The sequence below is a fragment of the Psychrobacter sp. H29 genome (assembly GCF_059073055.1).
Genome location: NZ_JCACRY010000001.1, coordinates 115,343 through 346,028 on the forward strand (window position 1 = coordinate 115,343; position 230,686 = coordinate 346,028).

Annotated in this window: 173 protein-coding genes, 3 tRNA genes, 1 other RNA gene and 3 pseudogenes (2 of these 180 cut by a window edge); 92 read left to right on the top strand and 88 right to left on the bottom strand. The window is 43.8% G+C overall.

Translation table 11 applies throughout. From position 1 onward, the window contains the following. On the bottom strand, positions 1-332 hold the start of the coding sequence (pyrC, locus tag AC5JP1_RS00500) for a dihydroorotase (RefSeq protein WP_493842715.1). 739 nt of this gene lie to the left of the window's left edge; only the first 332 of its 1,071 coding nucleotides appear in the window; its start codon is at positions 330-332; its stop codon lies beyond the left edge, outside the window. 338 nt (positions 333-670) lie between these two features. On the opposite strand from pyrC, the gene AC5JP1_RS00505 reads away from it, so the two are divergent. Next, on the top strand, positions 671-1,909 hold the full coding sequence (locus AC5JP1_RS00505) for an argininosuccinate synthase (RefSeq protein WP_493842716.1): 1,239 nt from the start codon (positions 671-673) through the stop codon (positions 1,907-1,909). Positions 1,910-2,064: 155 nt separating this feature from the next. Here AC5JP1_RS00505 and AC5JP1_RS00510 read toward each other — a convergent pair whose 3' ends face one another. Further along, positions 2,065-3,318, bottom strand: a complete 1,254-nt coding sequence (locus AC5JP1_RS00510) for a hypothetical protein (RefSeq protein WP_493842717.1) — start codon at positions 3,316-3,318, stop codon at positions 2,065-2,067. A gap of 140 nt (positions 3,319-3,458) precedes the next feature. Here AC5JP1_RS00510 and AC5JP1_RS00515 point away from each other — a divergent pair, with 140 nt between their 5' ends. Further along, entirely contained in the window at positions 3,459-3,974 is a 516-nt protein-coding gene (locus tag AC5JP1_RS00515; RefSeq protein ID WP_493842718.1) for a L,D-transpeptidase family protein, read from the top strand. Between the two features lie 201 nt (positions 3,975-4,175). Here the strand turns inward: AC5JP1_RS00515 and AC5JP1_RS00520 are convergent, their stop codons facing one another. Continuing rightward, complete coding sequence (locus AC5JP1_RS00520; RefSeq protein ID WP_493842719.1) at positions 4,176-5,753, bottom strand: CYTH and CHAD domain-containing protein; 1,578 nt, start codon at positions 5,751-5,753, stop codon at positions 4,176-4,178. 148 nt (positions 5,754-5,901) lie between these two features. Then, entirely contained in the window at positions 5,902-7,488 is a 1,587-nt protein-coding gene (locus AC5JP1_RS00525; protein ID WP_319051255.1) for an isocitrate lyase, read from the bottom strand. Positions 7,489-8,196: 708 nt separating this feature from the next. Between AC5JP1_RS00525 and AC5JP1_RS00530 the strand changes: the two genes are divergently transcribed. Next, positions 8,197-9,186: a LysR family transcriptional regulator gene (locus tag AC5JP1_RS00530; protein ID WP_102078583.1), complete on the top strand. Its 990-nt coding sequence runs from the start codon at positions 8,197-8,199 to the stop codon at positions 9,184-9,186. A gap of 322 nt (positions 9,187-9,508) precedes the next feature. Beyond that, positions 9,509-10,882 (top strand): NAD-dependent succinate-semialdehyde dehydrogenase, encoded by a 1,374-nt coding sequence (locus tag AC5JP1_RS00535; RefSeq protein WP_493842720.1) that lies wholly within the window; start codon positions 9,509-9,511, stop codon positions 10,880-10,882. Positions 10,883-11,044: 162 nt separating this feature from the next. Here the strand turns inward: AC5JP1_RS00535 and purN are convergent, their stop codons facing one another. Together purN and purM are read right to left on the bottom strand one after the other, a co-directional pair. After that, entirely contained in the window at positions 11,045-11,737 is a 693-nt protein-coding gene (gene purN, locus AC5JP1_RS00540) for a phosphoribosylglycinamide formyltransferase (RefSeq protein ID WP_319051253.1), read from the bottom strand. Next, positions 11,737-12,798 (bottom strand): phosphoribosylformylglycinamidine cyclo-ligase, encoded by a 1,062-nt coding sequence (gene purM / locus AC5JP1_RS00545; protein WP_493842721.1) that lies wholly within the window; start codon positions 12,796-12,798, stop codon positions 11,737-11,739. Before purM ends, purN begins: the two co-directional genes overlap by 1 nt. 467 nt (positions 12,799-13,265) lie before the next feature. On the opposite strand from purM, the gene AC5JP1_RS00550 reads away from it, so the two are divergent. The 3 genes from AC5JP1_RS00550 to AC5JP1_RS00560 all read left to right on the top strand — a co-directional run bounded on the left by AC5JP1_RS00550 (position 13,266) and on the right by AC5JP1_RS00560 (position 16,346). Further along, entirely contained in the window at positions 13,266-14,372 is a 1,107-nt protein-coding gene (locus tag AC5JP1_RS00550; protein WP_319051251.1) for an AI-2E family transporter, read from the top strand. A 359-nt stretch (positions 14,373-14,731) separates the two neighbouring features. After that, the gene (gene hda / locus AC5JP1_RS00555) at positions 14,732-15,535 is read left to right on the top strand and encodes a DnaA regulatory inactivator Hda (protein ID WP_319051250.1); all 804 of its coding nucleotides are present in this window, start codon (positions 14,732-14,734) and stop codon (positions 15,533-15,535) included. 103 nt (positions 15,536-15,638) lie between these two features. Beyond that, entirely contained in the window at positions 15,639-16,346 is a 708-nt protein-coding gene (locus tag AC5JP1_RS00560) for a DUF2057 family protein (protein ID WP_493842722.1), read from the top strand. Positions 16,347-16,454: 108 nt separating this feature from the next. On the opposite strand, the gene AC5JP1_RS00565 is transcribed toward AC5JP1_RS00560, so the two are convergent. Together AC5JP1_RS00565 and AC5JP1_RS00570 are read right to left on the bottom strand one after the other, a co-directional pair. Then, entirely contained in the window at positions 16,455-16,940 is a 486-nt protein-coding gene (locus AC5JP1_RS00565; RefSeq protein ID WP_493842723.1) for a Dps family protein, read from the bottom strand. 279 nt (positions 16,941-17,219) lie between these two features. Further along, positions 17,220-17,879, bottom strand: coding sequence for a YcxB family protein (locus AC5JP1_RS00570; protein ID WP_493842724.1), 660 nt, complete (start codon positions 17,877-17,879; stop codon positions 17,220-17,222). 467 nt (positions 17,880-18,346) lie between these two features. Between AC5JP1_RS00570 and serS the strand changes: the two genes are divergently transcribed. The 4 genes from serS to AC5JP1_RS00590 all read left to right on the top strand — a co-directional run bounded on the left by serS (position 18,347) and on the right by AC5JP1_RS00590 (position 23,912). After that, entirely contained in the window at positions 18,347-19,633 is a 1,287-nt protein-coding gene (gene serS, locus AC5JP1_RS00575) for a serine--tRNA ligase (protein WP_493842725.1), read from the top strand. A 295-nt stretch (positions 19,634-19,928) separates the two neighbouring features. Then, entirely contained in the window at positions 19,929-21,926 is a 1,998-nt protein-coding gene (tkt, locus tag AC5JP1_RS00580; RefSeq protein WP_493842726.1) for a transketolase, read from the top strand. A gap of 252 nt (positions 21,927-22,178) precedes the next feature. Further along, positions 22,179-22,646, top strand: coding sequence for a hypothetical protein (locus tag AC5JP1_RS00585; RefSeq protein WP_493842727.1), 468 nt, complete (start codon positions 22,179-22,181; stop codon positions 22,644-22,646). Between the two features lie 213 nt (positions 22,647-22,859). Beyond that, entirely contained in the window at positions 22,860-23,912 is a 1,053-nt protein-coding gene (locus AC5JP1_RS00590) for an NERD domain-containing protein (RefSeq protein ID WP_493842728.1), read from the top strand. 12 nt (positions 23,913-23,924) lie between these two features. Here the strand turns inward: AC5JP1_RS00590 and AC5JP1_RS00595 are convergent, their stop codons facing one another. The 8 genes from AC5JP1_RS00595 to exaC form a co-directional block, all read right to left on the bottom strand. After that, entirely contained in the window at positions 23,925-24,896 is a 972-nt protein-coding gene (locus AC5JP1_RS00595) for a peptide ABC transporter ATP-binding protein (protein ID WP_443526012.1), read from the bottom strand. Next, positions 24,893-25,966 (bottom strand): ABC transporter ATP-binding protein, encoded by a 1,074-nt coding sequence (locus AC5JP1_RS00600; protein ID WP_493842729.1) that lies wholly within the window; start codon positions 25,964-25,966, stop codon positions 24,893-24,895. Before AC5JP1_RS00600 ends, AC5JP1_RS00595 begins: the two co-directional genes overlap by 4 nt. A 1-nt stretch (position 25,967) precedes the next feature. Continuing rightward, positions 25,968-26,882 carry an ABC transporter permease gene (locus tag AC5JP1_RS00605; protein WP_319052179.1) on the bottom strand — a complete coding sequence of 305 codons (915 nt, stop codon included), beginning with the start codon at positions 26,880-26,882 and terminating at the stop codon, positions 25,968-25,970. A 139-nt stretch (positions 26,883-27,021) separates the two neighbouring features. Then, a complete protein-coding gene (locus AC5JP1_RS00610) occupies positions 27,022-28,038 on the bottom strand; it encodes an ABC transporter permease (RefSeq protein ID WP_319052180.1) in 1,017 nt (338 codons plus the stop codon). A gap of 199 nt (positions 28,039-28,237) precedes the next feature. Further along, positions 28,238-29,878, bottom strand: coding sequence for an ABC transporter substrate-binding protein (locus AC5JP1_RS00615; RefSeq protein ID WP_493842730.1), 1,641 nt, complete (start codon positions 29,876-29,878; stop codon positions 28,238-28,240). Between the two features lie 485 nt (positions 29,879-30,363). Further along, a complete protein-coding gene (locus AC5JP1_RS00620; RefSeq protein WP_493842731.1) occupies positions 30,364-32,007 on the bottom strand; it encodes a GMC family oxidoreductase in 1,644 nt (547 codons plus the stop codon). Positions 32,008-32,218: 211 nt separating this feature from the next. Next, positions 32,219-32,545 carry a DUF779 domain-containing protein gene (locus AC5JP1_RS00625; RefSeq protein WP_493842732.1) on the bottom strand — a complete coding sequence of 109 codons (327 nt, stop codon included), beginning with the start codon at positions 32,543-32,545 and terminating at the stop codon, positions 32,219-32,221. 165 nt (positions 32,546-32,710) lie between these two features. Continuing rightward, positions 32,711-34,237 (bottom strand): acetaldehyde dehydrogenase ExaC, encoded by a 1,527-nt coding sequence (exaC, locus tag AC5JP1_RS00630; protein ID WP_493842733.1) that lies wholly within the window; start codon positions 34,235-34,237, stop codon positions 32,711-32,713. A 336-nt stretch (positions 34,238-34,573) separates the two neighbouring features. Between exaC and AC5JP1_RS00635 the strand changes: the two genes are divergently transcribed. The 3 genes from AC5JP1_RS00635 to AC5JP1_RS00645 all read left to right on the top strand — a co-directional run bounded on the left by AC5JP1_RS00635 (position 34,574) and on the right by AC5JP1_RS00645 (position 37,995). Next, complete coding sequence (locus AC5JP1_RS00635; RefSeq protein ID WP_493842734.1) at positions 34,574-36,514, top strand: AAA family ATPase; 1,941 nt, start codon at positions 34,574-34,576, stop codon at positions 36,512-36,514. 149 nt (positions 36,515-36,663) lie between these two features. Continuing rightward, a complete protein-coding gene (locus AC5JP1_RS00640) occupies positions 36,664-37,812 on the top strand; it encodes a type I glyceraldehyde-3-phosphate dehydrogenase (RefSeq protein WP_493842735.1) in 1,149 nt (382 codons plus the stop codon). A 92-nt stretch (positions 37,813-37,904) separates the two neighbouring features. Then, positions 37,905-37,995: transfer RNA gene (locus tag AC5JP1_RS00645), tRNA-Ser, on the top strand. 107 nt (positions 37,996-38,102) lie between these two features. Here AC5JP1_RS00645 and AC5JP1_RS00650 read toward each other — a convergent pair. The 3 genes from AC5JP1_RS00650 to AC5JP1_RS00660 form a co-directional block, all read right to left on the bottom strand. Next, positions 38,103-38,834, bottom strand: coding sequence for a hypothetical protein (locus tag AC5JP1_RS00650; RefSeq protein WP_493842736.1), 732 nt, complete (start codon positions 38,832-38,834; stop codon positions 38,103-38,105). 363 nt (positions 38,835-39,197) lie between these two features. Continuing rightward, entirely contained in the window at positions 39,198-39,530 is a 333-nt protein-coding gene (locus tag AC5JP1_RS00655; protein WP_443526028.1) for a CopG family transcriptional regulator, read from the bottom strand. A 217-nt stretch (positions 39,531-39,747) separates the two neighbouring features. Then, positions 39,748-39,823 (bottom strand) — tRNA-Asn (locus tag AC5JP1_RS00660). A gap of 474 nt (positions 39,824-40,297) precedes the next feature. Between AC5JP1_RS00660 and AC5JP1_RS00665 the strand changes: the two genes are divergently transcribed. The 15 genes from AC5JP1_RS00665 to AC5JP1_RS00735 all read left to right on the top strand — a co-directional run bounded on the left by AC5JP1_RS00665 (position 40,298) and on the right by AC5JP1_RS00735 (position 77,914). Further along, entirely contained in the window at positions 40,298-40,651 is a 354-nt protein-coding gene (locus AC5JP1_RS00665) for a DMT family transporter (RefSeq protein ID WP_493842737.1), read from the top strand. A 1-nt stretch (position 40,652) separates the two neighbouring features. Next, positions 40,653-41,243, top strand: coding sequence for a TetR/AcrR family transcriptional regulator (locus AC5JP1_RS00670; RefSeq protein ID WP_443526031.1), 591 nt, complete (start codon positions 40,653-40,655; stop codon positions 41,241-41,243). 265 nt (positions 41,244-41,508) lie between these two features. Continuing rightward, a complete protein-coding gene (gene betB / locus AC5JP1_RS00675) occupies positions 41,509-43,011 on the top strand; it encodes a betaine-aldehyde dehydrogenase (RefSeq protein ID WP_493842738.1) in 1,503 nt (500 codons plus the stop codon). A 119-nt stretch (positions 43,012-43,130) separates the two neighbouring features. Next, positions 43,131-44,831, top strand: a complete 1,701-nt coding sequence (gene betA, locus AC5JP1_RS00680; protein ID WP_493842739.1) for a choline dehydrogenase — start codon at positions 43,131-43,133, stop codon at positions 44,829-44,831. Positions 44,832-45,110: 279 nt separating this feature from the next. After that, complete coding sequence (betT, locus tag AC5JP1_RS00685; protein WP_493842740.1) at positions 45,111-47,156, top strand: choline BCCT transporter BetT; 2,046 nt, start codon at positions 45,111-45,113, stop codon at positions 47,154-47,156. Positions 47,157-47,410: 254 nt separating this feature from the next. Beyond that, the gene (locus tag AC5JP1_RS00690; RefSeq protein WP_319052195.1) at positions 47,411-47,899 is read left to right on the top strand and encodes a M48 family metallopeptidase; all 489 of its coding nucleotides are present in this window, start codon (positions 47,411-47,413) and stop codon (positions 47,897-47,899) included. 176 nt (positions 47,900-48,075) lie between these two features. Next, on the top strand, positions 48,076-48,498 hold the full coding sequence (locus AC5JP1_RS00695) for a tetratricopeptide repeat protein (RefSeq protein ID WP_493842741.1): 423 nt from the start codon (positions 48,076-48,078) through the stop codon (positions 48,496-48,498). Positions 48,499-48,539: 41 nt separating this feature from the next. Then, entirely contained in the window at positions 48,540-49,742 is a 1,203-nt protein-coding gene (locus AC5JP1_RS00700) for a flavin monoamine oxidase family protein (RefSeq protein WP_493842742.1), read from the top strand. A 56-nt stretch (positions 49,743-49,798) separates the two neighbouring features. Continuing rightward, on the top strand, positions 49,799-50,740 hold the full coding sequence (locus tag AC5JP1_RS00705; protein WP_493842743.1) for a DMT family transporter: 942 nt from the start codon (positions 49,799-49,801) through the stop codon (positions 50,738-50,740). Between the two features lie 201 nt (positions 50,741-50,941). Beyond that, positions 50,942-52,702: a TrkH family potassium uptake protein gene (locus AC5JP1_RS00710; RefSeq protein ID WP_493842744.1), complete on the top strand. Its 1,761-nt coding sequence runs from the start codon at positions 50,942-50,944 to the stop codon at positions 52,700-52,702. A gap of 67 nt (positions 52,703-52,769) precedes the next feature. Next, the gene (locus tag AC5JP1_RS00715) at positions 52,770-53,471 is read left to right on the top strand and encodes a potassium channel family protein (RefSeq protein ID WP_290175978.1); all 702 of its coding nucleotides are present in this window, start codon (positions 52,770-52,772) and stop codon (positions 53,469-53,471) included. A 43-nt stretch (positions 53,472-53,514) separates the two neighbouring features. Next, complete coding sequence (locus tag AC5JP1_RS00720; protein WP_493842745.1) at positions 53,515-54,057, top strand: DUF3124 domain-containing protein; 543 nt, start codon at positions 53,515-53,517, stop codon at positions 54,055-54,057. A 122-nt stretch (positions 54,058-54,179) separates the two neighbouring features. Further along, on the top strand, positions 54,180-54,593 hold the full coding sequence (locus AC5JP1_RS00725) for a PaaI family thioesterase (protein ID WP_493842746.1): 414 nt from the start codon (positions 54,180-54,182) through the stop codon (positions 54,591-54,593). Positions 54,594-55,205: 612 nt separating this feature from the next. Continuing rightward, entirely contained in the window at positions 55,206-56,186 is a 981-nt protein-coding gene (locus AC5JP1_RS00730; RefSeq protein ID WP_493842747.1) for an OmpA family protein, read from the top strand. Positions 56,187-56,326: 140 nt separating this feature from the next. Then, positions 56,327-77,914 (top strand): Calx-beta domain-containing protein, encoded by a 21,588-nt coding sequence (locus tag AC5JP1_RS00735; protein WP_493842748.1) that lies wholly within the window; start codon positions 56,327-56,329, stop codon positions 77,912-77,914. A 135-nt stretch (positions 77,915-78,049) separates the two neighbouring features. On the opposite strand, the gene AC5JP1_RS00740 is transcribed toward AC5JP1_RS00735, so the two are convergent. The 10 genes from AC5JP1_RS00740 to AC5JP1_RS00785 form a co-directional block, all read right to left on the bottom strand. Further along, entirely contained in the window at positions 78,050-78,691 is a 642-nt protein-coding gene (locus AC5JP1_RS00740) for a c-type cytochrome (RefSeq protein ID WP_493844407.1), read from the bottom strand. A gap of 111 nt (positions 78,692-78,802) precedes the next feature. After that, positions 78,803-80,404: a flavin monoamine oxidase family protein gene (locus AC5JP1_RS00745; protein ID WP_493842749.1), complete on the bottom strand. Its 1,602-nt coding sequence runs from the start codon at positions 80,402-80,404 to the stop codon at positions 78,803-78,805. Between the two features lie 94 nt (positions 80,405-80,498). Next, complete coding sequence (locus AC5JP1_RS00750) at positions 80,499-81,818, bottom strand: c-type cytochrome (RefSeq protein WP_493844408.1); 1,320 nt, start codon at positions 81,816-81,818, stop codon at positions 80,499-80,501. Positions 81,819-82,037: 219 nt separating this feature from the next. Then, entirely contained in the window at positions 82,038-82,649 is a 612-nt protein-coding gene (locus AC5JP1_RS00755) for a YceI family protein (protein ID WP_493842750.1), read from the bottom strand. Positions 82,650-82,839: 190 nt separating this feature from the next. Next, entirely contained in the window at positions 82,840-83,637 is a 798-nt protein-coding gene (locus tag AC5JP1_RS00760; protein ID WP_493842751.1) for a PAP2 family lipid A phosphatase, read from the bottom strand. Between the two features lie 139 nt (positions 83,638-83,776). After that, positions 83,777-84,238 carry a diacylglycerol kinase gene (locus AC5JP1_RS00765; protein ID WP_443527141.1) on the bottom strand — a complete coding sequence of 154 codons (462 nt, stop codon included), beginning with the start codon at positions 84,236-84,238 and terminating at the stop codon, positions 83,777-83,779. A 223-nt stretch (positions 84,239-84,461) separates the two neighbouring features. After that, a complete protein-coding gene (locus AC5JP1_RS00770; protein ID WP_493842752.1) occupies positions 84,462-85,823 on the bottom strand; it encodes a sensor histidine kinase in 1,362 nt (453 codons plus the stop codon). A 94-nt stretch (positions 85,824-85,917) separates the two neighbouring features. Further along, positions 85,918-86,598, bottom strand: coding sequence for a response regulator transcription factor (locus AC5JP1_RS00775; RefSeq protein ID WP_443527100.1), 681 nt, complete (start codon positions 86,596-86,598; stop codon positions 85,918-85,920). Positions 86,599-86,653: 55 nt separating this feature from the next. Beyond that, entirely contained in the window at positions 86,654-88,342 is a 1,689-nt protein-coding gene (locus tag AC5JP1_RS00780) for a phosphoethanolamine transferase (protein WP_493842753.1), read from the bottom strand. 173 nt (positions 88,343-88,515) lie between these two features. Next, positions 88,516-89,205: a Crp/Fnr family transcriptional regulator gene (locus tag AC5JP1_RS00785; protein ID WP_493842754.1), complete on the bottom strand. Its 690-nt coding sequence runs from the start codon at positions 89,203-89,205 to the stop codon at positions 88,516-88,518. An 85-nt stretch (positions 89,206-89,290) separates the two neighbouring features. On the opposite strand from AC5JP1_RS00785, the gene AC5JP1_RS00790 reads away from it, so the two are divergent. Then, positions 89,291-90,082 carry a class II aldolase/adducin family protein gene (locus AC5JP1_RS00790; RefSeq protein ID WP_443527103.1) on the top strand — a complete coding sequence of 264 codons (792 nt, stop codon included), beginning with the start codon at positions 89,291-89,293 and terminating at the stop codon, positions 90,080-90,082. A gap of 7 nt (positions 90,083-90,089) precedes the next feature. Beyond that, on the top strand, positions 90,090-90,959 hold the full coding sequence (locus tag AC5JP1_RS00795; protein WP_493842755.1) for an alpha/beta fold hydrolase: 870 nt from the start codon (positions 90,090-90,092) through the stop codon (positions 90,957-90,959). Between the two features lie 172 nt (positions 90,960-91,131). Here AC5JP1_RS00795 and AC5JP1_RS00800 read toward each other — a convergent pair whose 3' ends face one another. Next, a complete protein-coding gene (locus tag AC5JP1_RS00800) occupies positions 91,132-91,767 on the bottom strand; it encodes a TetR family transcriptional regulator C-terminal domain-containing protein (RefSeq protein ID WP_493842756.1) in 636 nt (211 codons plus the stop codon). A gap of 474 nt (positions 91,768-92,241) precedes the next feature. Here AC5JP1_RS00800 and rutA point away from each other — a divergent pair, with 474 nt between their 5' ends. From rutA to AC5JP1_RS00845, 9 genes and pseudogenes are all read left to right on the top strand, one after another. Then, positions 92,242-93,345, top strand: a complete 1,104-nt coding sequence (gene rutA / locus AC5JP1_RS00805) for a pyrimidine utilization protein A (protein WP_493842757.1) — start codon at positions 92,242-92,244, stop codon at positions 93,343-93,345. Positions 93,346-93,359: 14 nt separating this feature from the next. Next, the gene (rutB, locus tag AC5JP1_RS00810) at positions 93,360-94,079 is read left to right on the top strand and encodes a pyrimidine utilization protein B (RefSeq protein ID WP_493842758.1); all 720 of its coding nucleotides are present in this window, start codon (positions 93,360-93,362) and stop codon (positions 94,077-94,079) included. Positions 94,080-94,153: 74 nt separating this feature from the next. Then, positions 94,154-94,537, top strand: coding sequence for a pyrimidine utilization protein C (gene rutC / locus AC5JP1_RS00815; RefSeq protein WP_493842759.1), 384 nt, complete (start codon positions 94,154-94,156; stop codon positions 94,535-94,537). A 130-nt stretch (positions 94,538-94,667) separates the two neighbouring features. Continuing rightward, complete coding sequence (gene rutF, locus AC5JP1_RS00820) at positions 94,668-95,249, top strand: NADH-dependent FMN reductase RutF (protein ID WP_443527109.1); 582 nt, start codon at positions 94,668-94,670, stop codon at positions 95,247-95,249. A gap of 33 nt (positions 95,250-95,282) precedes the next feature. Next, positions 95,283-96,641, top strand: coding sequence for a solute carrier family 23 protein (locus AC5JP1_RS00825; protein WP_493842760.1), 1,359 nt, complete (start codon positions 95,283-95,285; stop codon positions 96,639-96,641). A 40-nt stretch (positions 96,642-96,681) separates the two neighbouring features. Beyond that, entirely contained in the window at positions 96,682-98,181 is a 1,500-nt protein-coding gene (locus AC5JP1_RS00830; protein ID WP_493842761.1) for a CoA-acylating methylmalonate-semialdehyde dehydrogenase, read from the top strand. Between the two features lie 125 nt (positions 98,182-98,306). Continuing rightward, positions 98,307-98,936, top strand: a pseudogene (gene ribB / locus AC5JP1_RS00835) (3,4-dihydroxy-2-butanone-4-phosphate synthase); the annotation flags it as partial. A gap of 155 nt (positions 98,937-99,091) precedes the next feature. Then, a complete protein-coding gene (gene rutD, locus AC5JP1_RS00840; RefSeq protein WP_493842762.1) occupies positions 99,092-99,868 on the top strand; it encodes a pyrimidine utilization protein D in 777 nt (258 codons plus the stop codon). 18 nt (positions 99,869-99,886) lie between these two features. Continuing rightward, entirely contained in the window at positions 99,887-100,483 is a 597-nt protein-coding gene (locus AC5JP1_RS00845; RefSeq protein WP_443527113.1) for a malonic semialdehyde reductase, read from the top strand. A 227-nt stretch (positions 100,484-100,710) separates the two neighbouring features. Here AC5JP1_RS00845 and AC5JP1_RS00850 read toward each other — a convergent pair whose 3' ends face one another. The 6 genes from AC5JP1_RS00850 to AC5JP1_RS00875 all read right to left on the bottom strand — a co-directional run bounded on the left by AC5JP1_RS00850 (position 100,711) and on the right by AC5JP1_RS00875 (position 107,015). Continuing rightward, a complete protein-coding gene (locus AC5JP1_RS00850; protein ID WP_443527114.1) occupies positions 100,711-100,989 on the bottom strand; it encodes a peptidylprolyl isomerase in 279 nt (92 codons plus the stop codon). 115 nt (positions 100,990-101,104) lie between these two features. Next, on the bottom strand, positions 101,105-101,878 hold the full coding sequence (locus tag AC5JP1_RS00855) for a sulfite exporter TauE/SafE family protein (RefSeq protein WP_493842763.1): 774 nt from the start codon (positions 101,876-101,878) through the stop codon (positions 101,105-101,107). A 185-nt stretch (positions 101,879-102,063) separates the two neighbouring features. Continuing rightward, positions 102,064-103,569 (bottom strand): tripartite tricarboxylate transporter permease, encoded by a 1,506-nt coding sequence (locus AC5JP1_RS00860; RefSeq protein WP_443527116.1) that lies wholly within the window; start codon positions 103,567-103,569, stop codon positions 102,064-102,066. A gap of 5 nt (positions 103,570-103,574) precedes the next feature. Beyond that, complete coding sequence (locus AC5JP1_RS00865; protein WP_443527117.1) at positions 103,575-104,030, bottom strand: tripartite tricarboxylate transporter TctB family protein; 456 nt, start codon at positions 104,028-104,030, stop codon at positions 103,575-103,577. Positions 104,031-104,146: 116 nt separating this feature from the next. Further along, positions 104,147-105,160: a Bug family tripartite tricarboxylate transporter substrate binding protein gene (locus AC5JP1_RS00870; RefSeq protein WP_443527118.1), complete on the bottom strand. Its 1,014-nt coding sequence runs from the start codon at positions 105,158-105,160 to the stop codon at positions 104,147-104,149. A gap of 565 nt (positions 105,161-105,725) precedes the next feature. Continuing rightward, entirely contained in the window at positions 105,726-107,015 is a 1,290-nt protein-coding gene (locus AC5JP1_RS00875; RefSeq protein ID WP_493842764.1) for an SLC13 family permease, read from the bottom strand. Between the two features lie 333 nt (positions 107,016-107,348). Between AC5JP1_RS00875 and AC5JP1_RS00880 the strand changes: the two genes are divergently transcribed. Continuing rightward, positions 107,349-108,074 (top strand): GntR family transcriptional regulator, encoded by a 726-nt coding sequence (locus AC5JP1_RS00880; protein WP_493842765.1) that lies wholly within the window; start codon positions 107,349-107,351, stop codon positions 108,072-108,074. A gap of 231 nt (positions 108,075-108,305) precedes the next feature. On the opposite strand, the gene AC5JP1_RS00885 is transcribed toward AC5JP1_RS00880, so the two are convergent. The 6 genes and pseudogenes from AC5JP1_RS00885 to AC5JP1_RS00910 form a co-directional block, all read right to left on the bottom strand. Then, a complete protein-coding gene (locus tag AC5JP1_RS00885; RefSeq protein ID WP_493842766.1) occupies positions 108,306-108,941 on the bottom strand; it encodes a BLUF domain-containing protein in 636 nt (211 codons plus the stop codon). A gap of 234 nt (positions 108,942-109,175) precedes the next feature. Then, on the bottom strand, positions 109,176-110,081 hold the full coding sequence (locus tag AC5JP1_RS00890) for an alpha/beta hydrolase (RefSeq protein ID WP_493842767.1): 906 nt from the start codon (positions 110,079-110,081) through the stop codon (positions 109,176-109,178). A 489-nt stretch (positions 110,082-110,570) separates the two neighbouring features. Further along, on the bottom strand, positions 110,571-111,629 hold the full coding sequence (locus tag AC5JP1_RS00895) for an alcohol dehydrogenase family protein (RefSeq protein WP_493842768.1): 1,059 nt from the start codon (positions 111,627-111,629) through the stop codon (positions 110,571-110,573). Then, positions 111,626-111,853 (bottom strand): hypothetical protein, encoded by a 228-nt coding sequence (locus AC5JP1_RS00900; protein WP_493842769.1) that lies wholly within the window; start codon positions 111,851-111,853, stop codon positions 111,626-111,628. Before AC5JP1_RS00900 ends, AC5JP1_RS00895 begins: the two co-directional genes overlap by 4 nt. A 153-nt stretch (positions 111,854-112,006) precedes the next feature. Next, positions 112,007-112,141 (bottom strand): annotated as a pseudogene (locus tag AC5JP1_RS00905) (TetR/AcrR family transcriptional regulator); the annotation flags it as partial. A gap of 160 nt (positions 112,142-112,301) precedes the next feature. Next, the gene (locus AC5JP1_RS00910; protein WP_443527125.1) at positions 112,302-112,733 is read right to left on the bottom strand and encodes an Lrp/AsnC family transcriptional regulator; all 432 of its coding nucleotides are present in this window, start codon (positions 112,731-112,733) and stop codon (positions 112,302-112,304) included. Between the two features lie 169 nt (positions 112,734-112,902). Between AC5JP1_RS00910 and ocd the strand changes: the two genes are divergently transcribed. From ocd to AC5JP1_RS00925, 3 genes are all read left to right on the top strand, one after another. Next, on the top strand, positions 112,903-113,997 hold the full coding sequence (gene ocd, locus AC5JP1_RS00915) for an ornithine cyclodeaminase (RefSeq protein WP_493842770.1): 1,095 nt from the start codon (positions 112,903-112,905) through the stop codon (positions 113,995-113,997). A 314-nt stretch (positions 113,998-114,311) separates the two neighbouring features. Further along, positions 114,312-115,271 carry an arginase gene (locus tag AC5JP1_RS00920; RefSeq protein WP_493842771.1) on the top strand — a complete coding sequence of 320 codons (960 nt, stop codon included), beginning with the start codon at positions 114,312-114,314 and terminating at the stop codon, positions 115,269-115,271. A gap of 86 nt (positions 115,272-115,357) precedes the next feature. Further along, positions 115,358-116,761: a YjiH family protein gene (locus AC5JP1_RS00925; RefSeq protein WP_493842772.1), complete on the top strand. Its 1,404-nt coding sequence runs from the start codon at positions 115,358-115,360 to the stop codon at positions 116,759-116,761. A gap of 187 nt (positions 116,762-116,948) precedes the next feature. Here AC5JP1_RS00925 and AC5JP1_RS00930 read toward each other — a convergent pair whose 3' ends face one another. Continuing rightward, entirely contained in the window at positions 116,949-117,287 is a 339-nt protein-coding gene (locus AC5JP1_RS00930; protein WP_493842773.1) for a hypothetical protein, read from the bottom strand. 434 nt (positions 117,288-117,721) lie between these two features. On the opposite strand from AC5JP1_RS00930, the gene AC5JP1_RS00935 reads away from it, so the two are divergent. Together AC5JP1_RS00935 and AC5JP1_RS00940 are read left to right on the top strand one after the other, a co-directional pair. Beyond that, on the top strand, positions 117,722-118,822 hold the full coding sequence (locus AC5JP1_RS00935) for an L-dopachrome tautomerase-related protein (protein ID WP_493842774.1): 1,101 nt from the start codon (positions 117,722-117,724) through the stop codon (positions 118,820-118,822). Between the two features lie 491 nt (positions 118,823-119,313). Further along, positions 119,314-120,438: a Fic family protein gene (locus AC5JP1_RS00940; RefSeq protein WP_493842775.1), complete on the top strand. Its 1,125-nt coding sequence runs from the start codon at positions 119,314-119,316 to the stop codon at positions 120,436-120,438. A 506-nt stretch (positions 120,439-120,944) separates the two neighbouring features. Here the strand turns inward: AC5JP1_RS00940 and nirD are convergent. Continuing rightward, positions 120,945-121,295 (bottom strand): nitrite reductase small subunit NirD, encoded by a 351-nt coding sequence (gene nirD, locus AC5JP1_RS00945; RefSeq protein ID WP_238036651.1) that lies wholly within the window; start codon positions 121,293-121,295, stop codon positions 120,945-120,947. 90 nt (positions 121,296-121,385) lie between these two features. Next, positions 121,386-123,971, bottom strand: coding sequence for a nitrite reductase large subunit NirB (gene nirB, locus AC5JP1_RS00950; protein ID WP_493842776.1), 2,586 nt, complete (start codon positions 123,969-123,971; stop codon positions 121,386-121,388). Positions 123,972-124,581: 610 nt separating this feature from the next. Between nirB and AC5JP1_RS00955 the strand changes: the two genes are divergently transcribed. The 5 genes from AC5JP1_RS00955 (at position 124,582) to cobA (ending at position 133,970) form a co-directional block, all read left to right on the top strand. Further along, positions 124,582-126,084 (top strand): NarK family nitrate/nitrite MFS transporter, encoded by a 1,503-nt coding sequence (locus AC5JP1_RS00955; protein WP_371532040.1) that lies wholly within the window; start codon positions 124,582-124,584, stop codon positions 126,082-126,084. Positions 126,085-126,087: 3 nt separating this feature from the next. Continuing rightward, entirely contained in the window at positions 126,088-128,202 is a 2,115-nt protein-coding gene (locus AC5JP1_RS00960; protein WP_493842777.1) for a bifunctional protein-serine/threonine kinase/phosphatase, read from the top strand. A gap of 76 nt (positions 128,203-128,278) precedes the next feature. After that, positions 128,279-129,724: an NAD(P)/FAD-dependent oxidoreductase gene (locus AC5JP1_RS00965; protein WP_371532042.1), complete on the top strand. Its 1,446-nt coding sequence runs from the start codon at positions 128,279-128,281 to the stop codon at positions 129,722-129,724. Further along, positions 129,721-132,900 carry a molybdopterin-dependent oxidoreductase gene (locus AC5JP1_RS00970; RefSeq protein ID WP_493842778.1) on the top strand — a complete coding sequence of 1,060 codons (3,180 nt, stop codon included), beginning with the start codon at positions 129,721-129,723 and terminating at the stop codon, positions 132,898-132,900. Before AC5JP1_RS00965 ends, AC5JP1_RS00970 begins: the two co-directional genes overlap by 4 nt. Positions 132,901-133,037: 137 nt before the next feature. Next, on the top strand, positions 133,038-133,970 hold the full coding sequence (gene cobA / locus AC5JP1_RS00975) for a uroporphyrinogen-III C-methyltransferase (RefSeq protein ID WP_261869597.1): 933 nt from the start codon (positions 133,038-133,040) through the stop codon (positions 133,968-133,970). Positions 133,971-134,469: 499 nt separating this feature from the next. On the opposite strand, the gene AC5JP1_RS00980 is transcribed toward cobA, so the two are convergent. Both AC5JP1_RS00980 and AC5JP1_RS00985 read right to left on the bottom strand, forming a co-directional pair. Next, complete coding sequence (locus AC5JP1_RS00980; RefSeq protein WP_493842779.1) at positions 134,470-134,817, bottom strand: hypothetical protein; 348 nt, start codon at positions 134,815-134,817, stop codon at positions 134,470-134,472. A gap of 500 nt (positions 134,818-135,317) precedes the next feature. Beyond that, positions 135,318-136,483 (bottom strand): IS3 family transposase gene (locus AC5JP1_RS00985; RefSeq protein WP_493842780.1). Its coding sequence is split into 2 segments (ribosomal slippage): positions 135,318-136,225 and positions 136,225-136,483, totalling 1,167 coding nucleotides; the frame shifts between segments, so codons are not numbered across the junction. A 400-nt stretch (positions 136,484-136,883) separates the two neighbouring features. Between AC5JP1_RS00985 and AC5JP1_RS00990 the strand changes: the two genes are divergently transcribed. Next, a protein-coding gene (locus tag AC5JP1_RS00990; protein ID WP_493842780.1) for an IS3 family transposase occupies positions 136,884-138,049 on the top strand; the annotation gives its coding sequence in 2 pieces (ribosomal slippage) (positions 136,884-137,142 and positions 137,142-138,049; 1,167 coding nt in all). Positions 138,050-138,165: 116 nt separating this feature from the next. On the opposite strand, the gene AC5JP1_RS00995 is transcribed toward AC5JP1_RS00990, so the two are convergent. Next, on the bottom strand, positions 138,166-139,641 hold the full coding sequence (locus AC5JP1_RS00995; protein ID WP_261869602.1) for an ATP-binding protein: 1,476 nt from the start codon (positions 139,639-139,641) through the stop codon (positions 138,166-138,168). 1 nt (position 139,642) lies between these two features. Next, complete coding sequence (locus AC5JP1_RS01000) at positions 139,643-140,365, bottom strand: heavy metal response regulator transcription factor (RefSeq protein WP_238036680.1); 723 nt, start codon at positions 140,363-140,365, stop codon at positions 139,643-139,645. A gap of 194 nt (positions 140,366-140,559) precedes the next feature. Between AC5JP1_RS01000 and AC5JP1_RS01005 the strand changes: the two genes are divergently transcribed. The 8 genes from AC5JP1_RS01005 to AC5JP1_RS01040 all read left to right on the top strand — a co-directional run bounded on the left by AC5JP1_RS01005 (position 140,560) and on the right by AC5JP1_RS01040 (position 146,999). Further along, positions 140,560-140,820 (top strand): hypothetical protein, encoded by a 261-nt coding sequence (locus tag AC5JP1_RS01005; protein WP_238036683.1) that lies wholly within the window; start codon positions 140,560-140,562, stop codon positions 140,818-140,820. Between the two features lie 91 nt (positions 140,821-140,911). Continuing rightward, entirely contained in the window at positions 140,912-141,505 is a 594-nt protein-coding gene (locus AC5JP1_RS01010) for a c-type cytochrome (protein WP_493842781.1), read from the top strand. A 135-nt stretch (positions 141,506-141,640) separates the two neighbouring features. Continuing rightward, entirely contained in the window at positions 141,641-142,282 is a 642-nt protein-coding gene (locus AC5JP1_RS01015; protein WP_238036689.1) for a DUF411 domain-containing protein, read from the top strand. A 79-nt stretch (positions 142,283-142,361) separates the two neighbouring features. Then, positions 142,362-144,068 carry a copper resistance system multicopper oxidase gene (locus AC5JP1_RS01020; protein ID WP_493842782.1) on the top strand — a complete coding sequence of 569 codons (1,707 nt, stop codon included), beginning with the start codon at positions 142,362-142,364 and terminating at the stop codon, positions 144,066-144,068. 199 nt (positions 144,069-144,267) lie between these two features. After that, positions 144,268-145,326: a copper resistance protein B gene (locus AC5JP1_RS01025; protein WP_493844409.1), complete on the top strand. Its 1,059-nt coding sequence runs from the start codon at positions 144,268-144,270 to the stop codon at positions 145,324-145,326. A 27-nt stretch (positions 145,327-145,353) separates the two neighbouring features. Next, positions 145,354-145,839 (top strand): DUF305 domain-containing protein, encoded by a 486-nt coding sequence (locus tag AC5JP1_RS01030; RefSeq protein WP_493842783.1) that lies wholly within the window; start codon positions 145,354-145,356, stop codon positions 145,837-145,839. 59 nt (positions 145,840-145,898) lie between these two features. Beyond that, positions 145,899-146,648: a MauE/DoxX family redox-associated membrane protein gene (locus AC5JP1_RS01035; RefSeq protein ID WP_493842784.1), complete on the top strand. Its 750-nt coding sequence runs from the start codon at positions 145,899-145,901 to the stop codon at positions 146,646-146,648. Between the two features lie 90 nt (positions 146,649-146,738). Beyond that, positions 146,739-146,999, top strand: coding sequence for a Sec-independent protein translocase subunit TatA (locus AC5JP1_RS01040; protein WP_493842785.1), 261 nt, complete (start codon positions 146,739-146,741; stop codon positions 146,997-146,999). 131 nt (positions 147,000-147,130) lie between these two features. Here the strand turns inward: AC5JP1_RS01040 and AC5JP1_RS01045 are convergent, their stop codons facing one another. From AC5JP1_RS01045 to AC5JP1_RS01060, 4 genes are all read right to left on the bottom strand, one after another. Beyond that, complete coding sequence (locus tag AC5JP1_RS01045; RefSeq protein ID WP_493842786.1) at positions 147,131-150,388, bottom strand: tyrosine-type recombinase/integrase; 3,258 nt, start codon at positions 150,386-150,388, stop codon at positions 147,131-147,133. Next, entirely contained in the window at positions 150,375-152,861 is a 2,487-nt protein-coding gene (locus tag AC5JP1_RS01050) for a site-specific integrase (protein WP_493842787.1), read from the bottom strand. Before AC5JP1_RS01050 ends, AC5JP1_RS01045 begins: the two co-directional genes overlap by 14 nt. Beyond that, positions 152,858-153,364 (bottom strand): hypothetical protein, encoded by a 507-nt coding sequence (locus tag AC5JP1_RS01055; protein ID WP_493842788.1) that lies wholly within the window; start codon positions 153,362-153,364, stop codon positions 152,858-152,860. The genes AC5JP1_RS01050 and AC5JP1_RS01055 overlap by 4 nt, the downstream gene beginning before the upstream one ends. A 557-nt stretch (positions 153,365-153,921) precedes the next feature. After that, on the bottom strand, positions 153,922-154,854 hold the full coding sequence (locus tag AC5JP1_RS01060) for a hypothetical protein (RefSeq protein ID WP_493842789.1): 933 nt from the start codon (positions 154,852-154,854) through the stop codon (positions 153,922-153,924). A gap of 282 nt (positions 154,855-155,136) precedes the next feature. Between AC5JP1_RS01060 and AC5JP1_RS01065 the strand changes: the two genes are divergently transcribed. Further along, the gene (locus AC5JP1_RS01065) at positions 155,137-156,672 is read left to right on the top strand and encodes a type I restriction-modification system subunit M (protein WP_493842790.1); all 1,536 of its coding nucleotides are present in this window, start codon (positions 155,137-155,139) and stop codon (positions 156,670-156,672) included. After that, a complete protein-coding gene (locus AC5JP1_RS01070) occupies positions 156,662-157,894 on the top strand; it encodes a restriction endonuclease subunit S (RefSeq protein ID WP_493842791.1) in 1,233 nt (410 codons plus the stop codon). Before AC5JP1_RS01065 ends, AC5JP1_RS01070 begins: the two co-directional genes overlap by 11 nt. Before the next feature lie 104 nt (positions 157,895-157,998). Here the strand turns inward: AC5JP1_RS01070 and AC5JP1_RS01075 are convergent, their stop codons facing one another. Both AC5JP1_RS01075 and AC5JP1_RS01080 read right to left on the bottom strand, forming a co-directional pair. Beyond that, a complete protein-coding gene (locus tag AC5JP1_RS01075; protein ID WP_201549480.1) occupies positions 157,999-158,418 on the bottom strand; it encodes a type II toxin-antitoxin system HicB family antitoxin in 420 nt (139 codons plus the stop codon). A gap of 122 nt (positions 158,419-158,540) precedes the next feature. Continuing rightward, positions 158,541-158,729 (bottom strand): type II toxin-antitoxin system HicA family toxin, encoded by a 189-nt coding sequence (locus AC5JP1_RS01080; RefSeq protein WP_201549479.1) that lies wholly within the window; start codon positions 158,727-158,729, stop codon positions 158,541-158,543. Positions 158,730-159,063: 334 nt separating this feature from the next. Here AC5JP1_RS01080 and AC5JP1_RS01085 point away from each other — a divergent pair, with 334 nt between their 5' ends. Together AC5JP1_RS01085 and AC5JP1_RS01090 are read left to right on the top strand one after the other, a co-directional pair. After that, positions 159,064-162,387: a type I restriction endonuclease subunit R gene (locus AC5JP1_RS01085; protein ID WP_493842792.1), complete on the top strand. Its 3,324-nt coding sequence runs from the start codon at positions 159,064-159,066 to the stop codon at positions 162,385-162,387. Between the two features lie 28 nt (positions 162,388-162,415). Further along, entirely contained in the window at positions 162,416-163,240 is an 825-nt protein-coding gene (locus AC5JP1_RS01090) for a M48 family metallopeptidase (protein WP_493842793.1), read from the top strand. 119 nt (positions 163,241-163,359) lie between these two features. Here the strand turns inward: AC5JP1_RS01090 and AC5JP1_RS01095 are convergent, their stop codons facing one another. Then, positions 163,360-164,259 carry an SMP-30/gluconolactonase/LRE family protein gene (locus tag AC5JP1_RS01095; RefSeq protein WP_493842794.1) on the bottom strand — a complete coding sequence of 300 codons (900 nt, stop codon included), beginning with the start codon at positions 164,257-164,259 and terminating at the stop codon, positions 163,360-163,362. Between the two features lie 49 nt (positions 164,260-164,308). Then, entirely contained in the window at positions 164,309-165,472 is a 1,164-nt protein-coding gene (locus tag AC5JP1_RS01100) for an iron-containing alcohol dehydrogenase (RefSeq protein WP_493842795.1), read from the bottom strand. Positions 165,473-165,963: 491 nt separating this feature from the next. Here AC5JP1_RS01100 and AC5JP1_RS01105 point away from each other — a divergent pair. Continuing rightward, positions 165,964-167,010 (top strand): annotated as a pseudogene (locus tag AC5JP1_RS01105) (TRAP transporter substrate-binding protein). A 105-nt stretch (positions 167,011-167,115) separates the two neighbouring features. Here the strand turns inward: AC5JP1_RS01105 and AC5JP1_RS01110 are convergent. The 4 genes from AC5JP1_RS01110 to AC5JP1_RS01125 are packed head-to-tail and all read right to left on the bottom strand — an operon-like array spanning position 167,116 to position 169,162. Further along, positions 167,116-167,436 (bottom strand): hypothetical protein, encoded by a 321-nt coding sequence (locus tag AC5JP1_RS01110; protein WP_493842796.1) that lies wholly within the window; start codon positions 167,434-167,436, stop codon positions 167,116-167,118. Between the two features lie 10 nt (positions 167,437-167,446). Further along, positions 167,447-167,737 carry a hypothetical protein gene (locus AC5JP1_RS01115; protein ID WP_493842797.1) on the bottom strand — a complete coding sequence of 97 codons (291 nt, stop codon included), beginning with the start codon at positions 167,735-167,737 and terminating at the stop codon, positions 167,447-167,449. Further along, the gene (locus AC5JP1_RS01120) at positions 167,724-168,935 is read right to left on the bottom strand and encodes an Arm DNA-binding domain-containing protein (protein ID WP_493842798.1); all 1,212 of its coding nucleotides are present in this window, start codon (positions 168,933-168,935) and stop codon (positions 167,724-167,726) included. Before AC5JP1_RS01120 ends, AC5JP1_RS01115 begins: the two co-directional genes overlap by 14 nt. 11 nt (positions 168,936-168,946) lie before the next feature. Continuing rightward, positions 168,947-169,162: a hypothetical protein gene (locus tag AC5JP1_RS01125; protein WP_493842799.1), complete on the bottom strand. Its 216-nt coding sequence runs from the start codon at positions 169,160-169,162 to the stop codon at positions 168,947-168,949. Positions 169,163-169,312: 150 nt separating this feature from the next. Here AC5JP1_RS01125 and AC5JP1_RS01130 point away from each other — a divergent pair, with 150 nt between their 5' ends. Then, complete coding sequence (locus AC5JP1_RS01130) at positions 169,313-169,537, top strand: helix-turn-helix domain-containing protein (RefSeq protein WP_062845094.1); 225 nt, start codon at positions 169,313-169,315, stop codon at positions 169,535-169,537. A gap of 241 nt (positions 169,538-169,778) precedes the next feature. Here the strand turns inward: AC5JP1_RS01130 and AC5JP1_RS01135 are convergent. Beyond that, a tRNA-Val gene (locus AC5JP1_RS01135) sits at positions 169,779-169,855 on the bottom strand. Between the two features lie 284 nt (positions 169,856-170,139). Between AC5JP1_RS01135 and AC5JP1_RS01140 the strand changes: the two genes are divergently transcribed. Continuing rightward, complete coding sequence (locus AC5JP1_RS01140; protein ID WP_493842800.1) at positions 170,140-171,117, top strand: glutathione S-transferase family protein; 978 nt, start codon at positions 170,140-170,142, stop codon at positions 171,115-171,117. 152 nt (positions 171,118-171,269) lie between these two features. Here AC5JP1_RS01140 and hemB read toward each other — a convergent pair whose 3' ends face one another. The 5 genes from hemB to AC5JP1_RS01165 form a co-directional block, all read right to left on the bottom strand. Then, a complete protein-coding gene (hemB, locus tag AC5JP1_RS01145; protein ID WP_493842801.1) occupies positions 171,270-172,277 on the bottom strand; it encodes a porphobilinogen synthase in 1,008 nt (335 codons plus the stop codon). 268 nt (positions 172,278-172,545) lie between these two features. Beyond that, positions 172,546-174,360: an efflux transporter outer membrane subunit gene (locus AC5JP1_RS01150; protein WP_493842802.1), complete on the bottom strand. Its 1,815-nt coding sequence runs from the start codon at positions 174,358-174,360 to the stop codon at positions 172,546-172,548. After that, a complete protein-coding gene (locus tag AC5JP1_RS01155) occupies positions 174,360-177,599 on the bottom strand; it encodes an efflux RND transporter permease subunit (RefSeq protein ID WP_493842803.1) in 3,240 nt (1,079 codons plus the stop codon). The genes AC5JP1_RS01150 and AC5JP1_RS01155 overlap by 1 nt, the downstream gene beginning before the upstream one ends. Positions 177,600-177,634: 35 nt before the next feature. Next, positions 177,635-179,038: an efflux RND transporter periplasmic adaptor subunit gene (locus AC5JP1_RS01160; protein ID WP_493842804.1), complete on the bottom strand. Its 1,404-nt coding sequence runs from the start codon at positions 179,036-179,038 to the stop codon at positions 177,635-177,637. An 836-nt stretch (positions 179,039-179,874) separates the two neighbouring features. Further along, positions 179,875-180,900 (bottom strand): polyprenyl synthetase family protein, encoded by a 1,026-nt coding sequence (locus AC5JP1_RS01165; protein ID WP_319050654.1) that lies wholly within the window; start codon positions 180,898-180,900, stop codon positions 179,875-179,877. A gap of 569 nt (positions 180,901-181,469) precedes the next feature. Here AC5JP1_RS01165 and rplU point away from each other — a divergent pair. From rplU to lolA, 3 genes are all read left to right on the top strand, one after another. Next, positions 181,470-181,781, top strand: coding sequence for a 50S ribosomal protein L21 (gene rplU / locus AC5JP1_RS01170; protein ID WP_057761012.1), 312 nt, complete (start codon positions 181,470-181,472; stop codon positions 181,779-181,781). Positions 181,782-181,872: 91 nt separating this feature from the next. Further along, positions 181,873-182,130 carry a 50S ribosomal protein L27 gene (gene rpmA, locus AC5JP1_RS01175; protein WP_319050653.1) on the top strand — a complete coding sequence of 86 codons (258 nt, stop codon included), beginning with the start codon at positions 181,873-181,875 and terminating at the stop codon, positions 182,128-182,130. Between the two features lie 539 nt (positions 182,131-182,669). Continuing rightward, positions 182,670-183,314: an outer membrane lipoprotein periplasmic chaperone LolA gene (lolA, locus tag AC5JP1_RS01180; RefSeq protein WP_493844410.1), complete on the top strand. Its 645-nt coding sequence runs from the start codon at positions 182,670-182,672 to the stop codon at positions 183,312-183,314. Positions 183,315-183,453: 139 nt separating this feature from the next. Here the strand turns inward: lolA and scpB are convergent, their stop codons facing one another. The 8 genes from scpB to mrdA form a co-directional block, all read right to left on the bottom strand. Then, entirely contained in the window at positions 183,454-184,065 is a 612-nt protein-coding gene (gene scpB / locus AC5JP1_RS01185; RefSeq protein ID WP_493842805.1) for an SMC-Scp complex subunit ScpB, read from the bottom strand. 62 nt (positions 184,066-184,127) lie between these two features. Continuing rightward, positions 184,128-185,000, bottom strand: coding sequence for a segregation and condensation protein A (locus AC5JP1_RS01190; RefSeq protein WP_493844411.1), 873 nt, complete (start codon positions 184,998-185,000; stop codon positions 184,128-184,130). A gap of 129 nt (positions 185,001-185,129) precedes the next feature. Continuing rightward, positions 185,130-186,215 carry a tryptophan--tRNA ligase gene (locus AC5JP1_RS01195; RefSeq protein ID WP_493842806.1) on the bottom strand — a complete coding sequence of 362 codons (1,086 nt, stop codon included), beginning with the start codon at positions 186,213-186,215 and terminating at the stop codon, positions 185,130-185,132. A gap of 132 nt (positions 186,216-186,347) precedes the next feature. Continuing rightward, positions 186,348-187,439: an LpxL/LpxP family acyltransferase gene (locus AC5JP1_RS01200; protein WP_493842807.1), complete on the bottom strand. Its 1,092-nt coding sequence runs from the start codon at positions 187,437-187,439 to the stop codon at positions 186,348-186,350. Positions 187,440-187,814: 375 nt separating this feature from the next. Further along, positions 187,815-188,201 carry a 30S ribosomal protein S9 gene (gene rpsI / locus AC5JP1_RS01205; protein ID WP_021813618.1) on the bottom strand — a complete coding sequence of 129 codons (387 nt, stop codon included), beginning with the start codon at positions 188,199-188,201 and terminating at the stop codon, positions 187,815-187,817. Between the two features lie 10 nt (positions 188,202-188,211). Further along, the gene (rplM, locus tag AC5JP1_RS01210; RefSeq protein ID WP_057761004.1) at positions 188,212-188,640 is read right to left on the bottom strand and encodes a 50S ribosomal protein L13; all 429 of its coding nucleotides are present in this window, start codon (positions 188,638-188,640) and stop codon (positions 188,212-188,214) included. Positions 188,641-188,893: 253 nt separating this feature from the next. After that, positions 188,894-189,595, bottom strand: coding sequence for a 16S rRNA (guanine(966)-N(2))-methyltransferase RsmD (gene rsmD / locus AC5JP1_RS01215; protein WP_493842808.1), 702 nt, complete (start codon positions 189,593-189,595; stop codon positions 188,894-188,896). Between the two features lie 105 nt (positions 189,596-189,700). Beyond that, the gene (gene mrdA, locus AC5JP1_RS01220) at positions 189,701-191,689 is read right to left on the bottom strand and encodes a penicillin-binding protein 2 (protein WP_493842809.1); all 1,989 of its coding nucleotides are present in this window, start codon (positions 191,687-191,689) and stop codon (positions 189,701-189,703) included. A 505-nt stretch (positions 191,690-192,194) separates the two neighbouring features. On the opposite strand from mrdA, the gene AC5JP1_RS01225 reads away from it, so the two are divergent. From AC5JP1_RS01225 to adk, 6 genes are all read left to right on the top strand, one after another. Further along, positions 192,195-193,529 carry a DUF445 domain-containing protein gene (locus AC5JP1_RS01225; protein ID WP_319050646.1) on the top strand — a complete coding sequence of 445 codons (1,335 nt, stop codon included), beginning with the start codon at positions 192,195-192,197 and terminating at the stop codon, positions 193,527-193,529. Positions 193,530-193,896: 367 nt separating this feature from the next. Then, a complete protein-coding gene (locus AC5JP1_RS01230; protein WP_493842810.1) occupies positions 193,897-195,927 on the top strand; it encodes a heme lyase CcmF/NrfE family subunit in 2,031 nt (676 codons plus the stop codon). Position 195,928: 1 nt separating this feature from the next. Next, a complete protein-coding gene (locus AC5JP1_RS01235; RefSeq protein WP_493842811.1) occupies positions 195,929-196,594 on the top strand; it encodes a DsbE family thiol:disulfide interchange protein in 666 nt (221 codons plus the stop codon). Continuing rightward, positions 196,594-197,148: a cytochrome c-type biogenesis protein gene (locus AC5JP1_RS01240; protein WP_493844412.1), complete on the top strand. Its 555-nt coding sequence runs from the start codon at positions 196,594-196,596 to the stop codon at positions 197,146-197,148. Before AC5JP1_RS01235 ends, AC5JP1_RS01240 begins: the two co-directional genes overlap by 1 nt. Then, the gene (ccmI, locus tag AC5JP1_RS01245) at positions 197,145-198,425 is read left to right on the top strand and encodes a c-type cytochrome biogenesis protein CcmI (protein ID WP_493842812.1); all 1,281 of its coding nucleotides are present in this window, start codon (positions 197,145-197,147) and stop codon (positions 198,423-198,425) included. The genes AC5JP1_RS01240 and ccmI overlap by 4 nt, the downstream gene beginning before the upstream one ends. A gap of 338 nt (positions 198,426-198,763) precedes the next feature. After that, the gene (adk, locus tag AC5JP1_RS01250; RefSeq protein WP_319050671.1) at positions 198,764-199,417 is read left to right on the top strand and encodes an adenylate kinase; all 654 of its coding nucleotides are present in this window, start codon (positions 198,764-198,766) and stop codon (positions 199,415-199,417) included. A 192-nt stretch (positions 199,418-199,609) separates the two neighbouring features. Here the strand turns inward: adk and secB are convergent, their stop codons facing one another. The 4 genes from secB to rsgA all read right to left on the bottom strand — a co-directional run bounded on the left by secB (position 199,610) and on the right by rsgA (position 202,650). Next, a complete protein-coding gene (secB, locus tag AC5JP1_RS01255) occupies positions 199,610-200,062 on the bottom strand; it encodes a protein-export chaperone SecB (protein ID WP_057760989.1) in 453 nt (150 codons plus the stop codon). Positions 200,063-200,278: 216 nt separating this feature from the next. Next, the gene (grxC, locus tag AC5JP1_RS01260; protein WP_319050641.1) at positions 200,279-200,542 is read right to left on the bottom strand and encodes a glutaredoxin 3; all 264 of its coding nucleotides are present in this window, start codon (positions 200,540-200,542) and stop codon (positions 200,279-200,281) included. Between the two features lie 330 nt (positions 200,543-200,872). Beyond that, the gene (locus AC5JP1_RS01265; protein WP_319050640.1) at positions 200,873-201,325 is read right to left on the bottom strand and encodes a rhodanese-like domain-containing protein; all 453 of its coding nucleotides are present in this window, start codon (positions 201,323-201,325) and stop codon (positions 200,873-200,875) included. 221 nt (positions 201,326-201,546) lie between these two features. Further along, complete coding sequence (rsgA, locus tag AC5JP1_RS01270; RefSeq protein ID WP_493842813.1) at positions 201,547-202,650, bottom strand: ribosome small subunit-dependent GTPase A; 1,104 nt, start codon at positions 202,648-202,650, stop codon at positions 201,547-201,549. 233 nt (positions 202,651-202,883) lie between these two features. On the opposite strand from rsgA, the gene orn reads away from it, so the two are divergent. Next, the gene (gene orn, locus AC5JP1_RS01275) at positions 202,884-203,471 is read left to right on the top strand and encodes an oligoribonuclease (protein ID WP_201598474.1); all 588 of its coding nucleotides are present in this window, start codon (positions 202,884-202,886) and stop codon (positions 203,469-203,471) included. 163 nt (positions 203,472-203,634) lie between these two features. Here the strand turns inward: orn and AC5JP1_RS01280 are convergent, their stop codons facing one another. Further along, complete coding sequence (locus tag AC5JP1_RS01280) at positions 203,635-204,507, bottom strand: UDP-2,3-diacylglucosamine diphosphatase (RefSeq protein WP_493842814.1); 873 nt, start codon at positions 204,505-204,507, stop codon at positions 203,635-203,637. A 123-nt stretch (positions 204,508-204,630) separates the two neighbouring features. Further along, a complete protein-coding gene (locus AC5JP1_RS01285; protein WP_179798385.1) occupies positions 204,631-205,146 on the bottom strand; it encodes a peptidylprolyl isomerase in 516 nt (171 codons plus the stop codon). Between the two features lie 315 nt (positions 205,147-205,461). Here AC5JP1_RS01285 and AC5JP1_RS01290 point away from each other — a divergent pair, with 315 nt between their 5' ends. The 5 genes from AC5JP1_RS01290 to AC5JP1_RS01310 all read left to right on the top strand — a co-directional run bounded on the left by AC5JP1_RS01290 (position 205,462) and on the right by AC5JP1_RS01310 (position 211,115). Then, entirely contained in the window at positions 205,462-207,201 is a 1,740-nt protein-coding gene (locus tag AC5JP1_RS01290) for a glutamine--tRNA ligase/YqeY domain fusion protein (protein ID WP_493842815.1), read from the top strand. Between the two features lie 164 nt (positions 207,202-207,365). After that, the gene (locus tag AC5JP1_RS01295; RefSeq protein ID WP_493842816.1) at positions 207,366-208,118 is read left to right on the top strand and encodes a phospholipase D family protein; all 753 of its coding nucleotides are present in this window, start codon (positions 207,366-207,368) and stop codon (positions 208,116-208,118) included. A 211-nt stretch (positions 208,119-208,329) separates the two neighbouring features. Then, entirely contained in the window at positions 208,330-208,968 is a 639-nt protein-coding gene (locus AC5JP1_RS01300) for a peroxiredoxin (protein ID WP_443526107.1), read from the top strand. A gap of 221 nt (positions 208,969-209,189) precedes the next feature. Further along, positions 209,190-209,840, top strand: a complete 651-nt coding sequence (locus tag AC5JP1_RS01305) for a glutathione S-transferase family protein (protein WP_493842817.1) — start codon at positions 209,190-209,192, stop codon at positions 209,838-209,840. Between the two features lie 438 nt (positions 209,841-210,278). Next, on the top strand, positions 210,279-211,115 hold the full coding sequence (locus AC5JP1_RS01310; protein WP_493842818.1) for an META domain-containing protein: 837 nt from the start codon (positions 210,279-210,281) through the stop codon (positions 211,113-211,115). A 227-nt stretch (positions 211,116-211,342) separates the two neighbouring features. On the opposite strand, the gene ruvC is transcribed toward AC5JP1_RS01310, so the two are convergent. Beyond that, complete coding sequence (gene ruvC, locus AC5JP1_RS01315; RefSeq protein WP_493842819.1) at positions 211,343-211,927, bottom strand: crossover junction endodeoxyribonuclease RuvC; 585 nt, start codon at positions 211,925-211,927, stop codon at positions 211,343-211,345. A gap of 153 nt (positions 211,928-212,080) precedes the next feature. Between ruvC and AC5JP1_RS01320 the strand changes: the two genes are divergently transcribed. Further along, positions 212,081-212,704: an FxsA family protein gene (locus tag AC5JP1_RS01320; RefSeq protein WP_493842820.1), complete on the top strand. Its 624-nt coding sequence runs from the start codon at positions 212,081-212,083 to the stop codon at positions 212,702-212,704. 118 nt (positions 212,705-212,822) lie between these two features. Here AC5JP1_RS01320 and ssrS read toward each other — a convergent pair. Then, positions 212,823-213,018, bottom strand: a non-coding RNA gene (ssrS, locus tag AC5JP1_RS01325) — 6S RNA. A 246-nt stretch (positions 213,019-213,264) separates the two neighbouring features. Between ssrS and gpmI the strand changes: the two genes are divergently transcribed. Together gpmI and AC5JP1_RS01335 are read left to right on the top strand one after the other, a co-directional pair. Further along, on the top strand, positions 213,265-214,923 hold the full coding sequence (gene gpmI, locus AC5JP1_RS01330) for a 2,3-bisphosphoglycerate-independent phosphoglycerate mutase (protein ID WP_493842821.1): 1,659 nt from the start codon (positions 213,265-213,267) through the stop codon (positions 214,921-214,923). Positions 214,924-215,154: 231 nt separating this feature from the next. Beyond that, positions 215,155-216,648 (top strand): S41 family peptidase, encoded by a 1,494-nt coding sequence (locus AC5JP1_RS01335; RefSeq protein WP_493842822.1) that lies wholly within the window; start codon positions 215,155-215,157, stop codon positions 216,646-216,648. A 99-nt stretch (positions 216,649-216,747) separates the two neighbouring features. Here the strand turns inward: AC5JP1_RS01335 and AC5JP1_RS01340 are convergent, their stop codons facing one another. The 3 genes from AC5JP1_RS01340 to AC5JP1_RS01350 form a co-directional block, all read right to left on the bottom strand. Next, the gene (locus AC5JP1_RS01340) at positions 216,748-218,487 is read right to left on the bottom strand and encodes a sigma 54-interacting transcriptional regulator (RefSeq protein WP_493842823.1); all 1,740 of its coding nucleotides are present in this window, start codon (positions 218,485-218,487) and stop codon (positions 216,748-216,750) included. A gap of 162 nt (positions 218,488-218,649) precedes the next feature. Beyond that, positions 218,650-220,407, bottom strand: coding sequence for a sensor histidine kinase (locus tag AC5JP1_RS01345; RefSeq protein WP_493842824.1), 1,758 nt, complete (start codon positions 220,405-220,407; stop codon positions 218,650-218,652). Positions 220,408-220,442: 35 nt separating this feature from the next. After that, complete coding sequence (locus AC5JP1_RS01350) at positions 220,443-221,078, bottom strand: response regulator (protein ID WP_319050626.1); 636 nt, start codon at positions 221,076-221,078, stop codon at positions 220,443-220,445. A 437-nt stretch (positions 221,079-221,515) separates the two neighbouring features. Between AC5JP1_RS01350 and AC5JP1_RS01355 the strand changes: the two genes are divergently transcribed. Further along, positions 221,516-222,598: a serine hydrolase gene (locus AC5JP1_RS01355; RefSeq protein ID WP_493842825.1), complete on the top strand. Its 1,083-nt coding sequence runs from the start codon at positions 221,516-221,518 to the stop codon at positions 222,596-222,598. A gap of 93 nt (positions 222,599-222,691) precedes the next feature. Continuing rightward, positions 222,692-223,366, top strand: coding sequence for a thiamine phosphate synthase (locus tag AC5JP1_RS01360; protein WP_493842826.1), 675 nt, complete (start codon positions 222,692-222,694; stop codon positions 223,364-223,366). A 57-nt stretch (positions 223,367-223,423) separates the two neighbouring features. Here AC5JP1_RS01360 and AC5JP1_RS01365 read toward each other — a convergent pair whose 3' ends face one another. Continuing rightward, complete coding sequence (locus AC5JP1_RS01365; RefSeq protein WP_493842827.1) at positions 223,424-223,753, bottom strand: TraR/DksA family transcriptional regulator; 330 nt, start codon at positions 223,751-223,753, stop codon at positions 223,424-223,426. Positions 223,754-224,191: 438 nt separating this feature from the next. Between AC5JP1_RS01365 and AC5JP1_RS01370 the strand changes: the two genes are divergently transcribed. From AC5JP1_RS01370 to ruvB, 5 genes are all read left to right on the top strand, one after another. Then, positions 224,192-225,406 (top strand): phosphoglycerate kinase, encoded by a 1,215-nt coding sequence (locus AC5JP1_RS01370; protein ID WP_493842828.1) that lies wholly within the window; start codon positions 224,192-224,194, stop codon positions 225,404-225,406. Between the two features lie 254 nt (positions 225,407-225,660). Beyond that, entirely contained in the window at positions 225,661-226,047 is a 387-nt protein-coding gene (locus AC5JP1_RS01375) for a hypothetical protein (protein ID WP_493842829.1), read from the top strand. A gap of 438 nt (positions 226,048-226,485) precedes the next feature. Next, complete coding sequence (gene fba, locus AC5JP1_RS01380) at positions 226,486-227,523, top strand: class II fructose-bisphosphate aldolase (RefSeq protein ID WP_443526129.1); 1,038 nt, start codon at positions 226,486-226,488, stop codon at positions 227,521-227,523. Between the two features lie 81 nt (positions 227,524-227,604). Beyond that, the gene (gene ruvA, locus AC5JP1_RS01385; RefSeq protein WP_319050617.1) at positions 227,605-228,225 is read left to right on the top strand and encodes a Holliday junction branch migration protein RuvA; all 621 of its coding nucleotides are present in this window, start codon (positions 227,605-227,607) and stop codon (positions 228,223-228,225) included. Positions 228,226-228,396: 171 nt separating this feature from the next. Continuing rightward, complete coding sequence (gene ruvB / locus AC5JP1_RS01390; RefSeq protein ID WP_319050670.1) at positions 228,397-229,377, top strand: Holliday junction branch migration DNA helicase RuvB; 981 nt, start codon at positions 228,397-228,399, stop codon at positions 229,375-229,377. A 98-nt stretch (positions 229,378-229,475) separates the two neighbouring features. Here the strand turns inward: ruvB and AC5JP1_RS01395 are convergent, their stop codons facing one another. Next, positions 229,476-230,686: the 3' portion of an FAD-binding oxidoreductase gene (locus tag AC5JP1_RS01395; protein WP_493842830.1), read on the bottom strand. Its footprint extends 217 nt past the window's final position; 1,211 of the gene's 1,428 nt are visible here — the last part of the coding sequence; its start codon lies beyond the right edge, outside the window — the gene reads right to left on this strand; it ends in the stop codon at positions 229,476-229,478.

A 230,686-nucleotide genomic window follows, 5' to 3' on the forward strand; every position in this document is an offset into this window, starting at 1 on the left:
AGTTTGACAGCTTGTACGATGCCTGACTGTGCTGCCAACTCAATATCTTGAGCAGTGGTATTATCAGTCAAATATAAAGTCATACGTGGATCAAAAGCCGATTTTCGCTCCAGACTCAAGTCACTGGCGGCTAACTGATCCATAATACGCGTACGGTAGGCCTGCGCATCATGAGCATTTTTGACAGGTGGTACCAGATTTGGCATACAGATCACGCGGTTGAAACTACTTGCTGCATGAGGTACGGTCGTGCTCAATGCTAGATCGTCACGCAAGTGAATATGCCAGTCATCTGGTTGAAGGATGGTCAATTCTCTAATCGAATCAGTCATAGTGTCAAAGCGCTCTATATCGTCAAATAAAGGAAACAAAAGGGAGTGATGCTGTGTGCCTATCATAACAGATTTGCTCACTTGACTAAATATAAGGCTAAATATCTGTACATAATTTAGGGAACGTTATTTGGTTTTTTTCATCACATAAAATATAAGTGCTGGGATTAGGAAATGGTATGGTTTGAAAATTGAGCTAAAACCGTACGCTGTGTGGCAGTTAGACTTTTGCCTATAGTAAATATGATGTACACTGAGCGGGTAATTGTATTTCAATTTGCTTTCGATTTGATCTTAGCGCGTTTCCCAAAACTACATTCTCATAACAGGAGTTTTTCATGGCTCAACTTGATCCAAAAAATATTAATAAAATCGTATTGGCATATTCAGGTGGTCTTGATACCTCAATCATCGCTAAATGGCTGCAAGAAACCTATGATGCGGAAGTGATCACTTTTACCGCTGATATCGGACAAGGCGAAGAAGTTGAGCCAGCACGAGCCAAAGCTCAAGCGATGGGTATCAAGCATATTCATATTGAAGACTTGCGCGAAGAGTTCGCTCGTGACTATGTATTCCCTATGTTCCGTGCCAATGCCATCTATGAAGGTGAATACTTACTCGGTACGTCTATCGCCCGTCCATTGATTGCTAAGCGTTTGGTTGAGATTGCCAAAGAACACAACGCCGACGCTATCAGCCATGGTGCAACTGGTAAAGGTAATGACCAGGTTCGTTTTGAGCTGGGTGCAGTTGCTCTGTCTCCAGACGTGGTCACCATTGCCCCTTGGCGTGAGTGGGACTTGTCAAGCCGTGAAAGCTTAATGAGATATGCTGAAGAGCATAATATTGCTATTGATTACGCTGGCAACAAGAAAAAATCGCCTTATTCAATGGATGCTAACCTACTTCACATCTCTTTTGAAGGTGGTATTTTAGAAGAGCCATATACCGAAGCAGAAGAAGACATGTGGCGCTGGTCTGTTAGCCCAGAAGCAGCACCTGATGAAGCACAATATTTAGAAATAGAATACGAAAAAGGTGATATCGTTGCTATCGATGGTGAGACGCTCAAGCCGTATGAAGTAATGATCAAGCTGAATGAACTGGGCGGAAAACATGGTATCGGTCGTTTAGATATCGTTGAAAACCGTTATGTCGGTATGAAATCACGTGGCTGTTATGAGACGCCAGCAGGTACGATTATGCTAAAAGCGCATCGCGGCATTGAGTCGTTAACGCTTGACCGTGAGGCAGCACATCTAAAAGATGAGCTCATGCCACGCTATGCAAAAATTATCTATAATGGCTACTGGTTTAGCCCTGAGCGTATGATGCTTCAGGCATTGATTGACAAATCACAAGAATACGTCAACGGTACTGTACGTGTAAAACTATATAAAGGGAGCGTGAGTGTCGTTGGCCGTAAGTCAAACGACTCATTATTTGACGAAAAAATCGCCACTTTCGAAGATGATGCGGGCGCTTATGATCAAAAAGATGCAGAAGGCTTTATTCGTCTAAATGGTCTACGCTTAGCTATCGAAGCTAGCCGTGGTCGCGATTTATCAAAATAGATTTGCCTGTCCTATCTATTGGCTAATTTGAATGACACACAAAAAAGAGGCTCTATTAATATAGAGCCTCTTTTTTTATTGCTAGTCACTTTTTATTGTATTACTCATGATTCTGCCTTGAGTTTTTCGAACACAAATTTGTCGAGAGTAAATACCTACTCAGCCGCTTCTGTAGTGTCAGAATCTTCATCATCTACCATGACAATAGCAACATCCTGCTGCTGACGCTCTTCAATAGCATCTTGTTCTAATACTTCTTCGGTGGCCAGTATGAGTCCATCAGACTTTTGCGATTGATATTTGAGAGCAGCGAGCGCACCAAGCACACCGATGACCAGTATGATGATGAGAATGACAGGGTTTTTCCAAAGCGGTGTAGATTTCTCATACTCTATGGGCTTCTCACTTGTCGTCGTCGGGGTATTATCGTGATTACCACCGATCAAACCTAAACTTACCAAAGGCGGCTTGGGCGGGTTGGCAGGTTCAGAGTTAACACGCAGTCGATTCCGACTAAGATAGATATCAGAGATCTTCGCCAATTGTAATAGCCAGCGTTGATGCGGTAATACAACTGCATGCATCTCTGTAAAGACCAGCATGTCGTTATGGCGACCTTGCTGTAAATTATCAGGTGAGCGGCCAATGGCTTTTAAGTAATTGCCAGTTGCTAACTGCATGTCCTGTACAGGCTCATAGTTTTCAGGCTTAAATCCAGTCAACTCGTACCAGTAAGTATCAAATGGCGGCGGCGTACCTGATAGTTGCTCAGTGTTTAATAGTGTGAGCTCTGCGGCGCTATCTACACTATTATCTGAGCGCTCTGTCAGCGTATCAGGCTCATTATCGATATTTTCTGTCTCAGCGGGTATTGCTTGCACCTCATCTGTACTAAATCTTGCTGCTGACAAAAACTGTGGCTGCATAGCAAACCATTTATTTCGCTCGTCATTATCAAGTTGGCTATATTCTGCCAGAATAGCCAATTCGCGCAGCACAATCACGCACAAAGAGGTAAGTAAAATCTGAACTTGTTGCGTCGTGGCACCAATTTTTTCAGCAATATGATCGCTCGCTTTTATGACACGTGCATTGTCACTAAATACAGCATCTGCAGCATCGTGACGGTGATATAGTGTTGCCTTCATGGTTGCAAAATTCATAGAGTTATACTGTCGCAATTCTTTGACAGCAGCACGTCCGAAGAGTCTTTTGCTAAGTACCTGTCCTTGATGCTGCTGCTGATAGGCAAGTAGCGCACTTAGAATTGCTTGTAGGCTGGCATCCATTGCCAAGCGCGCTTGTGGCAACGAGAGCTGTGAGGCATCAGCCAATAGCGACAGCATTGGCTTGGTATCATGATATAAAAAATCATACATCGACACACGTGTCGGTGAAATAGTCGTCATAATCTGCTAGCATCAAAAAGTGTGCCCCTATCTTACGGTGCCCAATGCCTTGATACAATCCCTTAATAATAGAAATTTTTAATCATCTTACGGATTATGCTAATGGTAATCTTATTAATGACTGATCGTTGGATACATTTATGACTCATAACAAAACACCTGATCAGCAGTTGGTGATCAATATTGCTGAGCAAACGTTAACGGTTTATCAGCAGCACGCTGAGACTGCACGATACACGATATCGACTGCAAAAAACGGTATCGGAAGTCAGCAGGATAGTGGATGTACGCCACTGGGTAAGCATATTATCGAGATGAAAATAGGGGGTAGTGAGCCCATGAGTGCCGTGTTTGTAGGACGTGTACCAACTGGTGAAATATATGATGATGAGCTGGGTACGCGTCACCCCAACCGCGATTGGATACTGAGCCGTATCCTATGGCTAAGCGGATTGGAAGAAGGATCAAACAAAGGCAGCAACAGCCAAGGCGGCTGTGATACTTATGATCGGTACATCTATATTCATGGTACACCTGATACCGAGCCGATGGGCATACCGTTGTCACATGGTTGTGTGCGTATGCGCAATAAAGATATTGTTGAATTGTTTGAACAAGTCGAAGAGGGTACGCCGGTAACCATCGTGCCCAATTGACTGTCAGTGGATAACTTATCTTTAGATAAGAAAGTCTTATAGTCATATGATTCTAGTCATAACCACTAATACTGAGCATTCGACGATGAGAGAGGCTACTAAACAGGAAAAATGGACGATAAAAAAGACAGCTCGTATTAAGTAAGCTGTCTTTTCTATCGTTGTTAGTATCGTCATTAGCATCAGTGCTAGATGACAACTTTACCAAAACGTAGCGCTATCTTTGAATTTAGCCAAACGTGCTTCAATATAACTGGGGTCATCAGTAAGCATGGCGGCAAACCAACCTGCTCCATATAATGCGTTCGTATCTGTGGCTGATTTTAGAGCATAAAACGCATGATATTTGCTATCATCATTGCGCTGTGCTAATGCTGCTTGCGCTTTAGCCAGCCGCTTTAGCCAACGTTTGGTTTTTTTCTTAGATTTTTTCTTACTTAGCAAGGGAATAGAAAATTCACTAACGTAGCGCAGCTCTTTTAGATGATTGCACAACTTGTCTTCTGATTGACTGTCATTAACCACGTCTTCATCTATATCGTCATTGTCATCAAGCCTGCTGAATGCCTCAATTTTTTTACTGGTTTTAATGCACTTTTTATACTGTTTAGTTAGAATCTTTGCCAACTTATCGCAGGCAAGCTGATCAGTGTGAGGCTCAATGCTTGGATCACTCATAGTAAAAGCAATCAACTCTAACAAAGTGATCTGAAAATCATTGGCTTGCAGCGTATTGATAGGTGTGATTTTTATATCTTCGATATCTGTCGTCCAGTCAACAGCAGGCGCGCCGAGTGCCTGTAGCGCAGGCTCGATATGTGAACCAATATAAGCAAGTTGATAATAAGTGCCAAGCAAATTTGCCGTTTGTCTCAGTATCGAAAGCCATTCAGGGTTGACCTCATCAGAGAAATCAGCAAATGCGTCTAGGGCAGCATGCAGGCGATCTACCCCAACTCTTAGCTGTAAAATATGCTCGTGATCAGTGCTTCCAGCGATGATAGCACTGCTATTGGGCAATATCTGTAATAGACAGTTATGTACTACTGATCTTATGAAGGCGGGCGCGCTACTGTCTTTATCTACTTGGAGCTGGTTAAGATCGGCATCAACGGCTGGACTATGGTCTTGTTCATTGATCAATAAGCCACCATTCTCAGCTTTGGTTACGGTAGATAGACACAGCTTGTAGCGTTTACACCATGTTTTTGCTGTCATAAACAAAAAGTCTATATCTCCTGACACCAGTTCGAACTCTATTTCTTGAATGGTTTTTCGCTGATTCTTATCAGTGCCATGAATAATCTCCCCCTGATCATAGGCCACTTCGATACAGCTGTTTATATCGTCATCACTAGTTTCTGTTAGCAACCGCGTAGTGCGCTGTACATCAGTAACATACAACCGAGTCAATAATTTTTGTAGTTTTTTGAGCTTAAAGTCCGCCAGTGCAGGGGCGACCGAGGTGTCTTCATATATCGTTAAATCAGGCATCAATTCATTATCGTCGAGCATCGCTTGTACTTGCTCATTATCGAGTACAGCATTGTGCTCTAAGCGAGCAGCAATACCGTCACCAGCGGCTTTGATGGTTTGGACCCAAGTATCGTTTTCTTTTCGAATGCGCAAACCAATGCCTGCCTGTGCAAGCTGCTGGTCAGGCGTATCATAGTAATGTGCAGCCAGTTGCGTCACTTGGGAAGATTTAACTTTTGCTTGACGCATTAAACCTTTTAGGCGTGACTCTGGTACCAAAAACTTCAGCTCTATCTCTTGCATATTGGCTCCTAATAATTCTGACTGACGGCTCTGATTGATAGCTTTATTACTATTAGTCTACCATTCTCTGATTATTTAAACCGCAATAAAAAACCGCCCTACATGACGTAGGGCGGTTTTTTGATAAATACTGCTAATCTGTCAGTTATTAGAACTGGTTCATCGTGTTTTTGCCACCACCAGCTTTTAGTGCGTTATCACCAGAGAAGATTTCTTTGTGATCATCGCCAAGGTCAGAACCGGCCATTGCTTGGTGCTTAACACAAGAGATGCCTTCGCGGATTTCTTTACGCTGTACGCCAGCTGCATAAGCAAGCATACCTTCTTCACCGAAGTAACCTTTAGCAAGTTCATGAACGCTAAGAGCAGTTGTGTGGTAAGTCGGTAGCGTGATTAAGTGATGGAATACACCAGCTTCACGTGATGCATCACGTTGGAAGTTCTTAGCGGCAACATCAGCTGCTGCATCAAGCTCTGTACCATCATAATCAGCACTCATCAAGTCATCTTTATTGTAGCTAGAGATGTCTTTACCTTCTTCTTCCCACTGTGCGATAACTTGCTTACGGAAGTTAAGCGTCCAGTTGAATGATGGGCTGTTGTTGTATACAAGCTTCGCTTTAGGCTGTTGCTCTTTAATACGGTCAACCATTGATTTGATGTGTGCAACGTCTGGCGTAGGTGTTTCGATCCATAGTAGATCAGCACCGTTTTCTAGAGCAGTTACACAGTCAAGTACAACGCGGTCGATGTTAGTTTCTTCACGGAATTGATATAGACCGTTAGGCAAACGAACTGGACGTACTAGTTTACCGTTGTGCTTAAGCAAGCTGTCGTTTTCTTTTGCATCTTCAAGAGATACTTCTTCCATTTCGATGAAGTCGATGTACTTAGAAGCAAGATCACCTGGTTCATTTGATACTGGGATTTTTTGCGTTAGTGATGCGCCTTCACTATCAGTACGAGCAACGATAACACCATCTTCAACACCAAGCTCTAGGAATGCATAACGAATAGCGTTTAGCTTAGAGATGAAGTCTTCATGTGGAACCGTTACTTTACCAGCCTGGTGACCACATTGTTTAGCATCAGATACTTGGTTTTCAACCTGAATGGCACAAGCACCAGCTTCGATCATTTGCTTAGTCAATAGGTAAGTGGCTTCTTCGTTACCGAAACCTGCATCGATATCAGCAATGATTGGCACCACATGTGAATCAAAGTTTTCGATTTTTTCTAGGATAGCTGAAGTATCTTGACCCGCTTCTTCAGCAGCGTTTAACTCACGGAAGTAGTCGTTCAATACTTTAGCATCAGCTTGACGTAAGAACGTGTAGATCTCTTCGATTAGCTTAGGTACTGATGTTTTTTCATGCATAGATTGGTCAGGTAGAGGACCAAACTCAGAACGTAGGGCAGCTACCATCCAACCTGAAAGGTAGATGTAAGTTTTAGAGGTTGTACCGAAATATTTTTTCTTAGCATACATAGTTTGCTGTGCTACAAAACCATGCCATGCACCTAAAGACTGCGTGTACTGAGACGTATCATTGTCATAATCTTCCATGTCTTGACGCATGATTTTTGCAGTATATTTTGCGATATCCAAGCCCGTCTTAAAACGGTTTTGTGACATCATACGTGCAGCATCAACTTCGCTAATGTTTTGCCAGTTGCCGTGCTTTTGCTTCAATTCACGTACTAAGTCGATCGCTGATTTATATGCAGTTGACATCTATAGTCTCCTTGGTGGGGTGTAAAAAATAAGTTAATTATTAAAGTAATAAAAACGTTTATTACTAAGATTCTTATTAAACTAACAAAGCTATATGTAGAATTTGGGTCATTACTAATCTGTCTAAGTTCTATTTACCCTAAACAAACCGATGCACTAATACAAGGGAATTGCTAAACTCAGCAGTTGAAAATAATGACTATCTTATAGATGATAATTCGTTTATCGCTAAGGCAGATCAGTATTTAATGGGCAGCGATGTCATAATGGGTAACAAGAGATGTTACAATAATACAGTCGCTTGGTAATGTTTCACTGCTAATAAAAACTATTAATATGCTACTTAGTTATTGAGTTGCTATTGAGTTTTTTTGGCCTGCACTCAGCTCATAAAACTCAACTTGATTATTTTTTTTCGCAAATCCTTTATGGAACTTACTATAACTGTCTTACCAAGATTTATCTAATTTATGATAGTTATCTTTAGTATTTTTATAGGTTATAATGCATGTATAACAGTATGTTGCGATAGGTGAATTGGGTTATACCTAGCGATTGGTATAGCAAGATCAATAAAAAATTGTAAGACTAGTGCTGTTATAAACCGCAATCTGTCATCACAGCATTAACTATTACAGTACTAGCCATTACAGCATTGAGAATACCAAACTTGCAGTAGTACTTATTCAAAAGCCAAGAGAAATAGATATGAATTTGCAGCGGGTTGATTTAAATTTATTAGTCCATTTAGATGTGTTGCTACGAGAAAAAAACGTCACTCGCGCAGCAGAGCAGCTTGGTATTACCCAGCCTGCCATGAGTAATATTTTGCGGCGTTTACGCAAGTTATTTAATGATCCGCTACTGGTGCGCTCATCTGAAGGTATGACACCGACTGAGCGCGCCCTTGAGCTACAGCCGCGTATTCGGGAGATACTCGCTGACCTGACTCAAGTCCTAGAGCCGCGTACTGAGTTCCGTCCTTATAGTACGTCACGTGTGTTTCGTATCATGACCTCAGACTATGCCGAAGCGACCTTGGTACCCAAGCTCGTAAAAGCGCTACGCTCTGAGGCGCCCAATGTTATTTTGGACTTTTTGACCCCATCAGATGTCTCTTATCGTGATATGGAGCAAGGGCGTGTTGATTTGGCAATCAACCGTTTTAATGAGATACCGCAAAGCTTCCATCAGGTGCTGGTATGGCGTGATACGTTTAGTTGTCTATTATCTTCTGAGAGTCCTTATGCCAACCGTTTTAATCTAAAAAATTATCTAAAAGCGCAGCATGTCTGGGTATCTAAGACAGGTATGGGAGTGGGCTTCGGTGTTAATCCAGAAAAATCAGGTGGACTTGGATCAATCGATCAGGCCTTGCAGCGCCTTGGGCAAAAACGCCAAATTAGTGTGTTTACTCGTCATTATCAGATGCCAGCCATGCTTGCAGCAAATAAAGATTTGATAGCAACATTGCCCACCCGTGTGGCGAGAATGCAAGCCAACAACGACAGCATTATGATGGAAGATCCGCCGTTTTTTATTCCTGAATTTGAGCTGACGATGGCTTGGTCACCACTGCTGCAGCATCATCCGGCGCATCGATGGTTACGTCAGCTCATCATGCATGTAGCACGCCAAGTAGTAGCTGAAGAAGAAAACCCACCACAGGAAATACCGGTTATCAACCATCTGTTTTAAAAACTCGATTGTTCTATATAGACCAGCCACTAGGCTGGTCTTTTTGTTTAGATCTGCTATAAAGTCTTTTCTAATATTTAGCCGTTCTTAATAAGACGGTCACACTCTTAACATCTTCAACACACTTTACAATATATTGTAAAACTCTTCGCCGTCCACACTTGGTAATATATCTGCAGATAGAGAACGAGTGATTAACGAACGCCGCTATCGATGTAACAATAAATAATTAAAAATCAAAAGTAGCACTGCTACTAAATACAGAATAACCAAGCACATAAAACTATACAAACACATAAAATCAAATAACAAGGACAATAATATGTCAGATATTACTACTGTAAACCCCGCTACTGGTGAAGACATTAAAAACTACGACTACATGAGTAATGAAGAAGTCAACAAAATTGTTGAGGCTTCTCATAATGCGTTTTTAGAGTGGCGTAATGTGAGCCACGAAGAGCGTGGACGTATTATCAAAACTATCGGTGACAAACTGATGGAGTATAAAGAAGAGTTGTCTAAGCTCATGACTGAAGAGCGCGGTAAGCTATATAGCCAAAGCGTACAAGAGTTAGGTCTGTGCAAAGCGATTTGCGACTACACAGCTGAAAATGGTGTTGCTTCTTTAGCTGATGATGTACGTGATATCGAAGGCATGAAAAAAGGTCTTGTGACATATCAACCGATTGGTATCATCTATGGTATGCAGCCTTGGAATTTTCCAGCGTATCAGGTGTTCCGTTATACGATTGCTAACCTGATGGCTGGCAACAGTGTATTGCTAAAACATGCTTCTAACGTCACTGGCTCAGGTTTATTGATTGAAAAGATTCTTCATGAATCAGAATTACCAAATGATTTATTCCGCACCATCTTGATTGATCATGATCAATCAGAAGAGCTAATCGGAAACGATAAAGTACGCGGTGTGACGCTGACTGGTAGTGATGATGCCGGCCGTATCGTTGGACAACAAGCAGCCAAAGCAATCAAAAAAGCTGTATTAGAGCTTGGTTCTAACGATGCTTTCATCGTTTTAGAAGATGCAGACATAGATACCGCTGTGGAAACTTGTACTCAAGCTCGCTTGATCAACAATGGTGAAACTTGCGTAGCAGCGAAGCGTTTCATTGTAGTTGACAGCGTATATGATGAATTTCGCAAGCGTATCGTAGAGAAGTTTGAAGGTACCAAATCTGGTGACCCAATGGATGACAGTTCAGACATCGGTCCATTAGCACGTGCAGACTTGCGAGATCAGCTGCATGAGCAAGTAGAACAAAGTGTAGCGAAAGGTGCAACGATTGCCGTTGGTGGTAAAGTACCAGAAGGTAAAGGTAGCTTCTATCCAGCAACTATCTTAGAAAATGTCGAGAAAGGTCAGCCTGCCTATGACGACGAATTATTTGGCCCTGTAGCATCACTAATTCGTGCCAAAGATGAAGACGACGCAATGCGTATTGCTAACGACAGTCGTTACGGCCTAGGCGGCGCAATATTCTCAAAAGACGAAGAAAAAGCAGTGCGCTTGGCTCGTGAGCAGTTCGATACAGGTATGGTCTATGTCAATGGCTATGGCTTAGCAAATCCTGCACTACCATTTGGTGGCGTAAAAGATTCAGGCTACGGTCGTGAGCATGGTGGATTTGGTATCAAAGAGTTTGTTAACATTAAAGCAGTTCATGTATTTTAAAATGCCGTGTAAGCGTGATAAGCGATCATTTATGATTTAGTTTGTAAATGGTCATCAAAAAAAGCCCAGTGACTCATAATGAGTGACTGGGCTTTTCTTTATGTAATTCAAAAGTAATAGCTCAAGTAATTGATATTATTATATATCAATGCACCAACATTCTTATTCGTCAATGAGTAATTGCAATGGTAGGGTTGGTAAATATTGCTTAGCTTGTGATGAAGTATTATTTACTTCAAGGGATAATACATTCTTTGCCAGTAGTAATATCGTCCACGGTAGTAGCTGATGCTCAAGCTTCTGTACCCGTGACTGTAAACACTCCGCTGTATCACTGTTACCGACACTTAGTACTGCTTGCGTCAGCACTTGACCTGCATCCAGCTCGGCTGTCACTTTGTGAATACTACAGCCATGATAACGATCACCCGCTTGTATGACTCGTCTATGAGTCTCTAAACCTTTATAAACGGGAAGTAGAGATGGATGTAAATTAATCATGGGTGCTGGTACATTATCGATAAATGAACCGCTCAATACCCGCATAAATCCAGCCAAAACAATCAGATCTGGTTGCCATGCGACAAGCTGCTCATTGGCATGGGCTTCAAAGGTCTTGATGCCCATGCGTTTGCCACTCGCAACGTGCGACAAAACAGCAACTGGAATATTGGCATCTTTAGCACGTGTCAATGCATAAGCATCTTCGCGATTACTAATGACGCCGACAATTTCTATCGGTAGCGCACCTGCTTGCATAGCATCTATCAGCACTTGTAGGTTACTACCACTCCCTGATACCAAAACAGCAATACGTAATGGCTTGATAGGCTGGCTTGTCTGATCAATAGACATTAACGGTATACCACCGCATCCGCTTGGTCATCAGTGCTACGTTTGATCATTTCACCCAATTGCCAAGCGTTTTCGCCAGCGTCAGTCAATGTCTTGATAGCTGCTTCTGCTTTGTTTTTAGGAACGACAATGACAAAACCAACGCCGCAGTTGAATGTGCGGTACATTTCACTTTGCGCGATATTACCTTGGGTCTGTAGCCAAGTGAACAGTTCTGAGAACTGCCAGCTGTTTGTATTAATGCTGGCCGCTAGGTCATCAGGCAATACGCGTGGTAAGTTATCTGTTAAGCCGCCACCTGTGATATGTGACATCGCATGAAGCGCTGAGCTACCAAGAGTATCTTGTAGCGCCTTGATGGCTTTTACATAGATACGAGTAGGCGCCATGAGAGCGTCTTGAATAGGCTGACCATCTAATTGCTCATCGCTATTGGTCACGTCAACACCGCTGACTTCGATAACTTTTCGTACCAGTGAATAGCCGTTTGAGTGTGCGCCACTCGAGGCAAGTGCAATCAGTACATCACCTTCTACGACATTTTCACCAGTGACGACTTCTGCTTCTTCAACCACGCCCACACAAAATCCAGCGAGATCATAGTCGTCGTCTTGGTACATGCCTGGCATTTCAGCAGTTTCACCACCGATGAGCGCACAGTTAGCTAGTTTGCAACCATCACCAATACCAGTCACAACCGTCGCCGCAACATCGACATCCAGCTTGCCAGTTGCATAATAATCTAAAAAGAATAATGGCTCTGCACCGCAAACCAATAGATCATTGACGCACATCGCGACCAAATCAATACCAATAGTGTCATGACGGTTGAGTTGTAATGCTAGTTTTAGTTTGGTGCCCACGCCATCAGTACCAGAAACTAATAGTGGCGAGGTATAACCTGTTGGGATACGGCACAACGCACCAAAACCGCCAAGTCCACCCACGACTTCAGGACGAGTAGTGGCTTTTGCAACGGACTTGATACGCTGAACCAAAGCATCACCTGCATCGATATCAACGCCGGCGTCTTTGTAGCTTAAAGAAGGCTTGTCACTCATAGTCATCTCACAGTTGGGGGTAGATAATTGGGATTAAAAAGTAAGGGAGTCAATCACGCTACAATCAGCGCTATAAAGTTTAAAGGCAAAGTTTACAAACAGTGGGCGCATTATACCCAAAAATAGACCGTACTCGCAAAGCAACTTACCGATATTTGGCTAAGTTTTGCATTAAGTGGCAAATAAGTTGCTAAGAAACAAAAAATGACTGATTCTTCGTTGGATTCTGCGATAATAGAACGCTAAATTTATTGCTAATGATTGTCTAAATGATGATTTAAGTATCATTAGTATGTCAGTCGATGAGCACCAAAGAATACACAGCCATATCAAAAAAATCTTGTTAAAGATGCTCGTCGATTACATACCGAGTTCTTTGACCAAAAAGTACACAATCATTTAATAAATCGCTGTTGTCTCAAGCTTTGTCACTATCTCAAACCCGCTTAATAATAGGAGCATCCAGCATGATGAATCAGTCAATAGATCCTTTTTTTCGACGTTTATTCATTGTCGTGGTTCTGGTGGTGGCTGTATTCCTCTTATATCTAATGCTGCCTGTGATTGTGCCATTCATCTTTGCCTTTATGCTCGCTTACTTATTTAATCCTTTAGTAAAGCGGCTATCGAGATATCTTAAGCGGTGGGTTGCGATTATTATTGTCTACTCGACGATCACATTGGGCATGGCGCTATTATTATGGTGGTTGATACCGACATTATGGAGTCAGCTGCAAGCGGCCTGGGATTATCTGCCTAAGATATTTAATTGGTACAACCAAGTTGTGCGAGAGTGGTTTAATAGCAATACTCGTGTCCAATTGCCTCAATTACAGTCTAAAGAGTTCTCTGATACATTGGTTGACTATATGCAAACGAATTATAAGTTCGCTGATGCCAGTACCATGATGAGCCAAATTTTAACGTCAAGTATGAATTTCATTAACAATGCAGGCCTTATTGTATTGGTGCCGATTTTGACCTTTTACTTCCTGTTTAATTGGGATCAGCGTTTGCATACATGGAAGATGGCCATACCAGGACCTTATTGCAAGCAAGTTATTGGTATCGCAAAAGAATGCGATCAAGCATTAATGGCTTTTATCAAAGGTCAGTTGTTGGTGATGGTACTACTGGGTGCTATTTATGCGATACAGTTACAGCTCATTGGGTTGGAGCTTGGTCTTATTATCGGTATGGTAGCCGGTATCGCTAGTTTTGTGCCTTACTTAGGTTTTGGTATCGGGTTTATCGCCGCTATCATTGCCTGCTTATTTCAGTTTGGGCTCAACTGGACATATTTGTCATTGGTTGTTGGGGCGTTTTTGGTTGGACAAGCCGCAGAAGGCTATATTCTGCAACCATTGCTATTAGGTGATAAGATTGGACTATCACCACTATGGGTCATATTTGCGGTATTAGCAGGGGCAAGTTTATTGGGTTTTGTTGGTATGTTAATTGCGCTACCTGTATCTGCTGTCTTGAATGTATTGTTCCGCCATTTGTATGCCCATTATCGTACGACTGACTTTTATAGAGGTCGCAAGCAGCTGGCGTTGTTTGAAAAGAAGTAAATACTATAGCGTTGGATGTTCCGGATAAATAGGGTGTAAATGATCATAGCGTTATGATATAGCCATAATCGACAAGGCTGAGTAGGTAAAAGACTTGTCAGTCATTTTGCAAATATGTTATATATAGGCGCAGTGTTGATAGTATCAGTCGCTACGATAATCGTTTCATAAAGATTGAATTTCATTAGTGGCTTTTTCATCATCATGTTTTTAGTCATTGAATTGACCTATCAAAAAACTATATTTATCACATACATTTATACCGGATGGCGCCAATAGCACTTAATGTAGTGTTAAAGCAGTTTATCCTTTTTCTATTGTACTTTTATATTGCGCTACGCAACACGAGTTGATGATTCATGGCAGAAGCACAGCTAAGTCTCAATCTGGACATTAAGCATGATGCAAGTCTCAGCGACTTTGCCGGTCCTGGTTGGATGTCTATTATTGATGCAGTACGGCAGTTACATGTCGGCCTGATTGGTCAGCTATATCTGTTTGGTAGCCCTGCCACAGGTAAGTCTCATCTGCTTTCTGCTATTTGCGAATCGTTTATTGAGATGGACAAGTCAGCAATCTGCTTGTCGCTTAATGAGTTGATCCATACCGATGTCCATGTACTATCTTCTTTAGAAAACTTTGATCTTATTGCTATCGATGATTTAGAAGTGCTTGAGCAAAGCAGTCAATGGCAAGAAGCCTTATTCCATCTGATCAATCGTAGCCGCGAGGGGCAGCGTCAGCTGTTGTTTGCTGCCAATAAACCTGCTGATGATTTACCCTTTCAATTGAGGGATTTGTTGACGCGTCTGGCACAAGCGCCTACCTTTAAAGTGCCTACTGGGCATGATTTGGCAGACAGGCAAGCGTTGCTACAGTCTATCTTGCGTCGACGCGGTTGGCAGTTTGATGATCGAATCATTGATTATTTATTGACAGAAGGTCCACACCGGATTGGTGCGATGATGGACGTGCTCAACTACATTCAGCCAATGTTCTCTAATCTTGGGCGTAGCAATATATCAAAAGCAGTGATAAGTGATGCGCTCAAAACGATCGATGAGCAGACGCTTGCAGCAGAGCTTGCTGATATCGCTCAAGAGACACAAGTAGATAACGAGACAACGGATCAAGATCAACATACAATGCCGCTTGATTTTTAGTATTTATAATTTTGGTAGTCAGAATTTTAGCAGTCAGAACACGAATAACCGTAAGAATACGAATTGTTTATCCAACATGCTTTTACTATTAATGGAACGCCTTATGAAATCGAATATTTCTTTGCTAAAAAAATTAACTATTGGGTCGTTATTGGTAGGTGCCACTTCGGTCTCTATGACGTCACAGGCAGCAGTGACAGTATTGGTTGATGACAATATCAAAGTCACTGCCATTAATGGACAGGAAATCAAACAGAGTGCGTTTCAGCCACTAACGAAGACATTTACACTCCAGCCAGGTCAGCATGCAATCACGGCTAAATATGACCGTTTGTATAACTTACCTCGTGACGAGCATGACTACCTACGTTCGGGCAATGTCAGCGTGACTGCACAACTGGCTGATAACCAGACGTATCGTTTGACCATGCCTAATCAGCCAGAGGACTATGAGGCAGCCAAAGATTATGCCAATCAGCCAACGCTTGCTATACAACAAAATAATACGGTTATCGCCAGTCAACAAGGCATGGTTGGTAACAAAGGCGGCTTATTTTCAGGTCTGGGTAAGGCAATAGGTGGAGTGTTCGGCGGTGCAGGCGATGCTGAGTTACAGAACCAGCGCGCGATTGCATCATTGGATCAGCCAGTTGTAAGAACCAACAATACTGCTAATACAAGCACGACGCCTGCTGTCCAGCAAAGTGCAAATGTAAGTACGTCTACTAATACATTGGATGCATTTATGCAAGTATGGCTACAAGCAACGCCTGCAGAGCGTGAAAAAATGCGTCAATGGATGCAAAAATAAACTTCTTCTTTCATAATTTAGACAATAAAAAAGCACCTAATAAGGTGCTTTTTTATTGTCTAAATTATGATAGTTATTTAGTTCAATAAAAATTAATCGTTATTAACATTAACCCAAAAATGCATTGTACATCCATACCAACTTTTCTTGTTCTTGTACGTAGGCATCTACAAGGTCAGCCGTACCCTGGTCATCACTTTCTGCTGCTAATGAAGATACTTGGCGCTGTTCAGTGATTAGGGCTTGCAAACCGTTTACTACGCCTTTTACACAAGTTGTGCCATCTTTGACGTTTTTGTCTTCACTGATGCTAGTATATTGAGAAAAATCACTATAAGCATGTAGCGGTGTGCCGCCTAGGGTCAAAATACGCTCGGCAATTTCATCAATCTGTAGTTGTAAAGCAGTATATAGCTCTTCAAATTGAGGATGCAGCGTAAAAAAGTGCTCACCTTTCACATTCCAGTGGTAACCACGTACATTCAAATAAAATACATGGTATGTCGATAGTAAGTTATTTAGTTGTACAATAACTTCGCTCATGTCTGATTTTTCTAAGCCGATCTGGTTAGTAGCATTGTTAGAATTACTCATAGTATTATCCTTATAATGTGAGTGTTGTGATACGTAATAAAGAAGAGTTTTGGTAGCTTAAATCAATAGAGATCAGGTTGGTAGAAAAAGTGGTTCAATTCTACTGATCACTGTTCATACCAGCTATTTCTCTATGTCTGTCTTCTTTTGATGCTTATAATAGTAGCAAACTATAATTAATAAGTTAAATTTAATAAATGCAATTTTACGATTGGTTTTATAAAAGTAAAATCAAATTTCTCTATCGTTGTCCTAAACGATAGAGAGCCCTAATTACAGCTATGCTGGTGGCTGCAAGTTTTCAGGGTTCAATCCTTTCACAGGAACCACTTCTTGTAGATGTTGACGAACAGTGTCGATTGGAAATTTCTGCGCTTGCAAGCGTTTCGGTACGATTTGGCTGCCTTGTTGACCTTTCAACTCAAACATCATAAAGATATAGTCGTCAGTCTCATCCCAGCTTTTGATAGCAGTCCAAGGAATAACGGCTTGTTGAGTTGCGCCTGCACGCATCTGCATACCGCGCATTTGTGAGTTTTTCATCATATCAGGTTGGTTGCTTGGCATTGCCATAACTAAACCATGCTTTTGTACACCCAGCTTCATCTGACTCATCTCATCTGGCATTTCCTGATCGGCGACTTGTTTTTCAAACTCTCTTTTTACATACCATTTGAAACCCAACGTACGAGCCAATAGATAAATCACTACACCAACGAGCATTAACCAAAATATAATGGTTGAGTAGCCGGTCACAAAGATGAGTCCTGCAATGGCAAGTATCACAACCACTGCCATAATGATCCATTCTTTGGTCTTAAAGCTTGATAAACCAAAAGAAGGGCTGGCACTGGCAAACAGTTCATACTGTGCTTGGTGAAATTCCGCCTCAGTCAGATTTAAGGCGACAGGTTGGAGCGTGTAAGGGTACAGGGCCATAAAGGTTTCTCAAATACTTGTGTTAAAAGTGTTGGGTTTGTATCGCCAAAGCCGAGCTATGATGCGCCACTTGGCTGGAGGCGAATAAAGGTATGCGCTTATCTTACCGAAAAGTACTCTTAAATGAAACATATAAGCAAGGCTGTTCGCTGATAGGGGTGATATTAATGATTTTATAAGGGTAAGCGAGGGGCGTTTAGGTCGGTCAAACCTTTGAATATGATCCTGAGATAAATGCAACCTGCTAACCATAACGGAAATGGTCGCTCAAAAATAAACCTACAGCCGCCAAAAATGACCAAAACATGGTCAAATCTGCTGGGTCTTGGTATTATAGCGGCTACAAGATATGTTGGTACAAGACATAACGCCATAGCCCGTTGTCACAAAGACAGTGATAGCGAGACGTTGGGCAACTATTATATTAATAAACCTTTTATTCACCTTTAGTGTTACAGGCAACTACTATGATTGATCCGAAACTCTTACGCGGCGATTTGAGCGACCTACAGCAGCAGCTAGCCACCCGTGGTTATGAGCTTGATATGGCGTTCTGGCAGACGATTGAAAACGAGCGTAAGTCGCTACAAGTTAAAACTGAAGAGTTGCAATCGCGCCGTAACGCGGGTGCTAAGCAAGTAGGTGCTCTAAAAAAATCAGGCGAAGATGCCAGTGAGCTATTGGCTGAGATGCAAAGCGTTAGCGGTGAGATCAAAGCTGCGGAAGACGAGCTACGTACGCTACAAGAGCGCATCACTCAAGCAGCGCTACAGATTCCAAATATTCCGGCGGCGGATGTACCAGTCGGTACGTCAGAAGATGATAACGTAGAAGTGCGCAAATGGGGCACGCCGCGTACGTTTGATTTTGAAATTCAAGATCATACTCATATCGGTGAGACGCTTGGTATGCTGGACTTTGAGGCAGCGACCAAGTTGACTGGCAGCCGTTTTAACGTGCTAAAAGGTCAATTGGCGCAGCTGCATCGTGCACTGATTCAATTTATGCTCAACACCCATACCATGAAGTACGGCTATCTTGAGACCTATGTGCCTTATATCGTTAATAGCGATAGCTTAAAAGGTACGGGTCAGTTGCCTAAGTTTGAAGATGATTTGTTTAAGCTAAGCAATCATACGAATAATGATGAGATGGATTTTTATTTGATCCCAACCGCTGAAGTACCAATGACCAACTTGGTACGCGGCGAGCGTTTGGATATCAAAGAGCTGCCGCTAAAACTCACCGCACATACGCCATGTTTCCGTAGTGAAGCGGGCTCGCACGGGCGTGATACGCGCGGTCTGATTCGTCAGCATCAGTTTGAAAAAGTAGAAATGGTCAATGTTGGCACCGCAGAGCAATCTGATGACCTGTTAGAGGCAATGACAGGACAGGCCGAATATATCTTGCAGCAGCTTGAGTTGCCATACCGTACTGTACAACTCTGTACCGGCGATATGGGTTTTGCCGCACAAAAGACCTATGACATCGAAGTATGGCTACCAAGCCAAGATACCTATCGTGAAATCTCTAGCTGCTCTAACTGTGGTGATTTCCAAGCGCGCCGTATGGGTACGCGTGTCAAAGATGGCAAGCAAACCAGCCTTGCGCACACCCTAAACGGTTCAGGTTTAGCGGTTGGCCGTACGCTACTAGCAGTGATGGAAAATCATCAAAACGCTGATGGCAGCATTACGATTCCAGAAGTATTGCGTCCGTTTATGGGCGGTGCTGAGACTATTTCAGTTTAATAAATTGACTATAAGTAATGAGCTGCTTGTCACTTAGGTCACTCGCAGCTTGTTGCTGATAACTTAAATTAAGACCTATAACTGTCTATCGGTTAACAAAACTGATGTGAGTCATTGCTAAATAGAAACGGTATTGTCACCGCATTTTTGGCTAGGCTCATAGCAAATATGTTAATATTGCATTTTTATTTTATAGCCTATCCATTGAGGACGCCTGTCGCGTTTTTGATGGATTATCCTCTGAGTAAACTCTCCTCTTATCTTTATACTACTCATTCGAATATTAGGACACTCTATGCCAGCTCCAATTAGCGAACGTAAACTAGCCAATGCCATCCGTGTACTGTCGTTTGACGCGGTTCAAAAAGCCAACTCTGGACATCCGGGTGCGCCAATGGGTATGGCTGATATTGCCGAAGTTTTATGGCGCAAATTTTTGAAGCACAATCCAGCAGATCCTAATTGGCACAATCGTGATCGCTTTGTACTGTCAAACGGTCATGGCTCGATGCTCATTTATTCATTGCTACATTTATCGGGCTATGATGTCAGCGTTGATGACCTAAAAGGCTTCCGTCAGCTGCATTCAAAAACTCCAGGCCATCCTGAACTTGGTTACACGCCTGGTGTCGAGACGACCACTGGTCCACTAGGACAAGGTATTGCTAATGCCGTTGGTTTTGCAATCGCAGAAAAAACCCTAGCCGCACAGTTCAACCGTGACGGTCATAACATCGTCGATCATCATACCTATGCGTTCTTGGGCGATGGCTGCTTGATGGAAGGTATCAGTCATGAAGTTTGCTCACTGGCTGGCACGTTGGCGCTTGGCAAGCTGGTATTCTTCTATGATGACAATGGAATCTCTATCGATGGTAACGTCGAAGGCTGGTTCACAGATGATACTGAAGCGCGCTTTGAGTCATACGGCTGGCAAGTGATCAAAGTTGACGGTCATGATACTGATGCAATCACGCAAGCGACTGAGCAAGCGATTGCAGAGACTACCAAGCCAAGTCTAATTATTTGTAAAACCACGATCGGTGCTGGTAGCCCTAACAAACAAGGTCTAGCCGCCAGTCATGGTGCACCACTTGGTGATGACGAAATTGCCTTGACTCGTGATGCGCTGTCTTGGAAGCATGCCCCATTTGAATTAGATGACGAAATCTATGAAGCGTGGGATGCTAAAGCCAAAGGCGATGTACAGCAAAAGAATTGGGACGCGGACTTTGAAGCATATAAAAAAGCCTATCCAGAGCTTGCAGCAGAACTATCACGTCGTCTAAATGGTGAATTGCCTGCTGACTTTGACAGCCAAGCACAGGCCTATATTCAGCAAACTCAAGAAGCGGGCGGCGATGTCGCTAGTCGTAAAGCCAGTCAAAATGCAATCAATAGCTTGCAGCCATTATTGCCAGAACTATTGGGCGGTTCAGCCGACCTAGCTGGCTCAAACCTCACGCTATTCAAAGGCGCTAAAGGCATCGAAAAAGACGCTGATGGTAACTATATCTATTACGGTGTACGCGAGTTCGGTATGACTGCGATTGCCAATGGTATTGCATTGCATGGCGGCTTTATCCCTTACGTAGCGACGTTCCTGATGTTTATGGAATACGCACGTAACGCGGTACGCATGGGCGCACTCATGAAGCAGCGTGTCATCCATGTCTATACGCATGACTCTATCGGTCTGGGTGAAGACGGCCCAACGCATCAGCCAGTTGAGCAATTGACTAGCCTACGTACCACGCCGAACCTACGTACATGGCGTCCGTGTGATGCAACTGAATCTGCTAGTGCTTGGGTAGAAGCAATCAAATCAGAAAACAACCCATCAGCGTTGATCTTTAGCCGTCAGAGTCTGCCACACCAAGCACGTGATAGCGAGCAAGTAGCGAACATTACCAAAGGCGGTTATGTACTGGCAGAAGAGCAAGGCGAGCTACAAGCCATCATCATCGCTACTGGTTCAGAAGTTGGCCTAGCGATGGAAGCGTATGAGGCGTTGAGCGCAAACGGTGTTGGTGTCCGTGTAGTGTCTATGCCATGTGCAGAGATTTTCGTTGAGCAAGATGCTAGCTATCGTGAAGCGGTATTGCCTACCAATATCCGTGCTCGCGTCGCAGTCGAAGCGGCACATGTAGATTATTGGTATAAGTTCGTTGGTTTAGATGGCAAAGTCATCGGTATGACGACTTATGGTGAATCTGCTCCAGCTAGCGATCTATATAAAGAGTTTGGTATCACGACTGATGCTGTGATCGAAGCGGTAAATAGTTTGGTGTAATAGACCTAACTGAGTTAGTATCGAAGGAAAAGCCATCAGAGAAATCTGGTGGCTTTTTTTATGGCTTAATCTTTGGCTTTTCTTTTGGTCTGCTTCCGTCAATATGGTTATCTGTAAAATAACAGCTGCAATTAAAGCCAAAAAGCGTTTTAGGGCGACTATTTTGTGATAAATTAGTCTAAAATCAGGTTTTAATTGAACTTTGTATACTAATTAGCACATCATTACTTTAAATAAGCTTTAGGATGATTTATGAAAAATATTGCGATATTGACTTTAATCTCTCTTATATTAGCCCCTTTCAGTGCTATTGCTGGTACAGGTGAAGCCAAAGGAAAGTCCATCTGTACTAAAGTCTACTCGCTAGATAAAAAGCAGTTTAAAAGTATGCCTTGTACTTATACTGGAAGAGTAGGTGCAAGCCAAAGTTATGGAATTATGGAGTTGAGGTTTAAATTATCTAATGGTGATATATATTCTACAGTAGACAATCTTTGGTTTGAACAAAGTGATGAAGGTGAGCGGCTATGGCAAGAATCTGATATTTCCGTAAATCGCAGTCCAGCAGAAATTTTATACCTGCAACCAATAACCCTAAAAAAAATATCTGAATCAAAAATAAATGATCTTGAAAGCTCTAAGTTATTGCAATGCTTCAAGCCAATTGATAGTTCCACAGCTTTTTGTATACCGTATGAATTGGTATCAAGTATTGGCTAGTCATTGGATTGCAGTGTATAAAATTACTGAGTTAAGACTAAAATACATTGAACAATTTAAGCTGTAGTTGACAGTCAAATGGCGCAATAGTGAGAGTAGGCTGGGTGAAGTCTACGATATTTATCAGTATTGAAAAGTAAAAATTCAATTCAGTGGTTATTACAAACTTCATTTAATCCACACATTATTACCACTATTACTAGATAAAAAACAATGTCCCTAAAATCCACCTTTAAAGGCTTCTTAGGCGAGACCGTCATCAACGTCGCCATGTGGCTAAAGCTTGAAAAAGATGTTTATCACCGTTTAAACGGTATTACCTTGCCGAGAGACAAAGATGGCAGTACCCAAATCGACCATATTATCGTTTCTGTATACGGCATCTTTGTGATTGAGACCAAGAACTATAAAGGCTGGATATATGGTAGCGAGAAGCAAAAACAGTGGACACAAGTATTCCCAAATGGCAGCAAATTCAAATTCCAAAATCCATTGCGCCAAAACTACTTGCACATTAAGACACTGGCTGATTTGTTGGGATTGGATCTGAGTTACTTTCACTCGATGATTGCTTTCATTGGTGAATGTGAGCTGAAAACCCGCGATGAGTTGCCCGAGCACGTATTGACAGGTGGTATGGTCTCTTATGTAAAGAAGAAACAAGATAAGCTACTGACTGAAGACGAGGTTACATCCATTGTTGAGCAGATTAATAGCAATAGATTTAGTAAGTCTTGGCGCACCAATCGAGAGCATAAAGCCTATCTAAAAGACAAGCATAGCAATCCAAGCCAGAATACGAATAAGCAGCCTAGCGGTAACGCTAATGATAAACCAGTTGCTGTTGCTAAAGTGGCTAATAAGCCTACACCAGAGCCGATAGTAAAAGAGACCGCTAAACGAGCTATTCTAAAAAGCAGAGAAGTGCAGCGATGGTCGGGTCAAACTGAGATCGAATCTAAAGATTTATCAATTGATAGTATGGATACTCAGCAAGCAGACACTCAGCAGACAATTACACCACATGATATGGCTAATAAGGTTTTCCTTACGCCATTTGAAAGTATAGAGTCTGAATCACAAATGGATGAGCCTGAGTTACTTAAGGCGGCAGACAACGCCGCTGATATCGACCAAGCACCAACCTGCCCAAGATGTAATGGTGAGATGGTTGAACGCACTGCGAAAAAAGGCGCACGCCAAGGACAGTCCTTTTATGGGTGCGCGCAGTTTCCTAAGTGCCGAGGCGTGGTGAATGTAGCTTAACTGTTAGTCATCTCAACCATATATCTCTTCCAAACGTAAACAAGCGACCAATCGACCATCCCATTCGCGCAGTTGTGGCTCTACTTCGCTACATTGCTGCTTGGCATAGGGGCAGCGTTTATGTAGTGCGCAGCCGCTTGGTGGGTTAAGCGGACTTGGTAGCTCACCTTGCAGGGTTAGATCATTTTTATGACCATTTACCGTGGGTGCAGCAGCCAATAACGCGATGGTATACGGATGTTTTGGCGCATTATAAATTGCTTCTTTGGGGCCATGCTCGACGGCCTGACCTAAGTACATCACCATGACATCATCAGCGACATGGCGTACTACCGATAAGTTGTGCGAGATAAAGACGTAGGCAGTACGATACTCATCCTGCAAATCCATAAATAGATTCAAGACTTGCGCTTGAATCGACACATCGAGCGCGGAAGTTGGCTCATCAGCGACGACAATTTTTGGATTGAGCATCATGGCGCGGGCGAGGGCAATTCGCTGCCGTTGACCACCCGAAAACATATGCGGAAAACGACCAGCATGTTCAGGACGTAGACCTACGTTTCTCATCATCTCGTTTATCTTGTCGCGCTTCTCTTCTTTGGACAGTTTGGTATGAATATCCAATGGTTCAGTCAATTGATAGCCAATGGTATGGCGTGGGTTCAAGCTCCCATACGGGTTTTGGAAGACCATTTGTATTTCAGTACGCAACTCTTTTAGCGCCTTTCTACTATAGCCCGTAGTGCCTTCATCATTGATAAATAGCTCGCCCTGCGTAGGCGCTTCGATCAATGTTAGCTGGCGGGCAAGGGTTGATTTGCCGCAGCCTGACTCACCAACAACTGCCAGTGTCTTACCAGCTTCAAGTTCAAATGAGACACCATTGAGCGCTTTCACGTATGCTTTTGCTTTGCCCAGACCTTGTGATACTGGGTAATGCTTGTGTAAATTGTCTGCTTTTAAAACCACTTTATTACTCATACTTGTGACTCCAAAGTAGCAGTGTGAGAGGTAGACGTGCGAGAAGAAGGATCAGCATGAATACAGCGTACTTTGCCATTCGGTGTATCCAAAATAGGCGGTGGCACATCACACGCGGATTCTTTATACGGGCAGCGTGGAGACAATAGGCAACCCGTTGGGCGATCGTATTGACTGGGCACAACCCCTGGTAAGCTATTCAGACGGTCTTGACCGATAGCCAGCTCAGGGATGGCTTGTAATAGAGCCTCTGTATAAGGGTGTGCAGGATGTTGGAAAATCTCTGGCACGGTACTGGTTTCAACCACTTGTCCCGCATACATGACCGCTACATCACGCGAGTTTTGAGCGACCAGACCCAAATCATGAGTGATTAGTACCATTGCCATTTGTTTTTCACGTTGCAAACGGCTCAGTAAGTCCATGATCTGCGCTTGTACGGTGACATCAAGCGCAGTGGTCGGCTCATCGGCGATCAGTAGTTTTGGCTCACAAGCAAGCGCCATTGCAATCATAACCCGCTGACTCATGCCCCCTGATAGCTGATGCGGATAGACCTTGAGACGGTTTTTGGCGTCAGGCATCTCGACCAGTTCTAACAGCTCTAATATACGTGTTTGTACGGCCGAGCCGCGCAAACCAAGATGCTTGCGCAGAACTTCACCCAATTGCATTTCAACAGTAAAGCTTGGATTAAGACAAGACATGGCGTTTTGAAAGATCATAGAGATGTCTTTACCAATGATGCCGCGTCTCTGTTTCGGCGGCATACCGAGCATGTCTTTACCATCAAACATCACCCGCTTGGCACGCACGCTGGCAGACGGTGGCAGTAGTCCCATCAGCGCCATCATCGTGACCGACTTACCTGAGCCTGACTCTCCTACGACAGCGATGACCTCACCTTGAGTAATTTTTAACGACACATCATCCACTGCGCGAAAGGCACGCACACCTTGTCCAAAAGTGACAGACAGATTTTCGATATCTAACAGCAATGGTGAGTCTTTTGTTGATGCGCCATTCATAGACGTGTGGTTGGTAGGTATTTTAATTAATGATTCAGTCATGTTAGGTCACCTGTTTGAGTTTAGGGTCTAGCGCGTCACGCAAGCCATCCCCCGTCAAGTTGATCGACAATGCTGCTAAGAAAATAGCGACACCTGGCCAAATAGCGAGCCAAACATTACTTTGAATATACTGACGAGCCGTACCGAGCATCGCGCCCCATTCAGCATCTGGTGGCTGTACGCCAAAGCCTAAGAAACCAATCGCACCTGCTTCTAAGATAGCAGAGGAGAAGATCATCGTTGCCTGCACGATAAGCGGTGCCATACAGTTGGGCAGAATGGTCACGAACAGTAGACGCAGTACGCCAGCACCCATGACTTGTGAGGCAATAAAGTACTCGCGCTGAAGCTCTACCATCGCGGTGGCGCGAGTCAGACGAATAAAGGGCGGTGTACAGACCAGTGCAATCGTGATAATTGTATTGGTCATAGAAGGGCCTAAGATAGCGGCAATAATGATGGCCAAAAGCAAGCTGGGATAGGACATCAAAATATCATTAACCAGCATGACCGCCTTGCCCCAAACCTTTGGCCAAAATGCGGCACTAAGTCCTAAAGAAATACCGACCAGCATAGCAAGGGTGGTCGCGCTCAAACCGATAAACAGTGAATAACGCGCGCCATACATCACTCGCGACAAGGTATCTCGGCCAGCATCATCAGTACCTAGCCAAAACATCGTATTGCCACCATCCAAAAAAGCAGGGGGCAATTGCTCTTGACCGGTAAATAGCTCATAAGGGTCATGGGGTGCAATGGCGGGCGCGAGTATGGCAACAAGCACCATTAGTGCCAGTACGATAAAACCAAGCACCGCGCCTTTGTTTCGGCAAAACGTCGACAAAAATAGCTGCCAAGAAGATGGCGGTGTGGCGGCCATAAGCTTGACATCGGAGGGGAGAACAGAAGGCTTCATGAGCAGTTCCTATAGTGGCTAGTGCATTAGATTTTTAGGCTTCTTTTTCTAACAATCATTAGAAATTTACTACAAACCTTTAAAACCAAATAAGCGCTAATCCTCACTATTTATAATATGTGTATTTATCACTGTTGATTTAAGACGTATGTCGAATGCGTGGGTTGATCAGACCATACAAAATATCAATAAATAAACTGACCAAAATCAGGGCGGTGGCGACCAGTAGAATACCGTTTTGTACAATTGGATAGTCACGTGTGAAGAACCCATCGAGTAACCAGTTGCCAACACCTGGCCAACTAAAGATTGTCTCGGTAATGATCGCACCTGCGAGCAATGTTGCCATCTGTAAGCCAACAACTGTAACGACAGTGATTAACGCATTACGCATGACGTGTACCAGTATCACGCGGCGCGGTGACAAGCCTTTGGCACGCGCGGTACGTACATAGTCTTCATCTAACACCTCTAGCATCGCAGAGCGCGTCATCCGCGCTATCATCGCTAACGGAATGGTCGATAGCGCAATAGAAGGCAGGATGAAGTGTTTGACCACATTCCAGAACGCACCAGGCTCGCCAGATGTCAGGGAACCGAGTAGCCATGAGCCATATAGCGGCTGCACATCCAAAAACTGTGCGACAGAGATCACCCCAGCGACAGGTAAAAGTCCTAGGTAGTGGGCAAATATGCCAGTCAAAATAGGCCCCAGCAAATAAATGGGCATAGAATAGCCTGCCAGTGCCCCTGACATGAGTGTGTAGTCAATCCATGTGCCACGGCGTAGCGCTGCAAAAATACCCAAACTTATCCCAACGACGCTAGCAATGACAATAGCGCATAGCGCCAGCTCTAACGTGGGCACAAAGTGTGCAAAGAAGTCTTGCAGTACAGGGGTACGGGTACGGAAGGACTGACCGAAATCACCTGTCAAAATACCCGTTAGGTAGTCCCAATACTGGGCGATGAGGGGTTTATCTAGTCCCAGTCTCTCTAGCGCGCGAGCGTGTAGCTCAGGGTCGACCATACGCTCACCCATCATAATCTCGACTGCATCTCCAGGGACGAGGCGAATTAGAGTAAAGGTGGATAGGGTGAGACCAAGATAGACAGGTATTAGGATGGCGATGCGACGTAGAATATAAAGTAGCATGGGCTGCTCAATAGTTGTGGTTCGATGATTAGAAAATTAGCAGTGATGAGCGTATTCGTGACCAAGTATTTAACCCATATTATTGATATCATTCATATAAGTGCGGCTGGGGCAGAGTATCTGACCCAGCCGAATATCAATAAATAAAAATATTAATGAATTAAAAGTGCTTGTCATACAAGGACGTAATCAGCCAAGGTTATTCAACTTTTACGCCATCGAAGCGTATTGAGCCAAGTGGGCTAATCTTATAGTCGACAACGTTTGGTGCAGTGAATACGGTTACGACCGAGTGTGCCATTGTCGTCCAAGGAAGTTGTTCTTTGAAGATTTGCTGTGCTTGCTCATATTCAGCGACACGCTCGTCTTGATTATTGATCTGACGGGCATTGGTCACTAAGCTATCAAAGTCTTTATTACACCAGCGTGAGTAGTTATTGCCACCCACAGCATCACAAGACAGTAATGAGCCTAGCCAGTTGTCTGGGTCACCATTATCACCGGTCCAGCCAGCTAGAATGACATCAGGCTCGCCTTTAGCAGCGCGCTTGAGGTATTCGCCCCACTCATAAGTGACCAGCTTGGTATCGACACCGATCTTAGCCCAATCTGCTTGTAGCATCTCAGCCATCAGCTTGGCATTTGGGTTATATGGTCGTTGGACTGGCATATACCATAGGTCGATAGAAAGATTGTCTGCACCAGCTTCTTTAATCAGGGCCTTTGCTTTTTCGACGTCATAAGGCGCATCTTTTAGAGACTCGTCATAGCCCCACTGTGTTGGTGGCATTGGATTGGTCGCTTTGAGACCTTCACTTTGATAAACCGCGTTGATAATCGCGTCTTTATTCACAGCCATATCTAATGCCTGACGGACTCTTAGATCACTAAGCTGAGGTTTTTCAACGTTGTAACCAACATAGCCCACGTTGAAACCAGGTTGGTCGAGAACCGTGGCCTTGCCAGACTGTTTGACAGATTCAATCTCGGCAGGTTTTGGATAGGCCGATACATGACACTCACCAGCTTGTACTTTTTGAGCACGGACTGCTGAGTCTTTAGTGATGACAAACACAAGATTATCGATATGAATATCGTCTTTATTCCAGTAGTCTGGGTTTTTGGTATAACGAATTTGTGCGTCTTTTTGATAAGAGGTAAAGACAAATGGTCCTGTACCAACTGGTTTGGTATTGATATCAGCGGCATTACCAGCTTCCATCAGTGTGTTTGCATATTCAGCAGAGTTGATGTAAGCGAATGGCATCGCTAGGTTCTGTAAAAATGGGGCGTTGGTTTCGCTCAGGGTAATTTTTACCGTGTAGTCATCGACCTTTTCGATATCAGAGATAATATCAGGTAGCCCCATGCCAACAGAATAAGGGAATTCAGCAGGATAAGATTTATTAAATTCAAAGTCTGGGTCGGTGATACGCTCTAGCGTAAAGACAATGTCGTCGGCATTGAAATCGCGAGTCGGGGTAAAGTAATCAGTTTTACCGAATTTAACGCCTTTACGTAGGTTGAACGTATAGGTTTTGCCATCTTCGCTAATCTCCCAGCTCTCAGCTAACCCTGGCTGAATCTCAGTTTCCGCTCTTTTAAACTCTACCAAACCGTTATAAATAGGGAATGCACTCGCATCAAAATCTGTACCCGAAGTATACTGCGCCGGATCAAAACCAGCAGGGCTACCTTCTGAACAATAAAGCAAAGTCTTGGCAGCTTTTGCATCAGAGCTGGCAGCAGAGTCATCAGTGGTTTTATTGTCTCCACTACAGGCACTAACGCCTAAGATGAGTGTCGTCAACAGGGTAAGTTTAAAGAGAGATTTTTGCATTATTACATCCTATGTAGTGATAGGTAGTCACTTATGATATCCAGATAGTGGTGTTCAACTACGGATACCATGAGCAAGCGTTTGATGACCTTGGAATGTTTATTTATATATTTTCGTATATACAAAAAGAAACATATTATGGGTTGTTATAACTTTAATTTATATCGATAGAAACTAAAAATATAAACAAGTTGTTCGAATATACTCTCTTAATCTGCAGTAGTGCAAGCTATAAATGAACTAATTTTGATAATAATTGCATCATTATGCTGTCAATAGCACTAATTTAGTAGAATATGCTAAATTTTATTGATTTTTGTCTATACATTTAATTTGTGCCAAAAAGTGATTAAGATCCAGTGTTATATGATTTTTTACTAAATACAGACGACGAGAAATAAACTGGTTACGTACATCTGACGTAACCAGTTATGACATGTTTTTAAGGTAATTATCTATGTGACGACATTATCTTTAGCTATATTTTATGCAGAGATATTTTTGGCATGATCATGAGTTGCCTTGATAAGGTCTGCTATTTTTTCGGCAATCATAATCGTCGGTGCGTTGGTGTTGGCACTGATAAGCGTTGGCATCACTGAGGCATCAATAACCCGTAGTCCTTTTACACCGCGCACTTTTAGCGCCAAGTCAACCACCGAGCTATCATCTGAGCCCATCCGGCAGGTGCCTACTGGATGGTAGATGGTGTCAGATTTATTGCGGATATAGCCGAGCATGCCATCTTTTTCGAGATAGGGGGCAGGGTAGTCTTCTGTAATATACTTGGCGAGTGCTGACTCTTGCATGATGGCTCGAGTACGCTCGGCGCCTGCCACCATCTGCTCAACGTCTTTTGGATGTGAGAGGTAGTTTGGATCGATCAAGACGGCAGCAGAGGGATCCGCTGAGTCCAGTCTTACCGTACCGCGACTCTCAGGTCGTAAGTAGCAGCTATGGCAAGAGACCGCATAGCCACGCCTGAGGTCTCGACCATGCTCAATCACACGTGAGATGACAAAATGCAGCTGAGTGTTTGGCCACTCTTTTGGCGCATCACCCACACTAAAGAACGCACCTGCTTCTGCATAGTTAGTAGAGAGTATGCCTGTACCGTCCTTTCTCCATTGGCGAATGCTTTTGGTCAGTGTCGAGAGTGCTGCTATACCGATACCGATGACATCCGTAGTATTGACCTCGTAATCAAAGACCACATCTAAATGGTCTTGTAAATTACCGCCAACTTCAGGGGCATCTACTATGACCTCAATACCATGAGACTGTAAATGCTCGGCGGGACCAATACCTGAGAGCATAAGGACCTTAGGTGAACCGAATGCACCACCTGACAAGAGAACTTCGTGACGTGCCAGAACCGTGTGCTCCACACCGTCTTTTTCGTAGACAACACCAGTCGCTTGATCGTCTTCAATAATGACACGATTGGCTTGGGCATGTGTGATGACAGTTAGGTTTGAGCGGTTTTGTACGGGATGTAGATAGGCGGCAGCCGCGGAGCAGCGTTGGCCTTGTTTTTCACCATGGAAGTGAGTGACCTGATATAACCCTGCACCGTCTTGTTTTTCGCTATTGAAGTCTTTGTTATGGTCCAAACCGTTCGCTATAGCCGCCTCTACAAAAGCCTTTGAGATGTCTCGCGGGCTGAGCAGATCGCTGACATGCAGTGGTCCACCATCGCCATGTAAGTCATCGCTACCATGGACGTTGTTTTCAGCTTTTATAAAGTAAGGAAGCACATCATCAAACCCCCAGCCAGTACAGCCTTCTTCTACCCAGCGCTCGTAATCTAGTTTGCTGCCGCGTGTGTAGATCATGGCATTGATTGCTGATGAACCGCCTAGGCATTGCCCACGTGGTTGAAAACCTTTACGGTTATTAAGATGCTTTTGGGGCGTGGTATGAAAGCACCAGTTGTTCAGTTTGAGCGGCTTGCCCGGCACCATCAGAATCAGTCCGGCAGGTACGCGTACAGCCAGATCTTTCCCATCACCGCCGTACTCCAATAAGCAGACACTGATATCTGGGTTTTCGGTCAGACGGCTTGCAAGTACACAACCTGCCGAGCCACCGCCCACAATGACGTAATCAAATGTTTTGTCAAATTCCATTTTATATTCCTTATAGCATCCATGCTAATTAAAATAGGCTATGCTTTACAGTATCTATTATTTTGCTGAAATAATAAAATAAAAATGACTCGGCGGTGTCTGTGTATATAGATAGGGTATAACAGTTCATACGGCAGCGTTGGGTGCATGGCGTAGTGTTGATGTCATATCATCTTGTTTCAAATAATCTTTCATCTTGTCCCCAATAGTCTCATACCGCACAGACCTCTGAGCGTACGATGAAGCGCTTGCCTTCAGGTATCTCTAGCGAAAAACTCGCGCCGCGCCCATTGACGACATCAATAGTGAGGTCGGTATGTTGCCATAAGTTGTACTGCGCGCGCCCCATGTAAAATGGACAGCCAGCAAGCTTGCCAACCAGCACATCTTGACCGCCTACCTTGAACTCTCCTAGTGGATAACACATCGGCGAGCTACCATCACAGCAGCCACCTGATTGGTGAAACATCAGCTCACCGTGCTTGGACTTCAATAGCGCAATCAACGCCTCACACGCTTCTGTTGCCATAATTTTCATCATTAACTCCTCATATTTCCTCTATCTATAAGTCACCAGTCTATAAATCACCAAAAACAGCACTCTAATGGTTTATTAAAGCAAAAATGCAACCTACCTTGCGACAGATTGCATTTTTTATGCTTGTTTCAGCATGGTCACAAATTAAGAGTTGTCAAAATCTGCTTAGAAAAAACCCATCGCTTTAGGGCTGTACGACACCAGCATGTTTTTGGTCTGCTGGTAATGATCGAGCATCATCAGATGGTTTTCGCGGCCAATACCAGATTGCTTGTAACCGCCAAATGCTGAATGCGCAGGATAGAGGTGATAGCAATTGGTCCATACGCGGCCCGCTTGGATACCACGGCCAAAACGATAAGCGCGAGTGCCATTACGTGTCCAGATACCAGCGCCCAGACCGTACAATGTGTCATTGGCCAGCGTCATCGCTTCTTCATCGTCTTTGAAAGTAGTGACAGCAAGCACAGGACCAAAGATTTCTTCTTGGAACACACGCATATCATTGGTGCCCTCAAAAATAGTGGGCTGTACGTAATAACCGTTTGCCATATCGCCATCATGTTTGGCAAGTTCACCACCTACCAAGACTTTTGCACCTTCTTTTTTGCCGATATCCAGATAAGATAGGATTTTTTCTAATTGATCTGAGCTGGCTTGCGCGCCAATCATGGTATCGGTATCGAGCGGATTGCCCATTTTGATGGCTTTGACGCGAGCGATACAGCGTTTCATAAATTCATCGTAGATGCTTTCGTGAACGAGCGCGCGTGAGGGACAGGTACAGACTTCGCCTTGGTTTAGGGCAAACATCACCAGACCTTCGACCGCTTTGTCCAAGAAGTCATCATCTTCATCCATAATATCAGCAAAGAAGATATTCGGACTTTTACCGCCCAGCTCTAGGGTGACTGGAATGATATTTTCGCTGGCATACTGCATGATTAAGCGACCAGTCGTGGTCTCACCAGTAAAGGAGACTTTATCGATACGTGGGTTGGAGGCGATAGGCTTGCCTGCTTCAACACCGAAGCCGTTGACGACGTTTAGTACGCCTTTAGGCAGAATATCAGCTACCCCTATCAATTCAAGCATATATAGGACAGAAGCAGGGGTTTGCTCAGCAGGCTTGAGGACGATACAGTTACCCGCCGCCAGTGCTGGGGCGATTTTCCAGATCGCCATGAGGATAGGGAAGTTCCAAGGAATGATTTGACCGACGACACCTAGTGGCTCATGGAAGTGATAAGCGACGGTATCTTCATCAATCTGACTGATGCCGCCTTCTTGTGCGCGGATAACGCCAGCAAAATAACGCAAATGATCGATAGCGATTGGAATATCAGCGGCGAGGGTCTCACGTACAGGTTTACCGTTTTCGTAGCTTTCGGCGATCGCGATGGCTTCTAGGTTGGCTTCGATACCGTCAGCAAGTTTGAGTAACATATTGGAGCGTTCAGTGACACTTGTTTTGCCCCAGGCGTCTTTTGCTGCGTGTGCTGCATCTAGTGCCGCTTCTACATCGGCTTCTTTTGAACGGGCGATCTGACAGAAGTTTTTTCCATCGATTGGGCTGGAGTTATCAAAGTACTCACCATCGATAGGAGGCGTCCACTCACCGTTAATAAAGTTGTCGTATTTTTCGCGGAATTGAACGGGGCTGTCTTCAGTATTGGGATAAGCGTATAACATTAACCACTCCTTGTTGTGTATTATGGTTATCTAAAATATGGTCACTGGTGTGTGGCCATTTAAAAATAATCCTTGGTCTTCCTGACCAAGTTACCATCCTATCGTACTGAGCTTTTTTGCAGAACGATAATGACTTTTTATAATGATATATTTTGTATCATATAACTTTAAGTTATGTGATATGAGCGGGTGAAAGTGGTCCGCAAAGTGGTTGCAGCTGCTATAATTGTGAGCATCGATTTTGGCTGGCTATGGTTATCGAATTAACCGTGGCAGCTTTCTTCTTTTACTGTTTCTTATACTATTCTTTTTCATAATATTGGTTGGTTTGGGTCTATGCGTCAATCTTCTGCTCTTGATATCCTAAAAACAGGTCAAAACGTCTTTTTGACTGGCTCAGCAGGCTCAGGCAAGACTTATACGCTCAACCAGTATATCGACTATCTGCGCGCACGCCGTGTGCCCGTCGCGGTGACGGCCAGTACGGGTATTGCAGCCACGCATATGAATGGCACAACGATTCATAGTTGGTCAGGGATCGGCATCAAAGATGAGCTGACGGATCGGGATTTAACCACCTTATCACGCAAGCAGTTCTTGGCAGACAGACTAAAAGATACGGCAGTATTGGTCATCGATGAGATATCGATGCTACATGCCAAGCAGCTCAATCTAGTCAGCCAAGTACTCAAGCACATTCGCAAAAGTGACAAAGCCTTTGGTGGTATTCAGGTGGTGGTCGCAGGTGACTTCTTTCAGTTGCCGCCCATCGGTAGCAAGGGCGAGAGCAATCGTGAAAAGTTCGCGTTTATGTCTGAGGCATGGCTCGATGCCAAATTTCATATTTGCTACCTATCAGAGCAGCACAGACAGGTTAGCGAAGCGGCCAATGGCGGACTAGATTTGGACGATATCCTTAACCAAATCCGTCGACAAGAAGTGACCTTTGAGGCGATTGCGGCGTTGGAGGCGACTTATGATCAAAGCGTCGATATCAAGCGCACACGTCTGTACACGCACAATCTCAATGTCAACAAAATTAATGACAAAGAGCTTGCTTCTCTAGAGGGAGAGACGATGCGCTTTGAGGCGACTGCCACAGGCGACAGTAAGTTGGTTGAAACCCTAAAAAAGACTGTACGGACTCAAGATGAGCTGATCCTCAAAGTTGGTGCAAAGGTCATGTTTATCAAAAACAATGCCGAGCTTGGTGTCTCTAACGGTACGATGGGTGAGCTGATTGGTTTTGCGGCAGTCAAAATAGATGATAGCAAGGACAATAGTGATGCGCTAATCAAAGACGATAGCAGCGATGACATTGATGAAGATGCTGCTGGCGAAAAAACGACGAAAGGTAAGAAGTCCACTGCTAAGAAAGATAAAGAAAAACCAAAAACAAAGAAAACAACCACGCAAAAAATGCCTGTGGTGCGGCTCAACTCAGGACGTGAAGTCATCGCTGAACCTGAAGAATGGATCATCGAAGATGAAACGGGCGATGTGCTGGCAAGCTACTTGCAAGTTCCGCTCTGTCTGGCTTGGGCGATTACGATTCACAAATCACAGGGCATGACCCTTGATGCGGCTGAAATTGATCTGTCACGCACCTTTGAGTTGGGTCAAGGCTACGTAGCATTGTCACGACTCAAGTCACTGGCAGGGTTACAGCTGCTCGGTATGAATGACATGAGTCTGCAACTTGATCCGCTAGCACGCGGGGCGGACAAGCGATTCTTAGTGCTGTCTGCAGAGGCAGATGCCAACTACGCCATGCTAGATGAAGAGAGTATGCAGCAGGCACACGAGAAGTTTGTTTTGAAATCAGGTGGAACGCTGAGTAAATCTGTCATTGATGCCTATGCTGCGCTGCAAAAAAAGCGCCGAGAGCAGCAGCAAGCGCAAATAGACAAAAAACAAAAATTAGGCAATCAAGTCTCTGATAAATCAGAGAGTACTTTGCTTGCGACTAGAGTGCTGTTAGAGGAGAGTCTGACCATAGCAGAGATCTCACAAGCGCGTCAGCTGTCACAATCAACCATCATGCGTCATATCGGTGAGCTAAAATCACAAGACCCCAGCCTTGCCTGTGATCATCTGCGCCCAGACGATGAGGTGATGACAGCTGTAGGCAATGCATATGTCGCCATCAAGGTCGCTAACAACCCAAATGACTTCAATGATGATGGTAGTATCAAGCTGCGCCCCATATTTGATCATCTTAAGCAGAGCATCGACTACAATACCATTCGCTTGGCTCTGATTTTTATCACGCCATAGGTGTTTGTTGCTGCATAGGTAGCTATCTATTGCCGCACAGAATGTCATTGCAGATCTTATGGTACGACAGTACCAAACCCACTATTAGAGCGTGCCAAGAGTGACCGCGCTCACTCTTTATCTTTCTTATTTGATAGCGATACCTTGTTATGCCTGATTTTTCTAATGCTACTTACCAGTTGACCTCCGATCCCATCGCGACGACGTTTCGTACGACTGGTCAGCACTCACAGCCACTAAGAGTCGCCATCAATGGTTTTGGACGTATAGGACGCAATGTACTGCGCGCCTTGCTAGAGCGCTTTGAGGTATTGGGACGTGCTATCCATGTCGTCGCCATTAATGATTTGGCACCGGCAGATATTTTGCTGCATCTCCTAAAATTCGACAGTACACACGGTCGCCTTAGTCGATTGGGCGTCGATGCTGAGATCATAGAAAGTAACGCGGATAATGGAGGCAAAACCCAGCTTTGTCTAACCAAAAACAATCTAACATATTGTATCAATATGCTATCAGAGCCTGATCCACAAAACCTATCTTGGCAGTCGCTGGGCGTCGATGTGGTACTAGAGTGTACCGGTCATTTTCGCTCTTACGAGCAGGCGATGTTACATATCGATGCAGGCGCGCAGCAGGTCATTATTGGTGCCGCGCCATTTGATGATGTGGACGCTTGTATCGTTATGGGGGTCAACACAGACGCGCTGACACTTGAGCTACCGATTATCTCTAGCGTGTCTTGCACCACGCAGGCATTGGTGCCGCTGATTGACACACTGGACAAGGCATTTGGTGTGAGGTCTGCCATGATGACAGAGATTCATGCGGTCACTGCCGATCAGACTGTACTCGATCAGGCGCATCGAGACCCAAGACGCGCGCGTGCTTCTGGCTATAATATTATCCCAACGACATCCAGTAGTATCGCTGCAACAGAGCGTGTCTTGCCAGCCATGGTCGGCAAGATAAATGGGCACTCGATACGTGTACCTACTATCGATGTGGCAGCCATTGATGTGACTTTTGTATTTGATACGCCAGATGTCAGTATTGAGGATATCCGTGAGACACTTAAATCGGCCAGTCAGGCACATCTGCATGACATCATGGCGTATACCGATGAGCCGTTGGTCTCTAGTGATTTTATTCATCAGACCGAGTCGCTGATCATCGATGGTCAGCAGCTCATGCAAGTAGGCAACCAATACAAGGTTTTTGCGTGGTACGATAACGAGTGGGGCTATGCCAATAGGCTGCTAGATATGTGCCTACATCTGGCTTATAGCAAGCGATAATCATCTGATTAGAACGTATTTGAAAATTAATTGAATTTTTTTAGATTAGGGGCTTGCATTATAAAATGATATCTATATAATGATGCACCAATGGAGACGTGGCAGAGCGGTTGAATGCACCGGTCTTGAAAACCGACAAGGGTTAATAGCCCTTCGAGAGTTCGAATCTCTCCGTCTCCGCCAAATTCAAAAAATCCCCAATCATTACTGATTGGGGATTTTTTTATGGGCATTTATAAAGGTTTAAGTCATACATCTCATAGATGTCTTTATTAGTCTACTTTGGATGGCTATTTTGCCAATGAGTTGCCAAACTCGATGGTCTGGTCATCCACTAATACTAGGGTACCTTCTTTTATCTCAATGGTCATGCCTGTGGTGTTTTTGATCGCACGCATGACATTGATGTCCTCGATACTGCTATCGATGACTATCTTTCCGGATTGCTCAGGCTCAATAGCAGGATCAAATGTGATCAAAGGGACATTGAAGTTCTTGCCTTGCTCAAGGTTATCGTCTTGCATCGTCAGCGTACCTTTGAAGCTCTCAATAGGTACTGTCCCATGATTTGATAGCATAAACTGCATTTTGACTTGGTTTAAACTGTCACTATCACTGGTTTTGATGGGCAGCAGGGCGACAGGATATTTCTGAGCTGTCGCATTTGCTGTCTCACCAGTGACAATAGGGCTTTTCTTACCTGTTGGATTATCAGGATGCAGGCGCTCGTATTCACGCTGTTGTATCAAGGCTTGCTTGATCGTGGTACGCGGCATGGCACCTGACTCATACGCATCGCTGAGTTTCATACGCAGCATATAGCGACTGAGGACTTGCTGATCGGCTGCAGGTAGTTGTTCAAAGGTTTGTCCTAATTCGTCTTGCCACTGGTCAGAATCAGTAGGTATGGTTTTTTGGCTTGGATCTGTTTGCGGCGACGAGCAGCCAGAGGCAAGCGCGAGCACCGTAACCGTCATGGTCAAATACAAAGCCTTGTTAAAACGCCGCTGTAAACCTTTCATCGTATACCCCCTTATGCATTTTTATTATGATAAAGCCTGTCTAATAGTGATGGCTATTTTCTTAATATACCTCGTTTAAGGGGAGATTGTGTTTAATTATGGCTAACTGTAGTAGTAAAATGTCCAAAGTACTAAAAAGTGAATACCTTTAAATAGGACAGATAACAGCATAAATAAAAGAGAGTGCAAGAATAAAAAAGGTGCATTGTTCATTAACAGTAATAAAGCAATCGACAAAAAAAGACCACATTCGCATCAGCAAACGTGGTCTTTTTTTTGACACTCGTTATTAGGCTTTATGTGCCAAGTGATGATGTCTATGCTGTCGTTTCAATATTGACTTTCATTTCGATATCGACAGCATTATTGATCGTTGTCTTGAAGTTCAGACAAAGAGTGCGTGATATGATTGTTGTGAGTAACCACAATAGCTTCATCAATGATACGTTGGCTCACGCCGCGCTTGCGTAGTGTCTCGATAAAAACTTCATCATGAGCCAGTGTATAGTCTTGATGGTCACGATCGAGACCTTGGCGAATATATAAGCGAATAAGCCCTTGAATGCGTTTGAAACCTAAGTCTGATGACGTTGTTTCTAATAGCTCAATCATTTCTTCAGACAAACGAATACTGATCGGGCGCATAATTTTTTGCGGATGATCAGAAAACTTATTTTTTATACGTACAGGTATCATAATAAACCATTACTTTTAGTGAGTAGGAGCAAAGCACTCAAACAAAAACGAACCCAATCCAAATTAATCTTACCATACAACAAAAACGCCTAAAATAACACTATAGCCATGCAATACGCTTAAACTTATAAGTACATATTAATATTATTATAAGTGCCTATAAAAGAGGCAACAATAAAAAAACCTTCATCAAATAGTGATGAAGGTTTTTAGTATATGGCTCTCCAACCTGGGCTCGAACCAGGGACACACGGATTAACAGTCCGTTGCTCTACCAACTGAGCTATTGGAGAATAAGCTGTCATAACACTAAGCATTTTAGCTTTATTACCAATCAATTTCTTGGCTTGTTTGCGTTATGTGGGGCACATTTTAGCCAAGTCATTAAGGGCTGTCAACCTTATTATGCCATTAATCAGAAATATTATTACAATTATCAAAAATAGGCGTTTGTGCCTTACCAAATGAGCTATTTCGATACTGATATTTACCGAAAGGTAGCAATTGGCTGTAGCAATGACGGACATCTATAAAAATCTCGTCCAGCATACAGAAAAGTTCAGATGGATATCAAAACGGCATGCTAATTGACTGCAAAAATATACGGTTTTTCAAATATCAAAGCAGTCACTACACTATTTGACACAATAAAGACGCAAGACAGCCCTTCACATTGCTAGAGTATTGCTATAAAATACCTACCATACGGTATCTTTGATATGTATTTAACGAGTATATTGTTAGTAAATGCTTGAACAAAGGCGGGTGTGCTAAAGATGAGTCCTACAACAATTGCCTACGGTTACCTGACCATTGCCATTATATGTGAAGTGATTGGCACGACTTTTTTGATGAAATCAGAGCAGTTCACCCGTCTGGTGCCGACCATTATGATGGGCGCGCTCTATACGGTCTCATTTTATTTATTGGCACAGACGCTCAAGACCATACCGCTGGGCATTGCCTACGCATTGTGGGGCGGGTTGGGTATTGTGCTAACTTCGCTTGTGGGTGTGGTGCTATTCAAGCAAACCCTTGATACGGCAGCAGTAGTCGGCATTGCTATGATTGTTGGCGGTGTTGTTGTCATGAACTTATTGTCTAATTCTGTGGTGCATTAGTATGAATATAGAAGTGGAAAATGCTCATAAGCGTAAAAAACAGCCAGAAGTGGTTCGTCGGGCGCTGCTGGATCAAGCGGCACGGATAACACTAGAGCAAGGGCTGACTAAGGTGACGTTTCAGGCGGTCGCTGATGCAGTAGGGGTAACCAAAGGCGGCGTTATGCATCATTTCGCTACCAAAAACGCTCTTGTCATCGAAGTGTTCAATGATGCGATGGCCAAATTTGAGGCAGAAGTAGATGCTGCTATGGCAAAGGATCCTGTGAGTTATGGTGCTTTCACCCGTGCTTATATCGATGCCACTATCAGTTTGGGCGAAAAAGCGCAGGCAGAATATGACAATCAAGCAACCTTATATGTGTTGATGCTAGGGGATAGCGAATTACGTGAAATGTGGGCTCAGTGGGCCAATGCCCAATTAAAGAAACATGCCGCAACTGACGATACCGAAACCCTATGCATGGTTCGTCTGACTGCTGATGGTATTTGGCTCTCGGACTTTTCAGGTGTCGATATAGCAGACAAAAAGAGGCTGCGTGATCGACTGATAAAAATGACGCAGCGTGATTTTGATAACAGCACTGATTAGATAACAATGCTGACTAAATGACAATGCTGACTAAATGACAGCGCACAGGTCAGATAGAAGTAACAACCAAATAAAAGCTTAAATCAGAAAATATTTAGACTGATAAGGGTTCAGCTGTTAGGCAGCGAAGCTCTGATAGGCATAGATAAACCACTTAATAAACATCTAACGACGAAAGACTATATTCACAAATTTAACTCATAACGACATCACATGGTCAGCGCTTTTACAACGCTGCTGCTACCCATTGTCCTAAGGAATATTCATGACAGATATCAATAATTTGACAGATACTATCGATCTAGAACAAGTACAAACTGCTTATGTTAATGGTCGTTACTTGGCGGTAGATGACACGCTAACCACTTTTGAAGATATCAACCCAGCGACTGGTGAGGTATTGGCTACCATCCAACAAACAAGCAATGAGCAGATTGATGAGGCGGTAAAAGCTGCACATAAAGGTCAAAAAATTTGGGCTGCGATGACGACTGTGGAACGTGGTCGAATCCTCTCAAAGGCTGTTGAGATATTACGTGCACGTAATGATGTACTGGCATTGCTGGAAACAAAAGATACGGGCAAAGCATACTCCGAGACAAAATATGTCGATATCGTCACTGGTGCTGATGTCGTTGAGTACTATGCAGGGCTGGCACCAATGATCGAGGGTCGCCAGATTCCATTGCGTGACAGCAGCTTTGTTTATACTCGTCGTGAGCCGCTGGGCGTGGTTGCTGGTATCGGTGCGTGGAACTATCCTATTCAGATCGCCATGTGGAAAGCAGCACCTGCACTGGCTGCTGGCAATGCAATGATCTTTAAACCATCAGAAGTTACTCCTTTAACCGCCTTAAAGCTGGCTGAGATTTTTACAGAAGCAGGACTGCCAGACGGTGTGTTCAATGTTGTACAAGGTAACTACGAAGTGGGTCAAGCGCTGACTGAGCATCCAGATATCGCCAAGGTATCGTTCACAGGCGGCGTACCGACTGGCAAAAAAGTCATGTCAAGCGCAGCAAGCTCGTCTTTAAAAGACGTGACTTTAGAGCTTGGTGGTAAGTCACCGCTAATTATATTTGAAGATGCCGATATTGATACCGCCGCTGACATCGCGATGATGGCCAACTTCTATAGTACCGGTCAAGTATGTACTAACGGTACGCGTGTCTTTATCCCTAAAGCGTTGCAAGAAAAATTTGAGCAAGCCATCTTAACGCGCGTCAATCGTATCAAGCTAGGCGATCCGGTGGATGAGAACATCAATATGGGTCCACTGGTTAGCTTCCCGCATATGGAGCGCGTGCTTGGCTATATCGAGCAAGGTAAGCAAAGTGGTGCTCGTCTGCTAGCGGGCGGCGCACGTGTGACGACAGCCGAGCTTGCAAACGGTGCTTTTGTTGAACCGACCGTATTTACGGATTGCAGCGACGATATGACTATTGTCCGTGAAGAAATCTTTGGTCCAGTGATGTCTATCTTGACCTATGAGACTGAAGAGGAAGTGATTCGCCGTGCTAACGATACCGATTATGGCTTAGCAGCTGGTGTGGTGACGGCTGATCTGAAGCGCGCGCATCGCGTCATCGCTCAGATCGAAGCAGGTATCTGCTGGTTAAATACGTGGGGTGAGTCAGCAGCACAGATGCCAGTCGGTGGTTACAAGCACTCCGGTATTGGCCGCGAAAACGGCGTTGAGGCGCTTGAGCATTATACTCAAACCAAATCTATCCAAGTAGAGTTGGGCGCGTTTGAATCAGTCTTTTAATCGTTCATAGTTTAGCAATTTGTATTGAAAGAAACTAAGACAGCAAGGTCATCCTCCAGCTTTATTTGACCTTTCTGATACGAAACGATTTATGTTTTTTCCATATTATGGAGCATGTTATGACATCAACCACACCTGAGTACGACTACATTATAGTCGGTGCAGGATCAGCAGGAAATGTGCTGGCCACGCGTTTGACCCAAGATGCCAGTATCAAAGTATTGCTATTAGAAGCAGGTCGCCCAGACTATCGATTGGACTTTCGCACCCAAATGCCAGCCGCGCTTGCCATGCCATTGCAAGGCACGACTTATAACTGGGGTTACAAGACAGATCCTGAGCCCTATATGAACAATCGTGTCATGGACTGCGGTCGCGGTAAAGGGCTTGGCGGATCATCGCTTATCAATGGTATGTGCTACATCCGTGGCAATGCGCTGGATTATGATGATTGGTCTAAGATAAAAGGGCTATCAGACTGGACGTATTTGGATTGCCTACCGTATTTCAAAAAGTCAGAAAACCGCGACGTTGGCGAAAATGACTATCACGGTGCTGGCGGTCCTGTCGAGATGACTACCTCAAAGCCAGGGGTCAATCCGTTGTTCCAAGCCATGATCGAAGCGGGCGTACAAGCGGGCTATCCGCGTACCGAAGATTTGAACGGCTATCAGCAAGAAGGCTTTGGCCCGATGGATCGATTCGTGACCCCTAATGGTCGCCGCGCGTCAACCTCTCGCGGTTATCTGGACCGTGCCAAGCCACGTAGCAATATTACGATTTTGACAGGGGCGTTGACTGACGTAATCTTGTTTGATGGTAAGCGTGCCGTCGGTGTCAAGGTAGAGCACGATGGTCAGACCAAAAAGTTTTATGCTTCTCGTGAAGTGGTGGTTTCGTCTGGTGCGATTGCCTCACCTCAGCTATTGCAGCGTTCAGGTATCGGCCCTGGTCAATGGTTAAAAGACGCTGGCGTAACTGAAATACTAGATTTACCAGGTGTGGGTAACAACCTACAAGATCACCTAGAGCTGTATATGCAGTATGAGTGTAAACTGCCTGTCTCGATTGCCCCTGCCAATAAGTGGTGGAATAAGCCTGCTATTGGTGCTGAGTGGTTGTTTAATGGCACTGGTCTTGGTGCCTCTAACCAGTTCGAAGGCGGCGGTTTTATCCGTACCGATGAGAAATTCACTCACCCAAATATTCAGTATCATTTCTTACCACTGGCGGTACGTTACGACGGACGCAGTGCGGTCAAATCGCATAGCTTTCAGGCACACGTAGGGTCGTTACGCTCACCAAGTCGTGGTCGCGTCAAGCTCACATCACGTGATCCAAAAGCGCATCCAAGCATCCTGTTCAATTACATGTCTCATGATCAAGATTGGCAAGAGTTCCGCGCAGCGATGCGTATCACGCGTGAGATCATGCATCAGCCAGCGCTCGATCCTTATCGTGGACGTGCTATTGCACCGACTGACGATCTGGTGACGGATGCTCAGTTGGATGAGTACGTACGTAACCATAGCGAGACCGCGTATCACCCATCTTGTACTTGTGCGATGGGTGAAGACAATGACTCCGTCGTCAATGGTGAAGGTCTGGTACACGGTATCGATGGCCTACGCGTCGTCGATGCGTCCATCATGCCCAACATCATCAGTGGCAATCTCAATGCCACCACGATCATGTTGGCAGAAAAAATCGTTGATAAAATGAGAGGTGTACAGTTGCCACGATCAACGGCAGATTACTATGTCGCCAATGGTGCACCGCTGCGCGCTGAGCCTATGCGTGATTATCTCTCGACTGTGTAGGTCAGATATAAGCCTACATTTCAGTAACTGAATAAATAACAATACGAGAAATTTTAACAATAAGGCCTTTCTAAGTAGAGGTCTTTTTTATCAGCGCTAACGTATTGGTACGATAAATATCGTTATGGTTGAAGCTGTTTATAATTCTATTTGCTTTTTATTTATTGGTACTGCTTTGTCCGTCATGCGGTGATTTATATATTGTGTGACAATTATCCATAATACTATGCCGGACAAAGCAATATCGGACCCTGTTTAATTTACCTATTGAGGTCTTTTATGTACAGTTCGCCATCACAAGATGTGACGAAACCTTTGAGCCTAAACAAAACGGTGTTTTTGGGCTCTGCTATTATTTCTATTTTATTGATAATCTGGACCATTGCTTTTCCAGATTATAGTGAGACCTTGCTGAGCGCTAGCATGACTTGGGTATCAGACAAGTTTGGCTGGTATTACATGTTGGTGGTTGCCGCTTATAGTATCTTTGCATTGTTCGTTGGTTTTTCTAAGTACGGCGATATAAAGCTTGGTCAAGACCACGAAAAAGCACAATTTCCGTTTTTGGCGTGGGCGGCCATGTTGTTCTCAGCGGGTATCGGTATTGACCTATTGTTCTTTGGTGCATCAGAGCCATTGATGCATTATTTGACACCGCATACAGGTCTAGAACCTGCTAGTACTGAGGCCATGCGCGAAGCACTGGCGCAAACCTTTTTGCATTGGGGTCTGCATGGCTGGGGTATTTATGCCTTGATTGGTATGGCGTTGGCTTACTTTGCCTATCGCAAAAACATGCCGCTGGCACTACGCTCGCCGCTGACACCAGTATTTGGTGAACGCTTAATCAAAGGCTGGCTAGGCGATGGTATTGATACCTTTGGTGTCGTCTGTACGTTGATGGGTATTGCGACCAGTCTAGGTATTGGTGTGCTACAAGCCAATGCAGGCTTGACCCATGTATTTGGTATCGAATCTAGCAAGATGGTTCAGGCACTGATCATTGTGGGCGTTGTCGCGGCGGCGGCTATCTCTGCGATGACAGGTGTCGAAAAAGGCGTACGTCGTCTGTCTGAATTCAACATGTTGTCATCAATTTTACTATTGCTTGCCATACTCGTGATGGGCAATACCGTATACCTATTGAACACCTTTACCCAGAATATCGGTCAATATTTCCAGACCATTATTTATAAGACCTTTGATGTTTATGCTTATGATGGCGCTTCTGGTGCCGAGTGGAAATCTTGGTGGACGATATTTTTCTGGGCATGGTGGGTTGCTTGGGCACCATTTGTCGGTCTATTTATTGCGCGTATTAGCCGTGGCCGCACGCTACGAGAGTTCGTGTTCGGCGTGATGTTTATTCCATTGGGTTTCATTTTTGCATGGTTCTCTATCTTTGGTAACACGGCGATAGATTTGGTTGCCAATGGCGCCACTGAGCTTGGCGAAATCGCTGTTAATGACGCTGCGATGGGTATGTTTGCGTTATTTGAGTACTTCCCTTATAGCGAGGTGCTGTCATTTGCTGGTGTGGTGATTGGTCTGATATTCTTTGTGACCTCAGCGGATTCAGGGGCGTTGGTACTTGCAAACCTGAGCTCACGAGGCATGACTAATGATACTGATGCACCGGTATGGCTGCGTTTATTCTGGGCGGCAGCAACGGGTCTTATTACGCTAGGACTGTTATTTGCCGGTGGTTTTGGCTCATTGCAGTCGGTTTCTGTGATCGCAGGCTTGCCGTTCTCTATCATTCTTGTGCTCTACATGATAGCGATGTGGAAGTCACTAAAAGAAGAAGGCAACAAACGCAAAGCAAGCACTATTGGTACTGCCAATGTCCTTGATAACGGTAAAGGCTGGAAAGCCCGCTTGCAACGTATTGTGAGCTTCCCAGGACATGCGCAGGTCGAAAAATTCTTGCACACTGTGGTGATGCCTGCCATGAGTGATGTCGAAAAAGAGTTCGAAGCGGGTGGTCTCAAAACCTCACTAGACATTCATAATCTTGCGAGCATTGGTGAAGGTATCGATGCTGGTATGGATCAAGACAGCGGTCAAGTTGACGGTCTAAAACTGCGTGTCGGTCATGGTGATGAAGATGACTTTATTTATGAAGTACATTTGATCAAAGCTGAGCGCCCTAACTTTACGCTGAATACGTCAAGCAAGCATGCAGAGTACTATTATCGTGCTGAGGTATTCTTAAGAGAAGGGTCGCAAGAGTATGACTTGGTTGGTTATACCAAAGAGCAGGTACTGGTCGATATTCTCAATCAGTACGAGCGTCACTTGCAGTATCTACATCTAGAGCGTTAATTGATTATAAATAGCTATCCATTTATATAGGTACGATAGCTCATCATTGAACGCTTATATAAGAAAACACCCCATAAGTTGACGACAGCTTATGGGGTTTCTTTATGACAAAAATTCAGTCAGAAAGCAGGTGATGACCAGTCAAAGTAATTAATAAAGCAAGAGGGCAGTACAAGCAGCATGTATAAGGTAAAATTAACTAAGACTGTGCTGATCAGCCAATAAATTCGAGCATTTAAGCAAAGGATATCGTTGTGACTACATTAAAATACATTGCTCATTATCCAGAGCACATCCAAACTCAAGTTGCAGAGATGATGAGTGATGGCAGGTTAGGGGTATATCTCAAAAATAAATACCCCACCCAGCATGAGATCCAAAGTGATAAGGCGCTCTATCACTATATCAATGAGATAAAAAACCAATACATGCGTAAGATTGGCCCGCTATCAAATGTCAGCTATAGCAGTAAATTAAAAGTTCTAAAACATGCGCTAGGGATGCATACCACACAGTCTCGAGTACAAGGAAGTAAGCTCAAGTCGCACAATAGCATCACGGTGGCCAGTTTGTTCAAAGACGCGCCGCCAGATTTTTTGCGCATGATAGTGGTGCATGAGCTTGCGCATTTCAAAGAGCATGATCACAACAAGGCGTTTTATCAGCTGTGCTGTCATATGGAGCCTGAATATCATCAACTAGAGCTGGATATGCGTTTATGGTTACATTGGCAAGAGCGCTGATTGCGTGGACGTTATATAGCCATACCATGTGTTTGCTGATAACTGAAAACACTCATCATTAGCAGTAACCGTGCTAAGCTTGCCTGTATTAAATTTTTCGCCATCAAACTATTCGCCATTAAACCATAAATACACATACATACTCTTTTATCACTTCACTAAAAATAGAGAAAAAAATGATCAATACCAAAATATATAAAGCCATCTATACGTTAGCCGAAGAGCTATTAGAAGCCGATCGTAGAGGCAATCAAGCGAAATTTGACGAGCTTTATGCTGAGCTAAAAGCTATTTGTACCGACAACGAAAATACTGATAAAGACCATCCAGAGCAATGGGAAACCTTGGCTGATTTTACAGAGGATTTAGATGAGGCATTGGTTATCTATGACAAAGCACTAACCAAAGCCACTGCTATCAACTCAAAAGATCATATGTCCTCAATCGCTTTTTCTATGGCGGTACTACAGCTTGAGATGGGTGAGAAAGAAACGGCCATCCAAAGTTTGCAGAATGCTAAAGTCACGGCAAACAAAATTGAAGACAAAGAATTTAAGGTTGAGATCGATGAGATGCTTACCAAACTATTGGCAGAGTAGTCTCAACTATAATCAATCCTCTATGAATTGAGTAATCTGATATGCAAGATGTACCTGTGGTAATTGTTGGCGGCGGGCTAAGTGGACTATACGCTGCCTTTTTGTTGGAGCAAAAAGGTATCGCCTATAGACTGTTAGAAGCACGTGATAGATTAGGCGGTCGTATTGCAGTCGCTAATTTCTCAAGTGCGGTCCATAATGGACAGACTTCCCCTGACACAGGTATGGTTAATAAGGACAGTGCTAATCAAGATAATGCTAATCAAGATAGTGCTAACGCATTAATCACAGATGATGCATTTGATTTGGGTCCCTCTTGGTTTTGGCCTGACTATCAGACGCAGTTAAGTACGCTCATTGAATCGCTGAACTTATCGCGTTTTGCGCAGTTTGAAGCTGGCGATATGATGGTGGAGCGCGCTACTGATCAGCCGCCCGTACGAATGCAAGGTTACAAAAGCGCGCCGTCTTCTATGCGCCTAGTCGGTGGAATGGCGACTTTGATTGAGGCGCTATATGCCCGCTTGGACGCTAAAAGCATCATCACCAATCAAACTGTGCAGCAGTTAAGTAGAGTAGGTGAGTATATCAACGTACAGAGCGTAGATGCCTCTGGACAAGTGACCATATCTCGAGCGCGGCATGTCCTGCTTGCGCTACCGCCTAGACTAGTAGCGGGTCGGATAGCATTTGAGCCACCACTACTACAGGAGCTAATGACACAGTGGCAACAGACAGCAACGTGGATGGCGCCCCATGCCAAATATGTGGCAGTCTATGAAACGCCATTTTGGCGAGATAATGGTCTCTCAGGGGCAGCGCGTAGTGCGATAGGACCACTCACTGAAATACATGATGCTTCTACTGTAGACAGTCATGGTGCCCTATTTGGCTTCTTTGGTGTACCGGCGCAGGCACGGCAAAGTGTCTCTGATATCGTGCTAAAACAACACTGCCGCGCGCAATTGGTACGTCTGTTTGGTACGCAGGCGAGTAGTCCGGTAGCTGAGTATCTCAAGGACTGGGCGCAAGACCCACTAACAGCGATGCCTGCTGATATTAATGGCAACGGGCAACATGCCGTAGCACCACCAGCCAAACCAAAAACAGGCGCATGGCAAGACCAACTAACAGGCTGCGGTAGTGAGTGGTCAGTACAGTTTCCTGGTTATATTGCTGGCGCTATTGATGCGGCAGCCATAGCAGTACAAAGCTTGCCTGCGACAGTATTGTCCAAAGAGTGAATATCGCCAGAAGCCCTATAGTTATACAAAAACATCGTCATCTAATAGGATAGTTGATGAATGACTCCCTCAAGCAAAAACCTGACCATAATGCGACTTGGCTAGTACCTGTTGCTTGCCTGCTGGTCGGTGGCGCGCTCACAGGTATCTCAACCAATCTCGCCAAATATGCTGTCGATATCGGTCTTACGCCATTAGCGTTTTTGTTTTGGTCGATCACTGGTGCAGCTATTATTCTAATGATAGTTGCCTTCATTAGACAAGAAACACTTCCTTTTAGTGCCAGAAGCTTCGAGTATTATTTCGTTGCTGCCTTTGTCAGTGTGGCGGCTGCCAACTTACTGTTGTTTTCAGCGATTCCTCATGTTGGCGCAGGATTTGTCGCTCTTATTATATCCTTACCTCCATTGCTAACGTATCTTGGCGCACTGCTGCTGCGCATAGAGCGCTTCTATCTCGCCCGTGCGCTTGGTGTCGCTGCGGCACTTTTAGGAGCAGGAGTGTTGGCTATCCATAAGCTCTCCGCCCCAGATACCAGCGTGTTTTGGATTTTGGTCGCGCTGTGTGGACCAGTACTACTCGCCATTGGCAACATATACCGGACACTACGCTGGCCTGATAATGCTGCATTTAGTGCACTCGCTCCGGGGATGCTAGTCGCCGCCTCTCTACTGCTGGCTCTATTTAGTGCGGTATTTAACTTTTCTGTCACGATACCCTTAGAGAGTGGGCTGCCATTAGGATTAATAACCGTACAGGCAGGTGTATTTTCTGGACAATTCTTATTACTGTTTCTCTTACAAAAAACAGGCGGTCCTGTTTTGCTCAGTCTGTTGGGGGCAGTCGGGGCCATCTTTGGTGTCCCTATTGCAATATTTTTGCAGGGAGAGCATCCGCCTGAAGGTTTGCTGTTAGGAGGTTGTCTGATTGCTATTGGCGTCGCACTGGTGACATGGGGCGGTGTAAAAATGTCGACGGTTATAACAAAAAAAGAATGAAGGACGCTCAATAAACGCGCCAATAGGTAAGCATATTTGATCAATACTCTATAATCGTGCAAGTATTTGATATCTCGTCTTAATTACTCATACAGTCTATATAGATCCAATAATTGGTTACGATTATCTCAAATCAATTTTTGTGAATATGGCAAAAAAGGAGTATAAGTATCGGGGTTATTGTTGTCTTGGATTCAGGCTATGAATGCAGCCACGCGTTATCGGTTATTAAATAATGTCACGATTCTTATTAGCATCATCGGAGTCGTTGTTGCTTTATTGGATAGTGGTTTTACACTGCCGATGTGGCTACAACAAGGTTTCCATATTTTTTATCTAATCATTATTTTTTTGAGCTTTGTAGTGACGGTTGGCCGTTATATCTACACAAATAAGCCGTTCACGCTCAATAAAGTGGCGGTATTCGATGCCTTTACCAGTATCGCTATTATTATTTTACTTGCGGCACACTTTACTGACCTGATGCGTTTTGGGTTGTCTGCCGCTGTTGATGGCTTCGTCGCGATAAAAATAGCGGTGTTTGTCACCTTTATCCGTGAACTGTCTGATCACGAGTTTAATCTTAATCGTACCTTTCTACATCCTGCGCAGTTTTTTATTCTAAGCTTTTTGGCGGTGGTGCTGGCAGGTGCCCTGCTGCTAATGATGCCCAATGCCACAACGCAGCCGTTATCCTTTATTGATGCGCTCTTTACCGCGACCAGTGCGGTTTGCGTAACAGGACTTATTGTCGTGGATACAGCGACCCATTTTACGACGTTTGGACAGGCCATTATTATGGGCTTAATACAAGTCGGTGGCTTAGGTATTTTGACATTTGTGACTTATTTTAGTTACTTTTTCAAGGGCGGCGTCAGTTATGAGACGCAAGCGAGTATCAGCGAGATGTCGTATATGCGCGGTATGGGGGATGTGGTCTCGACCTTGAAGTCAATCTTATACGTGACTTTCGGTGTTGAAGCAGTAGCAGCGGCACTGATTTATATCAGTATCTATGATATACCCGATATGAATTGGTCTGAGCAGTTGTTCTTTTCGATTTTCCATGCAATTTCAGCTTTTTGTAATGCGGGGTTTTCGACCTTTAGTGCGGGCATGTATGACGATTCGCTACGCTTTAATTACCCGCTACAGCTGATCGTGGCGATGACCTTTATCTTTGGTGGTATGGGTTTTACCATCGTGGTCAATGTACTGCGCTATCTACGGCATCGCATTGAGCGACTACTGTATCGTCATGATCAACGCTATTTTTATCAGCCTTGGTTGCTCAACATCAATAGCCGCATTACCTTGATTACGACTGGTGCGCTATTGCTGGTCGGTCTGGTTGGGGTAATGATATTTGAATACGATAATGTGCTCGCTGACCATACCAGTATTTTTGGTAAGCTGGTCACAGGATTCTTTACCGCTGCCACGCCGAGAACCGCGGGATTCAATGTGATTGATATGGGTGAGCTGGCATTCCCAACAATCATGCTGACGATATTTTTGATGTGGATTGGGGCATCGCCAAACTCGACAGGAGGCGGTATTAAAACCAGTACCTTTGCGATTGCACTATTGAATACACTGAGTCTAGCCCGTGGGCAAACAAAGATAGAAGTGTTCAAGCGCCAAATTGCTGAGATCTCTGTGCGCCGCGCATTTTCTATTATGTGGTTGTCACTGCTGGTCATCGGTACGGGTGTGACGCTCATTAGCTATGATCAGCCAGAGCTTGATTTGATCAAAGTAGTGTTTGAGTGTTTTTCAGCATACAGTACAGTAGGGCTGAGTTTGAATCTAACAGCAGATTTGTCAGATTTTAGCAAAGTGGTGATATCGGTCATTATGTTTGTTGGTCGGGTCAGTATGCTAACGATATTTATTGCGCTACTCAAAAACATGCGCCAACGCAATTATCGCTATCCAACTGAGGAAATTACGATTAACTAAATTTTTATACATAAATAATTTTACGTTCAGAAGCGAAAAATATAGTTTAAAAAAGGTCATCAAGGTTATGAAGTATATTATCGTAGGATTGGGGAATTTTGGCGCGTCACTAGGCTCTGCATTGACTAGCCAAGGGCATGAAGTGATTGGCATTGATAGCAATATGCAAAGGGTCGAAGCGTATAAGGAAGTTATCTCTCATACGCTTTGTATGGATGCCACAGATGAGTATACCGTAAGCGGCTTACCCATCATTGATACTGACATCGTCATCGTGGCAGTTGGCGAAGATCAAGGCGCAAACGTGATGGCAACAGCGTTATTTAAGACCCTAAAAGCAAAGCGGTTGATCAGCCGCAGTATCAACCCACTGCACGAAAAAGTCCTACAGGCTATTGGGGTGGACGATTTGATTCATCCTGAAAAAGAAGCGGCCAATCGCTGGGCCAAACGACTGTCGCTACGTTATTTTGTCGATTCGTTTGAGTTAAGCGATAACTTCAGTATGGTAGAGATTAATATTCCAAGTGTATTGATCGGTAAGACCATCGATGAATTGCAATTGGAGCAAAAGTTCAATATACGATTGCTTAGTACCTTGCGCTATGAGTATTATGAAGACAGCTTTGGTCGTACTCAGAGCAAACCGAGCATTCAGGGATTGGCAACGCCAGAGCAAGTATTAAAAGACCACGATGTTTTGGTTATTTATGGCGCGAACAAACACATCAATCAGTTCTTACGTAGCGTGGGTGTGAAAATCAAATAACGGCTTACCATCGTAGTGACATGAGAAGATACAGGGGAAATCTATGAATAAGCGCAGCGCAGTCGTTCTATTGGTTGCCGCTATGGCACTACTGTCTGGCTGTGATCCGTCCGCGCAAGATCCGAACGTCACCCTATCCGAGAATCAACAGGACCCGATTGAGGCGTTAGAGATGACATCCAATGTGGATCGTAGCGAGTTCAGCTATAAAGAAACCTTTTATGTGCCCATTTATTCTGATATCTATACTGATAAAGACAATCGCAAAGTGTTATTGGCAGCGACGTTGAGCGTACGTAATACCACGTTGGAAAAATCACTATATATCAATAAAATTGATTATTACGATACCGATGGCGCTCTTGTCAAATCCTATATAGACAAGCCAATCGAGCTACCTGCGATGGCCACGCTCAACTATATCGTTGAAAAAGAAGAGAACAAGGGCGGCGCCGGTGCTAACTTTATTATCGAAGTTGAAGGCGCGGATGAGACGGTCAAACCTGTCATTGAAGCGGTCATGATTGGCAATTTTAGCAACAAAGGATTTGCGTTTAGTACCGAAGGCACGCCTGTGATACATTAATCGGATGTGTTAAAGAAAATAGCAATGTCGGCAGTGTTAACAACGGCAATAGCGGTAGTTCCATCTAGGATAGCGACATTTAAGGTAGTGATATTCGAGACAGTGACATTCAAGGAAGAATTATGTCTGCAACCAAAAAAGAAATTAACGCCTTTATGGCAATGGAGTTCCCACAAACAAAATGCGTTGTTGAAGCAGTCAGTGAAGACGGCGCGACCTTATCACACGAGATTGGTATCAATGAGCTACGTCCCGGTGGCACCGTGTCGGGACCTGTCATGATGGCCGTCGCTGATGTCGCCATCTATGTGGCGATACTGGGAAAAATCGGCATCGTGCCATTGACGGTGACAACGAGCTTGACTATCAACTTTTTGCGTAAACCATCAGCAGATGCTCGTATTATCGCTGAATGTACCTTACTTAAAGTAGGGCGAGCGCTGGTAGTAGGTGAGGTGTCTCTGTATTCAGAAGGCTCGGATGACATTGTCGCACACGTAGTCGGTACTTACTCCATACCGCCTCAGCGTATATAAAATTCTACTTCATAGTATATATTGCTTGAGTAATAAGTCTTTTATCGTTAGATTAGTACGCATTGAGTATTATAGACTCAGAGATCAAGACCATAATATTGCAATATTAGATCTCATCGAGATGATTTATCGTCATGATTTAATCATTACCTTTGAATTATTGGATGACAGTCATTAGTGTAGTCACTACTACAGAATACTCTGCATAAAACAAACCTCGCCAAGCATAACAGCTTGCGAGGTTTATTTTATGGTAGTACGGATTTCTAAAAGTTAGTATGAGTTGGCATTTATTTTGCAATATTAAGGAACCAACAACTATTATTTTTATAAATATTTAAATAAACAATAGTTTATTTAATGATGGGATGAATTTTCATGTAAGATAGCACCTGCTCAGAAGAATGAGAGGTTTTTGTACGATAAAGCGATCTGGATAATTGATTTATATTAATAAAATTAATGACTTAAGATAAAATTTTCAGGTAAAAAGCGATGTACGGTCGGTTGGATGGTTTGACCGTACTGGTATGCAACTATAGTAACAGGTAGCATAAAAGTATACATAAGTGTTCAAAGGTGATTCGGAATACAGTAAGTAAGGGAGTAGTCATGGAAAATATACTCAGAAAGTCTATCAATATCATTGCTTTACCAGTAATGCTATTAGGAATGACAGCGTGCTCTGTGACTGGTAACAACAGTATCGATAACGATGGAGATAGTCGCCATGTGAGTAAGGTTGCATGGAACAACCAAACTGATGCTGATATCAACTATATATTAGACCAAAATGTATCTTCTGATAAAACCCGTTTGGTATTTATTAGATCCAATGACCGTTACTCTGAACAAACGAGTGCCAACATCGCAGTAAACAATCGATTTCAAGTGAGTCTCCATGCAGGCAACTATACGGTTGTTGAATCATGTGTTGGTATAAACCAATTAAGCGCTCATGCCACGGGGTTTAAGGACAATAACTTGCTGGCAAATAAAAAAGAGTATGAGTTAGTAGGCGGTCAAACTTACTTTTTTTATGTGAATATGGCTCAAAAGGGTCAAAGCACCTTAGAGCAGATCACTACCGCTAGCGCATTGCAACTACTAAAGAAAAAGCGTTATCAGTCTCATCAAATCAGTCGCGTTGTTCCTAACTGCCCATTACCTATCATAGCCGCACCACCAATTAATCCACCTGCTGTTATCAAAACACCGACACCAGCATTGTCCGAAAGAATATCTATTGATCTTGAAATATTGTTTGAGACAGACAAGTCGATGGTACGTCCAGCCTATTATGCAAAAACGACCGAACTGGTCACGTTTATGAAGCAGTACCCGAATACTGTGGTAACTATCGAGGGACATACAGATAGCCGTGGTCAAAATGACTACAATCAAGCATTATCACAGCGCCGAGTCAACGCAGTAAAAGAGATACTAGTTAACGAGTTCGGTGTTGCACCCAAGCGTATAAGTGCTATCGGCTATGGCGAGTCGCAGCCAAGAGCAAGTAATGATACTGCAGCAGGAAGACAGCTTAATCGCCGCGTCATCGCTGTAGTAGAAGAGCAGCCGCAAAATGAATAATAAAAGGCATCCAAGTGGATTTTATTCATTTAAAACGGCTTTGACCGATTATTCTTTGGCAATGAGTGCCGCGTGATATCTCTCTCAAGTTATATTATCCCAATTGAAAAACAGATAACAATAAATAGAAGGTGAAAAATATGAACACGATTATAGTAAAAACCAATAGTGCAACTCAGACTGTCGCGCAAGTACAAGTAGTCACCGAAGATGGAAAGCCTACTATTATTAAAGCTGTGGACAAGGTTAATTACGAGTTTCATGATACGGCAATCGGTCGTGCGCCCAATCATATTATTACCAAGCGTCTAAAAAATGATTTGCATGTCTCGTTCGAAAAAGATGGCGAAAACAGTGATCTTATAATAGAAGGGTTCTACGACGAGGCAGACAGTGCACTGCTCGGAATCGCCGAAGATGGTGAGTACTATTACTATATTCCGGATACTGGTGAGACTTACGACTATGTCACGCAGCTAGAGACAGGGGATGTGGAAGGTCAGGCATTGGGTGGCACTGAATATATAGCGGCTGCTGCGATACCTTGGTGGATACCTGCAGCAGCAGGAGTTGGCTTAGCTGGTCTAGTAGCAGCCCTTAGTAGTGGCAGTGATGATGACAATGAGCCAGCTGAACCTGCTTCTATAGTGAGCCTTAGTGGGGTGATGAACCTAAGCGAAGCAGATGCTGCCGATAATGCGAATACAGCGTTGTACACAGTCAGTCTGGATAAAGTGAGTGAGACAGATACTACAGTTACGATAACGATCACACCTGGATCTGCTGATGGTGATGACTATAGTGCGCCAGCCACGCAAACAGTCACGATTCCGGCTGGACAGACCTCTGTTGATTTTAGTGTGCCGATTGTCAATGATGATGTCTATGAAGGAGCAGAAGGCTTTCAAGTAGCGATCACAAGTGTCAGCACGGGCAGAGCTACTATTGATACTGCCAATAGCACTGTAGAAACGACTGTATATGATGATGGTACGACTGATGGTAGTACACCAGTCGATCCTAACAATCCGATGACAGGAAGTGATGTACCCGTGGTCAGCATTGTGGCAACTGATGGTCAAGCGATTGAAGGGGTGGACAATACCCTCATCTTTAGCGTGACTCAGAGCAACTTAAGCAACCTTGACACCACCGTTACCGTGAGCTTGGGTGATACCAACACCGTTGAAGCGGCGGATATTGCTTCGATCAGCTACACCAATGCTGATGGGGTGGTGGTCAGCTTAACCACCAGCGCTCAGGTTCAAGACTTCTTAACCAACGGCGCAAACGTCACCATCCCAGCTGGACAAACGACAGCGCCAGTGATTACTGTGACCATTGCCGACGATGTGGTGTATGAGCAATCAGAAGATCTTGTGCTTGAGATCAGCACTCCTGTTAATGCCACCATTGGTACAGACAGCGCGACTGGTGTGATTCTAGATGAGTCTAATGATCCTGCTAACCCTGGCAGCAATACAGAAGGCGACAAGCCTGTTGTGAGCGTCTCTGCTGCTAGTGCTGATGAGGGCAGCAATCTCGTTCACACCGTGACCTTATCAAACCCAACTGAGGTAGCGGTCAGCTATCCGTTTGCCATCACCGATGGTAGTGCAACTGCAGGGACTGATTATGACAGCGCGACACCGCCTGTCTTTAGTGTCCCCGGCATTGTTTATGATGCCGCTACCGGCACCATCACCGTTCCAGCAGGAGTGACAAGCTTTACCGTCAGCTATCCTACCGCAGATGACGCGACTGACGAGCTAAACGAGACCACCACCTTGACCATCGGCACCGGTAGCGGCACCGGCACCATCATCGACAATGATGCGGCGCCTGTGATTAGCATTACGGCCAGCGGTGATGCCACCGAAGGCGCAGGTGATGCCATCGTCTTTAGCATTAACCAGACCGGTCTGAGTGACCGTGCGACCAGCGTGATTGTCACTCTTGATTTAACCGAAGCAGAAGCGGCGGACATTGATAGCATCGTACTCACCAATGCTGATGGCAGTATACAAACGATCAGTGTGGCTGACGCCTTAGCTGGCGTTGCTGTTTCCATTCCAGCAGGATCAACCACCAACCCAACCTTTAGCATCACCCCAGCACAAGACGCGATCTACGAGATATCAGAAACCATTGGCATGAGCCTATCTGGCCCAGTCAATGCCACTCTTGGTACCGCAACCGCGACCGCTGAGATCTTAGATGAAGACAATGGTGCTATTGACGCCCCTGTGGTCAGCATTGCTGCAACCGACGCACAAGCGATTGAAGGGGTGGACAATACCCTCATCTTTAGCGTGACTCAGAGCAACTTAAGCAACCTTGACACCACCGTTAACGTAAGCTTGGGTGATACCAACACCGTTGAAGCGGCGGATATTGCTTCGATCAGCTACACCAATGCTGATGGGGTGGTGGTCAGCTTAACCACCAGCGCTCAGGTTCAAGACTTCTTAACCAACGGCGCAAACGTCACCATCCCAGCTGGACAAACGACAGCGCCAGTGATTACTGTGACCATTGCCGACGATGTGGTGTATGAGCAATCAGAAGATCTTGTGCTTGAGATCAGCACTCCTGTTAATGCCACCATTGGTACAGACAGCGCGACTGGTGTGATTCTAGATGAGTCTAATGATCCTGCTAACCCTGGCAGCAATACAGAAGGCGACAAGCCTGTTGTGAGCGTCTCTGCTGCTAGTGCTGATGAGGGCAGCAATCTCGTTCACACCGTGACCTTATCAAACCCAACTGAGGTAGCGGTCAGCTATCCGTTTGCCATCACCGATGGTAGTGCAACTGCAGGGACTGATTATGACAGCGCGACACCGCCTGTCTTTAGTGTCCCCGGCATTGTTTATGATGCCGCTACCGGCACCATCACCGTTCCAGCAGGAGTGACAAGCTTTACCGTCAGCTATCCTACCGCAGATGACGCGACTGACGAGCTAAACGAGACCACCACCTTGACCATCGGCACCGGTAGCGGCACCGGCACCATCATCGACAATGATGCGGCGCCTGTGATTAGCATTACGGCCAGCGGTGATGCCACCGAAGGCGCAGGTGATGCCATCGTCTTTAGCATTAACCAGACCGGTCTGAGTGACCGTGCGACCAGCGTGATTGTCACTCTTGATTTAACCGAAGCAGAAGCGGCGGACATTGATAGCATCGTACTCACCAATGCTGATGGCAGTATACAAACGATCAGTGTGGCTGACGCCTTAGCTGGCGTTGCTGTTTCCATTCCAGCAGGATCAACCACCAACCCAACCTTTAGCATCACCCCAGCACAAGACGCGATCTACGAGATATCAGAAACCATTGGCATGAGCCTATCTGGCCCAGTCAATGCCACTCTTGGTACCGCAACCGCGACCGCTGAGATCTTAGATGAAGACAATGGTGCTATTGACGCCCCTGTGGTCAGCATTGCTGCAACCGACGCACAAGCGATTGAAGGGGTGGACAATACCCTCATCTTTAGCGTGACTCAGAGCAACTTAAGCAACCTTGACACCACCGTTAACGTAAGCTTGGGTGATACCAACACCGTTGAAGCGGCGGATATTGCTTCGATCAGCTACACCAATGCTGATGGGGTGGTGGTGACATTAAATAACCTCACTGACATCCAAGCCTTCCTTGACAATGGTGACAGCATTACCATACCGGCAGGTAGCACGAGTGCGCCTGCTATTACGGTCACTGTGATTGATGACAGCGTCTATGAGCAATCAGAGAGCCTCGTGCTTAATGTTGCCGTTGATGCAAGCAGTCCAACAGCAGCCACTGTAGGTACAGGCACTGCGACTGGTGTAATTTTAGATGAAGACCAGCGTGTCAACACCAACAACCCGAACAACCCAGATAACGTTACTGATGAGGTTGATGGCGACAAGCCTGTTGTGAGCGTCTCTGCTGCTAGTGCTGATGAGGGCAGCAATCTCGTTCACACCGTGACCTTATCAAACCCAACTGAGGTAGCGGTCAGCTATCCGTTTGCCATCACCGATGGTAGTGCAACTGCAGGGACTGATTATGACAGCGCGACACCGCCTGTCTTTAGTGTCCCCGGCATTGTTTATGATGCCGCTACCGGCACCATCACCGTTCCAGCAGGAGTGACAAGCTTTACCGTCAGCTATCCTACCGCAGATGACGCGACTGACGAGCTAAACGAGACCACCACCTTGACCATCGGCATCGGTAGCGGCACCGGCACCATCATCGACAATGATGCGGCGCCTGTGATTAGCATTACGGCCAGCGGTGATGCCACCGAAGGCGCAGGTGATGCCATCGTCTTTAGCATTAACCAGACCGGTCTGAGTGACCGTGCGACCAGCGTGATTGTCACTCTTGATTTAACCGAAGCAGAAGCGGCGGACATTGATAGCATCGTACTCACCAATGCTGATGGCAGTATACAAACGATCAGTGTGGCTGACGCCTTAGCTGGCGTTGCTGTTTCCATTCCAGCAGGATCAACCACCAACCCAACCTTTAGCATCACCCCAGCACAAGACGCGATCTACGAGATATCAGAAACCATTGGCATGAGCCTATCTGGCCCAGTCAATGCCACTCTTGGTACCGCAACCGCGACCGCTGAGATCTTAGATGAAGACAATGGTGCTATTGACGCCCCTGTGGTCAGCATTGCTGCAACCGACGCACAAGCGATTGAAGGGGTGGACAATACCCTCATCTTTAGCGTGACTCAGAGCAACTTAAGCAACCTTGACACCACCGTTAACGTAAGCTTGGGTGATACCAACACCGTTGAAGCGGCGGATATTGCTTCGATCAGCTACACCAATGCTGATGGGGTGGTGGTCAGCTTAACCACCAGCGCTCAGGTTCAAGACTTCTTAACCAACGGCGCAAACGTCACCATCCCAGCTGGACAAACGACAGCGCCAGTGATTACTGTGACCATTGCCGACGATGTGGTGTATGAGCAATCAGAAGATCTTGTGCTTGAGATCAGCACTCCTGTTAATGCCACCATTGGTACAGACAGCGCGACTGGTGTGATTCTAGATGAGTCTAATGATCCTGCTAACCCTGGCAGCAATACAGAAGGCGACAAGCCTGTTGTGAGCGTCTCTGCTGCTAGTGCTGATGAGGGCAGCAATCTCGTTCACACCGTGACCTTATCAAACCCAACTGAGGTAGCGGTCAGCTATCCGTTTGCCATCACCGATGGTAGTGCAACTGCAGGGACTGATTATGACAGCGCGACACCGCCTGTCTTTAGTGTCCCCGGCATTGTTTATGATGCCGCTACCGGCACCATCACCGTTCCAGCAGGAGTGACAAGCTTTACCGTCAGCTATCCTACCGCAGATGACGCGACTGACGAGCTAAACGAGACCACCACCTTGACCATCGGCACCGGTAGCGGCACCGGCACCATCATCGACAATGATGCGGCGCCTGTGATTAGCATTACGGCCAGCGGTGATGCCACCGAAGGCGCAGGTGATGCCATCGTCTTTAGCATTAACCAGACCGGTCTGAGTGACCGTGCGACCAGCGTGATTGTCACTCTTGATTTAACCGAAGCAGAAGCGGCGGACATTGATAGCATCGTACTCACCAATGCTGATGGCAGTATACAAACGATCAGTGTGGCTGACGCCTTAGCTGGCGTTGCTGTTTCCATTCCAGCAGGATCAACCACCAACCCAACCTTTAGCATCACCCCAGCACAAGACGCGATCTACGAGATATCAGAAACCATTGGCATGAGCCTATCTGGCCCAGTCAATGCCACTCTTGGTACCGCAACCGCGACCGCTGAGATCTTAGATGAAGACAATGGTGCTATTGACGCCCCTGTGGTCAGCATTGCTGCAACCGACGCACAAGCGATTGAAGGGGTGGACAATACCCTCATCTTTAGCGTGACTCAGAGCAACTTAAGCAACCTTGACACCACCGTTAACGTAAGCTTGGGTGATACCAACACCGTTGAAGCGGCGGATATTGCTTCGATCAGCTACACCAATGCTGATGGGGTGGTGGTCAGCTTAACCACCAGCGCTCAGGTTCAAGACTTCTTAACCAACGGCGCAAACGTCACCATCCCAGCTGGACAAACGACAGCGCCAGTGATTACTGTGACCATTGCCGACGATGTGGTGTATGAGCAATCAGAAGATCTTGTGCTTGAGATCAGCACTCCTGTTAATGCCACCATTGGTACAGACAGCGCGACTGGTGTGATTCTAGATGAGTCTAATGATCCTGCTAACCCTGGCAGCAATACAGAAGGCGACAAGCCTGTTGTGAGCGTCTCTGCTGCTAGTGCTGATGAGGGCAGCAATCTCGTTCACACCGTGACCTTATCAAACCCAACTGAGGTAGCGGTCAGCTATCCGTTTGCCATCACCGATGGTAGTGCAACTGCAGGGACTGATTATGACAGCGCGACACCGCCTGTCTTTAGTGTCCCCGGCATTGTTTATGATGCCGCTACCGGCACCATCACCGTTCCAGCAGGAGTGACAAGCTTTACCGTCAGCTATCCTACCGCAGATGACGCGACTGACGAGCTAAACGAGACCACCACCTTGACCATCGGCACCGGTAGCGGCACCGGCACCATCATCGACAATGATGCGGCGCCTGTGATTAGCATTACGGCCAGCGGTGATGCCACCGAAGGCGCAGGTGATGCCATCGTCTTTAGCATTAACCAGACCGGTCTGAGTGACCGTGCGACCAGCGTGATTGTCACTCTTGATTTAACCGAAGCAGAAGCGGCGGACATTGATAGCATCGTACTCACCAATGCTGATGGCAGTATACAAACGATCAGTGTGGCTGACGCCTTAGCTGGCGTTGCTGTTTCCATTCCAGCAGGATCAACCACCAACCCAACCTTTAGCATCACCCCAGCACAAGACGCGATCTACGAGATATCAGAAACCATTGGCATGAGCCTATCTGGCCCAGTCAATGCCACTCTTGGTACCGCAACCGCGACCGCTGAGATCTTAGATGAAGACAATGGTGCTATTGACGCCCCTGTGGTCAGCATTGCTGCAACCGACGCACAAGCGATTGAAGGGGTGGACAATACCCTCATCTTTAGCGTGACTCAGAGCAACTTAAGCAACCTTGACACCACCGTTAACGTAAGCTTGGGTGATACCAACACCGTTGAAGCGGCGGATATTGCTTCGATCAGCTACACCAATGCTGATGGGGTGGTGGTGACATTAAATAACCTCACTGACATCCAAGCCTTCCTTGACAATGGTGACAGCATTACCATACCGGCAGGTAGCACGAGTGCGCCTGCTATTACGGTCACTGTGATTGATGACAGCGTCTATGAGCAATCAGAGAGCCTCGTGCTTAATGTTGCCGTTGATGCAAGCAGTCCAACAGCAGCCACTGTAGGTACAGGCACTGCGACTGGTGTAATTTTAGATGAAGACCAGCGTGTCAACACCAACAACCCGAACAACCCAGATAACGTTACTGATGAGGTTGATGGCGACAAGCCTGTTGTGAGCGTCTCTGCTGCTAGTGCTGATGAGGGCAGCAATCTCGTTCACACCGTGACCTTATCAAACCCAACTGAGGTAGCGGTCAGCTATCCGTTTGCCATCACCGATGGTAGTGCAACTGCAGGGACTGATTATGACAGCGCGACACCGCCTGTCTTTAGTGTCCCCGGCATTGTTTATGATGCCGCTACCGGCACCATCACCGTTCCAGCAGGAGTGACAAGCTTTACCGTCAGCTATCCTACCGCAGATGACGCGACTGACGAGCTAAACGAGACCACCACCTTGACCATCGGCACCGGTAGCGGCACCGGCACCATCATCGACAATGATGCGGCGCCTGTGATTAGCATTACGGCCAGCGGTGATGCCACCGAAGGCGCAGGTGATGCCATCGTCTTTAGCATTAACCAGACCGGTCTGAGTGACCGTGCGACCAGCGTGATTGTCACTCTTGATTTAACCGAAGCAGAAGCGGCGGACATTGATAGCATCGTACTCACCAATGCTGATGGCAGTATACAAACGATCAGTGTGGCTGACGCCTTAGCTGGCGTTGCTGTTTCCATTCCAGCAGGATCAACCACCAACCCAACCTTTAGCATCACCCCAGCACAAGACGCGATCTACGAGATATCAGAAACCATTGGCATGAGCCTATCTGGCCCAGTCAATGCCACTCTTGGTACCGCAACCGCGACCGCTGAGATCTTAGATGAAGACAATGGTGCTATTGACGCCCCTGTGGTCAGCATTGCTGCAACCGACGCACAAGCGATTGAAGGGGTGGACAATACCCTCATCTTTAGCGTGACTCAGAGCAACTTAAGCAACCTTGACACCACCGTTAACGTAAGCTTGGGTGATACCAACACCGTTGAAGCGGCGGATATTGCTTCGATCAGCTACACCAATGCTGATGGGGTGGTGGTCAGCTTAACCACCAGCGCTCAGGTTCAAGACTTCTTAACCAACGGCGCAAACGTCACCATCCCAGCTGGACAAACGACAGCGCCAGTGATTACTGTGACCATTGCCGACGATGTGGTGTATGAGCAATCAGAAGATCTTGTGCTTGAGATCAGCACTCCTGTTAATGCCACCATTGGTACAGACAGCGCGACTGGTGTGATTCTAGATGAGTCTAATGATCCTGCTAACCCTGGCAGCAATACAGAAGGCGACAAGCCTGTTGTGAGCGTCTCTGCTGCTAGTGCTGATGAGGGCAGCAATCTCGTTCACACCGTGACCTTATCAAACCCAACTGAGGTAGCGGTCAGCTATCCGTTTGCCATCACCGATGGTAGTGCAACTGCAGGGACTGATTATGACAGCGCGACACCGCCTGTCTTTAGTGTCCCCGGCATTGTTTATGATGCCGCTACCGGCACCATCACCGTTCCAGCAGGAGTGACAAGCTTTACCGTCAGCTATCCTACCGCAGATGACGCGACTGACGAGCTAAACGAGACCACCACCTTGACCATCGGCACCGGTAGCGGCACCGGCACCATCATCGACAATGATGCGGCGCCTGTGATTAGCATTACGGCCAGCGGTGATGCCACCGAAGGCGCAGGTGATGCCATCGTCTTTAGCATTAACCAGACCGGTCTGAGTGACCGTGCGACCAGCGTGATTGTCACTCTTGATTTAACCGAAGCAGAAGCGGCGGACATTGATAGCATCGTACTCACCAATGCTGATGGCAGTATACAAACGATCAGTGTGGCTGACGCCTTAGCTGGCGTTGCTGTTTCCATTCCAGCAGGATCAACCACCAACCCAACCTTTAGCATCACCCCAGCACAAGACGCGATCTACGAGATATCAGAAACCATTGGCATGAGCCTATCTGGCCCAGTCAATGCCACTCTTGGTACCGCAACCGCGACCGCTGAGATCTTAGATGAAGACAATGGTGCTATTGACGCCCCTGTGGTCAGCATTGCTGCAACCGACGCACAAGCGATTGAAGGGGTGGACAATACCCTCATCTTTAGCGTGACTCAGAGCAACTTAAGCAACCTTGACACCACCGTTAACGTAAGCTTGGGTGATACCAACACCGTTGAAGCGGCGGATATTGCTTCGATCAGCTACACCAATGCTGATGGGGTGGTGGTGACATTAAATAACCTCACTGACATCCAAGCCTTCCTTGACAATGGTGACAGCATTACCATACCGGCAGGTAGCACGAGTGCGCCTGCTATTACGGTCACTGTGATTGATGACAGCGTCTATGAGCAATCAGAGAGCCTCGTGCTTAATGTTGCCGTTGATGCAAGCAGTCCAACAGCAGCCACTGTAGGTACAGGCACTGCGACTGGTGTAATTTTAGATGAAGACCAGCGTGTCAACACCAACAACCCGAACAACCCAGATAACGTTACTGATGAGGTTGATGGCGACAAGCCTGTTGTGAGCGTCTCTGCTGCTAGTGCTGATGAGGGCAGCAATCTCGTTCACACCGTGACCTTATCAAACCCAACTGAGGTAGCGGTCAGCTATCCGTTTGCCATCACCGATGGTAGTGCAACTGCAGGGACTGATTATGACAGCGCGACACCGCCTGTCTTTAGTGTCCCCGGCATTGTTTATGATGCCGCTACCGGCACCATCACCGTTCCAGCAGGAGTGACAAGCTTTACCGTCAGCTATCCTACCGCAGATGACGCGACTGACGAGCTAAACGAGACCACCACCTTGACCATCGGCACCGGTAGCGGCACCGGCACCATCATCGACAATGATGCGGCGCCTGTGATTAGCATTACGGCCAGCGGTGATGCCACCGAAGGCGCAGGTGATGCCATCGTCTTTAGCATTAACCAGACCGGTCTGAGTGACCGTGCGACCAGCGTGATTGTCACTCTTGATTTAACCGAAGCAGAAGCGGCGGACATTGATAGCATCGTACTCACCAATGCTGATGGCAGTATACAAACGATCAGTGTGGCTGACGCCTTAGCTGGCGTTGCTGTTTCCATTCCAGCAGGATCAACCACCAACCCAACCTTTAGCATCACCCCAGCACAAGACGCGATCTACGAGATATCAGAAACCATTGGCATGAGCCTATCTGGCCCAGTCAATGCCACTCTTGGTACCGCAACCGCGACCGCTGAGATCTTAGATGAAGACAATGGTGCTATTGACGCCCCTGTGGTCAGCATTGCTGCAACCGACGCACAAGCGATTGAAGGGGTGGACAATACCCTCATCTTTAGCGTGACTCAGAGCAACTTAAGCAACCTTGACACCACCGTTAACGTAAGCTTGGGTGATACCAACACCGTTGAAGCGGCGGATATTGCTTCGATCAGCTACACCAATGCTGATGGGGTGGTGGTGACATTAAATAACCTCACTGACATCCAAGCCTTCCTTGACAATGGTGACAGCATTACCATACCGGCAGGTAGCACGAGTGCGCCTGCTATTACGGTCACTGTGATTGATGACAGCGTCTATGAGCAATCAGAGAGCCTCGTGCTTAATGTTGCCGTTGATGCAAGCAGTCCAACAGCAGCCACTGTAGGTACAGGCACTGCGACTGGTGTAATTTTAGATGAAGACCAGCGTGTCAACACCAACAACCCGAACAACCCAGATAACGTTACTGATGAGGTTGATGGCGACAAGCCTGTTGTGAGCGTCTCTGCTGCTAGTGCTGATGAGGGCAGCAATCTCGTTCACACCGTGACCTTATCAAACCCAACTGAGGTAGCGGTCAGCTATCCGTTTGCCATCACCGATGGTAGTGCAACTGCAGGGACTGATTATGACAGCGCGACACCGCCTGTCTTTAGTGTCCCCGGCATTGTTTATGATGCCGCTACCGGCACCATCACCGTTCCAGCAGGAGTGACAAGCTTTACCGTCAGCTATCCTACCGCAGATGACGCGACTGACGAGCTAAACGAGACCACCACCTTGACCATCGGCACCGGTAGCGGCACCGGCACCATCATCGACAATGATGCGGCGCCTGTGATTAGCATTACGGCCAGCGGTGATGCCACCGAAGGCGCAGGTGATGCCATCGTCTTTAGCATTAACCAGACCGGTCTGAGTGACCGTGCGACCAGCGTGATTGTCACTCTTGATTTAACCGAAGCAGAAGCGGCGGACATTGATAGCATCGTACTCACCAATGCTGATGGCAGTATACAAACGATCAGTGTGGCTGACGCCTTAGCTGGCGTTGCTGTTTCCATTCCAGCAGGATCAACCACCAACCCAACCTTTAGCATCACCCCAGCACAAGACGCGATCTACGAGATATCAGAAACCATTGGCATGAGCCTATCTGGCCCAGTCAATGCCACTCTTGGTACCGCAACCGCGACCGCTGAGATCTTAGATGAAGACAATGGTGCTATTGACGCCCCTGTGGTCAGCATTGCTGCAACCGACGCACAAGCGATTGAAGGGGTGGACAATACCCTCATCTTTAGCGTGACTCAGAGCAACTTAAGCAACCTTGACACCACCGTTAACGTAAGCTTGGGTGATACCAACACCGTTGAAGCGGCGGATATTGCTTCGATCAGCTACACCAATGCTGATGGGGTGGTGGTCAGCTTAACCACCAGCGCTCAGGTTCAAGACTTCTTAACCAACGGCGCAAACGTCACCATCCCAGCTGGACAAACGACAGCGCCAGTGATTACTGTGACCATTGCCGACGATGTGGTGTATGAGCAATCAGAAGATCTTGTGCTTGAGATCAGCACTCCTGTTAATGCCACCATTGGTACAGACAGCGCGACTGGTGTGATTCTAGATGAGTCTAATGATCCTGCTAACCCTGGCAGCAATACAGAAGGCGACAAGCCTGTTGTGAGCGTCTCTGCTGCTAGTGCTGATGAGGGCAGCAATCTCGTTCACACCGTGACCTTATCAAACCCAACTGAGGTAGCGGTCAGCTATCCGTTTGCCATCACCGATGGTAGTGCAACTGCAGGGACTGATTATGACAGCGCGACACCGCCTGTCTTTAGTGTCCCCGGCATTGTTTATGATGCCGCTACCGGCACCATCACCGTTCCAGCAGGAGTGACAAGCTTTACCGTCAGCTATCCTACCGCAGATGACGCGACTGACGAGCTAAACGAGACCACCACCTTGACCATCGGCACCGGTAGCGGCACCGGCACCATCATCGACAATGATGCGGCGCCTGTGATTAGCATTACGGCCAGCGGTGATGCCACCGAAGGCGCAGGTGATGCCATCGTCTTTAGCATTAACCAGACCGGTCTGAGTGACCGTGTGACCAGCGTGATTGTCACTCTTGATTTAACCGAAGCAGAAGCGGCGGACATTGATAGCATCGTACTCACCAATGCTGATGGCAGTATACAAACGATCAGTGTGGCTGACGCCTTAGCTGGCGTTGCTGTTTCCATTCCAGCAGGATCAACCACCAACCCAACCTTTAGCATCACCCCAGCACAAGACGCGATCTACGAGATATCAGAAACCATTGGCATGAGCCTATCTGGCCCAGTCAATGCCACTCTTGGTACCGCAACCGCGACCGCTGAGATCTTAGATGAAGACAATGGTGCTATTGACGCCCCTGTGGTCAGCATTGCTGCAACCGACGCACAAGCGATTGAAGGGGTGGACAATACCCTCATCTTTAGCGTGACTCAGAGCAACTTAAGCAACCTTGACACCACCGTTAACGTAAGCTTGGGTGATACCAACACCGTTGAAGCGGCGGATATTGCTTCGATCAGCTACACCAATGCTGATGGGGTGGTGGTGACATTAAATAACCTCACTGACATCCAAGCCTTCCTTGACAATGGTGACAGCATTACCATACCGGCAGGTAGCACGAGTGCGCCTGCTATTACGGTCACTGTGATTGATGACAGCGTCTATGAGCAATCAGAGAGCCTCGTGCTTAATGTTGCCGTTGATGCAAGCAGTCCAACAGCAGCCACTGTAGGTACAGGCACTGCGACTGGTGTAATTTTAGATGAAGACCAGCGTGTCAACACCAACAACCCGAACAACCCAGATAACGTTACTGATGAGGTCGATGGCGACAAGCCGGTGGTTGGTATTACTGCCACTGATGCTCAAGCTGTTGAAGGGGTAGACAATACCTTAGTCTTTACTGTGGCTCAGAATAACCTCAGTAACTTTGATACCACTGTTAAGGTCAGTTTGGGCAGTAGTAGCCTAATCGCTACTGATATTGATAGCATCAGCTACACCGATGCCACTGGTGCAGTCATCACTCTGAATAATACTATCGATATTCAAAACTTTCTCACGAATGGCGACAGTGTCAAGATACCAGCAGGTAGCACGAGCGCCCCTGCTATTACAGTCACTGTGATTGATGACAATATTTATGAGCAATCAGAAAATATCGTACTTACGATCAGCAATGCGTCTAATGCCACTGTTGGCAGTAATGCTAGTGCCACAGGTACTATACTTGATGAAGACAACGGGAACCCTAATGACGGTAGCACCACTGACGGTGACAAACCAGTGGTCAGTATCACAGGTACAGCAAACCTAAGTGAAACCGCAGCCAATGGGTCGGCAAATACGGCTACTTATACGGTTAGCTTAAGTAATCCAAGCGCCCTGGATACCAGTGTGGTTGTCAGTATCGCTGCAGGCTCTGCAACCGGTAATGGTACAGATTATATTGCTCCTGTTACCCAAATAGTCACTATTCCAGCCGGTCAAACGTCAGTCAATATTACTGTACCATTAGTTGATGATACAAATTTTGAAGGTCCTGAGAACTTTACTGTCAGTATTTCAAGTATTGCACCAGTATCGACAGGCAACGTAACTATTGATCCTGTAAACAATACTGTAAACACTACGATCTATGATGATGGTACGACTGATGGCACGACTCCAGGCGGGGTGAACGACAACATCGTGCCAGTAGCAGTAGCAGACACATTAAGCTTAATCGAAAATGTGAGCGTTGGTTCAAATTCTGGTAACGTGTTAACCAACGATAACTTGGGCAACACACCGACTCAAAGCTTTACTTGGGGTACAGAGTTTGCAAGTTACGGTAGTATCACTAAAAACCCGGACGGCACTTACAACTACGCGCTCAGCAACGGCAATTCTGAAGTACAAGCACTGGCAATAGGTGAGACGTTGACCGAGACGTTTACCTATAGCTTTAGAGACCAAGATGGTGAGTTGGCAAACTCAACGCTGACCATCACTATTACCGGTACCAATGACCAACCAAAAATCACCAATGGTGCTAGTCTAAATGGCGTCATAGACAGCAGACAAATCACAGAGCAAATAGATGCCTCTGTTATTACGCAAACAGGTACCATCAACTTTACTGACGTTGATACGAGCAATGAGTTAACACTCATTTATCTAACAAATCAAAACATCTTTACCTTTGGTTCTAATACCGCATTGACGTCATTAACGGCTGATCAACAAGCGGCACTAGAAAATATATTTAGCGTGAATCAACTGTCAACGTCTAACAATGAGGCGAGTTGGAATATCAACGCTTCCTCTACTGCACTTGATTTTATTCCGCCTGGTGAGACGGTAACGATTCGTTATGCCGTACAAGTTGATGATAACGAAGACGTAATTACGGCTGCTGATGGTAACGAGCTTAGTACTAGTGAAATCCGCTATGTTGAAGTAACCATCACAGGTACAAATGATGGCATTGCTCTAGTTAATGATAGTGAGACAATGCTCGAAGACGGCACACTCACTGGCAATATCTTTACTAATGATAATGATGATCCTGATATTGGAGAGATGCTGACGATAGAGAGCTATGATGTTCTAGGCCAAACAGGTATAGCACCTGGCACAACGACCACGATAAATCCAGATGGTATTGGTCCTATTGGCACTATCACTATGAATAGTGACGGCAGCTATGTCTTTACCCCAACTGCCAATTATAGTGGCACAGTTCCCACCATTACGGCTAATGTGTCAAACGGCTTACCAGTTGGTAATGCTAACCGATCATCAGGTTCTGAGACGCTTAGTATTACTGTGACGCCAGTCTCAGATGCGCCTACTTTATCAGCCGTATCAGTGACAACAAACGAAGATACTGCTGTGTTACTAGGGCTAAAAGCACCTATCATTACAGATGCTACTGATCTCACAACAAACACTGATGATAGTCCTGAACGTATTGGCTTGATTACCTTAGCGGATATACCAGATGGTGCAACCCTAAACTATGGGGGTAATACTTATGCGTCAACTGGTGCTGACATCACCATATTATTAAGTGATTATTTGACTAATGACCAAATAATCAATAATGCAGGCACATCAACCATCACCATGACCAGTGCTGAATTTGAAGCGATGACACTAACGCCACCTGCTGATGATGCTACTAACATCTCTTTTGAGATGTCAGTGACCGAATATGAAGTGGATGACAATGGCGATATTGCACAAGTAAATGGCTCTGATGTTGATGGTGCAGAAAGTACCGTCACTATTGATATTGATGTTCAAGCTGTGACAGACAGCAGCAATAATAATCAAGTTGGTGATAATTTTAGTACCTTTGGCTACGATGATACGGTAGCAGGGGTTGTAGGTGATATCTATACGGTCAGCGCTGAAGAAGGCGAGTCTGTTGATTTACCAATAACAACTATATTTGGTGATTTAGAAGGCAATAATAGAAATCGGGAGACTTACGGTTTTGTTATTACTGGATTACAGCCAGATGCTGTGGTTGAACTGGTTGATGCTAATGGTAATGTCATCGCATCAAATGCGGCTATAGATGACAATGGTTCAACTACAATAGGAGCTACCGCTAATAGAGATGGTAGTGGCAATATTATTCTAGTTAATGACCTTGCTACTGTCACTAGTACAGAGGAGCTTGTGTTCGATACTAGTACTGGTCAACCTACTATACGTATCACATCAGCTGATTATAATTCCCTCGATATGGATAACATCACTGTATCGCTATATACCCAAGACCACGATACTGACTCATCTCCAAGAAATAAAACGGTTGAGCTAATCGATACTGTTAACGTTAATCTGATCGTAACACCTGTTGCTGGTCAAGTAGTAGCGAATGATGTTAGTACAACTGAAGACACAGCCTTCACACTTGATGAGTTTAATTTTGCAGTACTTGATGACCAAGACGGCAGCTCAGCTGTTGCCGAAATCATCACTGCAATTCGGTTTATTTTGCCTGAAGGTTGGACATATAACGATGGTACCACCGATACAGTAGGCGCGAGTGGCGGTACGGTGATTGTTATTACCGACACCTCTGACTTGGGTAGCTTGTCGCTTACGCCACCTGCGCAGTCTTCAACAGATACTGATATCAACTTTGAAGTAACCAGTGCAGATTTGGATGATGATGGAGATGTAGCCGTTGCTATCAGTGAAACAACCACATTAACCCAAACGATTAACATCACGCCTGTAGCCGAAGTTGTGGGTAGTGATATTGATGGTGATGGTACGCCTGACCTAACCATTAATCCAGACTACACTTACACTGCTGTAGCGCAAGAGGACGCTGCATTTGACCTTGGTGTTGACGGTACATTCAGATTACTCGATAACTGGTCAAACCAAGATGATACGGTTGATTTTGGAGAAGAAAGCCATACTACTGCCCTCAATGATTCTGAGCAGACTTATGCTCATCTGACGTTTGGTAGTAGAGACAATGGTGTGTTTATTGCCATTGAAGGCGCCGTATTTACCTATAACAACGGTAGTAATACTTTGTCGCTGACAGATAATGGGACGGGCGTCGACATTCCAGCTGCTTATCTGAATACGGTTACTGTGACGCCGCCGCAAGACTATAGCGATTATACAGTCACTTCGGTATCGGCTACTGCTGAGACAGCAGTCAAAGTAGAAGCTGTGACTATCGACTATGATGAAGATACAGATACTAGTGTCGAGCCAGTAACAAGTGGCGAGAGTTACTTAACTTTCACAGTTGCAGGTGTTGCTGACCAAGTTACGCTAGGTGTCGACCCTGCTACAGGTTTAGAGGATCAGGCAATTAGCGGTGGTAATAATCGTGATGGATCGACAGCTGCAGTTATTATTCCTACCGATGGTATTCCTTTGAACATCCGCCCAAGCTCACGTGACGATGATGGCTCTGAAGCTTACGATGTTACTATTACAGACATTCCGCTAGGCGCTCAGCTATATGCCGATAATGATGGGACACTGACGCTGTTGGATACTACTGGTGGCTCAGTAACCATAGCTAATTACACCAATACAGTGAGTGATTTATACTTTGTACCAGCAGAAAACTATAGCGGCAAAATCAATCTCCAAGTATCGGCAGTTAGTAGAGAAAGCGATGGAAACATCAGTGCTTCTAGCGCGACATTGAACTTACCTATTAGTGTCGTTGGTCTAGCAGATCTTATTATAAATGACGATCTAGCAACTGAGACCGCAACGATAGTGGATAGCGATGGGCAGTCTGTTACCGAAGATTATACGTATGTCGGTATCGAAGGCGCTGGCAATGACAGCATAGCATTATCAGCATTTTTTGCTGATGCTGCCAATATTGCCGCTTACGATGCCGGTAGCCCAGCAGCTGAGCAGGTCACTTACAAGGTGACAGGCGTGCCTGTAGGGTTTGGTATCACAGGGGCAGTATTCTTAGGCGGCAGTGAACTCGCGCGCAGCTGGTCTGTGTCGTTAGAGTCACTCCAAAATGGTGATGCAAAATTGGTAACGCCTGAAAACTTTGCTGGTGAAGTTGATTTTACTATTACAGGAACGACCACTGAAACAATATCAGGTAATAGTGTCACCCATGACCCTAAAGCTGTCTCTGTGCTAATTACACCTGATGCTGCTGATGGGGTAGTCAATAACCCGCAAGTGCTAGCGACAGAGGATGTGTGGGAAACCATTAACTTCACTGCAGCATTCACCACGAATGATCAGGGTGCGCTCACGACAGGTCAAGAATCACTTAAGAGTGTGGTTATCAAAGGGCAAGACCTTATCCGTAATGACATTCTCAGTAATGGCCCTATCCGTAATGGCCTTATGTTAAGAGTAACAGAGGCTGATGGTACGGTCACTGTTTACGGAGATAGTACTGATGTGGACTATACTGATGAAAATAAAGCATTGGTCACAGAGCAGCTAGCAAATCAAGACTATGTCTTTGACGCTACCGATAAAGTAGAAGTCATGTACGGCGTGGAACACCTAGACACTTCAGTCACCATACCTTTTGGCTACACATATACTGACACGGTTACATTACCAGATGGTTCAACCATCACCACAACGTCACCAGTCATTACTGGCAAAGCGGTAAATGTTACTTTCCAAGCAGTGACTGATACACCAACGATAAGCGTAAATGTGACCGACAGCAGCATCAATAATAATGGTACAGACGATACGGCGTCAGCGATTGTCGCTATATCCTCACCTGACCAGGACGGGTCTGAGTTGTTTACTCGCTTAGAGGTTCGCGACGTCCCTGATGGTATTATTGTACAAGGTGGTATCCTAGCGGGTAGTACCTGGTATGTCGACGTACCAGATACGGCCATTACCGACTCAGCGCCAGAGTACACACTGGTATTGGCTCGCAACCCAAACACCAACGATATCCCTGTAGGCACCTTCAATGTCACTGTAGTAGGTGTCACACAAGATATCAATGGAGAGGGCGTCGATGGTAGTGAAGCAACTGTTGTAGGTATATTCCCTATTACCTTGACGAGAGACGGGAATGGCGGTGATCCTGGAACGGTTGATTTGATCGATACGCTCACTGTTACTCCTGCGCCTCAGTCAGAAGAAGCAACAGTAGAGATAGATGGCAGTCAAGTTCGAGGTTTCTTATTATCTGAATTAGTACAAGCTGAGTTAAGCAATCCAGATGTAGTTAGTGCTTATAGCTTCTTACTAACCGATCTGCCTGAAGGCACAGTGTTGAGTAGTAGTAATCCAGACGTCAGTGTACAGCAAGTTGCAGGTCAGTGGATTGTCAGCGTTGAAGATAGCGAGGAGCTAACACCTAATCAAGCGCTAGGTAATGTTGTTTTGACGCCACCTGAAAACTTCAGTACCAATGAGGCTAATGTTGGTCAAGAGCTCAGTTTTAATGTTGAATTCACTGCGCTGAACGATCAGGGTCTAGAAGAAATTTTGAGAGTCGACGATGTTAATGTAGAGATAACACCAAGCACTGATCCTTTCGACAATGATGGTCAAACTTCAACGGTTTCAACCGATGAAGATATCGAAGTGGATATTGTCATTGATCTCACCAACAGTGCAGATGGTGAATACGTCTCTCTTATTGATGGCAAGCTTTATATCCAGATAAATGAAGTAGGGCTACAGACAGGCACAGGCGGTATTGGAACACTAGAATATAATGGTACAAAGTTGACACCAGACGATAATGGCGACTATGTAGTTGATCTAAATAATGGTGCTGGAGACTTAGTTAATCCTCCTGGTAGCGTCACTGTTCAATATACCCCTGCTGCGAATGCTGATGGTAGTGCTACCATTACTGTAAATGCTGCTCATAAAGAAGTGACCAATGTTCCTGACACGGTTGATGGTAAAGTCATCACGTATCAGCACAGCTACGATATCGCAGTTGCTGCACAGCCGGATGTATTGGCTATTTTGGATAGAGATGATGATTTAATGGTTACTGCAACGGGGGATGAGGATACACTCATAGCCATACCTTATCAGATAAATAGAGTGGATGAAGGAGACGATGCAGCAGCGGTCACTTTAGACGAGGTGCCTAATGGCTATCTGGTGTATTACGTTAATACTGCAGGAGACACTGTTCTAGCCAGTAACAATGGCGTCTCAGGTGGCAATAACAACAATTCATGGTCAATCAATGCCAGTCAGCTAAACAACATCAATCGTGGTGACGTGGGTGAGCTGGATAATATCTTTATTCAAGCGCCTGAGAATGTCAGTGGAACGGTTTCAGATATCGAAGTCAGCGTCATCAGTGATAGTGGTTTGGCTAGTACCCCGCTTGTAGTGACCTTAGATGTGACACCTGTGGCCGATGAAATCGTATTTAATCCATCTACTTTGGTTGGTTTCCAAGGTAAGTGGACGACGCTCAACTTAAATGCTGCAATGGAAGATATTGATGGCAGTGAAACCGTTAATATCATCGTGACTGGTGACAACCTGTATGGTGATGTACTACAGGTAACAACCAGAGATGGCGCGCCATTGAACGTAACGTGGGATGCCAGTATACAAACCTACGTTATCGAAGGAGTACCTTATGAAAGTATTAACAATTTGCGTGTACAATCGGCGACATCTTATGTTGGTCCTCTGACCATTACATTAGAAACAGTCGAAACGGGCAATGGAGATACTTTTGTCACAGACCCAAGTACTATTAATATCGATGTAGCGCCTACTTTAGTATTCAATGGCACCCCTGACGATGATGCTTTAATTTCAGTAAACCAGACGTCTGCGCTTAAATATACTGGCGGCGCAGGCGATGATTTGTTTGTCGGTGGTAGTGGAAACGATATTTTTAATGGTGATGATGGTATAGATACCCTAAGTGGTAATGCGGGCAACGATACGATCAACGGCGGTGCAGGTAATGACACTATTAGTGGCGGTGCAGGCAACGATATCGTCAATGGTGGAGCAGATGATGATATTATTGATGGTGGTACGGGAGCAGATACACTCAGAGGCGGTGCAGGCAATGATACGATAGTCTTTGCTGCTGACAATATCTTAATGGATGGTGGCACTGGTATCGACACCATACTCATCAACGAAGATAATACCACCATTGATTTTGGCACCTTTGATGCTACTGTGTTTGAGAGTATTGAAGTCATCGGTATGACAGGTAATGGCGCTCAAGCGCTTACCAATCTGTCCACTAATGATGTGCTTGATATTATCAATGATACAGTACTTACTGACAAAGATTTGATCATCAATGGTGATAGTTCTGATAGCGTATCGTTGACCGATGAATGGACGGATACAAATACTACTGTATCGCAGGATGGTATTAGCTACGATGTTTATAGCTTCTCGGATACCAATGGAACGCACGATCTGTTGATTCAGACTGATATTACGACCAATATTATTATATAGGTCTATTCAACTAGCACGGGGTTTGACTTTTATCTTCTACAAAACGCCATTGGAACAAATCCAGTGGCGTTTTTTTGAGTGTTGTCTACGAAATAGCATACTTTAATAACTGGCTAGCTTTCCTTACTCAATTGCTTACTCACTCGGGTCCGATCCTGGTGGAAAGTCATGACGTAATTGTGCGACATTATCCGTTGTGACCGTATCCGTGAAGTTATTGAGATCGCTATGCACGTATTGTGTGACGGCAGCTATTTGCTCGTCATTCATCATGCTGTGAAACGACGGCATACCGCGCAGGCCGTTAATAGTTACGCTAATAATATAGTACTTTGATTCCATCTTACTGTTATTAGTCAGTGGCGGATAGTAACCAGCGCCTTGTGCACCGTCACCTTTTTGCATATGACAACCCGCACAAGAGTCGTCATAGAGTTTTTTACCATTGATGGTAGCAAACCCTGTTTTGCCTTGTGTACTGCCTTCAAACTTAGCGAGCCACTGCTGCATGCTAGGATCATCGCTCATTTTCGGTATCGAGCGCACATTGACGATATTACTAGTGGGTTCAGCCAACTCGCTTTTGGACATATATACGCCGCCCCATGCGCCCTGATTGCGACTGGCCTGATTGTCAAAACGGTTGTTAAATAGCACAGGCGTCGTCTGTGGATTGGCGATAGTGGCTACATCTTGTGTTCTATTCTGACTACAGCCTGACAGCGCTATCGTTCCACCAGTTATGAGTATTACTATTGTCTTGCTCGAGCTGCGCATGCTAAAGGGTTTTATTGGTTTTTCTGCCACCATATTCATGATTGTCCCTAATGTGCCTAGTCTCATTGTTATCATCCTTGCTGTCACGCCGTACTGGTTATACAAAGTAGTTTAGCCAAGTTTCTTAGCTTTTTGATGCAAGCGTTTGGCGGCATCCATTCCAGATAGGATTGCACCTTCTTGCCACGCAGGAATGTGCGAACAATGCTCACCTGCCAGTACGATACGGTGGTCAATCTCGCAGAGTGTCTCGTAATATTGCTTGCGACTGGACTCGCTCCAGATACCGTAGCAACCCAGCGTCCAAGGGATACGGTGCCATGCAACCGAGGTGCCCGAGCGAAACTCTTTGGCATATTGCGGATGAATCTGCTTGCCATAGGCGAGCGCCGCGTTGATACGTTCTTTGGGTGTCAATGAGTTAAACTTGTACGAAGTTTCGCCAAATCCATAAGCGCCAAGTAACACACCTGAGCCTGCGCTAAACATATCTTGTGACGGGTAGGAGATTTGGGTGATGGGTAGATCGGTATAAGTGATGCCGCCGTAGATCCATTCATCCTCTTCCCAAAACCGCCGTTTGAACTCCAAACCCACTTTATACGAGCTGTCATAAGGGACGGCGGCCATGGCTTGCTTCATCGGAGCGGACACATTGATGTCAATTTGAGTCAGTATGGATAAAGGAATCGTACAAATGCACCAATCCGCGCGCACCGTTTTGGTAGCACTGTCAGGGCTGTTGCTATCAACATAATCAACAGTGACACCCGTCTCGTCTTGATTGATTTTGGTGACTTTGGCATTGAAGGTGATCATATCCCGGCACTCACGCGTAAACGCATCACCGATTTTTCCCATGCCGCCGACAGGCTGAAACATCGCTGGCTGATGTACATAGACGGTATAGTTGCTATAAATGTCCGACCACATGCCTGAGTCTATTAGCTTGTCCATTGGTATCGGCGTTGAGGGTTTGGCATCTGGCATCAAGCCACCACCCGGATACACACTATAGCCGCGATGCTTGCCCGTCTCATGGCTTTTGACATAGCGATAGCTGTTATCCAGAACGCCCCAGCCCTTGAGGCCTTCGAGGAGTTTTTCTTTGTCCTCTTTATCAACGGTATTATCAAGACTGCCTTTATTGACGGCTTTAGACAATAGCTCGGAAACATAACCGCGGATATCGTTTTGCACTTCACCCAAGCGCTGCGGTGCACCATTGAAGTGATTGGTACGATGTAGATAAGCACGATCATTGGTTTGGATAAAGGGTTGCAATGCGACGCCAAACTTTTTGCAGTAATGAAAGACCGCGTAGTGATGGATGGGCAATCGCCATGGCCCACCATTAAAGTAATTGCCTTGTTTAAAGTCGCACGTGACCTCAGCGCCGCCCAGCTCTGTATATTTGTCACCGCTATTGAGCGTCCAACTACGTCCGCCGCCGCGGTTTTGATACTCAAGCACAGTGACTTTGTAGCCTGCTTTACGTAGCTCATAAGCGGCAGTCAGTCCGCCCAATCCTGCACCCAAAATAACGATACTGGTACCAGCTGGTGCGCCTTTCAGATTCATCTCTTCTTTAAAGCTCGACTCGGATGCAAACCCCAACGTGGTCATCGCTTGATACATCGCGGTCGCGCCTGCGGTCTTGCCGATCATCGAGAGTAGTTGTCGCCGTGTGGGAGATTGGAGCAGGTCATTCATGGGTTTATCCTTATCGTGCTGGTCTTTGCCATATGATAAAGGGCAAAGATTAGAGCACATTTTTTATAGTTGTTTCTAATGCCAATTCTTAGGGCTAGCTTTTTGCTTTTATCACGCGTGTGACGTCGGCGGCGCTAACATCGCTGTTGGGTAAACCACCAAAGGTGACGCGCACATAGTTAGTGATGCTCGCAATCTGTGCAGGGCTCAAATCTTTTGAAAAGCCCGGCATCTTCGGTGCAGTGTTAAATGCCCCTTTTGCCCCAAAGGCAATCACGCCAACGAGCGCATCAGGTTTTACGCGGCGAATGCTACTGAGACCAACGATAGAGGCATAGCGCGCATCAGGCTGAGCGTAACCATCGACGCCGTGACAGCTGGCACAATGTGCTAAATATAAGTCTTTTGGCGAGCTGCTGTTCAGACCGTTATTGTTGGCGCTGTTACCATTAGCATAACTGACAGTATTCGTTTTGGCCTGCGCCAGATAGTCTTTTTGCTCCAGTAAGTCATAAGTAATGGAGTTGCTGGCTGGCTTCGGTAGGCGAGACATATTGACTGGTATGAGATAGTCATCGGTCTTAATGGCTGGGACGACTTTTAGATAAGATGCCATCGCGATCAGATCTTCATCAGTGAGATAGCGCGTGCTATGTGCCACGGCTTCCGCCATCGGTCCGCCCGCATAAGCGCGCTTATCAAGCGTTCCTGTACGCAGGTAAGTCACGATATCCATTTCGCTCCAGCGCCCAATACCAGTGTCGTTGTCAGGGGTGATATTGGGTGCAAACCATTTACCAAGGGGTGCGCCGGATAAGTAGCGGTCTTTATCAAGGCCTTGGGTTAGGTTGCGCGGCGTATGACAGGTGCCGCAATGCTCTAAATTATTGACCAGATACTCACCACGTTGCTGGGTTTGCGTGAGTCCTGCGCGGTTTTCGGTAGAGGGTACGTTGATGACATTCCATGCCAGCATCAAGCTACGGATATTTAATGGAAAAGGGAGGTGAGTGGTTTTTTCAGGGGGCTTGTCTACCACAGGGACGGTCTGAAAATAAGCAAACAAGGCACTGATATCGTCATCTGTCATGCCATGATAGGACGGATAGGGCATCGCAGGGTAAATCTGATGATTTGGCGCACGTCCTTTGCGCAAGGCTTTTTTAAAATCTGCCTCGGTATAATTTCCAATGCCATAGCGCGTCGATGGCGTGATATTGGTCGAGTAAATATTGCCAATCGGCGTCTCAATCGGTACACCGCCACTATAGTCTTCACGGTGGCAGGCCATACAGTCAGCGCTGCGTGCCACATAAGCGCCGCGATTGGCAAGAGGACTATTGGCTGGACTGACATTTGGTAGGGTTGTTCTGCTAGGCAAAGTGTCCATTGGCAGGCTGACCGTCTCTGCCATTGCAGCGGTAGCAAGTACGCTCAGCCCTGATGTTAATGCCACTACTGCAGAAAATGACGCAACTGGCATAGCTCTACAAAGCGTCTTTATAATATCCTTATAACTCATCTATATTCCCTTCTAGCAAAATGCCTGATAGTTACTAGTCATCTCTATTAAAATTAAGCAAAGAAATAAAAGCCGATACTTTCAAAAGGGACTGCCGTAGCATTGAAACGGCTACTGTCTGGCCGCTTCCACTTTGATATTTAACTTTAGGTTTTTGGTCAGTCCAAACCATGCAAATTTGTTTATATTCCACTTTGTGCGATCAATCATCGCGGTAAAGTTACCACCGCAAACTTCCTGTTTGAGACCAACACTTGTGTCACATTCAAACTTGGTGGCCGTCAGGCTAATAGGATGCGTCTCACCATGCAATGTAAGATAGCCATCTACTCGTGTTACCTGTGGTTTCTTAGCTTTATTAAAGTACCATTTTGTTGATTTAAAGCGCGCTGAAGGATGCATTTTTGCATCAAAGAAATCAGGGCCTGTTAAGCTTTTATTAAAAGAGGTATTGCCCGTATTTAGAGAGTCTATCGGTATGATTAATGAGATATCGCCAGCTCTTAAATCTGGATCATATTGTAGTTGACCGCTAATATTATAAAATCCGCCAGCGGTGGCAGAGCTTTTGAAACGTTCAATGGCAAATTTTATGTGCGTACTGGTGGGATTAATAGAGTAGGTAGCGGCATGACCGTCACTTATGGTACTGACAAGCAGTAATGGCACAATCGATAAATAGTAGACATGCGGGATTTTTTGTCCAATGCATAAGAAGCGCATGGCTACATTCCTTTGTGGGTAATATATAAAGCATTTCATCAAAAAGCACTATCCATAGTGCTAAACAGTGACCAACCAATTGCTCTTCATTATTTATACAGTATTTTTAGATGATGAGTCATACTATTTTGATAAATATATAGAGGTTATATCCGCTTATACTTAAAGCCCTTATAGCTAAAGATTTATTTTAGTTGTTCGGTATGTCGATAGTAGATAGATGTCTATCAGCATGTTTGCTATTGCTACCTTTGGCGCTACTGACGCTATTGATGATAGTGTCTCTAAACAATAGAGTAGCGAGCGCACAGGCTATGGTCAGCGATAGCAGCATCGAGACTAAGGTATGACTAAAGAAATGGTCGCCAAAGAGCATCTTATACAGTCCCATCGTCCAACCTAGTCCCGTCACTATCGTAAATATTCGGTCACGGTATGTGTATAACGATGGTAAAAACGCCAATCCATATAAAGAAAACCCTGCGCTGGCGTGAGCCGCTGGGAAACATCTGGCAGGAGTCGCAGCTACGATGTTTTGCCACAGGTTAAGGTAGGGCAGATCACCGTTAAATGAAACCAAGTCGTTTGGACAGCTCACATGGGTAAAGCCTTTGAGCGTGGCAATGGTAGCCGGTACAATTACCATTATAATCAGTAAGTAGCCAATCTCCCGAACGGGTAGCGGTAGCAGAAATCTATCGAACTTATGGCGATACTGCGAGGCAAGGTCGGGCAAAGGTTGTCGATACTTTATGATTAACACTACTATGAGGTAGACCGCCAGTAGAATTAATAGAGCTTTGGGTAAATCATAAAAGATAAAAGCATAAGGCTGCGCGCCCTTTTCTAGTAGCCAGTGTCCATTGTTATAAAATAGCTCACTGATGCGTAGGTCCAACTGGCTATGTTCAAACATTATTGTAGCAATGATGGTTACGCACAGTAATTTTAGCCAGAGCCAGGCTGTTGAGTGGTCTTCTACAGTCATAGATACCTCTGTAACGTATGTCAGATAATGATAGATTGCAGCATGACTATTTAATGATGTTTCGTCTGGTTATTGATGTCTCATGTGGCATATGTTTTGCGATCTACAGTGCTGCTATCTAGGTATTTATCATGCTTTATTAACATAAGACTGATAATGCCATTGTCCATAAAGCAGTTAAAAGACACAGCGACAAGAACTGCGCCGCCGAGCCGACATCTTTTGCTATCTTGGCAAGTGGGTGTTTGGCTGTCGATGTATGGTCGACGCACGCTTCGATACCCGTGTTTAGCAGCTCAACAATCAAAGATAAAAAAGAAGCAACTACCAGCATCATTTTTATACCAATTGAAAAAGGCACAATAATGACAGCAGTAAATAGGGCAATATTGAGCCACACGACTTGTCTAAAAGCCGCCTCAAATTTGTAAGCTGCTTTAAAGCCGTCTATTGAATAGCCAGCAGCTTTTACAATGCGATAAAAGCCCGTTTTGCCTTTTGCGCTCTCTGCAAAGCTATTAGGCGTGAGCGCACTGTGATGTGCTACCTGCTTGATAGAGCAATGCTCGGCTGGCTTGTTTTCAAGATTAATAGGAGTAATTTTATTCATATAGAATTCTTAATGATCTATTAATATCAAGGTGCACTCTCGGCTTTGCACGACCAAAAAAAACAGTCAGGTAAAGTCGATATAGCTTGAGTATAAGACGAGAGAGATTAAGAAAGTGTTAAGAGACTATAGAGAGGCTGGGATACGTGGTAATGAACATTAAATAGAGAAGAGCGTATTTTTTAGATGAGGCTTTTTGGCGCTATAACATGTGCTACTTGTAATAAATACTAAAAGTGCTACCGCCTGAATGATTGGCTTGATGGGTTAGCTGCCAGCCCATATGAGACATGATGCGTTGTACAATGCTTAGTCCCAAACCTGAGCCTTCAACCTTGTGATTGATATCATGCTTCGGTGACAAGGCTGTGCCTTTACCCTCGTCTTGATAGTCATGAGTCAATCGCTCAAATCGCTCGTAGAGTAGAGGCATCATCGCCTCAGGAATACCAAGACCCGTATCAGTGACCATAATTTTTTCGTCATCGATAGTGATGATGACTTCGCCATCATCGGTATACTGAAACGCATTTTTTATCAAATTACCCAATGCCATTTTTAATAGCTCAGGACGCACATAGGCACTATATTCTTGCTCAGCGATTACCTGACACGTGACAGTCTTGTAGCGTAGCAAATAGGTCAATCGCTGCACCTCGGCTAAGACAATGCTATTGATGGATGTTTGCGGTGCATCAAGCTTTTCAGGCGCACGCGAGAGTAAGAGCAAGGCTGTGATAATCTCAGAAGTCTCACGCGCGGTATCACCAATACGATTGGTAAACTCGGTTAGATGGCTGTCTGTTGGGAGTTGCGACGCTAGCACCTCAGAGGCACCCATAATGATGGTCAAAGGCGTGCGCAGCTCGTGACTGACATCCCCTGTAAACAGTTGCTCGCGTTTTAGATATTGCTCGAGTTTTTGGTTTTTTTCATCGATCGCTCGCGCCAACACCCCGACTTCAGAAGGCAAGTGCGTGAGTTCCGTTAAGTTTTTATAATCGCTCTCAACCGCTTGTTTTAGATCGAGTAGGGGCTTGATGATCTGTTTGGAGGACAGATGAGAGAATATAGCTGCGATAAGTAAACTCAGTATTACGGCCACTTTGAGCGTGTCCGCAAAAATATCTTCTAAGTTTTCAAAGATTTCTAACACAGGGTAGTGACTCATCACTATCTCAACCCCTTCTATGTAGGTCAAAATATATGCTTGATCGCCTTGCTCATACGCAAAAAAGTGTAGATGGGTGCGCTTCTGCTCAGTGCCTTTGTTAACAGTGCTTTTATTAAGAGTAACGTCAGTTTCTTGCACGGTGTCATTCGCAGAGGCTTGCAGACTGACTGGTGCATAATCATAGCGGTAGATTTTAATGCCTGGGTCAGCCGTATAAATAGGCTGATCGCCATGTTTTTCTTGACTCATCTCCAGCTGTTGCAATAGACGTGCTTTGACCAATTCTCGCTCTATTCTGCTTTCTGCATACAAAAAAATGCTGACAAAAGCGCTGCATAGTAGTAAGGCAAATATAAAATAAGAGAAGCGAAACTTATTGGCGATTGAGTGTATGTTGAGCATAGAGGCACTTATATAGTAAAGCGGTATAGTAACGATAGGGGGTAAGGGTTTGTGGCACAAGATATATCTTCAATGAGCACGAGCGCTTTCGAAGTTAAGTGGGATCTATCACCTGATAACCTACACCAGGCAGGGTGATAATCATAGGTTTATCGAATGGTTTATCGACCTGCGCTCGCACGCTATGCATATGGGTGCGTAGCGCATCACTACTTGGGATGTCTTGCCCCCATACTTTTTCTTCAATCTCGTATTTGCTGACGACTCTCGGTGCGGCACTCATTAGGATATGCAGTATTTTAAATCCAGTTGGTGTGAGCCTAATGGATTTTCCTTCGCGTATAATAGTATGCTCGCTGTTATTCAATGATAGCGCACCCACGGCGATACTGTGTACAAAATGATCATCCTCATGACGACGTATGAGCGCTTTTATACGACATTCTAGCTCAATCAACGAAAAAGGCTTGACCAAATAATCATCAGCACCGCTATCAAATCCTGCTACTTTATCTAAAAGCGTATCGCGCGCAGTGAGCATCAGCACTGGTGTCTTGTCGTGCAATTCTTCTCTGAGCTTTTTGCATAATTGCGTGCCATTCATACCTGGTAGCATCACATCGAGCAATATCACGTCATAATGATTGCTTGAGGCGAGTGTGAGCCCACTATAGCCGTGATGTGCGTTGTCCAGCTCAAAGCCTTTGGGCTCAAAAAACGCATAAATGTTGGCGACAATATCGGGATTGTCTTCAATAACGAGTATCTTATACATAATGCTGACCTAAGAAATAGTGGTTGCTTAAAGGATAACGCAATATAAAAACAGGTTAGTGATGCACGTTAAAAAAGGTTGGTGCACCTTTGACCTCATTGGTTGTAATGCCAAAAAAGCTCAGCAACGTCGGCGTAATAAAATCATGTGACACCGGCTGACTGCTCATACTAGAGAGACTATCTGCATCGATGTTATTACTGTCCGGTGACCAAATTACCGCAGGAACATGTTTTTGGGTATCTGGTGCAAATGTATAAGGCAGACCATGCAAGTAAATATTATTTTCACCCAAACTTTCTCCATGGTCACTCATATAGACCATGACGACATCATAATCTTGTTCATAAGGTTTTAAGGTATCAATCACGTTATTCAAGAAATAATCAGTGTAGCGAATGGCGTTATCATAGCCATTTATTACAGACTGGGCATCACATTTCGACAGCTCATTGGTCATACAGACAGGTCTATAGGTTTCAAATTCTTTAGGATAACGCTGGTAATAAGCAGGGCCATGATTGCCCATTTGGTGCAACAAAATAAGCGTGTCTTTAGGCATCTCTTTCTGTGAGCTGCCTGACTTAACCAGTGTATCAAAACCATCAAGCATACCAATATCTCGGCATTCAATATCACAATTTGGATTGGTATCAGTCGTCTTGTAGTCCTCAAAAGTCACACGATCAGCCACACCTTTAGAGCTAGAGTTATTGTCTCGCCACACGACATTGATCCCTTGCTTGCTGAGTGTATCGAGTACGTTTTCGTTATACTTAGCGGTATCTACGTCGTAGTTTTCTCGATTGGTATAACTGAACATACAGGGTACGGAATAGGCGGTCGATGTGCCGCAAGAGACCGCGTTTTTAAAACTATAAAGGTTTAATTGCTTTGAGAGCAGCGGCGTGGTGTTGCGTGTATAGCCATTTAAACCAAAGTGATCCGCTCGAGCAGTTTCGCCAACCACAAACACCATCAGTTTGGGTTTTGCAATGCTGTTGTCAGGGGTTAATCGCCTTGCATCTGTCGCATGCAGCGTGAAAGTATCAGGACGGCGCAGCTCTTTAATATAGTTTTCGCCAAGTTTTAACATTGAGTAAATAGGCGTAATCGGGTTGGCATAAGAGCGCACTTCTTTATGCTGACGAAAGAAGCTGGCGTACTGATCACCAAAGGGTAAGAGACAAGCGGCGATGACTGCGATAGATAATATCAGCGTAACTGTTTTTTGTAGAATGCTGAGTTGCCAGGTAAAGCGCTTTAAGCGAATTTTGCTAATAATAAACGCTGGCAACACCCCCAATATCAGCACTCGAATCACCAGACTGGGTGTGAACAATCCCATCGCTTCTGCTTGATCGGTCTCCATGCTATTGATTAGCATATTGGTGTCAAATATCGTTCCGTAAGCATCAGTAAAATAACCACAGATGGCGGCAGTAATCAGCAGCGTTATCAACACTGGCTTGGCAATCTGGTGATAGCAAAGCAGCTGTAATACCAGCCACATCAGTCCAAATAGCACACCCGTAATAGACAGTATAAAACCTATGTTTTTGCTAAATGGATAGACATTTAGCACCTGCTCGAAAAATCCAGTATTAGCAGTCGCGACCAAATACAAGGCAGTGGTAATCAGAAGATAACTGAGATTGACTTCACGATGATATAGCTGACTTAGGAAATGGGTTTTTCCATGAGATGTGGGCGTATTTATTTTGACGGCTTGAGGTATTGACATACAAGAACTTCTCAACAAAATGGTAGGAAACGTCATTCCTTACCATATCAAACGGGCTGTTAAGAAGGTGTTAAGGTGGTATCTCTGATACTTATGCCAATAGAAGAGAGGTTGAATGGTTCGTTTAGACGTGTGTTAAGACGTTCACTGATAGATGCTATAGCATACTCAAATTATTCTGGGTTCATCATAGCCATTAGCTGAGGTTTGTTCTTTATGGTAATAAAGCCATAGTGCATATTGATAATGGTCTGTTTTTGCCACGATTGGATGATCTTATTGATGGTTTGTCGGGTGGTGCCGAGCATGAAGCCAAGCTCCTCTTGCGACAAGCGTAGATCTATTTTTATATCAGCGCCTACCTGCTTGCCATAAGTGCCAATCAGCCCGATGAGCATACTAGCCAGTCTTGCGGATGTATTTAGCGAGGTCGCATTATCAATCCAGTCAAAGGCTCTACGTATCCGCCCGCAGGTAATGAGCGCGAGATGCTTGTATAAAATTGGGTGCTGCTCAGCGGTGTGGATCACTGACTTTCTAGGGATGGACAGTAAAGTAACCTTGTTTGTAGTCCACGCATCATGGGTACGAGGGTTGTCATCGATGATAGATATCTCACCAAACCAATCGCCACTAGACAGATGGGTAAGGGTCATGGCGTTTCCGCTAGCGCTTACATTACAGACCCTGATCGTCCCTGCCAAAACTAAGTGTAAGGCCGCATCATCATTATCACCAACCGCATGAATCATCTGGTTTTTTTGATACGTTTTGAGCACAGTGCTATGTGCCAGTTGTGTCTGGATTTCGGCTGGCAAGTGAGTAAACCAAGGGTCATTATCTAGATGATGAGTGATATTCATAAGTGTAATGTTTTTGACAGATTTGGGGTTACAAAATAGTGTAGAGTGATGTTTCAGGATATCTACAATTGTAAAGGACTATACAATGCAAACAGCTATGGACACCACCACACAAACGCATTCAACCTCGAGTGTACACCAAAACATGAGCGAGCAAGAGTGGGAGATGCGCGTCAATCTTGCAGCTTGTTATCGCATCATTGCCTCTTATGGCTGGGATGATTTGGTATTCACGCATATCTCAGCCCGCGTTCCAGGGACAGAAGACGAATTCTTGATCAATCCGTACGGAATGTTATTTGAAGAGATTACCGCATCTAGCCTAGTCAAAGTAAACAAAGCTGGCGAAAAATTAGCGCCATCAGAATTCGATGTCAATCCAGCAGGGTTTATCATCCATAGTGCGGTGCACGAAGCTCGTGACGATGCCCACTGCGTGATTCATTTGCATACAAACGATGGTGTTGCTGTATCGGCACAAGAGCAAGGATTATTGCCCATCTCCCAACAATCGCTATTTCCTTTGTCTAATCTAGCGTACCACGGCTACGAAGGTGTCGCGCTCAACCCAGAAGAAAAAGTTCGTTTGGTCGCTGATTTAGGTGACGCTCACTTTATGATTTTACGTAACCATGGTCTGCTGACGTGTGCCGATACCGTGGCCAATGCGTTTTTGTATATGTACATCATGCAACGCGCTTGCGAGATTCAGATAAAAGCGCAGAGCGGCGGCGGTGCATTGACACCGATACCAGCTCAAATATTGGCAGGTATTCAAGCGGCATCTGAGGAAGTCACGAGAGGCGCAAATGGTGATATCGCATGGCCTGCACTGTTAAGAAAACTACGTCGCACTGACCCATCATTTGAGGAGTAAGCCAGTAATGATGACCTTGGAGGAATGGCAACGACAGGGAGAGTATTTGACTGTTGATGGTCAGCAGATTTTCATACGGCATGCAGGGGACAAAAGTGCGCCTGCATTGCTACTGATTCATGGTTATCCTAGTGCAAGTTGGGATTGGGAAGGGATATGGGAGGCGCTCACTGAGCGCTACTATGTCATCACACTCGATATGCTAGGGTTTGGGTTGTCAGATAAACCAAAGAATGCTCGCTACTTAATCAGTGAGCAAGCTGATATTTGTCAGGCTGTTTTGCGCCAATGCGGCGTCAGTGACTATCATATATTGGCGCATGACTATGGCGATACCGTGGCTCAAGAACTGCTATCAAGGCAAGTACATACCGATAACGAGTTCTATATTGGTAGCGTTTGCTTTTTAAACGGTGGACTGTTCCCTGAAACGCACAAACCTATCCTAATTCAGAAACTATTGATCTCGCCAGTAGGTCCTTTGGTATCCAAACTGATCACTAAGCAGAAGTTTGCGAGCAGTCTGCAGCGTGTCTTTGGACCCAACACACCACCTACACCTGATGTCATCGATACTTTATGGCAGCTACTAACTCACAATGAGGGTTTAGCAGTGATGCACAAACTCATCAACTATATGCCGCAGCGTAAGCAATATCGTGAGCGCTGGGTAGGAGCCATTATAAAGAGTACGGTACCAGTTAAATTGATCGCTGGTGCTAAAGATCCGATATCAGGTCAGCACATGATGAATCATTATCGTACGTTGATTCCAAATGCTAATGTCACCGAAATGCTGATGTTAGGTCATTATCCGCAGATCGAGGATGCTGAAGCGATAACTACTGCCTATCTACAGTTTAGAGATACTATTTAGAAACGCTGTAGTCTAAATAGAAGTTGTATTTGTCACACAGTTTTACTGTCAAAAAGCGCAGGTCATCACATGATGCCCTGCGCTTCTTATGTATGGTAAGTATGAGTTAAAAGTACAAAAAATCTCTAAATCTGATTTGATTCATTACTGCTGTTAAATAATGCGCTCACGATTACGGAATCAAACTGTCTACGAGCAGTTGAATACTCGTACTTAATGCCTCATTAGCGAATTTTTTGTTTCTTAAGCTATGACTACAGACCGCTTCAATTTGGGTGGAAAAGTCAGAGTAGTGCTGGGTAACTGCCCAAATATGAAAAATCAAATGAATAGCAGAAACAGATTTAATCTTGTCATCTGCAATCCACCCATCAATCACTGCCACCTTTTCTCGAACCAAATATCTTAAAGGTCCCTTCAGCACCCCCATTAAGTGAGGTGCTCCTTGCATGATCTCTAATGCATATAGTCTCGATGCTGCAGGTGACTTCTTTGAAATCTTATATTTTTCTTCAATATAAGTTTTTAGTGCATCTCTTGGATCTTGGTTGATATTGATATTGCTTAAAGGGGACAGCCACTCACTGAGCACCGTTTCTAAAGCAGCAATATAAAGAACCTCTTTGTTTTTGAAGTAATAAAATATATTCGATTTAGAAATATCAGCTTCTTCAGCAATCCTCTCCATTCGCGCGCCATTTAGTCCTTCTTGCGAAAAGACAATCAATGCAGCATTGATAATATGCGCTTTTTTCTTGAGTACTTTTGAGCTTGTTTCTGTCTCTTCTTTTAGCACGCTGTCTTTCACTGTCATGTCCTTCATTATAAAGTCGCATAAATCCAATTATAGATGATCGTTGGTTGAATTTAAAAAGGGGGCAAAGCCCTCAGGCACAAGCACTATTTATTGGTCAACATATTGCTCTCAGCATCGATGAATATCCTATTGGTTTATAGGTATGTCGGTTGCCACAATCGGCTTTACCAGTCTCTTTTTTACTGTTGATTAAGCTCACCTCATCCAGATTACCATCAAAATCTATTTTTCAAGTATCTCTGCACTATTTTATAACAAACTGCACCGTTTTATAACAGGGTGCACTATCTCTATGCATATTTTTAAACCATATGGTCTAAAAAATTTATACTAAAAATTGCATAAGTTATTGATAAATAATGATAAAAAACTATGGCATAGGTTTTGCTATGTAAAAAAACATAAAAGAATTTTTATTTCTTTTATAGCTATCTTCTTTTCTTCTCGAAATTTATAGGTGACCTCATGGAAATAGGAATTTTTTGTCCGATTGGTAACAACGGTTGGTTAATCTCAAAAAACGCGCCGCAGTATAAGCCAACCTTTGAGCTTAACAAGCAAATTGTGCAACGTGCTGAGCATTATGGTTTTGATTTTGCGCTCTCAATGATCAAGCTGCGCGGTTTCGGCGGTGAGACTGAGTTTTGGGATTATAACCTCGAAAGCTTTACTTTGATGGCAGGGCTTGCGGCAGTCACGTCCAAAATAAAAATCTATGCCACATCAGCAACGTTAGTGATGCCGCCCGCAATCGTAGCGAGAATGGCGTCGACGCTTGATAGTATCTCAAACGGACGGTTTGGGTTGAATGTCGTGACTGGCTGGCAAGAAGCAGAATATGGACAGATGGGAATGTGGCCAGGCGATGATTATTTTGGTAAGCGCTATGACTACTTATCTGAATATGTACAAGTCCTAAGAGACCTGTGGGCGACCGGCCAGTCTGATTTGAAGGGTGAGTTCTTCCAAATGGATGACTGTCAGGTGAAGCCTATTCCACAAGCGGATATGAAAATCATCTGTGCCGGTCAATCAGATACGGGCTTGGCGTTCTCTGCAAAATACGCTGACTACAACTTTGTATTTGGTAAAGGTCTGAACACGCCAACTGCCTATGCTGGCATTAACGACCGTTTAAAAGTACATACGGATCAGACGGGTCGCAATGTTCCCACCTATGTCCTCTTCATGGTCATTGCAGATGAGACCGATGAAAAAGCGCAGGCAAAATGGCAATCATACAACGATGGTGCGGACTTTGAAGCCATCGATTGGTTGCAATCACAAGGCGGTAAAGACAAAACATCAGGTAAAGATACCAACGTTCGCCATATGGCATCAAGCGTTTCGCCAGTCAATATCAATATGGGTACGCTAGTCGGCTCTTTTGAAAATGTCGCCAGCATGTTGGACGAAGTTGCCGAAGTACAAGGCACGGATGGCGTCTTACTGACCTTTGATGACTTCGTACAAGGTGTGGAAGATTTTGGTAGCAGGATCCAACCTTTGATGCAGAGCCGTATCAATGTCGATACCCCAGTGGCCAGCCAAGCTGTCAGTGAAGCTTAATAAAAGGAGTGGATATGAATTCGGTTAATAGCATTTGTGCAGACTTTACTAAGGAATCCTCTCCTGTTTTAGAGTCGTTGCCTGAACCTATCAAATTAGATCCATCACAAACGGCACTGATCGTCGTAGACATGCAAAACGCGTATGCCAGCCAAGGCGGCTACCTGGATTTGGCTGGGTTCGATGTCACAGCAACCAAACCCGTCATCGATAAGATAAAGCAAGCGGTAGATATTGCGCACCAAGCTGGCATACAAGTCATTTACTTCAGAAATGGCTGGGACAATAAATATGTAGAAGCGGGTGGTAGTGGATCGCCTAATTATCACAAATCAAACGCCCTAAAAACCATGCGTAAGAACTCCGAGCTTGAGGGAACGTTATTAGCAAAAGGGGGCTGGGATTACGAATTGGTCGACGAGCTGAGCCCTGCGCCTCAAGACATCGTTATAGACAAGCCTCGATATAGCGGCTTTGCCAACACCAACTTCGACAGCGTATTGCGATCACGTGGCATACGTAACTTATTACTCACTGGTATAGCAACCAACGTCTGCGTTGAATCTACGCTTCGAGATGGGTTTTTCCTTGAGTATTTTGGGGTTTTGTTAGATGACGCTTGTTATCAGGCAGGACCAGTAGAGGCTCATGAGGCCACAGTATATAACGTAAAAACATTTTTTGGTTGGGTGTCTGATGTTGCCAGCATGCAGCAGTGCTTTTCAGATAGCTAACGTTTTACCTAGCCAGTTTTTAGCAATCTAAACCAAGCGTTTCATACTTAATCTAACTTAATAGGAATATAGATATGTCTAAACAAGTGATTATCCCTAAAGGTACCAGCAAACCATTAGCCCCTTATGTTCCCGCTACCAAGGCTGACAACATCGTTTATGTCTCAGGCACACTACCCTTTGATGAAAATAACGATGTCGTACATGTGGGTGATGCAGCCGCCCAAACCCGCCATGTCTTAACGACGATCAAAAACGTAATCCAAACTGCTGGCGGCGATATGGATGATGTGACTTTTAATTCGATCTTTGTAAAAGATTGGGCAGATTATGACGCGGTCAATCAAGTCTATGCAGAGTTCTTCCCCAACGATAAGCCAGCAAGATTTTGTATTCAATGTGGACTAGTAAAACCAGACGCGCTAGTCGAAATCGCTTCAATAGCACACGTTGGATAAAACAGCCTATTTAAAAACTGCAGTTAGTGAGTTTAAGTTACCTAACATTTAACCCCCTAGCATGTAACGGTAGTAGGGCGATTTAGTTGACCACATATGTGGTGAGATATTGTTTAAAAGGAAATGACAGATGAATACAGTAATTAAAGAAAGCCAAGCCACGCAGTCCTCATTAATGAAACATAAGTCTAAAGAATCATTCACCCCTACGGCAGATAACTTAACTGACATGCAGAAAACATTTAGAGAGGCGATGAGCAAGCTTGCGGCTGCCGTCAATATTATCACCACTGAGGGTCCAGCAGGGCGTGCAGGATTTACCGCCTCAGCGGTATGCAGTGTCACTGACGCACCGCCAACCCTATTGGTATGTTTGAATAGAAACGCTTCTGTATACCATACCTTTAAAGAAAACATGGTGCTATGCGTCAACACATTGGGTCTTGAACATCAAGATCTAAGCGGCGTATTCGGCGGCAAGACGGCTCCAGAAGAAAGGTTTGAGCAAGGCAGTTGGTCCACGCTAGCAACAGGATCGCCTGTATTAGAGGACGCTATTATCTCTTTTGATTGCAAAATCAAACTCATCAGCTCGGTGGGAACCCACGATATTCTCATTTGTGAAGTATTGGATATCAAACACAAGCCCGATTGTGAAAGTCTCATCTATTTCAATCGAGACTACCATCGACTAAGTAAGTGCAAAAAATAAGTATCACACCTCTACTTTTTAAGGATATTTGAAATGGACAAATGGTTTGTTAAATGGCGTCCCTACACTGGGAACCTAGAAACGACACCGGTAGGTATCAATGAATACTTACCAATGGGTAAAAGTATTGTTTTGGGCGCACAGCATTCATTCGCAATGTTTGGTGCAACAATTTTAGCCCCGTTGCTGATGGGGTTTGATCCGAGCTTAACCATGCTGATTACTGGTATAGGCACGATACTTTTCTTCCTCATTACGGGCGGTCATGTACCCAGTTACTTAGGCTCGAGCTTTGCATTTATCGGAGCGGTAGTAGCAGTCACAGGATATAGCGGCACGGGTATGAATCCCAATATCGGCATTGCGCTTGGTGGTACCGTGGTCTGCGGGATTTTATACGCATTGATGGGTCTACTGGTGATGAAGACAGGTGCAGAGTGGATTGAGAACTTGATGCCCCCTGTGGTCACTGGGTCCATCGTCATGATTATCGGTTTGCACTTAGCGCCTGTCACCATACAAAGCGTCATCGGTAATAGCTTTGATTCTTGGATGGCGCTGGTCACTGTGTTGTGTATCTGTGCAGTCGCCGTATTTACCACAGGTATGGTAAGGCGCTTGTTACTGTTAATAGGACTGGTAGCGGCATATTTTGTTTACTTCCTCTTAACCAATGTGATGGGAATGGGCACGCCTATTGATTTTGCGCCAGTAGCGAGTGCGGCTTGGTTCGGTATGCCAACACTATATTCTCCTGTATTTGAAATGAGTGCCATATTAGTCATCGCACCTGTCTTTATCATTCTGATCGCCGAAAACCTTGGGCATTTCAAAGCAGTAGAAGCCATGACTGGTAAAAGTATCTCACCGTATATGGGTAGAGCGTTCTTCGCTGATGGTCTCTGTACCACGCTCTCGGCTTCGGTAGGCGGTACTGGTATGACGACTTATGCAGAAAACATCGGCGTGATGGCAGCGACCAAAATCTACTCTACCGTTGTCTTTGTCATAGCAGGTGTTTTTGCCATTTTATTGGGCTTATCCCCTAAGTTTGGCACCTTGATTAGCACCATCCCTGTGGCTATCTTGACGGGTGCTTCAATCGTAGTCTTTGGTCTAATTACGATCGCTGGTGCGCGCATTTGGATGAATGCAAAAATCGATTTCAGTAAGAATGGCAATATGTTGGTCGCTGCAGTACCAGTGATTTTAGGAACGGGTAACTATTCATTGAACATTGCCGGCTTTGATTTGGGCGGTATCGGCACCGCTACTTTCTTAGCCATTCTTATGAACCTCGTTTTCAACTTTAGAAACAAACCAAAAGCGACAAGCGTAACCACTGATAAAGAAACCGCTACAACAGAGCCGCTCCTAAAGCTCAACACATAATTTTAAAACCCTGTTTTATATCAATTTGAGGAATCGTGTCATGAATGCACAACCACACAACGTACAACAACTAATCAATGGCGAGTTTACAGAGTCAACTACCACCCAATGGATTGATATCACTAATCCAGCCACTCAAGAAGTGATCGCTAAGGTACCACAGTCCACACCTGATGAAATTGAACAAGCTATCAAAACAGCATCTGAGGCGTTTCAGAGCTGGCGTACCACACCGATCAGCAAACGAGCTCGCGTCTTTTTGAAGTATCAAGAGTTGATACGCGCACATATGGATGAGCTGGCGGCGCTACTGACCGAAGAGCAAGGAAAAACGCTGGCAGATGCTAGAGGCGATGTGTTTAGAGGGCTTGAGGTTGTAGAACATGCAGCAGGTATCGGTAATTTGCAGCAAGGTGGCTACATCGAAAACGTTGCCAGCAGCGTTGACATGTATACCGTCCAGCAGCCGATAGGCGTCTGCGCAGGCATTACGCCTTTTAATTTCCCTGCCATGATCCCGCTATGGATGTTCCCAATGGCCATCGCTACCGGCAATACTTTTATCTTAAAGCCATCTGAACAAAACCCAATTGTCACCATGAGGTTGGTTGAGTTAGCGCTTGAGGCAGGTATACCAAAAGGCGTATTAAATGTGGTTCATGGTGGCAAAGATACCGTAGATGCCCTATGTGATCATCCAGACATAAAAGCGATGTCCTTTGTTGGGTCAACCGCAGTGGGTAAGCATGTCTATGATCGAGCAGGTCAAGCGGGCAAGCGTGTACAGTGCATGATGGGTGCAAAAAACCATGCCGTTATTATGCCAGATGCCAACAAAGAACAATGTTTGAACCAGTTAGCAGGGGCAGCGTTTGGGGCAGCAGGGCAGCGATGTATGGCACTGTCTGTTGTCGTCATGGTTGGCGCGTCTAAACAATGGGTCGATGATATTGTAGAAAAGTCATCACAACTGGTGGTTGCTGCTGGCAATGACGACAAAGACTTAGGTCCTCTCATATCCAAACAGGCCAAAGCCCGCGTTGAGCGTTTAATCCAAGCAGGCGTGGATGAAGGCGCAACCCTCAGACTAGATGGTCGCGGCTGTCAGGTAGAAGGTTATGAAGACGGCAACTTTGTTGGTCCGACTATCTTAGACAACGTAACCACTGATATGAGTTGCTATACCGAAGAAATATTTGGCCCTGTCTTATGTATTGTATACGCTGACACGCTTGAGGAAGCAATCCAAATCATCAATGCCAATCCAAACGGTAATGGTACCGCGATTTTTACCCAGTCTGGAGCCCATGCACATAAGTTCCAACAAGACATAGACGTCGGACAAGTAGGTATCAATCTACCGATTCCAGTACCGCTACCTATGTTCTCGTTCACAGGGTCTAGAGCCAGTAAGCTCGGCGATTTAGGTCCGTATGGCAAGCAAGCAGTACAGTTCTATACACAGACCAAAACTGTGATCTCGCGCTGGTTCGATGAAGATGCGAGCAAAGGCGTCAATACGACTATTTCTATGAGCTAGACCTACGGCATAGCAAACCTAGAAAACCATGTCAGAGCGTGTCATTAATTAAGCCCTAAAAATGGCACGCCCTACATGACAACATACAAAAGCAAATGTAAATGCAAATGCAAATGGTGGATTTTATGAACATCAATACGATACCAGAAATCATTGAAGATATTAAAGCAGGAAAAATGGTCATACTCATGGATGATGAGGATAGAGAAAATGAAGGTGACCTCATTATGGCAGCAAGTCTTGCCAAACCCGAAGATATTAACTTTATGATTACACATGCAAGGGGTTTGGTTTGTTTGACACTGACCTCTGAGCGCTGCAAACAATTAAACTTACCGTTGATGTGTAAAAACAATAAAGCACCTTACAGTACAAATTTCACCGTTTCAATTGATGCCGCAAAAGGCGTCAGTACTGGCATATCAACGGCAGACAGAGCTCAGACTATCAGAACCGCTGTGTCCCAAGACGTTACCTGTGATGATGTTGTAACCCCAGGACATATTTTCCCACTTATGGCTAAAGAAGGCGGTGTCTTAGAGCGTGCGGGTCATACTGAAGCAGGTTGCGATCTGACGAGACTGGCTGGCCTCGAGCCTGCTGCAGTCATCGTAGAGATCATCAATCAAGATGGTGAAATGGCTCGTAGAAATGATCTTATCAAATTTGCCGATACCCACAGTTTAAAGGTCGGGACCATAGATGAGTTAATCAAATATATTAAGTCTCAAGAGGGTGTCGATAGTAAAGGCAAAGTTGAATATATCGAAGAAGCGCTTTCACATGAGTATTGTGAAAGCGATGAGCGCATCGCTGAGCCAAGTTAGTAAACCTAACGTAACTCTAGAATAGTAAAGCCATTAGCTGTTTTTATAGCCATTTAAATTTCACTACAATTGGACGGTCACTTATGTTAGTCAAAAAATACCCTTGTAAGAACGACTCGTCAAAAACGATCGTATTTAGTTCAGGTTTAGGCGGACGTGCTGACTTTTGGTTACCTCAAATTGAGCGTTTTACCGAGCATTATCATGTGGTTTGTTACGAACAAGAAGGGGTGTTGCCTGATAGCGAACGCTTACCTGACAATTATTCTATGCAAGATTTGGCAGCGCAGTTAATTGAAGTTTTAGAAGCAGAAGGGCTGTCTAATTGTCATTTTGTCGGTCATGCGCTTGGCGGGTTCATTGGTATGGAAGTCGCTCATAAGGCACCAGAGCTATTAGACAAGTTAGTTATCTTGAATGGTTGGGAGAGCCTAGACCCTCACACTATCAAATGTTTTAGTATGCGAACCAGCTTGCTACAAGATACAGGGATAGAGGCGTTTGTACGCGCGCAAGCGATATTCTTGTACCCACCGATCTGGATCTCAGACAACATAGAAGCACTCACACAAAAAGAAGATAAAGCCATTGCTAACTTTGCACCAATTGAGAACGTGCTAGCGAGATTAAAAGCTTTGCAGGCTTATCAGCCCCTCATAAACGCCAAACATATTAAAAACAAAACGTTAGTGTTGAGCAACCTTGACGATGTTTTGGTGCCATGGCAACGTGGTCTGGCGTTAGCCGGTAGTATGCAAAACGCCCAGTTTGAGTTAATGCTGACAGGTGGACATGGCAGTACAGTCACTGAGACCTGCTCAACCAATAGCAAAATCCTGCAATTCTTATCCAAAAACTAAAGTCAATGAGGAAGTATTATGACTGATTCACTATCGTTATCTTCAGAAGGTCTTGATCAACTGTTTGGTAAGGCCAGATCCTTTAACGCTTGGCAACAAAAAGACGTGCCAGATGCGTTACTTGAAGAGATCTATCACTTGGTTAAAATGGCGCCTACCTCAGCCAATTGTTCACCTGCACGATTTATATTTCTCAAATCTGATGAAGCGAAAGCGCGCTTAGAGCCTGCACTATCATCAGGGAACGTTGAAAAAACAATGACAGCACCCATCACTGTCATTGTCGCTCATGATGAAGCGTTTTATGAAGAGCTTCCCAAACTATTCCCGCACACGGATGCCAGATCATGGTTTACGTCTAGTACCGAACTTGTAAAGGAAACAGCGTTTAGAAACAGCTCTATGCAAGCGGCTTATCTTATCTTGGCATGCAGAGGGTTGGGGTTAGATACGGGTCCCATGTCTGGGTTCGATAACGATCTAGTGGATAAAACCTTTCTCAAAGACAGTAACTGGTCCTCAAATCTACTCATCAATATAGGCTATGGTAAACCCGATCAGTTGTATCAGCGCTTGCCAAGATTAGATTTTGATGAGGCTTGTCAGGTCTTATAAAACCCGTTATTCGTACAGTGTGCTGTCTTGCGATCAGTAGATTGAGTCGATGACAGTTGTAGAGAGAGCTATTTTTATTTTGGTTATCCAAAAATTAAGCCACCTGTTTATACTTAGCAAGTGGCTTATTTATGAGGCATAGCACAGCTGGCTTGTCGCTAAGGCTGTGACTGTAGTTGCTGTGCTTAAACTCTCGCTCTCAAGTTCCTGTGCTTAAACTCAAATTCTTAAGTTCTGTAAAGCACTTTTACCACATGCCATCCAAATTTGGTCTTGACTAGATGCGGAGTGAATAGCTCACCGTTGAAACAAACCTTGTCAAATGGTCCTACCATTTGACCTTTTTTGAACTCACCTAAGCTGCCGCCTTTCTTACCCGACGGGCAGGTCGAGTGTTTTTTCGCCAGCACATCAAATGCAGCGCCTTTTTTAAGTTTGCCGATAATGTCTTTAGCCAGTTCTTGGTCTTTTACTAAAATGTGTAGTGCGCTAGCGGTACGTGCCATAATCTAAACCCTGCATAAAATATCGATTGTCAGGATATTATAGCATTACTTACTTTGGTTACTAAGTTGAACTTAATATTGATATTGTTCAAGAGTAGGAGTGGTAATGAGCCGTTTATAATAGGATTTTAGCATTTGTTGCTATCATTATTAGACCACTAATCACCATCAAAATCAGCAGCATTATTCTAAACTGACTAATGCTAATACCTGCCAAAAAGCGTTTGCCAATGACATTGCCAATCACGGCGCCCAGTCCTAATATAAGAGCATACACCCATATCTTGACAGTGAGTATCCCAAAAAAGGTGTAGCTGACGATTTGTATAATACCTACAAAGAAAGAATTAGCTGTTTTAGTCGCAATAAGGCTTTCTTTTTCTAGTCCAGCATTCATATAAAAAGGGTTAAGAATAGGGCCGAGACCGCCTACTAATGTGCTCATAAAAGCAATGGCAAAGCCTACAGGTACAAAACCTACTTTTGGCATATCAAATGTTTTACTTACTTTACCAAACTTGTATTGGAAAATAGTAGAGACTAAAAATGCACCAACCAATAACTGAATCCAGCCTGCATCTAAACGACTAAACACCAATGCGGCAAGCCATGCGCCCACGATAGCGCTTGGGACATAGTACTTAGTCAATGACCAATCAATATCATGCCAAAATAAATAGAGCCGCGAGGCATTACTTAAAAAGGTAGCCACGTTGATCACAGGAGGTGCAACCGCTGTCCCTATCATCGAAGAGGTGACTGGTATCAGCAGCATAGCACCGCCACCACCTGATATGGTGGAGATAATAAAAGCGACTATACCAGCGAAAAATAAGCCTGATAAGTGCCAAGTTGGGATGGGTTGTAGTAAGTCTAAAACAAAGAGCACTATAAAATCCTATTTTATAAGTGACATCAAGTAGTGATGTTTTGCTGATTTTGGTCAGCTGACAAAAGAGCTAGGAGTGTTAAATAACTGTTGAAAGTAGAGTAAAAATATCTCTAAAAAAACGGTGGTCATACATAGAGTATAACCACCGCCGGAGAGACATTTAGAGACGTACTAGCAATAATTTATGCAGCAGTCTTTTTGAAGCGTTTACGATAGATTTTGCGAATAATTGGCATAAATACCATCAGTAAAGCAAGTACCCATAGTGACATGGTGATTGGGCTACTCCATAGAATAGACATCTCACCTTGAGAGATAGAAAGAGCGCGACGTAGGTTGGATTCCATCATTTCTCCCAGTACATAACCTAGAATAAGCGCTGATAGAGGGAAGTGTAGCTTACGTAAGAAATAACCAAATATCCCAAGCCCTACCATGAACACCATGTCAAACGTGGTGCTATTAATAGAGTAGACCCCAACGAAACTAATAGCGGCGATCGATGGTATTAGGATATAGTTTGGTACATTAAGTAGTTTAGAGAACAGGCCAACTAGCGGAATATTCATTACTAACAAAATGACGTTACAGATGAACAAGGAGGCAATAAGACCCCAAACAATATCAGGCTGCTCTGTAAATAGCTGCGGACCTGGTGTGATATTGTATAAGGTCAATGCACCCATCATAACCGCAGTCGTACCAGATCCGGGGACACCCAAAGTCAACATCGGTACAAATGAACCACAAGCTGAGGCATTATTAGCCGCTTCTGGAGATGCCAGACCACGCAAATCGCCTTCACCAAACTTACCACTATCGCCCGCAATTTTGCGCTCACTAGCATAGGTCATCGCACTGGCGATCGTCGCACCTGCACCAGGCAAAATACCGACGAAAAACCCCATAATGCCACTACGTATCATGGCACCAAAAGCAAATGTGAACTCTTTTAGATTGAATAGACTGCGTTTACCTTGCTCGATGATTTTCCCACCAGTACTGGTTCTCTCAAGTAGGATTAAGATCTCACTGACACTAAAAAAACCAATAACGATGGTCGTGAACTGGATACCATCTGACAGATTGACTGAATCAAAGGTAAAGCGGTAAATACCAGTCACTGCATCGACACCAACAGTGGCCAGACCTAAGCCAATCAATGCTGAGACTGCCGTCTTAATCGGTTGATCGCCGACCAAACCACTCAAGCAAGTAATGGCGAATACCATCAATACAAAGTATTCAGCAGGGCCGAAAGACACCGCCCATTTGGCTAATAGAGGTGCGAACAAGACCACACCAATGGTCGCAATCGTAGAGCCGAAGAAAGAGGCTACTGCAGAGATGGACAAGGCGATACCTGCTTTGCCTTGTGTGGCGAGTGGGTTGCCATCCAATGAGGTCATAACTGCCGCGGCAGATCCTGGTACGTTGAGCAAGATAGCAGAGATACGTCCACCATACTCACAACCGAGATATACTGCTGCGAGCAAAATAAGAGCACTCTCTGGTGGTAGACCCAGCGCAAAGGCAAAAGGCAACAGTATCGCCACACCATTGATAGGACCCAGACCAGGCAACATACCCACGATAGTACCAATAAAGGCACCAATTAAGGCAATCAGTAAGTTTTTGGGTAGGGTAGCGACCGCAAAACCGTGCATTAAAAAATCAAAAGTTTCCATAATCGCTATCCCATTATTCCTGATAGTATGCCAAGTGGTAGAATTACATCCAATGCCATGTCAAATAAGGCATACAAGGCAATACTGATCACAATTGAAAAGATAAGGCTTTTAATAGGGTTGCCAGCAAACAGTAAACCAAGCGCAAAACACATCAGTGTCGTAGCAACCACAAAACCTAAAGGCTCAAAAATCAGACTATAAATCAACAATGTGCTGACACATAAAACAAGGTTTCGAATCACTACATTGTTGTAGCCCAAATCAAGTACTTTCGTAAACCGTGCTGGACGAAAAGCAATCACTAGGGTTAAAAGCGCCATCAGTGAAAAAATTAAAATAGGATAGGGCCGAGGACCGATAGGGTCATAGGCAATGGGAGCGACATAACCGATCGCTAAGTAGATCAAAAATAAGCTAAACAGTCCCATCAATCCAGAGAACGCACGTTCCATTGTCATAGGAGTACTCCTTAAATTTTAAAATAAAAAGGTTGATAGATATCTCATCTGTCAACCTTCGATGAATACTATAAAAACCAGTATTCAATCATTAAGGGAATATGATCTGAATGAGGCTATTTAGCCGCAGCATCAGTAAGACCGTACTCAGCAGACAATTCACGTAGCTCACCTGTACGCTTATAAACGTATGCTTCTAGCTCATCGCCAGTCATAGAGAATGGTAGGAGCTCTTGCTGCTCGCGTAACTCAGCAAATTTTGGATCGGCCAACATGGTGTCAAATGAGGCTTTCCACCAGTCGTAAGCGGCAGGACTGACATCTGGACCCATGTAATAGCCACGGACCACTGGCCAAGTAACGTCGTAGCCTTGCTCTACAGCAGTAGGAATATCAGCCATCGTACCGCCCAGTCTTTCATCTGCAAACACGGCCAATACTCGTAATTTACCAGCAGTGGCTTGCGGCATGATCTCAGCAATACCCGCACTAACGACGGTAATATGGTTACCCATCACGGCAGTAATAGCTTCACCGCCACCTTCCATAGCAACGTAAGTCATGTCGCTAGGCTTTACCCCCACTGCTTTAGCCAAAATAGCGGTCTGCATCCAGTCTTGACCACCAACACTACCACCAGCGGCGAAACTAACTGCTTTGGGATCTGACTTGAGCTCAGCGACCAATCCTGCTAGATCCTTGATTGGTGAGTCAGCATTGACAGCGATGGCACCATAATCAGTACCAACTGCTGCGAGCCATTTCACGTCTTTTTCAGTGAATTTGCCGAATTTACCCTGTGATAAATTGAGGATAGACCCCGTTGAGAAGGCAATAATGGCGTCGTTGTTAGCGCGATCATTGGCAACGATTTTGTTGTAAGCAACAGCGCCAACACCGCCTGGCATATAAGTGACTCGCATTGGATCTTCTAATAGACCAGTATCTCTTAGACCAGCCTGAGCAAGCTTGCACGTCAAATCAAAGCCGCCACCTGGTTTTGCAGGGGCAATACATTCTGGACGTGAAGGGGCATCAAAACCGGCATCAGATGCTGTCGTTTCGGTCTTATTACAGGCGGTAAGGGTTAGTACTGAGAGGCCAAGAGCCAGATAGGATAGTTTTTTCACACGACACTCCTTGTGTGTATTTTCAATTAAAACTCAATAAAATTCTGAGCGAAGCCATAGCGTTATTGCAAAAGAAATTCAGGTCACACCGATATAGGTTGCTGAATTTCATAACAGTGCGCTTTTTAGCGTTTTGCAAAAGTAACAGAATATTTTAAGAATAACAATAAACATATGTATGTATATATGAATTTTATTTTGATATAGTAGTTCAAGGATTCGCTAATCAAGACTCTATTGCACCAATACTAAACACTAATAGAAATATTATTAGTGTTTATAAGTGGATAATTAAGACAGTAAAAACAAATAGATATGTTTAAATATGAGCACAGCAGTGCACGTAGGTGATAGTGATACCTACATGTACTGCTGTGCTATAGCAAGATATAAAGGATTGCTTAATTAGTGATTACTTAGTTAGTAATTATTTTGAAAAGTATAATAAGAAAACTGAGTCACATATAAGATAGAAAGCCTAAGGGTATTGAAGACTCTTATAATATAGTTGTTCAATGAAGATAATAGCAGGTCAAGAAATAAGTGAAAGCTAAGAGATAAGATACTAAAATACGAGCTGTATGACTAAAACTGCTAGCATTCCAACAATGATACCTAGGGGGACGGCTTTAAATAATAGCGTATTCAAAAGCTGATCTTTGTCTATATGTACTTGGGCGGCGCCAAGTATCAGGCTACCTCCTGACGAAAAAGGAGAAATAGATGAGCTTTGCGCACCTATCACAATGCAAATAAATAGTAATAAAGGATTTAATCCAGAGGCAATGGCTAGGGCAGGAACCATAGGGAATAGAGTTGGGGCGACCACGCCAAGCGTACTGGCAAATACTGACATGATTGCGCTGATGATGAATACTAAAATCGGTATCATCCAGATAGGTACATTGGTACTGAGCCATTCTGTTAGCTCATAAATAACGCCTACCTCCACACCAAGGCTGATCAACATTCCGACCCCGCAGATCATGATCAGCGTATTCCAAGGTACTAAAGCAATGATTGTTTTTTCGTCACCTAGTTTCAAAAACAAGCTAACCATGGCGAAAAAAATAGCGATAAAACCGATGTCGATTCTAGCGTTCAAAAACTCGATGGCCTCTACGTTTGGTATTAGTAGGTTTAGGATAGGTGCAATAAGCACCGTGGCCACCATAATAAATACAAGTACAATAGATTGTTTTTGCTTACGATCTAAGGGCTCGGGTGCTATAGCTTGGATCGCTATCTTGCTATTTTTGGTATTAATAAAACTATAAATACCTAATACTACTACTGGTGTCAAAAAGGTAACCACAAAGATGCCCAAAGCATAAGTGAACGTATTGTCATTGGCGACGCCTGCTCCGCGCATGAGCTCTCTAAAAATAACGCCACTTTGTGAAGTGACAAAGTTAGCTCCGGCTAGGGCACCATAGTTAACTGAAAGGGTGGCCACCACAATATTGAGGTTGGTTCTTTTGGACAACAATAGAATCATAGGCGCCATGGTGGCTAAGACAGTGTAATAACCAGCCCCTAGGCCTGCCACAATTGTAGCAACAAAGAAAATAGCCAAAGGTAATGAGGATGGGAAATGTCTGCATTTATAGATCAGATGACTGCATAGTTTCTCTAAAGCACCATTGGCTAGAGGAAAGTTATAGAAGAGTGTAACGGCAAAAATAACAAAGAAAATCTTAAGAGGCCACAGCTCAATAATTTCATAAGTGCTAAGACCCATACCAAAACACCCAATCAGGTATGAGAACACAATGGCAAATAAGCCGATATTAATTTTGGTGGTATAGCCGAGCGCGATAGATATTACAATAGCGGCTAGAACATAGAGAGTCATAGCTGCTCCTTGGTCTCAAATATATGAATTCTATGAAAACTCACACCAATTTTTATAGAGTAACGAGCAGCACGATGATATTGACAAACGACGTTCTAGATTAGAGAATCGTGTAAGTTTGGAATTTACGTTTGACTGAGTAGAATAATAGCAAAAAAACAATGCAGATTGGCTACGATTAACCGTAAAAAGCAAGACAAGCGTTAGTATGGTAATACTATAGAAGATTTTTAGATGTTGAGTGGGTAATAAGCCCTGTCTCAATCTTTAAGGTTAGAGCGTGCTCTAAGAGAATATTGTGGTATATAAACCTTTCCAAATAGCGGTGACAAAATGTTAAAAAATTTAGAAAACTTTAAAATGCCAAGATACGAGCAAGTAAGATGGCATATTCTGACGCTACTGACAGAAAGTAAGTGGGATGAAAATACACCCTTACCAACAGAGCAAGAATTTGCAGATAAATATCAAGTATCGGTGGGAACGGTTCGCAAAGCGGTTGAAAAACTAGTAGAGGATGGCGTATTAACTAAATACCAGGGTAGGGGTACTTTTTTGAAACGACCAGATTTTGAAAGTTCTTTATTAAGGTTTTTTAAATTTCGTGACCAAGATGCTGGTTATGCGACACCGAACGGAGTAGTCAAAAAGGTGATCGTCATAGAAGGTATTGATGATATTAACCAAAAGCTGAATATCAGTAAGAGCAAAGCACTCATTTACATAGAGCGTATGCGTATTATTGAAGATAAAGTGCTACTGAGTGAGAAAATTTGGTTACCTAAGAGCCGTTTCAAAGCATTTATTGACTTGGCGCCAGAAGATTTCGAAAACCTTCTTTATCCATTTTATTACACAAAATGCGGTCAGTTTGTTTCTTCTGCTGTAGAAACACTATTCTTCATAACCAATCATATAGATCCCTACCTAGCCAATACTAAAGAAGAAAACTTAGTAAAGGTATGCCGCATTGCCAAAAATCTAGAAGGTGATCCCATCGAATATAGAGAGTCATATGGACTAGCAGAAAAGTTCAGTTATGAAGTTAATATTGTCTAATAGATAAGAAGTGGTTGAGAGGAAGTGGACGATTTAGGTTATCTAGAAAAACATTTCATAAGCTAACTTTATGGTAAGACTACAAGCTTCGTAGAGGCTTTTTACTGACCGCGAGCCTATGGCAAGTAGTCCCATTAAAACAAGCTATTCATCGACTAAGAGGATGAAGTACCCAATTTCCTATTCCCTTGAGATATGTTCAAGTGAGTCACAAGTCACCCAAACTAGGTATTAAGTAATGACGTCATATCTGAACAATAACACAGCTGCCGTTGATGCGACTAATAGTCCAAGAAATATAAATAGCAAAATATTATTGTGGGTTAGCTTTTCTTCAAGCTCAGAGTAACCTAAATTATCAAAGGTGATGTAGTCCTCGTCACGACTGAGGTTAGAGTAATCAAAATTCCTCACACATTCGATGAAGTGCTCAACGAACCAATAAGGCCATTGCTCAGGTTTGAATGGTGAGATCTCTCCTAATTGAGCATGATCAGACAGTCTATGCCAATTACTAGCGCTCAAGTTGAGACTGTGCATACGCCAATCTTCAAAGCGGCACTGACTAACTTGTTCAACAGCAACGACGCCTACTTTTTTATGGTTATTGTCTTTAAATATTCTTTGCATAAGAGAAAACACAACATCCTTCCCGCCTTCTAAGCATTGAAGAAAACTTTTTTCGTCATTGCATAGAAATCCCGATATTTTATTGTCTCTGTTATAGACATCTGAATGGCTCTGAATATGCTCAAATACAGACCTGTCTAGAGTATTTACTTTACTAACATAGATGAGTCTTACAAGGGAGTTTGATGGAACACCCTTCATAGATTTTTCTAGTCTCCTATGGCTTTCTATCTTCATTCATGCCCTCTTTTAGTAATATATTCTAATTTTTTATTCAAATTGCCTCTTATTTTAAATGATTTTTGCATTATAGGTTTGTTTTACCGTGTGAAAAGTCTGCTTTTCCGTCCATATTTTTAAGATTAAGGTATAAAATGTCTGGCTAAGTCGTTGGTTCTACGAACATTACTTCTAGCGATTCACTATTTCAGATGTATAGCGGTTCTTCATACGTACTCTTTTAGGCTGCTGCTATAAATCACTCAAGGACATACCGCTAAATTTTTTTATGATGATATCAGCACATTGCTCAGGTGCTTCCATCGGTAGCAAATGTCCATTATCTGGCAGCTCAATGATCTTGTTAATGGGCACCAGATGCTGCCAAACTTTACGAACATCGTCGCTGATAAACATGGAAGGTTTGCCAACGATAATAGTGTAAGGTAAATCAATCGTATTAAGCTCTTTTAAGGCGTCATTGACAAAAGGCGTGTCGAAGTAGCTCGCCAATTCTTGCTCAGGGGTGAAAAGCAAACTGTATTGCCCTTGCTTGTTTTTGATGAGACTATTTTTTGCAAAGATATAAAGATTGCTGTCATTGATGCGTTTGAAGGCGCGATGTGCCCGTAGATAGTCATAGTAGGATTCAACGCTTTGCCATTGTACTTGTTTAGCTTGTGTACTTTTGAAGGGCTCTCGACTTATCTTTAAGTCGTCAGGTGCTGAGTTCATCGTGAGCATCTGCGATTTGGTAAAAGTAACGGGCTCTATCAAATATAACTGCGAAAATAGTTCTGAACGTTTGGCCGCTGCAATAGCGGTAGCAGTCGCGCCTTGAGAATGTCCAATACCTACGACAGGTTTATCCTGTGTCTTCTCCAAAAAATCAATCAATATATCAGCATCTTGCTCGCGAGTCAGCTTTTTGATGGATGGTAGATCGTACCAATAACCACGCATGGCGAGACTGTTGATAGTAAATTGCTCACTGAGCGTGGTTAATAGCGGTAGATAGACACCAACTGCAAAACCGTTGCCACCATAAAAATGTGCAGGAGATAATGGGAGGTTTTCATCATTATTAAACAAAGCGGATAAGTCATAATAGCGGGCTTTTTTATCACATAGAGTCATCGCCCGTTCAAATGCCTGCATAGTATTGCCTTTACTATTTGTTAACTACCAAAATTTCCATCAATTATCAAAAGCAGGTCGAGTAAAAACTATCTTTACGCTCATTACTGCCTATCAGCTGATTATTGCATATTAAACAAGTCGTGGTGTCATGCGTGTATAGTTTGCCATCAGACCCAATAATACGACTTTCAGTCATTGTGGTTTGTTTCCTGACATGAATGATATCAGTCTCAGCACGACCAACTGCCATGTACGCTGCCCAATGGATTGTAATGGTGTTGACCTGGTCGACCTTGAATGACTTGAGGCAGGAGTGGCAACTACACTCATGTATTTTTTATTGGCACGTTTGATAACTTTATTATCGATATGATAGAGGATTTATCAATAGGTTAGATGTCTATGTAAGGAATCCTCTATGTAGTAGACGGATATATGCTCCGCAGTTATGTTGATTGGGCTGCACTTAGAACAGACTACGTGAAATAAGTTAAGAGAGACAAGTGGTTACTCTTGAGCAACTTTTAAAACGATTTTACCGACGTGTTTCTTTTCTAAGAAAACTTCTTGAGCAGTATGTATCTCTTTTAACGGAAAGGTACACGCAATGATTGGGGCTATTTTACGTTGCTCGATGCAGTTAACGAGGTTTTGAAAGACTTCAGGTTGAAGTACAGTACAGCCATAAAAAGTTAAGTCTTTTAGATAAAGTGTTCTGATATCTAGCTCAACCAATGCGCCTCCAATCGCGCCAGACACAGCGTACCGACCTCTTGGTTTTAGCAATTGTAAAAAATCAGGCCATTGCTTTCCTGCGACCAAATCAATCACGACATCAATACAGTTTTCGCCTATTGCATCAACCAAGTCATCATCTCGAGGTATCACTTGATCCGCTCCAAGCTCTCGCAGCTGTTGGTTTTTACTTGGACTGGTGATAGCAATAACATAAGCACCGCGCGCTTTTGCCAGCTGGACTGCTGCTGATCCAACACCGCCTGAAGCGCCGGATATCAATACCTTATCATACGACGAGACATTCGCTCGCGTGAGCATATTCTCAGCAGTAGAATACGAACATGGGAACGAAGCCAGCTCGACATCAGAGAGCATACTATTTACGGCATAGGCATGTTTGGCAGCGACTACTGTATATTCAGCAAATCCACCGTCACACTCTGAGCCATAGTAACCAGCTGATTTCAATGGTTGACCATCGATTTCATGAATACAAGGTTCAACAAGAACCCGTTCCCCAATACGTTCACGACTAATATTAGCACCGACTGCTACTATCGTACCGCAGACATCTGCACCTTGGATACGAGGGAAGCTCATTGCGGTACCAGACCAACTGGCATCAGCGCTACTGCTATTGCCTTTCGAGTACCATGCCGTTCTGGTATTGATATCTGTATTATTGACCGCTGCTGCCGAAACTCGGATGAGTACATCATCTGAAGTGACAGTAGGGACAGGAATATCATCACGGTATTTGAGCATCTCTGGGCCACCATGACCGATAAGCTGGACACCTGTCATTGTCTTTGGGATCGGTTGCATCATTTGTCTTCCTCTAAAAGTGTTGATAGTGTGCGCTGGGCTGAGATGATGGCCTTTGCTCCTAATACAGGCCATGAACTCGTAACGCCTTCATGTAACAAAAAAATGGCCGTCGCAAGATCTTCTCTCTGACTTTGTTGTCCCAAAAAGTGCCTGACTTCTTGTTTGTGCTTCTGCACTGAGCTTGCAATCACTGGATCATCAGGAAAAGCTGCCACAGCACTCATAGACATGCAGCCATGTGGTGCAAACGCTTTCATCCATTGTTCGAGTCTGTCAAAAATATGAAAAATAGAGGCTATGCCAGGAGGAGGTGATTCATTGAGTAAAAAGTCGAGATATCTTTGGTGGCGATAGTCCAAGGAGGCAACGACCATCATCTCTTTAGAGGGATAATACTTATACAGTGTTCGCAGGCTTACATTACATGCTGTCTTGAGCTGAGCAACACTTGGCTCGGCAAAACCATATCGGCTAAATGCCTTTTCGAGCTTAATAGCAATATCTTCTTTGATAACAAAACTCCCAAAAGTAGAATGAACGTTCTACTTAAAGAGTAAAGCATTTATTCTACCTTTGTCAAGGCAGTCTGTTTGATGATAGCGATAATCTTGCGTCTTCACCAGGAAGGTGTTTTTAGACGGTGTTAACTATATCCTCCTAAGTACGCTTGCGTCATAAACTCGACAGCAAAACACTGGTTTCGCTATTAAGAATGCCATCGATCTCTCTTACTTGCCGCAGCACTTCATCAAATTCTCTCAAACTTGTCGTGTGTATCTCTGCCACCAAGTCCCACGCCCCATTGGTTGTATGTAGCTTGATCAATTGCGGGATACCGCGCAGCTTTCTAATCACTTGTGACGTAGATTTTCCTGTCACCTCGATCATCATCATCGCTTTGACCGTTTCGTTATCTAGTGCCTCATGCACGCGAATCGTAAAGCCTAAAATAGCGCCATTATGAATCAGTCTATCCAATCTGTTTTGGACAGTAGCACGCGAGACTTTAAGTTTTTTTGCAAGGATTGAGATGGTTGCGCGGCCGTCTTGTCGCAGTTCAGATATCAGCTCGCTGTCTAAAGAGTCATAAGTGTAGTACGCCATAAAAATGTCTCTCTTATTAAGTTTTTGACATTATGCTAAGTAGTACCTATCAATATGTCAAAAATATATCAATATTTAATAACTTATTGACATTTTAACTGACATTTATAGTTGGTAGCATATTAATTGTCGATTCAACAAACAATATTCATGGAATGGAGCAAAACGAATGTCTAAATTTATCGTATCTCAAAAGCAGGGTGTACCCTTTGTTAGTGTACAGGCGATGGCTGAAATCATCAGTAATCATGGTATCGAACAGACCATAAAAGAATTGGTAGATGCTCTAGAGCAGGATTTTTCTCGCTGGGAGCAATTCGAAAAATCCAGTCGTTTTGCCTCTCATTCCAAAGATGGTGTCATAGAGCTCATGCCTGTCAGCGATGGTGACATGTTTGCATGCAAGTATGTCAATGGCCATCCTATCAATACCAAACGGGATTTACAGACGGTAGCCGCTTTTGGCGTATTGTCTGATGTTGACACAGGCTATCCGATTTTATTGACAGAGATGTGCATCTTGACCGCATTGCGTACGGCGGCGACCTCGGCCTTAGTTGCCAAACACTGTGCGCCTAAAAACTCTAAAACCTTGGCGCTTATTGGTAATGGTGCTCAAGGAGAGTTCCAAGCAATGGGCATGAAAGCAGTGGTGGGTATCTCAAAAGTACGTCTCTATGATGTTGATCCAGCTGCGTCTGAAAAAGTAGCGCATAACCTTGCCGATTCAGGTTTGGATATTACTATTTGCAAAAGCGTAGAAGAAGCCGTTGAAGGCGCAGATATTATCACGACGTGTACGGCAGATAAGAAAAACGCCACCATCCTGCGTGATGATATGGTCAACAAAGGTGTCTATATCAACGCTATCGGTGGCGATTGCCCTGGCAAAACCGAGCTGGATGCCAATATTTTACTAAGAGCCGATCATGTCATTGTAGAATTTGAACCACAAACCCGTATCGAAGGCGATATTCAACAGCTCTCTCCAGACTTTCCTGTGACAGAGTTCCATCGCATCGTAAACGGTGAGAAAGAAGTACGCACCAACGAAAACAACTTAGTGGTATTTGATGGTGTCGGTTTTGCCTCAGAAGACTTTACAGCTCTAGTGTTTTTGCGTGATTTGATCAAAAAGCAGGATGCCTATGAGTTGCTTGATTTGATCCCTCATCAACAAGATCCCAAAAACCTATATTCGGTAGTGAAAGCTCATAGCAAAGATCATAGTGCAGTGACGCGCGAAACCATGGCCACAGCGTAAGTAATCATACAAAAAATGATGCTGCTTTCTCATTTTACGTCATATTGAAAAGTCGCATCATTTTTTAAGAAATCTAGGGTGTGTCATCATTTAGATAGAGAGGCTTAAAATGAGATCAATCGTAGTCAAACAAGGAAAAAAATTGCAGAGAATATAGGTATATTCACAATATTTTTGATGATGTTTGACAAGATTTAGCCATTTTAAGACCGCTAAATGATTGTATGAGCTAATTGATGACCCGCCCTAATATAGAAAAAATAAATCTAAATCTAAAAGATAAAAAAATTGTTTTATGTAATGGAGACAAAATAATGAATGATCTAATGAAAAACGTGCGAATAGTAGAAGTGTATTCAGATGTTGCAGGGCATAAAAAAGGCGCGTCACTAGGCATTGATGCATTGCGCGCGTCATCAAAAGAAATGAATGCAGACTACTATGAAAAACTGCAACTTGACAGTATCAAAAATGACTATATCCATGAAGAAGAATCGCCATTTAAACATGCAAAATACGCTGATGTGATTGAGCCTGTTATCTCTAAATTGGCACATAAAATAAAAGAGATTAGAGAAGATAATCAATTTCCTATCGTTATCGCTGGTGATCATTCCAGCTGTGCAGGAACCATGCATGGCCTCAAAATGGCGCATCCTGATGCTGAAATCGGTGTGGTGTATATAGACGCCCATGCTGATTTTCACTCGCCGTATACCAGTGGATCAGGCAACATGCATGGCATGCCTCTGGCAATGGCGTGTGCGATTGATAATCTAGAATGCAAACGTAATGACCTCTCTGAAAAAGAGAAGGAGTATTGGGAGCGATTGAAATTTATGGCATCTGATGAGCCATCAATCAAGCCAGAAAACGTCGTGTTTTGTGCCGTTAGAGACTATCAAGAAGAGGAGATGGAGTTAATCAAAAGACACAAAATTCCATTATATAGTGTGGCTGAAATAACCAAAAAAGGCATCAGCGCCACAGTAGCCGAAATCTTTAAAAAACTAGAATATTGCGATCATATTTATGTCTCATTTGATGTCGATAGTGTTGATCCCTTATATGTCCCAGGGACAGGGACGCCAGCAATGAATGGTCTGTCTTATGAGCAAGCCATGCAGCTCAACATAGAGCTCATTAAAAATGAAAAAGTATGCTGCTGGGAGATGGCAGAGATCAATCCTTTGTACAACAATTCAAAAGATGACTCAACCAGAATATTTAGAATTTTAGAAGAAGTAACGCACTCCCTTTTAAATAATTACTAGCATAGAAAATTTAGAATAACTCACAAAAACCAATCTAAACGACATTATTTATATTAGTTGAAATTGACAGGGAGTCAAAAAATAATATGGACATTATTAAGACTAATGCCTCAAGCAAAGAGGCCAGCAGCATCAATATCAGACAGTTTTTAAAGTTCTTTATCCCATCTATCATAGGTTTGATGCTGTTCGTATTTCCCATTCCTTACGTAGATGGTAAGTTTGTCACCTATGCAGAAGGGTTTACCATTCCTATATCTGTGTTAAAGGATTATATCCAAGGGTATATCGGTGACCTCTTGCCCTTACTCGTTGTCACCTCAATCATGATTACCTTGTGTGCTACGTTGTATACCAAAGTTATGAAACCTTCATTAATTTTGAATAATGCGTTTCTAAATAACTTGCTGAACGTTACGACACCTTGGCTTGTGATTAGAATGCTTGGTGCGTTCTTTGTTGTCGTGACCTATTTTAAATTTGGGTTTGAGGCAATATATTCAGATAATATTGGCGGCTTAATATTATATGAACTAATGCCAATACTGTTTATCGTATTTTTCTTAGCTGGGTTATTACTACCACTATTGCTCGATTTTGGCTTATTAGAATTTTTTGGGGTTTTATTGAGTAAAGTAATGCGACCTTTATTTGGCTTACCCGGTAGGTCATCTGTCGACTGCCTGACATCATGGCTGGGTGATGGAACGATCGGCGTCCTATTAACAGATAAGCAATTAGAAGGCGGGTTCTATACTAAAAAAGAAGCGGCCGTTATTGCCACAAGTTTTTCAGCCGTTTCGATTACGTTCTGTTTGGTCGTCATCTCTCAAGTCAAACTAGAAAGCTACTTTCTCAATATGATTGGGGTCGTTGCTTTATGCGGGATTGTTTGCGCTTTAGTAGTACCAAGATTACTACCGTTATCTAGAATTGAAGATACTTATACGATAGAAAACAGTGATAGAGATCATGAAACCATTCCTGAAGGGAAAACGTTATTTACTCATAGTCTACACAAAGCCGTTCACAAGGCAGATAGGAGTCCAAGCTTTGCTACTTTCTTAAAAGAGGGGCTAAAAAACATCTTGGACATGTGGATCGGGATATTACCTGTCGTCATGGCGATAGGGACCATGGGCTTAATCGTTGCAGAAGAGACGCCTGTATTTGACTATTTAGGTATGCCATTTATTCCGTTCTTAGAGCTATTAAACATACCGTTTGCAGCAGAAATGTCAAAAACGATTATGGTAGGTTTTGCAGATATGTTCTTGCCTGCCATCATAGGCTCTTCAATAGAATCAGAGTTGACTCGGTTTGTCATTGCTTGTTTGTCAGTGTCTCAATTGATCTACATGTCAGAAGTCGGTGGGTTGATCTTGGGGACAAAAATTCCTGTGAGCTTCTTACAGTTATTGGTGATTTTTTTACTAAGAACCCTTATTTCATTACCGATCATTGCCGTGTGTGCTCATATGATTTTTTAATAGGATTATCTCCCAAGTTTAAGACTACAGGGTTGACAGCAGGAGTCATGAAAAGCACAAGCGAGTAAACTCAATGCTACTTAGGAGCAAAAGCCTCTAATAGTTCTCGTTGTCACATAGCAAAATAGCCCATCTATGGTAGATGGGCTATTTTGCTTTATGGAGGATTTGCTGTAGCTATCTAGTATTAATGTCCACGATCGCGATGCTTACCACTGCCTTCATGTTCAGCCTTCATTTTCTCTAACTGCGAACGTTGCTGTGCTGTTAGGACTTTTGCAATCTCAGCTCGAGCCTGTTGGCGACCATCTTTGCCTTGACTGCGATACTTATCGTGAATAGATTTAACTTGTGCTTGCTGTTTAGCCGTTAGATTGATTTTTGAAAGTGGTCCTTTGTGCGTACCGCCTTTATGTTGCATTTTTGCTGAATTTGGCGCGGCAGTATTGGTAGCGGCTGTTGCAGGGGCAATCATCGCGACACAAGTTGATGCAGCTAATAGTGAGCCTAATAGTAGTTTTTTCATAGTGTTATCCTATTTATATATCTTGGTTGAATAAACAAGTTTGCAAAATCATCTAACATTAGCGATTTCGATTAGTTAAGGCGTCTCTTTGTTAACCCCTTACAGACAACAAGAATGATAAGGGATTAAAACGTTGCGTAGTTTGATGAAAATTTAAGAAGAGTAACGACTTACGCCTATCTGCCCGTGTTTATTACAGCTTTGATAACACTCTATATTGACTATCCTGATGAAGCGTTATGTCTCTCAAAAATGTAATGACTAATCCAGCTGGTATTAAGTCAAACTGGCATTACAAATAACAGAACTTTTTATTTTCCACTTTTATCTTTGAACTGATGACTTTAGAGGTATCAGGAAAAGAACAGAAATATTTGGTAGAAAAGTTAAAATGGACATCGTTATAGATTTCTTTAAATACTCAGGAATTCACGATGAAAAATATTTTTATTATTGGTTTAATCACGACAGCATTAGCAGGGTGTAGTTTAGTTGAGCGCAATGCTATGTCCGTTGCGCAAGTAAAGAGCAATGTAGCTACAGTGGGGCAGATAGAAACGGTTATCGGTTTACCTATCCGCCCAGGCAATGTTATGGCTACGAGTGGCGGTCGGGTGTTTTCTACCGTGCATCCTAACGATGGTGAACAGGGGATACAGTTATTTGAAGTGACTGGACCTAACCGCTATCAGCCATGGCCTTCAAACAAATTTCAATCTCCTAAAGGCCAGTATGGTGAAGCGACCATTGATACACCATTAGGTATTACCAAAGACGATCAAGGTGGGTTATGGATTGTCGATATGGGTCAACATATTGGTAAAACTCGTGTTTGGGGATTTGATATTGACACTGGCGCAGTAATTAGCAAAATCGATATACCGACAGATATCGCACCGAAAAATAGTTTTGTGCAAGACTTGGTGGTTGATAGAGAAAATGGATGGATTTATTTAGCGGATATTCCCAATCCAGCCATTATTGCTATTGATATGAACACCAATGAAGTACGCCGTTTTGGCAATCATGTCGCTTTACAGCCTGAAGCTGATGCAAAAATGGTAATCAATGGTGTTGAGATTATGATGGGTGGCAAGCCGACAAACAATGGGATAAACCCAATTACGATGTCCGCTGATAATAATACGATTTATTTTGGCGCGATGAACGGTGAATCTTGGTATAGCTTAGATGCTACCTTATTTAGAACTAAAGCCAGTGATGAACAGATTGGCAAGAGCATTATACGTGTTGGTGATAAACCCGTTTCAGATGGCGCTACTACAGACAGTTATGGAAATCACTACTTTACCAACTTAAACGATAATGGCGTAGATGTGCTTGATACGAAAGGGCAGCTAACATCGTTAGTACGAGACAGCCGATTCGACTGGCCTGATAATGTGTCTTTAGATACGAATGGTTGGTTGTATGTTGCAGTAAATCAATTACATAAAACACCGCAGTTCACCGGCACCGTCGATAAAGGCCAGCCGCCTTACTATATTTATAGAGTGTGGGTAGGGAACCAATAATAGCAATACAGTCGATGTGGCGTGACAGGCGCCATTTCGGCATCGGCTATATTTGTATACCCAAAGGCGTAACCTTGGTAATGAAAAACAGTAATCGAGAAAGCCCATATTTCACGGACAAAAAAAAGCCCCAATCTTAAGATTGGGGCTTTTCGAATCTGGTAGGCGTAATCGGATTCGAAACAACGACCTCTACCATGTCAAAGTAGGTCAACGAACGTGTAAAAAATGATATTATCTTACATACACCGATATTGATAGCCTGTACATATTATATGATTTAATAATCACAATGTAAATTGTAATAGAATAAAATTTAACTCGTAATTGGGCACTGTATTTTTATAGTATTTTTACCTCTACTCAAGCCCTTACCAGAATAAAAGAATATGTGTGTTTGTTGAGAATCTATTCTTATTGCCTCTACTACTTATTCTCTGCATAATATAAAGAGATTACTGTCCTAATCTCTGCATATTTCTGAGGAACATATGAAGCATGTTACTTATATTCATGAACATCCAAACTGGACTGAATGGCAATGGTCGGACAAAAAGCTATTGCCACTCGTCAGTCGTGTGCGGATATTACAAGGTCATTTACTAGGAAAGCTGCTAACACTAGGGTTCGATCTGAATGTTGAGGCACAATTAAATGCGGTGACCTTAGAGATTATCAAAACTTCTGAGATAGAAGGTGAGACACTAAATGATGAGCAAGTTCGTTCTTCAGTTGCGCGGCATTTAGGGTTAGATAGTGCCAGCATGCCAACCACTACTCGTGAGATCGATGCCGTGGTAGAGATGATGCTAAGTGCCACCTATCGTTATCAACAGCCACTATTGTTAGATGATTTACTTGGATGGCATCGAGCATTATTTCCAGATGGATATAGTGGACTTTATCGTATTCGAGCAGGTAGTATCCGTGATGATAGCAAAGGGCCAATGCAAGTACTGTCTGGTGGGTATGGTCGCGAGCGGGTTCATTTTGTTGCCCCGAGTGCCGATAGGTTGCCAGATGAGTTAAGCAAATTTTTATTGTGGTTTAACACTTCGTCAAATAAGCAAGACGATATAGATTTGGTCATAAAAGCAGGTGTTTCTCATTTATGGTTTGTGACTTTGCATCCATTCGATGATGGAAATGGACGACTAACACGAGCACTCACAGAACGTATGCTGGCAAGAAGCGATAACAGTGCCCAACGCTTTTATAGTATGTCAGCGCAAATTCTTAAACAGCGTAATGACTATTACAAAATACTAGAACGTACGCAAAAAGGTGATAAAGATATCACAGATTGGTTGGTGTGGTTTTTGCAAACGCTAGAGCAATCCCTCATTGTAGCTCAAGAAACTACAGATAAAATCATCAGTAAATCAGGCTTTTGGCAGACGCATCGACAGTATGCTTTAAATGATAGGCAAGTAAAAATGCTAAATATTTTGCTGACTGATTTTTATGGCAAGCTTACCACTAAAAAATGGGCGACCATAACCAAGTGCTCTATAGATACGGCACTACGAGATATTAATGATTTAATAGAGAAGGGTATGATGCAAAAGTCTGTAGCATCAGGGCGTAGTACGAGTTATGAGTTGGTTTTACGATAAAAATAGTATTTTTTAATTCCGCTATGACAGCAAGAAAGTATTCGAACAAACTGCAAGAGAGACAACCCATTCAGTGACATAATATAAGTGGTTCCATTATGAAGGTCTAAAATATTCGATACGATAAGGAAGTCTTAACTTTATAAGAGGGTTGCATTTAGAAGGTCTTCTTTGTATGTACAAGGGATCAACATAGAGTTCAAGATGATAAAAGCGCTTAGACTTTGCTATACATCTACTATGCAGTTATTGATTGTAGAAAATAAAGCAAGATGCCTTATTCCTGTGTGATAAATGTGCATTGTCATTTTAGTGTTGATTTATGAATAATCACAAATAGCTTTTCTAATCTTATTTAATATCGATAACTTACTAGCAGACATCAATCTCATTAATTTATTAGGGGATGACGAAAGGTTTGATGAAGAATAAAACGGCCTTCGACTCTTAAAGTCAAAGGCTGCTTCAATAGTCTAGAAGGTAGTATGTACTAGACACACAAATACCTAGTTATATTTTACGATGACATCGCTACCCTCAAGCTCGACTTTATACGTGTCGAGTATAATGCTTTTATCATCTAAACATTGACCTGTGACAAGATTAAAGCGTTGCTTATAAATAGGTGAGGCGACATATAGTACATTTTCATCAGAGCCATCCTCGTTAGTAATAGTGGTGCCGCCAATCAGACCTCTAGACAAGACGTTGGCTTGACTGAACGGGTCATAATTATCAAGCGCAAATAACTGTGTTTGCTTGGTGCAAAAAATAGCCACTTGTTTGCCGTTTACGAGCGCACAGACACCTGTCTCGGGAATAATATCATTGATTTTGCACACAGTGAGCTGAGTCATCAGAAGATCCTTAATAGTAAAATATAAATGAGACCAACAACAAAAAATGCTTTTTAGCGTCTAATATTAATAGACGCTGACACGTTAAGATTACGCCAATTCGGTCACTTTTATTTGCGTCTTTTCGATATCGGTTGCAGGGCGAATCTGCTCTCGCTCAGTGACGAATACCACATTGTCATCGCCTTGCTCACTATTAACAAAATGACGGAAACGTTTGAGTTTTTCGCTATCAGTAATGGTGGCTTTCCATTCACAAACATAGTTGTCGATGAGTAATTGCATCTGTGACTCTAGCTCCTCAGCGATACCTAAACTGTCTTCAATAATGACTGCCTGTAGATACTCAAGTCCACCTTCAAGGCTCTCGCGCCATTTGGATGTACGCTGAAGCTTATCTGCGGTCTTGATATAAAACATGATAATACGGTCGATATATTTGACAACTGTATCCGTATCAAGATCCGTTGCGAATAGCTCGCCATGACGTGGGGTCATGCCACCATTACCACAGACAAAGAGATTCCAGCCGTTTTCAGTGGCAATAATCCCAAAATCTTTGCTTTGCGCTTCAGCGCACTCACGGGTACATCCAGATACGCCCATTTTTATTTTGTGTGGTGAGCGTACTCCTTTGTAGCGGTCTTCTAGTCTAAGTGCTAAGCCCACGCTGTCATCGACACCGTAGCGACACCAGTTGTTGCCCACACAAGATTTCACTGTACGCAGAGATTTACCATAAGCATGGCCCGTCTCAAATCCAGCATCGACCAGTTGGGTCCAGATATCGGGCAGTTGGTCTAAACGTGCGCCAAATAAGTCGACGCGCTGACCGCCAGTGATTTTGGTATATAGATTGAACTCTTTGGCGACTTGTCCGAGGATGATGAGTTTATCTGCAGTGATTTCACCGCCAGGCACGCGTGGCACGACCGAATAAGTCCCATCTTTTTGAATATTGCCTAGATAGTAATCGTTGCTGTCTTGCAGTGGCGTGAGTTCGGGCTTGAGTACATAATCATTCCAACAAGACGCCAAAATAGAGGCGACGGTTGGTTTGCAAATCTCGCAGCCATGACCACTACCGTGCTCATCTAATAGCGCATCAAATGTCTTAATGCCTTGTACTCGAATCAAGCTATACAACTCCTGACGTGAGTAAGCAAAATGCTCACACAGATCATTATTGACTTCAAAACCAAGCGCGGTTAGTTGATAGCCCAATGTGTCTTTTACCATAGGTGCGCAGCCGCCACAGCCGGTACCAGCACTGGTACATGATTTCACCTCTGCCATGGTATAAGCACCGTCTTCAACGGCGGCACAAATAGCACCTTTGGTGACGTTGTAACAAGAGCAAATCGTGGCGCTATCGGGCAGGTTCTCGATACCCATGGTGGGTTTTTCTACGTTGGGTAGGATCAGGCTTTCAGGATGGGCAGGCAGGTCAATATCGTTTAGAAATAGCTGCAAGAGATTGTTGTAATCCTCAGTGTCGCCTACCAATACAGCGCCCAATAGCCGCTTATTGTCTGCTGTGGTTACCAGTTTTTTATAGATACCCTCAGCAGGGTTTTGGTATAAATAGCTCAAACTGTTCTCTGTTGCACCGTGCGCATCACCGATACTGCCCACATCGACGCCCATCAGTTTGAGCTTGGTGCTCATGTCAGCGCCTGTAAAGGTCTGAGCGTGATCGCCTGCGATTTGAGCAGCGCAAATACTGGCCATGCTATAACCTGGCGCGACCAAGCCAAAAACGGTGTTGTCCCATACGGCGCATTCTCCAATGGCATATACATTCGGGGCACTGGTACGGCAGGCTTCATCAATCAGAATACCGCCACGGGTGCCGATTTCAATACCGCATTCAGGGTTGCTTTTGATAATGCCATCTTGCGGACGAATACCCGCACTAAAGACGATCATGTCGGTATCCAACGACGTATCATCAGCGAACTGCATGGTTAAGTGACACGATGCTTCATCCGACAGGGTATTGTCGATAATGGTCTTAGTATTTTTACCTGTTAGTACTTTGACGCCAAGGGCTTCAATTTTACGCTTTAAAATATCACCGCCAGCAGCATCAAGCTGTACGCCCATCAGCTGAGGCGCAAACTCGACTACGTAAGTCTCTAATCCTAGTGTGACTAGGGCTTTGGCGGCTTCAAGACCCAGCAGACCACCACCGACCACGACACCTTTTTTAACTTTTTGCTGCTCAGCAGTACTAAGAATATCATCCAAATCTTTAATCGTACGATAGACATGACAGTGCCGATGCTCGCGCCCTGGAATCGGCGGCACAAACGGATAGGAGCCTGTTGCTAGTACCAATTCAGCATAGTCTATCTGGGTACCGTCTTCCGTGCTGATACATTGATTGGCGGCATCGATGTTTGTGATTCGCTGATTAAGATGCAACTGAATCTGAGCATCCTCATACCTGCTCAAGTCCACTAAGTTTAGTTTACTCACATCTTTATGTTCAAAATAGCTCGATAGATACACCCGGTCATAAGCTGGGCGATCCTCTTCAGCAAATACGTGAATCTCAAACTGATCGTGTAAGCCTTTTTCTATCGCTCGCTCGATAAAGTGATGTCCCACCATACCGTTACCAATCACTACTAATTTAGCTTTATTCATCGTACGTACTATAGTGCTACTCATATGCCTATCCTCAGTAATGGGTTTGCTTAAATACTTTCATCTAATGTCCCATCCAAAAGTCGCAAGTTAATTTTTAGATGGTTCAATGATAGATAGTCGTTAATGCTTAGATGCCTATAACTATTAAGCCCTCAATAATCGTGCCAAACACAATTAATGACATTCAATTATCGAACCCTTATATAGTTAACAGATATGTAGCCTTACCAGTTTATAAGGTCATGCCAGTACTTTTGGTGATGCTATTTTCCGTTGTAAGTAATTGCTTAATATGATCTTTTTAATAGTTGTCATTTACATCCTATGCACCAAAATAGTGACAAAAATGCACCAATTTGGTTTTGATTGTTACTTTAAAGGTGCATCGCTTACTTTAATTAACTGAGAGGTAACTTAGTTTTATCTAAGCAATATTATTTAATTGGGATGCCTTTAGAGCCATCTGGTACAAAGCGTAGCCCTATTAAAAAAGATGATGCTTTATATCTATGTCAATTTTATATTTGCAGCTGGCACATCCATTGCACTCTCTTAATGGTCGCAACTGATAAGTTTCTGACTCATAACGTGTTTTTATAACTTTAATGTTAGCCATTTGAGGAAATCGTCTATGCCTTCATCGAAACCTGATGTGCCAAATAAAAACAAGCTGAATATCTTTTCTTTTAGTGGTAAAAACAAAATTCTCCATCTTGGGTGGATGGCGTTTTTTTTCACCTTTTTTGTGTGGTTTAACCACGCACCATTCTTATCTGCGATAGGGGAGAGCTTGAACCTCACCAAAGACCAGGTAAAAACCTTATTGATATTAAATGTTGCCTTGACTATTCCAGCCCGAGTCATCATCGGTATGTTGACCGATCGCTTTGGTCCGCGGCTTGTTTACACTGCTATTTTAGCCATTGGCGCAATTCCCTGTTTCACCTTCGCTTTTGCGCAAGATTACAATACGCTAGCGCTATCACGCTTTTTGTTAGGTTTCGTTGGTGCAGGGTTTGTGGTCGGTATTCGTCTCATGAGTGACTGGTTTCCTGCCAATGAGCTGGGTACAGCTGAAGGTATCTATGGGGGCTGGGGAAATTTCGGCTCTGCCGCCGCGGCACTGCTACTACCGACAGTCGCTATTGCGGCCGCTGCCATTTTCGGCGGTGAGGAAGGTTGGCGTTATGCAACGGCTACTTCAGGGTTGGTTATGATGCTCTATAGTGTGATTTTTTATAAGATGGTACGTGATACCCCTAAGGGTGCCACATATTTCAAACCTAAAAAATCTGGTGCCATGATGGTGACTTCATCAGGTGACTTCTGGCTCATGATGGTATTTAAACTGCCGATGTATTTGGCATTGGCCTTATTGGCGTGGAAATTATCACCAGCTGGCGTAAGTTTACTGAGTCAGGCAAGTGTCAACATCGTCTATATTGCGTTGGTGGTGTTATACGTTTATGAATTTATCAGTAGTTATCGTTTTAATAAGGAAGTATTTACCACGCCTGTGCCAAAAGCTCACCGATATGACTTTAAGCAAGTCGGTATTTTGAATATTTTATACTTTGCGACTTTTGGCTCAGAGTTGGCTGTGGTCTCTATGCTACCACTCTTCTATCAAGAAACCTTTAACTTATCGATTGTCATGGCAGGTGTCTTGGCATCAAGCTACGCCTTTATGAACCTCATGTCACGTCCAGGCGGCGGCTGGTTGAGTGATAAATTTGGTCGCAAAATCACACTTTTGATTCTCACTGCAGGTTTGGCCGTTGGTTATCTGTTGATGGGTGTCGTTGACTCTTCATGGCCGATCGCACTTGCGCTGTTGATTACCATGTTCTGCTCTTTCTTTGTACAGGCGGGTGAGGGAGCAGTGTTTGCTGTGATTCCTTTGATTAAACGTAGTATGACAGGTCAGTTTGCAGGAATGACGGGTGCTTACGGTAACGTCGGGTCAGTGGTCTATCTAACTGTACTGAGTCTGGTATCGTATCAGGCATTCTTCTTTGTGATTGCCGCAACGGCTGTGGTTGGCTTCTTTGCGCTGTTTTTACTAAAAGAGCCTGAAGGCGTTATTATTGAAGAGATGCCAGATGGCAGTTTTGCTCAAATACAAGTGAGCTAAATTATGTATGAGAGCGTCAAACAAGCTCCTAAAGGGACAGGTCAAGTAAGCAGTCATAATGCGGACGTTGCATTGTGGCTGCCTGATTTTTGTACGATGGCAGGGCGCAAAGCTGAGAACCAAGATAGCCTACTCATAACGACCTGCTTGCCTTATGGGTTCCCATCGTTATCATCCTTTTCACCATCGTCAGCGCATAGTGGCGATCATCCCTCTTTTACAGCGCCTTTATTGGTGCTAATGGCTGATGGGGTCAGTGCTTGCCAGTTTCCCAAACAAGCCAGTCAGTCAGTGATAAACACAGTGACACACTATATCACCTCAAAACTTGCAGAGATGGTACAGACAGATAGGGTGCAAGCAAATGAGGCATCAAGCGAATCGCAAAGACACTCTGCAAGCAAAGCGCAAGAGCAATCGCTAAATCCGCTACACAGCTTTGATGACAATCAAATTGCCATAGTGATTAAGGAGGCGGTGCACCAAGCCAATGATGCGCTTTATTTCCCGCAGGCGTATGAGCGCCTGCCAGCTTTATTATCCACCTTATCAGGACTGCTCTGCATAGGCGACCGTATTCATCTATTTCATACAGGCGACTCTCGTATCTATCGTATCGGTATCGACAGTATGGTGCTATTGACCAAAGACCATCACATTCACCACGGACGAGACAAAGGGGCGTTGTCTGCTGCTATCGGTGCTGATACCCGAGTTGAGCTGCAACAGTCGGTGTTTACCTTGCATCAAAACGAGTGTCTGGCGCTCATGACTGATGGGGTTTATGAGTCTATCGCGCCCGCAGAGTTACAGTTTGAGCTGTGTGCTGCGGTACAGGTCATGCACCAATCAGTGGGATATCCCAATCAAATCATTGACCATCTTCAGATAAGCCAGCGTTTATGTGAGCACGCCTTTAGCGAGGGTAGTTATGATAATCTCAGTGTAATCATGCTGGGTATGAACGATGAAATCACGAAAACCAAAACGCACAGAGAAACAGACAACGCCATTGCGCTTGATCAAGGTTTGGATAGCGACCGTAGTCATGCTCAGGATATCAATCACTATCGCTTACCAACGGGCTTGGCAGTAGGGGCACAGATTGATAATTTTGTGGTCAAAAAAATCATCGCGCGTACGGCTCGCAGTGAGGTGTATTTAGTAGAGGATAACGACCAGCATGCATTTGTTTTGAAGTCGCCAAGTCTCAATGTCATTGCTGATGGGTATTATCTACGTGAGTTTTTAAAGGAACGTAAAATCGGTTTGAGCCTGTCCAAGCACAAACGTATTGGTGAGCCCGCTTACAATCAAGTGAACCCCAATAGCGTATCCTCCCATGATCCGCTTTTAACCAGTGATGTCTCTAAAAAACTGAATGCTACTTTCAATGCGTCTAATGCATCGGGGCTTTTGCGCTACTACCCAGTGCCTGCCAGTAGCACTTATTTATATCATTTAACGGAATATATCGAAGGGGAGAGCCTACGAGTTTTTATGGATCGTCAAGCCCCTTGTGATATTTGGCAAACTTACGATTTACTCACTAAGATCGGCATGGCGGTCCGTGTGATGCATCGAAACTACCTACTGCATCAAGATATCAAGCCTGAAAATATATTATTAACTCAATCAGGTGCGGTCAAGTTAATCGACTTTGGCTCTGCTAGCTCCTCCATACTAAAAGACAGTACGCGTCCTCCTAATGGCGATTTGCACTACGCTGCACCAGAATATTACACCGATGCCCCAAAAGGCGTGCATTCTGATTTGTTTTCCATTGCCGTGATTGGTTATGAGTTACTCACAGGTGAGCTACCATTTAGCTCGCAAGAGTTGATGAACCCATCTGTCTCACTAGTTGTACCTGCCGAGCGCCTGCGTCAAAACCGAGTGCCCGCTACCAGCCAGCAAGCGTTGATGCGTGCACTACACTCTAGTACGCAGGCAAGGTATCAAGCGATTGGCGAGTTCTTACAAGACTTTAATCCCGATAATAGTAACAATACCAGAGACCCTGAACCGCTGATCATACGTCATCCCTTATTGGTTTGGCACAGCATTTGCTTTATTCAATTTGTCATTATCATATCGTTGCTGATTTATTTTTCATAAAACCTTGTTAAACGTAAATAGTACGACAAGCCATTTTACTCAACGCTGCGTGTTGCGGCTAAGGAATGATTTTCCTATGTCACTTGATTCACCAGAACCAACCCATACTGCTTTCTCTACCAATGCTTCTTCTTCTAGACGTCAGACTACTGCGGGTATCGTTATTATAGGCGCTGGGATGGCAGGCAGTCGTTTTGCCATTGAGCTGGCACGTGCTCAGCAGCAAAGCAGCCAAGAAAAAGGCGCAGCTCATTTACCCATCACGCTGATTAGCAAAGAACCGCAAGTGGGCTACAACCGTATCATGCTGTCACCCGTACTCTCAGGAGAGTCGGTTTTTGAAGAGACATATTTATACGAGCTAGCAGAATATGAGCAATTGGGTATCACGGTATTGGCTGGCACGTCGGTAGATGCAATCGAAACCAATAAGCGGCGTGTCAAATTGAGTGATGGACAAACCCTGGATTATACCGAGCTGGTGCTGGCTACTGGCTCACAAGCTCGCGTCATCCCTTTTGCCAATCATGATGCTAAGGGGGTTCATGTATTTCGAGAGATTGCTGATGTGCAGGTATTGACGGAGTACGCGCGCCAAGCAAAAAAGGGTCTTGTCATTGGTGGCGGGGTGCTGGGTCTGGAAGCCGCTTGTGCTTTGGCGTCTCAAGGGGCAGATATGACAGTGGTTCATGTTGATAGTCATGTTCTCAACCGACAGCTTGATATGCCCGCCGCTCATCTGCTACAAGCAGAGCTCTTAAGTCGAAGTGTCAAGCTGGAGGTGTTAGCCAACACAGAATGTATTACGGTCAATGATCAACACGAGGTTAATGGTCTGTTGTTAAAGGATGGCCGCACACTGCCAGCAGACTTTATTGTCATGGCCGTTGGTGTCATCCCCAATACGACACTGGCCCAGCAAAGCGGTCTTGAGGTTAACCGAGGTATCCTTGTAGATAACTTTATGCATACGAGCTGTTCTCATGTCTATGCGATCGGTGAATGTGTCGAGCTGGACGGGGAGCTATTCGGGATGGTGGCTCCTGTCAATCAACAGGTCGATACCTTGGTGTCTGTCTTAAAAGCGCCATACATCTCAAGTCGTAAGACAGCCAATAGTGACTCACGAATAACCGAATACAAAAACCACTGGCGTCCCTTTATCAGCAAGCCTTTATCTTTAAAATTAAAAGTATCTGGCATCGCCGCTTTTTCAGCAGGTCAGATTGCTTTTGATGATATTGAAATGGCACAGATAGAGCGCGTGGTTTATCAGCAAACGAGCCTCGATCATTATCTTTGTCTCTACATCAAAGCAAGCAAACTTATTGGCACGGTACTATACGGTGATGTGAGTGAAAGCGGGTTTTATAGTCAGCTGATCACTGATGGCAGTGACATATCCTCGATAAAAGAAGACCTTATCTTTGGCGAAGCCTATTGCGATGTAGAGAAAATAGAAGCAGCTGAGCCCGAATCGGTCTTGCCAAGTGACGCAAACCTAATAGGAGAGGTCTCATGAGCAGCACCATCTTAAATGACGATCAAGCCCTCAGTGTCGTACCGTCCTCTCGCATTACAACTTACACTGAGGATTTGATCAGTCCTATTCGCACCACTTGTCCTTACTGCGGCGTAGGCTGCGGCGTACTAGCAAACATCGATGAGGCAGGTGTAGTCAGCGTGACAGGCGATCCTGATCATCCAACAAACTTCGGCAAACTCTGCTCAAAAGGCAGCGCATTGGCACAAACATTGGGCACTGAGCGCAGGTTGACTCAACCTTATTATCAAGACAAACAGCGAACAATAGCAAAAGGACAACCGACAGATACGCAGCCTGCCGAGTGGGAGGCAGTATTGGATGATATTGCCAGTCGTTTGAATAACACTATCGCGACACACGGGCGTGACAGCGTAATGTTTTATGTGTCAGGGCAGCTGCTTACTGAGGATTACTACGTTGCCAATAAGTTCATTAAAGGCTTTATTGGTAATAATAATATCGATTCCAATTCGCGTCTTTGTATGTCCTCAGCGGTTGCAGGGCATAAGCGTGCTTTTGGTGCAGACTTAGTGCCTAGTAATTATGAAGATTTAGAGTCTTGTGATTTATTGGTGCTGGTGGGCTCCAATATGGCGTGGTGTCATCCTATCTTATTCGGACGGTTTTTAGCCGCCAAAAAGCGTGATCCTAATAAAAAACTGATCGTGATTGATCCGCGTCGTACTGATTCTTGTGAATTTGCTGATTTGCACGTGCCCGTTGCTGTTGGCACGGATACGCACTTATATAACGGACTGCTGCATTATCTTGAGCAAGAAGGCTGTGGTGATAAAGACTATCTTAAGCAGTGTCATGATGTTAAGCCCGCCTTAGAGGCCGCAAAAACATGGACGATTGATAAAGTGGCGACGGCATGTGGTATCAGTGCGGATCTGGTACAGGAGTTTTATGCGCTGGTTGCTGCAAATGATAAAACCGTCACGGCATTTAGCATGGGTGTCAACCAATCTGCAAGTGGTACCGACAAGGTCAATGCCATTATCAATACTCACTTGTATACTGGGCGAGTGGGCCGAGTAGGTGCAAGTCCATTTTCACTCACCGGTCAGCCGAATGCGATGGGAGGGCGTGAAGTGGGCGCGTTATCGAACCTACTTGCCGCGCATCTAGACCTAGACAACGAGCAGCATCGTCATTTGGTGGCTGATTTTTGGCAAGCGCCGCAACCGCTTGCCGCAGAGGTTGGGGTAAAAGCTTGCGATGCTGCTGATGCCATACTAGATGGCCGTATCAAAGCCATCTGGATTATGGCGACCAACCCTGTCGTCAGCTTGCCCGAGGCTGATAAGTTTCGCCGCGCACTGGCTACCTGTGATTTGGTGATAGTATCCGACTGCTCCGTCGACAGCGACACGGTTAAGTGTGCAGATATTGTTTTGCCCGCACAGGGTTGGGGGGAGAAATCAGGCACAGTGACCAATTCGGAGCGCCGCATCTCGCGCCAACGGGCTTTAATGCCTGCACTCGGACAAGCAAAGCCTGACTGGTGGATACTGTCTCAAGTCGCTAAACGCATGGGTTTGGCAGGGTTTGATTATCAGCATCCTAGGGATATATTTAATGAGCATATCGCCCTAACTGCTTATAGAAATGATGCCAGCCAAGCTCTGTCAGATAGCAATCAACCGCGCTATCTTAATTTAGCAAAAGATCTTTCTCCAATGGTAGTCGGTTCGATAGCATCGATAGAGGAAAGCCCAAACCATCTTGAGCAGCAAAATAAAGACGTCGTTTCTTTCAGTCGTGACGCATATGATGCCATGACACCATTTCAGTGGGGCGGCGCACGTATCGCACCAATCAAAACACGTTTCATTGCCATTACGCCGCCCAGTCACGTGAGTATACCCAACAGGCATCCGCGACGATTAAGATCAAAAAGCACTGATAGTAAAAAAAATAACGGCAGTCGTATGTTTTATCAGGATGACTCAGGGGCAGTAGACTTACGGCTGATTACAGGTAGGCTTCGCGATCAGTGGCATACGATGACGCGCACAGGACTTGCACCGCAGCTCAACCAACACGAATCTGTACCAACGCTCACCGTGCATCCAAATGATGCCAAGCAGCTCGGTGTTGACCAAGGCGATTATGTACAGCTACGTCCCTGCTATGAGAAAAACTTATCAATACAGAGCCAGCCGCCGCGTACGGTCGCGAGCACCACTACAGACAGTCAGGTGCTCGCCCAAGTTGCCATCAGCGACAGTATGAGTGCAGGCGATGCCTTTATGCCGATGCATTGGAGCAACGCCTTTGCTCGTTTTGCTCGCGTAGGTGCGCTTATTCCAACGGTCGTTGATCCGCATTCAGGACAGCCTGAATTAAAAAATTCTGCAATCAGCGTGATACCTGTGCCGATGAAAACTTATGGCAAGATTTTGGTGCATCCTGATCTACAAGACACCATGATAGTGCATCTGCGTGAGACTTTGTTGGATTTTGAGAAAGAGTCTGAGGATCAAGGAGTGCTGATATCTTCTTCTGATACAAATACAACTTCTGAAAGATCAAACTCATTACCCGCATTGACATGGAGCTTAAGTCGTCAAACCAATAGCGTCTTGATTACTTTAGCCAGTCCTATAGACAAAGTCGTCAGTAAACTGCTTGACCCTGAGTACTGGCAAAATTTTATCAATGCCTATCAAGCATCTCTCACCGATAAACCGATCAATAGTGCCTTTACTTGCAGCAAGCAAGCAAAGCAACTTCGCTTCGTCTCGACGCAGGTAGAAGCAAATAATAAAGCGATAGATCGGGCATCGATTAGTACGTCAAAGTCTGACATACCAAGTGATCAGCTACTACTGAGCGTTTGTTTTGCACCGCAGGTGGCGCAGCTGCCCAGTATTCATTGGCTTAACAATTGCTTCGCCAGTACTGATGCGATACCAGAGAATCAACGCTATAAGTGGTTGCTAGCAGGTCGTCCAGCGACAGGGTATGTTGATCCAGGTGCATTAGTATGTTCATGTATGGCAGTTGGAGAGAATATTATTATCGAGACGATTACCAAGCAGCAGTGTATGAGTGCCCATGCGGTTGGAAAGGCATGCCGAGCAGGGACTAACTGCGGTTCATGTGTGAGTCAAATTAATGCCTTGATCGATAGGTATGCGTCTTAAAAACTTTCTAAGATCAGGCTTGCTTACTAATATGGCATAGGGTTTGCACTGTATCTTGTAGGCTCTTCTTTTCTCAGGTATGCCATTGTTAGGTGCAGGTTTGCGCGTTATTAACAGTGTTATTAGGAGTTATTACCATGACTGATTCATCTCCCTTTATTACCACATTGATTGCAAATCATTTGTCTAATACTAATTGTCATACCGCAGGGCGCGACAAGCCATTAGGTATAGACAAAAATATGAAAGTAGGCACGGTACATTTGGTTGGTGCAGGTTCTGGTGATCCTGAACTACTCACGTTAAAAGCACTGCGAGTGATGCAAAAAGCAGATGTCGTGCTCTATGACAGCTTGGTTTCAGAGGATATTTTAGATATGTGTGCGCTGACAGCAGAAAAGATATTCGTTGGTAAGCGCCGTGCCAATCATGCGCTACCACAAGAAGGTATCAATGAGCTGCTAGTCAAACATGCGTTAGCGGGTAAAACGGTCGTTAGGCTCAAAGGTGGCGACCCCTTTATTTTTGGACGAGGTGGTGAAGAACTGCAAGAAGTGGTGCGTCATGGTATCCACTTTGAATCTATTCCTGGTATCACTGCTGCTAGTGCGGCTGCAAGCAGAGCAGGTATTCCATTGACACACCGTGATCATGCACAAGCCGTGAAGTTTGTAACAGCATGCAAAAAATCAGGTGCACCCAATAATGATTATGGTGAACTTTTGGACAGTACGCAAACCGTTGTCTTTTATATGGGGTTGAATCGACTAGATGAGATGACTCAAGGGCTAATTGCCGCAGGGCGCGACAGTAATACACCTTTTGCTGTGATTAGTCATGCCAGTTTGCCAACGCAGCAGCTTCTTATCGGTACGCTTGGTAATATCGCCGAGCAGCAAGCTGAGGCAAAACTACCAACCCCTGCGCTATTGATTATGGGTGATGTGGTTAATTTATACTATGAGTTTGCAAGCTACAATCTTGGGGCGTTAGGTAAAAGTACCTTTATTGACGTTCAAAACGTTGTTAGCAGTCATAATTTAGTCAGTAATTTGGAGGTTGTCACGTAGGATAGAAGCATACTAGTGCCAAGCGATAATAGTGCTTAGCACTTTTATAGTATGTCAGCACAAATTATTAAACAGGGTAATGACTACTACAAAATACTAAAACGCATGTAAAAAGTAGACGATGTAATAAAAAGAGTATGATGCAAGGTACCATGACTTTGGGTACAGTAAGAGTGAGTTCAGCAGACTGGTATAAGTGGTTCCATTATACCAGTCTGTTTTAAGTAGTCTATTAATAGGTTTGAAGGGCGAAATAACTGGTTCCGCTGGGGTATACCTATGGCGAACCAATCAGGTGCCTTCACTGATTCGGTTCCTTAGTAAGAACCTGAAAATTCGACTCTATAATATTGTTATCAAGAGTTTGATTTTTTGAGATAGTAAAAGGTTACTTATTGAGAGAGCTGATGTTGTTCAAAGTCACTACTGCTGAGAAGAAGAAATGGTGGGATTTGTGAAAGCCTTACTTCACTTGATGTAGCGGTACTCTTAGTTGAATTTAGTTAGAAAGATAGTTTTTAATCAATTCAGTACGCAAATCTTTTTCCCAGATATCTTTTGCATAGGACTCTGCCTTGCTAGCAGATGTATTTTTAATTAAGTACTCATCTATTTTCTCTATCACCAGCTTAATTTCATTCCTATCCAATCGATAGAATTCGTGATATGGAAAGAATTCAACACATTTACGATCAATTATTTTATTAAAAATTTCTGGATATAGATTCAATATAGCTTCTTCCAAAAGCTTAATAAACGCTCTACCAGCCAACTCACTATAATCGAAAGATATACACTCATCACCCTCTTCAGGACTTGTTATATAACTTGTGGAAAAGACTGACATAGTTACTACCTTTGTAATAAGTTGTTTAATAATAACCTATGCTATCGATTTCGTAATCATGCAATCCATATCTAACATGAGTAGTTCGATGCCTGTATAGCGCACCGATCAGGATTTAACATTAATAAGCTCTATTACAATTAGTGTATTTACGACTTATTAAATCAAATTCATACCAGAAATCCCACATGATTCTGTCATCTGCATTGAATACTATCCTAACTCCACGTTCAACCTCCCAACACCAGCTAAATATAAGCTTAAGCTTTTGATAATGCATTTCAACCTCGGGAAATGGGATAGTTAATACATAAGTACCTGCTTTATCATATACCTTTGCTACAAAGTCTGTATTTCTAGAGAATCTTTCTTTATTAAAAATCAAAAAGTAATCGAAATTATCCAAAAGCGTAACCTCACCATACTCGAAGTCGATTTCAAAATTATTCAGTAGTGACCCCTGCCGTCAATCCCGTATATATAAACTTGGGAGATTTTGATTACGCAGCCTGACGATAATAATCAAACCACACCTGTCTTGGCGATTTATAGCCTAAACCCTTTTGAATCCTAGTCTGATTATAATATAACTCAATATATCCAATGATATCTCTGATAGCTGCAAACCTTGTTTTATAGTCTTGGTGATATACTAGCTCGTTCTTCAATATGCCCCAGAAGCTTTCTATGGGTGCGTTGTCAAAGCAGTTGCCTTTACCGCTCATTGAACCTGTAAACTGATGCTGCTTGATGATCTTGTGGTAAGCATGGCTACAGTACTGACTGCCTCTGTCAGAGTGAACGACTAGCCCTTTGCTTGGTTGTTTATTCTTGATGGCCATGTTCAATGCTTTGCATACTAGATCTGCGGTCATTCGCTTATTGATCGCATAGCCGACCAGCTCTTTGGTATATAAATCTTTGACTCCCGCTAAATACAACCAGCCCTCAAGCGTCCAAATATAGGTGATGTCACTGGCCCACGCTTGGTTAGGGCGACTGGCATCAAACTCTTGATCCAACACGTTTGGATAGACCAGTTTGTTGTGATTGGAGTCGGTGGTGACTTTAAAGTGTTTGTGGCGACGGCATTTGATGCTGTATTCCTCTTTGATGCTTCTGACCATGTAGGGACTGATGTTATGACCTTGCTCACTTAGATGCGCATGCAGACGCTCAACACCATAGCGCTCATGAGTTTCACTGTGAGCGGCTTTAACGAGTAGCTCACAATGGTTGCGATGTATCTGCTGCTCGCTGATATCGCGACTCAGCCAGTCGTAGTAACTTGAATGCTTAACCCTTAGCACGCGGCACATAGTGGTGATGGTAAAGAAGTGCTGGTTATCTTTGATGAAGGCGTACCTGACTAGCTGTTTTTCGCGAAGTACGCCGTCGCCTTTTTTAATATCTCTCGCTCCTCTTCGGCTACTTTAAGCTGCCGCTTGAGCTGCTTTATTTCTTGAAGAGCACTCATGAGATCAGGATCATATTGCTCTGTGCCAATCAGCTTGCCTTGATTGGCTTTGTTGTTCCAGTTCGATAAGGTTTGCATGGCGATGCCAAGCTGCTTTGCAGTCGCTGAGATATTGCCATTATTGTCTGATATCTTCTTAACGGCTTCAGCTTTAAATTCTGTGCTATAGGTTCTTATTTTCTTGACCATGATAAACTCCGATTAATATGCTTAGTTTACCAAGTTTACTTGTACGGTTTCTTCAGCATAGCTCAGTAGTGCTAATTTTTCGCGATTATTTAACTCCATTTTCCTTCTCTGTTAGAGCTAGTTCATTAGAATAATATAGTAAAATTTCATAATTTTATGGATAGCTCAAGTGGAAATTAGGTTCGTTATAACAAATCATAGAGATAATTTTTTTCGAAAAGCTCACATGATGTACATTACTAAGTACACTATGTCTCCCTAAATAGTTTGATCAATTATCGTATATAGCCTACAGCCGGACATTCAAGTCCTCACTAGGGTGCCGTCATTATTATTGAGCTATGCTGAAGAAACCGTACAAGTAAACTTGGTAAACTAAGCATATTAATCGGAGTTTATCATGGTCAAGAAAATAAGAACCTATAGCACAGAATTTAAAGCTGAAGCCGTTAAGAAGATATCAGACAATAATGGCAATATCTCAGCGACTGCAAAGCAGCTTGGCATCGCCATGCAAACCTTATCGAACTGGAACAACAAAGCCAATCAAGGCAAGCTGATTGGCACAGAGCAATATGATCCTGATCTCATGAGTGCTCTTCAAGAAATAAAGCAGCTCAAGCGGCAGCTTAAAGTAGCCGAAGAGGAGCGAGAGATATTAAAAAAGGCGACGGCGTACTTCGCGAAAAACAGCTAGTCAGGTACGCCTTCATCAAAGATAACCAGCACTTCTTTACCATCACCACTATGTGCCGCGTGCTAAGGGTTAAGCATTCAAGTTACTACGACTGGCTGAGTCGCGATATCAGCGAGCAGCAGATACATCGCAACCATTGTGAGCTACTCGTTAAAGCCGCTCACAGTGAAACTCATGAGCGCTATGGTGTTGAGCGTCTGCATGCGCATCTAAGTGAGCAAGGTCATAACATCAGTCCCTACATGGTCAGAAGCATCAAAGAGGAATACAGCATCAAATGCCGTCGCCACAAACACTTTAAAGTCACCACCGACTCCAATCACAACAAACTGGTCTATCCAAACGTGTTGGATCAAGAGTTTGATGCCAGTCGCCCTAACCAAGCGTGGGCCAGTGACATCACCTATATTTGGACGCTTGAGGGCTGGTTGTATTTAGCGGGAGTCAAAGATTTATATACCAAAGAGCTGGTCGGCTATGCGATCAATAAGCGAATGACCGCAGATCTAGTATGCAAAGCATTGAACATGGCCATCAAGAATAAACAACCAAGCAAAGGGCTAGTCGTTCACTCTGACAGAGGCAGTCAGTACTGTAGCCATGCTTACCACAAGATCATCAAGCAGCATCAGTTTACAGGTTCAATGAGCGGTAAAGGCAACTGCTTTGACAACGCACCCATAGAAAGCTTCTGGGGCATATTGAAGAACGAGCTAGTATATCACCAAGACTATAAAACAAGGTTTGCAGCTATCAGAGATATCATTGGATATATTGAGTTATATTATAATCAGACTAGGATTCAAAAGGGTTTAGGCTATAAATCGCCAAGACAGGTGTGGTTTGATTATTATCGTCAGGCTGCGTAATCAAAATCTCCCAAGTTTATATATACGGGATTGACGGCAGGGGTCATATCTTAATATCTTATTAACTCATCGATTTTTATAGTTCATAAAATCCAAGCATCGTAGTATGAAGATAGTTAATATTTGGCCATCAATAACTCTACAGTAACCTCAAAATAATACTCATCTTTGATCGCAATATTTACTTTGCCTTTATGGGCATTGGCGATAGCCCGAACGATAGACAATCCTAGTCCTGTCCCTGAATGTTGATTGCTTGTCTTATCATGACGATAGAATCGCTCAAATAATTTATCGGCCGCGCTTTGATTTAGCGGTTTGTCTAAGCGGTTAGTCAAGGCGATTCTTAATAATGATTGTTTTGAGGATAGAGGATATTCTTTTGAGTTCTCAAGAGTGATATCTGAGGTAATGATGGTAGCTGATATTGTGATAGTACTGGCACTAGCGGCGTAATAGATGGCATTTGACAGCAGATTAGCAAATAACCGTTGCAATAAACCTTCATCACCTAATACTGTCGCAAATTCACCCGATTTTGCAAAAGTTATCTCACGATCCTCGGCAAGCATTTCATAGTAGTCGATCAGCTTTGTGATTAGACTCTCGGTATCTACGTTACTAACTTGCGTGTCGCTTAAACCTTTTTGAGTTTTTGCCAGTAGCAACATATTATTAATCATAGCCGATAGCTGCTCTAACGTGTCATGTTGATGATGTAGCTGCTCAATGTATTCATTGCCATCTCTTGGCTTATTCAACATGACTTGCGTTTGCGTACTCAGCGTCGCAATTGGGGTACGGAGCTCATGGGCAATATTATCTGAAAACCGAGACAAGGATTCAAAATTACTCTCAAGTTTAACCATCATTGAATTATAAGATTTTGCTAGTGGTCGTAGCTCTAAAGGCATATCACTGACGGTTATTCTTTCATCCAGTCTTTCAGGGTTAATCCTTTTCATTTTTTGTACGATAGTGGCTAAAGGTGCAAAACCCCAATACACACTTAATGCAGCTACTGACACCAACAGTAATGTAATAGCGAATAAAATCATACTGAGTTGACGATTGAAATGCATGAGATAGTGGTGATGAACATCGATGGGCAATGCAATAAGTGCCAAAACCTCTTGGTTTTCGATGATGATTGCTCGGTAATTCCTACCCTTTATCTCAATCGTGAATTGCTGATCACGATAGACTTGCCACAATTGTGGCAGGCTAAAATCTGAAGGTAGGTCGTTGATGAAGCTGGTTGGATCGCTAGATAATAGTGCACCGCTCTTATTTGCAATGACAGTTTTTAAGTCATAGTCAAGCCGAGAAGGATGTAGATGGTTGGCGCTAGTTAATGACTGAGATTTTGAAGCTGCTGATGACTTTGTCTGAGCATCAACATCATTGATACTTTTGCGCAGGTTAAAAGCTGCATGCGTGATAATCTCAGAGTCCATTTGTTCAAAATGTCCACTGACAGAACGCTGCACCCACGCGTAAATAATCACTTGAGAGATAATTACGAATACAGTTAGCAGAAAAACGGTGCGCCACAGTAATGGCAGGCGTCGACTATCTAACCGATATTTCATATTAGATATCGTCAGCTTCGTAAGATGGCTGGCTATCAGCGATTGTATTGACAGCATCTAATCGGTAGCCCATACCACGCACAGTATGAATCAGCTTTGCCTCATGTTCATCGTCTATTTTTATGCGAAGACGCCTGATTGCCACATCAATCACGTTCGTATCATTTTCAAAATTCATATCCCATACTTGAGAGGCGATGACTGAGCGTGGTAGGACTTCACCTCGGCGCTCTAATAAAAACTGTAATAACGAGAACTCTTTTGCGGTCAATTTAATAGGTTGGTCTCTTCTATGTACGGTACGCTTTGCAATATCCATTTTGAGATCTGCTATTTGCATGATCGTACTTTGATAATCGACTTGATTAGCACGTCGCAATAGACTTTTCATCCTGACTACCAATTCTGCAAACGCAAACGGCTTGGTTAAATAATCATCGCCACCAATCTCAATCCCTTTTATCTTATCGCTTAAGTCATCTTTTGCTGTTAAAAATAGCACGGGAGTATGTTTACCTGCAGCTCGGTAGTTACGCACCAGCTCAAAGCCACTAATATCCGGTAGCATGACATCCATCAGTATCACGCTAAATTCTTCAGTCATCAATGCGTGATAGCCATCTAGGCCTGTTAGATAATGATCCACAATAAACCCAGCTTCGGTTAAGCCCTTTTTTATATATTCGCCAAGTTTCAACTCATCTTCTACCAGCAGTACTTTCATAATAGCTTCCCATATACATTTCACGCCTACCTAGCATAGTAAAGCATAACCCCGCTTTGAACATCAAAAATTCTCAAGATGACAATATTGTAATCTTGCGGTCATGTCTCTGTCAGAATCAATAAAGTATGCTTTAGAGTAACTTAATACTTTGAAGTCTTGTCGATTTCATACCAATCAAATAAGGATCTATCATGTCACTATTTAAATCAATCGTAGCAACCGCTATCGCCTTAGTTGTTTCAACGTCTGCTATGGCACATGACCCTAAGATGCATGCTGAAAAGGATCAGATGAACTGTGAAAAAATGGAAAAGCATATGCAGATGATGCAAAAGATGGATCACAGCAAGATGGACATGAATGATCCTGCCATGAAAGCCATGATGGCTAATATGGGTAAAATGAAACAGATGTACCAAAAACACTGTGTGAGCAGTGATAGCGACTCTTAACGATTCCTTTTATACGCTCATGATTATTGCTAGATGATTTTCATCAAAGGTTAATCGGATATTAATAAAAATGGATTTTTAGGATGAGCCTATGAAGTTTTTACTAGGAATACTCTTTGCTGTCTTTGTCGCTATTGTAGGTATTTTTGCGGTAGTGACTAGTGGTGTGATAAATATTGGCGCTGATCAAGCCCATAGCCCACTGGTTTATAAATTTTTAGAGACTGCCCGCACGCGCTCAGTAGCAAATGCTAGCAAGGACATCATCGTTCCAAACCTAGCAAAAGTAGATATGATCAGTACAGGCGGTGCGGATTATAAAGACATGTGTGCAGGCTGTCACTTATCTCCTGGGGTAGAAAGCACCGATTTTAGCGCAGGTCTATACCCTAAACCGCCCAACTTTACCAACGCTGATGTGGTGAAGCGCTATCAAACGAAAGCTGGCGCACAGCAAGGATTTTGGGTGATTAAGCATGGAATCATGGCGTCTGGAATGCCAGCATGGGGTGCCTCTCACGACGATGACAGAATGTGGGCAATGGTGGCTTTCATTAGATCGTTGCCTGAATTGAATGACGCTCAGTACACGATGCTGACCACGAGGATAGATACTGACATTATGGACATGAGCTTTGATGGAAATATGGATATGTCGGAAGATGGCTCCGAAATGCAGCACTAATTATTTAATAAAAAGCGTAGCACTAAAATAGTGCTACCTTTTGCAATTTAAGTTTGGCCTGTTTTACTTTGTTTAGTGATAGGTTGTAGAAATTTTAAAATGTCCAATAGACAAATACATGCCTAGGAGTGTTTTATGAGACGCTATACCAATATGTTTTCTAGTAAGCACAACCAGTTATCTGGTCGTACGCTTTTAGTGATGATGACATCTTCACTGTTACTAGCGGCTTGTAGCCAATCAAATACGGGCACTTCTGATTCAAAACCCGTACAACCTGAGCCAACTGTTGCCACATCAACCAATCAGGTGACAGAAACACAAGCTGAATCTACAGCGGTTACGACGCCTGTAGTCAACCAATCAGACCTACTTAAGAATGTTTCAGCGACGGTTTATAAAGATGCCAACTGTGGGTGTTGCAAAGAATGGGTAAGCTATGCAGAAGATAATGGATTAAGCGCAACCGCACACGATGTTGAAGATTTGTCTTTATTCAAAGAACGCTATAGCGTACCGCAGCAGATGCGTTCTTGTCATACCACCGTTACCACCGATGGCTTTGTTTTTGAAGGACATGTTCCTGCAAAATACATGGCACAGTTCTTAGCAAATACTCCTGCACAAGCCATTGGACTTGCTGTACCAAGTATGCCTGTTGGTAGCCCCGGTATGGAGTATGAAGGTAAGTTTATGCCTTACAAGGTAATGCAACTTAACAAAGACGGCACTACAGAAGTTTATGCCGATATTGAGTCTCCTCAGCAGCAACTATGATTAAATTATTCGTTAAATATAAAAAATATTACAGCCAAAAGCTTAACCACCATCTCGCAAATTAAATTAGGTCATCATTATGAATAAACAGAACATATTGAACCGCCGACGTTTTTTGACTGGATCTTCTGCTGTCCTTGGTGCTTCCTTGATACCGACCATTGCCAGTGGCGCATTAGGACATTCGAGTCGCTCGAGCAGTCAGGCGGCCACCATTAATAGTGATCAAAACACTCATAAAGTACCTGTATTGATAGGCAAAGAGTTTGATTTATACGTCAGTAAACAGTCTGCTATTGTGAACGGTAAAAAGAGCATGGCGACGCTCATCAATGATTCACTGCCAGCACCAACGCTAAAGATGCGTGAAGGTGATACGGTAGTGATACGTGTTCATAACCAGATGGATGAATCAACTTCTATTCATTGGCATGGGTTGCTGGTGCCGTTTGAAATGGATGGTGTACCTGGAATTAGCTTTGAGGGCATTCCTGCGCACAGCACCTTTACTTATAAGTTTAAGCTCATGCAGTCAGGCACCTATTGGTATCACTCACACAGTGGGTTCCAAGAACAAACTGGCATGCTGGGTGCTATGGTGATTGAACCCAAAGGTCGCGAGCGTCATCCTATCGAAGAAGACCACGTGATCGTGCTCAGTGATTGGACCAGCCGTAACCCGCATAATCTACTGAAGCTGCTCAAACAGCGCGCAGACTTTGACAACTATCATCTGCCAGATTTCAAGAAGCTGTTGTCTGATATTGCCGAAACAGATATGAAAACCGCGTTTGATAAGCGCAAAATGTGGAATCAGATGCGCATGATGCCAACGGATTTTACTGATTTATCTGGCGAAAAGACCTTTACCTATCTAATGAATGGTAAAACAACGGCGGCTAATTGGACACAACTAGTAAAAGCAGGACAGCGCGTTAAATTACGCTTTATCAATGCCTCAGCGCAAACTATCTTTGATGTGCGCATACCCGGTCTCAAAATGACTGTAGTGGCAACCGATGGTATCGATGTCGCACCAGTTGCGATTGATGATTTTCGTATTGGTGTGGCTGAGACTTATGATGTCATCGTTACCCCGACCAAAGATGCCCATACCATATTTGCCCAAAACATAGACCGTTCAGGCTATGTTGCAGCAACACTTACAACCAAAGAAGGCGCTCGTGCTGCGATACCTGCTATGGACAAAGTTGAATGGCTCACAATGGCAGATATGATGGGCGCTATGGGTGCTGATGGTTATAAAGCCCGTCATGCCAAAACAGAATACGATTTTAAGAGTGATATGCGTGTGGACAGTCCACGTATGAATCTTGATGATCCCGGTATCAACCTGCGCAATATTAATAGAGAGGTATTGAATTATAGTCAGCTGCGCTCTGTCGATGAGGCAATATTTGCGGAGCAGCGCAAGCCTACCCGAGAGATAGAACTACATTTAACCGGTAATATGGAGCGCTATATCTGGGCGTTTGATGGGGTCAAATTTAGTGACGCGACACCAGTGAATATTAAGCCGGGTGAGCGCGTACGTATTACCTTGGTTAATGACACGATGATGAATCATCCGATGCATCTACATGGGATGTGGAGTGATTTACGTATGCCTAATGGTGAGTTTCAGGTGCGCAAGCATACTATTATGGTACAGCCAGCGCAAAAGATTAGCTTCGATGTGACAGGAGAAGCTGGACGATGGGCATGGCATTGTCATCTGCTGTATCACATGGAAGCCGGTATGTTCAGAGAAGTGGCCGTCGTTTAATAAACCTTCGAATATGAGCCTTATTATGAAAATTTATAAAGTAAGTCTACCGTTTATTGGCATGTCATCTTTGATGTTATTAACGTTACCTTTAGCAAATGCTGCTGAGATGCCCATCATGGATCATAGCAGCATGGATATGTCTGGCATGGATCATAGCAGCATGGATATGTCTGGCATGGATCACAGCGGCATGGATATGTCTGGCATGGAACACAGCAGTATGGATATGTCAGGTATGGATCACAGCGGCATGAATATGTCAGGCATGGATCACAGCAGTATGGATATGTCAGGTATGGATCATAGTAGTATGGATATGTCCGGTATGGATCACAGCGGCATGAATATGTCAGGCATGGATCACAGCAGTATGGATATGTCAGGTATGGACCATAGTAGTATGGATATGTCCGGTATGGATCACAGCGGCATGAATATGTCAGGCATGGATCACAGCAGTATGGATATGTCAGGTATGGACCATAGTAGTATGGATATGTCCGGTATGGATCACAGCAGCATGGACATGTCAGGTATGCAAGGTGGTAAGGCTCCAGCTGATGCTCGCAGTCCTGACTACTCAAACGGCGTTCCCTATGGACGTTATGGCAAGCCTATGATGATGGGTGGTATGCCATTATGGGGCGTTTCTGTAGATGATTTAGGTTATCAGTTTGATGACGATCAGATTAATTATGAGGTTGGTGCTTGGTATGGCCTAGATGAGCGCCGCCTCTCTTTACGCAGCGAAGGTAGTGTTCAGACCAAGGGTGATAAAGAAATTGATAGTCTGACCTCGTTGTCTTATTGGAAACCACTAAGTATCTTCTGGAATGGTTTGGCAGGGGTAGCCTACGATACCGAGAACGATAAGCCTGCCATTATGGCGGGTATTGAGGGCACAGCACCTTATTTTATTGAAACCGATGCAATGGCTTATCTGTACTCTGATGGACAAATCCGATTGGACCTTGGCGCAGAATACGAGTGGCGTTTGAATCAGCATTGGGTTGTGATACCAGAAGTAGAACTAACGGCATTTAGCAAAGAGGATAGCGACAACCATATTACTAAAGGCTTTAATGAATTTGAGGCTGAAGTGAGGCTGACTTATGAGACACTAAGCCGTCAATTAGCGCCTTACGTTGGTGTGAGTTATGAGACGGCGCTTGGTAGTGCCCGTGGTCAACGACGTCAACATAATGAATCAATTGATAGCAATAGTTTGACAACGGGGGTCAAATTCTGGTTCTAATATCATTAAAATAATAGGAGATATACTATGAATGCTTCAGATCAGAAAAACATGAATCATCAACAGGGCATGAACCCGTATGTAAAGTTCACCCTGATGATTCTAACGTCTACGATTGTGATGTACATCATGATGTATTTCAATACTTATGAGTGGGATCATATTTATTTTAGTGAGACCAGAGCCTATATGGCACTGTATATGGGTGCCGGTATGGCAGTGGTCATGTTGGCCTTTATGACCAACATGTATAAGAAGACCAAAATTAACTTGATGATCTATGGTCTGAGCGTATTGATGTTTGCTGTTGGTATTTGGGGTGTTAGATCACAAGCAACAGTCGATCAAGTCGATTGGATGCAGGCCATGATACCGCATCACTCGATTGCTATTCTGACCAGCTCAAGAGCAGATATCGAAGATCCTAGAGTCCAACAGCTTGCCGACGATATCATAGAAGCACAAAAGCGTGAAATTGATGAAATGAAGCAGTTGATTGATGAGCTGGAATAAAGCATAAAGGGTTTAAAAGGTAGGATTTAGAGGTTAGAAATTAGGTAGGAGTGTGTATTATGAAAACAGCCGTGGTTTATCGTATGGTCAAACCTGATCATGTTTGTCCATTTGGTTTAAAAGCACTCGATCTTTTAGAGCGTCATAGTTATCAGATCGAAGACAAGCATTTGACTAATGATACTGAAACTCAAGCGCTTAAAGATAAGTTTAATGTCAAAACTACACCACAGATTTTTATCGATGGCGAGCGCATAGGCGGGTATGACGATCTGCAAGCGTTTTTTGGCAAAGAGGTTTCTCAGAGTACTGAGGTCAGCTATACGCCAGTGATCGCAATATTCGCAACTACAGCACTCGCTAGTATTGCACTGACTTGGAGGTTTAGCAGCACATTATTTTCGGTACAAACTATCATCTGGTTTGTTGCCTTATCCATGATTGTACTCGCTATTCAAAAGTTGCAAGATTTAGAGAGTTTTACCAATCAATTTTTGGGATATGATTTGTTAGCACGTAAGGTGGTCCGTTACGCCTACGTTTATCCTTTCGCCGAGGCGTTTGTCGGTATCGCAATGTTGGCTAGTATTGCATGGCTTAATGTCATAGCGGCTATCGTGGCTATATTTATAGGTGGTATCAATGGCCTCTCAGTGTTTAAGGCCGTCTATATAGAGAAGCGTGAGCTGAAATGTGCCTGTGTTGGTGGTAACTCAAATGTACCGCTTGGTTTTGTATCTTTGACCGAAAACATTATGATGGTCGGTATGGGAATATATATGCTGATTAGATTTTCAGGCGCATCATAGTTCTTACGGTGATTAAGCTTGGGCCTGACTCTAAAAAAATCTGTGAATAATTCAGAGTATAAGGATACCGTTAGGGGCAGTTTCTCTATTATGCATTGGCTGATTTTATTGATAGTCGTCGTGTTTGGTACTGCTAAGCTCAAAAATGCTGGCAAAGATTTAGGCGGTGCAGTAAAAGGTTTTAAAGATGCCCTAAAAGATGAAGAAATCGAGTCGGATCACAAGAATCGTGTACTTAGCCATGAGGGTAGTACGTCAGCTGCAAGTAATGACTTAAACATACAGGTAGATACTCGAATCAATGATATAAAAACTAGCCCTGTCAGCATTGATGCTCAGCAAAATGTATGAAAACTGATTATCATTTCACAAAAGTCATTATGACAAAGGACGCTAGTACAAGAAGCTTAATCTGCAATAGATAGCTTTTCATCTGTAATCAGCATCATATGTACAAAAAAACGTAGTAGCGGTGAGTACTGTCACTTATTCGTCCATTCTCTATGGTCTTGACTAGCAATACCGATATGTAGAGCATTTTTCGAATCATTAGATTGCTGCTTAATATCTTGATAGTCAGTAGATGACATAGTTTTCATCAATAAAGCTTCGTTGCTACTCACCAGCCAACGTTTCAAAGGCAGCAATTTCTCAGCAATATCAATGAACCGCTGTAACGCCTTCTCATCTCCTTTTCTAAATGGTAGGTATGCTCTGCTAACAGACAGTTTTTCACGACATATCTCAACAAACCAAATCCAGTCAGCCCCTGAATTTTCTCGTAGACGATAGGCACTACTTAACAAAAACGATAGCAACCTTAAATCACTTTGGTATTGAATGTTCAGTGGACTCAGTACAGGGGTGTTTGAATCTGATAGCTTAACAAAGCGAGGTTTGCTGCGTTTGGTAGTGATGTTGGCAACCTCGCTCGCACGTTCTATTAGAACCTTTGCATCGTGAATAGAAATATTTGCCAACTGGGCTGCTTTACTTAAAGGCATCTTTTTATCATAGGTCTGTAGTAGCAGTTGTACTCGGTTTAGACCATAACGACCAAACAGCTCATTATTGGCTTGCGTATTGGTACTCAAGAGAAAATGTTTATCACAGCTCTCGATCGTAAATTTCGGTGACTTGCGTTTGCCCTCTACGATATTTTTAAATAACAGCGTACGAATACTAGGTATGCTGACGCTACTATTATGGACAGTCGCATTATTCTCCTTAAGCTTTTTATTCGTAAAACCTGTTACGTTATACAGCGTCCGCTCTAGCAATGTTATATCTGCTTTACTAAGCGCGTAGGTCGCCATCAGCGTGGCAAAATGGTTGTAATACTCAAAGCTACGCTCAGGCGATAAGTGTCCCATAATACCTGAGAGAGCATACCAGCGATCTTGTGCATTGATATGCTCGCCGAGTAGGCCTTCTTTTATACGCAGTACGTCGCTTTCGTCATAATCGGTGAGTGCTTCTACGAGATCTGAATGGCCTACTAGCGCTAAAGATAGGTTGCTCACTGCCGTATGCCTAAAACCATGGAAGGTATGCTCTGCTACATTATCATCTACCGATATGTCTTTTAAGACTCGTTTAAGTAACTGCAACGGAACATGGTCATCAATAGGGCGTTGATCCGATGATAAGGTAAAGATAAATTTGTTTGAACTATCGCCAATATTACTCTGCACAAAGTTCATAAAAAAATTCAGCTCATTAGGTTTGAGGAGGGCAAATAAGGGAACGCGGCGAATACTACTTTGAGTCTTGGTTGGACGATAGCTATTGGGTCTTATTACCACTGATGGCACAGCTGTTTTTAAGCCTTCGATGTCATTATACTTAAGTCCCAACAGCTCTTTTTTGCGCATCCCAGTACGATAGACTAAGATAAATAAAAGCGCGAACATCTCCCGCTCCAATATATCTACGGAACCCAGTATCTGCGTAATAATGGCTTGGTATGCTTGCGGTGATATCAGCTCCGCACGTACACGCCGACCATTTTTGGTATGTTGGAAGTTCACGGAGGGTAGGTTGTATTTGCTCTTAGCAAAGTTGTGCATACTCTTCAATAAATTGGCAGAATATACAATGTCAGTATTATTACGTACGACAGCTTTATACTCTAAAATATCTTCATAAAGCTCCTCAAACTCTTCCTCTGACCAAATATCAAGCGGCTGCGCTGTTGTGAAATATAACCATTCATAGCCTATAGTTCTAATATATTTCAAAATAGTTACGTTGTTCGGTGGTCCTTTTCGGCTTAGCAGACTTAGTACCCAATCCAATAAAATCTTTTCACTTAAGTCATCGTATTGCTTATAACGTTTTTGTACTCTTTCGATAAGGGTAGGCGGCTTTTTGCTAGTTTTTTTCTTTTTCTGTTTTTCATCCATTTTGAAGTCTTTAGTCAGATTCATAATTAAATCAGACTTTCTAACCTCTATCTTTTTGGTAGAACTACTACTAGATGTCTCGTTTTGCTTAACAGAGTTTTTGCTGATAGACAGCGTTAAAATATGTTCTAGATCATAAGCTTCATTTGTATGCTGATATTTCTGATTCAAAAACCGATAAAAGTCCTGCGTACTCAGTCCTGCAGTGTTATGCATACCTCGCAGTACCCCCACTGAAGCATGATCAATATCAGCGTCATCGAGACCCTCCCAGTAATAACTGGCGTAACGTAAAAACCTTAGAAAGGGAGGCAAGTCAATATTCAAAGGCTTGATCACGTCAGACAAAACCATGGTCAAGTATTGTTTGATCTTATCTTCTGACAGCTTGGCAATGATATGTGTGGTCTCTGCTGGACTGCTGCTTTTATGGTAATTCATCAACCAACACTGACTGACCATATCTACAACGATTTGCTTGGTGTTATAAAGCTTGTCACTACCTTCTTCGCGCTCGTTACCAAAGCGCTTTTGCACAAAGCGCGGCGAGACCATTATCCTGTCTTTGATAAATGGCTGATACTCTTTTGCAAGCAATGAGGTAAGCCACCCTTCAAGCATTTGAACCTCATTGATACCGCCATATACAATTCCTGAGAATATCAGCCAGCCTATAATCTGATCTTGGCTATAATCGGCTGTTTGCTCCCAATTATGCTCTACTGCGCGAACAATTTTGACCAGTACCTTACCGTTTTTAACCCAGCTTTTATTAGTAATTAATGGGTTGAACTTTATGGGCTGCGGCGCGATGATCTTGGGATAGTGATGCTCAGCAAGCATGTAACACTGATTTTGATAATCGATAAACTGACTAACGGTTTGCCATGCTTGTTTTAGTGTTTTGGTAGTTTTATAGGCTTGAGAAATTTTATTCTGAACAATCGCTTGAAACTTATCGAACCCTTCGCCCGATAAAGGCTTTCGCTTATTAGTAAAATTACGCTGAAACTGACCTAGCATTTGACTTTCTGGCAACCATAACTTATCAGTAAAACTTACAGGCCTCGGCATAGCTAAAAAGGTGCGATTATCTGGCCAAAGCATTTGCTTGTAATGTTTATTAAAAGATTGGACGAACCTAACGTTGCCAGGATATATCTCAAGTAGGAGTTCCCATTCGGTCTGTAAGTCGGCGAGTAGCTGTATCTCACGTGTTCTTGCTGTGTCACTGTCCTTGAGTATAGATGAGTAAGGCACGTAGCGCTTTTTCCTACCATCAAATTTTGCTAAACCATCAATAATTTTTGGCAGATGGATATTATCTATTAGCATGATCTACCCCTATATGTCTTCTCTGTATACGACTGAGTTTAGAATAGCTTTTTATTTCTACAAGGTTTAACCCTAAATACTCAGCCATCTGCTCAAATATAGGTGCAACACGTCTGATATCTGCTTTACTACTTGATGAGAAACGTCCCAATACTTCTTGACGAGCTTTTTCATGACCAATAATGGTGTTGATGAGTGGAAGCTGAACGCCACGTTTCTCAAGCTGAGTACGTACGAAATGACGTGTCCAATAAGGGTTGGCATCAATAATATCTTTTGTCATATGATAGGCATCGCCTCGCTTGATATCTTTTAGATTATTTACACTTGCAGATAAGAGCTTCAACAGTGCTTCATCGTTACCTAAGCCGATTTTCTTGATAGTCTCACTGATTTTTTGGTTTGATGGATGTCTAGTTTTATAGTCACTCAAATAGTCTCTATATTCTATTAGAAGGCGTACAACAGTAGGGCACAATGGAATTAGTCGATCAGTTTGCACTTTTTTAACGGGTTTATCATTGATAACAAGCCAGCCCATATCGAGATCGATATCGCACATTTTTCCAAGACCGTTATTTGGTCGCACGCCGGTTAAAAGGCAAAATACAAACCATACAAAGATACTGGTTCTATTAAAGTGCTTTTCATCGTTTGAACTTTGATCGGTCCAGTACCTCATCTCATTCAAGATGTCGCAAACTGTTTCAATCTTCAGCGCAAACGCTGAGCCCACCATATATTTGTGCCAAGGGGTGATATAAGTTAAGTCAAAGTCACTATGACTATTAAATACGCTCAGTGCTGATTTATAGTGTGTAAGAACTTCCTCACTGGTATGGCTGCTATAGTACATTGCTGGAGCGTGAGGCGCGGCCGTGCGGCAAATAATATCGGCGATATGTGCATGGCAATTTGGCGTATAGCGAGAGAGTACGACGTGTAATGCCGTTTCTATTCGATTGATTGAAAGGTAAGACAGACCAAGACTACTACGTAAGTCAGCGAGATAAGCTATAAAGTCCGCTTTCACAGGCAATTTGCAAGCAATCAGGTTATCAATTAGCCATAAAGGTAGTGGGATTTTGATGTCATCAGAGTGGTTTTCGTAATCTTGCTTCGTTAATGTCTGACTAACAGAGCGTTTAGTAATACCAAGGCTGTGTTTGATGTAAGCTCTTTTATCGTAGATACCAAAAATACTAGGATGACCGATATAACCTGATATGAGTAACGATTTAACTGGGAGACCAGTCAGCATTGAGAGCAATAGAATACCAGCGCAGACTTTATTCGTTTCTGCTTCTGGTAAAGATTTGGCATCTTGGTGTAGAGCGGCAAATAACGATTGGTAACCGACAAGAGGGAGCAGTCGTGTATTAGAATTGAGCGCAAGATTGCGCTGGGACATATAGTTTTGCTGCAGTGACAAATCAATAGTTTGTAGTGGTATAGACTGTTGTATGAGAGGGTCAGGATAGTTGTCGTAGCTAATATATGGTGCTCCATTGTGATCGACATACTCTTCGAAACTCGTCGTCAACCCTTCGTGAGTTTCGGTATGGGCGTCCAAAAATTCCAGATCTACAGCAGTAGTATTATGCTCGATATCATCCGGTGTACTGCTCCAGTTGTTATCGCTATGTGTACTACCCCAGTTATGAGTCAATGTATTGGGACCAGCCAAATATATCGGAGTATCATCGGATAATTTTATAGGCTTGATACTGTTGTTTTTTGGTGGTTTTTTACGCTTAGGTTTTGCTGCCTGTAAATTGTATGCGTGCTGGTAGGCAATTGTTATCTTATCTATTTGGCCAAGCTTAGCCTTTGCTATAGATTCTTCGTTTTTTGCTTTGACTGAGTCACTTATAGGGTTGTTAGTTAATGCTTCAAGCTCAATTTTTTTCTGCTCTAATAGATTATTGAGAAGGGTAGATATGTACTCCACACTTATGGTCATCTGAGACAAGTCGAGTAGTTCATGCCAAATCCACGTTCGTCTTATAGAGCTTGAAAACTGAGCCTGTTTAAACTGCATTAATATATTATCAGTGTGCTTTTTTATACCATTCGGCATCAGCAGTACGCTGGTGTGCATTGCTATAGCTAGCCAAATCAGATTTCTTCTTAGAAAATCATGGGGGACTCTGTTTATAGGGTTCTGCATGAGAATGAGTAGCTGCATCATCAGCGGCTTTTGTGCCAGTGCTGATTTGCTAGTCTCCATATAGCGGCGAGCCACTGGTTCCTTCTGTAATATCTGTACGATACGCTCGAACAAATTTTGAACAGAGCCATCCGGATATACATAGCTATCATTTACTGAAATCACTATGGCAGATATGGCAGCTAAAACTTCTTCTGGATATGTAAATGTCTCATCATCGTTAAGTGTATTAACAATATCTGTCATTGCTTGAGTGCTAAGCCATTCTAACTGTTCATCAATACTTTCAGTATTTTCCATCATAAAACACTCTCAGAAGGACGTTTATGATAGGTTTGCTCATTGATGTTTATGAGTTGACAAAATGTAGTGATAGGAAAGGTATTCTTGTTGAATAAGTCTTGATTGATACTCGTAGTTAAAATCTCATTTAAGCAACTATAGATAAGTTTTATATCTAAGCTCTTTTTATACCGTGCGATGATGTCAACCAATTCATAAAAAGGTATGCCAAACACCAACTGATCTTCACTTATGCTACCTATACTCACATCTTTTCTGGCTGTTTCCTGATCTATTTTAAACGGTTTTAAGAAATAGAGTTCGAAATTATTGACCATCGACCATACTGTCTTTTCTTTAATAAATAATGTAGGTCTGAAGAAGACTCGGTTCTGCTCCATTTCTATATTATGACTACCCATTGAAGGTCGAATATGATTAACATAAATATCGAACAAACTAATGATATCTGGATGTATCGTCACTGTGTTTTTCTGAAGCTTAGCTATTGATATCCTATCCATATCTTCCTCAATTATTCAGTGTCTTGTAGATGAACTACTCTTTACATATATCCTTCAGATGACCTCCACTAATACTTTACGAGGACCAACTAATAATTGACAGCCAATTTATGAGGTTTTAAGTCAAACACTTGAATTAAGCGACAGCTGATGACGCCTTGCTACGCTCTGAGCTTTTATAGACAAAACTGATGACAATTCTGTTAATAGACCGAAAATCTCAATGTTAAGAATTTAAAAGGTGTTTATGATGAGATAAGAAAGCTAGGAGGTTTTACTAAACTGGTGAGAAAAGTGTGTTATATGGCTTTGAGACACCATGTAGCTTTGATTTTTGTGATGCTATTTGTCAGCTATCAAGTGATAGTGCGTGCTATTCATTAGTACTTATTGGTTGAATAAAGTCTTTGAAACGTTGACTCAACTATAGAGTTTGACTCATAAAAATAGCGCCCATTGCAGGCGCTATTTTTATTTCATTTCTATGAGGTAAGTTCATGATTTCTGATTTATAAAAGCTCTCAAGATTACAGCTACTTCTTAGTACACAACTATTTCTAATAATTGGCTTTGATTTGTGATTCTACAAAATCAGCGGCAACAGTATTATACTGATCACAATTGACCACATCGACCGTAAAGTCCGTATCAGTATCTTCTGTAACACCTTTTTGATAGTAGTAAGAGTCATAGACTAAACCATTGTACTCAACAGCAGCTACAATATCGCCATCTTCAGAAGTATATCTAGCAGCTGAGAGTTCGTTATTGCGACCAACTTTTTCTTCAACGAGGTTTTTGACCACGTTGTATTGTTTTTGGTCAGCGATCCATTCACTGATAGTGATGTCGTTTCTAGAAGCTAGCTCGTAAAAAGAATAATAGGACTGAGATGGTGTCTCCTGAAAAATATAGCATTGAGAGCCAGTAGGAAAGGCGATATTATCTGGGAAGTAGTCATAGTCTAAGACAGTATTAATCCCCGTATCAGCATTACGAGCTAACTTCTTAATGCCGCTAAGATCTAAAGTTTCGATATCGTAAATGCTTTCAATGGCTGCGTTATCGGTCTGAATTTTTAACTCAAAGCTATCACTATCAGTAAATTTGAGCTTATAGAATCGACTGTCAAACTCATCACTTACTTTTACAAATACTTTATTGCCAACATAGTAGTCTAAATTATCTTCCTCATCACCTCTACTAACTTGATAAGCAGTAGGTGAGCTTCCTACGACAGTAGAAATTGTCTGCAAAAAATTATTGCTATCGAATCGATAGGCAAGCTTTCCCCATCCTGTCTTATATTCTCCGTCAATTACATCACTGAACGGGTCAAATGCTGTGTAGCTCAGCTTATTGTCGATGATAGGGCCAGTACTATCACCGCTACCTACTACATATTCACCATTATCATCATTGCCGCCGCACCCTGTCAGCATTAAGGCGCTTGTCAATAAGATACTGGCATACAATTTATTTATTTTCATATTGTTACCTATCGTTAGCTTTCCGTAAGAAAGTAATCATAGTTAAAGGTACATCAAATTGCAAAACAAACTTTCAGTTTTAACATTGTCGCTACAATTACTATGTACCTTATAAAGTGAGAATGTTTAAATCATTAAAAAATTTCAAACTCACAAGTAGCAGTGTCTTGAGTCTTATCCTAAACAGTAATGTGCGCTATACTCCCAAGCAAAACCAGTTCATCAAACTATAAAGACTCACTATAACAACCAGCAATTTTCCAGCGCGTTAAGGAATAACCAATGCCTGCCAGTACCACTAATAATATTAGCAAAATCAATCAAGACGATATCAATAAAGCCGTCTGGAACGCCTGCGATACTTTTCGTGGGGTCATCAGCGCCGATACGTATAAAGACTTTATCTTAACCATGCTGTTTCTCAAGTACTTGTCTGACGTCTATCGCGATGAGTACAACAAGCTGGTCGAACAGTTCGGCGACAACCCCGAACTGATACATGCCATGATGTCCAAGCAGCGTTTTGTGTTGCCTGAAGGCGCAAGCTTTTGGGACTTGTACGAGCAGCGCCATCAGCCGGGTAATGGTCAGCGCATCGATGAGGCGCTACATGCCATTGAAGAAGCCAACGGTACCAAGCTCAAAAACGTCTTCCAAGATATTAGCTTTAATACCGATAAACTCGGTCAAGAAAAGCAAAAGAACGAGCTATTACGCCATCTGTTAGAAGATTTTGGCAAAGATATTCTGAACCTCTCCGCTGAGCGTGTCGGTAGTTTGGACGTGATTGGTAATGCGTATGAGTACTTAATCAAGCATTTTGCTGCGAGTAGTGGCGCGACAGCTGGTGAGTTCTATACACCGCCTGAAGTATCGAATTTGTTAGCGACTATCCTTGAGCCTGTCGAAGGCGATGAAATCTGTGATCCAGCCTGTGGTTCAGGGTCGCTCCTCATTAAATGTGGGGCGATGGTACGCAAAAACTCAAATTCTAAGAAGTATGCGCTATACGGTCAAGAAGCCATTGGCTCGACATGGGCACTGGCCAAGATGAATATGTTCCTCCACGGTGAGGACAACCACCGTATCGAGTGGGGCGATACCATCCGTAATCCGCTGCTACTCGATAAGGACGGCAAGCACTTATTACAGTTCGATGTGGTGACCGCCAACCCGCCATTTTCATTGGATAAATGGGGCCATGAGGATGCCAGTAGCGATCCCTATGGTCGCTTTCATCGCGGTGTACCGCCTAAGACCAAGGGCGACTATGCCTTTATCAGTCATATGATCGAAACGCTTAAGCCTGCTACTGGTCGCATGGGTGTGGTCGTACCGCATGGCGTGCTGTTCCGTGCGTCTAGTGAAGGCAAAATCCGTCAGCAACTGATCGAAGAAAACCTGCTCGATACGGTGATTGGTCTGCCTGAAAAGCTGTTTTTTGGTACGGGTATTCCAGCCGCTATTCTGCTGTTTAAAAAGAATAAGACCGATGACACGGTACTGTTTATTGATGCCAGTAATGAGTTTAAATCAGGCAAAAACCAAAACCAGCTCACCGATAGCAATATCGCTAAAGTCATTGAGACTTATAAAGCGCGGGAAAGCGTTGATAAATATGCGTATCTAGCGAGCTTTGATGAAATTAAAGAAAACGACTTTAACTTAAATATTCCAAGATATGTCGATACTTTTGAGGAAGAGGCGGAGATTGATCTGGAGGCGGTGCGTACTGAGCGTCTTGAGTTAAAGGCTGAACTCGATGCGCTAGAAGCAGAAATGGCAGGGTTTTTAAAGGAGTTGGGTTATGATGCCTAATGGTTGGGAGTCAGGCGTTATAGAGGACATAGCACAAGTTTCTTCGGGTGGTACTCCTAGCAGAAAAAAAGATTCTTACTGGGTTAATGGCACTATTCCTTGGGTAACTACTGCTGAAGTCAAGTTCAATGTGATTACTGATACTGAGCAAAAAATTACTGAAGAAGGTCTTCAAAAATCATCAGCAAAATTATATCCGAAAGATACTATTTTAATGGCTATGTATGGTCAAGGAAAAACTCGTGGTCAAGTAGCCAAGCTTGGGATTGAAGCTTCTACAAATCAAGCATGTGCTGCGTTACAGTTGAATGCAGGATTTAACGTAGATTATTATTATCAATATTTGACTAGCCAATATGAAAATATCAGAGAGCTAGCCAATAGTGGTGGTCAGCAAAATCTAAGCGGCGGAATTGTTAAAGAAATTCAAGTTCCGATTCCACCACTCCCAGAACAACAAAAAATCGCCAAAATCCTATCGACTTGGGATAAAGCGATTAGCACGACTGAGCGTTTGATTGAGAATAGTATCCAGCAGAAAAAAGCGTTGATGCAGCAATTGCTGACGGGTAAAAAGCGTTTGCTTGACGAGTCAGGTCAGCGGTTTGAGGGTGAGTGGGAGGAAATTGAATTAGGAGATATCTGTAGCCGAGTCATGGAAAAAAATAATGGTCAAAGTACAAACGTTGTGACCATATCAGCTCAACAAGGATTAATAAGACAAGAAGAATTTTTTAAAAAGAGCGTTGCTTCAGAAATATTGGACAACTATTACGTTCTTAGAAAAGGGCAGTTTGCCTATAATAAAAGCTACTCAAATGGGTATCCGATGGGAGCTATTAAGCGTTTGAACAGATATGAAGACGGAGTAGTTACCACGCTTTATATTTGTTTTGAAATTAAAGATCATTCGAAAACTGATACTGATTTTCTTGAGCAGTACTTTGATTCTGGTTTGCTAAATAGAGGTTTGACAAAGGTTGCAGCTGAGGGTGGTCGTGCTCACGGACTGCTTAATGTAAAGCCATCCGACTTTATGGCACTCAAGTTTAAGTTTCCTACTTATCCAGAACAACAAAAAATCGCCACTGTGTTAACTAATGCCAATAAAGAAATTGAGTTACTTGAGCAGCAGCTGGCTGATTTGCAGCAAGAGAAAAAGGCGTTGATGCAGGTTTTGTTGACGGGTAAGAAGCGGGTGGTGGTTGATAGAAGTATATAGAATTTATTCATGCACTATTTTTATGTAAAAACCTCACCTAATTGATATTAGGTGAGGTTTTAAGTAACACTAGAAATTTTTTCATTCACTATATCATTTCATGATTACGTTGTTAACGTTGTGTTTATTTCTTTCTGAATTGCTTTAGCCAATAACCCTGAACGTGTTTCATGATTTTTTTCTGCATAGTCATCCACTTTTCTTAGTAAATAATCAGGCCAGCTTACATTAAAGCGCACTTGCTTAGTGGAAAGCTTAGTATCATCAATACTAATTATTGCCCAAGCCAAGGCATCACTATAGTCTGGTTCGTTTTTTAAACTTTCAATCTCACTTGTATTGAAATCAAAACTCATACCTTCTTCTATCATGAATTCGATATGCTCGAAAATTAAATCTTCGGCATCTTCAATAGTCTTTGCTATGGTATCTCCAAGCGGGAAACAGCCATCGACATCTGGCACAATAGCTGCATAGTTTTCCATATCTTCATCTTTAAAGATGGCAATAGGATAATGAAGCATATTAACACCTCTCTTTTAGTTAACTTCCTTAATTTGAATTAAAATTTTCTATCTATGCTTATAGATAATTACTCCTTTGGAATTTGAGAAAAACCAACCTCCAAATGGAGATTGGTAAACGCTCAAAGTTTCAAGCCGGAAATCCGTCTAGCTTTAGTCAATTGGAGTCGAGACACATCTTTTTCAGGGTGACTAATTGAAATTATTTTATCAATGCCCTCCTTCTTTAAAATATGATGACTTGTACCCTTTTTCCTAATAACTTTCCAACCATCTTCCTCAAGTAGTTTAATGAGTGTCGAACTTTTCATAAGTCCTCCGAGAAATTAACTCAATAAGCCAACTTGACTTGTGTGTATTATTACACACAAATATTGATTTGGCAATGATTGTGTGTGTAATAATACACACGGATGATTTTTAGATTCTTTAGCTTTTTTAAGTGTAATTATGTTCTGATTGTAGCTAATAGCCAGCAAGCTTTTTTATATCCAACATAACTACCACGCTTAGTGCCCTTTGAGCCACGCGCAACCTTGGCGGTTTTTTGTTGTCTTTTTTATGGCGCCTTTAGTAGCGATTTGGGCTACAATCGATAAAACCAAACAAGCAATCAAACAAACGCTATGTCTAAAGTAGGCAGATATGACTAATCCAATCTCTAATATTAGCGCCAGTGCAAGTATCAACTTTGCCGAAGAATTCAGCTCAAAAATTCCTGCCTTAACCTTGCTTACTACATTGGGCTATGAGTTTATTTCGCCAAGTCAATGCAGTGCCATGCGCTCAAAAGTGGTTTCGAATAAGGCCACTGATCAAGTGGTATTATTGCCCATCATGCGTGCGTTTTTAGCAAAGCAAACCTTTACGTTTGAAGGCAAGCCGCATCCTTTATCAGATAGTGCCATTGATAAGGTCATGCACACGCTCACCCCAGCGATGAACTTAGGCTTACAGGCAGCAAACGAGGCACTATATAATGCTATACTATACGGCGTGACCGTGACTGAGTTTATCGATGGTAAAAAAACCTCACAGACTATCGCTCTGATAGATTGGAATAACATCGACAATAATAGCTTTCACGTTACCGAAGAGCTGGTAGTACTCAATAGTGAGGGTGCGAGTAGTCGTAGACCTGATATCGTCTGCTTTGTGAATGGTCTACCGCTGGCAGTGATCGAAGCCAAACGCCCTGACTCCAGTAGAGAGTGGCAATCTACCAATGCCCAAGCGGTGTCCCAGCATATTCGCAATCAAAAGCCGAAAGAAATCCCGCATCTATTTGCCTATAGCCAGCTATTACTGGCGGTCAATGGTAATGATGGTCTGTATGCCACCTGCGGTACGCCTGAGAAGTTTTGGGCAAAATGGGTCGAAGAAGAAATCTCTGAGCCTGAGTTTGCCTGTCTAAAAAACCAAGCACTCAGTCCTAAGCAAATTGAGAATTTGTTTGGTGATCGTCCTACCTCTATCAACGAGGAATATCAGTCATTAGTTGATGGCGGTGATCTAGTTGTCACTGACCAAGACCGCTTAATCATCAGTCTTTTGCAGCCCCAGCGTCTACTTGAGATGACGCGCATGTTTACCTTGTTTGACAAAAAGGCTGGCAAAATTGTTGCTCGTTATCAGCAAGTCTTTGGTATCAAAGCTTTGATTGAACGTATCAGTAGTTTCGATGAAAAGGGCAGTCGTGAGGGCGGTGTCATTTGGCATACTACAGGTAGTGGTAAGTCCTTTACGATGGTTTTTTTCTCTAAAGCGCTTATTTGGTTAGAGGAGCTAGCGAAGTGCCGCGTTATTGTTGTCACCGACCGTGTCGATCTTGAAACTCAGCTTAGTCAAACCTTTGCTTCTGGTGGCGTATTATCCGATCGCGATAAATCCGATGCCATGGCAATCTCTGGTCGCCGTCTAGCTGAGCAAATCGGTCACGGTAACGAGCGTGTTATCTTCTCTATTATTAATAAGTTTGGCTCGGCCGTTAAATACGATGAGTGCTATAACGACAGCCCAAACATCATCGTTATGGTCGATGAAGGTCACCGTAGCCAAAATGGTGAGAATAATATCCGTATGGCGCAAGCCCTGCCAAACGCTGCTTTTATTGCCTTTACGGGTACGCCATTGCTTAAGGATGATAAGACCGAAAACAAATTCGGTAGCATCATTCACTCTTATACCATGCAGCAAGCGGTCAAAGATAAAACGGTCACGCCACTGTTATACGAAGAGCGTATCCCTGAGCTGAATACCAATGACCAAGCCATCGATAGCTGGTTTGACCGTATTACCCAAAAGCTCACCGATGATCAAAAGACTGACCTCAAACGTAAGTTCTCCCAAAAAGGTCAAATCTATCAGGTTGAAGGTCGTATTGAGCTGATCGCTCATGACATCTCTGATCACTTCCAAAACTTTAAACAGCAGCATTTAAAAGGCCAGTTGGCTTGTGACTCTAAAGCCTCAGCTATCCGCTATAAGATGGCATTAGATAAGATTGGCAAAGTGACCTCAGTGGTTGCCATGTCGCCACCTGATACTCGTGAGGGGCATGACACTGTTGATGGTGAATCAAAAGACATCGTTCAGAATTGGTGGCAAGCCAATGTTGCCAAAGAGTATGGCGGTGATGAAAAGGCTTATACCAAAGCTATCATAGAAGCTTTTAGTCAGGATGATGGTCCTGACATTATGATCGTTGTCGATAAGCTACTAACGGGCTTTGATGAGCCAAAAAACACCGTACTGTATATCGATAAGCCCTTAAAGCAGCACAACCTGATTCAGGCGATTGCACGGGTAAACCGCTTGCACGAGAAGAAACGCTTTGGTTATCTGATTGATTATCGTGGCATTTTAAAAGAGCTGGATGTTACCATTGAGAAATATCAAGACTTAGCAGAACGTACGCAAGGTGGCTTTGATATCAAAGATCTTAAGGGTCTGTATAACGCGATGGATACCGAGTATAAGCAGCTACCCAGACTGCATAGCGAGCTGTGGGCGATATTCTCATCAGTGAAGAATAAACAGGATGGGCAAGCGTTAAGACAAGTGCTTGCGCCAAAGATGCAGGAAATAGAGGGCAGGGTAGTCGATACTAAGCTTAAAGAGCGTGACGACTTTTATGCAGCTTTAACCACATTTTCTAACGCTATGAAAATTGCGCTGCAATCGGCGTCTTTCTTTGAAGACAAATCATTCGATAACAAACGTGATCGCTACAAAGCCGATCTAAAAGCCTTTGTTAATCTACGTAAGCAAGTGCGCGAGGATGCTGATGAAACCATCGATTACGATGAGTATGAAGCGGACATTCGCAGCTTACTTGATAAGCACATCGCTGGACTTGAGGTTCGTGAGGCAAAAGGTGCTTATTTGGTTGGTAACTTAGGTAAGGATGTTAAGCCTGAAGAATTAAGCGATGATGAAGCCCGTAACCAAACCGATAAAATCACTGGTCGTGTTACTAAGATGATTGAGCAGGATTTGGCTGATGACCCTTATGCCCAAGAGTATTTTTCAAAATTACTTAAGCAAGCAATTGCTGATGCTAAAGCCATGTTCGATGCGCCCGTAAAGCAGTACATGATGTTTGCTGACTTTGAGCAAGCCGTCAAAGACCGTGATGTCGCTGATGTACCAAATGCGTTTGTCGATGATAGTGGTAAATTAAACAAACATGCTCAGGCGTATTTTGGTCTGTTTAAGCACTTATTTGATACTGATTTCTTGATAGATAAAGAGTTAGATAACGACAAGCTAGTCGCTTACGCCTTTGAGATTGATAAGATCGTTAAGACAGCAGTGGCTGAGTATTCTATTAACCCAGCAGAAATTGAAAATGCTATTAGTGTCAAATTGCTGCCGATGTTATTTATGGATTTGGGTATCGATAAAGCGCAACAGCTCATTGAGGAAGTGCTAAAGATTACCCGTCTTGGACTTTCAAGAGACAAGTAGCATAAGAGTAGCAAGAGGGTAATAGGCAATGACTGAGAATGGCGTATTTTATTATGGTCAAGATAAGATTGATTATGAAGTCGTGCGTAAAGAAGTAACTTATAAAGAAAAGATAAACCAGACTGAAAGCGACAAGCTGATTGCTAAAAAGACCAAACCTCGAAAAGTAGTTATCAAAGTGCATCCTGATCAGCGTGTGGTCGCCACCGCACCTAACGATGCTACCGATGAGGTGATACACGATGCACTCATGAAACGTGCTCGCTGGATATGGCAAAGCCTACAGGACTTTGCCAAGCAACAAGATCATGTATTACCTAAGCGTTATGTCAGTGGCGAAACTCAGTTTTATCTCGGTCGTCGCTACGTGTTAAAAGTGATAGCCGATGCAGAAACTGCCAACGTAACAAACAGCACTGTGAAGCTCAGTCGTGGTAATCTGAACGTAGAATTGTCTCAAAGTGATTCTAAGCTAAGTATTGAAGAACGAACTGCTATCGTCAAAAGCCTAATTGATGAATGGTATAAGAATAAAGCCAAGCTTATCTTTATAGAACGCCTGGAGGTGGTATTACCTAAAGCAGCGTGGGTAACTGATACGCCAGCTTTCAGACTGTTAGTTATGAAGAAGCAATGGGGTAGCTGCTCTACTAAAGGCAATCTAATACTTAATCCGCACTTAGTAAAAGCACCTAAAGAATGCATTGATTATGTAATATTACATGAGCTGTGTCATATTGCTGAGCATAATCATAGTGAGCACTTTTGGCGCTTATTAACGCAGGTAATGCCAAACTGGAAAGAAGTGAAAGCTAGGCTTGATGGTATGGCTGAGCTTTATCTGAATGAGTGAATCATAACACCTTTATCATAATTAGCAAAAAAAACACCTTCAAAAAAGTAGCTAGCTATCAACTAAAACAACCCGCATCAGGCGGGTTATTTTAAGTTCAGTTCTGAGAAACTTTTTAACTATGGCGTACCTGCATGCCCCACTTTCACTTGCACAGCTAACATACGTCCTTTGGTTTCTGCCTTGCGAGAGGCCTCATCCCAGTCTGGCGCCGCGCACATAAATAATGTCTTACCATCATGTCCACCAAGAGTAACCGCAAAGATACCATCAGGTGCAGTATCGATAGTTTCTAAAATTTCACCACCCTCTGCTATGCGTACCGCTCGCTGGTTTATGGTATCTGCGATCCACACAGCACCCTCGGCATCCAAGGCCAAACCATCAGGTAATATGCTGGCATTTTCTATACGTAGACCCAGATTTGGCTCATCACCTAATTCTCCAAAATTAGCAAAATCACGCTTGTCTCCGAGGCTACCATCTTCTTTGATATCAAACTGCGTAACTTTGTTGCCAAATAGCTCGTTAACGATCAATGTTTTCTGGTCTGCAGAGATAACCATACCATTTGGAAATGCTAATCCTTCAGCAACAACCTGTGAGCTGCCATCAGGCTTAACCAATACAAGCCCTGTGTTTTCATGGTCAGCGCCACCCATTAAATCAAAACCAAAGTTACCGACATAAGCATTACCATTGGCTGAAACTACCATGTCATTGGCATGACCATCGCAATGCTCCCAGATATCGGCGTGAACGACCAAGTTACCATCATTTTCTAGTCGCAAGACTTTGCGGTCTTTCATCGATACAACCAGCAAACGCCCATCAGGCAACCATCCTAAACCGGAAGGTTGCTGTTCAACATGAATGATTTTCTCTGCTACTCCTTCATCATTAACTCGATAAACGCCTTGAGTATAGAAATCGACAAACCATAGCGCATTTTGATACCAGCGAGGCCCTTCTAGATAGTGAAAGCCATCAACGGCAACTTCTAATTCATATTTCGACATAATCATCTTCCTTGATTGATAGACAAAATTATTTAAACAATATTTCTTATCATGCTATTTCTTCATATATTGCAGTGACTTCCTCTAAATTCATATCTTTGGGATTGGTCGCGATTAGTCGTGCATAGGTATTGATAACTATGTCAGCTAGAGCAGGAATATCGTTCTTTGTAATATCCAGTTCACTTAAACGGTATTTAAGACCACTGTTTTCCAAAAACATTTTTAGTTGACTAATAAATGAAGTCGCTGCGTCTAAATCTGTCATTCCAGCTGTTTGAGTAGGCATGACAGCACGAGCAAGCTCTGCGTATAGAGGAGCAGCTTCTGATAAGTTAAATGTAAAAACACCGCACATGACGAGTGCATTAGCATGTCCATGTGGAATGTGGAAGTTAATACTAAGAGGGTAGGAGAGCCCGTGAACAGCGGCTACAGAGGCATTGACGAAGGCGATGCCTGCTAACGTAGAACCTAACAGCATATCGGCACGAGCATCAATATCGTCACCTTGGTTTAACACTTTTTCAAAATTATTCCAAAGCATCAGTAAGCCTTTTAGGGCTAGTGCATCTGAAATAGGATTCTTTTTAGTGCGACTGGTATAGGCTTCAATACAATGCACCATGGCATCAAGCGCGGTTGCTGCAGTGATATGACGGGGTAATTTTAGTGTCAGTGTTGCATCTAAGATGGCGACATCAGGTAGGATTTTAGGAGTATAAATAGCCTTTTTACCGCCATCTTTTGCGGTAATCACGGAGACAAAGGTAGACTCTGCGCCTGTACCAGCAGTAGTCGGTATGGCAAATAGCGGCAGTTTTTTGAAACCGCTAATATCTTTATCCAAAATATCATTAACGGACTGGAAGTCGTTCGGATACAAGGCGACAATCTTTGCTGTATCAATAGAGCTGCCGCCACCTAAGCCAATGATCAAATCACATTGATTGTCTCTTGCACGCTCAATAGCGCTTTCAACAATTTCAATGGGCGGGTCTGCAACGACACTATCGAACACAACGACATCAACACCGGCTTCCTTTAAGGATTGCTGGGCGATATCGACATAGCCTAATTCGGAGATTCCAGCATCTGTAATAATGATGGCTGATGTTGCAGAATATTGTTTCGCTAAGACCCCTAGCTTTTGGCGCATGCTGTCAGCTTCGCTGACAATATGACCGTTAGTATAAAATTCAATCCCTGTCATTCTGTTCTTCCTTGTATATATATACTCACTTGTTGAGATAAAACGATGCAAAAATAAGAGTGCTTTTATATCGATTAGACTCTTATAAGGCGTCAATGCTTTTCAAGAGTATTAGGTAACTACTTATCTTATTAACATGTTTACTTTCAATACATTTTTTACAAGAGCAGTGTGCAGTGAGCTGCAAAAAAAACGTATTAAAAAATTCTAGGTACCAGAAAAGCAAGCAATATCTGCATTTCTTAGCATACTCAACTAGCCGATGTTTGTAAGGTATTACATTATCACAAACGTTAGAGAATAGTCATTAAATGATTTGACAGATATCATTTTAGTTGCTAATTTCAGATGAATGTTTAGGCATACGTTAAGTATATATTGACCTAGTTATCTATAACTACTGCTAATGGCGTATCTAACTTACCTGTCAAATATTATACAAACATAAATTAAATTAATGAACTTATGACTACTATCAAAAGGAATTGATAATTAAATTAGCACCCATTTTTTCGATAAGTGTGCTAGCCGCGATGAGCCTTTTAGGTTGTTCAAACCAATCCAGTAATGGTACGACTTCCTCAGAAGAAGCCATTGTTTTACGTTTCTCACATTTCTATCCTGCAACATCTGATATTAATAAAGAAATTTTTGAACCTTGGGCAAAGAAAGTCGAATCTGATTCGGGCGGGCGTCTTCAAGTTGAGGTATATCCTTCGGCCACTATTAGTAAAGCGGATACAGCTTATGAGTCTGCTGTAAAAGGAACCATTGATATTGGCTCACAAGTACAAGGTTATACAAGTGGTCGATTCCCACTATCTCAGATTGCAGAGCTTCCAGGGTTATCTAACTCATCAACACAAACAGGCTGTATGCTGCAAACCTTATATGACAATGGTACGATTGCTAACGAGTATGAAGATTCACACTTGCTCTTTATGTTTGCCACAGGACCTGGAACCTTGCACAGTACTAACAAATTGATCGGAACTCCTGAGGATATGAGAGGTATGCGTATTCGTAGGCCCTCAGCAGTTGCAGGTGACATCATCGAGAGTATGGGAGCTTCTCCTGTTGGGCTACCTGCCAATGATATATATACTTCTTTACAGCGTGGTGTCGTTGATGGATTAAGCTTTCCATGGGAAGCCATGGAGACTTTTAAACTAAATGAGTTGACGAAGTATCATACCAATATGCCATTTTATAGTTCTGCTTTAATGGTAACTATGAATAAAGATAAGTATGAAGGCCTTCCAGAGGACTTGAAACAAGTTATTGATGACAATTCAGGTATGGCGCTTAGCAAAAAAGTAGGGGCTATGTGGGATAAGACTTATTAAACGCAGTTACAAGCAGCTATCGACCAAGGAGACGAAATTGTCGATATCTTAGACCCACTCAATGACCCAGACTGGAAAGGCCCACTTGAAAAAGGTACAAAGAAATATCTTGATGATGTAGAGTCTTTAGGACTAGATGCTTACGGGGTCTATGATAAGGCTAAAGAAGCTAGTGTGGCCTGTAAAGTGTAATCTTATAAAATTTTTAGCTAAAATATGGCTGAACTGACTAAACTGAAAAAGCCCCAACTTTAAGCTGAGGCTTTTTTGTTTTTCTGATTCTAACTATTTTGAGATTTACCTACCTATGACAAGCTGTCCACCAGAAAAGCTAATACACCCCTCACAAAACCAAGAGTTCAATCTCCTTGCATGAGGAATATCTGCTGGGACATCTAATTGATAGGGACGACCACAGTACTCACAGTGTACGTCATCTAAATACACCTGACATTTTGCAAGTGTAGCAAATAAAACATCAGTCTCCGTGTTGTGTTCATAACAAAGCAGTTCTAAATGCGCTATATAATCACTGGGCGACACATAGGACCAATACTCATGGCACAGACGCTTTGCTTTATCCTCCAGAGCTGAATCAAAGACGAAGTTCATACTCATAACACCCTCCTTAGTATCCATAGCCAATTTGAGGTAGTAGCTCGTAAAGCTCACTCTGTAGCTGACTACACATATCATCAACGACATAGTCAGGATTGGCATCTAAGCGCGTCTGAACCCATGTGCGCAGCGCCATATGATTATCAAAGCAGCTATCAATACTCAGGAACCTAGCCAAACCAGTACCTGACTGAATACAGAGCTCACAAATGAGATAGTTAGCAATATTATCTGCGCCATTACTGACATAGCCACTAGGTTTAAACGTCGCATGCAGCTTATCGTAATCAATCATTTTCATTGTGAGGCCCCTTATCGGTAGATACCTGAGCAATCTGACTGCGATTGACTAATGCTTCAAATGCACTACCATCCTGCCGAGTCATATTCGGTACGTAACGGCTATAAGTATTAAACAGCATCTTAGTCGTAGCGTGCCCCATTTGACTGGCAATCCATTCAGGACTTTCGCCAGCAGCCAACCATAGCGTTGCTGCGGTATGACGAGTCTGATAAGCATTGCGCTTCTTCAGACCTAAAATCTTAAGAGTAGGGTGCCAAACACGTTTATTCACGTTGTTGTAATCAAGTGGCTCACCCGTATGCGCACAAAACACATAATCAGATCGCTTATAAGTGATGGCCTGCTGTTCCTTCAGAGCATCGTAGACCCAAGGTGACATTTGAATCGCACGGTAAGACTCTTGAGTCTTAGGAGGAACAATTTTGCCTTTAACATAAGCTTGTTTGATCACAATCTCACGTCGATTAAAGTCAATGTTCTCCCACGTTAACCCATCAATCTCACTAGTACGCATACCTGTAAAAAAACGTACCAGATAATAATTGCGATAGTCTGTTCTCACACCATTAATAAACGTCCAAACCTCATTTAGTGTGAATGGTTGGATATCCGTTTTAGGTTGCTTGAGCGCATTGATATCGTAGTAAGGATTATCAAACTTATAGCGTTTCGCTGCTTCTTTTAGTATCATACCTAAAGGTACCATTATCGAATTGATGCGTGCCGCTGACAGATGTTTGTTAGCTTTTCCGTACGTTACTTTGGCGAGCGATGAACGGAAGGCTAATACATCTGTCTTTTTTATGAGATGAATGGGCTTAGTCCCAAACTTAGCAATCAAGTACATATCAATAATCTCCTTTATTTTGCGCTTGTAAGTATCACGCCATTCAATTTCTTTTTCAGAAAACCATAATTTTGCAAACTGTTCAAAAGAGGGTGTATCGGTACTAATGCATTCCTTGCGGTCGTTTAACGCTACCATCTGTGCCGCTTTATCACTTTTTGGAAAGTACTTAGCGTAGTTGAACAGTCCTAAGATGATTTCTGCTTCCATTTTCTCAGCCACCTTCTCAAGCTTCTTGCGATTCACTGGTGTGTCTGTCAGGTTTGTCCTCTCCCGACAACGTATACCCATATAATAAAAATCGACAAATAGCATATTGCTTCCTTTGCGCTTTCTAATACTAGCCATTCTATCTCTCCTTATTGTAGTGCCATGCCGTTGATGCTACCGGCAATGCCAGTGCGCATATCTTTTTCAATCTCTTCCCAAATGTACAAAATCTTACGACCACCGAACGGGCGTATATAATGAATGCCTTCGATAAGCACACTATCCTTAAGCTCATTACGGATAGTACGAGGGTTATATTTAATGAGCTCAGAAAGCTCTTGGGTAGTTAGGTAGGTATGTGACATAATAAATTCCTTGTAAGCCAATTAAATAACTAGGTTATTTTATCGAGATAAAAAATAACTTTATGAAAGTAATTTGTTATTCGATAGAAGTACTTTACTAGCTATCGTTAGTCAATGCAAGTACTTTTTTAGTCTATTAAGGAATTATTAATGATTTTATGTAATTTACCAGTGCTACTAGCTGAACGACGTATGAAGGTGGCAGATCTAATAAGGATGACAGGAATTAGCAAGTCGACCATGCACAAGATTTATAACGAACAGACTTCAAGAATAGATTTTGACACTATGGATAAAATTTGTGAGGCACTAGATATTGAAGTAGGTGATTTATTTACTTATGTACCTAACGAGTCGCTAGATAAAGAGAAGTAAATTAATTTTGAGAGTGCTTTAGATGATTTAGGGTAGAGGTCGAAAGTGCTACCCTGAAAGAAAGGCGAAATAAAGAGCGGGCACAGTTTGGGCACAATTTGGGCACACACGTTTTTTGGTGATGTTTGCTGAAAGTGAAAAAAGAGATAATTTGAATCGACGTATATTTTTCTTTTCCGCTAAAGCCCATATTTCACGGACAAAAAAAAGCCCCAATCTTAAGATTGGGGCTTTTCGAATCTGGTAGGCGTAATCGGATTCGAACCAACGACCTCTACCATGTCAAGGTAGCGCTCTAACCAACTGAGCTATACGCCTATTTAGGTTGAGCATTTTAGCAAGTTTCTCAGACTTTGCAAGCCTTTTCTATCACTATCTGCAGTTATTATCAAAATATTAGAGATTTTACCTTTATAGGGTTCTATATGTTCAGCATAAGGAACAGATAACATCTTAGATAAGCAATACATCTATAACCATACCAATCTTGCAACGAAGATTTGAGGAAGGACAATACAGAGATGTTAATATAAACGCTAAATAGCATAGCTAAGCGCAACTAAACGTTTTTTAATACAAATCAAAAAATATAAGGCAACGATATGGGTTTATTAGTCGATGGTAAATGGCAGGACAAGTGGTACGACACAGAAGGTAGTGGTGGTCGATTTGAGCGTGAAGATGCTGGTTTTAGAAGCTGGGTAACGGTCGATGGCAGTGCAGGACCAACAGGGGTGGGCGGATTCAAGGCTGAGACTGATCGTTATCATCTGTATGTGTCGTTGGCATGTCCTTGGGCACACCGCACACTCATCTATCGTAAGCTCAAAGGTTTGGAAGACATCATTCCGATATCTGTGGTTCATCCATATATGGGTGAGAATGGTTGGACTTTTGCAGAGGGCAGAGGCGTGATTGCCGACCCAGTGATTAATGCAGACTATGCCTATGAGCTTTATACCAAAGCAAAGTCAGACTATACAGGCCGTGTCACTATACCCATTTTATGGGACAAAAAAACAAATACGATCGTGAGTAATGAGTCATCAGAAATCATTCGCATGTTTAACTCTGCCTTTGATGACGTTGGTGCACTAGCAGGTGATTTTGTACCAGCAGAGCTATTGCAAGAAATTGATGATATCAATGCATTTGTTTACACTGCTATTAACAATGGAGTATACAAGGCTGGGTTTTCTACTACTCAAGAAGCTTATGAAGAGGCGGTGAATGAGCTGTTTTCAGCATTAGAGACACTTGAGACACGCCTTGCCCAGCAGCGCTATCTGATAGGTGACACCATTACCGAGGCTGATTGGCGACTGTTTACTACTTTGGTTCGTTTTGATGCCGTTTATGTTGGACATTTTAAATGCAACTTGCATCGTATCGTCGATTATCCAAACCTTTGGGGTTATCTACGTGATTTGTATCAGGTGCCAGGTGTTGCTGAGACCGTCAACATGGAACATATTAAGCAGCATTATTACACCAGTCATACCAATATAAACCCTACGCGTATTATCCCTGCTGGGCCTGTTATTGATTTTACGGCAGCGCATCATCGTGAATCCCTATAAATACATCTGACTCATAAGGGTGGTCAAAGGCTATCTGCTCTAGAATAGCACTGTTCTAGAAGAGTACCGTTCTAGAAGAGCACAAATATGAAAGCCCCAGATCCTACAAGGCAGCTGGGGCTTTTATGCTATAAAGGGCTGTTCAGCTCACACTACGCATTATTTAACTGACGGGCAGCTTCTAATGCAAAGTACGTCAAAATGCCATCTGCACCAGCACGGCGGAACCCAATCAAAGACTCCAAAATCACAGCATCACTGAGCCAGCCATTTTGGATAGCGGCCATATGCATGGCATATTCGCCTGAGACTTGATAGGCAAAGGTCGGTACGCCAAAGGTATCTTTGACTTCACGGATAAGGTCTAGATAAGGCTGACCTGGTTTGATCATGACCATATCCGCGCCTTCGTTGATATCCATGGCCACTTCATGCAATGCTTCTGCACGATTACCAAAGTCCATCTGGTATTGTTTTTTGTGCCCGCCTTTTAGGTTGCCCGCACTACCGACAGCATCGCGGAATGGACCATAGTAAGCAGACGCGTATTTGGCAGAGTAAGCCATAATAGCGGTATTAAAAAACCCTTCAGCTTCAAACGCATCACGCATGGCCTTGATACGGCCATCCATCATGTCGCTCGGAGAGATGATATCAGCGCCAGCACGCGCATGTACGAGGGCTTGTTTGACCAATACTTCAATAGTGGCATCATTGATGACGTAGCCGCTGTCATCAAGCAATCCGTCTTGACCGTGTGAAGTATAAGGGTCCAATGCCACATCAGTCATGACGACCATTTCTGGTACAGCATCTTTGACTGCTTTTATCGTACGTGCAGTCAGAGCGTTTTCGTCATAAGCGGCTCTACCGTCCGGTGTTTTCAAAGCGTTATCGATCACAGGGAAAAGATCGATGGTTGTCACACCTTCTGCTAACAATTCTTTGGCATAGTTAATTAGTAAATCAATTGATAAGCGTTCAACGCCCGGCATACTAGCGATGGTTTCGCGCTGGTTTTCGCCTTCTAATACAAATACAGGCGCAATAAAGTGCTTAGGGTGGAGTTCCACTTCACGAATCATTGAGCGTACATTATCGTTATAACGCAGACGACGTAAGCGAGTAGCAGGGTATTGACGGTTAAAGGTGTAGCTCATAATAGTTCCTTATGATTGTTCTAATAATTATCATGTTACATGGTTAAAATAATATCACTATAATCGGTATTTTATAGAATTGGCTTATCAAAATCTGTTCTTTATCAGTGGCTACAGATAAAAAGAGCTTATATAAAGTGAGCCTACTATAACCAAAAGATGTCAGTAAAAGCAAAAAGCCCCACCACGTTAAGTCGGTAGGGCTGATGGTACTTATCGACTGTCGATATGATGATAGTGCTGCATCATCACATTATGAGTATGTCATTTAAGGCTCAACGATTTGTGTGACAGGAACTTGCTCCACGCTATTGTTGTTAAAGCGAGTCTCTTCTGTGATCACACCCACCGCGGCATCTTTTTTGCCATCATCATTGACATCGACGATAGCTGTAGGATTAAAGGTAGTGGTTTCTGTCGTTTGCGCCTGCTTAATAGCGATAGCCTCTTGAGGAGAGGTTACACGTGCTGAGCTGGCGGCTTGTATGGCATCCGCAGCTTTGGCCTTTGCAGTATTGCTAGGCAGTGACGCTATTTGAGCTAAATTGGTGTATTGCGGTACAGGAATCACGGTCGGTACATCCAAGTTAGCACCGCCACCAAGTGCTTGGTATAACTCAACTTGACTAATGATTTTCTGTAGCTCTAAGTCCAATATTCCTTGCTGAGTAGAGAACAATGAGCGCTGTGCATCGAGCACATCTAGATAGTTATCAAGACCAGCTTTAAAACGGGCATCAGCAATCTGATAGGTCTGCTCAAAATTGTCTTGCAAGCGATACTGGGATTCGAGCTGCTCGCCAAGTGTGGCACGCGTAGCCAGTACATCTGACACTTCGCGGAAGGCGGTTTGAATAGAGTCTTCATAGCTTGCGAGAGTCTGATCACGCTCAATTTGCGCGACTTCATAATTTGCATCTAAAAGACCACCATCGAAGACAGGCACGCTGATATTAGGACCAAACGACCAACTAAAGCCACTATTGTCAAACAAGTCTCCCAAGTTATCGCTACGAAGACCGACGCTACTGGCCAAACTGATGGTTGGGAAATAAGCTGCACGTGCTACCGCTATATTTGCACCAGCCGCTTTAAGGTTGTATTCCGCTTGCAATACATCTGGACGATAGCGTAGCAAATCACTTGGCAGGCCTGCACTAAATATCTGTTGGCTGGTGATATTGCTAACGGCAGGCGTCGGGATAAGCTCATTTGGAATCGTCCCGCCCACTAAGTACTGTAAAGCATTACGCGACTGCAAAATACTACTCTGCGCACGTAGGACAGCGAGCTTAGCATTTTCAAGTGAGGCGCTGGCCTGTAGTGAGGGAAGCTTAGGATCGATACCGGCTTCAAAACGCTTACTGGCGATAAACAATGACTGCTCACGACTTTGCACCGTTGCTTCTGCCAGTTGTAGCTGTGCCAAGCTGTAGCTCAAATTAGCATAGCTTTGAGCAATGTTACTGATTAGACTGATCTGGGTAGCATCTGTGGCAGCAGTGGTCGCCAAAAAGCTTTGTAACGCTTGATCTTTTAGGCTGGATATTCTGCCCCAAAAATCTAACTCGTAGCTGGCAAGTCCTAGTTGTACCGTATAGTCACTACCTGGTCTACTACTGATATTGTTTTGAGCGCCACGCGAGTAGCCACCACTTGCGTTAATCGCTGGTAAGTTATTGATATCGGTTATTTGATATTGCGCGCGCGCGCGTTCAATTGCTAGGCGCGCACTTTCAAAGTTCTTGTTGTTATCAAGACCTAGAGCGATTAAGCCTTTTAGACGCTCATCGCTATAAAAGTTCTGCCAGCGTTGACCTGCCACACTTGCTTGCTCAGGGGTGCTGATCGTTTCTTTATCGAACGCACCATAAGCTTGTTCTATAGGAAGGTTTGGCTCTGCCAAAACAGGACTCATATCAGCTTTTGGAATCGTATTACAAGCGGCCATACTAATTGCTAAGGCGGTAAGGCCGAGCAAGCGACTGCTATTTTTACGTAAGCGCGACAGAGTTGGCTGTGCCACGGTAGCAGAAGCTGCCACCGCCACTGAGTTAGTAGTAAACATGTTGTGAGCACTCATTATCTGTTGTCTCCAAGACTTGCAGGCTGGCCTGCAGGCTGATAGTTATCAGCAGGCATTGGGGTATGCGAGTCAGGCGTACCGTTGCCATCGTCTCTATCGTTTGGTTTGTTGTTCTCATATTTATGCGGAAATGCACTACGCACCCAGATATAGAACATCGGAATAAAGAAGATACCTAGTAGTGTCGCAGTTATCACACCACCGACAACACTAGTACCGATCGCATTCTGACTGCCCGAACCTGGACCGCTCGCCAAGAATAATGGCACAACACCGAGACCAAAGGCAAGCGAGGTCATAATAATCGGGCGCAGACGTTGACGTGCTGCTGTCATGACCGCTTCTCTTAGACTGTAGCCTTCCTCTTGGTGTTCTTTGGCAAATTCAATAATCAAAATAGCGTTCTTGGCGGATAGACCAACGACCGTGAGTAGACCCACCTGCAAGTAAATATCGTTGGCAAAACCGCGTAGCCACGTAAAGATTACGGCTCCTAAGACCCCAAGTGGTATGACCAATAGGACTGAGACAGGAATAGACCAGCTCTCATACAATGCCGCCAAGCATAAGAATACCACTAGGATTGAAAGCGCATACAGCATAGGTGCCTGTGCACCTGACTTCTGCTCTTCCAATGACATACCAGTCCACTCATAACTGATACCTTCAGGCAGCTGTTCTATCATTGCCTCCATCGAGCTCATTGCCTCACCAGTGCTGAGTCCTGGTGCTGCACTACCTTGGATGTTCATTGACGGTAGGCTGTTGTAGCGAGTCAGACGCGGTGAGCCTGATTGCCATTCACTATTAGAGAAGGCATCGAACGAAATCATATCGTTCATGTCGTTTCGTACATACCATTTGCCGATGTCATCAGGGTTGGTACGGCTGCTCGCTTCACCTTGGACATACACACGCTTAATACGACCACGGTCGATAAAATCGTTGACGTAGCTTGAGCCCCACGCAGTAGAGATAACACTGTTAATACTACTCAATGACAAGCCATAAGCTGCGGCCTGTTCTTGATTGATATTGACTTTTAATTGCGGTGAGTCTTCTTGACCATTAGGACGTACGCCTGAGACTTGGTCATTCTGCGCGGCCATACCTAAGAGCATATTACGGGCTTCAAGCAGCCCCTCATGTCCCAAGTTACTACTATCTTGGAGCATCAAGTCAAAACCACTGGCATTACCAAGCTCAGTGATGGCTGGTGGTACAATGGCAAATACTTGTGCTTCATTTAACTGAGTGAAGAAATATCCCATTGCTCGACCAGCAACTGCCTGTGCGGTGTTTTCATCGCCAGAGCGTTCCTCCCAATCTGACAAACGAACAAATGCCAGACCCATGTTTTGACCTTGACCTGCAAAACTAAAACCAGCAATGGTAAACACAGACTCGATATTGTCAGTCTCTTGGGTATCATAATAGGTTCTGACTTTATCCAGTACGTCTTGCGTCTCATCCAGCGTCGACCCAGCAGGGAGCTGAACCAAGGTAAACATAATACCTTGATCTTCTTCTGGTAAGAATGAGCCAGGAATACGCAAGAACACAACTGCCATGATACCGATGATAGCGGCATAGCCAATCATATAAAGCCATTTAAAACGAATGCTTTTACCGACGAAGTTTTCGTAAGAGCGGCTAAGTTTAAAGAAGCCACGATTGAACCAACCAAAGAAACCTTTTTGCGTCTCAGTACTGCTTTTGTCGTGGCTCTTACCACGTTTGAGCAGTGTCACACATAGGGCAGGGGTGAATATCAGTGCCACCATGGCAGAGAGCACCATGCTCGTAATCAGTGTGATAGAGAACTGACGATAGATCACACCAGTTGAACCGCCAAAGAAGGCCATCGGTACGAATACTGCGGACAAAATAAGCGCAATACCAATAACGATCTTGCTGATTTCACCCATAGACTGGGTAGTCGCATCTTTGATAGAGATGTGAGGATCTTCTTCTAATATACGCTCGACGTTCTCTACGACGACGATCGCATCATCGACCAGTAGACCGATGGAGAGTACCATAGCAAACATGGTCAACACGTTGATACTAAAGCCTGCAACGTAGAGTACCGCAAACGTACCCAATAGAACGACAGGTACCGCAAGTGTTGGGATAATCGTTGCACGCCAGTTCTGTAGAAAGATGAACATGACGATGAATACTAAGACAATAGCTTCAATAAGTGTATGTACGACTTGCTCGATAGAGAGCTTCACGAATGGAGTTGTGTCATAAGGTACAACTGACGCCAGTCCCGTTGGGAAGTTTTTCTCAAGCTCAGTCATACGTGCGCTGACCGCTTCGCGAGTTTCTAGTGCGTTGGCACCGCCAGCAAGTGAGATACCCAGACCTGCAGCCTCTTGTCCATTATATTGCGATAAAACACTATAGTTTTCACTACCGATTTCGACATCGGCGACGTCACCCAAACGCACCTGAGCACCAGACGTGTCTGTTTTTAACAGAATGTTTTGGAACTCTTCAGGCGTTTGTAGATAACTTTGGACAGTCACTGTTGCATTGATGACCTGTTGGTCTGCATCAGCAGGCGCTTGTCCTAACTGACCAGCAGATACCTGAGCGTTCTGCGCTTGTATCGCACTGACAACATCGGATGGCACCATGTTGTAGCTACGCAGGCGTGAAGGGTCAAGCCAAACACGCATCGCATAAGTAGAACCGAAGACCTGAACCTCACCAACCCCTTCAACACGACTGATCGAGTCGAGGACATTGGAGTTAATATAATCGGCAATATCGCTACGATCCATGCTGCCGTCTTCAGAAATAAATGCCTGCACCATCATAAAGCTGCTAGATGATTTATTGACGTTGACGCCTTGTCGCTGTACCGATTCAGGTAGGGCGCTCATCGCAGCCTGTAGTTTATTCTGTACCTGCACCTGAGCAGTATCAGAATCAGTACCGTTTTCAAATGTTAGCGTCACTGAGGCACTACCATTTGATGAGCTCGATGACGACATGTACATGAGGCCATCTAGGCCTTTCATACGTTGTTCAATAACCTGTACTACGGAGTTTTCAACAGTTTGCGCATTAGCACCCGGATAGCTTGCACTGACCGAAATCGTCGGTGGTGCAATACGTGGATACTGTTCAATCGGTAGGTTGAGAACCGATAACACCCCGATGAGCATGACCAAAATAGCCAGCACCCAAGCAAAGATAGGGCGATTAATAAAAAAACGTGACATAGTATATCCCTAAGTCTTCTTGTCTCTGAATGGAATTAGTTAGCAGCAGCTTCTGTTGATGTCTCACTACTAGAAGCGGCAGTGCTAGCTGGCTTTTTATCCATCGTTTTTGCCGCTTGCTGCGGCGTTTTGGCATTAGGCGCGTTTTGTGCAGCTGGCGCAGGATTTGCGCTCTCTAAGGGCTTAGCAACCACTTCTTGCTCAGGTTTTACCTTAGCACCGCCAATCACAACCACTTTGTCACCTACTTGCAAGCCGTCAGTGACAACCCATTGACCATCATAAGTACCATTGATAGTGACGGGACGTACTTGTATCTTGTTGTTTTCATCAACAATATACACCTGCGTCTCACTCTTAGGCGTACGCGTGACCGCGCTCTGAGGGACCAAAGTGGCATTGGTAATGACGCTCTGTGTTAGACGCGCTGTGACATACATACCGGGTAGCAATATATTGTTGCTGTTCGGGAAGATTGCACGTAAAGTGACCGCGCCTGTTGATTCATCAACTTTGGCCTCAGACAAAGCAAGCTTACCGCGTACTGGATAGACTGAACCGTCCTCTAGTACTAATTCAACCGAGTTCATACCCGCTTGAGCAGAGCCGTCTGCTATTTGCTGACGCAGCTTGAGTAGCTCAGAAGAAGACTGGCTGATGTCGACATAGATAGGGTCTAAGCGCGAGATCGTAACTAAAGGATCCGCTTGACCGGCGCTCACTAACGTACCAGCAGTCACGCTTGAGCGATCAGTACGACCGGTAAGAGGGGCGCGTACGATAGTACGGTTCAAATCCAACGTGCTTGCATCGAGACCAGCTTGGGCAGTTTGGATACCAGCTTTTGCGCTTTCGATACCAGCTTGGGTCTGTCCGACAGCCGCCGCCGCACTTTGTACAGCAGCTTGTGCAGTACGTACCGCTGTTTGTGCTTGCTCATACTGCTGCTGTGAGATGGCATTGATACTGACAAGACCTTGCAGGCGTTGTAGATCGTTTTGTGCTTGTGCCAATGACGCTTGGCGGCTCACCAGTTCAGCTTTTGCATTAGCATTGTTTGCTACAGCAGTTTGATAGTTGGCCTGTGATTGTTGTACGGCTGCTTGACCACTGCTGACAGACGACGCATAGTTATCGGTGTTAATGCGATACAGTGGCTGACCTTTTTTGACATTGCTTCCTTCACGGAACAACACTTCATCAATGACCCCATTGACCTGTGGGCGAACATCGGCAGTTTGGTAGGCGGCAGTACGTCCAGAAAAAGTCTGTACCTGTGGAATGGTATCGAACGTAACGGTTTGAACGTTGACAACCGCAGGCGGCATTTGCTGTTGTGCCGCTTGTTCGCCAGCAGCGTCGTCGCTTTTGTCACAGCCGACCAGTACAGCTCCAGATAGTACAGATGCTATTACAAGCGCAAGAGTAGAGTGCTTCATCAATGTCCTCGGCAATATATATAAATAATGACAGTATAAAAATTAAACAATAAATGTTGGCGTATGAGATATAAAGTGTTTACTAATCCTGCAAGTCTATTCCATCGCTATCGACCCAGCCTTTGATGATACTTATTAATTGAAAACTCACTAGTAGGACATCTGATAGTGAGAAACATAAAGTAGGGTTTTGGCGGATTTGGCATCAAAAATGTAGACAGATTACAAAGTGGACTAGTAAATTTAATGGGTTATTATAAACTATTGGGGTAACCCCACAGTCAAGTGATTTATAAAAGAGGCAGAGGCGAAAAGTAGTAATATTACGTTTTATGAATAAACAAAATGGCGCTATAGTAAGCGTCACATTAGCTAACAGCTAATAGTCTGATATACAACCCGACACCAAAACATAATGTAATTTTTTGTTATAATTGTAAAGCCATATGAGCACTAGGGTATTTAAGACCCCAAAAACCATGTTTGTACTCAAAATAGAAAATTTAGCAACCCTTAATTACCGCTCAGAAAACTGTCGTCAATATGCCTTTATCTAACATCATATCTTTATCTAACATCATTTAACCATCAAAACCCTTGTCATGATTATAGTACTGCAAGGAGTTATGAAACTTAAAGAAAGGTAACGATTTGGCTGATACCGTCGTTTTTGAGAGGGTAACTTTTGAGAGAGTCGTTTTGAATTATCGGCGTTACGTTAACCGACTGTTAAAGAAAGCGGCTAAAGCGTTAAGAGAAGAGTCGTCTTTATCAGCTGGCTGTTTTAACTGGCTGGTCTTTTTAGTTGGCTGAAAGTAAAGACGACTCAGATTTGATTATACTAGTCGTGCGCTAGCAAGCTCAGTCAATTGATACAGTCCTTGACGATACTGGTTGTCAGGTAACGTGCTAAGCGCTTGTTGGGCGAGTCTAGTCTCTTCTAAAGCACGCTGCTTACAATAATCTAATGAGCCTGATTGTCTTACTAACTCAATAAGCTGCTCGGCGTTTGGTGTTTTGCCAGTCTGTACAGCGATACGAAGCTGCTCGTAGCCTTCGGTATCACTGTCTTTTAGCAGCTCAAGTGCTTTGATAGTGGGTAGAGTAGGCTTGCCTTCTGCAAGGTCATCGCCCAAGTTTTTACCCATTACGTCACTGTCGCCACTATAGTCCAGCACATCATCAATAATTTGGAACGCATTACCAAAATGTTGTCCAAATGCGCCCAATGCGGTCATATATTCGGTTTTGTCTTGCAAAATAGCAGCGCCTTGGGTCGCCATCATAAACAGCCGTGAGGTTTTACCATCGATGATTCGTAAGTAATCCTCTTCTGTCGCCGCAGGGTTGTGCTGATGCTGTAGCTGTAATACCTCACCCTCGGCAATATCACAAGTCCCATCTGAAAATATCTGCAATAGGGGCAAGCTCTGAAAACCGACCAAAAGATTGAAAGCGCGTGCAATCAAATAATCACCGACCAACACCGCAGTGGCATTATCCCAAGTGGCATTTGCAGTTGGTTTGCCGCGGCGTTGTCCTGACTCATCGATCACGTCATCATGGACTAAAGTTGCCGTATGCAGCATCTCAGTAATGGCCGCTAAGTGCATGGCTTTTTCTGAGGGGTTATCATCAAACATACGAGCACATAAAAGCGTAATCAACGGGCGCATACGCTTGCCGCCAGCATTGATCACGTGTTGCGAGACACTCATCACTAGCTGTACTTTTGAATTTAGACTACCGAATACCTGCTTATCCATCACCTCAAAATCATTGGCGACGATACGTTGGATATCAGCATAGCTAGGCGTTGCTTGAGCAGTGGGTAGGGTATTATCTGTAGAGGTAATAGTCATAATAAATAGTCATATTAATAAGAATAAAGAGAGTTTTTATAACCTTGATGTCGTCCATCCATGGGTAAGGTATCGTTTGGCTTATAATAGCATAGCTGTCTGCGAAAATTGTGGGTTAAAGTAGATGACAGAAGAGGTCGGCATTACGCTACAAACGCATTACTGTATATAAAGAGTAGCTTGTAATTGATAAAAGGTATCGCATACTTGGATCATACAGTGGTTCACTTATTAAATGATGCTGTAGTCACATAATGGCTTGATAAAGGACTGTAAGTAACTGATTGTATAAGTTATAATAGCTCCCGTTAGGCTCAAACCATCGATCGAAATGATGACTTCTAGAGTCTGATTAGAATGGTCATCTACGGCGTTCTAATCATTTATAGAACTTGTCGTCACATAAGCGATGGTGATTTAGTGTAATCACCTTACAAAAACAAGAGGCGCGGCTTGCTTTTATGAGCAAAAAGCCGTAGAATCTTGCCTTTAATTTTTCCCTGTCGTGTTCGTCGTAAAAGCGTTGGTATAACATCAGCCACGGCACACGGGTTAAACGGAGTCATACAATGTACGCAGTAATTAAAACTGGTGGTAAACAGCACCGTGTAGTCGTCGATGAATTGCTTAAAGTTGAATTGCTAAAAGCAGAAAAAGGCGAAACAATCAAATTTGAAGACGTGTTGATGGTTGTTGACGGCGATAACGTCAAAATCGGTCAGCCTGTTGTTGATGGCGCTAGCGTAGAAGTTGAAGTTGTTGAGCATGGTCGCGGCGAAAAAATCCGTATCATCAAGCACAACCGCCGTAAGCATTACCACAAAGAGCAAGGTCACCGCCAATGGTACACCTTGTTAAAAATCAAAGCCATTAATGCCTAATTACCCATTTAGCAAACATTGCTAAATAGCGCACTAAATGCTTAAGAGTTGTCGCATAAGCGATAAGTCACATTAACAAGGAGATTTTCTCATGGCACATAAAAAAGCTGCCGGTTCGAGCCGTAACGGTCGTGATTCAAACCCAAAAATGCTAGGCGTAAAAATCTTTGGTGGCCAAGCTATCGTAGCTGGTAACATCATCGTTCGTCAACGTGGTACAGAATTCCACGCAGGCGAAGGCGTTGGCATGGGTCGTGATCATACTTTATTTGCACTAAATGACGGTGTTGTAAAGTTTGAGACCAAAGGTAAATTTAACCGTCGTTATGTTACGGTTGAAAACGCATAATTATCTATGTAGGTCATTTTGTTCTTTGAATAGAATGATCAGATAATTAAAAAAGCCCTTACTGCCTAATGGTAGTAGGGGCTTTTTGCGTTTGTAGAGTCCTATCAATCGATACAGAAACTATATACTCAAGAGTTGAGTCTTCACGAACTATCTATCATCAAACCGTCTCAATGGTCTGAAACTGTATCTGAGCTATTTTTTCAAAATAATACTCATAGCTAATGACGATAAAGACATATCTCACTGTGTAACTGTATTGGTTACAAGCGTGTATGGCAGGCGTAGTAATGATTGCAAATCACGACTAGGCGCGTAATAAAAAAAGTGGCACACTGTTGCCATTGCTGATTGATACCAGTTCGATACTGGCAAACATAAGCATTTTTAGAAAATAACAACTTCAATAAACTGTTTTATTTTAAGTAAATATTTTTAAAGCGATTATTTTTAGAACAACTATTTTTAAAGCAACTGTGCTTTTTTAGAGAGGATTTATGATGACTGTATCTACGAAACAAACGACCAAACAAAAAGTAATGAGTGGGGCTTTGGCAGGGGTGTTGATGACCTCACTTGGTATCGCAGCGCCAATGATGGCATTGACTCAGTCTGCTACAGCGGCACCTGCTGACAATATGACGGCAGCCAAACGCTTGAATAAGTTATTGACCAATACCAAAAGTATGACTGCGAATTTTAGCCAAACAACGAAAGGGGCTAGCAGCGGTACGTTTACAGGCTCTATGAGTGTCCAGCGTCCCAATAATTTCCGCTGGGAGACCAAGTCACCATCAGAGCAGCTGATCGTGGCCAACGGTAACTCTATGTGGATCTATGACAAAGATCTAGAACAAGCGACTAAGCAAAATGTCGACAGCCAAGTAGGCAATACGCCAGCACTTTTACTATCAGGTGATCCAAGCAAGATTGATCAGAACTTCAAGATCACTCAGCCATACAGCAACAAAAACTACTATGTGCTGTATCCAAAATCAGACAGCGCTAGCTTTAAGAGCCTATCAATGAGCTTTAGTGGTGGTAAACCTGTCATGATGGTACTAAACGATACTTTGGGTCAAACGACTTCTATCAAGTTCAGTGGTATCAAAATGAACCCTAGCATCGGTAGCAGCCAGTTTAAATTCAACCCGCCAAAAGGCGTTGATGTTATTAATCAATAAAGGCTAATTAATAAATACTGGCAGGTGAGAGGCTCAATAGGTTTCACCTCAGTATAAGATTAAACATCTAATAAAAAGGACAGATCCTACGGGGGCTGTCCTTTTTTATGAGAATAGTTTGAGTTGTCTAACAGAAAAATTAAGACATGGCTCGTATGGTATCTATATCTGGCATCGGTGGTAGCTCATCTAGATGACTCAGCCCAAACGCATCTAAGAATTGCGCAGTAGTATGAAGCAGTGCGGGACGTCCCAAAGTATCTTTATAGCCTTTCTCGATAATCCATCCTTTATCGAACAGTTGCCGCAGTATATTACTTGATAGCGTCACACCGCGTACTTGCTCGATATCACTGCGCGTTACTGGTTGCTTATAAGCAATGACGCTTAATGTCTCAAGCAGTGCCTGGCTTAGGCGTTCTTGACGCTGCGGAAAGACGCGCTGAATCAAACGACTGTAATCATCACCTATCTGTAAGCGATAGCCACTAGCTGTTTCGTGTAGTTTGAGCACACCTGTGTCTAGACGTTGTTGTAATACGTCTAGGGTTTGTTTTAGCTCTTTCGTGGATAACGACAAATGCTTCTTTAGCGCATGAGCTGTTAACGGCGCTTCTGAAGCATGCAATAGTACCTCGATGTGTTTACTCGTTTCCTCAAGATGAGCATAATTTGCTTCGATAGAGGCAGAAGCAGCAGTGCTTGTAAGTTCTGTTTTATCATGTGGCTTTGATTCGTCAATATCTACCATTTAAAATGCGCTCTTATTTCAATTTTTTGATAAACAATGCTCGTAAATAGCTTTAACGCGTATTAGGCCAGCCACTGCAATGTTAGTGTTGTGGACTCATCTGTATGCCGCTGACCAGCAGTATGGGTAGCAGATGCTATCACCTCATCATCTAACTCAGAGCTAATCACGCCAACCAACTGCCGCTTGATCAGCTCAAGCACAGCGACAAAGCTGACGACAACACCTATCTTGCCCTGTGATTTGTCTAATAGCTCATAAAAGGAGCGCGCACCATCAGTGCTCAGTTGCCTGCTGATACTGGCAATACGGTCAGAGAGTGGTACGGCGTCAACTTTGATAGTATGCATGTGATAGTCTGGCTGCAGCTGCATCTTAAATAAGCTCTCAATCAATAATGTTGGCGAGTAGCTGGGTAGTTCAGCGTTCATAACCTCTTGACCAGGCATGCTGACCATCGCCAAAAACACATCGCGCTCTAAACGTACCAGACCATCTAAGCGCTGACTGGCTACTTTAATTTGCGCATATTCCTCAAGACGCTCAATCAGTTCGGCTTTTGGGTCGCGTTCATCAGTAGGCGTATCAGGCGTCGGTAGGAGCAATTCTGTCTTTATGGCAATAAGCGTGGAGGCCATCAGGAGATAATCACCTGCCAATTCAAAGTGCTCAGTATCCAACTCACTGATATACGCAAGGTACTGCTCAGTGATTGGTAATATTGGCATTTGGGTCAAATCGACGTTGTTTTTTTTGACCAAGTACAACAGAAAATCTAAAGGACCTGCAAATTGCTCTAGCCAAATCGCAAAGGCTTGTGGCGGGACATAAAGATCGTCTGGTAGATGCTGTATTGGGGTCTGATAGATACGTAGAGCAGTATCATGACTGACTGATTCAGCATAGTCACTTTGACTATATATAGACTGAGATATTTTATTGGTAGATATTTTATCCACTGGTGAGAACAAAGCGGCTTTTGATAAAGCCGCTTGTTTGGTGTTTGGCTTAGTCTGCACGTTTGGTATCCGCTCTAGTAGTGATAAATGGCGACAATCAAACGACTACTTGAGTTTGGCAAGCGGTCGGATACCAATAGCGCGACGAGTCTTGTCTAATTGCTTACGGCTATGACGACGGGCTTTATCTGCTCCCATCTGCAAGATTTCTTCTAGCTCTTTTGGATTGGCCATGAGCTCTTCGTAACGCGCGCGGAAAGGCGCAATCTCATCATTAATCTTGTCAAATAGCGCTTGCTTGGCATCGCCCCAGCCAATACCGGCTGCATATTGTGCACGCATGTCAGTAACTTCTTCAGGAGTGGCAAATGCTTTATAAATCTCAAACAGAGCAGAGTCATCAGGGTCTTTTGGCTCATCAGGTAGCTGTGAGTTGGTCACAATTTTCATGATGGCTTTGTGCATTTGTTTCTCGGAGCTGACCTGCGGGTTTGACTCACCAAACAAGGGGATAGTGTTGTTGTAACTTTTACTCATCTTACGACCATCTAAGCCAGTGAGTAGTGGTATATCATTGTCTACAACCGCTGTCGGTAGCGTAAAGAGTGTTTTGTAACGATGATTAAAAGTACCTGCGATATCACGCGCCATCTCGATATGCTGAACCTGGTCACGACCGACAGGCACATGGGTCGCATTAAACATCAAGATATCAGCCGCCATTAGCACGGGATAACCGAATAGACCCATGGTGACACCTTGATCAGGATCGACATCGGCTTTTTCTGTATTGATATCAACGGCTGCTTTGTAGGCATGGGCGCGGTTCATCAAACCTTTGGCACATGAGCAGTTCAAAATCCAAGCAAGTTCTGGAATTTCAGGCACGTCTGACTGACGATAGAACGTAACACGCTCAGGATCGAGACCACAGGCAATCCAAGTGGCCGCAATCGCTCTAGTTGACTCATGGATGATAGCAGGGTCGTAGCAACCAATAATACCGTGATAGTCTGCCAAAAAGAAAAACGCTTCGTGATCACTATTTTGGATGGATTCAATTGCGGGGCGAATCGCACCAACGTAATTGCCTAAATGTGGAATGCCAGTCGGTTTAATCCCAGTTAGGATGCGTTTTTTTTCAGTTGAATTGTCAGAAGCTTGGCTGCCAGAGGTGCTGTTATTACTCATGAAAAATCCATTGTTTTGTTTATCAAGTTATTATAAATATAGGGTCAAAGAAGCAAAATATTAGCCGCAAAGTATAGCAAATTTATTGGGGTCTGTTGAGCATTCAACTATTAAGTCTACTAAATACTAAGTCTACTTGTAGATGTCTGTACGACCATTCGGCCCATGTTTAAAACGGCGATGAAACCACATCCACTGGGTAGGATCGATACGAATGAGGCTCTCTAAAGTTTCGTTGACTCGAGTGGCGTCAGCGACCTCATCATGACTTGGGTAGTTGTCCAACTCTGGGGTGATAGTCAGATGATAATGTGGACGCTTACCACGCGGCAGACTGTCTGGCGTTTGTCGGTAGGTGTGCAGCGCCATAACCGCAGGTGGCTTGGCTTTGTTACCCATTTTTGCCATACGGCGTGACGCCGTAATCGTCGCTGCTGGCACGCCAAAAAATGGTGCCATGACACCTTGCTTGAGACCATAGTCTTGATCAGGGGAATACCAAATAACGTGTCCTGCTTTGATTGACGTGACCAAGCTGCGCATATCTCGGCTAGAGATTTGCTTACCAAATATATTGGTACGACCATTATAAATAAACCAGTCTAATAAAGGATTGTTTTGCGTACGGTACATACAGTCTACAGGGAAAAACTGCGCGCTCAGCAAACCACCCAAATCGAGCATGGTGTAATGTGCACCTAATAAGATGACTGGCCGCTGCTCGTTTTGAGCATTGACCAAATGCTGTAGTCCTGAGATAGATACCGTCCTAGTAAACACATCGGGGCGAAACCAAGCGCACAAGGTTTCAAATACACCAATGCCTTGATTGACAAAAACTTGCTTGGCCATCAATTCGCGTTCAGCTTCTGGTTTTTCAGGGAATGCCAGTTTGAGATTGATTAGGGTGTCACGCCGGCGTGAGCCCGCAGCATTATAAATCAAACGACCAAGCTGACGTCCGAGCCAAAACTGCCAACGTAGCGGTAGATACATCATTGGCAACATAATCAAGAATAACAACCAGATGCCCCAGTATTTTGGTGCTAAAAACTGCCACTGAAATGGCTTTTTATCTGCTTGCGCCGTACGCTTATGATTCTGCGTAATCGTTGGGGTACCAGCAGGTATGTTAGGCGACTTGTTCGACTGCTGCATACTTGGTGACGGTACGCTGCTATTACTAGAGGGTTTACTGGGGTCGTATTGTTCAGGCGCTTTCATAATATCCTTCTACAGCACTGTCTATGACATCGCGGCTAATGATAAAAAGTTATTGATATGATGGGGTAGCGTCAAACGCTTTGCAAGTTAGAATTTTTAGAAGGTGTCTACTATGCAGTATCGATATGCATTACTTTTCTATGAAGAAATCTCAAAGAGAAATAGTGATAATAAGTGTCGCTATAGGGAGAGTCGTACAGTGAAAGCCGTTATATAGAAATAGCCACATGAGTAGTACGCCTTCAACAGACATAAAAAAACCTTATAAGCTGTAAACAGCTTATAAGGTTTTGCAAAACTATTCCCTTATTTGGTATTGCTACTATCGCTCCGAGAAAAAGACAATAGCAGCAAAAATATAAGAGAGTGTTTTGATTAACGTTTTGAGAACTGTGGACGTTTACGTGCTTTACGTAGACCAAGTTTCTTACGTTCAACTTGACGTGAATCACGAGTAACAAAACCAGCTGCTTTTAGGGCAGGCTTCAAAGTTTCGTCAGCTTCGATCAATGCACGTGTGATGCCGTGGCGGATTGCGCCAGCTTGACCACTAATACCGCCGCCTGCAACAGTGACATACAAGTCATATGCATTAGCTGAGTCTAGTAGTTCTAATGGCTGGCGAACAACCATGCGTGAAGTTTCACGGCTGAAGTATTCGTCTAGTGGCTTACCGTTAACAACGATACTACCAGTACCTTTTGATAAAAAGACACGAGCAGTAGACGTCTTGCGGCGACCAGTTCCGTAATTGCGTTCCATAAGTATATCCTTAGATGTCTAGTTCTTTAGGTTGCTGTGCAGTATGTGGATGATCAGTACCCGCATATAGCTTCAGCTTCTTGATCATTGCATAGCCAAGAGGGCCCTTTGGAAGCATACCCTTAACTGCTTTATGTAGAACATCTTCAGGCTTATGTGCAAGCAACTTATTGAAGTTGGTTTCTTTGATACCACCTGGGTAGCCACTGTGACGATAGTACTTTTTGTCTTGTGCTTTTTTACCCGTTACCGTGATTTTGTCAGCATTGATGACAACAATAAAGTCACCAGTATCAACGTGCGGAGTAAAAGAAGGCTTGTGCTTGCCACGTAAGCGAGTTGCGATTTGAGTGGCTAAGCGACCAAGGGTTTTGCCGTCAGCATCTACGACATACCAGTCATGGGTCACTTCAGCTGGTTTTGCACTAAGTGTTTTCATGATAAAACCTTAAAATTAGAATTCGTTGAGAGTTTAGCTGGGAACGGGGCTCTCAAAAAACAGACTGCACATTATAAGCAGTAGCGCCTACGCTTGCAAGCTGCATTGGGGTTTATTTTCGCCTTTATACATTAAACTGCAGCGTTAGGCCAGTTTTTAAGCGGTTTTAAACATTTTTTACAGGTATTGATTGATTTTGCTAAAGGTACTTAACAAATAATCGCTAATGATGCGCTTAGCAATTACCGTACAATTATGACAATGACAGCTGATAAAGTCCAGCAACAACTTGACCGACTTTGGTTTGTTTCAAACAATCAAAGCTTATTATTTGCTGAGTATTAGATAAATGAATATCTGGGTTTTCACTAAGTGTCTCTTCTAACTGCTTAAGCTGAGCGCTTAAATCCTTATCTGCCTCTAAATAAATAAGCGTCTTTGTATCGACCAAATCATTTGTAATGAGCGTGGTCAAAATAGGCTGCCACAGATCTTGAGCATACGGTGGATCGATGAATACAATATCGAAAGGTCGCTGAGCCGGTCGGTCTTGCTTCAGTTGGGCTTGACCCAGTACTTGCTCAGCCGTGCCCGTGATGACGCTATAAGTGGCGGCATCAAGACGCAGCTGCTCGGCACTCTGACGTAGCATATTGCTCTGGGCGCTATTCACTTCGATAAAAGTAGCGTGCGCCGCGCCGCGAGATAAGGCTTCAAACCCTAACACGCCGCTGCCCGCGCAGCTGTCGAGCACCCGTGCACCATGAATATCAGCCAGTAACCAGTTAAACAGAGTCTCACGCAAGCGATCAGGCGTTGGGCGTAACCCCTCTGCATCGATAAAGCTCACAATACGGCGCTTAAACTGTCCACCAATGATACGTACATCGCCTGCCGCTGCACTTTTTGCCTTATGGGTTTTTTTTGATACGCGTCCGTTTGCGGGTTTTTTCATTATGGGGTCTCGTATACTCTGTTTTGCTTAAGCGTTTTATGTAGATTGGTGTACCTAGCAGTATTTACTCAGTAATAGTTTTTTAGCAATAACTGTCAAATACTACTATTCAGAGGTTGCCACTGCTGCCTGTATTTCTGCCTCCGCTTCCTGCGCTTCTAGAGCTTTTGCTTCTTTTTCACGCAGTGCGTCTTGCAATGCTTTTTCAAATGCCTTTTGTCGCTTGATGACTTTTAGCTCATCGGGTGACGGCGGTAGTACAGGATCAGTTTTACGTTGTACCATCCAATAGTCAAATAACGCACGGCCAATAGGAGCGGCTGTAGTACTACCACCGCCACCATTTTCGACCAGCACGGCAAGCGCAATTTGTGGATCTTCTACTGGCGCAAAGCCATTAAACCAAGCATGATCCCAGTGGCGCTTATCTATCGCAGACTTATCATAGCGTTTGCCCTGAGCGATAGACTTTACCTGCGCGGTACCTGTTTTGCCAGCGATACGGTAGCGCGGGGTGTAGATACCGCGTCCTGTTCCGTCTTCTATCACACTCTCCATGGCATCGTGCATACGTAACCAGTCAGAAGGCTTACCGTTATAATCAATTTTGCCATCTGGTTTGGTGATTATTTTTACCTTTGCGGCACCATCGCTGCTTTTTAGTAAGTGCGGGGTGATATGTTGCCCTTTACTGGCGGTCATGGCAGTAGCGTTAGCAATCTGTAGCGGTGTGGCTAAGAAATAGCCTTGGCCAATACTGACAGAGATCGTCTCACCTGGTAGCCAGTTCTTATCATAAGTGTCTTGCTTCCATTTTGGTGAGGGCATGATGCCTGACTTTTCATTAGGAAGGTCGATACCGGTGTCTTGACCAAAACCAAAACGTACCATCCAGTCGTGCAAGCGCTGGATACCCATCTCATATGCTAGCTTGTAGTAATAAGTATCGACTGACATCGCGATAGATTTTTTTAAATCAACCGTACCATGCCCCCCGCGTTTCCAGTCACGGAACCGATGTGAGTCGCCAGGTAGGCTGAAGTAACCAGGGTCATAAATAGTAGTGTCCCAGTCTCGCAAGCCATAATGTATACCGCCCAAACCTTCGAACGGTTTGATAGTAGAGCCGGGTGGGTAGGTGCCTTGTAGAGCGCGGTTGTATAGCGGCTGATCCAGATCCTCACGCAGGGCGTCGTAGTCTTTAAATGAGATGCCCGATATGAACGGGTTAGGGTCGTAGCTTGGGTTACTGACAAACGCCAGTACGTCGCCGTTTTTGGGATCTATCGCTACAATTGCACCGCGGCGACCATCAAGTTGCTTTTGTGCGATGGTCTGTAAGCCATAGTCCAAGCTCAGGGTTAAATCATTACCAGAGGTTGGCGGTTTGGTGTCCAATTGGCGCAAAATGTTGCCATGAGCATCTGTTTCTACTGACTGGTAGCCTGGTTGCCCGAGCAAAATATCTTCGTAGTAGTCTTCGATGCCAATTTTGCCAATCAGGTCAGTACCTGCATAGCGGTCTTTGTCTATACGCTTAGATTCTTTATCATTGATACGGCCAACATAACCGATAACATGAGCAAACAGCTCATCATAAGGGTAGTCGCGTGTCAGCTTACTCTGAATAGAAACCCCGCGAAAAAAAGGCTTGCGCTCGCTAAACTGAGCCAGCTGCGCTTCCGTTAAGTCGATTTTGATGGTGACAGGATCGTTTTTGTTTTTGCTTAAACGCGCCAGAATATCCGTAATGTCTTCTGCTGTTAAGTCAAAGATAGGCGCGAGCAAACTCAAGGTGCGCTCAGGATTGTCGACTTCATCGGGGCTTAACATGGCAGTAAAGACGGGTTGGTTGTCTGCCAAAATAATCCCATTACGATCATAAATATAACCACGGCTAGGCGGTGCAGAGATGAGCTTGATACGATTGTTATCAGCCTGCGTGGTGTATTTATCATGAGCATAGACTTGCAGATAACCATAACGCGTTATCAAGCCGCCCAAACCAATCAATATCAAAATCCCAAAGATAATAATACGGTTAGTAAAGGTGCTATTGACCTGCTCAGTATTGGGAGTTAGCGGTTTATTCATAGAAAATCAGAGCCCAATTGGTCAGTGAGTCAGTAAAAGAGGAATAAATGGGCGGCTTGGTCAACCAAAGTGCGGTGAGTCTAAAGGATAATGCAAATGGTTTCAATCACATAGCGTGGTACGAGAGAAAGTTATGAGGCGTCGATTGGTACGATCGACTGTTACGTAGGGAGTCTTTGTTGTTTCACTACAAATTATAACAGAACAAATGAAAGGGTGCAGTATTTGGCTGCTCATTTTGTTCTGACCATACGTTCTATAAGCGATGGGCCATGGTGATATCTTTGCTACTAAAGATACCGTATAAAAGATGTCATCTTTAGTCACAACTTGCTGAGGGTCTATATGTGCTAATAAATGGCAAGTATGCTAAAATCAGGCGATTTATTTTATCGCAATTGTTACGGGCAGAGCGTCTTTTGAAACGTTCTAATTTGCTAATCACTTGTTATCAGTAACGACAATAGTAGCAACGACAATCAACCTGTCAGGGACTAGAGAAGTCATGGACGTAAATTCATTGTGGCAGACAATCGCTGAACATCCAGAGTTTTTTGCCATGCTGACCATTCCACCAGTGACGGCATTCGTCACTTGGGTACATGTGTGGATGGCACTCAAGATGCTGTTTTACCCGATTAAGTTTCGGGGTATTCGTATTCCTAACTTCCCGTTTTTTGGGTTGCCAGGTATCGGCTGGCAGGGTATCGTGCCGCGAAAAGCAGGCAAGATATCGGGCGTCATTGTTGATCAGACGCTATCAAAACTCGGTTCGCTTGATGAATTTTTTAAGGCGATGGAACCGGAGCAAATGGCGCTATTTGTCACTGACACGGTGGACAAAAATCTTGAGCCGTTGATTGATGAGATTATGCTCGATCATTCGCCCGCCCTATGGGGTAATCTGCCTTACGCCCTAAAGCGCCGTGTCTATGCCCAAGCACACAAAGAGCTGCCCAGTATCATGCAGTCGCTGGTGACAGATTTGACTTATCATGTCGAAGATCTAGTCGATATGCGTAAGATGATCGTTAACACGATGGAGAACGACCGTCGTCTGATGGTTAACATGTTCCTAAGGGTCGGTCAAAAAGAGATCGATTTTATCTGGCATATCAGCGCACTGATCGGTTTGGTGTTTGGTATTATTCAGATGTTTATATTTTTGGTGGTGCCGCAGCATTGGACCGTACCGTTTTTTGCCGCGATTTGGGGATTTTTGACCAACTGGATTGCCATTTGGATGGTATTCAATCCAGTAGAGCCCCGTTTTATACCTTACTTAAAGCTATTCACGGTACAGAGCGGCTTCCCGTTTATCAAGCCAGTGATGCCGCATATCGCAAGGTATCGTTTGCAAGGCGGCTTTATGAAGCGCCAAGAGGAAGTGTCTGAAGTTTTCGCTGAGATTGTGGTAAAAGACTTGGTCACTCTTGAGAACATCATGAATGAGATGATGTATGGTGATCGTTCAGCGCAAACTCGTGAATTGATGAAGTCACATCTATATACAGTACTAGAGTCACCCGTAATCAGCACGACATTACGTGTGGGGTTGGGTCGCCGTGATTATGGGCAGCTCAAAAACACCATTATCGATAAATCAATTGTGGCGACGATGGTACCACTGCGTGATCCTGAGCTCAATGAAAGTCGCGCCAGTAAGATATTCGGTCTGTTTCGCGATAGAATACGGGCGCTAACGCCAAATGAGTTTCAGAATCTACTGCGTCCTGCCTTTCGAGAAGACGAGATGACCTTGATTGTATTGGGCGGTCTGACGGGATTCTTGGCAGGGTGGTTGCATCTGGTGCTGGTGTTTTTCCCCTCGATGCCATGATTTTGATACCATAACTTCGATGCTGTAATTTAGACGCTATGATTTTGATGCCATTATTCTGTCGTGAGCGCACTGCGAGCAAGAATACGATAATAAGTATTTTTAAATAGTCACACACCGCAATATCTAATACAGTTTGAATCAATAAAGTAATATAAGACCAGTGACAGATAAGCATTTTGTATCAACCATTCATGTTGATACCTCTCAATGATAGTAGCGGGTTTTAGGTGCGTCTATAGCCACTAAAACCTCAGTTTTTGACCGTAAACTATGACCGCATAAAGGACTATTTAGCGTTTGCCAGTGGCTAGCAATGCCATCGGTGAACCCTTAATTGTATCCAAGGTAAACAAGGTTAGACCGTATGTTAATCACAGAATTGGGTTATTTTGCCTTGCTGGCCGCTTTTATACTGGCGATTTTGCAGGTGGTACTACCAACTATTGGCGTTATGCGTGACCATGTCGCTTGGCAGCGCCTAGCACCAAGTCTTGCATGGGCGCAATTTGCGGCCATGATCACATCATTTGCAGCATTAATGGCAGGCTTTTATTACAATGATTTTAGTCTTGTCTACGTCATGCAGCACTCTAATACGTTGTTGCCTTGGTACTATAAGTTATCTGCGACGTGGGGCGGTCATGAAGGGTCTTTGCTACTGTGGATGACCATTATGGCCACCTGGTGTGCGCTGGTTTCTTATTTTAGCCGCGGTTTACCTCTTACGATGCGTGCACGTGTGCTTGTCATATTGGCCGGTGTGCAGATGATGATGCTAGCGATGCTTATCTTCACCTCATCACCATTTGATCGTACCTTGCCCAATCTGCCCGTCGATGGCGCGGATCTAAATCCTGTTTTGCAAGATTTTGGTCTAATCATTCATCCACCGATGCTTTATATGGGTTATGTGGGTTTGGTTGTGCCATTTGCTTTTTGTATGGCAGCACTGTGGGAAGGTCGCTTGGACGCGGTGTGGACACGTTGGTCACGTCCGTGGGCGCTGGCGGCTTGGGGTTTCTTAACGGTTGGTATCGCGCTTGGCTCATGGTGGGCGTATTATGAGCTTGGCTGGGGTGGCTGGTGGTTCTGGGATCCTGTGGAGAACGCATCACTAATGCCATGGCTGGCAGGTACGGCGTTATTACACTCGCTTGCAGTGACTGAAAAGCGCGGCGTATTCAAGGCATGGACAATCATGCTAGCGATCTTCGCCTTTGCCCTCAGTTTATTAGGTACATTCCTTGTCCGTTCAGGTGTCATCACTTCAGTGCATTCATTTGCCGCTGATCCGACCCGTGGTTTGGTGATTCTAGCCATTCTTGGGGTGATTATTGGTGGTGGTCTGTTGATGTTTGCGGTACGTGGGTGGCGTCTGACAGTTGAGAGCCAGTATCGTCTGGTTTCGCGCGAGTCCTTCTTAGTGATTAACAACGTTATCATTTTGATTTCGACCTTGGTCGTATTGCTAGGGACGTTGTATCCCATAATCGCTGATTCATTTAATCTGGGTCAGGTTTCTGTTGGTCCTCCGTACTTCAACGCGCTATTTGTGCCATTAACCTGGCTACTGTTAGTGGCAATGGGTATGGGCTCTAATATCCGCTGGAAACAAGACAGCCGCCCACTACTGGGTGCTGGTATGGTTATCGCCGTAAGTAGTCTGGTGTTGGCCGCGATCATTGCCTATTTCACCAGTCCATCAGCGATGCTAAATATTGGTGTTACGTTGGCAGTTAGCTTTTGGGTGCTGTTCTGGATGGTGGTTGACTTTAAAGACAAGACCAAAAACGCACCAAGTCGTCTAAGTGGACTGCGTCAGTTGCGCCTAAGTTATTGGGGTCAACAAACTGCTCATATTGGGGTGCTCGTTGCAGTTATTGGTGTGGCATTTACCACTACGCTCAGTATTGAACGTGATGTGGCGCTCGGACCGAACGATAGTGTCAATGTCCAAGGCTATGATTTTACGGTACAAGGGTTTAGCGAAGTAAAAGGCAGTAACTTTGATGCTACTCAAGCTGAGGTTGCGGTAAGTAAAGACGGTAAAGAAGTGACCACGTTATACCCTGAAAAACGCAACTATATTATCAGTATGATGCCGATGACAGAGGCAGCAATTGATGCCAGCCTGATGCGCGATGTGTATGTAGCACTTGGTGAGCCAATTGCTGAGGATAGCAACGAGTGGGCGTTCCGTATCTATGTCAAACCGCTCATACGCTGGATATGGCTGGGTGCGCTTATTATGGCGTTCGGTGGATTGCTCAGTATGCTAGACAATCGTTACCGTATTAAAAAAACCAGAACACCTGCACAGATCGCTGCCAAAAAGTCAGGGTTTACGACGGTTGCAGATTTGGATGCGTCAGTTATAAAGACAGGGGATCATTGATATGACAGCCTCAAATAACACACCTGACAACAATAAGCAGCAAAGTACTGCTCAACAAGGCAACAAAAAGGCCAAAAGTAAAAAATCATTAAAAATAGGGTTTTTAATACCTTTAGTAATTTTTGTTGGCTTGCTTGCCATGCTATATATGCGTCTGGGCAAACCGACCGATATTGTGACTAATACTGCGCTTGAGCGTCCGGTGCCTGCTTTTGAGCTGCCATTGTTGTCAGATACCAGTCGTATCATGACCAATGACAACCTGCCAGATCAGCCATTCCTCATGAATATTTGGGGCTCTTGGTGTCCGACTTGTATCATTGAACATCCTTTTTTGATGACACTAGAAGAGCGTGGTGTCAACTTAGTGGGTATTAATTACAAGGATGATATCGGCGATGCATTGGGCTATCTAAATAGGGGCGGCGATCCATTCTCGATGTCTATTCAGGATCTATCAGGGCAGTTTGCTTTAGATTTGGGTTTGACAGGTGCACCTGAGACCTTCGTTGTGGATGGTGAGGGGATTATTCGTCAGCATATTATTGGCGAGATCAATGAGAGCAATTGGCAAAGTCGTATCACGCCTTGTTTGATGGTGCTAAACGAAGCCAATAATAACGGTACCAGTCCAGATCCGAATCAGGTTGCGGAGGCATGTAAATGATGGCCTATCAAATAAAAACCCTGGTTATAAAACTAGCAAGCGTTCTCATTGCTTGTTTATTGAGTATGACCAGCTTTGCTGCTATTGATGTCTATGACTTTGACTCTGTACAACAAGAAGCTCAGTATCGCGGTCTCATTGAAGAGCTACGCTGTCCAAAATGTCAAAACCAAAACCTAGCAGGCTCTGATGCACCAATTGCTCAAGATTTAAAACAAAAAACTTATAACATGGTCAAAGACGGCCGAAGTGATGGTGAGATTCGTGCTTATATGCAGGAACGCTATGGCGACTTTATCAGTTATAAGCCACCAGTCCGTCCTTCGACATGGATCTTGTGGTTTTTCCCACCATTATTGCTCATCATCTTGATCATTGGGTGGTTTTGGCAAAGCAAACGTCGTCAGCTGGTCGCTAGTGGCGACAGTGGTGTGGCAGTAGAGCATACTACTGAGGCATTATCTGCCACCGAAAAAGCGGAGCTTGAGCGTTTGTTATCACGTGCTGATGATAAAGGCGATCATGACATTACAAGCCTTGGGGGCAAAAAATGACCATATTCTCTACGGTTGGCTTATTTATTGCGCTAAGCTTACTTATTGCCTTATTGCTTGGTGTTATCGCGATCAAGCCATGGCTAAAAGCACCGCGCAAACACAGTAAGCCTGTGGACAATCAGCTATTAGATATCAACGTTGCCGTGTTCCGTGAGCGTTTGGCTGAGCTAAAAACAGATAAAGATAGTGGCATCATTGATGATCACCATTATCAAAACCAAAAGCTAGAGCTAGAACGTCAGCTCTTAGATGCTCAGCGTGAAGTCGCCCCTATGGTCACGCCTGGTATTAAAAGTCGATTGATCATCATCATTTGGGTACCTGTTCTTACAGCTATGGCCTACTTGATGGTCGCTGATCGTACCCCTGTGTTTGAGCTATGGGCAAGCGAGGACAAAGTAGGTCAAGTGGCTGACGATCTATTGACGGGTAAAATTGATCAGCCGCCAGCTTGGGCTATAGAAGATGGTAATCAACTGATTAGCGCCATGCAGACCAATGTCTATCGCCATGCAAGCGATCACAATCGCTGGATGCGCCTATCAGAGCTATTCTTATCATTAGAAGCGACTGATTCAGCGCTAGAAGCCTTATCACGTGCTTATCGTCTGTCACCCGAGAACGAAGAAATTGCAGCGACTTATGCGCAGATCAGTTTTTTTGCTAATAAAGGTCAACTAGATGCCAATAGTCGCCGAGTGTTAGAAGAGTTATTGGCAACTAACCCAGAGCATGAAGGTGCACAAATGCTCATGGCAATGGGCGAGGCGCGAGCGAATAATTTTGATCAAGCACAGGGCTGGATTAAGCGCTTGCGTGCTAGTATTTCTGCCAAGCCAGGCGATCATACGCAGGCGCTCTCAAGCCTAGATGAGCTGAGTGCTAATGTGGCTATCCAGCAGCAGCAAGCCTCTGAAGGTGTTGAGGTGACCGTTAAGATCAATTCAAGCTTGCTACCGTTGGTCAAAGCTGATGATGTGTTGTTTGTCGCGATTCGTGATGTCAATGGTGGTCCACCGTTTGCCGCCAAGCGCTTACCGATCAGCGCCATCAAGCAAGGCGAGGCTACTATTGGCCTAAGCGATCTTGATGCTATGATGCCAGGACGTACTATAGGATCTGCTCGAGGTGACAAAGTGCAGTTGGCAGTCATTGCTCGTATCAGCCACAGTGGTAACGCAGTCGCAGAGTCTGGAGACCTGTCGGGTAATCCCGTAGTGATTAGTGCTGATCAAACTCAGGCCAATGTAGAAATCAATCAGCAAATACCGTAGCATAGTCTACTCACTATAAAAGAGTAGCAGCGTCATTCTGGTTGTAGGTGAGCTATATTGCTTTGCAGCGGTTAGATAACGGATGGTTTTAATACTCTTTTAAGTTCGCTGTACTATAGACTTGTCTGTTACTATGAGTCGCTATCACCTTAGTGACACTGTCCGTTATATAAGGGCGCAACAGTGTTGTATGAACAGCTAAGTCATAGCAACTAATAACCGTAATTATGAAAATACTTGAGGTTTGCAAAGCCACAAGGTAAGGTAGCTTTGCAAACCATTAATCCCTAAGTTTTATTAATCCCAAAATCCTATCTATTAAGGAGAGTCGTGTAATGATGCGTATTATTTTGCTAGGACCACCAGGCGCCGGTAAAGGTACTCAAGCCCAGTTTATTTCTAAAGAATATGACATTCCACAAATCTCAACTGGCGACATGCTACGCGCAGCAATCAAAGAAGGTAGCGAGCTTGGCAAAAAAGCCAAAGATATTATGAATGCTGGTGGTTTGGTTTCTGATGATCTCATTATCAACCTAGTCAAAGAGCGTATCGCTAAGCCTGATTGTGTCAACGGTTGTATCTTGGATGGTTTTCCACGTACTATTCCTCAAGCGCAGGCACTTGCAGATGCTGATGTTGCCATCGATCATGTGGTCGAAATAAGCGTACCTGATGACGAAATCGTCAGCCGTTTGTCTGGCCGTCGCCAGCATCCAGGTTCGGGTCGTGTTTACCATGTGGATCACAACCCACCAAAGGTTGATGGTATCGATGATGTCACTGGCGAAGCGCTTATTCAGCGTGAAGATGACCAAGAAGCGACTATCCGCGACCGTCTGTCTACGTATCATGAGCAAACGTCAGCATTGGTTGGTTTTTACCAAGACAAAGCGACTGAGGGTGATGATGCACCTAGCTATGATAAGTTTGATGGTACGCAAGGTATTGATGAGGTCAAGCAGCAGATCTTATCAGCGTTAAAAGGCTAATGATCGATTATAACTAATTCATTTAGCCAGTCGATATCGTCATTAAAGACCCTGTTTGATAGCAGGGTTTTTTTATGGCTGATTATTTTATACCTCATAAAACACACCCATAAAAAAACCGCTTACTCATTATAAGTAAACGGCCTCTTATCAAATATACGACTGGTAGAGCTCATATATTTCAATTAATACTTAGGCGTTACCTTGAGCATCAACTTGCGCTTGCTGCTGGCTTTGCGCATATGCTTGATCAAAGTTCACAGGAGCGAGTAGTAATTGAGGGAAGCTACCACGCGTCACGATGTCGCTGATGACCTCACGAGCGTATGGGAACAGCACGTTAGGGCAGTATGCACCTAAGATTTGACCGATTTGGTCTTCTGGGATGTCTTTTAGTAAGAAAATACCTGCCTGATGCACTTCAGCGATAAACGCTGCTTCTTCCGCATTTTTGGCAGTAACGCTCACGGTAAGGATGATCTGATAATGGTCATCATCTAGCTTTTCTGCATTGCTAGACAAGTTGATATCAAGCTCTGGGTTCCACTCTTTGGTGAATACGCTCGCGCCTGGTACTTCAAGTGACATATCTTTTACGTAGATGCGCTCTAATGCCAATTGTGGTTGTGCTTGTTCTTCAGCCATGATAAATCCTCTAAAATTAAATCAAATAATTGGGCAAACGGTCATTTTAATAGAAATTCATTGTAATATAAATAGGGACGAAAACTCGATGTTTTTATCACTACTTCTTGATACTGTATTTATATCAAGGACTACATTTGAATCAAAAGCTATGTTTAAACCCACCGCTGTCTGTCTTTATAGGCATAAAAACAGACAGTAGCGTAAAGTAGCAGATTAACCTGCTAATAGCTCGTCAAGTTTGCCTTGCTGGTTCATTTGGTTAAGCTCATCAAAGCCACCAACAAAGGTATCACCAACAAAAATTTGTGGCACAGTGCGGTAGTTATTGGTTTTTTGCATCAATGCTTGACGATCTTCACGGCTCATATCATGCATACCGATCTCTTCATAATCAACGCCTTTAGTTTTTAATAGTTGTTTGGCGTTTGAGCAGTATGGGCAGATAGGCGTGGTGTAAACTTTAACTGGTACAGTCATGGTTAATCCTTATTTATAAATTTGTGAGACAACAGCACTATTATAGATAACACGATTAATTATCATAGTCTACGTGTTGGTATAGTCTGTTATCAATGAGTAAAGTACAAATGTATTCGATTGTGCTCACTACTAAAGTGGGGATAGGTACGACAAATTCAAGCCGTCTCAGTTTAAAACGCCTCACAGCATTAACTTTGTCACCTTAACTTTACTGCCTTATAAGTACTGCACAAAAAAAGACACCTCTTTATAAGGTGTCTTTTCATTTTTCGATCTTCAGTCAGTAAGTGGTAAACACTAACTAAGCTTATTGTTTAAGTAAAACTGCTATTTGCTTAGACTGGGCTTTGACTTACCTTTCTTTGATTTAGCGTCTTTTATACCAACCAATGGCATGCCAGCACCTTGCCAACCACCGACACCGCCCTCTAGACGATAGACGTCATCTTTGCCAATCATCTGAATGGCTGCGCCTGCTTGTACGCCCATATCACAGATAATAATTACTGGCTGCTCAATCGCGCGAATCTCTTCTAAGCGGTCTTTGAGGTCAGTGAATGGTATGTTGCGGCTGCCTTGAATATAGCCTGATTCAAACTTCTTCTTAGCGCGAATATCGATAAGCTGCGCGTTTTGAGAGTTGACCATCATGCCAAGCGTGTTAGGCGATATTTTTCTACCGCTACGTTTGTTTTCAATCGTAAAAAACAGTATAGCAAGTACGGCTAATATACCAAATAAAAACGGGTGGTTGCCCACAAATTCCAGCGCACGATCCAAACCATACCTCCAAAAAAATAAGTGTTCTATTAAGCTGAGAAGACAGCCCAATGATAATGAACAAGGCGCTATTATACCGATAAGGCCATCTATAGTAAACGGGCGATGACATAGGCAATAATTGGGCGGTTATTGCACCTATCTATGGATCTTCTCAGCCTAATAAAAATATCTACTCACAAGACCGTGTTTAATTAAAACGAACAGTAACAAGCCAAATACTAATAAGGCTTCGTATCTGCCTCTTCTCGTAGCGTGACGAGATTTTCAACGCGGCGCTGCAATACTTCACCATCAGCTACGGCTTGCCATAGTGCACAGCCTTTGCTGTTGTGAGTATGGCGACAGTCACGGAATTGGCAGTCACCGGCCAATGGTGCTAGCTCAACAAAGCCTGAAATAATATCATCAGGGGTGAGGTGCCAAATGCCATATTCACGAATTCCTGGTGTATCAACGATACCGCCTTGGGTGAGGTCTTCTGGATTGAATGGCAGCAGTCTACTGGTCGTCGTGGTGTGCTGACCGAGCTTAGAGTTTTGCGAAATGATATTGACGCTCTGTCCAGAGTCAGGCAGAAGGGCATTGATTAAACTGCTTTTGCCGACACCAGATTGACCCGCAAAGATGACCAGCTTTTTATCTATATAGCGTTTTAGTTCATCAAGACCTTCTTGCTCATCACTCTCAGCGATGTTTTCAGGACAATCGACCGAGGTGAGTACGCTCTCATAGCCAAGTGCTGCATACTGTGCCAAAAGCTCATTGGTATCAACACCGTTTTCTTGAGCCAACAGATCGGCTTTGTTGAGTACCAATAGTGGTTTGACGCCCGCGTGGTGGCATACCACCAGATAGCGATCAATCAACGTTGGCGCGGCGGCAGGCAATGGCGCAAAAACAATCGCCAGAATATCGACATTGGCGGCAACAGGTTTGAGCTTATGATAACGATCAGGACGAGAGACCAGTGAGGTACGCGGTTTGACCGCTTCGATACGGCCAAAACCCGTGTTGGAGTCAGCATTCCAGCGTACTTGGTCGCCAGCGGCTAGCATCGGTAGATTGGTACGCACATGACAGCGCCAGATGTCGCCAAGCGCGAGCGCTTGCCAAAACGGCTCAGGATCATCAGGGGCGACTTCTGGCTGTTCAGGTATCACTGCAGGCAGGCTTGTGACTTGTACTTCTAATTGCTTACCGTAATGCGCCATGACCACGCCATCCATCAAGCTGTCATCGATGCTGTCTTGATTAGACAATTGCTGCTTGTCGATGCGACGAATCTGTTGTTTGGTCAGTTTGCGTTGCCGGATTAATGCCATGGGTTTTTAACCTATTATAAAAATATTGCTAAGTGTAGCGTGAAAATTTGCTAACATACAGCCTAAAGCGTCTGCGGCAGACAGTGGTTTTGTAATATTGTACGACTCTAAAGGTTTTCTGAACCGAATAGCGCGTTGTAATACTGCTCGAGCACGGATGTCTACGTGTAATACGTTTTTTCAATTGTTTTTCTAAAGTTGCTTTTCCAAAATTATGAATGATAGGATATTTTATGGCTACCGGTGACCATCCCAATAAGATTAAGATCAAGAACCAAGGTAAAAAAGGGCTGGTGTGGATTGATCTAGAAATGACCGGACTCGATACGTTAAACGATGAGATTATTGAGATTGCCACCGTCGTGACTGACGAAGATTTGAACGTGCTTGCCGAAGGGCCTGTGTTTGCTATCAAGGTATCGGATCAAGTCTTAAATAAGATGGATGATTGGAATACCAAGCAACATGGTCAGTCAGGATTGGTCGACCGTGTCCGCCGTAGTACGGTGACACTGGCAGAAGCGGAAGCTGAGACCATCAAGTTCCTAAACAAATGGGTTGATAGTGGCAAGTCACCAATGTGCGGTAACTCTATCTGCCAAGATCGTCGCTTTATGGCGCGCCAAATGCCAGAGCTTGAGCGCTTCTTTCATTATCGTAACCTTGATGTGTCGTCGATCAAAGAGCTGTGTTTCCGCTGGCGTCCTGACATTCTAAAGAACTTTGAAAAAGGGGGCAGTCATTTGGCCTTAGACGATATTCGCGACTCTATTCGTGAGCTAAAGCACTATCGTCAGCATTTCTTTAAATTGATGGATTAGATAGCGAGCCATACTTGCAATAACAACAAAGTGTGTTATTGCTGAGCGGTGAATATAAAAAGGGTCTGTTGATAGTTCAACAGACCCTTTTTATATTGAAAAGATGTTTTTTAAGATGCATTGTTTAAAATGCCATTAAGTTTAAAACGCCATTAAACGCACTTTAGCGAACCAGAAATTCAAACTTGTACAACTCAAACTCAGCATTATTATTGCTTAAATCATTACTATTCAAACTCTCATTTGAATGCTCGTCTTCTGTTACCGCGCCAATCACCGCATTAACTTTTGGCTGGCGAGCGTCTTTATCTAACAATCGCCAGTCGCCAAGCACATAGCGCTTTTTATCAGTGGTAGCTTGATGGATATCGGGACGGTGGGTATGACCGTGCAGTAGTGCATCGCTAGCAGTAATGGCTTGATATACGGCTTTATCATTCACATCCATGATATAAGCGGCTTTATTGGCATTATTTTTCTGGCTTTTTTTGCGCATATTATCTGCGATGGCTAAGCGTTTTTCTAATGACTTGTTGAGCAGATACCACTGAGTCAGACGGTTACGCATGATTTTACGAAAGAACTGATACTTCTTGTCATCCGTGCAGAGTGCGTCACCGTGTTCCAAGCGGTAATTCTGTTGACCAATAGCCAAAGTATACGGTTCGCTAATCAACTCACCACCGAATAGATTACAAAACGGCTGTCCCAACAAAAAATCACGGTTGCCGTGCATGACTAGTATCTCGCAACCATTGATACGTAGCTGTTTAAGCTTTGCAATCAACGGGGTTAGCCAATGCGTTATTTGTTCATCCTGTGACAATGATAAATACGTATCATCACCTAGCCATACCTCAAACCAATCGCCTAAAATAAAGAGACGCTTAAGCGCTGGCAGGGCAAGACAGTCATCGAGCAGCGCCAAAAAAGCCTGCACTAAGGCAGGCTCCTGAGGCGATAAATGCAAATCGCTAATCAATACTTGCCGCACTTGATGAGGGCGGGTCGTGATTAAGTGATCAAAACTTTGCATTTATCTTGGTCCTCGTGACTTATCGTATAGCGAGCATGACTTAATAAGTTCTACTACAAAATGCTCGCTCATTCACAGCTATTATTGAGTAGCTGCTATTAAGTAGCTTTTATCGAATAGCTATTACTGAGTAACGATGGTTGCTGAATTGATAACAACTGGCTCTTTTGGCACATCAGCATGCATACCGAAACGACCCGTTGGGACGCTGCGCATTTTTTCGATAACGTCCATACCGCTGGTTACTTTACCAAATACGGTGTAACCCCAACCTTGCATGTTTTTGCCAGAGTGGTTTAGGAAGTCGTTGTCTTTTACGTTGATGAAGAACTGGCTGGTTGCTGAATGCGGATCTTGGGTACGCGCCATTGCGATAGTACCTTTGTCATTTTTTAGACCATTGTCCGCTTCGTTTTCGATAGGCGCATTGGTTGGTTTTTCATTCATCTCAGCGTCCATTCCGCCGCCTTGAATCATGAAACCATCAATGATGCGATGGAAAATCGTACCGTCATACTGACCAGATTTTACATAGTTCAAAAAGTTTTCTACGGTTTTTGGCGCTTTTTCTTCGTTGAGTTCGATAACGATCGCACCCATATTGGTTTCAAGTTCTACTACTGGTGGCATGTCTACCATGGGATATTCCTTTTTGATTGCAGCGCCTTAAATGACGCTGTCAAGTGGTGGTTAAAAGTTGGTGTTTAAAAAGTTACGGGTAGTCTAACGGCTTTTTTATCCCGTGTCATGTATCAGGCTGTTAATGCGTTTGTGAAACCTGATAGAATAACGCAACTTTACCTATTTTTGATCAGCTTTGACAAATTGTGATAATGCGGTTGCACTATCCAAGTTTTTATATTCTCGCTTTATTTTAATACTTTAGTTTAAACGTTTCGTGATGCGTGATGGCACGCACCATGAACTGATAATTTGCGTTAGGAGCAATACCCGATGAGTGAGCACTCAAACAACACTGCACAAAAAGACGAATCAAAAAACGATTTTATTCGTAATATCATTCGTGACGATGTCAATGCGCAAAAATACCAGCAAATTGTAACGCGCTTTCCGCCTGAGCCAAATGGCTACCTGCATTTAGGCCATGTAAAGTCTATCTGCTTGAACTTTGGTGTGGCCAAAGAGTTTGGCGGTGTATGCAACCTGCGTTTTGATGACACCAACCCAACCGCAGAAAAACAAGATTTCATTGATAATATTGAAAATGATGTGAAGTGGCTTGGCTTTGAGTGGGCAGGCGAGGCGTACCACGCATCAAGTTATTTTGATCAGTTGCATGCATGGGCAATCCAGTTGATTGAACAAGGCGATGCCTATGTTGATTTACAGTCGCCTGAGCAAATTAAAGAAAACCGTGGCTCATTTAATGAAGCGGGCACGCCTTCACCATATCGTGATACCAGCGTCGAAGAAAATCTTGCCCTTTTCAATGATATGAAAGACGGCAAATACGCTGAAGGCAAAGCAGTGCTACGTGCCAAGATCGATATGGCAAGCCCAAACATGAATCTGCGTGACCCTGTTATTTATCGCGTCATGCATCAATCCCATCATCAAACAGGTGACAAATGGTGCATCTATCCGATGTATGACTTTGCTCATCCGCTCTCTGATGCGCTTGAAGGTATTACTCATTCGTTGTGTACCCTTGAGTTTGAGGATCACCGTCCGTTCTACGACTGGGTCATCGAAAAAGTCGGCTTTGATGTGCCGCCGCACCAGTACGAATTTAGTCGCTTAAACGTTGATCACACATTGACCAGTAAGCGTAAGCTCAAGCAACTTGTCGATGAAGGCATTGTGAGCGGTTGGGACGATCCACGTATGCCGACCGTCGCTGGTATGCGCCGCCGTGGTTACACGCCAGAGGGCTTGCGTGATTTTTGTGAGCGTGTGGGTGTGACCAAAGCGGATAGTGTTGTTGATTTTCGTCTATTGGAGTTTAGCGTTCGTCAGTCATTAGAGACAGTGACTGCACGCGGTATGGCGGTGTTAAAGCCACTAAAAGTGACAATTACTAACTTTAGCGAGGCGGTCAGCAGTTGGGAGACACAAAAAGCCGATAGTGTTAATGCACGTTTTGACGATGCGACGCAGACGCTTTGGTTGACTCAGCCCAAACATCCTAACGTCGACATGGGTGAGCGCGAGATCCCATTTACCAAGACGCTATACATCGACCAAGGTGATTACGAGATTGAACCACCAGCAGGCTACAAGCGTCTCTCTCCAGAAAAGCCAGAGATTCGTTTGCGTAACACCTACGTGTTAGCCGTCACTGAGCATATCACTGACGAAAGCGGCAATGTCGTCGAGTTAAAAGCAACAATCGATCCCGCCACTCTTGGCAATAACCCTGAGGGTCGCAAGGTTAAAGGCGTGATTCATTGGGTATCTGCTAGTCAAGGCGTACCAGCAATCGTACGTATGTATGAGCAGCTATTTAGTGTTGAGGATCCAAGTAGCGTCGCTGACGTTCATCAGGCATTGAACTCTAATTCATTAACGGAGCTAAACGCTGTCGTTGAGCCGTCTTTAGCCAGTGCTGATGCTGGCACGCGTTTCCAGTTTGAGCGCGAAGGGTATTTTATCTCTGATAGCGAAGATCACAGTACTGATAAGCCAGTATTTAACCAAATCGTTAGCTTACGCGACAGCTATAAGCCCGCTTAATCTGATACTGACTAAATCTATAAAAGGCATTACCACGGAAGCTGATGTGTTGAGATAATACTGAACAATAGTAGTTTGCAAGCAAGCCCATTTCTAGTACGCTAGGGATGGGCTTTTTTTGGACAACTATAAAGTTTTTGACAGTAATATTTGAGGAAATGAGCATGGCAAAATTTTTGAACAGCAGTGGGACGACCTATCATCTAGAAGAATTGATTAAAAATGCATCTGATCGGTTGATTATTATTAGCCCATACTTAAAGCTTAATGAACGCATTAAAGAGCTGCTAGAAGACCGCAACCGCCTTAAAATCGATATTCGCATTGTTTATGGCAAGAATGATTTACATCCAGAGGAAATAAATTGGTTAAAAAACTTAACGTTTATTCGTACTAGCTTTTGCAAAAACTTGCATGCCAAATGCTACCTGAATGAAAACGAATGCATTATTACCAGTTTAAATCTTTATGAATTTAGCCAGGTCAATAATAATGAAATGGGCGTGCTGATTTATCGTAATGACGATGCCAAACTCTATGCCGATACTTACGAAGAAGCGCAGCGCATCATTCGTATCAGTGATGAGGTTAGAATGTCTCTTGAAAAGGTAAGTGACACCCAAAGTCAGTCTGAATCTAATATCAAAACAGCAAGTACAGCATCTCAGTCGCCAGTAACGTCGACTGCGTCAACGACAGATGCCACACCCAATTATTCTAAATTGACCACCGCCAAGCTTGCTAAAGAGTTGGGTTTGAAAACTCAAGAGTTGAATGAAAAGCTGCTGGCAGCGGGTTATTTAGAAATGCAAGAGAATGAGCTTGTATTGACCGATGCTGGACGTGCTGCTGGTGGCACTAGTAAAAAGGGCAAGTTTGGTGAGTTCTGCTTGTGGGATGCAGGCATGGTTGTATAAGAAGCTGTGAGAATAATTACTTGTTTGCTTAGTGGTAAATGGAATAACCGCATTACAATCCGTCACAAGACATTCATAACCAGTTTGTTACTATAAAGTCAGTTTTTAGGGATGTGCTTGTTTTTTACTACTCAGCACATCGAAGATAATAATAGAGCGCGAGACCGACGTGTCGATAACAGCGTTCATCAACATAGCTAAGGAATACAGCATGGCACATTTACGTTTAGGTGATACCGCACCCAATTTTGACGCGGCAACCACAGAAGGTGATATTAATTTTCATGAGTGGGCAGGTGACAACTGGGTCGTTTTTTTCTCGCATCCAGCAGATTTTACGCCAGTATGTACCACTGAGCTTGGGCGTGCAGCCGCATTGAACGGCGAGTTTCAAAAGCGCAATGTGAAGCCGATTTGTATTTCTGTAGATAGTCTAGAAGATCATAAGTCTTGGGCAAGTGATATCGGTGAGACTCAAGGGACAGATATGAACTTCCCAATCATCGCTGACCCCAACAAGGAAGTCGCTGAATTATATGACATGATGCATCCTAATGCAGACAGTACGCATACAGTACGTAGTGTGTTTATCATCGATCCGAACAAGAAGGTGCGCCTAACGCTGACATATCCTGCGAGCTGTGGTCGTAACTTTGATGAAATCATCCGCGTTATTGATGCCCTGCAATTGTCTGATGAATACAATATCGCAACGCCAGTAGATTGGAAAGAAGGTGATGACGTGATCATTCCACCAAGCGTCAAGAACGAAGATATTGCTGCCAACTATCCAAAAGGTCATAAAGAAATCAAGCCGTACTTGCGTACGACACCTGCACCAAACAAATAATTAGCTTGGTTGCATAGATATGATTAAATAGAGCCTCATGACTCAATGTCGTGGGGCTTTTTATATTTTGACTCATGAGCAATAAGCCTTTGCCATGAGGGTCAGAGTAGGCTATAACTGTGGTATAAAGTATCAATAGATTGGTACTCAGTACTACCACGATCATAATAAAGCGTATTAACGCTAAGCTGTTGTTCAATCATTATTACAAGGAATTTACTATGAAAAAACTATACGTTACTCGTACCGCACCCAATCCGCGCAAAGCACTTATTTTATTAGCTTCAAAAGGTATTGATGTCGATGATATGGACGACATCGATGTGATTGATATTGATTTTGCTGCAAACGAGCAAATGTCAGAAGCCTTTACTCAAATGAATCCAATGCAGACCGTGCCTGTCTTAACACTAGATGATGGTACCGTGCTCAATGATTCACAGGCAGTTTGTGAGTATTTAGATCGCGTTTATGGTGAGCGTTCGGTCATGGGTAATGATGTGGTACAACGTGCCCAGGTTTGCTCTATGCGCCGTGTTGCTGAGTTTGAAGTGATGTACAACTTGATGCTGGCATTCCAGCACAGTCACCCGTCCAAAGCACAGCGTGTTGAACAGGTACCAGAGTTCGTCGCGCCATCGATTGCTCGAGCTATCAAGGCAATGGGGTATTTTGAGACAATTTTGGAGGGTCGTGAATATCTAGTAGGTGAGCAACTGAGCTTTGCAGATATCGTGCTGTATTTAAGCCTAGACTTTGGTAAAGTGCTTAAGATTAATCCTAATGAGCAAGGTGAAAACCTAGCACGCTTTTATCAAATGATGAATGAGCGTTTTAGTATTAAAAATATAGCCAAAAACAGGTCTGCATGAAACAACGTTAAAATTTAGGTATTCAAAGATCTATTAGCCTGAGAACCAAATTTAACCTGAGAAACAAATGCATTTTAAGTAATACCAAGGATAGCTGATATTTATTGGCTATCCTTTTTTTCGCAATATTAATGGCATCGGATAAGAATAGATTTAAATAATAATAAAAATCAACATTTCATTACATAAGGCAATATCCCTCAGTCTATAGTGGTCAATCTAAATTGATTATAATAATCTCATTCCACACGATCATTTAATAAAAGCCAGTATGAAAACCAGTCATGGAAAAAAGTGATACACGCTTACTACGAGGTATGCAATATGGTAGGTAGAGCAAAGAAACCAACAACGAGAGTATTTTTATTGCCTAGTGTGTTGGCAATAAGTTTGATGCTAAGTGCCTGTCAAAAAGAGGCAACATCTAACGAAGAACGTATGTCAGACAACACTGAAATCAACGACGCATTGGGTTCGGTAGCGAGCGAAAACCTAACGTCCAATGTGAGCCCTACATCAGACCCAGTCAGAACAGCTATGTCTAATGCTGAAGCGCAGCTGATTGACACCTTATCTCGTCATCGTTGGACACTTGATAGTGTCACTAATGCGAACCATCAATCTGTGACCGAGTTTGCAAATATCAACAGCCAAGTTACCCTAGTGTTCAATGAGAATCAAGGACAGAACACGCTCAGTTATAGTGTTGGTTGCAATACAATTAGTGCCGCCTACCAACTACAAGGACATACTCTAATCATCGATGAAGGTATGAGCACCAAAATGTCTTGTAGCGAACTCGATAGCGCCGAAAACACTTTGAGTACACTGATGCTAGGTAACAGTGAGTTAAAGGTGACTCAGAGCGATAGCCCAGTGTTGACACAGTTTACCAGTGATAATGCCACCTTGGTCTGGAGCGGTAGACTCACCCCTCAAGCGAAATACCACAGCAAGGGTGAGGCAGTGTTTTGGGCAGTAAATCCCAAAAAAGTAGATTGTGAAATGAATAATGATAAACAGTGTCTACAAATTAAGCCGGTCACCTACGATAACCAAGGCATAAAAACTCACGAAGGAAAGTGGAGAACGTTTGCTGGAGAGATTGATGGCTACCATCACGATGGCACGCACGAGGAGGTACTGCGCTTACAGCGTTATCAGCTGGGTACCAGTGAGCTACTAATGAACGACGAGCCACTAGAGAGTGACACGAATGATGACGCCTATGCGTATGTGTTAGACGCTGTTATCGAAAGCTCAGTTGCAGAATAACTCAATACACTGTAACCCAGCTGGGTATTTCAAAACAAATAGAAATTTTAAACGTCGACAGCTATGAGATGTCGATAGTTATTAGATATCGAAAGTTAGGATGAAGATAGGCAATAAAAACACGCACCAATGGCGCGTGTTTTTATTGCCTATCTTATGCTTGAGTATCTATTTATGTCAGTCTTTAATGACTTTAACAGCACTTATCTTAACAGCATTTATCTGTTCTAACGTAAGTTACCCAAGTCTTCTTCGGTTAGACGCCAGCGCCCTTTTTTCTTGGAGCCGCCACGCCCTCGCATAGAGCTGTTTGATAGTATTTTATTCATAGAGTGACTTGAGTGCGCGTGACAAATCGCGCAGGCAAGACCATCAGCAGCATCTTGTTGTGGTACCACCTCTAACTTCAGTATTCGGCAGACCATCTCTTGCACTTGTTCTTTTGCCGCCGCGCCATAGCCACATACTGATTGTTTGATCTGTCGAGCAGTATATTCTGATACTTCTAGATCTAGTGCGACCATTGCTGCAATCGCGGCACCTCGGGCTTGTCCCAGTTTGAGCGCAGAATCAGGGTTTTCTGCCATAAATACCTGTTCGATAGCCGTATAAATGGGTTCATCTGCATATTTCAAATGATGCTTTGTGATACGAGTCAATCCATTGAAAATACGTTTGAGACGCTCAGGCATCTCTTTAGTATCTGTGCGAATCGTACCTGCATCGATATAGGTAAGTTTATCACCCGTTTGCTGGACTATCCCATAACCAGTCATACGTGACCCTGGATCGATTCCAATAATAATTGCCATAGTATTCCGTCTTGCTTACATTTTGTTTTATGGCTTAAAAATGAGCCGTAAGTTTGATAGTATAGCAACCAATCCCCATATACATCATATGTTAGCCATTTTAATTTACATGGCACTCAATTTATTGGTTTTTATTTTATAGGACGACACTTTATGGGTCAGATAGTTGGTATAGCCATCGTTTGGTTTATTATCGAGATGCTACTGTGGTATTTGCTTGCTCAATTTATGAGCGGCTGGTGGGTGTTCATGTGGTTCATTGTTGCAGCGGTTATCGGTATTTCTCTTGTGCGTAAAGGTATGGCTTCTCTAAATCCAATGGCCCAGCAAATGAAAGCAGGTGGCATGATGAACCCTGCAATGCGTCCGCCAGAGTCTACGATGATCAAAAGTATTGCTATGGCAGCAGCGGGTATCTTATTGCTGATTCCAGGCGTATTAAGCGATTTGCTTGCGCTACTGGTGGTACTGCCACCTGTACAAAAGAAGCTTAAAGATGTGGCTAATAACTATGTCATGAATAATCAGCAAAAAATGATGGAAATGATGGCAAAGCAGATGGGTGGTCAAATGGGCGGCGGACAAAACCCGTTTGGCGGCATGGGTGGCCAAAACCCATTCGGTGGAGCAGGTGGTATGAACAATCAAAATCCATTTGGTCAGCAACAGCAAAACCCATTTGGTGATGTGTTCAAACAACATACGACGGTTGATGGCACTGCCAAAAATATACCTAAAGATGTGAAAAAAATCACTAAATCTGCTAATGATGAGTAACGGCTATCCAGTCATTCATCCAGCATAAAAAAAGCCCCTTTCGCTAATGGCGAAAGGGGCTTTTTAGTGGTAGTAAAAACACCTAATATAATACAAAGGGTGCGTTTACAGACCGAATGAAACAACCGAAGTGCCGCTGTAAGATGGTGACCCATGAACCGTGAAGTTCAGGGCGGATGCGTCATCATCTCTGCAGGTTTCCTGATACACCGCAAGCGGTGCAGGCATACACAATGAGACAATAGGTACCACATCCTGGTAAAGCATTATCGGCTCAGGGAATAAACATCTACTAGCCAACACTTCAGAATAGATTCATCTTAACTAATGAAATGAGTGATTGCAAGTGTGAGTTACAGATTGATACTCAGTATCGTTGGTTACATGACTGGTATGGGTTTGCTTACAAATATGATGGTATAAAAACGATACAAAACCATTCATTTATTAGTAAAAAATTGTCAGTTTTTCAGCTATTTTAAGATTTGTGTTAATATAGAGAGCTTTCAATACCTTAACACAGCATGATAGGCGTTCATTCACTCGAGGAGCGGTAATATATGACCAATACCCAGCAAGCATCAGAATCTATTGATGACAATCAGGCGCAGCTTAATAGTAAGCAAGATGGCGCACCGAATAAAAAAACGCCGCATGTTTTAATGATATTAGACGGCTTTGGTCATCGCGAAGACGATAAAGACAATGCCATTGCTGCGGCCAATATGCCAAATCTAGACAAAATATACCAACAGTATCCTCATGGACTCATCTCCGCTTCAGGAGAAGACGTAGGCTTACCAGATGGGCAATTTGGTAACTCAGAGGTTGGCCATATGAATCTGGGTGCTGGTCGTGTGCTTTATCAGGATTCAACACGTATCTCAAATGAACTTGCCAATCGTGAGTTTTACAAAAACGAAGCGCTCGTTAATGCAGTCAAAGCCGCCAACGAGCGCGGTGGCAATGTCCATATTATGGGCCTGCTTTCTGATGGCGGTGTTCACTCTCATCAGGATCATATCGAAGGCATGTGCCATTCGGCACTGGTTCACGGCGCCAAAAATGTCTTTATTCATTGCTTTTTAGATGGCCGTGATACGCCGCCTAAGTCTGCTGACAAGTATATCAATCGCTTGCGTGACTATATCAACAAGCTCAACGCCCACTATGAAGGCGGACATGTACAGATTGCTAGCATTATCGGTCGCTACTACGCAATGGACCGCGACAATCGCTGGGATCGCGTACAAAAAGCCTATGAGCTGATCACAGAAGGTAAAGCTGAGCGCCTATCGACCAGAGCAGATGGTGCTGTCCAAGCCGCCTATAAAGCGCGCGAGACTGATGAGTTCATTAGCCCCACGACGGTGATTGGACGTGACGAAGTGCCTTATACGGTCGAAGACAATGATGCACTAATCTTTATGAATTTCCGTGCTGACCGCGCTCGCGAACTTGCACAAGCGTTTGTTCTGCCAGATCACGAGTTTTCTGGATTTGCTCGTCAAAAACAACCAAAACTTTCGGCATTTGTGATGCTAACGAAGTACTCAGATATTTTAGCCAATAATGCAAAAACCAGCATTGCCTATTATCCAACGTCTTTGGCCAATACATTGGGAGAGTACTTACAAGATCAAGAAAAGACGCAGCTACGTATTGCAGAAACTGAGAAGTACGCACACGTCACGTTTTTCTTTAGCGGTGGTCGTGAAGAAGAGTACGATGGTGAGACCCGTATTTTAGTACCGTCTCCTGATGTTGCGACTTATGATCTAAAGCCTGAGATGAGTGCTCCTGAAGTCACGGATAAGCTCGTAGAAGCGATTGAATCTGGCAAATACGATGTGCTAGTCGTGAATTATGCCAATGGTGACATGGTTGGGCACACTGGTATCTTCGATGCTGCGGTAAAAGCAGTAGAGGCATTAGATGTGTGTGTTGGACGTATTGAGTCAGCAGTGCGTGCGGCTGGTGGCGACATGCTTATCACTGCCGATCATGGCAACTGTGAGCAAATGCAAGACTACGAGAGTGGTCAAGTGCATACTCAGCATACGACAGAGCATGTACCACTGATCTACGTAGGCACACAAAAGCTGCAAGTACGCCATGGCGGTAAGCTTAGTGATGTGGCACCGACTATTTTGGCATTGATGAATGTCGATGCACCTGCTGAGATGACTGGTGAGAGTCTATTGGTTTCAGCATCGTAAGTCGGTTGCCTCAAGTTATCCGTACATTGGATAACCTATAAAAAATGGCTAATTAGATTAATGATATAAACTAGAAAAGGGAAAGGTATTTATTATCTCTCCCTTTTTTTGTGACGTATTTTGTCCCATGATTTGCAAAACTGCTCTAGTCCGAGAGAGGCTTTTGGTGTTAACTTATACGGTAATACATAACAATAATGTCATACATTCTATTATTTAAATGAGTTTCTTATGCCTTCTATTTCTCTTATGCGTTCATCTTTGTCCAAACAATTGGGAAAAAAGGCGCTTAGATCATCAATCGCAAATAGTAATCTTAAGCCTAGTCACTTCAAGCATAAAACTCTCAATTCTGTAGATCCTAAACGCTTATTAGTACTGGGTTTGCTAGGGTGGTGTGTTGCCAATACGAGTGCGCAAGCAGCAGACCCAACTGATGCATCCACCCCGAGTCCTACAGCGAGTCTACAACTGATCAGTTTGAATGCAGATACCGTAGCGTCTGAAGATGATATTGATATGTTAGCAGCTGCTGATGAGTCAGATGATTCGATAGACAGCGTCCCAGATGAAAGTGCGTTAATGGATGATACCGATAGCATTGACACAAGCATTCCACCAGAGGTCCAGCAAGTATCGTTAAATGCGATTTCTCCTGAGACGCTAAAAACCTTTGTGGCTGTCGTAGATTTGGTACGTCGTCAGTACATCGATGCGGTCAATGATGAGGAACTATTTAATAACGCGATGAGCGGTATGTTGACCAAGCTTGATAGCCATGCTGAGTTTTTAGATGCTGAAGCCTACGAAAACTTACGTGCTTTTACAGAGGGTGACGTCGGCGACATTGGTATTAAAGTCACCTACCAAGCAGATACAGGATACTGGGTTGTGACAGACGTTATCGATGACTCGCCTGCTGATAAAAAAGGAATCGCCGTTGGTGATTACCTGCATCAGATTGATGAGTTCAAGCTTGATGAGAATAGGAAAAGCAACGATATTGATCAGCTGCTAACAGGCATTGCTGGTACACAAGTAGATATCATTACGTCTAAGGCAGGTCGCCGCAAGCACACCACAACGTTACAGCGCAATAATAGTCACCCCCAAGTTATTCAAACAAAACTCGTTGACGGTATGGCAGTTATTAAACTGCCCGCCTTCCAAAACAATAGCCGTGAAAAGCTGTTGGAAGGTTTGATTGATTTGAACGCGCCTATCTCAGGAGTATTGTTGGATATGCGCGACAATCCAGGTGGGGTGCTCACATCAGCGGTGAGCGTTGCCAGTTTATTTATGAGTGATACTGATGTCGTACAAGTACAGGCACGCCAAGACCAATCACGCGTACTACCGACACAAGGGAATGCGTTACTCAAACCTTTGCCTATGGTTGTACTACAAAATCGCTACTCCGCATCCGCAGCTGAGGTATTAGCCAGTAGCTTACAGGCGCAAAAACGGGCGACTATCGTCGGTGAAGTAAGTTATGGTAAAGGGTCTGTACAATCTGTTATACCGCTCAACGATGAGCAAGCAGTGAAATTAACGGTAGCTAACTATATGACAGCATCGGGCAGGCAAATAGATGGCATTGGAGTTGAGCCTGATGTTTCTCTATCAGGTAATGAGAGTACTTGGGAGGAGCAGGCACTAAGCTTATTAAAAGCCCGTGCACTTGATTCTGGCATTCGTTTTGTTCGAAAGGCTACGTTACAGTAGCCTTTCGTTGACTAGTAACTAAAAATTTAGCTGTTACCTAACAACATATCGTAATACAACGTGTCATTTTCAATAAAGCAACTTTAATACTTAGATAAACTAATCAGACTGGTCTTCTGCTATTTCTAGTTTTTTCATGCGATACCGCAATGAGCGAAAAGTGGTTCCTAACAGTTCTGCTGCTTGGGTTTTATTCCAACCAGTCTGCTTAAGTGCTGTGATAATCAACTGTCTTTCTTGCTCTTGTAGGTAATGCTCTAAGCCCTGAGGTGGCAACTGCCCATCAAGGGGTTCTTGAGCGCTTGTGGTACTGCTATTGTCTAGCTGGGTAGTATGCGTGAGCGATGCTGTCTTATTAATATCCGTTTGCTCATCCGTATCCGTTTGAGTGGCTGATGGTGCTACTTGGTTAGGTGTTGATTGTATCACCGACGGATAATGCTGAATATTAGTACGATAAGGATGTAGATTCGTTGTTTCTGGCTTGGTCTGTATAGCGGTTACCTCAACGCTAGACTGAGAGGTCCGCTCATGATTTTGTGCTACTTGGGATATTGATTGAGCAGTTGGTTGCGGCTTGCTATGATCATCTACATGTTGGTGAGCGCTTTGATTGTCGTTCTGGTTCGTGTTTGCGCCGTGAGATTGTGTCTCTTCAAGGTTTTGCTCAAGCTCAGGAAGACCCAAGTGATAGGTGTCAATCTCTGAGGTCTCAGCCAAGGTCACTGCACGCTCAAGTAAGTTGCGAAGCTCACGAACGTTACCAGCAAAATCGTGACGTTGCAAACGCGCGCAAGCATCACGTGTCAGTGATGGCGGGGTATCTAGTTGCCACTCTTCAGAGATCATTGCCAAAAAGTGTTCTGCCAAAACAGGGATATCATCACGGCGAGCATTGAGCGTTGGTAGCTTGAGTTCGATTACATTGATACGATAGTATAAATCTTGTCGAAACGCGCCATCTGTCACCAACTGACTCAAATCTTTGTGAGTGGCGGACAATATACGGATATCAACAGGGACTTCTTTGGTATCACCAATGGCTCTGACCGTTTTCTCTTGAATAGCCCGTAATAGCTTTACTTGCATGGCTAATGGTAAGTCTGCCACCTCATCTAAAAATAACGTGCCACCATTTGCTTGCTGAAACAGACCTTGTTTATCGGCAACTGCTCCTGTAAAGCTTCCTTTTTTGTGACCAAAAAACTCTGATTCCATTAGCTCAGAAGGAATAGCGCCGCAGTTCACTGGTACAAAGCTACCATCACGTCGTGGGCTTAAGTCATGAATCAGTCTAGCGACAACCTCTTTACCTGTACCCGACGCACCAGACAAAAACACGGGCGCCTGTGACCGTGCCAACTTTAAAATAGTATTTTTGAGAGGATGCATCACAGCAGAGTTGCCAATCAGCCTAGTGTCTAATAGTTTTTGTTCAGGCGAGCACTCAGGTGTGGTTTGTGCTTCATTATCTTGATGAATAACTTTCAGGGCATTTTCGACCAACTGACGTAGACGTGGCAGCTCAAGTGGCTTATTCACAAAATCAAAAGCACCGATTTTTAATGCTTCAATCGCCAGATCCATACTGCCATGAGCGGTAATCACCGCAATGGGAGTGTTGGAGCTATTGCTAACTTCTTTTACCAACTCTAATCCTGAGCCGTCAGGAAGCTTTAAATCAGTCAGACAAAAATCATAATCATTGTCCTGCCAGTAGGATCTTGCTTGCGCCAATGTATAAGCAACATCACTTTTAATGCCCATCTTGGTTAGAGTGATTTGCATTAATCGGCATAGATCCACTTCATCATCAACGACCAGCGCTTTTGTTGTCATACATTATCTCATTGTGTTTAATGGCTACAAAATATTAATAGCTAGGGCCAGATAGGGTAGCGCTTTTTGTAAAAGAGTATGTCAATCATACCTGGCTTCTATAATGATCAATATTGACTACTCAAGAATTACAAATAGACAAGGTTTTGATCTAAAGCGATGCTAATAGAGGTTTTCTTCAACAGCTTGAAAATTATGATCAGAGTCAATAGCGGGTATAATTAAACGAAAGCATGTTTTTTCGTGTTCAGCAATATATAGCAAGCGTGCCTGATTGGCCTCACAAAAAGCTTGTGACAAATACAATCCTAGACCAGTCCCTGTTTTGTCTGTTGTAAAAAATGGGTTAAACAAATGTTTTAGATCTTCATTGCTTACACCATTACCGTCATCTAATACATCGATTATAACATCGTTGTCGGCGTAGTAAATTTCAATTTCCACATAAGCATGAGGGTGGCTATAGCTACTATAACGTAAGCCATTATTGATCAAGTTTATCAATATTTGCTCTAATTGATGAGGATCAAATTGGATAGTAGGTTGGGTTTTCACCCGTAGAAAAATGTCGTGTCCTTTGAAGTAGTTTTCTAAAAATGCGGGCATCCATTCAGCCAATACAATTGATTGCTGAGAAGCGGCTTGTTGGCGCGACAGTTTTAAAATATCTTCGATGATACGGTTCACCCGTTTCGTTTGTGAAAATATCATTTTATAGAGCTCATGATTGCCCGCCATATCCACATTTGGTGCACTGGCCAATAGACTTTCATCTGTCTCAAACTCAGTAAAATCTTCCATTAAGAGCTGGCTGGCTTGTGAGATAGCAGCGAGAGGATTTCTGATCTCATGTGCGATACTGGCTGTCAGCTGACCCAATGATGCCAATTTCAATTGCTGTGCGCTGGCTTGTTCACGGCGTAAGTCTTCTAAAATAATTAATTTACTGTCATCTTTTAGTGGAATGATTTGTACACGCAGCTTACCAAATATCGAAGCATTGGCTACCTCAGGCACATCATAAGTAAACGTACGCGATTGTCCTGTAGCCACTGACAAGCAGGCTTTGAGTAGCTGAGTATGTTGTCTGCTCAGTTGCTGTTCAAAGTTGGACAAAACGGCATGGCTACGGTCATCTCCTGTAGCCGTCAAGGTCTTATGTGCTTGTATTGAAGGGCTCTGTGCAATACTGAGCAATTGGTGAGCTGCAAGGTTTGCAAGGACAATATGCTGTCTGTCGATGACGATAACCCCGTTGACCATTTGCGTGATGACTTCTTGATTGATCACATTAAGTCGTTCGACTTCTTTGGCATGGGTTGCAGCTACTTTTTCAAGTTGCACCAAACGCTGAGAGATGGACCAACTCAAACCGCCCACTGCCAAAAAGCTGGCTGACATCAGTAACGCATCACCCAAGTTAGCTAAGCTCATACTATTGGCAATGGCATAGAAAAACTGTTGGTAAATGACAAAAATAATAGCCAGTAGGGTAATGACTAGGGCTTGAGAGCCGTGGAGTAGCATGAAACTGGCGGCAACGACGACCATGTATAGCATGGTCAGCTGTAAATCAGGCTCCCCTGCGGTATAGAGCAATAGACTCAATATAATAACGTCGAGCACCAGACCAAATGCGAGCTGCCGGCGCATCTGTTTGTTCACCACATAAAACAGGCCCAGCAAAATCAAACTCAGCATCACATAAAAACTCAATGCGGTTTGCTGCAAGAAGCTGGGGAGAGAGTCGTTGTTATCAGCTCGAGCAGCGATATATAGCATCAGCATAGAAAATATGCTGACGATAAAACGATAACTGCTATAAATGATGCCCAACCTACGCAATTGCGGCAGAGGAATCGTATCATCTTGATGGATGTAGCGTGTGATGGCAGAGACAAGTCTGGTAGCAGGTTTCATAAATTGACCATTACAAAAAAGAGGTGCTGAGTAGCTTAGGGTTGAATCAAACCATGGCGAATGGCAAGGTGGGTCAATTTCACATCACTATCAACCCCGACTTTCTCGTAGATACGGTAGCGATAAGTGTTGATGGTTTTGACACTGACAAATAATTGATCAGCAATTTGCTGAGGGCTTTGGCAATTGACGACCATCATGGCGACTTGCTTTTCTCTATCACTTAATAACTCAAAAGGTGAAGTGGCATTATCAGACAACAAAACATCGGCCAATTGCTCAGCAACATCTTGACTGAAATAACGACCTCCTTGATAGATTTTTTTGACAGCGCGTATCATCTCGTCAAGCGGAGTGCCTTTTGTGATATAGCCATTTACGCCAGCCTTTATCAACATTGAAGGATAAGGCTGGGCTGACATGCTACTCACTGCCAAAATCTTAATACCCATATCGAGCTGAATCAGGCGTTTGGTGGCTTCAAGCCCGCCGATATTTGGCATATTGACATCTAGCAATACCACATCAGGACGTAGCTGCTTGGCCTGTTTTATCGCCATATCTCCGCTGTCTGCTTCACCCACTACTTCGATATCGGGGCTGTCTGATAACATGCGACTAATACCCATCCGCACCAAATCATGATCATCCACCACCAATACTTTAATCATAACCATACTCTTTGTTGTTTGTCAGAATGAATTTTTTATAAGAATGAGATCGTAGGAAAAACGAAACTGTTGTGAGGTATATTTTGCTTCCGAACATAAAAAACATTGATAGTGCACCACGCAAATATCAGTACTTAGTCCGTTTGAAAGTTATCAGTTAATATAGAAAGGTATCAAGAATCATAGCATTCTAAGTTAAGTTATATTTCTATATTGTGAATCAATGTTTCCACAATATAAACTGGTTGTGTCAAAGTTTGAATGGAGTCAAAAAAAACCACTAAATCAGTTTGATAGATTAAACTTAAATGTAAACCATGATACACTAAAAATACAAAAGCTCTATGTGAGTACTTACAAACACATCTACAAACGCTACGTACGTTTTTGGCGTCAGACAGTATGTAACTGGCGTGATAGCGACAGCAGGAGGCATAATGAAGCAACTACCATTAACCAAACAGCAATTGATCGCTGCTATGATTTCATTGAGTTTGGGCAGTGTTGCACAAGCCGCACTTACAATTAATGGTAGCACTGAGACGACCTCTAGTGCCCGTATGAGTTGGGGCGGTGCTGATAGCCTATCTGAAGCACGCAACATTATGTATAAGTCTAACAGCTCAGCCATCAAAAAAGTCGATAATGGTTATGGTACGACCAATATCACAAACACCAATAGCTTTGCGAGCAGTAGCAACACCAATGGCGCTCGTTACAATACAACTTATCGCGGTGCATTTGGTAGCAGCAACATGATCCCAATCAGCACTGACTCGCGCAGTGTTGCAGTAATTGATGCCGAAACTGGCGAATCTATCTACGAAAAAGATGCAGATATTGCGCGCCCTATGGCCAGTATTACAAAAGTAATGACGGCTATGGTAGTGCTGGATGCTGGTCTCGATATGCGTGAAGAGATCACACTTGACCCAGAGGATTTTGTTGGTCCTAAGCGTGCAAGCTCACGTCTAAAATCAGGTGACCGCATGAACCGTGCAGAGCTACTGCTGATGTCTTTGATGAAATCTGAGAACCCAGCGGCAAAAAGCCTAGCGCGTAATTATCCAGGTGGTTATAGCTCTTTTATGCGTGCAATGAACCGAAAAGCGCAAGATTTGGGCATGAGCACGGCATTCTTTGGAGACCCAACTGGACTTGATAAGCGTAATGTTGCTTCCTCAAATGATTTGGTAAAAATGGTACGTGCAGCTGGCAATTACGATGTCATTCGTCGTTTTTCTACCACCAAGAGCTATGATTTCTTTGTCTCGAACTACTCAAGCGGTAACCGTACTTATAGTGCCAACAATACCAGCAGTTTAGTTCGTGCAGGTGATTATCCAATCGGGATCTCAAAAACAGGTTTTATCAATGAAGCTGGGCGCTGCGTTGTAATGGAAACACGTGTTAATAATCGTCCAGCGATTATCGTTATCTTAGGGGCAAACAGCTCAGCGACACGTTGGGGAGATGCCAAAAATATCCTAAATAGCTTAGCAACACGCCGTACGGTATAAAACGTTTATTTTGAATACATAAAGGGCTGTTATTTTACATAACGGCCTTTTTATTGTGTTGTGTTTAAGAATAATAAATCAAGGATGTTTACTATGAGTCAATCGCCACAATCTCAATCTATTGCGCCACCGAAGCTCTACTTGCTGACCAATGATGATGAGTTTGGTCTATTGTACCAAAAGCTAGAAGCAGCGCTATCGACAGGTTTGATTGGGCTATTACAGATTCGCCGCAAGCAGATCATGAGCTTACCAAATGGTGATGCGATGCTCTATGAGGAAGCGAAGCAAATTGTCGAGTTGGCTAACATATATGAGGTCCCAGTCGTCATTAATGATGACATTGAACTGGCAGTAAAGCTTGGCGTCGGTGTGCATCTGGGTCAAACAGATGGAAAGGTTAGTGATGCCTTGCAAGCTCTAGCACCATCCCAAATCATTGGACGTACCTGCCACGGTGATATAGAACTCATTAAAGAAGCGAAAAAGAACGGAGCAAGCTATGCGGCAATGGGTGCGGTATTTGCTTCTACCACTAAGCCAAAAGCGAATATCGTCTCACGTCAGCAACTAATTGAAGGGTGTCAACAGGACATACCGATATGTGTCATAGGTGGATTGACTGCAGAAAATATCTCAGTTCTGGCGGATATACCTATTGCTCTTATAGCAGTAGTGAACGATATCATGGGATTGCCAGTAGATAAAGTTGCTGAGCGTTGCTATGAATGGCAGCAGGCACTTTCTAAACAGAAAATACCCGCCTAAAGGGAACACACTTACTTGATAACATTTTTTGAAAGAACTGATAAAAAAGCTGAATAACTATTCGGCATGTTCCATACATAAAGTGGCATAGGGTAGTGCTTCTAATCGTTGTTCTTCGATTTGCTCTCCGCACACTTCACATTCGCCATAAATACCGTTTTCGATACGACTCAATGCATTGTCAACGTAAATGAGACTTTGACGTGCCTCGCCCATTAGGTTCTTGCGCATATCGTTCTGGCGATATGAGATGGCTTGATCCTCCCAGTGCTCATTGAGATCATCTTGTGGGTTTTGGATATGATCTTCGATTTTGTCGATTCGAGACTCGTATTCATCTTTTAACTTTAATAAGTTTTGTTTCGCAGTGTCTAAATCAATACTCATAATGCTCTCCTAAAGGGTTATTGTTATTGTCAACGCTCCTATCATAAAGACCCTGACTGCTGAGTACCACCACGAAATGTTACTGTTTATTGAATCGGCTCAACGCTATTAAATATAGTCGTTTCGTTGAAATAGACGTCTAAAAATAATAGCTCGCTATATCAACATTACGCAGGTTTTTGTAGCGTTGCTTGCGAGCCTATGATAGAAAACTGGTAGAATATATCGCCGCTGATTTCTAACTGCTTATCCAGTCTAATAAAATAAATGGGTAAACAGCCTGAGCGTTTAGCGATAAAGACATAAATAGTAAGCATGCAAAGCGATAATCCAAATCGTTGAGTACATATAATGGCTCATAGTTAGAAAGACTATTGGTCTTATTAATAATGATAGCAGTCGTAAATTAACAAATATGTTGATACATAGGAGCAGGTAATGAATTTTTTGCGTATGAGTGAGCTGAACTTAACGGACAAAGTAGTATTGATCCGAGAGGATTTAAACGTCCCCATTAAAGACGGTAAGGTTACGAGTGATGCCCGCTTACAAGCAAGTTTACCCACTATCGAGATGGCGTTAGAGAAGGGCGCTGCTGTGATTGTATGCTCACATCTAGGACGTCCAACAGAAGGCAATCCTGAAACCATCTACTCATTGGCACCAGTTGCTGACTATTTGACAGACAAGCTGGGCTCGAAAATATCGACGCCAGTACGCCTTAATAGTGACTACCTGATGCAAGGTACCGCAGCAAAACCTGGCGAAGTTGTACTACTAGAAAACGTACGCTTTAATGATGGTGAAAAGAAAAACGATACGACTTTAGCAAAGCAGTACGCTGATTTGTGCGATATTTTTGTCATGGATGCTTTTGGCACCGCACACCGTGCACAGGCATCAACAGAAGGGGTTACCCAAGCGATGCGTCAAGCAGGTAAAAGCGTTTGCGCAGGACCTTTGCTGGCAGCTGAATTAGACGCCTTAAGCCAAGCGCTAGAAACGCCAGCACAGCCGATGCTTGCTATTGTTGGTGGATCAAAAGTGTCTACTAAACTAGAAGTACTACATAGCCTAGCTGAAGTGTGTTCGCAAATTATCGTTGGTGGCGGTATTGCCAATACTTTCTTGGCCGCTCAAGGGCATAGTGTTGGCGCCTCGCTGTATGAGGCAGATTTGGTCGATACTGCGCGTGACATTATGACCAAAACTGAGATCTTGCTACCGGAGTATGCCGTTGTTGCCGATAAAGGCGATATCGATTTTTCTGATTTTACAGGCTCTCTACAGAAAGCTACAGCAACCATCAAGTCTGTTGATGCAATCGGCGACAATGACATGATATTGGATATCGCGCCACAAAGCGCAGAGCAGCTTGCTGATGCCATTATTAATGCAAAGACGATTTTGTGGAATGGTCCGTTAGGTGTTTTTGAGGTTGATGCTTTTGGTCAAGGGACACAAATACTGGCAACTGCCGTAAGAGACAGCGATGGTTTCTCTATAGCTGGTGGCGGTGATACATTGGCGGCTATTGACAAGTACCAAGTTGCTGATGGTGTCAGTTATATGTCCACAGGTGGCGGTGCGTTTTTAGAGTTTGTCGAAGGGAAAGTGCTCCCAGCAGTTGCAGCGCTGCAAACTGATGCCTAAGAAGTTAACGTTACTCAGCAGTTTAGTAACATTAGACGTACAACTAATAGTAGGTATCTAAGGTAGTCTGTGAAAATAATATTTTGACTGTTGTTTTTCTTATTTTTATTCACATAAGTGAGAACGGTAGTCATTCATTATCAAGCGGTAATTATTTGTTTATATACTGAAAATTATTATTGCATGTCTCATTCGCACTCTATAAAATAGCGCGACCATGTATCTTGACATGCATTATTTACGAGAGGTTTATTATGTTAAAACGTCATTTGTTACTTGCTAGCGTACTTGCTGGTACTTTCGCAGTTACTGCATGTAGCCAACAAACTGAAGAGAACACTGAAGCTGCTGTTGAATCAGCTGGCGATGATGCTGAGATGAATGCAGAAGCTGCCGAAGCTGAAACAGATGCTGCTGCCGCTGAAGCTGAAGCTGCTGCCCAAAACGCTGGTGATGAAGTTGCTGAAGGTGCTGAAACTGCGGGTGCTGCTGCAACAGACGCTCTAGAAAACACTGGTGATGCTATCGCTGAAGGTACTAACACAGCGGTCGAAAACACTGCTGAAGCTGTTGCTGATGGCGCTAACGCTGTTGCTGACGGTGCTAACGATGTTGCAGTTGATGCAGAACAGCAGTACTAAGCAAAGTAATAAGTACTTTGATGACTGTTTGGATATTATCAGTAACTGATAGATCATCCTTTTAATTAGTCATTGCTTTATAAGCCTCGAAATACTAGAAAAGCCTTGGTGATTGCCAAGGCTTTTTGCGTTGTGCGCTATTAGGATAATGGATAGCGTGACTTAACATATTTGATTTGGTATATGTCACTCAATCTATGCCACCAAGCCTATATGACTCAGAACAAGTATGATAGAAGTGGTTGGCGCAGATGCACTAATCAGACTGACAAATAGTCAGGTAACCGCTACGAAGACAGGACAATTTTTGCTATAATCACCGCGTGATGACCACGCCCAAAATTATTTAGGGTTTTATCATTCTGCATGTCGTCTTATAGGCAGTAGAGTGGTCGTCATTTCTAACATACTATTCAAAATCCAATCAGAGAGCGTCTTATGGCCCTAATATCCTTACGTCAACTTCTAGATCATGCCGCTGAACACAGCTATGGTGTTCCTGCTTTTAACGTTAATAACTTAGAGCAGATGCGTGCAATCATGATGGCTGCGGATGCTTGTGATTCACCTGTCATCGTTCAAGCCAGTGCAGGCGCACGTAACTATGCAGGGTCGGCATTTTTGCGTCATTTGATCATTGCTGCTATCGAAGAGTGGCCACATATCCCGGTGGTAATGCATCAAGACCACGGTATGTCACCAGCTATCTGCCAACGCTCAATTCAGCTTGGCTTCTCATCAGTCATGATGGATGGCTCGCTTGGTGAAGATGGCAAAACGCCAATGGATTACGATTATAATGCTAGCGTTACTCGCGAAGTTGTCAAAATGGCACATGCTTGTGGTGTCTCTGTAGAGGGCGAGATTGGTTGCCTAGGTAGTCTAGAGACTGGTATGGCTGGTGAAGAAGATGGTTCTGGTGCTGAAGGTGTATTAGATCACGAGCAGCTATTGACTAGTGCTGACGAAGCTGAGCAGTTTGTAAAAGACACTAATGTTGATGCGCTAGCGATTGCTATTGGTACTAGCCACGGTGCTTACAAGTTCACGCGTCCACCGACAGGTGATATTTTGTCGATTGAGCGTGTAAAAGAGATTCATGCCCGTATTCCTAACACCCATCTTGTTATGCATGGCTCTTCATCAGTGCCACAAGAATGGCTAAAAGTCATCAATGAAAATGGCGGTGATATCGGCGAAACGTATGGTGTGCCTGTGGAGCAGATCGTAGAAGCAATCAAGCATGGTGTGCGCAAAGTAAATATCGATACCGATTTACGTCTGGCATCAACCGGTGCTATCCGTGAATTCCTTGCAAAAAACCCAAGTGAATTTGATCCACGTAAATATTTCAAAGCGTCTATGGTCGCGATGTCAGACATTTGTACCAATCGTTTTGAAGCGTTTGGTTCAGCAGGTCAAGCGCACAAGATCCGTCCAACTAGCCTTGAAGGTATGGTTGGCTTTTACCAGTAGTAGACTATACTGGTAAAAGGTACGTTTATATAATGAATGGCAGCTGATTTTTATAATCGCTCATACAAGAGGTCGTAAATAATGATTGGATTGATTACTGGACAGGTGCAGTACTTGATGGCGCCGACGGCTTGTATCATGACAACCTCTGGTGTGGGTTATGATATCGAGCTGCCATTGCCGTCGTTTTGTCAACTACAACTCAACGAGCAAGCGAGCATCTGGACGCATTTTCATGTCCGTGAAGATGCGCAGTTGCTTTACGGTTTCATAGATCGTAAAGAGCGTGATGTTTTTCGTCAGTTGATTAAGATCAATGGCGTCGGGGCAAAAATGGCATTGGCTATGCTCTCTGCAATGTCAGCAGCTGAGCTCAAAATGCATGTCGAGCAAGAGTCGGAGACGGCATTGACTCGTATACCAGGTATCGGCAAAAAAACAGCTCAGCGCTTATTAATTGAGCTAAAAGATAAGCTGAAAACTATCGAAGTCGATAATGGTGCGTTTGAATTGACGCCCCAAGAAACTACGGTTTCTCACGAAGGTAGTATCATCGCTGAAGTAGAAGGTGCGCTGATCAGTTTGGGCTACAAAGAAAAAGAAGCGCAATTAGCGATAAAAGCAGCCAAGAGTAAAGGGGATGGTTTCTCTGATACTCAAGGTTTGCTAAAAGCCACACTGCAGCAACTGTCTGGCTTTTGAGTAATACCAGATATCGATAACAGTATCATTATGCAGTAAACAAATAAGCGACATTGAGTGTCGCTTATTTTCGTTTTGACACCTGTTTAATGATGTTTTGCATGACTTATGCGCAGCGTTTGGTTATGCTATTTATTACCTAATATTTTTAATACAACGATAAATTCTATGATGCAAGATCGCTTAATTAATCCACTAGAGGGTGCCAGTGATGCACCCGATGCCAACATCCGACCAGCATTATTGGCTGAGTATATTGGTCAGCCGGTGGTACGTGAACAGATGGAAGTGTTCATCGGTGCTGCTCGTGGTCGTAACGAAGCGTTAGACCATACACTTATATTTGGGCCGCCAGGATTGGGTAAGACGACTCTAGCCAACATCATTGCTCGTGAGATGGGTGGCAATCTACGCTCTACCTCAGGACCTGTGCTTGAGCGTCCAGGTGATCTGGCAGCCATGTTGACCAATCTAGAGGAAGGCGATGTGCTGTTCATCGATGAGATTCATAGATTGAGCTCGGTCATTGAGGAGATACTGTATCCAGCAATGGAGGACTTTCAGCTGGACATTATGATTGGCGAGGGGCCTGCTGCGCGTTCTATTAAGCTTGACTTGCCGCCATTCACATTGGTAGCAGCAACGACGAGAGCTGGGCTGTTGACCTCACCGCTGCGTGATCGTTTTGGTATTGTGCAGCGTCTTGAGTTTTATAATATTGCTGATCTCACAACGATTGTCAGTCGAGCAGCGCGCCTCATGCGTGTGCCGATGAGTGAAGATGGTGCGATTGAGATTGCCCGTCGCGCTCGTGGTACGCCGCGGATTGCTAACCGGTTATTACGCCGAGTGCGTGATTATGCTGAGGTAAAAGGTGATGGCAGCATCAATGGCGCGATTGCAGGTAGTGCGCTAGATATGTTGGCAGTAGATAGGCGAGGGCTTGATCATTTAGACAGACGCTATATCGAGATTTTGCATGAGCGTTTTGATGGCGGTCCTGCTGGGGTCGAAGCAGTAGCAGCGGCAATGGCTGAAGATCGTGGGACGCTGGAGGACGTGATTGAGCCTTACCTGATTCAGCAAGGGTATGTACTGCGTACTGCTCGCGGACGGGTACTGACACAGATGGCGATTGATCAAATGCTATAAATATCGAAATAGAAAAGCGCCTACTTTTAATCGAAAGTAGGCGCTTTTTTTTGGTTGTCGCTTTGATTTCAGTATCGGCTGTGATTTTTACAATAATTTTAAAACATGGGCAAAGCTTCAGGCCATATTTTTCCTGGGTTCAAAATATTTTTAGGATCGAGCGCTGACTTGATAGCTTGCATCAGCATTAGGCCGCTGCCATGCTCTTGCTGCATGTATTTTTGTTTGCCTTGTCCAATACCATGCTCCCCTGTACAAGTGCCATCCATCTCAATAGCCCGTGTGGATAGGCGCCCGATAATACCCTCAGCGGTGGTGACTTCATCAGGATTGTTCGCATCAACTAACAACAAGACATGAAAGTTGCCATCACCGACATGACCGACAATAGGTCCAATCATACCAGCGTCTTCGATATCTTTTGCGGTGGCACTCACGCATTCTGCAAGTCGTGAAATAGGAACGCAGGCGTCAGTGGATAACGCACTGGCCTCAGGTCGTAGCGCAGAGCTGGCATGATATGCATTATGTCTTGCCTGCCAGAGACGTTTACGCTCAGCTTCATTCGTATCCCAAGCAAAATCACGACCGCCAAATTCTTCGATAATATCGCTGAACAGTTGAGCCTGTTCAGCAACGCCTGCTTCTGTGCCATGAAACTCGACAAACAGTGTTGGTGTCTCAGTAAGATTGAGATTGTCATATTGATTACATGCTTTGATTTGCATCGCATCTAGCAGCTCAATACGCGCAATAGGTAAGCACATCTGGATAGTCAACATCACTGCCTGGCAGGCATCTTCAATGGTTGAGAAGTGACAAATGCCACTACCAATACACTCGCTGATACCAAAAAGTTTGAGCGTGATCTCGGTGACAATCCCCAGTGTACCCTCTGACCCAATCATTAATCGCGTTAGGTCATAGCCTGCAGCAGATTTTTTGGCTCGCGTACCTGTGCGTACGATATCTCCGTTCGCCGTTACTACTTCAAGCGCGAGTACCACGTCTTTCATAGTGCCATAGCGCACTGCATTGGTACCTGAGGCGCGAGTGGCGACCATACCACCAAGACTGGCATTGGCACCTGGATCTATCGGAAAAAACAGCCCTGTATCACGTAAGTAGTGATTTAACTGCTCACGCGTCACGCCAGGTTGCACCGTCACAGTCAAATCTTCATTATGAACTTGCAAGATAGTATCCATGGCATGCATATCGATGCATAAACCGCCATAGGGTGCATTCAGCTGACCCTCTAACGATGAGCCAATACCAAAAGCGATCACGGGCATATCATACTGATGAC

Coding starts and splice junctions, on each gene's coding strand:
- AC5JP1_RS00505 (WP_493842716.1), top strand. CDS start 671: ATGGCTCAACTTGATCCAAAAAATATTAATAAAATCGTATTGGCATAT.
- AC5JP1_RS00510 (WP_493842717.1), bottom strand. CDS start 3,318: ATGACGACTATTTCACCGACACGTGTGTCGATGTATGATTTTTTATAT.
- AC5JP1_RS00515 (WP_493842718.1), top strand. CDS start 3,459: ATGACTCATAACAAAACACCTGATCAGCAGTTGGTGATCAATATTGCT.
- AC5JP1_RS00520 (WP_493842719.1), bottom strand. CDS start 5,753: ATGCAAGAGATAGAGCTGAAGTTTTTGGTACCAGAGTCACGCCTAAAA.
- AC5JP1_RS00525 (WP_319051255.1), bottom strand. CDS start 7,488: ATGTCAACTGCATATAAATCAGCGATCGACTTAGTACGTGAATTGAAG.
- AC5JP1_RS00530 (WP_102078583.1), top strand. CDS start 8,197: ATGAATTTGCAGCGGGTTGATTTAAATTTATTAGTCCATTTAGATGTG.
- AC5JP1_RS00535 (WP_493842720.1), top strand. CDS start 9,509: ATGTCAGATATTACTACTGTAAACCCCGCTACTGGTGAAGACATTAAA.
- purN (WP_319051253.1), bottom strand. CDS start 11,737: ATGTCTATTGATCAGACAAGCCAGCCTATCAAGCCATTACGTATTGCT.
- purM (WP_493842721.1), bottom strand. CDS start 12,798: ATGAGTGACAAGCCTTCTTTAAGCTACAAAGACGCCGGCGTTGATATC.
- AC5JP1_RS00550 (WP_319051251.1), top strand. CDS start 13,266: ATGATGAATCAGTCAATAGATCCTTTTTTTCGACGTTTATTCATTGTC.
- hda (WP_319051250.1), top strand. CDS start 14,732: ATGGCAGAAGCACAGCTAAGTCTCAATCTGGACATTAAGCATGATGCA.
- AC5JP1_RS00560 (WP_493842722.1), top strand. CDS start 15,639: ATGAAATCGAATATTTCTTTGCTAAAAAAATTAACTATTGGGTCGTTA.
- AC5JP1_RS00565 (WP_493842723.1), bottom strand. CDS start 16,940: ATGAGTAATTCTAACAATGCTACTAACCAGATCGGCTTAGAAAAATCA.
- AC5JP1_RS00570 (WP_493842724.1), bottom strand. CDS start 17,879: ATGGCCCTGTACCCTTACACGCTCCAACCTGTCGCCTTAAATCTGACT.
- serS (WP_493842725.1), top strand. CDS start 18,347: ATGATTGATCCGAAACTCTTACGCGGCGATTTGAGCGACCTACAGCAG.
- tkt (WP_493842726.1), top strand. CDS start 19,929: ATGCCAGCTCCAATTAGCGAACGTAAACTAGCCAATGCCATCCGTGTA.
- AC5JP1_RS00585 (WP_493842727.1), top strand. CDS start 22,179: ATGAAAAATATTGCGATATTGACTTTAATCTCTCTTATATTAGCCCCT.
- AC5JP1_RS00590 (WP_493842728.1), top strand. CDS start 22,860: ATGTCCCTAAAATCCACCTTTAAAGGCTTCTTAGGCGAGACCGTCATC.
- AC5JP1_RS00595 (WP_443526012.1), bottom strand. CDS start 24,896: ATGAGTAATAAAGTGGTTTTAAAAGCAGACAATTTACACAAGCATTAC.
- AC5JP1_RS00600 (WP_493842729.1), bottom strand. CDS start 25,966: ATGACTGAATCATTAATTAAAATACCTACCAACCACACGTCTATGAAT.
- AC5JP1_RS00605 (WP_319052179.1), bottom strand. CDS start 26,882: ATGAAGCCTTCTGTTCTCCCCTCCGATGTCAAGCTTATGGCCGCCACA.
- AC5JP1_RS00610 (WP_319052180.1), bottom strand. CDS start 28,038: ATGCTACTTTATATTCTACGTCGCATCGCCATCCTAATACCTGTCTAT.
- AC5JP1_RS00615 (WP_493842730.1), bottom strand. CDS start 29,878: ATGCAAAAATCTCTCTTTAAACTTACCCTGTTGACGACACTCATCTTA.
- AC5JP1_RS00620 (WP_493842731.1), bottom strand. CDS start 32,007: ATGGAATTTGACAAAACATTTGATTACGTCATTGTGGGCGGTGGCTCG.
- AC5JP1_RS00625 (WP_493842732.1), bottom strand. CDS start 32,545: ATGAAAATTATGGCAACAGAAGCGTGTGAGGCGTTGATTGCGCTATTG.
- exaC (WP_493842733.1), bottom strand. CDS start 34,237: ATGTTATACGCTTATCCCAATACTGAAGACAGCCCCGTTCAATTCCGC.
- AC5JP1_RS00635 (WP_493842734.1), top strand. CDS start 34,574: ATGCGTCAATCTTCTGCTCTTGATATCCTAAAAACAGGTCAAAACGTC.
- AC5JP1_RS00640 (WP_493842735.1), top strand. CDS start 36,664: ATGCCTGATTTTTCTAATGCTACTTACCAGTTGACCTCCGATCCCATC.
- AC5JP1_RS00650 (WP_493842736.1), bottom strand. CDS start 38,834: ATGAAAGGTTTACAGCGGCGTTTTAACAAGGCTTTGTATTTGACCATG.
- AC5JP1_RS00655 (WP_443526028.1), bottom strand. CDS start 39,530: ATGATACCTGTACGTATAAAAAATAAGTTTTCTGATCATCCGCAAAAA.
- AC5JP1_RS00670 (WP_443526031.1), top strand. CDS start 40,653: ATGAATATAGAAGTGGAAAATGCTCATAAGCGTAAAAAACAGCCAGAA.
- betB (WP_493842738.1), top strand. CDS start 41,509: ATGACAGATATCAATAATTTGACAGATACTATCGATCTAGAACAAGTA.
- betA (WP_493842739.1), top strand. CDS start 43,131: ATGACATCAACCACACCTGAGTACGACTACATTATAGTCGGTGCAGGA.
- betT (WP_493842740.1), top strand. CDS start 45,111: ATGTACAGTTCGCCATCACAAGATGTGACGAAACCTTTGAGCCTAAAC.
- AC5JP1_RS00695 (WP_493842741.1), top strand. CDS start 48,076: ATGATCAATACCAAAATATATAAAGCCATCTATACGTTAGCCGAAGAG.
- AC5JP1_RS00700 (WP_493842742.1), top strand. CDS start 48,540: ATGCAAGATGTACCTGTGGTAATTGTTGGCGGCGGGCTAAGTGGACTA.
- AC5JP1_RS00705 (WP_493842743.1), top strand. CDS start 49,799: ATGAATGACTCCCTCAAGCAAAAACCTGACCATAATGCGACTTGGCTA.
- AC5JP1_RS00710 (WP_493842744.1), top strand. CDS start 50,942: ATGAATGCAGCCACGCGTTATCGGTTATTAAATAATGTCACGATTCTT.
- AC5JP1_RS00715 (WP_290175978.1), top strand. CDS start 52,770: ATGAAGTATATTATCGTAGGATTGGGGAATTTTGGCGCGTCACTAGGC.
- AC5JP1_RS00720 (WP_493842745.1), top strand. CDS start 53,515: ATGAATAAGCGCAGCGCAGTCGTTCTATTGGTTGCCGCTATGGCACTA.
- AC5JP1_RS00725 (WP_493842746.1), top strand. CDS start 54,180: ATGTCTGCAACCAAAAAAGAAATTAACGCCTTTATGGCAATGGAGTTC.
- AC5JP1_RS00730 (WP_493842747.1), top strand. CDS start 55,206: ATGGAAAATATACTCAGAAAGTCTATCAATATCATTGCTTTACCAGTA.
- AC5JP1_RS00735 (WP_493842748.1), top strand. CDS start 56,327: ATGAACACGATTATAGTAAAAACCAATAGTGCAACTCAGACTGTCGCG.
- AC5JP1_RS00740 (WP_493844407.1), bottom strand. CDS start 78,691: ATGCGCAGCTCGAGCAAGACAATAGTAATACTCATAACTGGTGGAACG.
- AC5JP1_RS00745 (WP_493842749.1), bottom strand. CDS start 80,404: ATGAATGACCTGCTCCAATCTCCCACACGGCGACAACTACTCTCGATG.
- AC5JP1_RS00750 (WP_493844408.1), bottom strand. CDS start 81,818: ATGGCAGAGACGGTCAGCCTGCCAATGGACACTTTGCCTAGCAGAACA.
- AC5JP1_RS00755 (WP_493842750.1), bottom strand. CDS start 82,649: ATGCGCTTCTTATGCATTGGACAAAAAATCCCGCATGTCTACTATTTA.
- AC5JP1_RS00760 (WP_493842751.1), bottom strand. CDS start 83,637: ATGACTGTAGAAGACCACTCAACAGCCTGGCTCTGGCTAAAATTACTG.
- AC5JP1_RS00770 (WP_493842752.1), bottom strand. CDS start 85,823: ATGCTCAACATACACTCAATCGCCAATAAGTTTCGCTTCTCTTATTTT.
- AC5JP1_RS00775 (WP_443527100.1), bottom strand. CDS start 86,598: ATGTATAAGATACTCGTTATTGAAGACAATCCCGATATTGTCGCCAAC.
- AC5JP1_RS00780 (WP_493842753.1), bottom strand. CDS start 88,342: ATGTCAATACCTCAAGCCGTCAAAATAAATACGCCCACATCTCATGGA.
- AC5JP1_RS00785 (WP_493842754.1), bottom strand. CDS start 89,205: ATGAATATCACTCATCATCTAGATAATGACCCTTGGTTTACTCACTTG.
- AC5JP1_RS00790 (WP_443527103.1), top strand. CDS start 89,291: ATGCAAACAGCTATGGACACCACCACACAAACGCATTCAACCTCGAGT.
- AC5JP1_RS00795 (WP_493842755.1), top strand. CDS start 90,090: ATGATGACCTTGGAGGAATGGCAACGACAGGGAGAGTATTTGACTGTT.
- rutA (WP_493842757.1), top strand. CDS start 92,242: ATGGAAATAGGAATTTTTTGTCCGATTGGTAACAACGGTTGGTTAATC.
- rutB (WP_493842758.1), top strand. CDS start 93,360: ATGAATTCGGTTAATAGCATTTGTGCAGACTTTACTAAGGAATCCTCT.
- rutC (WP_493842759.1), top strand. CDS start 94,154: ATGTCTAAACAAGTGATTATCCCTAAAGGTACCAGCAAACCATTAGCC.
- rutF (WP_443527109.1), top strand. CDS start 94,668: ATGAATACAGTAATTAAAGAAAGCCAAGCCACGCAGTCCTCATTAATG.
- AC5JP1_RS00825 (WP_493842760.1), top strand. CDS start 95,283: ATGGACAAATGGTTTGTTAAATGGCGTCCCTACACTGGGAACCTAGAA.
- AC5JP1_RS00830 (WP_493842761.1), top strand. CDS start 96,682: ATGAATGCACAACCACACAACGTACAACAACTAATCAATGGCGAGTTT.
- rutD (WP_493842762.1), top strand. CDS start 99,092: ATGTTAGTCAAAAAATACCCTTGTAAGAACGACTCGTCAAAAACGATC.
- AC5JP1_RS00845 (WP_443527113.1), top strand. CDS start 99,887: ATGACTGATTCACTATCGTTATCTTCAGAAGGTCTTGATCAACTGTTT.
- AC5JP1_RS00850 (WP_443527114.1), bottom strand. CDS start 100,989: ATGGCACGTACCGCTAGCGCACTACACATTTTAGTAAAAGACCAAGAA.
- AC5JP1_RS00860 (WP_443527116.1), bottom strand. CDS start 103,569: ATGGAAACTTTTGATTTTTTAATGCACGGTTTTGCGGTCGCTACCCTA.
- AC5JP1_RS00865 (WP_443527117.1), bottom strand. CDS start 104,030: ATGACAATGGAACGTGCGTTCTCTGGATTGATGGGACTGTTTAGCTTA.
- AC5JP1_RS00875 (WP_493842764.1), bottom strand. CDS start 107,015: ATGACTCTCTATGTTCTAGCCGCTATTGTAATATCTATCGCGCTCGGC.
- AC5JP1_RS00880 (WP_493842765.1), top strand. CDS start 107,349: ATGTTAAAAAATTTAGAAAACTTTAAAATGCCAAGATACGAGCAAGTA.
- AC5JP1_RS00885 (WP_493842766.1), bottom strand. CDS start 108,941: ATGAAGATAGAAAGCCATAGGAGACTAGAAAAATCTATGAAGGGTGTT.
- AC5JP1_RS00890 (WP_493842767.1), bottom strand. CDS start 110,081: ATGCAGGCATTTGAACGGGCGATGACTCTATGTGATAAAAAAGCCCGC.
- AC5JP1_RS00895 (WP_493842768.1), bottom strand. CDS start 111,629: ATGATGCAACCGATCCCAAAGACAATGACAGGTGTCCAGCTTATCGGT.
- AC5JP1_RS00900 (WP_493842769.1), bottom strand. CDS start 111,853: ATGAGTGCTGTGGCAGCTTTTCCTGATGATCCAGTGATTGCAAGCTCA.
- AC5JP1_RS00910 (WP_443527125.1), bottom strand. CDS start 112,733: ATGGCGTACTACACTTATGACTCTTTAGACAGCGAGCTGATATCTGAA.
- ocd (WP_493842770.1), top strand. CDS start 112,903: ATGTCTAAATTTATCGTATCTCAAAAGCAGGGTGTACCCTTTGTTAGT.
- AC5JP1_RS00920 (WP_493842771.1), top strand. CDS start 114,312: ATGAATGATCTAATGAAAAACGTGCGAATAGTAGAAGTGTATTCAGAT.
- AC5JP1_RS00925 (WP_493842772.1), top strand. CDS start 115,358: ATGGACATTATTAAGACTAATGCCTCAAGCAAAGAGGCCAGCAGCATC.
- AC5JP1_RS00930 (WP_493842773.1), bottom strand. CDS start 117,287: ATGAAAAAACTACTATTAGGCTCACTATTAGCTGCATCAACTTGTGTC.
- AC5JP1_RS00935 (WP_493842774.1), top strand. CDS start 117,722: ATGAAAAATATTTTTATTATTGGTTTAATCACGACAGCATTAGCAGGG.
- AC5JP1_RS00940 (WP_493842775.1), top strand. CDS start 119,314: ATGAAGCATGTTACTTATATTCATGAACATCCAAACTGGACTGAATGG.
- nirD (WP_238036651.1), bottom strand. CDS start 121,295: ATGACTCAGCTCACTGTGTGCAAAATCAATGATATTATTCCCGAGACA.
- nirB (WP_493842776.1), bottom strand. CDS start 123,971: ATGAGTAGCACTATAGTACGTACGATGAATAAAGCTAAATTAGTAGTG.
- AC5JP1_RS00955 (WP_371532040.1), top strand. CDS start 124,582: ATGCCTTCATCGAAACCTGATGTGCCAAATAAAAACAAGCTGAATATC.
- AC5JP1_RS00960 (WP_493842777.1), top strand. CDS start 126,088: ATGTATGAGAGCGTCAAACAAGCTCCTAAAGGGACAGGTCAAGTAAGC.
- AC5JP1_RS00965 (WP_371532042.1), top strand. CDS start 128,279: ATGTCACTTGATTCACCAGAACCAACCCATACTGCTTTCTCTACCAAT.
- AC5JP1_RS00970 (WP_493842778.1), top strand. CDS start 129,721: ATGAGCAGCACCATCTTAAATGACGATCAAGCCCTCAGTGTCGTACCG.
- cobA (WP_261869597.1), top strand. CDS start 133,038: ATGACTGATTCATCTCCCTTTATTACCACATTGATTGCAAATCATTTG.
- AC5JP1_RS00980 (WP_493842779.1), bottom strand. CDS start 134,817: ATGTCAGTCTTTTCCACAAGTTATATAACAAGTCCTGAAGAGGGTGAT.
- AC5JP1_RS00995 (WP_261869602.1), bottom strand. CDS start 139,641: ATGAAATATCGGTTAGATAGTCGACGCCTGCCATTACTGTGGCGCACC.
- AC5JP1_RS01000 (WP_238036680.1), bottom strand. CDS start 140,365: ATGAAAGTACTGCTGGTAGAAGATGAGTTGAAACTTGGCGAATATATA.
- AC5JP1_RS01005 (WP_238036683.1), top strand. CDS start 140,560: ATGTCACTATTTAAATCAATCGTAGCAACCGCTATCGCCTTAGTTGTT.
- AC5JP1_RS01010 (WP_493842781.1), top strand. CDS start 140,912: ATGAAGTTTTTACTAGGAATACTCTTTGCTGTCTTTGTCGCTATTGTA.
- AC5JP1_RS01015 (WP_238036689.1), top strand. CDS start 141,641: ATGAGACGCTATACCAATATGTTTTCTAGTAAGCACAACCAGTTATCT.
- AC5JP1_RS01020 (WP_493842782.1), top strand. CDS start 142,362: ATGAATAAACAGAACATATTGAACCGCCGACGTTTTTTGACTGGATCT.
- AC5JP1_RS01025 (WP_493844409.1), top strand. CDS start 144,268: ATGTCTGGCATGGAACACAGCAGTATGGATATGTCAGGTATGGATCAC.
- AC5JP1_RS01030 (WP_493842783.1), top strand. CDS start 145,354: ATGAATGCTTCAGATCAGAAAAACATGAATCATCAACAGGGCATGAAC.
- AC5JP1_RS01035 (WP_493842784.1), top strand. CDS start 145,899: ATGAAAACAGCCGTGGTTTATCGTATGGTCAAACCTGATCATGTTTGT.
- AC5JP1_RS01040 (WP_493842785.1), top strand. CDS start 146,739: ATGCATTGGCTGATTTTATTGATAGTCGTCGTGTTTGGTACTGCTAAG.
- AC5JP1_RS01045 (WP_493842786.1), bottom strand. CDS start 150,388: ATGCTAATAGATAATATCCATCTGCCAAAAATTATTGATGGTTTAGCA.
- AC5JP1_RS01050 (WP_493842787.1), bottom strand. CDS start 152,861: ATGATGGAAAATACTGAAAGTATTGATGAACAGTTAGAATGGCTTAGC.
- AC5JP1_RS01055 (WP_493842788.1), bottom strand. CDS start 153,364: ATGGATAGGATATCAATAGCTAAGCTTCAGAAAAACACAGTGACGATA.
- AC5JP1_RS01060 (WP_493842789.1), bottom strand. CDS start 154,854: ATGAAAATAAATAAATTGTATGCCAGTATCTTATTGACAAGCGCCTTA.
- AC5JP1_RS01065 (WP_493842790.1), top strand. CDS start 155,137: ATGCCTGCCAGTACCACTAATAATATTAGCAAAATCAATCAAGACGAT.
- AC5JP1_RS01070 (WP_493842791.1), top strand. CDS start 156,662: ATGATGCCTAATGGTTGGGAGTCAGGCGTTATAGAGGACATAGCACAA.
- AC5JP1_RS01075 (WP_201549480.1), bottom strand. CDS start 158,418: ATGCTTCATTATCCTATTGCCATCTTTAAAGATGAAGATATGGAAAAC.
- AC5JP1_RS01080 (WP_201549479.1), bottom strand. CDS start 158,729: ATGAAAAGTTCGACACTCATTAAACTACTTGAGGAAGATGGTTGGAAA.
- AC5JP1_RS01085 (WP_493842792.1), top strand. CDS start 159,064: ATGACTAATCCAATCTCTAATATTAGCGCCAGTGCAAGTATCAACTTT.
- AC5JP1_RS01090 (WP_493842793.1), top strand. CDS start 162,416: ATGACTGAGAATGGCGTATTTTATTATGGTCAAGATAAGATTGATTAT.
- AC5JP1_RS01095 (WP_493842794.1), bottom strand. CDS start 164,259: ATGTCGAAATATGAATTAGAAGTTGCCGTTGATGGCTTTCACTATCTA.
- AC5JP1_RS01100 (WP_493842795.1), bottom strand. CDS start 165,472: ATGACAGGGATTGAATTTTATACTAACGGTCATATTGTCAGCGAAGCT.
- AC5JP1_RS01110 (WP_493842796.1), bottom strand. CDS start 167,436: ATGAGTATGAACTTCGTCTTTGATTCAGCTCTGGAGGATAAAGCAAAG.
- AC5JP1_RS01115 (WP_493842797.1), bottom strand. CDS start 167,737: ATGAAAATGATTGATTACGATAAGCTGCATGCGACGTTTAAACCTAGT.
- AC5JP1_RS01120 (WP_493842798.1), bottom strand. CDS start 168,935: ATGGCTAGTATTAGAAAGCGCAAAGGAAGCAATATGCTATTTGTCGAT.
- AC5JP1_RS01125 (WP_493842799.1), bottom strand. CDS start 169,162: ATGTCACATACCTACCTAACTACCCAAGAGCTTTCTGAGCTCATTAAA.
- AC5JP1_RS01130 (WP_062845094.1), top strand. CDS start 169,313: ATGATTTTATGTAATTTACCAGTGCTACTAGCTGAACGACGTATGAAG.
- AC5JP1_RS01140 (WP_493842800.1), top strand. CDS start 170,140: ATGGGTTTATTAGTCGATGGTAAATGGCAGGACAAGTGGTACGACACA.
- hemB (WP_493842801.1), bottom strand. CDS start 172,277: ATGAGCTACACCTTTAACCGTCAATACCCTGCTACTCGCTTACGTCGT.
- AC5JP1_RS01150 (WP_493842802.1), bottom strand. CDS start 174,360: ATGAGTGCTCACAACATGTTTACTACTAACTCAGTGGCGGTGGCAGCT.
- AC5JP1_RS01155 (WP_493842803.1), bottom strand. CDS start 177,599: ATGTCACGTTTTTTTATTAATCGCCCTATCTTTGCTTGGGTGCTGGCT.
- AC5JP1_RS01160 (WP_493842804.1), bottom strand. CDS start 179,038: ATGAAGCACTCTACTCTTGCGCTTGTAATAGCATCTGTACTATCTGGA.
- AC5JP1_RS01165 (WP_319050654.1), bottom strand. CDS start 180,900: ATGACTATTACCTCTACAGATAATACCCTACCCACTGCTCAAGCAACG.
- rplU (WP_057761012.1), top strand. CDS start 181,470: ATGTACGCAGTAATTAAAACTGGTGGTAAACAGCACCGTGTAGTCGTC.
- rpmA (WP_319050653.1), top strand. CDS start 181,873: ATGGCACATAAAAAAGCTGCCGGTTCGAGCCGTAACGGTCGTGATTCA.
- lolA (WP_493844410.1), top strand. CDS start 182,670: ATGAGTGGGGCTTTGGCAGGGGTGTTGATGACCTCACTTGGTATCGCA.
- scpB (WP_493842805.1), bottom strand. CDS start 184,065: ATGGTAGATATTGACGAATCAAAGCCACATGATAAAACAGAACTTACA.
- AC5JP1_RS01195 (WP_493842806.1), bottom strand. CDS start 186,215: ATGAGTAATAACAGCACCTCTGGCAGCCAAGCTTCTGACAATTCAACT.
- AC5JP1_RS01200 (WP_493842807.1), bottom strand. CDS start 187,439: ATGAAAGCGCCTGAACAATACGACCCCAGTAAACCCTCTAGTAATAGC.
- rpsI (WP_021813618.1), bottom strand. CDS start 188,201: ATGGAACGCAATTACGGAACTGGTCGCCGCAAGACGTCTACTGCTCGT.
- rplM (WP_057761004.1), bottom strand. CDS start 188,640: ATGAAAACACTTAGTGCAAAACCAGCTGAAGTGACCCATGACTGGTAT.
- rsmD (WP_493842808.1), bottom strand. CDS start 189,595: ATGAAAAAACCCGCAAACGGACGCGTATCAAAAAAAACCCATAAGGCA.
- mrdA (WP_493842809.1), bottom strand. CDS start 191,689: ATGAATAAACCGCTAACTCCCAATACTGAGCAGGTCAATAGCACCTTT.
- AC5JP1_RS01225 (WP_319050646.1), top strand. CDS start 192,195: ATGGACGTAAATTCATTGTGGCAGACAATCGCTGAACATCCAGAGTTT.
- AC5JP1_RS01230 (WP_493842810.1), top strand. CDS start 193,897: ATGTTAATCACAGAATTGGGTTATTTTGCCTTGCTGGCCGCTTTTATA.
- AC5JP1_RS01235 (WP_493842811.1), top strand. CDS start 195,929: ATGACAGCCTCAAATAACACACCTGACAACAATAAGCAGCAAAGTACT.
- AC5JP1_RS01240 (WP_493844412.1), top strand. CDS start 196,594: ATGGCCTATCAAATAAAAACCCTGGTTATAAAACTAGCAAGCGTTCTC.
- ccmI (WP_493842812.1), top strand. CDS start 197,145: ATGACCATATTCTCTACGGTTGGCTTATTTATTGCGCTAAGCTTACTT.
- adk (WP_319050671.1), top strand. CDS start 198,764: ATGCGTATTATTTTGCTAGGACCACCAGGCGCCGGTAAAGGTACTCAA.
- secB (WP_057760989.1), bottom strand. CDS start 200,062: ATGGCTGAAGAACAAGCACAACCACAATTGGCATTAGAGCGCATCTAC.
- grxC (WP_319050641.1), bottom strand. CDS start 200,542: ATGACTGTACCAGTTAAAGTTTACACCACGCCTATCTGCCCATACTGC.
- rsgA (WP_493842813.1), bottom strand. CDS start 202,650: ATGGCATTAATCCGGCAACGCAAACTGACCAAACAACAGATTCGTCGC.
- orn (WP_201598474.1), top strand. CDS start 202,884: ATGGCTACCGGTGACCATCCCAATAAGATTAAGATCAAGAACCAAGGT.
- AC5JP1_RS01280 (WP_493842814.1), bottom strand. CDS start 204,507: ATGCAAAGTTTTGATCACTTAATCACGACCCGCCCTCATCAAGTGCGG.
- AC5JP1_RS01285 (WP_179798385.1), bottom strand. CDS start 205,146: ATGGTAGACATGCCACCAGTAGTAGAACTTGAAACCAATATGGGTGCG.
- AC5JP1_RS01290 (WP_493842815.1), top strand. CDS start 205,462: ATGAGTGAGCACTCAAACAACACTGCACAAAAAGACGAATCAAAAAAC.
- AC5JP1_RS01295 (WP_493842816.1), top strand. CDS start 207,366: ATGGCAAAATTTTTGAACAGCAGTGGGACGACCTATCATCTAGAAGAA.
- AC5JP1_RS01300 (WP_443526107.1), top strand. CDS start 208,330: ATGGCACATTTACGTTTAGGTGATACCGCACCCAATTTTGACGCGGCA.
- AC5JP1_RS01305 (WP_493842817.1), top strand. CDS start 209,190: ATGAAAAAACTATACGTTACTCGTACCGCACCCAATCCGCGCAAAGCA.
- AC5JP1_RS01310 (WP_493842818.1), top strand. CDS start 210,279: ATGTCAGACAACACTGAAATCAACGACGCATTGGGTTCGGTAGCGAGC.
- ruvC (WP_493842819.1), bottom strand. CDS start 211,927: ATGGCAATTATTATTGGAATCGATCCAGGGTCACGTATGACTGGTTAT.
- AC5JP1_RS01320 (WP_493842820.1), top strand. CDS start 212,081: ATGGGTCAGATAGTTGGTATAGCCATCGTTTGGTTTATTATCGAGATG.
- gpmI (WP_493842821.1), top strand. CDS start 213,265: ATGACCAATACCCAGCAAGCATCAGAATCTATTGATGACAATCAGGCG.
- AC5JP1_RS01335 (WP_493842822.1), top strand. CDS start 215,155: ATGCCTTCTATTTCTCTTATGCGTTCATCTTTGTCCAAACAATTGGGA.
- AC5JP1_RS01340 (WP_493842823.1), bottom strand. CDS start 218,487: ATGACAACAAAAGCGCTGGTCGTTGATGATGAAGTGGATCTATGCCGA.
- AC5JP1_RS01345 (WP_493842824.1), bottom strand. CDS start 220,407: ATGAAACCTGCTACCAGACTTGTCTCTGCCATCACACGCTACATCCAT.
- AC5JP1_RS01350 (WP_319050626.1), bottom strand. CDS start 221,078: ATGATTAAAGTATTGGTGGTGGATGATCATGATTTGGTGCGGATGGGT.
- AC5JP1_RS01355 (WP_493842825.1), top strand. CDS start 221,516: ATGAAGCAACTACCATTAACCAAACAGCAATTGATCGCTGCTATGATT.
- AC5JP1_RS01360 (WP_493842826.1), top strand. CDS start 222,692: ATGAGTCAATCGCCACAATCTCAATCTATTGCGCCACCGAAGCTCTAC.
- AC5JP1_RS01365 (WP_493842827.1), bottom strand. CDS start 223,753: ATGAGTATTGATTTAGACACTGCGAAACAAAACTTATTAAAGTTAAAA.
- AC5JP1_RS01370 (WP_493842828.1), top strand. CDS start 224,192: ATGAATTTTTTGCGTATGAGTGAGCTGAACTTAACGGACAAAGTAGTA.
- AC5JP1_RS01375 (WP_493842829.1), top strand. CDS start 225,661: ATGTTAAAACGTCATTTGTTACTTGCTAGCGTACTTGCTGGTACTTTC.
- fba (WP_443526129.1), top strand. CDS start 226,486: ATGGCCCTAATATCCTTACGTCAACTTCTAGATCATGCCGCTGAACAC.
- ruvA (WP_319050617.1), top strand. CDS start 227,605: ATGATTGGATTGATTACTGGACAGGTGCAGTACTTGATGGCGCCGACG.
- ruvB (WP_319050670.1), top strand. CDS start 228,397: ATGCAAGATCGCTTAATTAATCCACTAGAGGGTGCCAGTGATGCACCC.